Below are 228,486 nucleotides of genomic sequence, written 5' to 3'. Positions count from 1 at the left end.
AGATGTAACAAAGATTGATAATGCAATTGAAGATATTTTCAATAAGCGCTCGGTTACAGGCTGGACAACTGGTGGACATACAGGGGAAGATGTGAACGTGTATGCATTTGGTCCAGGTAAATACTTATTCTCAGGCGTTCAAGAGAATACAAATATAGCGAAACGTGTCTTTGATATTGTTGGCGGTGGCGATCCGAATAAAGGAAGACGTTAATTAAGAGCGAAAGTGAGGCGAAATGCCTCACTTTTCTTTTTAGGAGTTGGGAATATGGAAAAAATATTTAGGAAATTAAGATTCCTTCTAGTGTTTGTAGTATTACTAGTTGGATGTCAACAAGAAGAGAATAACGTAGAACAAAAATCTACTACTAAAAAATCTGAGGAAAAGGTACAAATAACAAAAGAAGAAGAGAGATCTATTCAAGATGTTATTACTACATTTGTGCGAACGACGAATGAAAAAAATCTTGCAGAACATATGGAGTTATTTTCAAAGAAGATGCCTAGTGCTGAAGACTTAAAAACACAAAAAGAAGCCGCATTTCAAAAGGGAAATAAGAAGATTGAATTGGAACATATAGATATGAAAGCTAGTAAAGTAGGGTATGTTATTGTTGAAACGAAAGAAAAGGAAGTAGACGATAGTGTCACTCTTCAAAAGAAAGTACAGTACGCTCTTGGAAAAGAAGATGAGAAATGGAAGATTGAAGAGGTTCGCACGATAGAGAAAAAATAACGTGAAACTTTAATAAGCGTGGGAGTCACACCTCCAAAAAAATGGTATAAAAAAGGTTCTCATTGGCGAGAACCTTTTTTTATAGTGGTAGCATAATTTGATTTGAGCATGCCTCAATATCATCAATATCTTGACGAATTGTGGCCATTTTATTATCAAGATCTTCAGCTTTCATTGCTGCATCATGTAGTTCATCTTTTAAATACTCCGGTATTTTCCCTTCATATTTATAATAAAGTTTGTGTTCTAAACTTGCCCAAAAGTCCATTGCCAGTGTACGTAACTGAATTTCTGCAAATACATCTTTTGTACCAGAATTCAGTGATAAAGGATATTTAATAATCATGTGTAAACTTTTATAACCGTTTCGTTTTGGGTTAGCGATATAATCTTTTACCTCTATGATTTCCATATCTTCACGCTTTTGAATGACTTCTTTTAAATGATAAATATCTTCTACGAAGCAACATGTAATACGAATACCAATAATATCTTGTAAATGCGTTTGGGCATTTTCAACTGTCGGTAATAAATTTTTACGTTCAAGCTTTTTAATAATACTTTCAGGTTGTTTTAGTCTTGTTTTTATATGTTCAAACGGGTTGTAATCCTCTAAAAATTGAGCTTCCCGGTTCATAATTTCAAATTTAGTTTTTAACTCTTCTAAAGCAAATGTATATGGTAATACAAAAGCTTTCCAGTAGTTAACTGTTGATTGATTATATTCCATTTATATACACACCTTTTCCTATTTACAAGTGAGGTTGTTATTATACTAAATACCAAATCATATAAGCACAAGCAGCAAATGATGAGATCATAAAGCGATATTTAGTTTTCATACTTTCAACTCCTTTCGAGTAAGATTCTATATAAATAAACGTGATTGTTAATAAGTTCACTATGTACAATTTCTATAGTAATAGATTCGTGTGAATTTCGTATGAACTAATTGTTTCAGCTTTTTGTCTTTTTTGCTGTTAATCATAATTATTATTCGGATTTAAAGTGTTTTTATTTGATTTATCCATTTGTATAAATTAATGTATATTTAAATTTATAGTTATTAAGGAGGATATACGGTGAACTTTGAAGAATTAGCAATTGCTAGACGTTCTGCAATGAAATTTATACAAGGTATAGAAATCCCTGATGAGGATTTTAAAAAAATATTTGAGTTAACTAAGCTTTCTCCATCTTGCTATAATTTGCAGCACACACATTATGTTGTAATTCGTGATCAAGAGCGAAAAGAAAGATTAAAAGAATTAGCGTTTGGTCAATATAAAGTATCGAGTGCATCAGCGGTAGTGCTCGTTTGTGGTGATAAAAGAGCATACCAAAATGTTGAAAATATTTACTTCGGTATGAAAGTTTTAAAAATGATTGATGAATGCGAATATGAAGATACCATTAGGCAAACGAAAGGGTTATATGAAGGAAAAGGAGAGCGTTTCATGGAGGATGAAGCGATTAGAAATGCTTCGTTAAGTGCGATGACTTTTATGTACGCAGCTAAATATTATGGATATGATACATGTCCAATGATTGGTTTCGATGAAAAAGCAGTGCAAAGTGAATTAAATATGCCAGAGCATGTAATACCTGTTTTAATGATTACGATAGGGAAAAGTGATACGACTAAAGTTCGTCCAAGAGGATATCGAAAGCCAATTAGTGAGTTTGTTACATACGAATCGTTTTAATAAAATTTATTTAACTATAAAAACAAGGGGATTCTAAATAGAATCTTCTTGTTTTTGCAATTGACAAATAGAATGAAGTTTTATAATATATAAATCGTAATCATTACGTTTTAGTTTGCGATCTTTGAAAGAAAGGAGAATTACCTATGCGTGTAAATATTACATTAGCTTGTACGGAGTGCGGTGATCGTAATTATATTTCTAAAAAAAATAAACGAAACAATCCAGAACGTATCGAACTAAAAAAATATTGTCCACGATTAAAGCGAGTAACGTTACACCGTGAGACGAAGTAGAAGACTAGAGATATCTCTAGTCTTTTTTTTGTTAATAAGTTTTGGTTTTCTTTGTTATAATTACCTTAAATTGTAACAAAGGAGAGGATATGGTGAATCAAAAAGATAAAGAAAGAAAAGAGCACGTAGCTCATATTATTGAAATTCCAGATGAATATAGGCTTGTTGTAGATGATCAAGAAGGGGTTGATGACCCGTATCATCTATTATGGTGGGGACATAAAGATGATGAGGAGAAACAGATACAAATTACATTAAATAGACATACTGGTAATTTAATTGAATTTAGGATAGATGATGGAAATTCTTTTTCGAGTGATAAGGGAGCGATAGAGGAGAATAAAGCAAGAGAGGTTGCAAATACATTCTTAAAAAAATATACAAAAGAAGGATATGAATTCTATACATATGTAACGGTTAAGGACGACAGGCGCGGTTGGAAAGAAGTAAATTATATGCAAGAAGTGAATAGCTATCCATTGCCGAATACTGGGTGTGTTGTGCGAGTGCACCCTTCAGATAATGTTGTGCATTTTCATTATAATGGACAAAAAGCCATAGAGAAAAAACCGTTATGGCCAAGTGAAATTGTTGGGGAGAATATCGTTTTAGAAAATTTGAAAGCTAGACAAGATATGAGACTTGTATTTGTAGATTTAACATACTCTTCATGTGAGTATGAAAACGGGGAAGAAGTAAAAGGGTACCATCTTGTATATGAACCAGAGCCTAGTCATGCGTTTATTGATGCAAGTACAGGTAAAGATTTATATGGGCCAGAACACTATAAATTACCTTCTACAGTACTTGTTGATAAACCGCTAAAGAGTAGTCAAAAAAAAGATGTGTTTGATTTATTTGATTGGGACAAGGAGAAGTTTGTCAAAATAGATGAAAAAGTAGATGAGGATGAAGTCCGGATAAAATTTGTATTAAAAGAAGAATTACAAAAAGAAATAGAAGAGAAGGATTCATATTCAATGGATGAGTTTTATAAAAAACATTTTCCAATGTTGAAACATGATGAATTCGTTGTAATTACTCTAGATAAAGAAACAAATCAATTGCTTTCTTTTTTTATGTGGAAGGATGAGAAAAAAAGGAAAACAATCTTATCGAGAGAGCAATGTTTAAGCAAGGCACTTCAATTTTTAGAGCATATTATCCCAGATGCGACAAAGTATGTTCAACTTTGGGATAATTATGAGGAGGAAGAGGGGATAGAGAGGTTTTCCTTTTCAATCTATGTAAATGACATTCATGTAGAGCGGAAATATATTATGATCAACATCAATGCAGAAAATGGTGCTGTGATGCACTACTCTGGAGAGTCTGGCAACTTTATAAAAGAATTACTTGCATATGAAACAACACCAAAAGTAACAAAAGAAAAAGCGTTAGAAATATACAGAGAGGCTATCCGAGTTAAATTAGAATGGTTTGTAGATCATGATGCAGAGGAAACGAAATACAAACTACTGTACAAACAAACGACAGATGAAAAACATAAAGAACCTTTTGATTGTAGTCGGGAAATTCGTTATATTGATGCCCAAACTGGGAGAAAGATTTGGAGTAAGTAAAGTAAAAAGAGTTATTTTTCAAAGAAAATAACTCTTTTTATTTTTATAATTTGCCTGTTCGTTTTTCAAAATTAAATGTGATAGGAAGATTGGAAGAAGAATTATCACTTTTAAATGTTACTTTCCATTCTTTAGTATGGGCTTTAATTTCAAAATTAAGAAGATTCATCGCTCTACGTTTATCTATTTCTAAAAACATATTATGAATTTCTGGTTCTTGCTGTAAATTAAGAGCCTTTAGTGTGACTGTTAATGTGAAAAAATTTTGCCCTTCATATACTATTTTTGATATTTTTGTTTTTTGTGTATTTAACAGTATATAAAAACGGTCTGATGGAGTTAATTGTACAGAGTCATCAGTAATTTCATTCTCGCTATTATAAAGTTCAACTAAGAAAGATGTACTATGGGAAGAATGTTTTTTGCTTGTAATCTGTAATTCAGTAGGAATCATCGGTATTTCATAAAAATCATTCCTTATTATGTTATTGTAATCCTCTGAAAATTTACGGACTTCTTTTGGAAAAGAGTCTTCTTGTGTACTTAAAAAAGTTTTATGTTGCTTTGGAGTTTTTTTACTAAAATTTAATGTTTCTTTAAAGTAATAATTGGATCCAGTTAAAAATAAAAAACTACAAATTAATAAAAAAATTCGATACGGATTTTGAAAGTTAAAGAACAGTAGTATACATGTAATAAATCCAATTACATAGAAAATAAAGATAAGTAGTTCTAGTTTTGAGTGAAAGGAGAAACCATAATTATGAAAAAATTTCATTCCAATTATAATTTGAGCTCCAAAAAACAAAGAAATTCCAAATTGAAAAAATAATAAATCAGGCCCTCTCTTAATAACAAAAGTAATGAACGAAATGAAAAGTAAAAATACCCCTAAATAAATTGTTACATTTAATAATCGATCTAATGTAAGCATGAATAGTTTCCCCTTTAATAGCATATTCATATATAAATAACAATTTTATATAATTATAATATAACAATAAAATATTTTAAATGTTGGAAGTGTTGAGTTTTATAAATAAACTGTACAGACACAAACAACCTCAAGCCCACATACACATAATAAAGACCACTATTTTGGCGGAGGTGAAAGGTTTGAGTCTATTCGCCGCAATTGGATATATGGTTCGAGAAGTGTTTGTCTTTGTTTCTTATGTGAAAAATAATGCGTTTCCGCAGCCGTTATCATCAGATGATGAGAGAAAGTACTTAGAGTTAATGGAGCAAGGTGATGCTCAAGCGAGAAATCTTTTAATTGAACATAATTTACGGCTTGTAGCTCATATCGTTAAAAAATTTGAGAACACAGGAGAAGATGCAGAAGATTTAATTTCAATTGGTACGATCGGGCTCATTAAAGCGATCGAGAGCTATTCTGCAGGAAAGGGAACGAAGCTTGCGACGTATGCAGCACGCTGTATTGAAAATGAAATTTTGATGCATTTACGTGTACTAAAGAAAACGAAAAAAGATGTTTCACTTCATGATCCGATCGGGCAAGATAAAGAGGGCAATGAAATATCGCTTATTGATATATTAAAATCAGAGTCTGAAGATGTAATTGATATGATTCAGCTTAGTATGGAGTTAGAAAAAATTAAAGAGTATATCGATATTTTAGACGAAAGAGAAAAAGAAGTGATTGTGAAACGTTTTGGACTCGGGCTAGATAAGGAGAAAACACAGCGGGAAATCGCTAAGGCACTTGGCATTTCTAGAAGTTACGTATCACGGATCGAAAAGCGTGCTTTAATGAAAATGTTCCACGAGTTTGTAAGGGCAGAGAAAGAGAAAAAAGCGAAAGAGTAAAGTGTATTAGAAGCAGCCATATTTTAAAATAGGCTGCTTTTCTTATTGTAAATAAGAAAAGAAAACGAGTTATGCTAAGAAGAAATACATGTTCACTGTTGAAAATGACGGATTCTATCTGTAATATTAGAAGGTGCTAAATAATTTAAGAATAATACCATACTTAGTTTTCTGTATGTATAATAAGGCTGCTTTATATGATATGTGGGAATAAGAACCAATTTTACGTATGATATAGAAAGAAAATAAGGGAAAACTAAAGTTATAGACTGATTAGGGGGTTTCGCAATTTGCGACGTACATTATATCGACTTATGATAGAACTTACAAATGGTCGCTTTACTTCTTATATATTACGTAAATTTGCACAATCTCGTTTGAGCTCTATCATTATTCCATCGTATGCGAAAGTTTTTCAAATTAATCAAGATGAGATGGAAAAGGGTTTGAAGGAATATAGAACATTGCATGAATTATTTACGCGTAAGCTAAAAGAAGGAAAGCGTAGTATTGATACAGATGCATCGAGTATCGTTAGTCCTGTTGATGGTGTTTTTGCAGATCATGGTCCTATTGAGGATACAAAAACATTTGATATTAAAGGAAAGCGCTATTCAATCGTGGATATGCTAGGTAATGAAGAACGTGCAACGCGATATGCAGGCGGTACATATATGGTAATTTATTTGAGTCCAAGTCATTATCATCGCATTCATAGTCCGCTTTCTGGTTCTGTGACTGAAAGATTTGTACTCGGTAGAAAATCATATCCGGTAAATGCAGCTGGTATGGAATACGGGAAAGAACCACTGTCAAAAAATTATCGTTCTGTTACAGAAGTAAGCAGTGATGGCGAGCATATGGCTCTTATAAAAGTAGGTGCTATGTTTGTTAATAGTATTGAGCTTTTGCATGAGAGAGACACTGTTCAAAAAGGTGAAGAAATGGCATACTTTACATTTGGTTCAACAGTTGTGTTATTGTTTGAAAAAGATATGATAGAAGTAGTGCAGGAATTAAAGAGTGGACAAGAGCTTCGTCTTGGTGAAAAAATAGCTACTCGCTTAGCTCATAAATAAAGAAAAGCTTTTATAACCGTAAGTAAGAGTTATGGGCAAAGATACTTAATGATGAAATCCCCTAGATGGGAGTACTTGTTTATTCGAGAGCCATCGTAGGATGGCTCTTTTTACAGGGCATCTAATAATTTATCCTTTAACTGTTTGATTGGTAAGGGCTGATTAAACTTTCACTTTATATGTAATCAAGATGATTTGACAAGCTTGTCCTCTAATGAGCGTCTAATGATTTCTTGTTTTATAAGTAAAATGAAGTCGGGATTTAATTTTAGTTCTTTTGCTTTATAATAAGACTCAGTGAGTAACTCAGTGGATAACTGTTCCATATGTTTTGTTTTCAAGGTGAGTCACCTCCTAATAATATAAGGATTGATTCGTTGATGCATTTAATGTACCAAAAAAATATGACAGTCACAAACGAGTGGTTATCCACATACCTAGGTGGATAAAGTGTGTATAGTTTGTTAGTAAATTCCAAATTAACTGCAAAATTAATGTGGAAAATGTGTACAATTTTATCCACAGGTTATATATCGAAAAATGTTGTCGAAAAATTTTATGAAAAATCCTCAAAGAGGTGAAAGAAATTGAAACTATTTTTACCAAATGAATATGTGAAAAATGTATATCATGTTCAACCAGAAGATTTAAAAAAACGTGGGATTAAAGGCGTTATTACTGACTTAGATAACACTTTAATTGAATGGGATCGTCCCAATGCAACGCCGCAACTTGAAAAATGGTTCTTGGAAATGAAAGAGCAAGGCATTCAAGTAACGGTCGTTTCAAATAATAATGAGCAACGTGTGAAAGATTTTGCTGATCCATTAGGTATTCCATTTATTCATAGTGCACGTAAACCATTTGTTCGCGCATTTAAGCGTGCGATACAAGAGATGCGTTTGCAGCCAGATGAAGTTGTAGTAATTGGAGATCAGTTACTGACTGACGTGCTTGGTGGAAACCGAGTAGGCCTTCATACAATTTTAGTTGTACCGGTAGCACAAACGGACGGATTAGTAACGCGCTTTAATCGAAAAATTGAACGAAGAATTATGAAAAATATGAAGAAAAAAGGTTTAATTAACTGGGAGGAATAAAGTTTGACTGAAACAATTAAATGTATTGGTTGCGGTGTAGAAATTCAAACAGAAAATAAAAATGAAGTGGGGTATGCTCCTGCCTCATCTTTAGAAAAAGAACAAGTCATTTGTCAACGTTGTTTTCGCTTGAAGCATTACAATGAAATTCAAGATGTATCGTTAACAGATGATGACTTCCTACGCATTTTAAATGGAATTGGAAAATCAGATGCATTAGTAGTCAAAATTGTAGATATTTTTGATTTTAATGGTAGCTGGTTACCTGGCTTACATCGTTTCGTAGGGAATAATAAAGTATTACTTGTTGGAAATAAAGCTGATTTAATTCCAAAGTCAGTAAAACATGATAAAGTAAAGCATTGGATGCGCTATAGTGCAAAGCAGCTAGGATTAAAACCAGAAGATGTCTTTTTAATTAGTGCAGCGAAGGGACAAGGAATTGCTGAACTAGCAGATGCTATTGAGTATTATCGCGGCGGCAAAGATGTTTACGTTGTTGGATGTACGAATGTAGGGAAATCGACATTTATTAATCGTATGATTAAAGAATTTAGTGATGAGACTGAAAATGTAATTACAACATCTCATTTCCCAGGAACAACACTGGATTTAATTGATATTCCATTAGACGAAGAATCTTCTTTATATGATACGCCAGGTATTATTAACCACCACCAAATGGCTCATTATGTTGGGAAGCAAAGCTTAAAGCTTATTACACCAACAAAAGAAATTAAGCCGATGGTATTCCAATTAAATGAAGAACAAACGTTATTCTTTAGTGGATTGGCACGTTTTGATTATGTAAGTGGTGGTCGTCGTGCGTTTACTTGTCACTTCTCGAATCGTTTAACAATCCATCGTACAAAGCTTGAGAAAGCAGATGAATTATATAAAAATCATGCTGGAGATTTACTAAGCCCGCCAACGCCAGAAGAATTAGCAAATATGCCTGAGTTAGTGAAATACGAATTTAATATTCGTGAACCAAAGACGGATGTTGTATTCTCTGGATTAGGATGGGTTACTGTGAACGAACCAGGCGCAAAAATTGTTGCACACGTACCAAAAGGAGTAAGTGTTTCACTACGTAAATCTTTAATTTAATATGGAGAGGGATTTATGAAACAATTATATGGTGTAATCGGAAATCCAATTGGACATTCATTATCACCCGTTATGCATAACGATGCATTTGAACACTTGAATATGGATGCCCATTATCATGCATTCCTTGTTGAAGAGGAAGCGCTAGGGGAAGCAGTAAGAGGTTTAAAAGCATTAGGTATTTCAGGATTTAATGTAACAACTCCGCACAAGGTTGCTATCATGGAGTATTTGGATGAGATTGATCCATTGGCAAGGAAAATCGGTGCAGTAAATACAGTGGTTCATAAGAATGGAAGGTTAATTGGCTACAACACAGATGGAATTGGTTTTGTTCGAGCGCTGCAGTCAATTAGTAATGAACCACTTCAAGGGAAACGTATTTTGTTACTTGGTGCAGGTGGTGCTAGCCGAGCTATTTATTTTTCTCTTGCTGATGTAGGTGTAAAAGAGATTGATGTAGCCAATCGTACAGTAGATAAGGCGAAAGAACTTATTGCTGCACGTACGGCCGATGTTAATTCTGTTGCTTTGTCGTTAGAAAAAGCGACAGAAGAACAAGGAAATTATGATATTATCATTCAGACGACAACGATAGGTATGCATCCACACGTCGAACATACGCCATTACAAATGTGTTCGTTAAAAAAAGGAACGATTGTATCAGATATAATTTATAATCCATTTGAAACGAAAATTTTATGTGAGGCAAAAGAGCAAGGCGCAATCATTCAAAATGGTATTGATATGTTTGTTTATCAAGGAGCACTTGCATTTGAAATGTGGACAGGACGTGTACCAAATATTAATCGAATGAAACAATTAGTTATAGAAAAGCTTGGAGGCTAACATATATGTTAACAGGAAAACAAAAAAGATTTTTACGTGCACAAGCACATCATTTAACACCAATTTTTCAAGTAGGAAAAGGCGGAGTAAATGAAAATATGGTAAAACAAATTGGAGAAGCGTTAGAAGTTCGTGAACTATTTAAAGTGAGCGTATTACAAAACTGTGAATTTGATCGCCGTGAGGTTGCGGAAGAACTTGCAAAAGGTGCACGTGCTGAAATCGTTCAAGTAATTGGAAGCACAATCGTTTTATACAAAGAATCAAGAGAAAATAAACAAATTAAGCTTCCTCGATAAAAAGATTAGCATGCGCTATTTTTTATCGCTGATGCGTAATGATGTAGAGAGCGAAACCAATTGAACTTTTATTAATAGCAACTCTCTTCGTTCCTAACCAAGGAGAGTTGCTGTATATAAAAGGAAGGGGCGTTTCTTTTGAGGAAAATTGGCATCATTGGCGGTACATTTGATCCGCCTCACTATGGACATTTGCTAATTGCAAATGAAGTATATCACGCTTTGAACTTGGAAGAAGTATGGTTCTTGCCAAACCAGATTCCGCCACATAAACAAGGGCGGAATATTACAAGTGTAGAAAGTCGTTTACATATGTTAGAGCTCGCGACTGAGGCAGAAGAACACTTTTCTATTTGTTTAGAAGAGCTAAGTAGGAAGGGCCCATCTTATACGTATGACACTATGTTACAATTGACGAAGAAGTATCCGGATGTGCAGTTTCACTTTATTATTGGTGGGGATATGGTTGAATATTTACCGAAGTGGTATAACATTGAAGCTTTACTTAATCTTGTAACGTTTGTTGGAGTTGCAAGACCTGGGTATACATTGCATACACCATATAAGATTACTACAGTGGAAATTCCGGAATTTGCAGTTTCTTCATCCTTATTACGTGAGAGATATAAAGAGAAGAAAACGTGTAAATATTTACTTCCTGAAAAAGTACAGGTATATATCGAGAGGAATGGGTTGTATGAATCGTGAGAATGCACTGCATATTGTCAAACAACAAATGCATGAAAAACGTTATATACACACAATTGGTGTAATGGAGACAGCGATTGAGCTTGCTAAGTTATACGGTGTGGACGAGAAAAAAGCAGAGATGGCAGCTATATTCCATGATTATGCGAAATGTAGAGCAATTTCAGAAATGGAAGAGATTATTAAACGTGAAGATTTGCCGAAAGATTTACTTTGCTATAACAAAGAGTTATGGCATGCACCTGTTGGGGCATACTTACTAGAAAAAGAAGTAGGCATTACGGATTCTGAAATTTTGCAAGCTATTACATATCATACAAGTGGTCATGAGAATATGACGATGTTAGATAAAGTGATTTATGTAGCTGATTACATTGAACCTGGGCGAAAGTTTCCAGGAGTGGAAGAGGCTCGTAAACTCGCATATACGGATATAAATCAAGCCCTATTATTTGCGTTAAAAAGAACAATTCAATTTTTAATGGAAAAAGATCAGACGATTTATCCATTAACATTCCAAACATACAATGCAGTTATCAAGGAGGAAATGAGTAAATGAACGATAAAGAATTATTAGTATTAGCGGCAAAAGCAGCTGATGATAAGAGAGCAGAAGATATGGTTGTCCTAAATATGCAAGGTATTTCACCAATTGCAGATTATTTCATTATTTGTCACGGAAATTCAGATAAACAAGTGCAAGCAATTGCACGTGAAATTAAATCAAAAGCACATGAGTTCCAAATCGACGTACAACGTATGGAAGGGTTTGACGAAGCACGTTGGGTATTAGTTGATCTTGGAGATGTAGTTGCTCATGTATTCCATAAAGATGAGCGTAATCACTATAATTTAGAGCGTCTATGGGGCGATGTGCCACGTGAAGATATTACAGAAGAGTTAGGACAATGAAATACGAACAATTTGCATTGTTGTACGACGAACTAATGAATGATGTCCCTTATGATAAATGGGTGGAATTTACAGAGGAAAGTTTACAGCAGGCAGGTATGAAAGAGGCAAAAATTCTTGATGTAGCATGCGGTACAGGTAATGTAACCCTGCCGCTTGTGCAAAAGGGTTACGATTTAATAGGTGTCGATCTTTCAGAAGAAATGTTAACAGTCGCTCAGCAAAAACTAGGCGGAGAAGGGCATTTTATTCCTTTTTACCAACAAGATATGCGCGAGCTTGATGTTCCGGGTGAGTTTGACTGTGTAACGATTTTTTGTGATTCATTAAATTATGTATTGCAAGAAGATGGAGTACAAGAAACATTTAGAAGAGTGTTTCACCATTTGCGTCAAGATGGTTTGTTTTTATTTGATGTACATTCTTTATATAAAATACATCATGTATTTCAAAATGAAACGTATACAGTGAATGGAGAAGAAATATCTCTTATTTGGAATTGCTTCCCTGGTGAAGAATCAAATAGTGTAGAGCATGATTTGACATTCTTTGTTCAAGATCCGGAAGAAGATGTGTACCATCGGTTTGACGAATGTCACGTGCAACGTGCATATCAAGTGGAAGAGTTAACGAAATGGCTTGAAGAAGCAGGTTTTACAGTTCTTCGTGTAACAGGTGATTTTGAGCGACTTGAAGTTACAGAACAAACAGAGCGTATTTTCTTCATGGCGAAGAAAAACGGATAAAACAAATAAAACAAAAGCAACCGAGAAGGTTGCTTTTGTTTTATAAAGAAGATGTATTTTTAGTTCTAGCATAATCTGAAGATCGTATGCGTAAAGTGTGGGAATAGTAGTTGAAGTGAAAATGTATTGTAAAAAAGTAAGTATTTATAAAAAGGATTTGGAATGAAAATGACGTATTTATTATGTGTGTTTATTGAATTGCTGATCAACGCATTCTAAATCTTCATCAAATTTTTCATGTGTTCGCTCGATTAACTTATGGAACATATCTCCAACGTGTTCTTCTAAAACCCGAATGCCTTCCCCGGTAACGCCGCCTTTCACGCAAACCTTTTCTTGTAAGGTAGGTAATGTGAAGATTTCTTTTTCAAGTAATTTCCCCATCCCCACGACCATTTCACTTACTAAAGTAGTAGCCTCTTCGTGTGTAATATTTGTTTTATCTACAGCAGCGTTAATGAAGCATTGTAGTAAATAACTAAAGAAAGCAGGACCGCAACTTGCTATATCAGATGAAACACGTGTTATATCTTCTTCTATTACAAGAGGTGTAGAAATATTTTTGAATAGACGAAGTAGTTTTTGTTGCCATTCTTCAGAGCAATTATCTCCAAATGTAAATAGTGAGGCGCCAGAGAGGGCGCGATTTGTGATACTTGGAATGATACGTGCGACGTGGCACGGTACGAGAGTCTCTAATTGTGATGGAGATATTGGACTTGTAATAGAAACTAAGCACGTTTCATCAGAAAAATGTTCAGCGTATTTTTTTAGGATAGGGTATATATCTATGGGCTTAACGCAAATAAAAATAAGTTGTGATTGTTCGATTACTTCCGGGATTGTTTTTGCTATATGAACAGAAGGGTATTTTTCTTTTATATGATATGCTTTGGCAGGCGTCCGATTAATGATTGTAAGGCACGAAGGTTTGACAGCACGGGTTTCTAAAAATGCATCGATTAGTATATTCCCCATGTTTCCTGTCCCTATAATTCCTATGTTCAAAGTTTCATCCCTCCTTCGTAACAGCTTTCTCCTAAACAATATGAATGATGTTATAAATTTATGATTAGAGGTGTAAAATGATGTGGGATTTTCCGAAAAAGTGGTTAGGTTTAGTAGCTATTATTGGAACTTTACTTTTTCTTGTTTTTTGGAAAACAAATCAGAGTGTAGAACGAACGCCTATTACAATGAATGTGCAAGAGAAGGAGATAGAAAAAAAGGGTAAACCGAAAATATCGGATACAAAGGAACAGAAAAGAACAATTATAATTGATGTGAAAGGAGCGGTTAATAAAGAAGGGGTATATGAAATGAAGGAAGGAGATCGCGTAAAGGATGCGGTTCAAAAGGCTGGTGGTTTTTTATCAGAAGTAGATATGAAAAAAGTGAATTTAGCACAAATTGTACAAGATCAAATGCTTCTTTATATACCGAGTAAAAATGAGTCAGAACAAGGGATGTTTACTTCTTCTAAGGAAGATGGCAAGATTCGAATAAATACAGCAGCGAAAGAGCAATTGGAAAAAATTACAGGGATTGGCTCTCGAAAGGCAGAAAGTATTTTGAAATATCGAGAAGAGCATGGTCCGTTTCAGAAAATAGAAGATTTATTAGAGATTGATGGGATTGGTGCGAAGTCTCTTGAAAAGATAAAAGATCAAATTATTATTCCGTAAAAGATTGACGAAGTTTTTCTTCTTTCGCTACACTACAAGTAGACAAAAAAGTAGGTGAAAAATATGGAACGAATTTCATGGGATCAATATTTTATGACGCAAAGCCATCTACTATCGTTACGTAGTACATGTACAAGGCTTGCGGTAGGAGCGACAATCGTTCGCGATAAACGAATTATTGCTGGTGGATATAATGGTTCGATTAAAGGTGGCGTACATTGTATAGATGATGGTTGTTACGTAATCGATAATCATTGTGTTCGGACAATTCATGCCGAAATGAATGCTTTATTACAATGTGCCAAGTTTGGTGCGAAAACAGAGGAAGCAGAAATTTACGTTACGCATTTCCCTTGTTTACAATGTTGTAAGGCAATTATTCAAAGTGGTATTACAGCGGTTTATTATGCGCAGGATTATAAAAATCATCCATACGCCATAGAATTATTTGAACAAGCGAATGTAACAGTGAAGCACGTTCCGCTAGAATATGATATCGCTGCATTAGAGGAGCAAAAACGTTATACGGAGTTAAAAGAATTATTTGCGTCTTTAGAAAAAGATAATTTATCAATGGAAGAATTACAGCATGTATTCACGAAAGCAAAAATGATGCTATAAGGAGTGAGTATAAGTTGCAGGAACAATGGGGGTATGTTGCAATCTCGTTTATAATAGGGATTGCAATTGCCTTTTCCTCGTCACTTTTATTGATAGTTTTTTGCCTCTTTTTAAATGTTTTCTTCTGTTTATATCGCACTTCGCGTAAAACCTTCTTTTTTTGCATTGTAGCGTGCTTTAGTGGCGCTATATACACTTCCTATGTTCAAGGGTGGAATAAGTCTCTAGGAGAGTCCTATGGAGTTACAAGAGGGGTTATACAAAATACACCGCTTGTTAATGGAGATCGCCTATCTTTTCAGTTTGAAGATCACAATAAAAATATAGTGCAGTTAAGTTATAGAATAAAATCAGCCTTGGAAAAGGAAAAAATGCAACAATTATACGCAGGGATATCATGTGTATTCGAGGGTGAGAGGAAAGAACCGCAAACAGCTCGGAATTTTCATGGTTTTAATTACCGTGATTATTTATACAAGCAACATATTCATTTCACATTTGAGGCTACATATATTTCTGAATGCTATAAAACATCACTGTCGCTCATGCAACGGATTCTCCTTTTGAGGCAACAAGTAATCTCGAAAGTTACAGAGATGTTTCCAGAGCAATCAGGTGCTTTTATGAATGCTTTACTATTTGGTGATAGACAACAAATGACGTTTGAAGTGGAAGAGCAATATCAACAGTTTGGTCTTGTACATTTGTTAGCAATTTCAGGTTCGCACATTGTATTGTTAATGGTGATAGTATATTTTATTTTGCTAAGAAGTGGTGCGACGAGGGAGGTAGCAACAATTTGCCTTATCATTTGTATTCCTTTGTATATGGTTTTAGCAGGGGCGTCACCCTCTGTTATAAGGGCTTCTATAACAGGAGTTTTGACGTTGATTGCTTTTATGTGCTCGATTCGTTTATCTAGTTTAGATGCTTTAAGTGTAACAGCTATATGTATGCTTATATATGACCCTTATCTTGTTTTTAATATTGGATTTCAGTTTTCTTTTGTAGGTAGCTTCGCTTTACTTTTGTCTGCTCCGTTATTGTTAGTGAGTAGCAACGGAGTAATCCGAAATTCTATTTATATTTCTATCATTTCACAGCTCGTTAGTACTCCGATTTTGTTATATCACTTTGGTTATTTTTCTCCATATAGCATTTTCCTCAATCTTTTATACGTTCCGTTTTTATCTATCATTGTATTACCATGTAGCATTATTATTTTACTGTGTATGCCAATTGTCCCGTTTCTCGCAAAAGGATTTGCGGATGTGTTATCAATAGGCTTGAGTATGTCTAATGTTTTTCTAAGTTATTGTGAAAGTTTACCATTTAACCAGCTTATTTTCGGGAAAACGTTCTTCAATCTTGTAGCTGTATATTGCGCGAGTATTGTCAGTATATTGATGGTTTGGGAAAGGAGAGCGCCGAAAAAAATGGTTTGTATAGTTGTGAGTATATTTCTTTTTATTAGCACGTGTCATTATGTATATCCATATTTTAGAGGAAGTGGAAGTGTAACATTTATTGATGTTGGACAAGGTGATGCAATATTAATTCGCCTTCCGTATGATAAAGGGGTTTATCTTATTGATACAGGTGGAACGCTTCGTGTCAATAAGGAAGAGTGGCAACAAAAAAAGCATGAATTTTCTGTTGGAAATGATGTTTTAATACCCTATTTACAAAAAGAAGGTATTAAAACAATTGATAAATTAATCGTAACGCATGGAGATGCAGATCATATAGGTGCTGCGCAAGAATTATTATCATATATACCTGTAAAAGAAGTTGTATTTGGCCGAAAGGGAAAAGATGCAGTATTAGAAAAAGTAGTAAAGAAACAGGCGTTAGAAAAGGAAATGAAAATAACTGAAGTGGGGGAAGGGGAAAGTTGGAGTGTAAATGAAGCTGAATTTTTCGTTTTAGCTCCAAAAGGAAAAGAAAAAAGTGAAAATAATGCTTCAATTGTAATATGGGCAAAATTTGGAGGATTGACGTGGCTATTTACAGGCGATTTAGAAGAAGAAGGAGAGCAGTTTTTAGTATCTGCTTATCCAGATTTGCGAGTAGATGTTTTAAAAGTTGCTCATCATGGAAGTAACACGTCATCTATAGAGTCTTTTTTGAACGTTATACAGCCCCGTGTAGCGATTATATCTGTTGGTAAGCAGAATAGGTATGGACACCCGCATAAAGAAGTGATAGAGCGTTTTGAGAAGATGGGGAGTGCGATATGGCGCACGGACAAGCAAGGTGCTATTTCCTATGTTTTTAAAGGGGAAAATGGAACCTTTAAAAGTAAAATCACATATGATAAAACACATAATAGATGAAAAAGAGAAGACTGCCATGAAGTGGCAGTCTTTAAGAACCGATAAATTTAATAACAGTTGCAATGATGAAAAGTGTTGCGAAAAAACCAAATGAGACGATAAATCCTACCCCTGAATCAATAGCGTCATTGCGTTTACTTTGAACGTTTTGTTCAAAATCATTCATTTAGAATCCCTCCCCAACATTCCACTTTAGTATAAAATATTGTCAGAAAAAAATCTACAATTTCCATATGAAGAGAAAACGAGCTTTTTTGTTACTTGTAAATCATGAAGTAATGTGAGTTTTTCGTTTCCAAGCATGTTAACAGTTGGCACTTATACTCAAATTTTTATTGCGAATAATAAAGGGAAGGTGATTACCGCACACCAATAAGAAACCCGGGGCTTATTGCGTGGCGTTTAATATAAATAAAGGGACGGGTTATAAAGCCTGTTCCTTTGTACTTGTAAAACAAAAGCTAGGGCATTAGTATAAATATATATTGCCAAGTTAGGGAGTAGGAAAAAGTATGAGTGATATACATAAAAAAATTAAAAAGAAACAGTTTGCTCCGTTATATTTAATATATGGAACGGAAGCTTTTTTTATAAATGAAACGATAAAGCTTATTACGACAGAAGCACTTGAAGAAGAAGATCGAGAGTTTAATGTTGTGACATACGATTTAGAAGAAGCGTATTTAGAAGATGTGGTTGAGGATGCGCGTACGCTTCCTTTCTTTGGAGAACGGAAAGTACTGTTAATAAAATCACCGCTATTTCTGACTTCGCAAAAAGAAAAGTTAGAGCAAAATATAAAAATTTTAGAAGAATACATTGGTGAACCTTCTCCATTTTCTATTCTTGTTTTTGTTGCGCCTTACGAAAAACTTGATGAGCGAAAAAAAATTACAAAACTATTAAAGAAAACAGCAGATGTAGTAGAAGCGAATGCGATGCAAGTGCAGGATGTTCAGAAGTGGATTATTGCTCGTGCAGATGAAGTGCATGTGCACATTGATAACGCGGCTGTTAGTTTGTTGCTAGAGCTTGTGGGAAGTAATGTAACGATGTTGGCGAAGGAAATGGACAAGTTAACGTTATACGTTGGTATGGGCGGAGAGATTACGACGAAACTTGTTGCAGAGCTTGTGCCAAAATCAGTTGAGCAAAATGTATTTGCTTTGACAGAAAAAGTGGTGAAAAAAGATATTGCAGGTGCAATGCAAATTTTGGATGGATTATTTACGCAGCAGGAAGAGCCGATTAAATTGCTTGCGTTATTAGTGAGTCAATTCCGTTTGTTGTATCAAGTGAAAGAGTTACAGCAACGTGGTTATGGGCAAAATCAAATTGCATCTCATATTGGTGTACATCCGTATCGTGTAAAATTGGCGATGAATCAAACGAAATTTTTCTCTTTTGAAGAATTAAAAAAAGTGATTATAGAATTAGCAGAAGCTGATTATAGTATGAAGACGGGAAAGATGGATAAGAAACTTGTGCTCGAGTTTTTCTTAATGCGATTAAATCATATGTGATGACACAAAAAAAGTTCATGTACCTAGTGCATGAACTTTTTTTGTATATAAAAAAACGATCCAAATGGATCGTTTTTTAAACGCCTTACGCGTTTACTTGTTTCGCTAAGCGAGATTTTTGACGAGATGCAGCGTTTTGGTGGATAAGACCTTTACGAGCTGCTTTGTCAAGTTTTTTAGAAGCAGTTTTGAAAGCTTCTTTAGCATTTTCAAGATCGTTATTAGTAACTAAAGCTTCTACAGTTTTAACAGCAGAACGCATGTCAGACTTGATAGAAGCGTTATGTGCACGACGCTCTTCGCTAAGTTTAGCGCGTTTGATAGCAGATTTGATGTTTGCCATACTTTTCACCTCCCTGGTGCAATCGAATGACTCGATTCTTACATAGAACAAGTGATATTCTATCAAACGGTGAAGAGAATTGCAATAGTATATCCATGAAATTTCACGTAAAGGAAAGAATGACCTTATATAACTTTGGGAAATCTAACGATATTTACTATGAATTACGGAGGAGATACGATGAAAGAACCATTGGATTTAAGTAAATATAGCGTTAGAACTGACCTTGCTGTAGAAGCTCATCAAATGTTGCAAGAAAGCCAAGAAGAACAAAAAGGGGTACAGGGGGTAATTGTAAAAGAGAGGGAAGAAGAAGGTACTATAATTACAAAAGTAACAATTGATGAAGCTGCCTCTGAAGCGATGGGTAAAAAACCTGGAAATTATTTAACGCTTGAAGTACAAGGTATACGTCAGCAAGATACAGAACTTCAACAAAAAGTGGAGCGTATTTTTGCAAAAGAATTTTCTTATTTCTTAGAAGAGGTTGGTGTTACCAAAGAAGCGAGCTGTTTAATTGTAGGTCTTGGGAATTGGAATGTAACACCGGATGCTCTTGGGCCAATAGTTGTAGAAAATGTATTAGTAACGAGACATTTGTTTCAATTGCAGCCTGAAAGTGTAGAAGAAGGATTCAGGCCTGTTAGTGCAATTCGGCCGGGGGTAATGGGGATTACAGGCATCGAAACGAGCGATGTTATTTATGGGATTATTGAGAAGACAAATCCAGACTTTGTAATTGCGATTGACGCATTAGCTGCCCGTTCTATTGAACGAGTAAATAGCACGATACAAATTTCTGATACTGGAATCCATCCTGGATCAGGGGTTGGGAATAAACGTAAGGAACTAAGTAAAGAGACATTAGGTATCCCTGTTATCGCAATTGGTGTTCCGACTGTGGTCGATGCCGTTTCGATTACAAGTGATACAATTGATTTTATTTTGAAACATTTTGGTCGAGAGATGAAAGAAGGAAACAAACCTTCAAGATCTTTGTTACCAGCGGGATTTTCATTTGGAGAAAAGAAAAAATTAACAGAAGAAGATATGCCAGATGAAAAGAGCCGAAATATGTTTTTAGGTGCTGTTGGTACGTTAGAAGAAGAAGAAAAAAGAAGGTTGATTTATGAAGTGCTATCGCCCCTTGGTCATAACTTAATGGTGACCCCAAAAGAAGTAGATACTTTTATTGAGGATATGGCGAATGTAATAGCGAGTGGTTTAAATGCAGCGCTGCATCATCAAATTGATCAAGATAATACGGGAGCGTATACACATTGAGGGAGAAAGATGATAATAGTTTGAGTCGTTTTGCGCTTTTGTGTATATGTAGTGTAGCTTTATGTTTACTTATGATGATAGCAGGAGTGTCACTTGCTAATCATGGTTTGAAAAGTATGAAAGGTTATCGGCAATTGTCGTATGAACAAATAGCTCATATGACAGGGACAGAGAGTACAGGTGCTGAATCAGAAATTTTGGGTAGTTCGTTTTCAGCTTCAGAAAAACAACAACAATTAGAACGTTTAAGAAGTTTTAATGTTGTAGAAGGAATTGGGATGGCGGTAGCAAGTGTAGCTTATGAAATGACGAAGTTCGGAACGGATATAGTTGTTGGGAAAATAAAGGGGATTTTTAGCTAAGAGTAGCATGGGAGATGGTTGTTTTACTGATTTGTAAGACAACCGTTTTAAAATTTGAAAAGGGTTTGTCTCTTATGGTTTATTCGCATAAGATATAGATAGAATGATTTGTATCGTAAGCAGCACGAGTTTTCATTGAATCTTTGTTGCTCTATTGATATAATCAGTGCTAGTGTATATTGGCGAGACTATTAGGAGTTGAGAACATAGATGAACAAAGAAGAAAGAGCAAAAAGACAGTCCAAAATTCGTAATTTCTCTATTATTGCTCATATTGACCACGGAAAATCAACGTTAGCAGACCGTATTTTAGAGAAAACAAATGCGTTAACACAACGCGAAATGAAAGCTCAGTTGCTTGACTCTATGGATTTAGAGCGTGAGCGTGGTATTACAATCAAATTAAACGCAGTTCAATTAAACTATAAAGCAAAAGATGGTGAAGAGTATATTCTTCATTTAATTGATACACCAGGACACGTCGACTTTACGTACGAAGTATCTCGTAGTTTAGCGGCTTGTGAAGGCGCGATTCTTGTAGTAGATGCAGCGCAAGGTATTGAAGCTCAAACGTTAGCGAACGTATACTTAGCGCTCGATAACAACTTAGAAATTTTACCAGTTATCAATAAAATCGACTTACCAAGTGCGGATCCAGAACGTGTACGTCAAGAGGTAGAAGATGTAATTGGTTTAGATGCATCAGAAGCGGTACTTGCTTCTGCGAAAGCTGGAATTGGTATTGAAGAAATTTTAGAACAAATTGTTGAAAAAGTACCAGCTCCGGCAGGTGATTCAGAAGAGCCGTTACAATGTATGATTTTCGACTCTTTATATGATCCGTACCGTGGTGTAATTGCTTATATCCGTGTTGTAAATGGAACGGTAAAAGTTGGCGATAAAGTACGTATGATGGCAACGGGTAAAGAATTTGAAGTAACAGAAGTAGGTGTATTTACACCGAAAACTACGCAACGTGACGAGTTAACAGTAGGTGATGTAGGTTTCTTAGCAGCATCTATTAAAAACGTAGGTGATACACGTGTTGGTGATACGATTACACATGCGAAACGTCCAGCTGCAGAGGCGTTACCAGGTTACCGTAAATTAAACCCGATGGTATTCTGTGGGCTGTATCCAATTGATTCTGCTCGTTATAACGATTTACGTGATGCGTTAGAAAAATTAGAGTTAAACGATTCTGCTCTTGAGTTTGAACCAGAAACATCTCAAGCGTTAGGATTTGGTTTCCGTTGTGGATTCTTAGGACTTCTTCACATGGAAATCATTCAAGAACGTATTGAACGTGAATTTAAGATTGACTTAATTACAACAGCGCCAAGCGTTATTTATAAAGTTTATTTAACAAACGGTGAAGATGTTATTGTTGATAATCCATCTAATATGCCAGATCCACAGTCTATCGATCGTGTAGAAGAGCCGTTTGTGAAGGCTTCAATTATGGTTCCGAATGACTATGTTGGAGCTGTAATGGAAATTTGCCAAGGTAAACGTGGAACGTTTATTGATATGCAATATTTAGATGAAACGCGTGTTACATTAACATATGAAATCCCGTTATCAGAAATCGTATATGACTTCTTCGATCAATTGAAATCAAATACGAAAGGGTATGCATCATTTGACTACGAGTTAATTGGTTATAAACCATCTAAACTTGTGAAAATGGATATTCTTTTAAATAATGAACAAGTGGATGCTTTATCATTTATCGTACACCGTGATTCAGCGTATGACCGTGGTAAAGTAATTGTAGAGAAATTAAAAGAATTAATTCCGAGACAACAGTTCGAAGTACCAATTCAGGCGACTATCGGAAATAAAGTTGTAGCACGTTCTACAATTAAGGCGATGCGTAAAAACGTACTTGCAAAATGTTACGGCGGTGACATTTCTCGTAAGCGTAAACTTCTTGATAAGCAAAAAGAAGGTAAAAAACGTATGAAGTCTGTTGGTTCTGTAGAAGTGCCACAAGAGGCATTCATGGCTGTACTGAAAATGGATGACAACTAATATTTGAAATAAAAAAGAAGTCGTTTGTGCGGCTTCTTTTTTCTGTATAATTACTTTTTAGACATCTGAGCAGCTCTCATTTACAATAATGAGAGAGCTTTTTAGTTCATATAGAGTTAGGAGATTGTTAATGTCCGAAAATATTCGAAAAGATATTCAAGATAAAATACAAAATGGCAATTTTAATTGTGAAAAGGAATTGACGCTTTCTATTATTAGTGGAAAGTGGAAAGTTGTGATACTGTGGCATCTTGGTGTGGAAGGGCCTCATCGTTTTAGTGAATTACAACGGTTATTCCCAAGCATTTCTCATAAAGTTTTGTCGAACCAATTAAAAGAGTTAATGGAAGATGGGATTGTTGATCGAACAGTATATCCCGAAATTCCTCCTCGTGTTGAGTATTATATGACGGAACTAGGCATGTCACTTTTACCGATCGTTGAAATGATGTATGATTGGGGAAAAATGCGAATGGAACAAATTCGTAATACGTTAGAGAAGTAGAGAATCCTCCGGAGTGCGGAGGTTTTCTTTTTAGAAAGGTAGGAGTTATATTTGGTACATGCTGCATATATTCATATTCCGTTTTGTCAGCACATTTGTCACTATTGTGATTTTAATAAAGTGTTTATTGAACGCCAACCGGTTGATCAATATTTAGATTATTTAGAGAAGGAAATAATAAATACGGTTCAAAAAGTTCCGTTTGATAGTATGAAAACGATTTTTGTGGGCGGTGGAACTCCGACAGCGTTAAATATGGAACAGACAAAAAAATTACTCGAGATTATTAATCGTCATTTGCGTCCGTTTGCTCCGAATTGTGAATTGACATTTGAAGCGAATCCAGGAGATCTACCGAAAGAGAAGTTGAATGTACTACTAGAAGGTGGAGTGAATCGAATTAGTTTTGGTGTGCAAACGTTCCGTGATGAACTGCTTGAGAAAATCGGGCGCAAGCATACGAGGGAAGATGCATTCCTAGCGATTCGAGAAGCTCAGGAAGTAGGCTTTAAAAATATTAATGTAGATATTATTTATGCTTTGCCAGGACAAACGATAGAAGATGTGAAGGAAACATTAGACATTGCTTTTACGCTTGGTGTACAACATTTCTCGGCATATTCATTAATTGTGGAACCTAAAACAGTGTTTTATAACTTAATGAATAAAGGGAAATTGCGTCTTCCGGGTGAAGACCATGAAGCTAAAATGTATGAAATGGTAATGTATGAAATGGAGAAACACGGTTATAACCAGTATGAAATTAGTAATTTCTCAAAAGGTGAAAATAAAAGTAGACATAATCTCACATACTGGAATAATGAAGAGTATTATGGCTTTGGAGCTGGAGCTCATAGTTATGTGAATGGGGAACGTATTCAAAATGTAGGTCCGCTGAAGCAATATTTTAATAAAATTGATGAAACAGGATTTCCGTATTTAGATGTTCATAAGGTGACGGAGAAAGAAAGAATGGAAGAAGAACTGTTCTTAGGACTTCGAAAAACAAAAGGTGTTTCTAAAACGGCATTCCGCAATAAATTTAATGTGGAGATGGATCAAGTTTTCGCGAAGCAGTTACAAAGCAATCAAGAACAAGGATTACTTGAAGAGGAAAATGGACATGTGCGTTTAACGCGAAAAGGAAAATTATTAGGGAATGAAGTATTCCAATCATTTTTGATTGACTAATTAAATGTTCCATAGGCGTGAAAAAGTTTCATTATTTCGTGACGTTTCCGTTGACAATTGAATGTCAATTTTGGTAAGTTATTAATAGATTTAGCACTCAAAGACAAAGAGTGCTAACAGAGGTGATGATGAGATGCTTACGGAACGTCAGCTCTTAATTTTACAAACAATTATTGATGACTTTATTGGATCAGCGCAGCCTGTTGGGTCTAGAACGTTGGCTAAAAAAGATGAAATTACATTTAGTTCAGCTACTATTCGAAATGAAATGGCGGACTTAGAAGAATTAGGCTTTATTGAAAAAACGCACAGTTCTTCTGGACGTGTTCCTTCTGAGAAAGGCTACCGATTTTATGTAGACCATCTTTTAGCGCCGCAAAACTTACCGAACGCTGAAATTGTACAAATTAAAGATTTATTTGCTGAAAGAATTTTTGAAGCGGAAAAAATTGCACAGCAATCTGCTCAAATTTTATCAGAACTTACGAATTATACGGCCATTGTTCTTGGACCGAAGTTAAGTACAAATAAACTTAAAAATGTACAAATTGTGCCGCTTGATCGTCAAACTGCAGTCGCTATTATTGTAACTGATACAGGGCATGTACAAAGTAAAACGATTACCGTTCCGGAATCTGTTGATTTATCAGATTTAGAAAAAATGGTTAATGTTTTAAATGAAAAGCTATCTGGCGTACCGATGGAAGAACTTCATAATAAAATCTTTAAGGAGATTGTTACAGTTTTACGTGGGTATGTTCATAATTACGATAGTGCAATAAAAATGTTAGATGGTACATTTCAAGTTCCGTTATCGGAAAAGATATACTTTGGAGGAAAAGCAAATATGCTTTCGCAGCCAGAGTTCCATGACATTCAAAAGGTTAGATCTTTGCTTACCATGATTGATAATGAAGCCGAATTTTATGACATTTTGCGTCATAAACAAGTCGGGATTCAAGTGAAAATTGGTAGGGAAAACACTTCGACGGCTATGGAGGATTGCAGTTTAATTTCTGCAACATATTCGATCGGCGAAGAGCAACTTGGAACAATTGCTATTTTAGGTCCTACGAGAATGCAATATTCTCGTGTAATTAGTTTGTTACAGTTATTTACGAGACAATTTACTGATGGACTTAAAAAGTAAATGAGAGTAATACATTCGCTCAAGTGATGAAATTTTCATTGCTGTGTGTAATATATAATGCTTAGGTAATCATGCTATGCATGATACCTAATACCTTTTAAGGAGGTGAATATTGTGGAAGAGCGTAACGAACAAGTGGTAGAAGAAGTAAAAGAAGCGCAAGTTGAAGAAGCTGTCACGCCAGAAAACAGTGAAGAAACTGTAGAAGAAAAAAGTGAGGCTGCTCTTTTACAAGAAAAAGTAGATGAGTTACAAGCGAAACTAACGGAAACGGAAGGTCGCACATTACGTCTACAAGCTGATTTTGAAAATTATAAGCGCCGTGTCCAAATGGATAAACAGGCTGCTGAAAAATATAGAGCACAAAGTCTAGTTTCAGACATCTTGCCAGCTCTTGATAATTTTGAAAGAGCAATGCAAGTGGAAGCGACTGATGAGCAAACGAAATCCTTGTTACAAGGCATGGAAATGGTGCATCGTCAATTGTTAGAAGCGCTGACTAAAGAAGGTGTGGAAGTGATTGAAGCTGTTGGTAAACAGTTTGATCCTAATGAACACCAAGCTATTATGCAAGTGGAAGATAGTGAATTTGAATCAAACGCGGTTGTGGAAGAATTCCAAAAAGGTTATAAATTAAAAGACCGTGTGATTCGCCCATCAATGGTAAAAGTAAATCAATAATTTACATAAAACTAGGAGGATTCGCCATGAGTAAAATTATCGGTATTGACTTAGGTACAACAAACTCTTGTGTAGCTGTTATGGAAGGTGGAGAACCAAAGGTTATCCCAAATCCAGAAGGAAACCGTACAACACCTTCTGTTGTAGCTTTCAAAAATGAAGAACGTCAAGTTGGGGAAGTTGCAAAGCGCCAAGCAATTACAAACCCAAATACAATCATGTCTGTTAAACGTCATATGGGTACAGACTACAAAGTAGAAGTTGAAGGTAAAGATTATACACCTCAAGAAATTTCTGCAATCATTTTACAAAACTTAAAAGCTTCTGCTGAAGCATACTTAGGTGAAACAGTAACGAAAGCTGTTATTACAGTACCTGCATACTTCAACGATGCAGAGCGTCAAGCAACGAAAGATGCTGGTCGTATCGCTGGTTTAGAAGTTGAGCGTATCATTAACGAGCCAACAGCAGCAGCACTTGCTTACGGTTTAGAAAAACAAGACGAAGAACAAAAAATCTTAGTATATGACTTAGGTGGCGGTACATTTGACGTATCTATCCTTGAGTTAGCAGACGGCACATTCGAAGTTATTTCAACTGCTGGTGACAACCGTCTTGGTGGCGATGACTTTGACCAAGTTATCATCGATCACTTAGTAGCTGAGTTCAAAAAAGAAAATAACATTGATTTAAGCCAAGATAAAATGGCGCTTCAACGCTTGAAAGATGCAGCTGAAAAAGCGAAAAAAGATCTTTCTGGTGTAACACAAACTCAAATTTCATTACCATTCATTAGTGCTGGAGCTGCTGGTCCATTACACCTAGAATTAACGTTAACAAGAGCGAAATTCGAAGAGCTTTCAGCAGGTCTTGTTGAAAGAACATTAGAGCCAACTCGTCGTGCATTAAAAGACGCTGGTTTTGCTCCAAGCGAATTAGATAAAGTTATTCTTGTTGGTGGATCTACTCGTATCCCAGCTGTACAAGAAGCTATTAAACGTGAAACTGGTAAAGAGCCATATAAAGGTGTAAACCCTGATGAAGTTGTAGCATTAGGTGCTGCAGTTCAAGGTGGCGTACTTACTGGTGATGTAGAAGGCGTTCTATTATTAGACGTAACTCCACTTTCTTTAGGTATTGAAACTATGGGTGGCGTGTTCACGAAATTAATCGAGCGTAACACTACAATTCCAACAAGTAAGTCACAAGTATTCTCGACAGCTGCGGATAATCAACCAGCAGTAGACATTCACGTATTACAAGGTGAGCGTCCAATGTCAGCTGACAACAAAACGTTAGGTCGTTTCCAATTAACTGACCTTCCACCAGCACCACGTGGTATTCCACAAATCGAAGTAACATTCGATATTGATGCGAACGGTATCGTTAACGTACGTGCGAAAGACTTAGGAACAAGCAAAGAGCAAGCTATTACAATCCAATCTTCTTCAGGTCTTTCTGATGAAGAAGTAGAACGTATGGTACAAGAAGCGGAAGCAAATGCTGACGCTGACCAAAAACGTAAGGAAGAAGTTGAACTTCGTAACGAAGCTGACCAACTTGTATTCCAAACAGACAAAGTTGTAAAAGATTTAGAAGGTAAAGTAGATGCAGCTGAAGTTGCAAAAGCAACAGAAGCGAAAGAAGCATTACAAGCTGCAATTGAGAAAAACGAGCTTGAAGAAATTCGTGCGAAAAAAGATGCTTTACAAGAAATCGTACAACAATTAACTGTTAAATTATACGAGCAAGCTCAAGCAGCTGCTGGTCAAGCAGAAGGTGCGCAAGGTGCACAAGACGCTGGCACGAAGAAAGACAATGTAGTTGACGCTGAGTTTGAAGAAGTAAAAGAAGACAAGTAATTCAACTGTAAACATAATAAGTAAGATGACAAAAAGTCAAAGTCAAGCGTGCCTTGACTTTGGCTTTTTTCACGAATGAGAAGCGATGTGTGAGGATCTTAAGTTTTTCGCTTTGCATACTGTAAGTGAGGAAACTTTGTTGCAAAGCACTTTCTTTCGGTGTTAAAATTACGTTTATGTGAAAGATTCGGGGGTTGTAAATTTATGAGTAAACGAGACTATTATGAGGTCCTTGGACTTAGCAAGGGCGCTTCAACAGATGAAATAAAAAAAGCGTATCGTCGTTTGGCTAAAAAATACCATCCAGACGTAAGCAAAGAAGAAAATGCAATTGAAAAGTTTAAAGAAGTACAAGAAGCATACGAAGTGTTAAGTGATGATCAAAAGCGTGCGCAGTACGATCAATTTGGTCATGCTGGTGCAAATCAAGGATTCGGTGGATTTGGCGGCGGAGGAGACTTCGGCGGTGGCTTCGGTTTTGAAGATATATTTAGTTCTTTCTTTGGCGGTGGCGGCGGCAGACGTCGTGATCCAAATGCTCCGCGCCAAGGTGCTGACTTACAATATCAAGTCACTTTAGATTTTGAAGAAGCTATTTTTGGTAAGGAATTAAATGTGGAAATTCCAGTAGAAGATCCATGTGATACTTGTAAAGGTAGTGGAGCAAAACCAGGAACTTCAAAAGAAACATGTAAACATTGTTCAGGCTCTGGTCAAGTGAGTGTAGAACAAAACACACCGTTTGGTCGTATCGTAAACCGTCAAGCTTGTGGTCATTGTTCAGGAACTGGACAAATTATTAAAGAAAAATGTACGACATGTCACGGTTCAGGTAAAGTTCGTAAGCGTAAAAAAATCAATGTTAAAATTCCAGCGGGTATCGATAATGGTCAACAAATTCGTGTGTCTGGAAAAGGTGAAGCCGGCGTAAATGGCGGACCAGCAGGAGACTTATATGTTGTCGTTCATGTAAGAAATCATGAATTCTTCGAGCGTGAAGGAGATCACATTATTTGCGAAATGCCATTAACATTTGCGCAAATGGCGCTTGGTGATGAAGTGGAAGTTCCTACTGTTCATGGTAAAGTGAAGCTGAAAATTCCAGCAGGAACACAAACTGGAACAGAATTCCGCTTAAAAGGAAAAGGTGCTCCGAACGTACGTGGATACGGCCAAGGAGATCAATATGTAGTCGTTCGTGTTGTTGTACCGACGAAATTGACTTCACAGCAAAAAGATTTATTACGTGAATTTGCAGGACAAGAAGAGCAGGATGATAGTTTATTCGGAAAGCTTAAACGTGCTTTCAAAGGGGAATAATGGAAATAAAAAATGGAGTTGGTAAATTGTGAAATGGTCAGAAATTAGTATTCATACAACAGAAGAAGCAGTAGAAGCTGTCTCTCATATTTTACATGAAGCTGGTGCTAGCGGAGTTGCGATTGAGGATCCAGCGGAGTTAACGAAAGAGCGCGAGCAACAATATGGTGAAATTTATGCATTGAATCCAGATGAATATCCGGCGGAAGGTGTATTAATAAAAGCATATTTCCCGCAAACGGATTCTTTACATGAAACGATTGCAGGTGTAAAATCATCTATTGATGTGCTTCCATCTTACGACATTGAAATTGGTACTGGAAATATTACCGTTAACGAAGTCAATGAAGAAGATTGGGCTACTGCTTGGAAAAAATATTACCATCCAGTACAAATTTCTGATACATTCACAATCGTACCGACGTGGGAAGAATATACACCATCTTCTCCTGATGAAAAAATCATTGAATTAGACCCAGGTATGGCGTTTGGTACAGGAACTCATCCAACAACAACGATGTGTATTCGTGCTTTAGAAAAAACAGTACAGCCAGGTGACACTATCATTGATGTAGGAACAGGTTCTGGTGTGCTTAGTATTGCAGCGGCAAAATTAGGTGCGTCTTCTGTTCAAGCATATGATTTAGATCCGGTTGCAGTTGAAAGTGCAGAAATGAATGTGCGTTTAAATAAAACAGATGATATCGTGTCTGTTGGGCAAAATAGTCTTTTAGAAGGTATTGAAGGTCCTGTTGATTTAATCGTAGCTAACTTATTAGCAGAAATTATTCTTTTATTCCCTGAAGATGCAGCGAGAGTTGTGAAGTCAGGTGGATTATTTATTACATCGGGCATTATTGCTGCGAAGGAAAAAGTAATTTCTGAGGCGTTAGAACAAGCTGGATTTACAATTGAAGAAGTGTTACGAATGGAAGATTGGGTAGCAATTATTGCACGAAATGCGTAATATAGATTTTAGTCTATAATGAAAAGGGGAGTCTCTCACTATAAGGTGAGGGACTTGCCGTTTGTTATATGAAAAATGATAATGTTTCGTTCTTTTCGTAAGTGTTGACTTACGAAAGGAACGAAACTCTACTAAGGTGATTATATGCAACGTTATTTTGTAGAAGAAAAACATGTAAGTGAAGCAAAGATTCGCATTGTAGGTGATGATGTACATCACATTGCGAGAGTAATGCGTATGACAGCTGGCGATCAAATTTACTGCTGTGTAAACGGAAAAACAGCAGTATGTTCAATTGATGAAATTACCAGTGAATTTATTAATACGGCTATTGTAGAATGGGTAGAGGCGTCAAGTGAACTTCCTGTTTTCGTGACGATTGCAAGTGGACTGCCAAAAGGAGACAAGCTAGAGTTGATTTTTCAAAAAGGAACTGAGCTTGGGGCAGCTGCATTCTTACCATTTCAAGCATCTCGCTCTATCGTAAAATGGGATGCGAAAAAAGCTGATAAAAAAGTTGAGCGTTTAAGAAAAATTGTGAAAGAAGCTGCGGAACAATCACATAGAAGTGAAATTCCGGAAGTACATGCTCCGGCATCATTTAAGCAACTGCTTACAATGAGTGGTGAGTATGATGTTTGTCTTGTTGCTTACGAAGAGGAAGCGAAACAAGGCGAGAAATCTAATTTTGCGAAAGCTTTAACGACAATGAAACCAGGTCAAAAGCTATTGATTGTATTTGGCCCAGAAGGCGGTTTAGCTGAGGAAGAGATTACAGCGCTTCGTGAACATAAATTTGTACCATGTAGTTTAGGACCAAGAATTTTAAGAACAGAAACGGCGCCGTTATACGCGTTAAGTGCTGCTTCGTATCATTTTGAATTGATGGGGTGATGATCAATGTCAACTGTTGCGTTCCATACGTTAGGTTGTAAAGTAAACCACTATGAAACAGAAGCCATTTGGCAATTGTTTAAACAAGGTGGTTATGAAAGAACAGAATATGAAAAGAAAGCTGATGTATATGTTATTAACACATGTACAGTAACGAATACTGGGGACAAAAAAAGCCGTCAAGTAATCAGACGTGCTGTGCGTCAAAATCCAGATGCAGTTATTTGCGTAACGGGATGTTATGCACAAACATCTCCAGCTGAAATTATGGCGATTCCAGGTGTAGATATTGTAGTTGGTACACAGGATCGTGAAAAGATGTTAGGTTACATCGAAGAATTCCGTAAAGAGCGTCAACCAATTAATGCTGTCCGCAATATTATGAAAACACGTGTGTACGAAGAACTTGATGTACCTTATTTCACGGATCGTACACGTGCGTCTTTAAAAATACAAGAGGGTTGCAATAACTTCTGTACATTCTGTATCATTCCTTGGGCGCGTGGTTTAATGCGTTCTCGTGATGGAAAAGAGGTTATTAAACAAGCACAACAATTAGTGGATGCAGGCTATAAAGAAATCGTATTAACGGGTATTCATACAGGTGGATACGGCGAAGATATAAAAGATTATAACTTAGCTGGATTACTTCGTGATATGGAAGCGGAAGTAGGCGGATTAAAACGTCTTCGTATTTCTTCTATTGAAGCGAGTCAAATTTCAGATGAAGTAATTGAAGTGTTAGATAAATCTGAAGTAGTTGTACGTCACTTGCATATTCCGTTACAATCTGGTTCTAATACTGTATTAAAACGTATGCGTCGTAAATATACGATGGAATTCTTCCAAGAGCGTTTAGATCGTTTGAAAGAAGCGTTACCAGGCCTTGCGATTACATCTGACGTAATCGTTGGTTTCCCAGGTGAAACAGAAGAAGAATTCATGGAAACATACAATTTCATTAAAGAGAACCGCTTCTCTGAGTTACACGTGTTCCCTTATTCAAAACGTACAGGAACACCTGCAGCACGCATGGAAGATCAAGTTCCTGAAGATGTGAAGAACGATCGTGTTCATCGTTTAATTGAGCTATCTAATCAATTAGCGAAAGAATATGCATCAGCGTTTGAAGGTGAAGTGCTTGAAATTATTCCAGAAGAGCAATTTAAAGACGGCGACCGTGAAGGGTTATATGTAGGGTATACAGATAACTACTTGAAAATTGTATTTGAAGGATCAGAAGAATTAATTGGTAAGCTAGTGAAAGTGAAAATTACGAAAGCTGGCTATCCATATAACGAAGCGCAATTTGTTCGTGTTCTTGAAGATGATGTGAAAAATGAATCAGCAAGCGCATAAAAAAGAGCGTGCAACCGGAAACGGTTTGCATGCTTTCTTTATTTGAAGCGGTTAAGTACTAGAAGGTGGAGAGGCGTTTCGTGCATCCCTGTATGAAAAAAGTTGAAATGATAAAAATATAGTTGTCTTCATGAAAGAAGGATACTAGCTATTTGTATAACTTTTGAAAAGGAAATGCTTCTATTCTTCTTTTATTCTGCCAAATAGTTGACCTGAAGTGATAAAATGTATTATAATCGTAAAAGACATGCTGAAGAAGTGTTTCTTTTTGCATGCTGAAGTTAGTATGTAAGTGTGATGTTTCGGAGGGAGGGAAAGAGAATGTCAAAAACAGTCGTTCGTAAAAACGAGTCTTTGGAGGATGCACTTCGCCGTTTTAAAAGATCGGTTTCTAAAACTGGTACACTTGCTGAAGCAAGAAAGCGCGAGTTTTATGAAAAACCAAGTGTAAAACGTAAGAAGAAATCTGAAGCGGCAAGAAAGCGTAAATTCTAAGAGAGGGTGTAAGTTATGAGTCTTCTCGGTCGTTTAAACGATGATATGAAACAAGCGATGAAGAATAAACAAAAAGAAAAATTAACCGTTATTCGTATGGTTAAGGCTGCTTTACAAAATGAAGGTATTAAACTGCAACATACTCTTACTGAAGAAGAGGAAGTAACAGTTTTAGCTCGTGAAGTAAAACAGTATAAGGACTCCCTCCTTGAATTTAAAAAAGCTGGTCGTGAAGACCTTGTTAATAAACTGCAAAGTGAAATTCAGATTTTAAGCGCATATTTGCCAGAGCAATTAACTGAAGAAGAACTAGTTGATGTAATCAAGCAAGTTATTTCTGAAGTTGGTGCGACTTCTAAAGCAGATATGGGTAAGGTGATGACTGCTGTTATGCCGAAAGTAAAAGGTAAAACAGACGGATCACTTGTGAATAAGTTGGTTATCCAGCTATTAGCATAAAAAAACGTCTCATTTCGTATGAGACGTTTTTTTATTGTTCTTATTAAGGAAAAACGCTATATTGCTTAAAAAGCGTTTCTGTAAGTGATAGAAACGCCTCTGGTATGTAAAAAAAGGTAACGGCCTTAGTTATGATTAATCCCACCATAAAAAAAGCTTTTTCGTTTTCTTAATTTCTTCGACTAACTCCTCAATGCTTTCTGTTCCTTGTTCCACTATATCTGGACAAAATTCATACATTTCTTGCGCGAAAGATTGCATTTCTTCGTCTGTAGGTAACGCGCTAAAAATGGCATCAACCCAGTCATGATCTGCACCGATTATGATAAAAGGATAGCGATCATTCCATTTTCTTAGTTTAAAAATAACATCTATATTGCTAACTTCGTAATTAACGCCATTTGTTTGTTGGATTGTAAGGATATCAAATTGGTCATTTCCTTGTGTAATTGCAATTCTACACTCACTCTTACTTCCTTGACTAAAACTTCTTTCGCAAATAAAAGCTAAGTATCCAAGTTTCTGAACCTCAGATTGAAGTTTTATAACTTGCTGTTCAGCAGAATCCTCAAAGGTAACGAAAGAGACTCCGGCTAGTTTAGATTTTGAATCAGTTGCATAAAAGGGCTGGATGCTGCTGTTAGTAACTTGTTTTATAACATTCAAAATTTCTTGACTAAATCCAATTTCCTTTCGTATTTCCTCGCTTATTAATTCATTTTTTTGTTTTTTAATGAATCCTAATATTTTTTTGAAATTCATATAACAACCACCTATAAAATATTCTTACTTACACCGCAAAATTCAGAGTGGAGCAATTTCCTTTTTCGGATTTTATCTCATTTGTCTAATGAATGACAACTACTTATTCTATGGTCAGTATGTCACGTCCAGAACGAATTGTAACAGGTTTTTTCAAGTTTCCAACTTCTTGCTAGGCTCAATTTCTTAATTTAACTTGTACTGATATCCCCTGAGGGCGCATATTCTTGTATTAATACTTCTATTATTATGGGTAACATTCTCTGATCCATCATTGTCCTGATAAATATGATTTCATATAGCGACTGTTTTAATTAACATGAGATGAACTCTTACAGAATATAGTTATGTTAGTGAAGTCGTTATAACACGATAGGCACTTGTGAAGAAATACATATATATGGGATGAGGAGGGGGTCTTTCGAGATGAAGAAATTAGAACAAATGAAAAATTGGTTAACAAAACAAGTAGACCTACCAGTGGATGTATTAATGGATCTGCCTCGGATTACTCTTGTTGGGCAAATACATATTTATATAGAAAATCATCGGGGGCTATTAGTGTTTTCAGATAAAGAAGTGCGATTGCTTTTAAAACATGGTCAATTACTAATTAAAGGACAATCCTTTGTTATTAAAACGATTCTTCCAGAAGAGCTTTTGCTCGAAGGGATAATTGAGCAAGTAACATTTTTAGAAAATGAAAAAAAAGGTGATTGAAGTGAAACTTCCATTTGTGAAGTTTTTCTTCTTTATCCTGTAAAAGTTTCGTTGATAGAGACCGATTACAGTTTTAATTTGTTTCATTTTAGTACGAGCTATTTTAATGCTTCAAATAAAAAGTAGTATATCTACTTTTAGAAAGGCAGTGAAGGTGGTAAATGAAAAATAAATGGTTTATAAAGTGGCTTGGATATGTAAAAGTGCGGATTGAAGGTAGAGGAGCGGAACGGTTTGTTAATGAATGTGTACGGAGGAATTTGTTAGTTTGGGATGTTAAGAAAATAGCTGATGAAACGTTAGTTTTTTGTATGTTGTTACGCGATGTGAAAAAAATAAAACCAATTTATAGAAAAAATGAATGTAAATTATATTTTATTGGACGTTATGGCTTTCCTTTTTGGAATAAGCGTTTAATTAAAAATAGTGGATTTTTAATTGGGTTTTTAATTTTCTTTTTTGGCGTGATTGCAATGTCAAATATGGTTTGGAAAATTGAAATTACAGGAGCAAAACCCGAAACAGAATATATATTGATGAAAGAATTGGATAAAATGGGTATTAAAAAAGGGAAACTACAATTTCAAATGCCGAATGTAGAAGATGTACAACGCCATTTGACAGATAATATTAATGCCATTACTTGGGCGGGACTAGAAGTAAGAGGAACGACGTATCATTTTAAAATTGTTGAAAAAAACGAACCAAAAAAAGAAAAGGAACAAAGGCCGCAAAATTTAGTAGCAAAAAAAGAAGCGATTATTACAAAAACGTTTGTAGAAGTTGGAAAGCCGGTTGTACTGAAGAATGATCATGTAGAAAAAGGGCAGATTCTCGTATCGGGAATATATGGTAATGAGGAAAGTCCGACGATTGTTTCAGCGAAAGGTATTGTGTATGGCGAAACGTGGTATACATCTAAGGTAGATGTTCCGCTAAAGACGCAATTCCAAGTGTATACTGGTAATGTATACAATGAACATTTTCTTAAATTCGGGGATACGAAAATAAAAATATGGGGATTTCAGCATGATAAGTATAAACGCTCTCGTACTGAAAGTGTAAAGCATGATGTGAAATTATTTGGTTTTACACTGCCGATTGCATATGAAAAAGATGTTGTGAGAGAAGAGGAAGAAGCGAATCGAGAATATACAGAAAAGCAAGCGCTGAAAGTAGCGAAGGAGATGGCCGAAAAAGAACTAAAGAAAAAATTGGATGAACATGCTATGATTGTAAGTGATAAGATTTTGAGTAAAGAGGTTGAGGCGGATCAACTAAAAGTCACATTGCATTATACTGTGGTTGAAAATATTGCAGAGCCACAACCAATATCCGAATCCGATATTCAAGGAGACTGAGTAATGGCAGAACAATTAGTAGAAATGAACCAACAATTGGAAAATACTAACGAAGCAATCGCTCTTTTTGGAGTCAATGATGCACATTTAAAAGTAATTGAACGAGAACTGAATGTATCGATCGTAACTAGAGGAGAAACTGTTCATGTATCTGGAGCAGTTGAAACGGTGACACTCGTAGAAAAAATCTTACAGCAATTACTTGTTGTAATTCGTAAAAGTATATCAATTTCAGAGAGAGATGTTGCGTATGCAATTCAGCTCGCGCAACAAGGGAAAATTGCTCAATTTGAAGAGTTATATGAAGAAGAAATTTTCAAGACTGCAAAAGGTAAATCCATTCGTGTAAAAACAATGGGGCAAAGAAGATATATTCATGCGATGAAGAAGAATGATATTGTCTTTGGGATAGGGCCTGCAGGAACTGGAAAAACATACTTAGCTGTAGTAATGGCTGTGAGAGCTTTAAAACAAGGATATGTAAAGAAAATTATTTTAACAAGACCTGCTGTAGAAGCTGGAGAAAATTTAGGTTTTTTACCAGGGGATTTGAAAGAGAAGGTAGATCCATACTTACGTCCATTATATGATGCCTTACATGATATTCTTGGACAAGAATATACGCAGCGTATGATGGAGCGGGGAGTAATTGAAATAGCTCCGCTTGCTTATATGAGGGGGCGTACGCTTGATGATTCATTTGTTATTTTAGATGAGGCTCAAAATACAACGGGTGCTCAAATAAAAATGTTTTTAACAAGATTAGGTTTTAGCTCTAAAATGGTTATTACAGGGGACCCTTCACAAGTAGACTTGCCAAAAGGGGTAAAATCAGGGCTATCTATAGCTGCTAATATTTTATCTGGTGTATCAGGTCTGTCATTTATTACATTAGAACAAACGGACGTTGTGAGACATCCATTGGTGCAACGTATTATTGAGGCATATGATAAAATGGAATGATCCTATTTGTCAGGATCATTTCTTTTTGTATGATAAGGTTGGCGAATGTCATATTTTTTACTATCATGAAAGATAAGGAAAATAAACTATAGGTACTGGTGTGTAAAATGTTGCCTCAAAGTATCGTTGGGTAGAAGAAATGAAAGCTATAAATAGTTTCACTTTATTTCTGGAGAGGAGAAGGTATTGAAATCATGTCAAGATCTCAAGAAATTTCTAAGTGGTTTCGTAATTTACAACATTCGAAAAAACTAAGTTGGATTTCTTACGTTGTGTTAGGAGCAGTGCTGTTTTTTGCGCTTATGAATAATGTAAAACCAGAACAATTAGATGTTAATATGTATTCTATTGCGAAAAAGACAATCCATTCTCCTATAAAAATTGAAGATAAAGTTACAACGGATAAAAAGAAAAAAGAAGCCGCTACAAAAGTTGAAGATCAATATACATATAAAAGTGAGTATAAACAAAACAAAGTTGATATTGTGAATGACGTCTTTGCTAAAGTGGATGAAGTGGTGCAAGAGATTAAAGCTGTTGGACCGGATGATCAAAAAAAGATGACTGATGCTGAGAAAGTGGATAAGTTAAAAAAGAAACTACCCGCTGACTTAACGAAAGAATTATCTGATTCAAACTTACTAAATTTGATTAATGCAGATTCGAGCCAATTAGTATTAGCGAAAGATGCTGCGGTCACAGCGATTAATAGTATCATGACTGAGCATATTAAAATGGACGAATTGAAAGATGCGAAAGAACGATATGTAAGTGAGATGAATAGTGTTAATGTTGATAATGGTTTAAAAGAGTCAATTAAGGCGCTAGGAAGATATGCAATTTCAGCGAACTATTTTTATGACCCGATCTTAACGAAAGAGAAGAGAAAAGCAGAGGAAGATTTAGTTCCACCTGTTTATATTCTTCAAGGACAAGTTCTTGTTAGAGAAGGTGAAACGATTTCAAGTGATGTGTATAATCAGTTGAAATTAGTTGGTTTGTTAGAAAAAGGGAACGGCTTTCAACCTTATGTTGGATTAGCGGTACTCATTGGTGTATTACTATACTTTATGCATAAACAATTTGAATTATTTTTAAAGAGAAAAAGAGAAGATAGACCGTATGTTTTAGCGTATATTACAATTTTGTCTATCACAATCGTCTTAATGAAAATCATTAGTTTGTTTCAAAAACTTGAATACGCAGGGATTGCATATGTTGTCCCAGTTGCGATGGGAACAATACTTGTAAAACTAATGATTGGTGATCGATTTGTCTTTTTAACGAGTATGATTTTTTCTGTATGCGGAAGTATTATGTTTAATGAAGGAGTAACGAGTACATTAAATTATAGTGTAGGGATTTACGTATTGTTAAGTTCATTATCGGTTAGTATTTTCTTGCGAGAAAAAAATCGTCGTACAATGATTTTACAAGCTGGTATACTCGTTTCTGTATTAAATGTAGTCGTATTAGCGGCGCTCTTATTATTACGTAATGGGAATTTTTCGCCTCTTGAAATTGGTACGCAATTATTAATGGCTTCACTTTCAGGGATTATATCATCCGTTTTGGCTATGGGGATTTTACCATATTTAGAAAGTGGACTTGGAATCGTATCAAGTATGAAGCTTATGGAACTATCAAGTCCAAATCATCCGCTTTTACGCAGAATTTTGTTAGAAGCGCCAGGGACATATCATCATAGTGTAATGGTAGCGAATCTTTCTGAGGCTGCTTGTGAAGCAGTTGGGGCAAATGGTGTATTAGCGCGTGTAGGGGCATATTATCATGATGTAGGAAAAACAGTACAACCGCAATTCTTTATTGAAAACCAAATGGGAATTAAAAACCCGCATGATAAATTAGATCCTGTAACGAGTAAAGATATTATAATTGCTCACGTAACGGATGGAGTAAGAATGCTCGAAGAATATCATATTCCACAAGAAATTATTGATATCGCTGGGCAACATCACGGTACAACGTTACTGAAATATTTTTATTATAAAGCTATTAAAGAAGATAAAGAAAAATATACAGAAGAGATGTTCCGTTATCCAGGTTCAAAAGCAACTTCGAAAGAATCGGCAATTGTTGGTATTGCTGATAGTGTAGAAGCTGCGGTACGTTCTATGAATCACCCAACGCCAGAACAAATTAATAATTTGGTGCAAAGTATTATTAAAGATCGACTGCAAGACGGTCAATTTAGTGAATGTGATTTGACGTTTAAGGAACTACAAATCGTTGGAAAAACGTTGTGTGAAACGTTAAATGGTATTTTCCATTCGCGTATTACATATCCGGAACCTCCGGAAGAAAAGGAGAAAGAATGAGTTTGTTAATTGATTTTATTGATGAAACAGAAGAAGTAAAAGAAGAGTATATGAGTTTAATTCGTGAAGTGTTAGAAAAAGCAGCTCAAATGGAAAATATCGAGGATGGTGCGGAGGTATCGGTGACATTTGTAGATAATGAGCGCATTAGAGAAATTAATCGTGATTACCGAGATAAAGATCAACCTACAGATGTAATATCCTTTGCCATGGAAGAGATGGGAGAAGGAGAAATGGAGATTGTTGGTGCAGAGATGCCGCGCATGTTAGGGGATCTTATTATCTCTATTCCAAGAGCGAAAGAGCAAGCTGAAGAGTACGGACATTCTTTCGATCGTGAACTTGGATTTTTGGCGTTACATGGCTTTTTACATTTACTTGGTTATGATCACATGACAGAAGAAGATGAAAAAGAAATGTTCGGAAGACAAAAAGAAATTTTAGAAGCTTTTGGATTAGGACGATGAAAAAAGGAAAACTTATAGATAGTTTTGGATATGCTATAGCTGGTATATTCTTTTGTTTTCGTCATGAACGAAATATGAAAATCCATTATTTAGCCGCAGTCATTGTTATATGCTGCGGCTTTTATTTCCATATTACGAAAATAGAGTGGATGATATTACTTATTGTAATAGGGAGTGTAATGAGTTTAGAGATGGTAAATACGGCTGTGGAAAAAACGGTAGATTTAGCGACTGCCGATATTCATCCGTTTGCAAAAATTGCAAAGGATGTTGCGGCAGGAGCGGTTTTATTGTTTGCAATTATAGCTGTTATAATTGGTGCTATTATCTTTTTACCGTATATGGTATAGTTGCATTCCGAAGCTTTTATTAAGCTTTGGAAGTGCTGTAAGGGCCTTTAATGAGAGAGTGTATCTCTTCATAGCTGTGAACAGGAAGGATGCGGGAATATGAATAGTAAACAATTAATTCTAGAAGCAATCGAAGCGCGTAAACAAGCGTACGTACCATATTCTAAATTTCAAGTAGGTGCAGCATTATTAACGCGCGGTGGAAAAGTATATCGTGGATGTAATGTTGAGAATGCATCATATGGCTTATGTAATTGTGCTGAAAGAACAGCTTTATTTAAGGCGGTTTCTGAAGGAGATAAAGAATTTGTAGCCATTGCGGTTGTAGCAGATACAAAGCGCCCAGTACCTCCTTGTGGAGCATGTCGACAAGTTATGGTAGAATTATGTAAACAGGATACGAAAGTATACTTATCAAACTTACATGGTGACGTTCAAGAGACGACAGTCGGAGAATTGTTACCAGGAGCATTTTTAGCGGAGGATTTACATGAATAGAAAAGGTTATAAATCAGGTTTTGTCTCTATTATTGGCAGACCGAATGTTGGAAAATCTACATTTTTAAACCGTATTATCGGCCAGAAAATTGCTATTATGAGTGATAAGCCACAAACGACTCGTAATAAAATTCAAGGTGTATATACAGAAAATGATGCACAAGTTATTTTCATTGATACACCAGGAATACATAAACCTAAACATAAATTAGGCGACTTCATGGTAAAGATGGCGCAAACGACATTAAAAGAAGTTGATATTGTTCTGTTTATGGTTAATGCAGTTGAAGGATTTGGTCGTGGTGAGGAATTCATCATTGAGAAATTAAAAGAAACGAAACAACCAGTATTTTTAGTCATTAATAAAATTGACCAACTTCATCCAGAGCAATTACTAGAGTTAATTGATCAATATCGTAAACTACATGAGTTTGCAGAGATTGTACCAATTTCTGCGTTAGACGGTAATAATGTGGACGCTTTAATTGGAACAATTAAAAAGTATTTACCAGAAGGACCACAATACTATCCAGAGAATCAAGTAACGGATCATCCGGAGAGATTTATTATTGCAGAGCTTATTCGTGAGAAAGTACTACATTTAACACGTGAAGAAGTGCCGCATTCTGTGGCTGTTGTTATCGATGCGATTCAAAAGCGTGAGGGCGGGGCAGTTTATATAAATGCAACGATTGTTGTTGAACGTGCATCACAAAAAGGAATCATCATCGGAAAACAAGGAAAAATGTTAAAAGAAGTTGGTAAGCGAGCTCGTTTTGATATTGAAGCGCTACTTGGTTCTAAAGTATTTTTAGAAGTATGGGTAAAAGTGCAAAAAGATTGGCGTAATAAAATGTCTCAGCTTCGTGACCTAGGTTTCCGCGAGGATGAGTACTAAAATAGAGTAAAGTTGTAATCAGTGGATGGTTGGTTCATCCACTGATTATTGGTTTTTATGAACTTTGATAAATTAGGAAAAATTTTTCTCACATGAAAATGGACAAAATGGGTCAATTTAATAACAACAAAGGAAATTGGTTTATAGGCTACGCTTATTGAGAAAGGTGGATTCTTATGCTAGATTTTACCTGGAAGTTTTTCTCCAAAACAGGAAGCATTGAAACGTACTTGCTTTTGAAAGAAATGGAAAAAGACGTAAACGATGAGATGGATCAACATGAAGAGGAGCTAGCGCATCTAGACTCTCCAATTTCTTGACCCGTTTTGTTCAAACCTTGGATGGTGACGAACATGTTTCAAAAAGTTGAGGGCATCGTTATCCGTACGACAGATTACGGAGAAACGAACAAGATTGTTACAATATTCTCAAGAGAACTTGGTAAGGTAAGTGCAATGGCAAGAGGGGCAAAAAAACCGAAAAGCCGATTAGCATCTGTGTCGCAATTAATGACACATGGCCATTTTCTTATTCAAATGGGATCTGGGCTTGGAACATTGCAACAAGGCGAGATTATTTCAACTATGAAAGAAATTCGCGAGGATATATTTTTAACTGCTTATGCATCATTTATTGTTGAGTTAACTGATAAAGCAACAGAAGATAAAAAACATAATCCGTATTTATTTGAAATGTTATATCAAACGTTGCATTATATGTGTGAGGGTGTTGATCCAGAAGTATTATCATTAATTTATCAAACGAAAATGCTTCCGGTATTAGGGATGCGCCCGTACTTTGATACATGTGCGATTTGTCATCAAGAAACAGACTTTGTCGCCTTCTCCGTAAGGGAAGGCGGTTTTCTGTGCTCACGTCATGCAGAGCAAGACCCATATCGTATACCGGTAGGAGAAGCTGTTCATAAATTATTACGTCTTTTCTTCCATTTCGATTTACATAGGCTCGGAAATGTATCGGTAAAGGATAGCACAAAAAAACAAATGCGTTTAGTATTGAATACATATTATGATGAATATTGCGGAATTTATTTGAAATCAAGACGTTTTTTAGAACAACTTGATAAGTTTCAAATATAATTTTGGGCCGTATACGGTCCTTTTTACATACTTTCTTTTTCGAATAGCATATTTAGTATATAATATTTAAGAGATAGTATAACTTTTTTCGTTGTGCATTAAAGGTGGTGATTATCATAGAGCTGAATAAACGGCAAGAACATATCATTCAGATTGTAAAAGATCACGGTCCTATTACAGGGGAATCAATTGCAGCGCAATTGGGTCTAACACGTGCGACGCTAAGACCAGACTTAGCAATTTTAACGATGGCTGGTTATTTAGAAGCACGTCCACGCGTAGGTTATTTTTATACGGGTAAAACTGGGGGGCAGCTATTATCTGAAGCTGTTAAGAAAATTAAAGTACAAGATTATCAATCTAGACCGGTTGTAATTGATAAAAATGTTTCCGTATACGATGCAATTTGTACGATGTTTTTAGAGGACGTTGGTACATTGTTCGTTGTAGATCAGATGACTCTATTAGTTGGTGTTGTGTCTCGTAAAGATTTATTAAGAGCGAGCTTAGGAAAGCAGGATTTAACCTCTCTTCCGGTTAATATTATCATGACAAGGATGCCAAACATTGCGATGTGTCGTAGAGAGGATTCTTTATATGATATTGCGATGGAATTAATAGAAAGACAGATTGATGCAATGCCAGTTGTAAAAGATACGAAACAAGGTTTAGAAGTGATTGGGCGAATTACAAAAACAAATATTACACGTGCGTTTGTAAATTTAGTAAATAACGAATAAGTGTAATTTGTTTAAAGTGAGGTAATGTAATGGATAATAAAATCGTATATGTCGTATCTGACTCTGTAGGGGAAACGGCTGATTTGGTTGTTCGAGCAGCAATGGGGCAATTCCCGTTTGCTCCTGATATTAGACGTGTACCGTATGTAGAAGATACAGGGACATTAAAAGAAGTGATTTCGATTGCTAAGAGTAATCAAGCACTTATATGTTTTACGTTAGTTAAGCCTGATATGCGCCAGTATTTAGTAACAGAGGCTGCAAAAGAAGGGGTAGAGGCATACGATATTATCGGCCCTCTTATTGATCAAATTGAAGAAATTACGGGGCAAGTGCCGAGATATGAGCCAGGTGTTGTCCGTAGGTTAGATGAAGAATACTTTAAAAAGATTGAAGCGATTGAGTTTGCTGTGAAGTATGATGACGGCAGAGATGCACGAGGTATTTTAAAAGCAGATATCGTGTTGATTGGTGTTTCGCGTACATCAAAAACACCACTTTCCCAATATTTAGCTCATAACAAACGCTTGAAAGTTGCGAATGTACCACTCGTGCCAGAAGTTGACCCACCTGAAGAACTATATCAAGTGGCAAAAGAAAAATGTTTCGGTTTGAAAATTACGCCAGATAAGTTAAATCATATTCGAAAAGAACGATTAAAATCACTTGGATTAAGTGATGGAGCAACATATGCAAATATTAATCGTATTCAAGAAGAAATTGATCACTTTGAGGAAGTAATTAGTAAAATAAATTGCCAAGTAATCGATGTATCGAATAAAGCGATTGAAGAAACAGCAAATATTATTGTGAATGCAGTGCAAAACCAAAAAATGTTTTAGCACATTTACCAAAGGTGAATGTGCTTTTTTCGCTCGTGTGAAATATGATACCTATGGATTTTGTAATAGATCGTAGTGTAATGGTTATACTTATACTCCTTTGTCTTTTAGTATATTCAAGGTGTGAGTTTGTCATCCTGAAATGTAAGCTGAAAAAATAAAGGGATATGTAGCGTAGTTGAAGAAAATATATTATAATAAAAAATTGTGATAAAAACCTATATTTTACGTTTAGACTTTAATTTTTCAGAATAAACTAGGGATAGGATTTACGAAAAAGACATGTAATTACGTTAAATCGACAAAATCTATACAAGAAAACGCACATTATGGAAGGATTCACAGAAGGGATGTAGAATACAGAAATATGCAAAACATCAACAACATATTAGTTGGTGTAGATGTATATCCCGTGAAGGCTGAAATTGTGCAAGTTGGAGCGGAATTTCATGTCGGAATTTTGTTTGTCGCATCATATGCTCATCCTTTAAGGAAATAGCAAGGCAATTGGATCTTTGTAGATACTGAACAAAATGGAGTTGATTGTTACATGGATCAACATGCAAATGTTACAGATCTCAAGATCAAACAGTATATGTGGCTTGCTACTCTTCTTGTAAAAAGGTGTATATGTATTGTTTCTAAGAGATACATTTGTAACAGATGAGCAAATGTATACAATTTTATATAGCAAGTATGTATATGCGATTTATGCAGATAAAGGACCTATAGGAAAGGTTCAAAATCGTTTATACAATGTAATCGGCAACACTTTCTAACAAGTTTAGAAAAATATTGTCGAATTATAAAGGAATTTTTTAATTTATATCGAATACAAAATACGACACGGAGATGGAGTTATGGGGAACAGAATTCCCGAAGAAGTTGTTGAACAGATTCGGACATCATCCGATATTGTAGAAGTGATTGGTGAATACGTTCAACTTAGAAAACAGGGGCGTAACTATTTCGGCCTTTGTCCATTTCATGGTGAGAATTCTCCTTCATTCTCTGTTTCATCTGATAAGCAAATTTTTCATTGCTTCGGATGTGGAGAAGGTGGAAATGTATTTTCCTTTCTAATGAAAATGGAAGGACTGGCTTTTACCGAGGCTGTTCAAAAGCTAGGCGAAAGAAATGGAATTGCGGTTGCAGAGTATACATCAGGGCAAGGACAACAAGAAGACATATCTGATGACACTGTCATCATGCAACAAGCTCATGAATTATTGAAAAAGTATTATCATCATTTATTAGTAAATACGGAAGAGGGAAATGAAGCACTTTCATATTTATTAAACCGTGGTATTACGAAAGAGATGATTGAGAAGTTTGAAATTGGTTATGCATCACCTGCTTGGGATGCAGCGACGAAAATTTTACAAAAAAGAGGTTTATCGCTGTCTAGTATGGAACAAGCTGGCCTTCTAATAAGAAGTGAGAAGGATGGTAGTCATTACGATCGCTTCCGTGGAAGAGTTATGTTCCCGATCTATACGTTACAAGGTAAGGTGATAGCGTTTAGTGGAAGGGCGTTAGGGGACGACACTCCGAAATATTTAAATAGCCCTGAAACACCGATTTTTCACAAAAGTAAATTGTTGTATAACTTCCACCAAGCAAGACCGTTTATTAGAAAGCGTGGGCAAGTGGTTCTTTTTGAAGGATATGCCGATGTACTAGCTGCGGTAAAAAGTGGTGTGGAAGAAGCTGTTGCGACAATGGGAACAGCTTTAACTGAAGAACAAGCAAAACTTCTGCGACGTAACGTTGAAACTGTTGTTCTTTGCTATGATGGTGATAAAGCAGGGCGAGAAGCGACGATGAAAGCAGGGCAATTATTGCTAAAAGTTGGTTGCCAAGTGAAAGTCACATCCTTGCCAGATAAGCTTGATCCTGATGAATATGTGCAACAATATGGGACTACCGCTTTTGAAAATCTTGTGAAATCAAGTGTGAGTTTTGTTGGTTTTAAAATAAATTATTTGCGTTTAGGGAAAAATTTGCAAGATGAGTCTGGCAAAGAAGAATATGTGAAAAGTGTTTTAAAAGAGTTATCGTTGTTACAAGATGCGATGCAGGCAGAGTCATATTTGAAGTCATTATCGCAAGAATTTTCGTATTCAATGGAAACACTTTTGAATCAATTGCACCAATATCGCAAAGAACAAAAGGTACAGCAAAAACAAATAAAGCAGGTTGCTAAACCGTCTCAAGTCGTTCAAACAAAACCGAAGTTAACAGGTTTTGAAAGAGCGGAAAGAGAAATTATTTACCATATGTTGCAAAGTGCAGAAGTAGCTGTTCGTATGGAATCCCATATAGAAGATTTTCATACAGAAGAACATAAAGGGATTTTATATGAACTATACGCATATTATGAAAAGGGAAATGAACCTTCAGTCGGAACATTTTTAAGTTGGCTCTCTGATGAAAAGTTGAAAAATATTATCACTGATATTTCGACGGATGAATTTATTAATCCAGAATACACAGAAGAAGTGTTGCAAGGCCATTTGGAGACGCTTAGACGGCATCAGGAAAAACTTGAAAAGATGGAGATCATCTTTAAAGTGAAACAAATGGAAAAAACAGATCCTGTAGAGGCTGCTAAATATTATGTAGCATATTTACAAAATCAAAAAGCGAGAAAATAGCTTTTTTGATAAAGTTTTAGTATAATGAATGTTTGTATCTCGCGTAAGGAGGGGAACAGATGGCTGACAAACCAGCTCGTTCTAAACAAATTGAAACTGAAATGACCCTTGAGCAAGTGAAAGAACAACTCACTGAGCTCGGAAAAAAACGTGGCGTTCTTACATATGAAGAGATTGCAGAACGCATGAATGGATTTGAAATTGAATCCGATCAAATGGATGAATACTATGAATATTTAGGTGAACAAGGCATTGACTTAGTTGGTGATAATGACAACGAAGAAGGCCCTAATAATCGCCAAATTACAAAAACAGAAGAAGAGTTTGACCTCAATGATTTAAGTGTACCACCTGGGGTTAAAATCAACGATCCTGTTCGTATGTATTTAAAAGAAATTGGTCGTGTAGACTTACTATCTGCAGAAGAAGAAATTCGACTTGCAACGCGTATTGAAGAAGGCGATGAAGAAGCGAAACGTCGTCTTGCAGAAGCAAACTTACGTCTTGTAGTAAGTATTGCAAAGCGCTACGTAGGCCGTGGTATGCTTTTCTTAGACTTAATTCAAGAAGGTAATATGGGTCTAATTAAAGCTGTTGAAAAGTTCGATTATCGTAAAGGTTTCAAATTTAGTACGTATGCAACTTGGTGGATTCGCCAAGCTATTACACGTGCGATTGCGGACCAAGCGCGAACAATTCGTATTCCAGTTCATATGGTTGAAACGATTAATAAGTTAATTCGTGTACAACGTCAATTATTACAAGATTTAGGTCGCGAACCGTCTCCTGAAGAGATTGGTGAAGAAATGGATCTTGCTCCAGAAAAAGTACGTGAAATCTTAAAAATTGCACAGGAGCCAGTTTCTCTTGAAACACCAATTGGTGAAGAAGATGACTCCCATTTAGGTGACTTTATTGAAGACCAAGAAGCAACATCGCCTGCGGACCATGCAGCCTATGAATTGCTAAAAGAACAATTAGAAGATGTGTTAGATACACTAACAGATCGTGAAGAAAATGTTCTGCGTCTTCGTTTCGGTTTAGATGATGGACGAACTCGTACGCTTGAAGAAGTTGGGAAAGTATTCGGCGTAACGAGAGAGCGTATCCGTCAAATTGAAGCAAAAGCACTTCGCAAATTAAGACATCCAAGTCGTAGTAAGCGTCTTAAGGATTTCTTAGAATAGGTTATTTTTTAAGTTTACTTCACCTTTGTGAAGTAAACTTTTTTATTTTGTTAATTTTTGTTAAAATTTAGCTATCGGCAACGATTACAATTTCTTGTAATTTATTTTACAGAATTGTCTTTTGATTTGCAAATGCTCATTTTTCGATTTTTCGATTAATTTTGTTTATTCTATACAAAAATATATGTAGAAAAGCGAAAAATATGATGAGAAACGTTAATAATTATCGAAATAATAAGCTATATGACAATAAAAAACAATAAACTGAATTTATGGAATATTTTTAACAAGTAGTAGTTTTCTCTTTTCTGATAGAGCGTTTTCAAGTACAATGGAAATGACTGAATCATCTAACTATTTAGGGGTATAGAGGGGGGAGAAGAGATATGAAACGTAATCCGCTGATTCCGTTCGCTCTTATTGCAGCATTGGGTATTATCGTTATGTTTGTATTTTCATTTCAGGGGCTAAATAAATCTAAAGAGTTAGCTGATGCAAAAAATGGCGGGAAGCCAGCACAAACAGCATCAAAACCAGAGGATATTGTGAAGCAAAGCTGTACGAGCTGCCACGGTGATCAGTTACAAGGGGCAGTAGGACCTAACTTACAAAAAATTGGTGGGAAACTTTCAAAGGATGAAATTAAAGAAATTCTTTCGAAAGGAAAGGGCAATATGCCTGCTAATATAGTTCCAGCTGATCAAGCCACTAAAGTAGCTGATTGGTTATCGAAGAAAAAATAAAGTTCCGTATGACAAGTCTTTTGCTTATGCAAAGGGCTTGTTTTTCTATATTTTCTAAAATACGATGAATGATAGAGAAGTGAATTGTTGTTATAGGCTTGCAACAACTACTATAAATTCATTATCATGGAGACAGACTGACAAGAGAAGGAGTAATGGAAATACATGAATGAAGTAAAGCTTTCAAAACGATTAGAAGAAGTTGTGCGTGAAATACCGGTAGGATCTACAGTTGCTGATATTGGATCGGATCATGCGTATTTACCGTGTTATACAATTATAAATAATATTGCTACAAAAGCAGTTGCTGGAGAGGTTGTAGATGGACCGTTTCGCTCTGCACAAGCAACTGTAGCTGAAAGTGGCTTGCAAGATAAAGTAGATGTGCGTAAAGGGAATGGATTAGCTGTTATAGCGCCAGGAGAAGTAGATGTAATTACGGTTGCTGGAATGGGCGGAGCGTTAATTCGTGACATTTTAGAAAGTGGTAAAGAAAAATTAGAAGGTGTAACACGTTTAATTTTACAGCCGAATATTGCAGCACATCATATTCGTGAATGGTTTGTTGAAAATGGTTGGGAGCTTATCCATGAAAAAATCGTAAAAGAAGATGGGAAAATTTATGAGATTTTAGTAGGAGAGCGAGGAAATGTCGAAGCACCTTACTCGGAAAATAAACAAGCGGGATTGTTTATGGGGCCATTTTTAATAAAAGAAAAAAGTGAAGCTTTCGTTGAAAAATGGGAAGGGGAATTGAAAAATTTCCAAAATATTTTAAAACAGTTAGAACGTGCGGCTAATTCTGAAGAAACAAAAGCGAAACGTGCAGAAGTAGAAGCGAAAATGAAAATGATAGGGGAGATTTTATCATGAGTAAAATTCCAAACGGCCATGAAATTATTTCTTTATTTGAAAGTATGTATCCGAAGCATCTGGCGATGGAAGGAGATAAAATTGGTCTGCAGATTGGAGCGCTTAATAAATCTGTACAACACGTATTAATTGCATTAGATGTAACGGAGGAAGTTGTGGAGGAAGCGATTCAATTAGGGGCGAATGTCATTATCGCGCATCATCCTTTAATTTTTAATCCGTTAAAAGCGATTCATACAGATAAAGCGTACGGAAGAATTATTGAAACGTGTATTAAAAATGATATTGCCATTTATGCAGCGCATACAAATGTGGATGTTGCCAAGGGCGGGGTAAATGATTTACTTGCTGAGGCGTTAGGGTTGCAAAATACAGAAGTTTTGGCACCGACATATGCAGAAGAAATGAAAAAAGTTGTTGTGTTTGTGCCAGTAACTCATGCAGAGGAAGTACGAAAAGCATTAGGAGACGCAGGTGCTGGTCATATCGGCAATTATAGCCACTGTACGTTTAGTAGCGAGGGTACAGGTACGTTTGTACCTCAAGAGGGGACAAATCCTTATGTAGGGGAAACTGGACAGTTAGAGCGCGTAGAAGAAGTGCGGATCGAAACGGTTATTCCAGTTTCACTACAACGAAAAGTGATTAAAGCAATGGTAACGGCACATCCATATGAAGAAGTAGCGTATGATGTGTATCCACTTGATAACAAAGGCGAAACATTAGGGCTTGGGAAAATAGGATACTTAAAAGAAGAAATGACACTTGGACAGTTTGCAGAACATGTAAAGCAATCATTAGATGTAAAGGGTGCACGAGTTGTTGGGAAATTAGATGATAAAGTGCGCAAAGTAGCTGTACTTGGTGGTGATGGTAACAAATACATCAATCAAGCTAAATTTAAAGGAGCAGATGTATATGTAACAGGTGACATGTATTATCATGTTGCTCATGATGCGATGATGCTCGGTTTAAATATAGTTGACCCAGGACATAACGTTGAAAAAGTAATGAAGCAAGGTGTACAAAAGCAATTACAAGAAAAAGTGGATGCAAAGAAACTCAATGTACACATTCATGCTTCGCAATTACATACAGATCCATTTACATTTGTATAAGAAAAATAAAAACCGTTGCTCATATAGGCAACGGTTTTTATTATTGTTCTTTTTTCACTTTTACACGGGGTAATATTTTTTGTAACGGTACTTTTCGAACTCTCTCCCATGTAGCGGGATTCATTGGGTCATATTGATCTAAGAAAGCGATAACTTCTTTTGTAATTGGAGTTGGAGTAGAAGCACCTGCTGTAACAGCTACGTTTTCTACACCTTGTAGCCACTCTAATTTAATCTCACTTACGTCTGCAACGCGGTATGCTTTCGTACCAGCAATTTCTTGTGACACTTGTGCTAAACGGTTTGAGTTGTTACTTTTCGGATCACCGACAACAATTGTTAAGTCTGCAACATCAGCTTGTTTAGCGACAGCTTCTTGGCGAACTTGAGTTGCTAAACAAATTTCTTTATGGAATTCTGCTGTTGGGAATTTTTTTTGAATGTCCTCCATTAAATGTTGAACATCCCATTGACTCATCGTTGTTTGATTCGTTACTAAAATTTTATCTGTTGGGATTTCTAATGTTTTTAAATCATCGGCTTTTTCGATAAGGTGAACGATGTCAGGTGCAATACCAACTGCGCCTTCTGGCTCTGGATGATTTTTTTTACCGATATAAATGACATGATACCCTTCCGCTTTCTTAGCTTCGATAAGGTCATGTGTCTTGGTAACATCTGGACAAGTGGCATCGATTGTTGTTAAACCTTTTTCTTTTGCGCGTTGTTTAACTTCTGGAGAAACACCGTGTGCAGTGAAAATAACAGTACCAGAATCAATTTTATCTAAAATTTCTAAGCGACTTGGACCGTCTAATGTGATGATTCCATCTTCTTCAAAAGCGTCTGTAACATGTTTATTGTGAACAATCATACCTAAAATATAAATGGGTCTCGGCAATGATTTATCTAATGCGGCGTTACGTGCAATTACCATTGCATCGACAACACCGTAGCAATAACCACGAGGGGAAATTTTAACAATTTTCATATGAGTAATCCTCTCCTTCTAAACAAGGGATACTTTTGTGCATAGTCTTTTACATTATAAAGGAGGAGTGGATAGAAAACAAAGGATTGTTACACATATAGTTTTGGTTTTGTTGCTGTTTTTTGAACAGGCTCCTCTCGTAATTCTTTTTCTATGACTGGCTCAATCACTATTTTTTTTCTTTTTCTTTTTTTTTGTGGAGGAGGTGGAGTTGCTACCTCAACCTTTTCTGTTATGTCTTCAGCCTGATTTTTAGTTGAATCTTCTTCCGTACTTTTTCCAGAGGTGAGGATTTTAACAATGCTTGGTAGGTTACGCATAATAGGGCCGTACTGTTCGACGACAGGGCTTACAGATTGAACGACTTGGGATACTTTTTCTATATTGTTTATCATATTAGTTGGATTCGAAATTAAATTCGCAAAAAAACTGCCGATGCCGCTACTGGATGCTGCTGTAGTTGTTGCACCGCCGCGCGTTTCGTTTGATTCGTACATTTGAGGGGGAATCATTTGCTCTGGATGCTGCTGCATGTATGGTTGATATTGCTGTGAGTACTGCTGTGGGTATTGCTGTTGATATTGGGGTTGATATTGTTGCCGATATTGAGGTGGCGGTTGCTGGTGCTGGTGCATCATTGGTGGTGGTCCTTCCATTTGTCGATAAGGCGGAACCATTTGCATGTAAGGTTCGGTTGGATCGTGTTTTTTAAAGAGTTTAGCAAGGAACCCTTTCTTTTTTTGTGCCATTGGTGGTAGTTGTGGAATTGGATATGGTGTATAAGGTTGCTGCCCTTGATTTGGATACATTTGTCTTGTAGGGGATTTTGGAAACATGTGAGAAATCCTCCTTTCTTCAGTTAGGTATATACACATACAATATGCAATAAGGGGGAAGAAGGTTAGTTTTTGAAGGGAAAACCTAAACTAAAGATGGATTTTACTTGTAGATTTCGATATAATGTAGACTTGACTGATTTGTGCGCGCAGTAGAAATTTAGAAAGAAGGTGTAACTTATGACACAACAAACTTTTACACAGTATGATTTTAAACCATTTTTAATAGATGCAGTTCGTGAACTACGCTTTACAGAGCCGACAGGAATTCAGCAGAAAATTTTCCCGGTCGTGAAAAAAGGTGTAAGTGTAATTGGACAATCCCAAACAGGTTCTGGGAAAACACATGCATACTTACTTCCTACATTGAACAGAATTAATGCAAGCCGTGAAGAAGTACAACTTGTTATTACAGCACCTACTCGTGAGTTAGCACAACAAATTTACGAAGAGATTGTGAAATTAACAAAATTCTGTGCGGAAGATCAAATGATTACAGCGCGTTGTTTAATTGGTGGAACTGATAAACAACGTTCAATTGAAAAGTTGAAAAAACAACCTCATATCGTAGTCGGGACACCAGGACGTATTAAAGACTTAGTAGAAGAACAAGCATTATTTGTTCATAAAGCAAATACGATTATTGTCGATGAAGCTGACTTAATGCTTGATATGGGATTCATTCACGATGTAGATAAAATTGCAGCACGCATGCCTAAAAACTTGCAAATGCTAGTTTTCTCTGCAACAATTCCTCAAAAACTAAAACCGTTTCTGAAGAAATATATGGAGAATCCAGAGCATATTCATATCAATCCAAAACAAGTTGCAGCTGGAAACATTGAACACTATTTAGTGCCTTCTAAACATCGTAATAAAATTGATTTAGTGAATAAAATGCTACTTCAATTTAAACCGTATTTAGCAGTTGTTTTCACGAATACGAAAAAAATGGCAGATCAAGTTGCTGATGGATTAATGGAACGCGGCTTAAAAGTTGGACGAATTCACGGGGATTTATCACCACGTGATCGTAAAAAAATGATGAAACAAATTCGTGACCTTGAATTCCAATATATTGTTGCGACTGATTTAGCAGCACGTGGTATTGATATTGAAGGAATTAGCCATGTTATTAACTATGAGCTACCATCAGATTTAGATTTCTTCGTTCACCGCGTTGGAAGAACAGCACGTGCGGGGCATTCTGGTATTGCAGTGACGATTTATGATCCAGCAAACGAAGAAGCATTAGATAGCTTAGAAAAACAACGTCATATCGAGTTTAAACATGTAGATTTACGCGGAGATGAGTGGGCAGATTTAGGTGAGCGTCGTCGTCGTAAGAGCCGTAAAAAACCAAATGACGAACTTGATGTTATGGCAACGAAAGTTATTAAAAAACCGAAAAAAGTAAAACCAAACTATAAACGTAAACTTGCAACAGAACGTGACAAAGTGAAGAGAAAATACAGCAATAAAAAAAGATAAGGGGTTTCCCTTATCTTTTTTTAATCCCGCTAATTTAAATGAAGAGTATAGTCTGTTTAAATACTCATATAAATTTGTGTAGTGCGTCTTTTATGAACAAACAATTCACTACATATTTCTACAAATTATGCTATCATTATATCTATTGTATATTGAAGAGGTGATTGTATGTTAAAGATTGGATCTCATGTTTCCATGAGTGGTAAGAACATGTTATTAGCAGCAAGTGAAGAGGCTGTTTCATACGGTGCAACAACGTTTATGATTTATACAGGTGCACCGCAAAATACACGAAGAAAACCAATTGAAGAATTGAACATAGAAGCAGGAAGAAAACATATGGAGCTGAATGGTATTGAGGAAATTATCGTCCATGCGCCGTATATTATTAATGTTGGGAATACGACGAAGCCAGAAACATTCCAATTAGGTGTAGACTTCCTTCGTATGGAAATTGAAAGAACATCGGCATTAGGTGTAGCGAAACAAATTGTTCTTCACCCAGGAGCGCACGTTGGTGCTGGAGCAGATGCTGGTATTCAACAAATTATTAAAGGGCTTAATGAAGTACTAACGCCAGAACAGACGGTTAACATTGCGTTAGAGACGATGGCAGGAAAAGGAACAGAATGTGGTCGTAGCTTTGAAGAAATTGCAAAGATCATTGATGGCGTAAAATATAATGAAAAGCTATCTGTATGCTTTGATACGTGTCATACGCACGATGCAGGATATGATATTGTAAATGACTTTGACGGTGTATTAAACGAATTTGATAAGATCGTTGGCATAGATCGTTTACAAGTACTTCATATTAATGATAGTAAAAATGTACGCGGAGCAGGAAAAGACCGTCATGAAAACATCGGATTTGGTCACATTGGGTATAAAGCATTGCATCACATTGTACATCATCCACAGTTAATGCATGTACCAAAAATTCTTGAAACACCGTATGTAGGGGAAGATAAAAAAGATAAGAAGCCACCATACAAATTGGAAATCGAAATGCTGAAAAACGGTACTTTTGATGAAGGGCTTCTTGAAAAAATTAAAGCGCAATAAGGAGGGGATTTCCCCTCCTTATTTTAGTAATTGCTGAAATAATGTATTTACTTGTTGGGCAGTGGCAGGGGAAGTTACTTTTGCAATCTGTTTTAAGAGCTCTAGTCGCTCGTTGTTATCGTAAATATTAATATTTTTACCTTTCATAAGTAAAACGATTTGGTCAGCTTGTGCAGTCGTAATAGAAACTTCATATTCTTTGCTATATTTTAATAACTCTTTTGTAGAAATATGATTTAATTTTTTATTAACAATTTGTTTAATGAGGTTCATCTTGTTATCCTCCTTCAGGCGTTCTTCTATCGAAATATATGAGCATATAGCTTGTACATATTCGTATAGAGTTTCTTTTTTCATGAGGAAAAGAAGCGTATGTTATAATATAAGGACAAAACTACAGAAAAAGAGTAAAGGGAGGACCTATGGAGCAAAAGCAACATCGAAAAGAAAGTGTTATTCATCTCATTTATCGTTTAGTTATGATTATTTTTGGGGCAGCATGCGCAGCGGTAGCGATTGAACTATTTTTAATGCCAAATAAAATTATTGATGGTGGAATTATTGGTATTTCTCTTATATTAGATTACCTTACTCCTAATATTTGGTGGTTAAGTTTTTCTACTTTAGTCGTTGTTCTCAATATCCCATTTATGTATTCGGGTTATAAGCAAATTGGAAAAACATTCATGTTATCTTCGGCATTTGGTATTGTAGCGTTAGCATTCATTGAGTCAACGTTACATGCGGTGCCACCGTTTACAACAGAGCCTATTTTAGCGACTGTGTTTGGTGGTCTTATTTTAGGTCTTGGTGTAGGACTTGTAATTCGTCATGGTGGATCGTTAGATGGAACTGAAATTATGGGGATTTTATTAACGAAGAAATTACCGTTCTCTGTTGGTGAATTCGTAATGTTTGTGAACTTATTTATTTTTGCATGGGCAGCATTTGTGTTTGGTGTGGAACAAGCGATGTATTCTGTTATGACGTACTATATTGCATTTAAAACGATCGATACAGTAATTCAAGGGCTAGATGAAACGAAAGCAGTTTTAATTGTATCTGATCAATATGAGGAAGTATCAAATGCGATTTTACATCGACTCGGCCGTGGAACTACAAAGCTTGTAGCAAAAGGTGGTTATACAGATAAAGAAAAAGAAGTTATTTATGCAGTTGTAACGCGTCTAGAAGTGACGAAGTTAAAGTCAATTGTGCATGAAATTGATGAAAATGCGTTTGTTACGATTATGAGCACGCAAGAGACAAATGGTGGTAAGTTTAAATCGGCTATTCACTAAACGTATATAGGAATATTTTTCGAAAGCAGAGAATTTTTCTCTGCTTTTTGTTATAATAGTAAGGTTTCTTGAAAAAATAGATATATTTTAGGCAGATTGGTTTACAACTATAATAAGCTGTACTATAATTCAAATAGATATAAATCGGAATCATTCTGAATTAAAATAGGTGAGATGCTATGAATAATATATTAGAGATTGAAGGTTTAACATTCCGGTATGAAGATCGGAATGTGTTAGAAAATATTAATTTGCAAGTTCCGAAGGGAGCTTTTTTAGGTTTAGTGGGACCGAATGGTTCAGGTAAATCAACTTTACTTAAGTGTTTATTAGGCGTTTTAAAGCCAAAAGAAGGAAGCATTCGTGTGTTTGGCGTTGATAGTAAGAAGTTTAAGGAATGGAATAAAGTTGGTTATGTATCCCAAAAAGCAAATAGTTTCAATTCTGGTTTTCCAGCAACTGTTTCTGAAGTTGTGTCAATGGGACTTGTTTCGAAAAAAGGGCTTTTTCGCTTTTTCACAAAAGAGGATAAGAAAAAGGTAGAAAAAGCAATTGCTGATGTAGGGATGAGTGAGTTTCAAGGTCGTAATATTGGAGAGCTTTCTGGTGGACAGCAACAGCGTGTATTTATTGCTCGTGCGCTCGTTAGTGATCCTGAATTGCTTATTTTAGACGAGCCTACTGTTGGAATCGATGTAAAAAATGTGGAAAGTTTTTACGAAATATTAGAGGATTTAAACAAAAGGCTCGGGATCACATTAATTCTTGTTACTCATGATATGGGAGCTGTTACCGAAAAAGTAACACATGTTGCATGCCTAAACCAACATCTACATTTCCATGGAAATGTAGAGAAGTTCCGAGAGTTAGAAGATGCAGAAATGTCCGTCTTATATGGACATCATGTTCATCGTTTAGAACACGAACATGAGCATCACGGGAGGATATAATGATACAAGATTTTTTACAATATGACTTTTTACGTAATTCTTTATACGCAGGTATTTTAATTGGACTTGTTGCACCACTAATAGGTGTGTTTGTTGTTATTCGTCGTTTATCTCTTATTGCGGATGCATTAAGTCACGTGACGTTATCAGGTATTGCAGCAAGTTTATTACTTGAAAAAACCATTTTTACAGGTGGGTTTTTAAACCCCTTATATATGGGGATGGTTTTTTCAATTGGTGGAGCGCTATTAATCGAAAAGTTAAGAACTGTATATAAGCACTATCAAGAATTAGCAATTCCGATTATCCTTTCGGCAGGGATGGGAGTTGGAGTTATTTTCATTTCACTTGCAAATGGATTTAACACAGACTTATTTAGTTATTTATTTGGTAGTGTCAGTGCTGTAACAAGTACGGATTTAATTATTATTGGGATTGTAGCAATTGTTGTTGTTGCGACAATTATTTTATTATATAAAGAGCTGTTTCTACTATCATTTGATGAGGAATACGCAGTATCAACTGGTTTAAGAGCGAAATGGATTCACTTTATTTTCATTATATTAGTTGCTCTTGTCATTGCAGTATCAATGCGTGTAGTAGGGGTTCTTCTCGTATCATCATTAATGACGTTACCAGTTGCAGCAAGTATTCGTATTGCTAAAGGATTTAAACAAACAATTTTCTTTTCCATTTTATTTGGTGAAATTGCAGTAATTGGTGGAATGTTTGCTTCGTATCAACTTGATCTAGCACCAGGTGGTACAATTGTTATGATAGCAGTTCTTATTTTAATCGGTGCGATTTTATGGAAGAAGAAAAAAACTGCATAAAGTAGGGATAGGTATGAATCTAACAGAAGCTTTACGCCTAATGAAGGAAAAAGGATACAAACATACTGGAAAAAGAGAAGAGATGCTCAGATTATTTGCAGCACATAATCGTTATTTAACTGCGAAAGACGTTTTAGAGCATATGAAAGACGATTATCCAGGGCTTAGTTTTGATACGATTTATCGTAACTTAACAGTTTTTGCTGAGATTGGTGTTTTAGAACAAACGGAATTAAATGGTGAAAAACATTTTCGTTTCACTTGTTCTATTATGGAACATCATCATCATTTTATTTGTTTGGATTGTGGTGGGACGAAAGAGATTACTTCCTGCCCAATGGATTTTATGAATAAAGATTTTACTGGTTATGAAGTAACGGGTCATAAGTTTGAAATATATGGTCGTTGTCCAAAATGTGCAAAGTAAAAGCTCGTCGGTTATATAACTGACGAGCTTTTTTACGTAGAAAAGAAGGTTGCTCACAAATATTGTGGCAACCTTCTTTTTATTGTTCTTGTGTCTCTTTTTCTTTTTCTCGTTCAGCAGCCATTTCAGCAGCAATTACGTCGATTTCTTTTTTCAGTTCTTCTACCATTGTTTCTTCTGGTACTTTACGAACGACTTGCCCTTTACGGAATAATAATCCCTCTCCACGTGCACCAGCAATACCGATATCAGCTTCACGAGCTTCACCAGGACCATTTACAGCGCAACCAAGTACTGCAACTTTAATTGGTACTTGAAGTGTAGAGATGTATTCTTCCACTTCGTTAGCGATGCTAATTAAATCGATTTCAATACGACCACAAGTTGGACAAGAGATAAGTGTCGCTGCGTTAGACGCAAGACCGAATGATTTTAATAATTCACGAGCAACTTTTACTTCTTCAACTGGATCAGCACTTAATGAAATACGTAGTGTATTTCCGATGCCTTTACTTAAGATTGCTCCAAGACCAGCGGCACTTTTTACAGTTCCAGCAAACAATGTTCCAGATTCTGTAATACCTAAATGTAATGGGTAATCAAAAGCGCGAGCAGCTTTCTCGTATGCTTCGATTGCTAAGTTAACATCAGAGGCTTTCATAGATACGATAATATCGTGGAAATCTAAGTCCTCTAAAATTTTAATATGATGTAGCGCGCTCTCAACCATACCATCAGCAGTTGGGTATCCGTACTTTTCTAAAATGTGGCGCTCTAATGAACCAGCGTTTACACCAATACGGATTGGAATACCGCGCTCTTTTGCTGCATTTACAACAGCTTCTACTTTATGGCGACGACCAATATTACCTGGATTGATACGTACTTTATCAATGCCACCTTCAATTGCTTTTAAAGCAAGGCGATAATCAAAATGAATATCAGCAACAAGTGGAATGTTGATTTGTTTTTTTATATCAGCAATAGCATTAGCTGCGCGTTCATCTGGAACGGCAACGCGGACGACTTGACAGCCAGCTTCTTCTAAACGCTTGATTTCAGCAACTGTTGCTTCAACATCATGTGTTTTTGTTGTTGTCATACTTTGTATAATTAATTCATTATTACCGCCAATTGTTAAATTACCGACTTTAACTGGACGTGTTTTTGTACGATGAGTCATTTCATTCACGAATAGATCGCTCTCCTTATAAAAGAAGTTTCTTATTTAGTCCCTCATATCAATGATAGTATACGTGATATAGGGCTATAGAAACCGAAGTGCTCGGTTTCACTTTTACTATTGTATCAGCGCCTTTATGTAATTGACAAGGATTAAGTGATGGCTTATTGATATAACGGGAATTTATAAGACTTTCCAATTTGTATTTTTGTAGCAGATGTACTTTTGTTTAATTGTTTAAAGTCGTCAATGACTTTTTCTATGGAAGGAATTTTTTTCTTGTTAATTTGTTCTGTAATAGAAAGAACTGTCTCGCCAGTTTTTACTTCAATTGTTTTATAAGATGTATCCGTTTCTTTTTCTGTTTTATTCTCTTTATTTTGTTGGCTGTCTGTGTTTTCTTTTTTAATCGTTTGGGCAGCAGTTGTTTTTTTATATGAACTTAACATCGGTAAAGTACCGATTTTTATATCGTAATAAAATATATAACCGAGAACAAGCACGAATAGAAATATACCTAACCTCTTCATATTCTTCACTCCTTTGCTAGGAATATATGCTTGTCCAAAAAAAAAATGCCTATTTAGGCATTTTTTTATTTTTCTTTCGGTTGGGGTACCTCTTTAATCGTTAAGTATAGAACGATTAAAACAACAGCGATATAAATGAATGTTGCGCCAGGTACGACGATTTTGAATAAATCCATAATCATGAAGAAAATGGTTGGGATTGTGTAGCTGTATGCAGTTAGTGTCCAAACTTGTTTATAGGATAGTTTACGTTGACCGCTCATAGCAGAACCGATGAACGCAAGTAAAGTCACGCCTACAAAAGTGATGAATAATTGGAATAGGTACACTAAGAATCCAATAACAAATAATAAAATTGGATAAATATTATCGAATAAAGAAATAAATTCTTGTAGATCTTTTTTCTCAAGAGATGCACCTAACAAATCGTTATAAGAATACGTTTGTGTTTGACCATTTCCCATAGAGACTACTTTATCTTTTAAAACAAATAAACCTGTTTTATTTTGATATTTTTCTAGGTCTGTTGAATTTGGATCAAATACGAAAAGTGCATTTCCTTCTTCTTTTTCAATAGGCTGATCAATATCGGCTTTTAGTTCGCCATTTTCAATTTTAAAATCAGGTAAATCTTTATCGATGACTTGATTTACCATGCCTACACCATCTTGGATAAAACTACCGTACAAAAAAGTTCTTGGAATAGTAGTAATTAAGCAAAGTAGCATAATATACAAAATGGTTTTACCGATTTTTTGAAAACGGAATAGCGCCATATCTTTAGGCGAGTATATGCTTTTTACGAATTGGGTAAATATGGACATAGATTCACTTCCTTTATGTATGTATAAAATCATTGTAACGTAGGAATCTAGAGAATCTCAAGATATATTATATTTACATATAGTGGAGATAACTAAATTTCTTTTTATTAACTTTCTTCTTTTAAATAAGAAAAATACAATTGACACTTTTCTTTTCTATATGGTAAATTTATCTTACATTTCTTAAAGGGCATATCTGATAGGAATTCCTTTATTTGATATGTTGTTACATACATAATTGTGGACCCTTAGCTCAGCTGGTTAGAGCAGACGGCTCATAACCGTCCGGTCGTAGGTTCGAGTCCTACAGGGTCCATATCCATTTCGCATGTTTATTATGTTAGCAGGAAGCTTCCTTGTAGAAGGAAGCTTTTTTTACGGAATATATGAGCATTTTAATTGAAAAGAAGTGGGAATTTTGCTACTTTAATGATAGCAAGACAATGTGATTTATTTGTTTGCACCCTATGGCAATTAGGGTAGAATGAAGTTGTATGTCACTTAAGTGGCAATACATAAACTGGGAGGAATATAACAATGGCAAAACACGAATTACCAAATTTACCTTATGCGTATGATGCTTTAGAGCCTCACTTTGACAAAGAAACAATGAACATCCATCATACAAAACATCACAACACGTACATTACAAACTTAAACGCTGCTTTAGAAGGTCATGCAGAATTAGCTGACAAAAGCGTAGAAGAATTAGTTGCAAACTTAAACGAAGTACCAGAAGCAATCCGTACAGCAGTACGTAACAATGGTGGCGGACATGCTAACCATACATTCTTCTGGACAATCCTATCTCCAAACGGCGGAGGACAACCTGTAGGTGAACTTGCAACTGCAATTGAAGCAAAATTCGGTAGCTTCGATGCATTCAAAGAAGAATTCGCAAAAGCTGGCGCAACTCGCTTCGGTTCTGGTTGGGCTTGGTTAGTAGTAAACAATGGTGAGCTAGAAGTAACAAGCACTCCAAACCAAGATTCTCCTTTAACTGAAGGTAAAACGCCAGTTATCGGTTTAGATGTTTGGGAGCATGCTTACTACTTAAACTACCAAAACCGTCGTCCAGACTACATCGGTGCATTCTGGAACGTTGTAGATTGGAACGCTGCTGAAAAACGTTACCAAGAAGCAAAATAATTGTAATAAATATAGAAAAAAGCTAGGGGAGAACCCCTAGCTTTTTTCTATGCTTTCCTTTTACATAATTGGGCTTGTCTTTGGAAGACTAGAACATGAAGTAAAGGAGAGTTGTGTATGAAGTGGAAACATATAATTGGTGACGTTGAAGTGAATCGGGATTTAGTGTTATTGCTCCTTATAGGAGGTTTATACACGCTCGCAATTTCTTTATCGAATACGTTTGTAAATATTTATTTATGGAAACAAACACAAAATTATGTGAATCTTGGCTTGTATAATTTGGCCAGCGTTATATTACAGCCTCTCACATTTCTTGTAGGGGGAAAATTAGCGAAACGTATCGATCGCTCGATTTTATTACGAATAGGAGTAGGAACGCTCGCAATTTTTTTTATTGTTGTCTTAGTAGCGGGGAAAAGTGCTTCTCAGTATATTTTATTAATGGGGGCTCTTTTAGGAGTAGGATACGGTTTTTACTGGTTGGCTTTTAACTTATTGACATTTGAAATTACAGAACCAGAAACAAGAGATTTCTTTAATGGGTTTCTTGGACTTCTTACATCCTTCTCTGGGATGATCGGACCAATAGCAGCAGGATACACAATTTCACGTATGGAGAAATGGAGTGGTTATACTGTTATATTCTTTCTTTCATTAGTTCTATTTGCAATTGCTGTCGTCTTAAGCTTCTTTTTATCTAAAAGAGAATGTGAAGGGCGTTATGAAATCGTGCAAGTATTGAAAGAACGACGGATTGATAAAAACTGGGGAAAGATTACACGAGCTCATTTTTTCCAAGGATTGAGAGAAGGAACGTTTATTTTTGTCATTTCAGTATATGTTTATTTAGCAACTAATAGTGAGTTCGCATTAGGGAAATATAGTTTAGTGAACTCTGCTGTATCCTTTGTATGTTATTACTTAGTTGCTCGTATGTTAAAGAAGGAGTGGCGAAAAAAAGCAATTTTACTTGGAGGCATTATTTTATATGCTGTCGTCTTTTTAGTTATTTTCAATGTTACATACACGAAATTACTTATTTATGCGGCATGTATTGCGATTGCATATCCTATTTTACTTGTTCCGTATGGATCAATGACATATGACGTAATTGGTAGAGCGAAAAATGCGAGAGAATGGCGTGTGGAATATGTCGTTGTTCGGGAGCTGTGGTTAAACGCCGGAAGAATCTGTTCCATTTTAAGTTTTTTATGTGCTGTACTATTCTTTCCACCTGAAAAAAGTTTACCTTACTTATTATGTATTTTAGGTGCTGGACATTTTCTTATTTATTTTGCAGTTAAAAATGTCAAATATGATGAGGGAAATGCGAGTAAAACAAGTGTTGTAACGCAAGGAAACGCGCAAAACCAAACTGAACCAGAAGGTTAACTTCTCGTTTGTTTTATGCTAGAATAGAAAAAGATGTAAGACAGCAGTGAGGACACCTGTATGAAGGTGTCCCTTTCACATTACATAGCTGTTGGTAGAGGGGGTTTGTATGAGCAAGAAGCAGAAGCAAAATAAGAAAAAGACCCACGTTCCTTTTCGGTTAAACGTGCTGTTTTTCTGCGTGTTTTTAATGTTCTCCGCGGTTATTGTAAGGCTCGGATATGTACAAATTGTTCGCGGTGAAGAATATAAGAATGAAGTGGAGAAGAAAGAAAATTCAACGATAAGTAATCCTGTACCGCGTGGGAAAATATTTGACCGTTATGGGCGACCTGTAGTAGATAATGCAGCCATTCGTACTATTACATTTACAAAAATGAAAGGATCAACTGCAGAGGATCGCTTAGAAACAGCGAAAAAGCTAGCAGATTTGATTGAAGTACCGACAGATAAATTAACAGATCGCGATAAAAAAGATTATTGGCTTGCTATGCATAAAGAGGAAGCTAAAGAAAAAATTACGAATAAAGATCGTCAAGAGTTTAAAGATAAAAAAATTGATGATAAAGAATTAGACGAGCGTCAGCGCAGTCGTGTAACAGAAGAAGAGATTAATCAATTATCCGCAAAAGATCTAGAAATACTAGCGATTAAGAGTAAGATGGATGGCGGATATGCAATGACACCTCAAGTTCTTAAGAAAAATGCAACAGATGAAGAATATGCGATTATTAGTGAAAATTTAGCGCAATTGCCGGGAGTAGATACAAGTGTTGATTGGGAACGAAAATATGCATATGATGGTGATTTGTTCCGAAGTGTACTTGGTGGTGTAACAACTTCTGACGAAGGTTTACCAAGAGAAAGACTAGATTACTATCTTGTTCGTGATTATAATCGAAATGACCGAGTAGGAAAAAGTTATCTTGAACAACAGTATGAAGATAGTCTGCACGGTACGAAAGCAGAAGTTAGAAATGTTACAGATAAAAACGGTAATATTTTAGAAACGATTAATGTATCAAAAGGACAAAGTGGTAATGACCTGAATTTAACGATTGATATGGAATTACAAAAGCGCGTGGAGGATATTCTTACGAAGAATTTAATGAGATTTAAAGGAAGCGAACCTCTTTTAGATCGCGCATTCGTTGTAATGATGAACCCAAAAAATGGTGAAGTTTTATCTATGGCTGGGAAACAATTAGTTAACGAAGATGGTCAAACGAAAGTAAATGACTTTGCATTAGGTACCATGACAAGTTCTTATCCGATGGGGTCAACTGTAAAAGGTGCAACAGTACTTACTGGATATCAAACTGGTGCGATTCAACCAGGTTCAGTACAATTGGATGAACCAATTAAATTAAAAGGTACACCTACGAAGTCATCTTGGAAAACGATGGGATATATTAATGACCTTACAGCTTTAAAAATGTCTTCTAACGTTTATATGTTTAAAACAGCGATGAATATCGCTGGTGTTCCATATGTGAGAGGTGGTACGTTAGATATACCTCAAAAAGCATTTGATACGATGCGTTATTATTTCGGACAGTTTGGACTTGGTGTAAAAACAGGAATTGATTTACCGAATGAATCTGCTGGTCAGATGGGGAGAGGTAGTCAACCAGGTTTCTTACTAGATTTATCAATTGGACAGTATGATACGTATACACCGCTTCAATTAGCGCAATATATTTCGACGATTGCCAATGGTGGATATCGTATGCAACCACAAGTTGTAAAAGAAATTCGTCAACCGGCAGTGAAACCAGATGAAGTTGGGAAAGTTGTTCAATCTATGGAACCGAAAGTATTAAATCGTGTTGATATGCCAGAATCGCAAATTAAACGTGTTCAAGAAGGATTTAGACAAGTGTATAATGATTCAGGTGGTACAGCTACCAAATACTTTACAGGTGCAAAATATAAAGCGGCAGGGAAGACAGGTACCGCGCAAACTGTGTATGGCGGAGATAAAGAGATTGGTAGAAAGGCAAATGGTGAACGTGTGGAAACATATAACTTAACATTAGTAGGTTATGCGCCACTTGAAGATCCAGAAGTAGCATTCTCTGTTGTCGTTCCATGGGTACATGATGATAAGACTGGTATTAATGGATATATTGGTCGTGAAATTATGGACGCCTACTTTGATTTAAAAAACCAAGAAGTAAATGGTGAAGCTCCAAAAGATGATAAAAACAATAAAAATAAAGATCAAGATGATGAATAAAAAAATTTTAAAAAAGCACACTATCTGAAAAGATAGTGTGCTTTTTTTTATGGTTTATGCATATCGTGTAATAAATGTGGACAAGTATACAATATTGGGAAACACGCGGCCTTATAAATAATACTTGTATATGATGAGATAGGGGATAACTGTTTTATAGGGAAATTATCAGAGAAAATGAATAACTACTACCGATTAAAATTGTATCCCGTTATTAACGGGCAGTAAGACCCCCATCTCAAAATTCAGTGAAAGCAAAGAAGTTAGGTGGGGGTCGGGCTGTCCGTAAAAGCCCGATTGGTGAGGGCTGATTAAAGTTTCACTTTATCGTATGTTGATTTTTGTGGAACTTTACAAAACTTTTACAAACAATTAAAACCGAATTAATAGTTTAGCAGTATTCTTATATCTGTAATCCTGTTATTTCCGGTTACTTCTAGGAGGAAGAACACGTGAAATGGATGCGTACACCGATTATAATTTTCGTACTATCGATATGGTTCCTCTGTTTTGAAATGTCTACTGCATTTGCTTTAAATGATATGGGAGAAGTGAGAGTTGATGGATCCTCAACGGTTTTTCCTATTATAGAAGCAGTAGCGGAGGAATATACAAAGGTGCATCCAGACGTGAAAATTTCCATCAGTGTTTCTGGAACTGGAGGAGGATTTAATCGTTTCAGTAAAGGAGAAGTAGATATAAATAATGCTTCGAGAGTAATGAAACAAGTCGAGAAAAATGAGATGAAGAAAAACTCTATTCAGTTCACACCTTTTGAGGTCGCTAACGATGGTCTTACAATCGTTGTGAATCGGCACAATACATGGGTAGACGATATGTCAGTAGACGAGTTACGTTTACTGTGGAGTGAAGATGGAAGAGAGAAGCGATGGTCACAAATTCATTCAACATGGCCACGTGAACAAGTGAAGTTTTATGCACCAGGCGTAGACTCTGGTACTTATGATTATTTTCAAAATGTCATCTTACAAAATCATCGCATTGTAAAAAAAATCTCTTTGTCTGAAGATGATCAAGTTATTATGCAAGGGGTAATGAATGATAAACATGCCATTGCTTTTGTAGGATATGCTTATTATATGGCTAATCGAGATAAGGTGAAAGCAATAAAAGTGAATGGTGTATTTCCGACGAAAGAGACCATTCAGTCAGGTAAGTATAAGCCGTTATCTAGGCCGCTACTTACTTATGTGAATAATGCATCTATCCGAAATAAAATGAATGTAGCAAACTATGTTCAGTTTATGATTCAGCATGTTGGTAACCTCGCTGAAGAGGTCGGGTATGTAAAATTAAGAAAAGAAAAATACAATGAACAGCTGCGTATGTTAACAGAAATAAAAAGGTAATGTCAGGGTGGAAAGGGGTTTTCATCTTTGGCTCATAATGACAAAAGTCAAATTACATTTTCTGTACAATATTTGATTGAAAGAAATACAAAACAAAGAAAAAAAACGCAGCGAATCAATCGAATAATGCCTTTGTTACTAAAGATAATTGCTAGCGTTTCTATTGTTACGACACTTGGAATTGTTTTTACGCTCTCTAATGAAACAATCATGTTTTTTCAAAAAATATCATTGTACTCCTTTTTGACGGAGAAAGAATGGTTACCGTTTTTTGAAAATCCTAAATTCGGTATATTACCACTTATATGTGGAACGTTCCTTGTAACAGCAATCGCTATGTTTGTAGCAATTCCTATCGGTTTAGCGTGTGCCGTATTTTTAAGCGAATATGCTTCAAATAGTGCACGGAAAATATTAAAGCCGATGTTAGAGCTATTAGCAGGTATCCCGACAATTGTATATGGTTTTTTTGCATTAACAATTGTTACGCCGCTTTTACAAAGGATTATACCAGATTTACAGTTTTTTAATGCGATTAGCCCAGGAATCGTTATCGGATTTATGATGATGCCTACAGTTGCATCTCTATCTGAAGACGCGATGAGAGCTGTGGTGAAAGGGACGAAAGAAGCTTCATTAGCACTCGGAGCGACGCGGTTTGAAATGGTAAAACAAGTGGTGTTTCCGTCCGCTTTTACAGGGATTATGGCAGCAATTATATTAGCGGCTTCGCGTGCAATTGGTGAAACGATGATTGTTGTAATTGCGGCAGGATCCACACCAAATGTATCGCTTGATCCGACACATTCTATTCAAACGTTAACAGCCTATATTGTGCAAGTAAGTTTAGGTGATGCTCCGCATGGAACGATTACGTATTACAGCATGTATGCTGTAGGCGCAACATTATTTTTGTTTACCTTTATTATGAACATCATTTCGCAGTCAATTATGCGCCGTTTTAGGAGGATGACATAATATGCGAATGTTGAATCATAAAAAAATACAAAAAAATATGGCATCACGCTTTTTAAAAGATCGAATTTACAAATTGTTATTTTATATAGCAATTTTATTTTCAATCGTAATTTTGTTTTTGTTACTGTTTCAAATTGTTGAAAAAGGTATAAGTTATCTTTCAATAGATTTCTTTACAAATTTCGCTTCACGTAATCCGAAAGAAGCTGGTATTGCTGCAGCTTTGTCAGGGACAATATTATTTATGAGTATTGTTATACCTGTTTCTTTTATATTTGGAGTTGGAACAGCACTTTATTTAGAGCAATATGCGAAGGAATCTCTATTTAAAAAAATAATAGAGATTAATAATCAAACGTTAGCAGGAGTACCATCCGTTGTATTTGGATTGCTTGGTTTAACTATTTTTGTATATGCTCTTCATTTAGGAGAGAGTATAGTTGCAGCAGCACTGACGATGAGTTTACTCGTCTTACCAACAGTTGTTGTGGCGAGTCAAGAAGCAATCCGATCAGTACCAAGTGCATTATTAGAGGGTTCTTACGGATTAGGTGCTACGAAGTGGCAAACGATGTATCAAATTGTATTGCCATATGCTTTCCCGGGGATTATAACGGGCTGTACGTTAGCGATATCAAGAGCAATTGGAGAAGCAGCACCACTATTAGTTATTGGGGCACTTGCGTTTGCAAATTATGTTCCATTTAGTATGTTTGATAGATTTACAGTTTTACCAATTCAAATTTTTAATTGGATGAGTAGGCCACAAGAAGAATTTCAGTATGTAGCAGCAGCTGGGATGATTGTTTTGTTAGGTTTGTTGCTATTTATCAATATATTTGTTTTATGGTTACGAAATCGAAAATAAGTTGGAAGTGGATGAAAGGGGAATTCAAATGGTAGCAACAGTAGTAAATGTACAGGTGAAAAACGAAGAGAAAATCGAGACTGCGCCAAAGAAAGTAGTATTTGATACGAAAAACTTAAATTTATGGTATGGGGAAGACCATGCTTTAAAAGATATTAATTTAAGTATTCATGAGAATGAAGTTACAGCAATTATCGGTCCAAGTGGCTGTGGTAAATCAACGTACTTAAAAACGTTAAATCGCATGGTAGAGTTAGTACCGATCGTTCGAACTACAGGTGTAATTGAATATAGAGAACGCAATATATTTGATAAATCATATCCAGTTGAAGAATTAAGAACGCACGTAGGAATGGTGTTCCAAAAGCCAAATCCATTTCCAAAATCTATTTATGAGAATGTAGCATACGGTCCAAAAATCCATGGTATCCGTGACAAAAAGACATTAGATGAAATTGTTGAGAAAAGTTTACGCGGAGCAGCAATTTGGGATGAGTTAAAAGATCGTTTGCACGATAATGCATACGGTTTATCTGGTGGACAGCAACAGCGTCTATGCATCGCACGTTGCTTAGCTATTGAGCCAGACGTTATTTTAATGGATGAGCCAACATCGGCACTAGATCCAATTTCAACATTAAAAGTAGAAGAATTAATTCAAGAGTTAAAGAAAGACTTTAGTATTGTTATCGTAACGCATAATATGCAACAAGCAGCGCGTATTTCAGACAAAACCGCTTTCTTCTTAAGCGGGGAAGTTGTGGAGTATACAGATACAAACAAATTATTTACGACGCCTTCAGATAAGCGTACAGAAGATTATATTACAGGTCGCTTTGGTTGATATCGTTGCAAAGCTAAGAGAAAATGCCCTCTTAACAGAGGGCATTTCTTATTTTTATCTCACTTTAATAGGGAAGTAATACCTTCTCTTTATCTTAAGGTTTATTACAAGCGTAAGAGGTTATGTAGGAGATTTATCCCGCTATTTGCGGGCAGTAAGACCCCACCTCAAAATTCAGCAAAAGTAAAGAAGTTAGGTGGGCGGGCGGCCTGTAAAAGCCCGATTGATGAGGGGTGATTAAAGTTTCACTTTGTATATAATGGCACATAATATTGAGGGGGAAGAAAAAATGGTAAGAGAACAGTTTCAAGGTGATTTAAAAGTGTTACAGCAAAAGGTGATTGAGCTTGGCGAATTAGCAAATGCGGCTTTATTGATTGCTATGGAAGGTCTGCATACAAGGGATGTAGAGAAAGCGTTAGAGGTCATTGATGGTGATTACCGTATGGATAATTTAGAAGAGGAAATAAACGATCTTGCGCTTATGCTCATTACGAAGCAGCAACCTGTAGCAAGTGACTTAAGAAGAATCTTTATTTCAATTAAAACAGCGACAGATTTAGAGCGTATTGCAGATCATGCTGTTAATATTGCAAAGGCTACAATTCGTCTTGGGGAAAAAGAAGTGGCTGTTAGTTTGCACAACCTGGATGAAATGTTTGCGGTTGCAAATAAGATGTTGCATTTAGCGTTAGAAGCATATGAACAAGAAAATTTAACTTTCGCGAAACAAATTGCTGAAATGGATGATTCCGTTGATGAAATATATGGAAAAGCAATTCGTGAGTTTATATCTTCAGTTCCGGAACAACCAGAAGCAATTACGCAAATTACACAATTATCATTTGTGGCGAGATATATTGAGCGTGTAGCAGACCATATTACAAATATTGCTGAAAATGTATTTTATTTAGTAAAAGGAAAGCATTATTTATTGAATGAGTAGGAATAAAAGTAGGTGATGAGAAATCACCTGCTTTTTTTAGTCAAAACATGACAAAAAAAGCTCGTTGTTTCCTTTAGTTTATGATGATAAGATGTATCATAATGTAATGGGAAAATTAGTATATATGTTGTTCGTTAATAAGTATTATTTATCAATTAATAGTAAGCGCTTTCTTGTCATTTGAAACGTACGTTTTTATAGGTGGGAAATTTAATTATAGGGTCTTTTAAATGAGGATTCGTTTAACTAATCAAGTTTATGCTGCTAGTTCATGTGGGATAGAGAATATACATATGGTATATGGAGCTACTGAACATTATATAAGTGGAGGCTGAAGTATATGAAGGGGGTTATTTTAGCTGGAGGAAAAGGAAGACGCCTTAGACCATTAACATGTAATACTCCAAAGCCGATGTTACCATTATTAGAAAAACCAGTTTTAGAATACAATATTGAGTTATTACGCCAGCATGGTATTCGTGAAATTGCAATTACTGTTCAATATATGAGTACTACGATTAAGCGATATTTTGGTGATGGTAGTAAATGGGGAGTTAACTTGTATTATTTTGAAGACTCTCCTCCACTTGGTACAGCAGGGAGTATTAAACAAGCAGAACAATTTTTAGATGAAACATTTGTTGTAATAAGCGGGGATGCATTAACTGACTTTCAATTATCAGAAGGAATTAGGTTTCATGAACAAAAGAAAAGAATGGTAACAATGTTTGTGAAAGAAGTAGAAAATCCACTCTCATTTGGATTGGTTGTAATGAATAAAGACCAGGAGGTTACACGATATATAGAAAAGCCGGGTTGGAATGAGGTAGTATCTAATGTTGTGAATACAGGCATATATATTATGGAGCCAGAAATCTTTTCTTACATACCGCCTAGACAATTTTTTGATTTCAGTCATGATGTGTTTCCTTTATTGGCAAACAAAAATGTGTTATTCGCATATTTGTCAGAAGGTTATTGGTTAGATATCGGCACATTTAATCAATATCGACAAGCACAATTTGATTTGTTAACGAAAAAGTTACAAGTACCTATTCCTTATACGGAAGTATTACCGATGGTATGGATGGGAGAAGGGGTGACGATTGGGAAAGGGACAAAAATTCATGGCCCCTCTTTCATTGGAGAAGGAGCAAAGATTGGTACAGGAGCTGTAATTGAGCCATATTCTATTATTGGAAAAAATAGTATCATTTCAAATTATTCTCATCTTCAAAAAAGTATTGTTTTTGCAAATGCCCATATTGGAAAGTATTGTGAACTATTAGAAACGACAATAGGAGAGCGTACAATAGTTGAAGATGACGTTACACTGTTTCAAAAAAGCATTGTAGCGGATCACTGTCATATCGGGAGAAGTACGATAATTAAGCAAAAAGGAAAACTATGGCCTTATAAGGCGATTGATAGTCATTCGATAGTAGGAGCGGCTGGTATTCAAGAGAGTGAAATGAGTGCAGGGTGGTTACAAAAAAGCCGCATTGTAGGAAGAGGGAATGTTGAAATTACTCCCCAGTTTATCGTGAAGATTGCGATGGCGTATGGCTCTCTTTTTACAAAAGGAGAAAGTATATTAATTGGAAGTCAAGAAAATATAGAAACAACCTCTTATAAAAATTTATTTTTACATGCTATTCATGGTATAGGGATTCATACGATGGAATGCAAAGAAATGAACGAGTCACTTTTTCAATATAGTGTTCATCATTTGCAATGTGCAGGTGGGGTTTTCATTCAAGTGGAGAATGAGAATGAGATTGTTATAAAGTTGTATGGTCAAGCTGGCATGCCGTTAACGTATAAGCAGCAAAAAGAGATAGAACAAGTATATATGTCCGAATTGTTTTATTACGTGCATGAGAAAGAGATGGGGCGAAATAAGCTGGTTCATGTTTCTATGAATGAGTATATAGAAGTTATATTGGGGCATATTGATATCGAGAAAATACAGATGCAGAAGTTTCATCTTCTTATTAATAAGAGAAATGATACGTTGCAACATTTACTTATGCTCTTTCTACAAAGACTTGGTTGTACAGTTACATGGATTTATGCAAGTGAACAAAAAGATCATGTGAAAGCTTTGATGAAATCAAGTAAAGCGAATATGGCTCTTATGTTTTCTGAGCAAGGAAATCATTTCGAGTTATACGATAAACATAGTAATATTTACCAGGGTACAGATTTAGAAGAGGTAGATATTCCAGATTTCTTACTCGAATCTACAGGAAATATTTACCCAATGTCTTTGAAATTAGGAGAATGTTATCTTCTGTTTTATACGCAGGATGAAAGGAAGTCGTTTCAAGTAAGGTGGAAGCGAGATATTTTATATCGAATTGGAAAATTATTTGAGCTAATAGCATTGCAAGGAAAAACGTTTCTCAGCATAGTAGAGCAATCACCTCCGCTCTATTTACTTTATGATGAAGTGGTATGTTCATGGAATGAAAAAGGGAAAATTATGAGGAAATTATTGGATGATATTGAAAGGAAGGGAGAAGGCATATTTGAAGGAGTACAGTTCAAATATACTGAAAAAGAGTGGTCTTATATCGTTTCTGACACAAAACAACCAAAATTTTTAGTGTATTCACATGCTAGAAACCCAGTAATAGCAAGGGAAAACATGAAAAATATTATAGAAAAAATTAGACAATATCAAAAGGTGTAGAATTTTTATTTTAAAAGTGGTATTATAGTATAGTCTGATTTAAGTTATTAGTACTGGAGGGAAATAAGAATGCGTGTGAATATTACTCTAGCATGTACAGAATGCGGAGATCGTAACTATATCTCAAAGAAAAATAAACGTAACAACGCTGAGCGTATCGAGCTTAAAAAGTATTGCAAGCGTGACAAGAAGTCTACGTTACACCGTGAAACAAAGTAAGCAGTAGGAATATTTTCCTACTGTTTCTTTTTTTATTCGATTCCTATGTTAAAAGTGATACACTATCATCATAGAGTAAAGTGTCACTGTAAGGAGGAGAATGTGTGAAAGAAGAGAAAGTGCGTTTGCGTAAACAAATAATAGAACACATGAATTCTTTATCAGAAGAACAGTATACAACTTTATCAGAACAGATTGCATTTTCGTTGTATGCGCAAAAAGAGTGGGTTGAAGCTAAAACAATTGGAATTACTCTTTCAATGGAAAATGAAGTGAATACATATCCTATTATCGAAAAAGCTTGGGAAGAAGGAAAGAAAGTTGTAGTTCCTAAGTGTAATAAAGGAACAAGAACGATGTCCTTCCGGAAAATTAGTGATTTTGATCAATTAGAAACGGTGTATATGAATTTACGTGAACCGATTCCGGGACTTACGGAAGAAGTCAGTGCGGATGACATTGATCTTCAAATTGTGCCAGGCGTAGCTTATACAGAGCGAGGAGAACGGATTGGATACGGCGGGGGCTATTATGATCGTTATCTCGTGCATTATAAAGGGAAAACGCTATCATTAGCATATGATTTTCAAATGGTAAAACACATTCCGGTAGAGCCATTTGATAAAAATATAGAAAAAATTATTACAGAAAAAGGAACAATGCTTATAAATGAGCTTGTATAGACAAATAAAAATTGACGAGACTTTTTCTTCTTGATTATAATAAAATATGTGAACGTTTTCTTATTATAATTTTTATAGTAAGTGAGCATAGAGGGTGATGAAATGGTATCTATTTATGATATTCAGCAATTGCTAAAGAAATTTGGTACGATTATTTATACGGGAGATCGAATTGCAGATTTACAATTAATGCAAGATGAATTGCGTGAATTAAATCAATCACAGCTAATCGATCCACAAGACTATCAAACAGCTTTATTTTTATTGAAGCAAGAAATTCAAAAAGAGCTAAATAAGAATTAGATAAAGGTAGGTAAGCAACATGGAAGAGAAATGGTTAGTTGGTGTTGACCTTGGTGGTACAACGATTAAATTAGCATTTATTAATGTATACGGCGAAATTTTACATAAGTGGGAAATCCCTACAAATACAGGTGAGCAAGGAAAACATATTACACTTGATGTTGCGAAAGCAATTGATAAAAAGCTAGAAGAATTAGGCGAATTGAAGAGCAAGTTAATTGGTATTGGTATGGGAGCTCCTGGCCCTGTACATGTGGCATCTGGAATGATTTATGAAGCGGTTAATTTAGGGTGGAAAAACTATCCGCTAAAAGATTTATTAGAAGTAGAAACAGGATTACCTGTTGTTATTGATAATGATGCAAACTTAGCAGCGCTTGGTGAAATGTGGAAAGGTGCTGGTGAAGGTGCAAAAGATTTAATCTGCATGACACTTGGTACGGGCGTTGGTGGTGGTGTAATCGCCAATGGTGAGATTGTACACGGCGTGAGTGGTGCTGCTGGTGAGATTGGACATATTACAGTAGTTACAGAAAATGCTTTCCCATGTAATTGCGGGAAGTCTGGTTGCTTAGAAACAGTAGCATCTGCGACAGGTATTGTACGTGTTGCTATGCAAAAAATACAAGAGACTAATAAAGAAAGCATGTTGCGTTCTATGTTAGCTGAAGAAGGACGTATTACATCAAAAGATGTCTTTGAAGCACTTGGACAAGGTGATGAATTAGCAGGCGAAGTAGTAGAAAAGGTAGCTTCTTATTTAGGGTTAGCTGTAGCGAACCTATCTAGTACGTTGAACCCAGAGAAAATTGTTATTGGTGGAGGCGTGTCTAAAGCTGGAGATGCGCTATTAGAACCAATTCAACGCTATTTCGAGCAATACGCTTTCTCACGTGCTGTAAAGAGCACGAAGTTAGCTATTGCAACACTTGGTAATGATGCAGGTGTTATCGGAGGAGCTTGGCTTGTAAAAAAGCACAAATACGAAGCGAAGATGATATAAGTTTTGAAATATGAAAAGAGGAAGGGGGAACCCTTCCTCTTTTTGTGTGAAATCTCGATGAAGAATAAAGTGTAAACGAATTAAGCTGCTGGTGGATACCCGTTATATAGAACAGTCATGATCGTAAACCATCCGAAAACGAGTACAGTTGCAATTGCAAAGCCGCTCGCGAAAAAGTTTTTTTCACGAAGTGTTCTAAGCGTAGCAAATACAGCTAACAGAGTGACAAGTGTAAAAATAATAACAAGGCCCATGCAATATCCTCCTCTGTCTACCCATTTCTTATTATGAGTTTTTGGAATATTTACTCTTTTATATTGTACATGTTTTAAAAATGATTGTCGAGATAGCATCCTTTCTTTTCCTAAGAGAAAGAAATGTTGTATCATTAAAAGTAAGTTTAATAACTGGAGGAGATTTTCATATGAAATGGATACAAATGCCGTTAGGCCCATTACAAACAAATGCTTATATTTTAATGAACGATCAAAAAGAGTGCATTATCTTTGACCCTGGGCACGAAGGTGAAAAGCTCGTTACATATTTACAAGAAGAACAATTAAAACCATTGGCTGTTTTATTAACGCATGCTCACTTTGATCATATCGGTGCTGTTGATGCGGTAAGAGACGCTTTTCATATTCCTGTATACGTACATAAAGAAGAAGCAGATTGGTTAGGAGATGCAACTGTAAACGGCTCTCAAATTTTTATGATGAACCGCAGTATTACAGCAAAACCAGCGGATCATATTATTGATGCAGAAGGTACATTAACAATTGGATCATTTAATTTTGAAATTTTTGAGACGCCAGGACATTCTCCAGGAAGTATTTCTTATTATAGTAAAGAGGCAAATGCTGTATTCTCAGGAGATGTATTGTTCCAAATGAGCATTGGAAGAACAGATTTGCCTGGTGGAAGTTTTGCTGAATTAATTGGAAGTATTGAAGAGAAATTATTTGTATTACCAGATGAGACAGCGGTGTTATGTGGACATGGTCCAGAAACAAGCATTGGTTTTGAAAAAGAAAATAATCCGTTTTTACAATAAGGAGTCATTATGGGAATGGAGCTCATTTTAAGAGAATGGATGGGGAAAGAAAAGGATTATTCAATTTCATATAGTACGTATATGAACCTTGTATTGTATACAGAAGGTCATGGATATTATATGAAAGAACGTGAAAAGATTGGAAGACAAGGGGATTTTTTTACAAGTAGCAATGTATCCTCTGTTTTTGCAAAAACTTTTGCTAAACTTTTTATTCGTCTTGTTGAAAATGGTGAAGTTGCTTCGAATATTTGTGAGGTTGGTGGGGGAACTGGAAAGTTTGCCTATGATGTTTTACAAGAATGGAAGCAATTATCTCCAAAAACCTTTATTGATTTAAACTATTCAATGATTGAAGTGAGCCCTTTTCATAGGAAATTACAGCAGGAGCAGCTTGGCTCATTTTCTAATGTATCGTACTATACCTCCTATAGTGAAATGGGAGATTCTTTCGAGGGAATTCTCTTTTCGAATGAGTTGTTTGATGCATTTCCTGTTGAAATAATTGAGAAAAGAAATGGTATGTTGTATGAAGTGCGTATTACATATACAGAGGAAGGAAACCTTTCAGAAGTATGTAGGCCGTTAGATAAAAGAATTGGTCGATATTTATTGAAATATAATATTCATATTGCTGAAGGGCAACGTTTTGAAGTACCAATTGTGATGGAGGAGTATATAAAAGAAATCGCGAAATGGTTTCAAAAAGGTATATGTATTACAGTTGATTACGGATACACAAAAGAAGAATGGATGCATCCAGCACACCGTGAAGGAAGTTTGCGAGGTTATTATCAGCATAAGCTAATACGTAACCCACTAGCGCATCCAGGTGAAATGGATCTTACTACTCATATTCATTGGGACGAGCTAAAGGAGATGTTTAGTATGCAAGGAATGAGTGCAGTATGGCATAAGAAACAATCTGAGTTCTTGTTAGCTGCAGGGATATTAGAACAGCTTACGAGCCATCAAGATATGAATCCTTTTTCTGAAACACAAAAACAAAATCGAGCAGTTCGTTCTATGATTTTGAATGGAGGAGTAGGGAGTGCGTTTGATGTTGTTATACATACAAAAGATATGCAACATTTACATTTGGAGCGGTATGTAACAATATAAAAAACAAGACACAGTATATACTGTGTCTTGTTTTTTAATACGACTTATGTAGTATTATATATTTCCTCTCATGATATATATTTATATTAAAGATATGAGATAAAAAATATAGAATACGTTCTTTTTCTTCGATTATTAGTCCCTAACCTAATAATACGCGAACGAGTTGAATTATTGTTTCGTTCTCTACTTTGTAATAAATTTCTAATCCTTTTCTTTCACTAGAAACGATTTTAGCGCTTTTTAATTTTGCTAAATGCTGTGAAATTGTAGATTGTGGCATGTTTAAGCCAGTGTACATTGTAGAAACGTTGCTTGGACCGCGCTCAATTAATCCTTTTACGATACATAAACGAACAGGATGAGCCAGCACTTTTAATAATTCTGCATTACTTTCATATAGTTCTAATTCTTTTTGAAAGGTTTCTAACATGTTCTTTTCCACCTCCGTGTGAGCTATTATACCATACTATACATACCAAAAATTTAAAGAAAAGAAAATAGTTGTTGCAGAAAAAAAGTCCTAAAGTAAAGAAATTGTAAGAAAAGAGACCATGATGTAAATAAAATAGGTAAATTAGCACGTTTTTGTAAAATGACATTTTTGGGTGAAAATTTCGATGCGTTTTAAAAATTGAAAGATATAGATATATTTGTAACACAATTTTATCATGATTTTCTTATTCTTTCAAATGAATATACGAAATTTTTAAAATAATATGACAAAGGAATTATAATGATATATATAGAATATAAAACAGGTTAAAAGAAAAGAAGCTGAATGTAATTCGCTTCTTTATGGTGATAATGAAATATTTGATTACGGCTGATAAATCTTAGGATAATCAAGTCATTAGTCATTTATTCTAAAATTCATCTTTTAGCAACGTTAAAAATCTGTGATTCCATATGTTCTCGTAAAAATCAATTGTCTCTTTTGCGGACATAAAAGGATTATTCAACGTAGAGGTTGTTTTCTGTATCATAAAGTTTTCGTATCCCAGTCCGTGGGCAAACTTAATCGTAGCATCCATACAGTACTCTGTTTGGGCACCACAAAATTCAATGTGATTTACAGATAATTGATCTAAAATTTCTTTTAAGTTTGTTTTATAAAATGAATTAGCATGTGTTTTTCTTACAAAAAAATCTTGTTCTTGAACATCAAGATCGGTATGAATAGCCCAAAGTTCTTTCTCGGGTACTAAATCATCATCACAATGTTGAACAAAAAGGATTGGTTTATTTAATTTTCTGTATGAAGAAATTCTTTTATTTACTTTTGTTAGTAAGTTCTGTAAATCAAATAAATGCTCTCCGCCATAACATACGCCATTTTGTAAATCGATAACGATTAAAATATCTGCACAAGTATCCATTATTTTCCCCCCTTTTTTATTTCTTAATATATCAATTAATCCATTATTTAGAAATAGATGATATACTTTTATTTTTTATGGACTATAAGAAAAATTTCAAATGACTATAACTAAATCGCATAAAAAGAAGATATGAAAACCTATTCTCATATCTTCTTTTTTCTCTATGCATTTACAGGTTCTTCTACATAAGAAAGGGCATTTTCAAAATCGGATATTAAATCGTTAACATTTTCAAGACCGACTGATAACCGAAGTAATGAATTAGAGATTCCTCTTTCATCACGAGCTTCTTGCGACAGTGCTGCATGTGACATTTTTGCTGGATAAGAAAGAATTGACTCTACAGCTCCTAAACTAACTGCAAAAACAGGTAATTTTACTTTTGATAAAAATTGGCGGAGTGCATCTTCTGACTGCAAAGTAAATGATAAGACTGCTCCAGCTGATGTTGCTTGAGATTGTTGAATATCAAATCCGAGATGTGTTTGTAATCCCGGATAATAGACATTTTGTACTTTAGTGTGCTCTTGTAAATAATGTGCAATTTTATTGGCATTTTTAGCTGAATGCTCGAGGCGTACATGTAATGTTTTTAGACCGCGAAGTACGAGAGAACAATCTTGAGGTCCTAAAATAGCACCGAATGCATTTTGTAAAAATCCAAGCTTTTGAGCGAGTTCTGCATCTTTTACTACTGCTAATCCGGCAGTAACATCACTATGCCCAGCAATAAATTTTGTGGCACTATGAAGAACAACATCAGCTCCAAGTTCAAGTGGTTTTTGGAATAGTGGTGTCAAAAATGTATTATCAACAAAAGTAAGAGCCCCAATAGATTTTGCAAGTTTAGAAACCTCGCGAATATCTGTCACCTTTAAAAGTGGATTAGAAGGTGTTTCTACATAAAAGAGCTTTGTATTTGGTTTAATGCTTTGTTTTATTTCTTCTAAATTGGTCATATCAACAAATGTATGTGAAACACCGTAACGGGAGAGTACCTCAGTTATCACTCGGTAAGTTCCTCCGTATACATCTTCTGAAATGAGTACGTGATCACCTTGTGAAAGAAGGAGGAATGCAGTGGAAATCGCTGCAATGCCTGATGCAAAGGCGAATCCCTTTGTTCCACCTTCTAATAAAGCAATGATATCTTCAAGAGCTTCACGAGTTGGATTTCCTGACCTGCTATAGTCATATTTTCCGAACGTATCTACATCAAACTGGTGAAAAGTTGATGTGTTATAGATAGGAACGTTCACAGCTCCTGTTTGCGAGTCATGTTTATATTGGTTGTGTAGTAAGAGTGTATCTATAGAATAACTCATATTCTTACACCTTCTTTTACAAGTTTAATGGCTTGCTTTAAGTCTTGAATTAAATCGTTACTATTTTCAATGCCAACGGAGAATCGAAGAAGACGATTACATACACCGTTTGCTGTTCTAATTTCTTCAGGAATATCAGCATGTGTTTGCGTTGCTGGATAAGTCATTAAACTTTCTACACCACCAAGACTTTCGGCAAATGTAATTAAGGATAAAGATTGTAAGAATGGATTAATCCAAGCTTCATCTTTAAGGCGAAATGAAATCATGCCGCCTCTTCCAGGATAAAATACATCTGTCACCCCGTCTTCATCATTTAAATATGCAACAACTGCTTTCGCATTTTCTTCATGCTGTCTCATGCGAAGCGCTAACGTTTTCATACCGCGAATTAGTAACCATGAGTCAAATGGGCTTAAAACTGCACCTGATGCATTATGATAATGAGCGATTTCTTCACAAAGTTCCTTTCCTTTTGCAACGACAAGTCCGCTTAGTACATCGTTATGTCCCCCTAAATATTTCGTTGCGCTGTGAAGTACAATGTCAGCACCTTCTGTTAATGGTTGCTGTATATAAGGTGTGTAGAATGTGTTGTCTACAATAAGAAGTAGTCCGTGCCTTTTCGCTACAGTTGCGACAGCAGCAATATCAGTAACTTGCATTAATGGATTAGTTGGAGTTTCTATGAAAATAGCCTTCGTTTCAGTTGTGATAGCTTGCTCAATTTGTTTAATAGACTGTGTATTTACGTATCTACATCGAACATTCCACTTTTTTTCATGTTCAGAAAATAATCGATACGTTCCACCGTATAAATCTTCAGATACAATAAGTTCGTCTCCAGAGCGGAATAGAGAAAGGACGAGGAGAACAGCCGCCATCCCTGAACTACAGGCATAACCTTGTTCGCCATATTCTAAGTCTGCGATTGCCTGTTCTAAAAGACCTCGAGTTGGATTGCCAGTTCGTGAATAGTCAAAGCCAGTAGATTTACCAATTCCTTCATGACGATAAGCGGTTGAGAAATAAACTGGTGGATTAACCGTTCCAGTTGTAGTTTCACTGCGATTGCCGATTTGTGCTAGTTTTGTTTCGATTGTTGACATGTGAAAATTCCTCCTTTTTAAATTGAAACATTAAGTGAATATAAAATAAAAAAAGCCTTCTAAGAAGAAGGCTTTCGGTTTGAATAGAGTCTTCTTCTCATCTGTCAAATCTTTCACAATTTGCTGGAATTAGCACCTTATTAACAAAATGTTAATGGTTGCTGAGGCGTCACAGGGCCAGTCCCTCTACCTCTCTAGATAAGAATGTTCGTATGAAATTTTTATTATGTTTTTAACTTTACAACAAAAGATAATTGAATTGCAACTTTATTTTGAAAAATTTTTATTTTTCCGCAAGTGTCATTGACTTTTACTTTTGTGCATGCTAAATTTATTAAAAAATTAACAAACATTGTTAAAAGGGGAACGCATTTCCTTTTAGCTACATAAATAAAATAATAAAGACAACTCTTATTGAGAGCGGTGGAGGGAAAGGCCCTGTGAAACCCGGCAACCTTCAAACGAAATGTTTGAAACGGTGCTAATACCTGCAAAACGAATGTTTTGCATAATAAGAGGAGGAACGATTATGTCCCCCTCTTCAAAGTGAAGAGGGGGTTTTTATATTGATAGAAATGAGGGAGATTCGTGAAATTACTAGATTTATTATCAAAAGGAATTGTAATAGGTGATGGTGCGGTTGGGACGTTATTGCATTCACATGGCTTGCAAAGTAGCTTTGAAGAATTGAATGTATCTGATCCAGACTTAATTATATCGATTCATAAACAATATGTAGCTGCTGGAGCAGATGTAATTCAAACGAATACGTATGGAGCAAATGAGGCGAAATTACGTATGTACGGCTTAGAAAATCAAGTTACAGAAATTAATAGAGCGGCAGTAAAACTGGCGAAAGCATCTGTGACAGATAAAAATGCAATTTTAGGAACAATTGGTGGTATGAAACATATCGGAGCCGTTACAACGACTGATATGGAAAGGGAGTTTATGCTACTTGAACAGGCAGGGGCTTTACTAGAAGAACAGGTTGATGGATTACTATTAGAAACTTTTTACGATGAATTTGAATTACTTCATGCTGTTAAAGTATTGCGTAAGCAAACGAACATTCCAATTGTTGCTCAATTAGCGTTACATGAAGCAGGTACGACTCAAAATGGAAATGATGTCAATGAAATATTAAAGCAACTTATAGATTACGGTGCAAATGTTGTTGGATTAAATTGTCAACTAGGGCCGCTTCATATGACGGAGGCTTTCAAAATGATATCGATTCCGCAAAATGGCTATTTATCAGCATACCCAAATGCAGGTCTCCCGAATTATGTGGAGGGACGTTACGTATATGAGGGAAGCCCAGCTTATTTTGAGGCGATGACGCCGAGATTTATTGAGCAAGGTATTCGGTTATTAGGTGGTTGTTGTGGTACGACTCCAGAACATATTCAAAGTATGAAGCACGCTGTTGCGAATGTTACACCTGTAATAGAAAAAGACACCATTCAAAGGCCGAAAGTTGTTCATACGCATGAGAAACGTTCGAAGGCTCACGTCACTCTAGCAGAGAAAGCGAAAAAACAAACGACAGTTGTAGTGGAATTAGATCCACCGAAAACGTTAGATACACAGCGGTTTTTTGAAGGAGCAAGAGCTTTAAAAAGAGCGGGAGCAGATGCTATTACTCTAGCAGATAATTCATTAGCATCGCCTCGTATTTCTAATATGGCAATGGGTGCGTTATTAACGAAGCATGATATCCCGGTATTGACACATTTAACGTGTAGGGATCATAACGTCATTGGACTACAATCTCATTTGTTAGGTTTATCGGCGTTAGGGATGGAAGAAGTGTTAGCTTTAACTGGTGATCCAGCGCGCGTTGGTGATTTTCCTGGTGCAACTTCTGTATACGATTTGTCCTCTATTGAGCTCATTAAAATGATTAAAGAAATGAACGATGGACGTTCAATTTTAGGGAAATCAATTGGACCGGCGACAAGGTTTTCTGTAGGCGGCGCATTTAATCCTCACGTGAGGCACTTAAAAGCAGCGGTTAAGCGAATGGAACGAAAAATAGATGCTGGAGCGGAATATTTTTTAACTCAGCCAATTTACGATATCGCGTTAATTGAAGAAGTGTATGAAGCGACAAAGCATTTGGAACAACCTATTTTTATTGGAATTATGCCGTTAGTAAGTAAGCGGAATGCAGATTTTCTTCATTTTGAGGTACCGGGTATTACTCTTCCAGAAGAAATAAGAGAGAGAATGGATGGAGACGAAACGAAAGAGGCGGCAATTGAGGAAGGGATTCGCATTTCGCAAGAATTGATCGACGCAGCGATGAAATATTTTAATGGTATTTATCTTATTACACCATTTTTAAAATATGAAATTACAGAACATCTTGTTAAATATGTAAGAGAAAAGCAAGAAGTGAAAGAAGGTATTAATTGATGAAGTGTATAGAAGAAAAATTACAAAATAGCATTTTAATATTAGATGGTGCAATGGGAACAATGATTCAGCAAGAGGATTTAACTGCTGAAGATTTCGGAGGAGAAGAGTACGAGGGCTGTAATGAATATTTAGTAGAAACAAGACCAGACGTTATTTTAAAGATTCATAAAGCTTATATTGAAGCTGGAGCGGATATTATTGAAACAAATACATTTGGGGCAACGAATATTGTACTAAGTGATTATGAGCTGTCTCATTTAGATGAAGAACTAAATGAAAAGGCAGCACTTTTGGCGAAGCAAGCTGTTAAAGAAAGCGGTAAGGAAGTATATGTTGCGGGAGCGATGGGACCAACAACGAAAGCAATTAGTGTTACTGGTGGTGTGACTTTTGAAGAATTGATTGAGGCTTATACAAGGCAGGCACGAGGATTATTAAAAGGAGAAGTTGATGTATTACTCGTTGAGACGAGTCAAGATATGCGTAACGTGAAAGCAGCTTATATTGGAATTCAAGCTGCTTTTGAAGAACTGAAAAAAACGGTTCCTATTATGATTTCAGGAACGATTGAGCCAATGGGAACGACTCTGGCTGGGCAAACAATTGAAGCTTTTTATTTATCAGTAGAACATATGAAACCATTATCTGTTGGGTTAAATTGTGCGACTGGTCCGGAGTTTATGAGGGACCATATTCGTTCACTATCTGATTTATCGGAGTGTTACATTTCTTGTTATCCAAATGCAGGTCTTCCTGATGAAGATGGACATTACCATGAGTCTCCATCTTCTCTCGCTAAAAAGGTGAAGCAATTTGCTGAAGAAGGATGGGTTAATATTATCGGTGGTTGTTGTGGCACGACACCAGAACATATAAAAGCAATGAAAGAAGCACTAGCATCTCTTAAGCCTCGTGACCATCATGAGAGAGAAGGACATGGAATTAGTGGATTAGAGGCACTGCAATATGATGAGTCTATGAGACCGTTATTTGTAGGTGAAAGAACGAATGTTATTGGATCACGTAAATTTAAACGATTAGTAGCAGAAGGGAAATTTGAAGAGGCTGCTGAAGTGGCAAGAGCGCAAGTGAAGAAAAATGCTCATATTATTGATATTTGTATGGCAGATCCTGATCGTGATGAAATAGAAGATATGGAGAAATTTTTGACAGAAGTTACGAAAGTGTTAAAAGTACCGATTATGATTGATTCAACGGATGAAAATGTTATGGCAAGAGCACTTACTTATATTCAAGGAAAAGCTGTTATCAACTCTATTAATTTAGAAGATGGAGAAGAGCGTTTTGAAAAGGTAACACCGCTTCTTCGTAAGTATGGTGCTGCAATTGTAGTTGGTACAATCGATGAAGATGGTATGGCAGTAAGTGCTGAAAGAAAATTAGAAATTGCAAAAAGAAGTTACGAATTATTAACGACGAAATATGGGATACGCCCGTCAGATATTATTTTTGATGCACTTGTGTTTCCAGTAGGGACAGGTGATGAAGAATATATTGGTTCAGCGGCAGCGACTATAGAGGGCATTCGCCTTATTAAAGAAGCGTTACCAGAGTGTTTAACGATTTTAGGTGTAAGTAACATATCATTTGGTTTACCACCGGCTGGACGTGAAGTATTGAATTCCGTCTTTTTATATCATGCTACGAAGGCTGGATTAGATTACGCGATTGTTAATACGGAAAAATTAGAACGCTATGCGTCGATTCCAGAGGAAGAAAAACACCTTGCAGATGCATTACTGTTTGAAACGACGAAAGAGACGTTAGAAGAATTTACAAACTTTTACCGAGTCGCTAAAAAGAAAGATGTCGTTGTGCAAGAAACGTTAACGCTAGATGAACGACTAGCAAATTATATTGTAGAAGGTACGAAACAAGGATTACACGAGGATTTAAGTCTTGCACTTGAAGAAGGAAGAAAACCTCTTGATATTATTAACGGTCCGCTTATGACAGGGATGGATGAGGTAGGACGACTATTTAATAATAATGAACTTATTGTTGCTGAAGTATTGCAAAGTGCCGAAAGTATGAAAGCTGCTGTAAGTTATTTAGAGCCACATATGGAATCTAGCGATAGTGCAAAAAAAGGGAAAGTATTATTAGCAACTGTAAAAGGTGATGTGCATGATATTGGGAAAAATCTCGTTGAAATTATTTTAGCGAATAACGGATATGAGATTATTAATTTAGGAATTAATGTACGTTCGGATCGAATTGTTCAAGAAGTACAAGAAAAGAAGCCGGACATTATAGGCCTTTCAGGTTTATTAGTAAAATCAGCGCAACAAATGGTAACGACTGCTGAAGATTTAAAAGCAGCAAATATTGATGTTCCCATTGTTGTAGGTGGTGCAGCGTTAACGAGAAAGTTTACAGATAATCGGATTTCACCATCATATAAAGGGCTCGTTTGTTATGCGAGTGATGCGATGACGGGGCTCGATATTATTAATAAGCTTCAAAAAGAAGAAGAGCGTGAGAAGATGAAACAGGATAAAAAAGAACGTCATCTTCATATCGTAAAAAAAGAGGAGAAGAAAGTAGAAATTCCAGCAGTAATTGAGCCATTACCGAAGGCTGAGGTTATGGTGCCTGATTCAACAAAACGAATTGTATTACGTGATATTCCGGCTCTTCATCTCGCTCCATTTTTAAATAGACAAATGCTACTTGGGCATCACCTTGGATTAAAAGGAAATGTGAAGAAGCTTTTGAAAGAGGGAGATAAGAGAGCCCATGAATTAAATGATTTAATAGATGAATTATTGCAGGAAGGACAATCTTGGTTAAAGCCGAAAGCAGTGTATCAATTTTTCCCAGCGCAAAGCGACGGACAAAACATTGTAATATATGATCCAGAAGATCATACGCGTGTTATAGAGCGTTTCACATTCCCTAGACAAGGAAAGGCTCCCTATCGTACTTTAGGCGATTATTTGCGCCCAATTGGAGATGAGATGGACTATGTTGCTTTCTTATCTGTTACGGTTGGGGAAGGAGTTCGGGACATTGCTGAAGAGTGGAAGGCGAAAGGTGATTACTTACGTAGTCATGCCATTCAATCGTTAGCGCTTGAATTAGCAGAAGGACTTGCTGAAAAAACACATATGCTCATTCGTGACCGCTGGGGCATTCCAGACTCACCTGAACTGACGATGGAAGAACGTTTCCGTACGAAATATAGAGGAATACGCGTGTCATTTGGTTATCCGGCGTGTCCAGAACTTGCAGATCAAGAAAAGCTATTTCGCTTAATTCATCCAGAGGAAATAGGTATTTCATTAACAGAAGGATTCATGATGGAGCCAGAAGCGTCCGTAACGGCTATGGTATTTTCTCACCCTGAGGCAAGATATTTTAGTGTATTATAGTCTAGAAGGGGGAGACGTATGAAGAAAATAGTCTTTACAGGTGGCGGTTCGGCAGGACATGTAACACCTAATTTAGCCATTATCCCATATTTACAGGAAGACAACTGGGATATCTCTTATATTGGTTCTCACCAAGGTATTGAGAAAACGATTATAGAAAAGGAAGGCATTCCCTACTATAGTATTTCGAGTGGAAAGCTACGTCGTTATTTTGATTTAAAAAATATAAAAGATCCTTTTCTTGTAATGAAGGGGGTTATGGATGCATATGTAAGAATTCGAAAACTAAAACCAGATGTGATTTTTTCAAAAGGCGGTTTCGTATCCGTACCAGTCGTAATTGGAGGATGGCTAAATAGAGTACCAGTTTTATTACATGAATCTGATATGACGCCAGGACTAGCAAATAAAATTGCGCTTCGTTTTGCTTCGAAAATATTTGTTACATTTGAAGAAGCGGCGAAACATTTACCGAGAGAAAAAGTAATATATACGGGATCTCCTGTACGTGAAGAAGTGCTGAAGGGAAATCGTGAAACAGGTTTAGCATTTTTAGGTTTTTCACGTAAAAAGCCAGTTATTACGATTATGGGAGGTAGCTTGGGCGCGAAAAAAATTAATGATACGGCTCGAGAAGCATTACCAGAACTTCTTAAAAAGTATCAAATTGTTCACCTTTGCGGAAAAGGTAACCTTGATGAAAGTTTACAAAATAAAGAAGGATATAGACAATTTGAATATGTACATGGAGAACTGCCAGATATATTAGCGGTAACAGATTTTGTTATTTCACGCGCGGGCTCCAACGCAATTTTTGAATTTTTAACATTACAAAAGCCGATGGTTTTAATTCCATTATCGAAATTTGCAAGCCGTGGAGATCAAATATTAAATGCAGAGTCCTTTGAAAGGCAAGGGTATGCCTCCGTATTATATGAAGAAGATGTAACTGTAAAATCTCTTATAAAGTATGTCGAAGAATTGAATCAAAATAATGAGAAGTATAAAACAGCACTAAAAAAATATAATGGAAAAGAAGCAATTAAAACAATCATTCAAAATATTTCAGAGGCATGATGAAACAATCATGCCTCTTTTAGTAGGGTGAAAGATTCCAAGAATTGATATTTTTATGTTACAATAAAGTGAAACTTTAATCAGTTGGGGGCATCCTCCATCTAACTTCTTTGCTTTCACTGGAATTTGAGGAGGGGGTTTTACTGCCCTCAAATAGCGGGATAACAAATGGGTTAATAGGGAAATTCCAATTAATGAAGCGTGAAAATACGAATGGATTAGGAGTGACTGTGTTGGAGCTAAGTCTCTATGAAAATACTGCACTTATTATATGCTTTGTGTTGTACGTTGGTAGTGTTATTGTTTATATTTCAAGGAAATTTTCGCAAGAAAGAGAGCTTGAAAAATCAGAGATAACAGCTGAACTAGAAATGTTAGCTGATGAAAGTTATAAAAAACAAAAAATAAAAGAAGACCATGAAGCATCCCATCATTTAAACGCAAATAAGTTTTAAAGATGGGGATTTTTTTTGAAGTTGTTCTTTATTATAGCTATAACAATTAACGCTAAAAAGGAGTTTCCCCATACATAATGAAGGAGTGTATATAAATGAATTTTTATATCGCCTCAGGTTTCCAAAATAAACATCTTGTATGTTCCGTAGCAAATGAACTGAAACATGCAGGATGGCACCATACATATGATTGGACCAAAAACGAAAGAGCAGTGAATCAAGAACAATTAAGAGAAATTGGTCAGGCAGAAAAAAATGCTGTAAAAGAAGCGGATGTGTTTTTACTTATATTAGATGGCGGAAACGGGAGCCATACAGAGTTTGGAATGGCGATTGCACTAGAGAAAACGATATATGTATATCATGCAGGAAACCCGCTCCAAACAACGTTCTATCACTTGCCAGAAATAAATATTTTTGAAGGAGATGTAGCTGAGTTTGCATCTTATGTTATGAATCATGTGAAATAATAGTAACTACCTAAAAGGTTATAAAAGTGATCTTTTGGGTACAGTGATGATAAGAAACGTATATAAAGGAGTACATAATATGAAATTAGAAAATGGATGGGAAACGAGCTTTTTAGAAGTCGTACAAAATAGTGAATTTAAGAAAGAGGCACTTCTTAGTCAATTGCTTTGTCAGGATAGTGAAGAAGTAGAAGAGCTTGTGGATGATTACGGCTACGAAGAACTTGTTGAACGTGAACATGATGATGAGTTAGCTGAAATCTTAGGAGAAGAACTTTTTAGTGAGATGGAACGCCAAGTATTCTTATCTTCAAACCCAGAAGAAAAACTTATTGCATTCGTCAATGGATTAGGTTTTCATGTGTTAGATTGGATCGTTCTTCTTGAAACAGAATTTGGCATTGATAGTGCAAACTTTACATCAGATGCTGTAAAGGTGTTAGAAAAGCGTTTCAGACAGTTTCCGTACATAGAGAATAATACAATTTTTGATATGACATTTGGAGAATCGATGGATGTATTAGAATCTGTTACAGGATTACAACTAAAGGAAAAGATGAACATATAATGAAAAAAGAACGTGATTCAATCACGTTCTTTTTTTACATAATAATAATTTTATCATCTAGTTTTGTCTGCCCGGTAAGAAGTGCGTTTAAATATTCCACTTTTCTTATACAAGCTTGTATATGTCTTTCAACCTCTTGTAACTCTGCTTGGTGATGTGTTTCAATTGGATGAATTTGTACGTTGAATTTTTCAAATTGACTACTATATGTTATTTCTGCATAGCCGCTCATAATATCGGTTTCGTTATGAAATAAAAATTGCCTCGTTTTGTCACAGAATGATACATCCTGAAAGCCATATACTTTTAATGCTTCAATTACTTTTTTAATCATTTTTGTATTCATTTTTTTAACCCTCTTTACGAAGTTCTACTTTTATATTATAACATAAAAAATTACATAGAAAGCGCTTCCAAGTGTATTTTATTATAAACTTTACGTTTCAATCACAAAAATGAAACAAAGAAAAAATAATTGTAAAGAAGGAAGGACTCTTTTATTGTTTCGTCATATATATAGAGAAATAGTGCAATGAAAGGAAATTTTCCGAGGTGGAGATCGTATTTCCAATTTGAGCGCAGTAAAAGAGGTGAGAATCTTGAACTTTGATATTGTAGGACAAAAAGCATATATAAAAGATGGACCGCATCGGAACCGAATTGGAATTGTAAAGAAAAACGAGACAAAATTAGCATCGCAGTTTGCTATTGTAATTGGAGAACAAATTATTGATGTAGAGCTAAAGGATATCGTGTTAGTTGGAGTAGACGTAGGACAATTTCATAAATGGTGCGAACAAAATGGTTATTTGTGAAAAGGACGGGCTGTGAGATAATGAAATATATTTGAGGAAAGAGAATATATTATTGTATTCTCTTTTTCTATGTTTAAGGAGGCGAAAATGAAATATAAAGAACAGGAGTTTACGTTGGAGTTAAAAGAGAACATTCAATGTATGGAGAAGGAAATAGAGCGAATGGCACTTAAATTGTATAAAGAGTATTCGCATTTATACATAGAAAAAAACATGGAATTAGATATGGGATTTGCAAGAGAAAAAGAGAATCCCTTTGAGGTGGGTTATTATTCAACAGTTGCTATAGCTATATTAGATGAAGAAAAAGAGATGATTAAATTTCACAATATTCCAATTTAAGGATGTTAAAGAATCTTTTTAGGAATGCCAATTCAATCAAACATTTTGGGTAGTAAGAAAGTAGGAGAACTCGCTGATGAATCTTGTTATGAGATTGAGGAAGAGTTAAAAGAGCAATTAGAAGAATACTTGGAGTGATAATTCTCAAGATAAGATCTATAAAGAGGGAACGGAATAAAAAAGACGCTAACAATTGTATGTTAGCGTCTTTTTTTCATTATGAAGCAATTTCACCAGTTTTTGTATCATCTTGATTGTACGTATCTTGATCTAATTCACCAAGCCATTTACTTGAAATAAGACCTGCTGTCATAGAACCACTTACGTTAAGAGCTGTACGACCCATATCGATTAATGGCTCAACCGAGATAACTAGAGCAACAATACCGATTGGTAAGTTCATTGTAGATAGTACGATTAAAGCTGCGAATGTTGCACCGCCACCAACTCCGGCAACACCGAATGAGCTAATAGCAACAACAGCGATTAAAGTTAAAATAAATTGTGGTTGTAATGGATCAATTCCTACAGTTGGAGCGACCATCATTGCAAGCATTGCTGGATAAATACCTGCGCAACCGTTTTGTCCGATAGATACCCCAAATGAAGCTGCGAAGTTTGCAATTCCTTCGGAGATACCAAGCTTTTCTTTTTGAGCTTCAATATTTAATGGCATCGCACCAGCACTAGAGCGAGATGTGAATGCAAAAGTTAGTACAGGGAACACTTTTTTCAAATATTGAATTGGATTTAAACCAGACAATGCAATTAATAATAAGTGAATGATAAACATTACGATAAGTGCTACATAAGAGGCTAATACGAAGTTACCAAGCTTTAAAATAGCATTTATATCGCTACCAGCAACTGTTTTTGCCATAAGAGCTAATACGCCGTATGGAGTAAGGCGTAAAATTAATGTTACCATACGCATTACGATTGCATATACAGCATCAAGCATTTTCTTAAATAGCTCTGCTTGTTCTGGATATTTTCGTTTTACACCTATAAAGGCAATGCCGATAAAGGCTGCAAATATTACGACAGAAATTGTTGATGTTGGACGAGCGCCTGTTAAATCAAGAAACGGATTTGTAGGCAATAGCTCTAATAATTTATCTGGAATTGTTGTCTTTTCAATAGAAGTAAATCTTTCTTCAACTAGTTTCAGACGAGCAGATTCTGCATCACCTTGTTGCAAGCCTGTTGCAGATACATCAAATCCTGCACTTGCAGCGATACCGACAGCTGCAGCGATTCCTGTAGTAAGAATTAAAATTCCGATAATAAGACCACTAATTTTACCAAGGTTTTTCGTTAACTGTAATTTTGTAAATGCTGAAATAATAGATACTAAAATAAGTGGCATAACGATCATTTGAAGTAATTTCACATAACCGTTACCAATTAAGCCAAACCAAGTATTTGATTCAATAATTACTTTAGAAGTTGGCTCATAAATGAATTGTAATATAAGACCGAATAAAATTCCGACTCCTAAAGCGGTAAATACACGTTTATTAAAAGATACATGCTTACGTTGCATATAATATAATACGCCAACTAAGATGAGCATGACTGCAACGTTAATTCCGACAAGCAGTGTATTCATGTTGATTCCCCCTAATTCCAATCTGTTATATAGAATATAAGGTAATAAAACCTATAAGTCAACTAGGAAATTGCGGGATTAAAAAAAAGATGGCAAAATGCCATCTTTTAATGTCCAGCCCCAGGGACAAGTAAAAATGTCGTGTAGTATGTAAATCCTATGAAGAAAACAGTTAAATATGCCCCAAATACGTATATATACATACGCTCTGTTAATTTTAAATAGCTTAAAAGTACGAAGAAACCTGTTTGTCCTAAAAATAGTAGTGCAGCCTGTTGCATATCTCCTACGTAAAACATAACCGAGAAAATTCCAGTCCAAAAGCCGAGAACGCGAAACATGCGATCCATGCTATTTCCCTCCTTTTCTAGAAAAAGTAAAACCTCTTTTCATTATAGTTTATTTTTCTTACTATTGTAAATATTCGTTCATATAAAAAGAAGCCAATTATTATTGGCTTCTTTTTATATGATAAATTAAATTGTTAGTTTATAATTACAAGATTTACATCCATCTAATAGACTATCATGTCGAGTTAATTCCATGTTAGGGAATAGGATTTCAAAAATGCCTTTCATCATATCTCCGTGCATGTTACAAATTTCAGTTGGATGATGAACAGCAACTTCTTTAAATGGACAATTGTGTACATCATAGAAAATTTTTGTTCCATCTGCACTTAATTCAAATGCAGGTGATAAGCCGGCTGTTGAGAAAGCTTCTTTTGCAATTTGAACTTTTTGCTCTACTGTTAAAGCATCTTCACTCACATTTAAACGTTGCATATGTTGTTGCATTAATTCGGCCCCGAATTGTTTTCCTGTTTCGTATAGCGCTTTTTCACCAGCAGCGCCAAGGCTAAGTAAAGAATTAAATGCTATTCTTGCTAACAATTGATAATCACGGAATGGAAATTGCAATTGAATAACATCTTCAGATAAGACATATAATCTGCTTGGTCTTCCGCCTTTTCCAGTTTTCTTCGTTTCCGATTTAAGCATATGAACATCTTCTAATTTAGATAAATGTAAACGCGCTACGTTTGGATGAATATCGAATTCATCTGCAATTTCTTGTACAGTTACGTAACTATGTTTTTGCGAAATATATTTATAAATGTAATAACGAGTTGGGTCAGCTAAAACACCTGTAATTTTTAAAGCTTGTTCCATGAGGATCTCCACCTTTATCACTTTATCCAAGATAATAACATTATAATACAGATAAACATGAGTATAGGTAATTTCAGACAATAATTCAGAAATTGTTCATAATTTCACAAACATATTTTTCCTTTTCGTTCTAGTGAAAATACAAAATTCCAAATTTTTATTGTGCATGTTTTCATGCTATATACATAGTGAGGAGGGAAAAGTGATGAATGGGATTGAAATTTTTGCGAATACAATTTTAAAAGAAGCGTGTAGGGTACAAGCGTCAGATTTACATATTGTGCCCCGGCAGAAGGATGTAGCGGTGCAACTACGTGTAGGAAAAGATTTAATGACGAGACATTGTATTGAAAAGGAGTTTGGAGAAAAACTTGTCTCACATTTTAAATTTTTAGCATCTATGGACATAGGAGAGAAACGGAAGCCACAGAATGGTTCGTTGTATTTGCAAATTGATGGACAAGAAGTGTATTTACGCCTTTCAACACTTCCAACAGTATATCAAGAAAGTCTCGTTATTCGCCTTCATTTACAAGCATCTGTTCAGCCCTTATCACATCTTTCGTTATTTCCAAGTACGGCAGCAAAACTACTCTCGTTTTTACGCTATTCACAGGGGCTACTCGTGTTTACTGGACCGACTGGTTCTGGGAAGACAACGACAATGTATGCATTATTAGAGGTAATTAGAAAAAAGAAAACACGTCGCATCATTACACTTGAAGATCCGGTTGAAAAAAGAAGTGACGATGTATTACAAATTCAAATAAATGAAAAAGCGGGTCTCACATATGAAACAGGATTAAAGGCTATTTTACGTCATGATCCAGATATTATTTTAGTCGGTGAAATCCGTGATGAAGAAACAGCAAAAATAGCTATAAGAGCAAGTTTGACAGGACATTTAGTCATGACAACGCTGCATACGAATGATGCGAAAGGAGCAATCATTCGTTTCATGGATTATGGTATAACGAGGCAAGAGATTGAACAGTCTTTATTGGCTGTAGCTGCACAGCGACTTGTCGAATTGAAGTGTCCGTTTTGCAGAGGAAAGTGCTCAACTTTATGTAAATCAATGAGGCAAGTAAGGCAAGCAAGCATTTATGAGCTGCTATATGGATATGAGTTAAAACAAGCGCTTAAAGAAGCAGATGGAGAATGTGTTACTTACAAACATGAGACTTTAGAATCGTCAATAAGAAAAGGATATGCTTTAGGTTTTTTAGAAGATGATGTTTATGTTTAAGAAAACTTGGAGTTTAAGTGATCAAGTAGTATTGTTGAAACGTTTAGGAGAATTACTAGAAAAAGGCTACTCTCTTTTACAAGCATTAGAATTTTTACAGTTTCAATTACCTGTAGAAAAGAAAGTACAATTGCAGCACATGATTGAGGGGTTAAAAGATGGGAAAAGTCTACACGATTCTTTTCATCAGTTAAAGTTTCATCAGGACATGTTAAGTTATTTATTTTATGCCGAGCAACATGGTGATATTTCTTTTGCTTTGCAACAAGGAAGTGCACTTCTTTATAAGAAAGATAAGTATAGGAGAGATATGATGAAAATCATGCAGTATCCTATGTTTTTAATGTTTTTTCTACTAATCATGCTTTTTATTTTCAACCTCATTTTATTACCTCAGGTTGAAATGGTTTATAGTTCGTTCGGTTCTAATACACCACTACTTACAGAACAAATTTTAAGTGCAATAAAACTGCTACCTTACATTATTTTAACCGCTATTTTAACTGTTATTATTGGATGTAGTTTGTATATGTTGTATTTTAGGAAACTTCCACATATTAGCCAGGTAAAAATCATGCTTCGTATGCCCCTCATCAAAACATTTCTTATTTTAAAGCATTCACATTATTTTGCTACTCAGTTGAGTGGTTTATTAAATGGTGGACTATCAGTATGCGAAGCTTTAACAATAATGATGGAGCAAAGATATCATCCGTTCTTTCAATATGAAGCGAGCCGGATTGAAAGACAATTAATTGGAGGAGAACGGTTACAATCTATCATTGCTAAAAGTGGGTATTACGAGAAAGAACTTTCTTATGTTATTACGCATGGACAAGCAAACGGCAATTTAGCGATTGAATTAGGTGACTATAGCGATCTTATTATGGAAAAGATGGAACGGAAAATTAAACATATGTTAGTTATCATTCAGCCTATTTTATTTATATGTATTGGAGGAATCGTTGTCCTTATGTATTTAGCGATGATTATGCCAATGTTTCAAATGATGAATTCTATTTAGGGGGCATTTGTATGCAGAATGAGGAAGGATTTACTCTGTTAGAGATGCTATTAGTAATGGTTGTCATAACTATATTATTACTATTAATTATTCCAAATGTAGTTACACAGCGTTCATCGGTCCAAGGAAAAGGGTGTGCAGCTTACGTGAAATCTATAGAAGCACAAATACAAGTATATCAATTACAACATAATAAAATTCCATCGTTAAAAGAACTGACAGATGAAAAGTATATTACAACTGATAAGTGCCCGAATGGCGAATCTATTCATATTTCAGATGATGGCGCAGTATCAATTAGGGCATTGTGAAACAACAGGGGTTTACTTTTTTAGAAATGTTACTCGTTTTATTTGCTATTTCTGTATTAAGTATAGTTACGTATTTTAGTGTTCATTCCTTATACGAGCGACAAAAAGTTGAACAATTTTTGAGACAGTTTTCAAATGATATTTTGTATATGCAGCAATTAGCGATAAATCGTCAAAAGCACTATACATTACGTTGGCATAAAGATAGAAATATGTATGCTATAAAAGAGTCAGGTACAAAGTATTATATCGTCAAGAGAGAGTATGAAGAAGATATACAAATTGATTTGCATACGTTTCCAAATCCGATGACATATAATCCAAGTGGGAATATTAATAGAGGTGGTACGATTATAATTTCATATCGAAATTATAAATATGAAATTGTATTTCAGCTTGGAAGAGGGAGATTTACGTATCGTGAAATGTCAAAAAGGATCCATAATGGCTGAAATGATTGTATCGTTAAGTATTTTAATGATGGCTGTATCGTTACTACTACCGCAAACAGTATTAGTTATGCAAGAAAGAAAAAATATACAAATTCGTTATAAGGCATCTGGATTATTAAAAAAGGAAGCAATTATATATATGTATGGAAATGAAGAAAAGCGAATAATAGAAAAGAATATAAATGGAATTGTGTATTACACATATTGGGGAGGCAATGAAGTTTGTACCATGTGGAGAGATGTGAAAGACAGAGTGATGGAACAATGCTTTTATGTAGGAGAAAAAATAAATTAGAATTTGGTTTTTCATTAATAGAAATGATTGTATGTCTGTTTCTATTATCAATATTTTTTTTGCTCTTTCCCCGCCTACATTTCATTGAAATGGAAAATAAACAGACAAAAGGATTAAATGATTGGGAGTGGGATGTATTTTTAGGTCAAATGCAATTGGAGTTTCGTGAAGTATCATCTGGAGAACAGCTAGCATTTGAAAATGGAGAAAGTATTTTACGATTTCGATCGCGTAATGGGAGTGAAGTATCGTATGAAAAAGAGAATAGTCGTCTTATAAGAAAGGTAAATAGGCGCGGGAGGGAAGTTGTTTTACAAAATATTGGAACGGTTTCTTACAAACTAACACCTCATGTACTCATTATAAATGTGAAAGATACTAGCGGAAAAATATATGAAGGTGTAGTTATGCGATATAGTGAAATGGAAATGAATGTATGAGAGGGCAAAATGGGTTTACAATGCCTGGAACACTCATCTTTCTTATTTTATTAACTTCTTTTTTTATATACGAAACAAATATGTTGTTTACAGATAAAAATTTTTATATAGAACATAGAACAAAAGTTTTTACTGGATGAACTACTTAACCGATCTATTACAGATATAAAAAAAGACTTACAGCAAAAAGAAAAAGAAGGTGCATTTTTCTTTCAGTATGAAAAGGGAGAAGTGAGTGGAAATTATATCTTTGAAAATGATTTAATTCTCGTTGCGTTGCAGTGTACACTCAAACAGGAAGCTTTCTATACGGTGAGCTTTCGGTATAGAAAAAAGGATGGAAAAATAGTCGATTGGATAGAAGGATAATATGTAAAAAATACGAAGAAAAACCAGGGATTTCTATTGTAAATTGAATTGATTTTTTAGAAGAAATGGATAAATATAATGATTAAAAGTTTAAATTTTCTCAAAAAAGAGAAAGGTAGAAAGAATGTGATATATTCATGCTATCCAATCATTATTTTTAGGGAGAATAGGGAAATGACAAACAACAATCAAATAGGTGAAAATAAGGAACAAACTATTTTTGATCATAAAGGAAATACGATTATGACAGAAGATAGAGAAATACACATTATTTCAAAATTCGAAGAACCTCTTATTGTCGTATTAGCAAATGTACTAAGTGATGAAGAGTGTGGTGAATTAATTGAAATGTCTAAAAATAAAATGAAGCGTTCTAAAGTTGGTTCATCACGTGATGTAAATGATATTCGAACGAGTAAGGGTGCATTTTTAGACGATAATGAACTGACTACGAAGATTGAAAAACGAATTTCATCTATCATGAATGTTCCTGCGTCGCATGGAGAAGGATTACACATTTTAAATTATGAAGTGGATCAACAATATAAGGCGCACTATGATTATTTTGCAGAACATAGTAGATCAGCTGCTAATAATCGTATTAGTACGCTTGTTATGTATTTAAATGATGTAGAAGAAGGCGGAGAAACGTTCTTTCCAAAATTAAATCTTTCTGTGAACCCTAGAAAGGGAATGGCAGTATACTTTGAGTATTTTTATCAAGACCAATCATTAAATGAGCTTACGTTACATGGAGGGGCACCTGTAACGAAAGGTGAGAAATGGATTGCAACGCAGTGGGTGAGAAGAGGCGCTTATAAGTAAGGTTACAATTTTGTTAGTTCTATTTATTTTGTGTAGGTGAAACAAGTATATTTTCTTAGAAGGAAAAGGTAATAACAGGTTACTATGCTTTGGGCTAGTTAACCTGTTATTACCTTTTTTGACCTAATTAAGGTATCAATATTAATTAATTTGCAAAGAATTAAATATATCAGAATTATCAACAAACAGTAATGTTTTATATTAAAATCTTTAATTTTTTATTTTATATCGCTATAATTAGAATAAAATAGAAAATTTCTCCATTGTACATAAAGGAATTTGTATATACACTAAAAACAATTAGTGATATAGAGTAGTTTATAGAATGTATTTTATAATGAGGAAAAAGTTTTAGATAGTAGTTGTAAAATGTCATCTTTTTTATTTTAAGAGATAGTAGTAAAACGATGACATTCTGTAGAGAATATAACGATTTAGGAGTGCAGTAAAAATGCAAAAGGAAAAAGTTACAGATTTAAATTTACAATTTAATTCTCGAGTATTATATGAAATACTGGGGAGTGAAATTATTGAGGCAGATAGTATTGCAATAGCCGAACAGATAAAAAATGCAAAGGACGCTAATGCAACTAAAATTATTATTGATTTTTCTAAAATGAATGAAGACTTAATCACAATTGAAGATAATGGGGATGGAATGTCGATAGAAGAAATAAAAAATAATTGGTTCTTTGTTGGGACAAATAATAAGAGTGAAAATAGTAGTCAATCTGGAGGAAAGGGGATAGGACGTTTTAGTTTATTCCGTATTGCAAATACTATTGAAGTTGAAACGGTTAAAAATGAAGTGAAAAGTATATTTACTCTCGATAAGAGTTCTTTATCGGAAACAGAATTGGCAACAGATGCTAATATTCCTATTTTCCAAGAAGAAGCACGTGGGCAGGATTCACAAACTGTAGTGAAGTTAACTCGGATTAACGCTGATATTGATTTACAAGGAATAAAAAGAGATTTAGAAAACTTACAGGATCCTGAGAATAGTTTGAAATTGTTTGAAATTAAGTACCCTGAGAATAAGGCTGGTAGTAGGTACTTTAAACCAGATGAAGCTATTAATCAGGCACCATTTTATGCTGTGGCAGAATTTGAAGGAGAAGAAGTGTTATCTTATGAATTTGTTTGTGAGATAAATGGTGAAAGAATTTATGCAAATAATGTATTTAAGAAAAATTATAAAGATGCTTTAAAGAATGTCCTTTTAAATCATTCGGCAAACGGGGTTAATTTAGGGAAAACTAAGATTATTATCTATAATTTTTATTTTGATAAACTATTTAAACAGTGGCATGGAGACATTCAAGAAGCTGAGATTAAAGAAAATTTCTTAGCTGCTTATAAGGGGATAAATGTATATAGAAATGGTTTTAAAGTATATGGACACGGTGAAGAAGATTGGCTGAAGTTAGCTGAAACACGTTTGAAGAAATCATCTGATAATATCGACAACAAGTTGACGTATGGGTATCTTCTCCTAGATTCAAAGGAATCAAAGAAGCTTAGAGAGAAAACAAATAGAGAGGGATTTATAAAATCAAAAGAATTAACATATTTCCGTGAGATAGTAATGAGCATAGTGAAGCAATTTGGTTTAGATAGAAAAGTATCTATAAAGGCAATAAAAAACTATATAAATATGAATCAAGCACCAAGAAGTGTAGGTGATAAGGAAATAGGGAATAAAGGTTTCGTAGATACTAAGAATGATGGTGATATTAAAGATGCAGTGGATGGAATCAGCACGGAAGAAAACAAGGGTGAATTCAGTAATAGAGAAACTAAATATACAGAAGTTGCAACAGGTGATACAGATATTGAAAGTCTGAAAAATATAGATACAGAAGGATCCAACAATGAAATACCTAGAGGAGCTGCTAAAGATTTAAAAGGTGAGAAGACGAATCAAAAAGTTTCTCCTAATATAGGGAATGATAAAACTAAGACTTATAATAATATGGTGTCGAAAAGAATTGGGCTTTTTGATACAGAGTTATTAGATGTAGTAAGTTCTGAAAAAGTAAGAAGACTTTTTGGAGAAATATTAAAAATATCGGTTTATGAATATCCACTGGCCACTGCTACTTTGTTTAGGAGCCTAATAGAAATAACGATGGACGAGTTTATTAGAGTTAATTATAATGACTCTAATATTACGGATACCTTTAATGAAATCAAAAAATATAAGATAGATCAAAATGGTTTGGTGAGGAATATTAAAGGCTATTCTATTCCACCAAAAGATAAGATTGCTGCATTTAAAAAACATTTGGAGCTAAAGGGGCATGATGTGAGGTCTTTAAGGCATTTAGATGATTTGGCAGAATTTATCAATGATTTAAATCTATCTATTCATTGGCATGATAAATTAATTAGTATAGATAGTTTACGAACAAATTGGGTTAACTCTAAATTTTTCTTAGAATATATGTGTAAAAATATATAAAACACAGACTTTATTTTAAGTCTGTGTTTTTTATTTGCTGTTTTAATTGATCGGCTATTTTTTTTGACATGAGGGGAGGAACGGCATTTCCAATCTGTTTAAAAGCGGCCGTTCTAGACTCCTCAAAATAATATGTGTCAGGAAAAGATTGAATTCTTGCGGCTTCTCTAACGCTTATTGAGCGATTTTGATTGAGGTCAGGATGGATATAATAATGTCCATCTTTGGCAATATGAGCTACAATTGTATGTGATATTGTATTATATGGAATAATATTAAATCTATCTAGGAAAGTAGAGGTATTTTTATGAGTAATTAATTCGTTTGGTAATTCATTATATTTTACTTTCCTTTGTTCATTATTCCAAATGGTTACAATATATTTGTATATGTCTAAATCTTTTTGACGGTGAGGCCGTGCTATATGTTGAGTTAGAATATCCCAATCTACAGGTTTAATGCTGCTTTCAATTAGATAAGGTGTAATAGGTATTTTATTATATGTGTTACCAGGTTTTTTTGTTTCTCCAGCAGCTAACGGCGGTAGGTCTGCAAAGAGGTCTTTGATACTATAGGTATTATCCGCGAATTTGAATTGAGGATAGTTAAAAGGAATTTCAGATTTCCAACCTATTAATATAACTCGTTTACGAGATTGAAGTACACCGAAATCCTTGGAGTTTAAAATCCTATATTCAAGTGTATATCCCGCAGATTGTATTTCTTCTTGGATTGTATTAAATATTTCACCCTTTTGTGCAGAAAGAATTCCAATTACATTTTCAAAAACGAAAAAGTTAGGATTGTACTTTTTTAAAAAACGAATATATTGTTTATATAAATAATTTCTTGGATCATTTTTCATTCTTTCTGGATCCCTAGATCTACCAGCTACTGAGTAGGCTTGGCAGGGGGGGCCTCCAATTATAAGGTCGACGTTCTCGTCTTGAAGTAAAGAATCTATTTGTAAAAATATATCTTGTATAGTATCGTCAGTTATTTCTTGATTTATGACTTTATTTAATATATCTGACGGTATTTGATTGTATAGTCGTTCGCGATTGATTGAATTTTTTAAATAATCTTTATATATATCGAGTTTGTGATTTTCTTTCAGGTAATAAAACGCTTCTCTTGTTTTTAATGTTAAAGAAGCATTTTTGTCCATTTCAACATGTGCAATAACGTTAAAACCAGCTTGTCTAAAACCTTCAGAAAGTCCACCAGCTCCAGCAAATAAATCTATAACATTCATTGGTCATCTCTCCTCAAAAAAATTATACCAGGTTCAAACTTTTAACACCAGGTTTATTTTTGAGGACATGTTTATATGTTATATATTAATTTCTTAATGTAAGAAGAGTTTTGAGTTTTTTATGTATACAAAATTCAATGAAAGGTTAAGGAAGTATTCAAGAAAGATTGGATTGTTATAATATGAATAGGGGGATTTAGATATGAAATCTATATACATAACCGGCTATATGGGAGCAGGGAAAACAACAATTGGAAAAGCATTAAGTCAAGAACTTCAAATGGATGTTGTAGATACTGATCAAAAAATCGAAGAGAAGCAAGAGAAGGCAATTCGTGATATTTTTGCCGAAGAAGGCGAAACGGCTTTTCGGGAATATGAAAGCGAAATGTTACGTTCGCTACCAGTCCATAATGTCATTATTACAACTGGTGGGGGAATTATTGAACGAGCGGAAAATCGCAAGTGGATGAAAGAGAACGGAACTGTCGTGTATTTATATTGTGATCCGTATGTAATTGCAGAGAGGCTTCGTGAAGATACGACACGTCCACTATTTCAAAAGAAAGATATAGATGCATTTGTAACGAAATTTGAATTACGCCGAGCTTATTATGAAGAGGCTCATATTCATATCGATACGACAAATAAGTCTGTAAAGCAAATTATGAATGAATTAAAGGAAAAGATTAATGTATAAAAAAGTGGACATACTAATCAAGTAGAGGTGATGATAATATGTCTACTAATGATTATGTTCGCTTTGTGACGCAGCAGTTTGTGTCGTATATGGATGCTCCAAAAGAAGATCGAAAACAAAAGAAAGAACAACGCCGTGCTGAAAAAGAGCCATTTATGAATAAGTGGTTTGGTGTTATGCCGCTGAGTGCTGCTTTGTTTTATCGAAATGTAAAAAGTAAAAGAAAAAAATCAAGTTAAATTTTAGTCATATGTCTAGCAAAATAAAGATGCCCTAGTGTCGTAATACACTAGGGCATCTTTGTTTACTGCACGGATTCTTGTTCTTCCGTAACGGCATGTATTTTATTGTTCACCCATACGAACCCTATTCCGATACAAATAGAAATACCCCATCCGACAGCGGTCATAATCGCTCTCATTTCACCGTAGCCATCTACACCAAAAACAGAGATGAAATAAATTTTTAAAAAGCTTTTTAATATAAATTGTAGCCCGAAAAATAACGTTAAATATTGCAGTGCTGGATATATACGACTATCACGATAAAGCTCACGACTTTTATCACGGTCATGACCTTGAAGTGCGGCAATATCTGCTGCGAAATATAACATAAGTGGTTTTTTTATAAAAATTGTACATATGACGATAATACCGAGTACGATGTGATAGTACGCATCGTTCCATAACATTCGTTCAGCTGACCCAGATAATAGATCTACCGTTGTATTAGAAATGAGTGTAATTAAAATAAAGAACCCTGTCACGTTAAACTGTTTTTCTTTTTTAAAGGTATACAGTGTATAAATAATCCCCGGAACAGAGGAAAGTAACATCGCGTAATAAGGATCGATATAAGGTTTTGCAAATTTCCAAATGAGGAATGGGATTACGAGATAAAAGACAAGATCTAATATAGCTTTTTTATTTTGATTCATACAAAGCCTCCTTAAGTCATACATATATTTTATAATATAATTTCTGAAAATTGTATAAGGTTTAATGGGAAAAGAAAAAATATATCAATTTTTGAGGGATTAGTAGATTGAAAAAAATTGCCCCTAGCGTAGTAAGTTTTTTTAGTATATAATAAAGGAAACGCTTTCATTTTTAATTTGTTCACAAAATGGACGGAAAATCACATATTTACTATCGATATGTTGCTTTATAATGAAACTAATTAAATATACATGCATACAATATTGTGAAATAAATAACATAAATAATCTATATAAATGTAAACGTTATCAAAAGAGAGAGGTGGAGACAATGAGTAAATTTTTCTTCAATCATAATCCAGCAACAGTAGAGGATGGAAGGCTTGTTAAATATGCTGAAATTATTTATGGAGAAGGTGGCCGTTCTGTATTAGAAAATTTAATGGTGAAGGCATCTATCAGATTGCGTGATCGTTATCCGAATAAATCTGACGAGCAGATCTCGAACCTAGTAAATAAAGGCATCCATGATATGTTTCAAAAATATGTGAGCGAGTAAGAGTAGCCAATGGCTGCTCTTATTTTTTGTATAAGGATTGTAACTCTAGCTGAAAATAAACATGTATTTTGAAAAACGCAAAAAGGAGTGGGAAAGATGAGCAATGGAATTGGACGTTCGAAAGAAAATCTTCCAACTGATGCAAATCATGTGAGCGCAAAGGATCGTGCACAGCAGAAACGTATGGCACAGAAAAAGCAGCAAGAGCGTAGTGGCGATAGCGAGTAGGGTAGAAAATAGCTCAAAAGAGGCTCCTTCTAAAGCAGAAGGAGCTTCTTCAAGATAGAAAATGATTCGCGGTAACATAAAAAAGGCCACCGTTAATAATTTGCACTGTAATACGTGGTTCATACTGTTCTTGCAGAGCTTGTTTTTCAATTTCATAGCTCTCAGGAAGTTCGTCACTTTCTTCATAAAAACGGTTTAAAAGGTCTAGATCATGATTCCAACGCACTCTTGCTTCTTTTGCCCACGTATGGTCATCTTCTGCAATTATATTTTTTAAAGCGTCTTCTATGCGTTGTAAACCACTTTGAGGTTTAATGATGGGCGAGAGCGTAAAACAAAAATCAGGTATTTTTGGTGTAAGTTTAATGTTTGTTAATGTTTCATGAAAGTTTGCCATCATTGTTCCAGAAATGAGATGAATGCCAATCGAGTGAAGGATGTCTTTTTTTCGATCACATTGATAGGAAACTTTTATATTAATACCGAGCCAAGGGTGGAGCGGTGTATGTGTTGCCCCATTATGTCTTACATCCTCATATAAACGTATGTAAGAGCCTAATTCTTTTGTCGTTTGGAAAATTTGATGTAGACGTGGTGAACCGTAGTGAATAAGCTCACCATCATTTTCTTCATTTTCTGGATTTGTAATAAGAGTAAGGCGCATCGGATTCGGTACGCCTCCTGTTTTCTCAAGATAGTGCCAATAAAAAGGGCGATTCATTAATAATTTATCCATCTCAATTGTTAACTGTACATCTAATAAATGAGGAGAACGTTCTAAAATTTCACAGTTATTCGCCTCAAAGAAATTGTATAAGTAATTATGAATTTCATGTTGCTGCATAGCCTTGCACCTCAGCTTCATTTCGTTTCGCAAAGTCGATTATAGATGTTAAGTTTTCCATCTTAATTCTAATTTCACCTTCGCTTTTTGATTGCGCGAAAATTTCTTGAATGTGCGCGTCGATGTTTTTCATATTAATTCTCGTTAAAATTTCATCGAGTTCACCGATAACACGCTCGAATAAGTTGATTTTTTCATATAACAGTTTCAGAATATGTTCTTCAACAGTATGCTTTGTAGCTAAGTTATAAATATGAACATCATTCTTTTGACCGAGACGGTGAATACGTCCGATTCTTTGCTCAAGACGCATTGGATTCCATGGCAAATCATAATTGATCATATGGCTACAAAACTGTAAGTTAATGCCTTCTCCGCCAGCTTCCGTTGCAATTAACACTTGGGCACGATTTTGGAAAAGTTCCTTCATCCAATCTTTCTTCCCGCGTTTAAATCCGCCGCGGAATGGGACAGAAGAAATACCGTGTTGTTGTAAAAACCATTGTAAGTACATCTGTGATGCTCGGTATTCCGTGAAAATGACGACTTTATCGTCAATTTCTTTTATAAGCTCTAGAGCTTTAGTTGCTTTCGAGTTGAAAGGAATATGATTAATTTTGTCCATTAGCACATCGATATGTGGATCTTTTATATAATGTTCATTTTCTTTCTGTCTTTTTTCTACATGCTTTTTCAATGAATAGTAAACAGCCTCACGACTACTGCACGCTTCTCGTTTTAAAGTTAACGATGAGAAAGCAGATGTGAAGGCGTCTTGCCCTCGCCAATTTTCGATATCATTATATAGAGCTTGTTCTTGTTCATTAAACTCAACAAAAATTGTACGTACATGTCTCTTCGGCCAATCGATACCGGTATTATGTCGTCTATTTCGCACCATTACTTTGTTAATGAGAGCTTTTAAGTCTTCATCTGATTCGGCTGAGCGATTTTTGGAAGCGTAATATTCTTCAAAGTTGGATTGATTGCCTAAATGTCCTGGCTTTAATAAAGAAACAAGGTTAAAAATTTCATCAATCTTATTTTGAACAGGAGTAGCGGTTAGTAATAAACAAAACTTCTTTTTTAATCGTTGTGCAAATTCATAGTTTTTTGTTTTATTATTTTTCAGTTTATGTGCTTCATCGATAATAATAAGGTCATATTCTAAGTTCAACACGATATCGCGATGTGGTGAACGTTTCGCAGTATCAATTGATGATACGATTACGTCAGCTTGTTCCCACGAGTAGCTTTTCTTTTGTGCTACAGCGGGAATGAAAAACTTTGTATTCAGCTCGTATGCCCATTGTGATACGAGAGAGGCTGGGACAAGTATAAGTACCTTTTTCACAAGCCCGCGGACCATGTATTCTTTCAAAATAAGTCCAGCTTCGATTGTTTTTCCAAGACCTACTTCATCTGCTAGGATCGCTTTACCATTCATTTGTTCAATCACATTTTGAGCGACTTCTAATTGATGCGGAAGCGGCGTGAAATGGGATAAATGTTTCGGTGCTTGTAGTCCATCAAAAGTAGGAACAAGTAACGATTTTTCTGTTTCATAAGCTAAGTGATATAAATCCCAGTTTGTCCAAGGACCATCTTCATCAATTCTATTTAAAAAATTGTTTTGCCACGTCCGATCTACGGAAATATCGACATTCATTACGACTCTCCCACCTTTTATAAACTAAAGTAATTATTTTTTAATGTATGATGATTTGCCTCAAAAGAAGGCATAATTATCGTTATTAAAGGCTATATGATAGACAATAATAAAGTATTAAATCTCAAAAGCTGTATTTATTGTGTTTTAAAATAAAAAATTCTAAATTATTTTTTATGCTAGAATATTGATGAAATATAGCGAATGATGTTAGGATAATGGTGTGAAATGTGTGGAATCTTTCGTATTTTATCCAAGAAAGTGATTTTTTATTTACGCTTTCATAAAAAAATATAATGAGATTCCGTATATCCTATCTTTTCAGAATGAAAATGTTTAGAAAAAGGAAGCAACTTTTATTGATTTGTCAAAGCATAAGGGGGAGAGAGCATGATTACATTACAACGTACACCGTTATTTGATGTATACGCGAAGTATGGTGGGAAAACAATCGACTTCGGTGGTTGGGAATTACCAGTTCAATTTTCAAGCATTAAAGAAGAACACGAAGCTGTACGTACAGCTGCAGGTTTGTTCGATGTGTCTCATATGGGAGAAGTTGAAGTAAAAGGTGTAGATAGTTTAGCATTTTTACAACGTGTTGTTACAAATGACGTATCTACCTTAAAGGTAGGGGGCGCACAATATACAGCTATGTGCTACGAAAATGGTGGTACAGTAGATGATTTATTAATCTACAAACGTGGTGAAGAAGACTATTTATTAGTAATCAATGCATCAAATATCGAGAAAGATTACGAATGGTTAGCAAGTCATGTAATTGGCGATGCGACAGTAGTCAATGTTTCTAGTGAAGTTGCACAGCTTGCAATTCAAGGACCAAAAGCAGAAGGCATTTTACAAAAAGTTGTGTCAGAAGATTTGAAAGAAATTAAGTTCTTTAAATTTAAAAACGATATTCTTGTAGATGGAATTCCAGCACTTGTATCTCGTACAGGTTATACAGGTGAAGATGGATTCGAAATTTACTGTAAGAGTGAAGATGCTGCAAAACTTTGGGAGAAACTTCTTGAAGTTGGAGCAGAAGAGGGCTTAAAAGCATGTGGTTTAGGTGCTCGTGATACACTTCGATTCGAAGCAACATTACCACTTTATGGACAAGAATTATCAAAAGATATTACACCGATTGAGGCTGGAATTGGCTTTGCGGTAAAAACAAATAAAGAAGCAGACTTCTTTGGAAAAGCAACGTTAAAAGAGCAAAAAGAAAACGGTGCGCCTCGTAAATTAGTCGGCATCGAAGTAATCGAACGTGGAATTCCTCGTACGCATTACCCTGTATTTATTGGTGAAGAAAAAATTGGGGAAGTAACGAGTGGTACACAATCTCCAACGTTAAAGAAAAGCATTGGTTTAGCACTAATTGATGTAAAATACGCAGCAGTTGATACAGAAGTAGAAATTGAAATTCGTAATAAACGCGTCAAAGCAGTAGTTGTTCCAACACCATTTTACAAACGTTCAAAGTAACGGGGAGAGGGGTAGATTTCATGTTGCATCGTTATCTTCCAATGACAGAAGAAGACAAAAAAGAAATGTTACAAACGATCGGCGTTCAAACGATCGATGAATTATTCTCTGATATTCCAGAGAGTGTTCGTTTTAAAGGGGATTTAAAAATTAAAGAAGCAAAATCAGAGCCAGAGCTTTTAAAAGAGCTATCTCAAATGGCTAGTAAAAATGCTAACTTAAAAGAATACGCTTCTTTCTTAGGAGCAGGCGTATACGATCATTATGCTCCAGTAATTGTAGATCATGTTATTTCTCGCTCAGAATTTTATACAGCTTACACACCATACCAACCGGAAATTTCACAAGGGGAATTACAAGCAATCTTTGAATTCCAAACAATGATTTGTGAATTAACAGGAATGGATGTAGCAAACTCTTCTATGTATGACGGGGGTACAGCTTTAGCTGAAGCGGCAATGTTAGCAGCTGGCCATACTCGCAAAAAGAAAATTCTTGTATCTAGCGCGGTTCATCCAGAATCAAGAGCAGTACTTGAAACGTATGCAAAAGGTCAAAATCTTGAAGTTGTTGAAATTAATCATAAAGATGGTGTAACAGATTTAGACGTATTACAAAGTGAAGTAGATGATACAGTTGCTTGTGTAATCGTTCAATATCCAAACTTCTTCGGACAAGTTGAAAAATTAGCTGATATTGAAAAAATCGTTCATCAACAAAAATCATTATTTATCGTTTCTTCAAATCCATTATCATTAGGCGCATTAACACCACCAGGGAAATTTGGTGCTGATATTGTAATCGGTGATGCACAACCATTCGGTATTCCAACGCAGTTTGGTGGACCGCACTGTGGTTACTTTGCAACAACGAAAGCATTTATGCGTAAAATTCCAGGACGTCTTGTTGGACAAACTGTAGATTCAGATGGTAAACGTGGATTTGTATTAACGTTACAAGCACGTGAACAGCATATTCGCCGTGATAAAGCGACGTCTAATATTTGTTCAAACCAAGCGTTAAATGCATTAGCAGCTTCTGTTGCAATGACGGCACTTGGCAAACAAGGTGTGAAAGAAATGGCACGTCAAAACATTTCTAAAGCACAGTATGCAAAACGTCAATTTGAGGCGAAAGGCTTCACAGTAACATTTGCTGGGCCATTCTTCAATGAGTTTGTTGTAGATTGCAAACGTCCAGTGAAAGAAGTAAACGATGCATTATTACAAAAGAATATTATCGGTGGTTACGATCTAGGCCGTGATTATAAAGAGCATGAAAACCATATGCTTGTAGCAGTAACTGAGCTTCGTACAAAAGAGGAAATTGACACACTTGTAAACGAAATGGGGGCTATCCAATGAAGAACCAAGACCAAGCACTTATCTTTGAAGTGAGTAAAGAAGGACGCATAGGATATAGCTTACCCAAATTAGATGTAGAAGAAGTGAAACTAGAAGATGTGTTTGAGAGCGATTATATTCGAGTAGAAGATGCAGAGCTACCAGAAGTATCTGAACTTGATATTATGCGCCACTATACAGCACTTTCAAACCGTAACCACGGTGTTGATTCTGGATTCTATCCACTTGGATCTTGTACGATGAAATATAATCCGAAAATTAATGAGAGTGTAGCTCGTTTCGCAGGATTTGCGAATATTCATCCACTGCAAGATGAAAAGACAGTACAAGGTGCAATGGAATTAATGTATGACTTACAAGAGCATTTAATTGAAATTACAGGTATGGATACTGTTACTTTACAACCAGCAGCTGGTGCACACGGAGAATGGACAGGTTTAATGTTAATTCGTGCATACCATGAAGCGAATGGTGACTTTAACCGTACGAAAGTAATTGTACCTGACTCTGCTCACGGAACGAACCCGGCATCTGCAACTGTAGCTGGTTTTGAAACAATTACAGTAAAATCAAATGAAAATGGCCTTGTTGACTTAGAAGACTTAAAACGTGTTGTAAACGAAGAAACAGCAGCACTTATGTTAACAAATCCTAATACATTAGGTCTATTCGAAGAAAATATTTTAGAAATGGCAGAAATCGTCCATAATGCAGGCGGTAAGTTATACTATGATGGTGCAAACTTAAATGCGGTATTAAGCCAAGCACGCCCAGGAGATATGGGATTTGACGTTGTGCATTTAAACCTTCATAAAACATTTACAGGTCCTCACGGCGGTGGTGGCCCAGGTTCTGGTCCAGTAGGTGTGAAAGCTGATTTAATTCCGTACTTACCAAAACCGATTTTAGAAAAAACGGAAAATGGTTATCACTTCAACTACGACCGTCCAGAAGCAATTGGTCGTGTGAAGCCATTCTATGGTAACTTCGGAATTAACGTTCGTGCATACACGTATATTCGCTCTATGGGTCCAGATGGCTTGCGTGCAGTAACTGAGTATGCTGTATTAAATGCGAACTATATGATGAGAAGATTAGCGCCATTCTACGATCTTCCATTCGATAGACATTGTAAGCATGAATTTGTATTATCAGGTCGTCGTCAAAAGAAACTTGGCGTACGTACATTAGATATTGCAAAACGTCTGCTTGATTTCGGTTACCATCCACCAACAATTTACTTCCCATTAAATGTGGAAGAATGTATTATGATTGAGCCGACAGAAACAGAATCAAAAGAAACATTAGATGGTTTCATTGATAAGATGATTCAAATCGCTAAAGAAGTAGAAGAAAATCCAGAAGTTGTACAAGAAGCACCGCATACGACAGTCATTAAACGTTTAGACGAAACGATGGCTGCACGTAAACCAGTTTTACGTTATGCAAAGCCAGCTCCTGTACAAGTTTGATTAGAATAACAAAAGGAGAACTCGCTGCGGCGGGTTCTTTTTTTGTATGGAGAATTTGTGCAGAAATAGTGAAGAAAATGTTAAAAAATTATATTTTTTGTTTCCTAATGGTGTAAAGGTGTAGTTTTATAGGTAGTTTTGTTGAAAAAGTCGGTTTGATAAAAGTATTTATTTTTGTTAGAATTTTATTGAAATTAAGAAGATGTGATGAGGCAAAAATTACTCATTTTTATGTATATGTGAAAAAACGAGCAAGACGGGGGTGAAAGTGTGGGATATCGATGTTATAGAATGGTATACCATTTAGAAAATGGAGAAACAATTAAAGATGTAAAAGAATTTTGCTATCGAGACCAAGGGAAAGTGTTAGAAAGAGTAGCAAATCGTGTAATGGATAATAGAGAAGTGACGGCGATTGATAAACAAGGAACAATCATTTCAATAGCATGTGAGGACATTGTAAAGGTGGAACTTGATTACATAACAGAAAGTTAACCTTGAGTCATATCGAATTATTCGATAAAATAAACTGTTGAATGGTGAAGTGAGAAGAGAGGAGTTTATCATGGGTAGTACAAGACACTTTTATATGTTTATCTTAGCGTTTGTTCTTGTTGTGGCATTAACGATTTACTTAATCGTTGACAGCAGCTGGTACAACACGGTTCATCCGGCATTCCTTCTGTTTATGTATATAGGAATTGCAGTAGTAAGTTTCGGAATGAGAGACGAGATGTTAGATCGCTTTGAAAAGTGATACATATACGAAAGACCAACAGGAAAATGTTGGTCTTTTTTTCTTGCCAAAAATAGGATGCTGTGTATATACTGTATATATAAGGTATATACAGTATATACACACACTGGAGGAAAACATGAATATTATTATTTCGAATTCTTCCCAAGACCCTATTTATGTGCAAATAAGAAAACAATTAAGCCAGCTTATTTTAAATGGTGGTTTAAAGGGTGGAGACCAATTACCGTCTATTCGTAGCTTAGCGAAGGAATTGCAAATTAGTGTAATTACAACGAAGCGTGCGTACGAGGAGCTTGAAAAAGAAGGATATATAGAAACTGTTGCTGGGAAGGGGACTTATGTTTCACGTAAAAATAATGAACTATTAAAAGAACAGCGGCTACGTCTATTGGAAAGTAAGGCTGAAGAAATCGTAAAAGAAAGTAAAGTGTTGCAGCTTTCACTTGAAGAATTGCAGCAGATGATTGCGTTTTTATATAAGGGGGAATGAGAGAGATGTTAGAGTTAAAAAACGTTTGTAAAAGTTATGAAGATTTTGCAGTGAAAAATATAAGTTTTGCATTACCACGAGGATATATTATGGGGTTTGTCGGACCAAATGGTGCTGGGAAAAGTACAACGATCAAAATGATTATGAATTTAATTAGAAAAGATAGCGGCGATATAAAAATTTTTGGCAAAGACAATAAGAAAGCTGAAAAGGACATAAAACAAAATATTGGTTTTGTATATGATGAAAATCATTATTACGAAGATTTAACGTGTGAACAAATGAAACGTATTATTGCACCGTTATATAAAAAGTGGGACGAAAATCAATACCAATCGTATATGCACAGATTGCAAGTTCCAAAGTATAAAAAAATTAAAGAGCTATCTAAAGGGATGAAAATGAAGTTTGCGATTGCCATCGCACTTTCACATCATGCAGAGTTTATCATTATGGATGAGCCGACAGCAGGATTAGATCCAGTTGTCCGAAGTGAATTACTTGATATGTTGCAAGAAATTGTAATGGAAGATGAAGTATCTGTATTATTCTCAACCCACATTACAACGGATTTAGAACGTATTGCAGATTATATTACGTTTATCAACGATGGAGAAATTATATTTACTGGTGAAAAAGATGAATTAATGGAGAACTACGTAATCGTTAAGGGAAGCAATGATTTATTAGATCGAGAAGGAAAAGAACTATTTGTTGGATTACGAAAAAATAAATTCGGTTTCGAAGGTTTAGCGAAGGATAAACAAGGAATTATCGATTGGTTTGGAAATGAGGTTGTACTAGAAAAGCCTACATTAGATGACATTATCGTTTACACTGCGAAAGGGAGAGGTGCCTATGCGTCAGCTAATCTATAAAGATTTGTTCTTTTTTCGGGTTATGTGGTTAGTGTATTTTATTATGCCTCTTGTTTTCTTTGGATTAGATCCAGATGGTGAATTGTTATTTCCAATGAGTTGCTTACTCATAACGATATCATCTTCTATGATACTAATAGCGATGGATGAAAAAAATAAAAGTGATGTTATTATAAATAGTTTACCTGTTGGACGAAAGGATATCATTATTGCTAGATATATTTCGGGTGTAATATTTATTGTAGGTGGCATGATTTCTACTACGCTAGTTGTTTTTCTTATAAGAGGTATCGCTGTCATTGGTGATATTGGAGCTTATCATCCCAATTTGCATATTGAAATTCCTTGGTATGTAGTAGTCAGAGGTGCTGTATATTCTTTAGTTTATATTACAGCATTATTCCCGAGTTATTATGGGACAAAATCAAAAATAGTACGTGGAATATTTACAGGTGGAGCTGCTGGAATAGGTGTTATTGTTGGAATGTTTATTGGTGACGGAGAAAGTGCTACGGCATCATTCATTGATTGGATTATGAATCCATTACATTTTGGCATATTTATAGTTGGATTAATCACACTAGCTAGTGCCTATATCGCTTCTATGTTTCTTACAATTAAAATTTATGAAACGCGTGATTTATAGAGAGGAGAATTCATATGCAACAGTTGATTTTGAAGGAGTTTTTTTTACAGAAGAAGATGTTTCCTTTCTATTTTTTAATACCCATTTTATCTATTTTTAAGGATTCCGTCGAACCAATGGGGATTGCAATAGGAGTATTTATAACATGTAGTACGATTATATATATTTCTTTTTATTATGACGAGAAAAGTAAAGCAGAAAAAGTGTTAGTGAGTTTGCCTATAACGAGAAAAGAGATAATTATAGCTAAATATATTTCAAGCACATTATTTATTATGGCTGGTTTGAGTGTAACTTTTATAGTCGTAATATTAGGAAATGTTTTATTGAACAGAGATATAGTTATGCCTGGGTATGCAATATTTTCAGCAATAGTAGCAACTTTGATTTATTGTGCAGTAACGATACCGACTAATTACATTGGGGGATATAAAGTTATTACTGTCTTGAATTTGATTATGCTTTTTCCTTTAATGGGTATGATTGGTCTTATGTGCAATATTTTTGGTGATAAAACAATTATGCTAAAAGTACTTCACTCTCAAGAGGCTACACTAGCAATGGGTGTTCTTGGTATTGGAGTGTTAGTAAGTATAGTCATATCAATGTTTCTCTCAATGAAAATGTTTCAGGAGGCAGAGTTATAGAAGGGACATTTTCATATTAGGAGGGGTAATACATGATCAAGCAACTAATTTTAAAAGATTTCATCATTCAATGGAAATTTTTAATTTGGTACATACTGTATCCTGTTTTCTTTTATATGGCCTTAACAGATACGGAAAATTTATTCATCATTATGTCAGTAATTATTACAATTGGGGCAACAGTAAAAACGTTTGAAGCAGATAGTAAAAATGAGAGTGAAGTTATAGTAAATAGTTTACCAATATTGAGAAAACAAATTGTGTATGCGAAATATATAGTAGCAATTATTATTCTTTTTATAAGTGTAACGGTCGGTTGTTTCACGATGGGAATGAAGAGCGGGGTTAACTTATTTGAATTTATTGAAACGACAATAGTTGCTAGTATTAGCTTTATTTTAGTGTATTTAAGTTTGGTTTTACCGCTATCCTTTTGGCTAGGGTATAAGAAAACTATTTTTATTGCGATAGTAATATTCATGGCACCGATAATTGTTTTAGAAGCTTTGTTTCAAATCAACTTAGAACAAATTCAGCTATATAACAGCTTGTTATTCATTGGTTCAATATGCATGTTCATAGCATCTATCTTCGTTTCAGTAAAAATATATGAAAAAAGAGAATTTTAAAAGGTGCCTTAAAAAAGGCACCTTCTTCAATAACGACAATACGAGAGCAGTAGTTTATAAAAAGAAACGCTATTTGGTACATCTGTCGGAGTATGTAATATAAAGCTGAAAACGATGATGAGAATAAGAAATAGGAAAAATAAAAATAGGATTTGCTTATGTATAGAATTTTGCATATTATTCACTCCTTTTTTAGGTAGTATGTCCAAAAGAAAGGAGTGTATGAAAAATTTTAGGAGGGGAGAATGATGAACAAAAGAAAATGGTTATATAGAATAGGGGTACTTTTCGTTTCAATCGGTCTCATATTAGCAAATGTTTACTCGGATATACCACTGTTATTTCCAAGTTTACATAAAGGGGTTGGTATAAGTATTGCCATAATTGGTCTGTTTTGTCTTATCACATGTAACTTCTACAGAAAGTCTGAATGAATATAAAAAAGGACAGTTATTCTTTTTCAGAAGTACTGTCCTTTTTAAATAACTTATTCCATAGCTTGGCGATACTCCATATAATGACGATTGCAATGGAGGCAATAATTGACCAAGCAATAGATGCAATTTCAAGTGCCATGCTAGGAAGGAAGGTAAGAATGGATACTACTTTATGAAACAACCATTCTATTATATGAAAACTTATTTGTAATAGAATGACGATACCAAGTGTGATCCATGCTAATATTTTCTTTCCTTTTTCTTTCCACATGACATTCACCTCACGTTAGCTTAATAGTTTTAAGCCAACAGCGCCGCATAGAATACAGCTTAAGAAAGCAAGACGACGCCAATCCGCTGATTCTCGGAAAATGAGAATGCCTAGAAGTGCACTTCCAGCAGTTCCGATTCCAGTCCAAATTGCGTAAGCAGTTCCCATCGGTAATGTGTTCATCGCAAGAGATAAGAAGAAGAAGCTTACGCCGAAGTTAGCGATTAAAATAACTTTTGGTGCCCAGCCTTTCTTTTCAGTGGCTACTTTCATAAAGAGTACACCAATAATTTCACAAATACCAGCTAGAATTAAAAATACCCAAGCCATTTTATGCGGCCTCCTTCGCTTCTTTTTCTTCTGTTACTCGTTTTAAACCAATTACTCCGAAGAAGATTAAACCGATTAATAAAACTTTTACGATAGAGAAAGGTTCTCCGAAGATGAAAATCTCTGTAAGAACGATTCCGCCAGCTCCGATTCCTGTAAAGACTGCGTATACAGTGCCGACAGGTAAATCTTTATAAGCTCTAAATAATAAGACGAAACTAATTGTAATTAATAGAGCGACACCAGCCCATTCAAGTGGTGCCTCTGCTTTTTTTAGTCCAATCACCCAAAATATTTCAATAATACCAGCGATGATTACATAAATCCATGCCATATGTCATTTCTCCTTCCTACCAGTCGTTAGGTAAAGGGCTTAAAAACGACGCATTGCAAAGGAGCAATCCGTCAGTTTGAAAGTCCGCGCCAAAATACTTTCCAAGAAGCGTCTAAACGTGTCTCAAAACGATTTAAACCTGCGTATAGTAGTTCAACCATAAGACCGTCGAGTAAGCATAGAAAAGCCTCTAAGGCGTCTTTCACTTCAATGTTATGCAACTCATCTTGTTCGCTTGCTCTTTTAAATACAGGGAATAAAAGTTTTCCGACGTTTTCAATGTGTACATTTGCTTTATTAATAATTTGTTCGCGAAATGCATCAGGCGGAAAATAAGAAGTTCGTAACCAAAACATTGATTCTTCACTTTCACCAAAGCGTTTTGCATAGCCTTTTAATAATTTTAAAAGCAATTCTTCAGTGGACGAATTGGAAAAGCTTTCGATATCGCCTGTGAAGCTCTGCAAATCTTTTTGAAGAGCAGATTCTAAGCATATGAAATATAGCTCTTCTTTTCCTTTAAAGTGTGCGTAAATCGATGGTTTTTTAATCCCAACTTCTTGAGCAATATTTGCCAATGAAGTTCCTTCATAGCCGTAGCGTGCGAAATGAGAAAGTGCTACAGCTTTAATGCGGTTTGCTGTCATTTTCATCCCCTACCTACCGTTCGTTAGGTTCATTATATGAGATAAAAAATATAATGTCAATAGGTGAAGAGCTGAAAAAGAGCGTTATAGGTAACGCTCTTTTTAGACAGTCTCTCGCTCAATTAAATGGAATGAAAGTTCTTTTGCACTGCCGCCAATTTGCTCGCTTTGGATCTGCTTATAGAATAAAGAAAAAGCATGTGAGCCCATTGCGAGACCGGGATGTTCAATTGTGGAAATTTCTAATGCCTTTGAAATTTCATGATTATCAAATCCAAGGATAGCAAGGTCTTCAGGTACTCGAATGCTATGTTTTCGAGCCTCTGTTAATAAACCAGCTGCAACTTGATCGTTCGCTGTAAAAATAGCAGTTGGACGATTTTTCATATTTAAAATACGATGGAGTATTTGTGCTCCGTCCTGCATTGTATAGCATTGGTGGAAAATCCATTCAGGATGCAACGTTTTCCCTTCGTTACGAAGGGTATCGGCGAACGCTTTTTCGCGCTCCATGGAATTTACACTTGTTTTTCTTGCTAAACAAATTCCGATTTTTTCATGGCCTTTACTTAGTAAATAGGCAGTACCGAGACGGAAACCTTCATAATGATCTACGTAGATGGATGAAATGAGGAGGTGCTTCATTTTTTCACATGAAATAATAGGGGCAAATTTTGCGAAAGGTTCGATTTGTTCCCAAGAGCTCGTTCGGGAGCAAATAATCATCCCATCAAATTGTTTCATTTTCATCATTTCAAGAACACGAATTTCTTCAAGGCTATCGTAATTTGTTTGGCATAAATTAATGTGATATCCAGCTAATAATGCTTCGTTACCGATTCCTTCAATAATGGTACTGAAGTAGGGGAGGTTAATGAAAGGAAGCATAACGCCAATTGTATATGTTTTCCCTCTTATTAAATGGACAGCATTTATATTTTTTGCGTAGTTTAATTCTTCAACAGCGTCTAGAACACGCTTACGCTTTTCTTCTTTTACGTAAGGGTGATTATTCAGAACACGAGAAACAGTTGATATCGATACACCAGCAGTTTTAGCAATTTGTTTTATATTGGCCATATGTATCACCTCTTTCCCTTATTATAAAGGGAAAATAATAAGAAAGAAAAAATCTTGACCTGAAAAGCTTTTCACAAACTATGGTATTAATAAGACTTCTTTTTATTCGCGTAACCTTTTCACTTGGGCGTAAGAATGATAGGGGTCTTTTTTGTTTGCAAAAAGTGTTGTCAAAATGTGTGAGAATAACGTGGAAAGTTTTCAAAGGTGGAGTTTGATGACAAAGCGAATATGAAGAGCATATCAACGCTTCGTTCGTTAAGAGAGCGGTATGAAAGGGCGGAAACAAATTGAAAAAAAGAATCATTTGTTTCGTGTTTTCTAGTTTTGTACTTAGTTCGTGTTCGTTTCAGCAAACGATGCAAGAAGAAAAACACTTTGTGGGAACAACAGGAGGAGCTATGGATCGTGTTACGGATCCTATTCCGCTAAAGGAACTTCCAAAATATTTTCCGGTGAAGTTTAAAGTTCCAACGTTTTTACCGTACGACATTACAAGTGATGTGAAGGGTGAAGTAAGAACGCTTGGGAAAAAGAACGCAGTCTTAACGATTAAATATAAACAGAAGGAGCCAGGTAGAAATGAGTATATTGAGTTAAATGTCGCGAACTTTCCTTATAGTTTTCCGGATCTTATGGAAGAGAAGCGATTTCAAGAACAAATGAAACTGAATAATGGAACGTCTGCTTATTTTAAAAATAAAGATGATTATGAACGTGGTGACGAATTTGCTACGCTTATATGGAAAGAGAAAGGAATTGAATATCAGCTGCTGTATCGGAATGTAGAAGAGAACGATGAAAAGGTAATCAAGCAGAATTTATTATACATTGCGAATAAGATGAAATGAAAAAACTAGCTGATTTATTCAGCTAGTTTTTTGTATGTTATTATTTCTTTTTAATTTTGCCTGTCCAAGATTTAAATCCACCTTGTAATTGGTAGAAATCTTTGTAGCCTTGTTTTTTTAAGTATTGCGCTGCACGACCTGTACGGAATCCGCTTTGGCAATATAAGTAAACAGGTTGATCTTGACGAAGTTCTTTATGGCGAAGGCGAATTTGTGATAACGGAATGTTACGTGCACCTAAAATATGCCCTGCGTTATATTCGTCTGCTTCACGAATATCGATAAGCTGTGCTTTACGGTAGCCAGCGCGAAATTCTTCTTCTGTAAGAGTTTTAATTAATTTTTTCTGATAGAAGTACATCCATACAGTGTAGCCGATAAATGCTACGATTACGGCTAATAAAATAATCCAAGTTGTTGACACGATTCTATCGCTCCCTTTTTTCTTATCCTACTTTCAATATTATAATGCCCATATGTATTTATGCAACAGATTCATTTGCATATAAGAAGAAATTTCGTATTCTTTCACAAATTTTGTCGAATTTGGTAGACTAGAGAATGTGAAAAATAATTGGTTATATGAGGTGCAGGATGGGAAAAGAAAAATGGTGTTATATTAACTCTGGTCAATGTTCACCGGCATTTAATATGGCGTTAGATGAATGTTTGTTAAATTGGCAAAGTGAAAAGAAAATGCCACCAACAATTCGTTTTTATGAATGGGAAGTACCAACATTAACAGTTGGATATTTTCAACGTGTTGAGAAAGATATTAATATGGATGTAGTTAACGAAAAAAAATATGGATTCGTTCGTCGTCAAACAGGCGGCAGGGGTGTACTACATGACAAAGAGTTAACGTATAGTGTTATTGTGTCTGAAGATCATCCGAATATGCCGAAAACAGTTACAGAAGCATATCGTGTTATTTCGCAAGGCTTATTAGATGGTTTTAAGGCATTAGGGTTAGAAGCATATTATGCAGTTCCAAAAACAGAAGCAGATCGTGAAAATTTGAAAAATCCACGTTCAGGTGTATGTTTTGATGCACCATCTTGGTATGAAATTGTAGTGGAAGGAAGAAAAATTGCTGGTAGTGCTCAAACACGTCAAAAAGGTGTTATTTTACAGCATGGATCGATTCCATTAGAAATTGATTTAGATGAACTATATGATCTATTTTTATTCCCAAATGAACGTGTGAAGGAACGTATGAAGAGTATGTTCTCTTCTAAAGCAGTAGCAATTAATGAATTAACAGACCGTACATTTACGATAGAACAGTTAATTAAAGCGTTTGAAATTGGGTTTGAAAAAGGATTGGATGTAGAACTTGTTCCATATGAATTAACAGAAGAACAGTTACATGAAGTTCAAACGTTAGCGAAAGAAAAGTATGAAAGTAATGAGTGGAATTATAAAAAATAAGAGATGGCAATTGCCATCTCTTATTTTTTTATAGTAAATTAAGTACTTTTTCTACTTTGATTCCTTTATCTTGTAAAGAACGAAGACGACTTACAACGTCCATAATTTCTTTATCAAATGTAACGCTAATACCTTGGCTTTGTAGTTCTTCTTTTAAGCCTTCAATAGAATCATCTATGTCGATGCCAAGCTCGTAATCTTGACAAACTTCAATTGTCTTTTTCACGAGTTTAACATAATTTTCTTGTAGTTTTGAATTTGTTTCAGTCAAAGCAGGCTGCTTCGGTTTTGCAGGCGCAACCGGTGCAGACTCTTGCTTTGTAACTGGAGTTGGTACTGCTTTTTTCACAGGTGCTGGAGTAGATAATTCCATAGCAGCTTCTACACTTACTGGCTTCGGTGTTGGTACCGGAGTAGGTTTAGGTGCTGCAGGTGTTTCTACTCGCGTAACAGGTTTTGGAGCAGGTGTAACTGCTTTTGGCGCTTCTACAACTACTTCTTTTTTCGGAGTAGCTTCTACAACAGTTTCTTCTTGCTCGGCAGCTTCTTTATTTTCTTTACTCCACATAACGCGTTCAATTTCTAGAGAAACATTGTTTTTGTTCATCGCTGTTAATGTAACTTTACCAACTTCAGCGTTTCCAGTGAAATCAACAATTTTATAAATAACACTCTTGTTCCAATCCACGTTTCCGCTCAAAAATAATTCTTCGTTACATTTCGGCGTTAAGCCCTCGATTTTAATTTCTGCGTTTACACCGTTTTCACTATATACCATAATTAGCGAAGCATTTACATCTTCGTCTGCTAACATTAGTTCACGTACCATTTTGCCGGTGCGTACTTGCGTTTTCTTCTTAACTGACATCTAATTTCTCCTCTCAAAAATTCAGTAATAATAAAAAAATCGTATAACGAAAAATAATTGCTCACGAAGATTTATGATACCGATAATAAAAGCATCACGTCAACAATTAACTTTAATTATTTTGCATTTTTCTTATTTTCTTTATGAAATTTTTCAATTTGTAAAATTAGACAGAAGAAAAAACAGCCTTTTGAAGGGCTGTTAAAAATTTGATTTTCTATATAGTAATTTATATAAAATAAAAAATAAGATAGCAATTAAAGCATTTTGCCAAAAGTTTAGATGATAAATGAGATAAGGTTGCTTTTGGAAATAAATATTTAAGAATACAGCGGAACAAAATGGAGTAGCAAATGCGAATCCAAATAGAATTCTTCTTTTCCAATTCATTTTCTGATCAAAGGAGTAACGCTTTAATAAATATAAAATAAATAGTATACCTAGTATAATTATTGAAACAGACAAAGTAGTTCCAAGGATGCTAAAAGGCGGACTTGATAATATATTGTTTTTTTCAAAGAGAAACATAAAAAATGAAACAATTGCATTGATTCCAAACTGTATAGCAAGAAGTAAGCTAATAGAAAATCCAATTAAAGAAGTTTTTTCTAACTTTGTTTGGGTTGGTAAAGCTGATATAAGTTCATCGCAATAAGATTGTAAATCATTACCGAAAATGTCGTAAGCACTTTTATTTTCTGCTTGTGCTTCGATAAGATGATCTAATATTTCTAGTAAAAGCTCCTCCATTTGTTGCTGAGGTACGTTTGATATTCGAAGATATACTAACATATCACCATAAGCAGCTTCGTTTTCGGAAGTTAGAAGCTCACGTTTTGTATTATTCAATTCAACCATGTCTTGGGCATTCATCCCTATCACTCCCCCTGTAATAAGTTATTTACCGTAGTTGAAACCATTCCCCAGCTTTGTTTAAATTCTTCAAGCTGCTCTAATCCTTTATCGGTTACGTGATAATATTTTCGTTTTGGACCGAGTGAGGAGGCTTTTAATGTTCCTTCAATCAATTTTTCTTTTTGCATACGTAACAATAACGGATATATGCTTCCTTCGCTTACGAATGTAAATCCGTGTTTATTTAATTTTGTGCTCAGTTCATATCCGTACACTTCTTCTTGTGAAATGATGTATAGGATGCAACCTTCGAGCACACCTTTTAACATTTGGCTGTGCATGATTTCACCACCTTTTACTCAGGTAACTTGCGTTGCAAGGTAGTTGTTATCCAAATTATAACATTCAGTAACTTGCAACGCAAGTTACTGAAGTTGAAAACTTTAATGCGTGTTAATTTTTCAACGTTTCCCATACTAACGAGAGGGAGGGAAGCACATGAAACCATTTATGCCAAAACTCGTTTACTTTGAACCAAAGGCACTTGAATATCCGCTTGGAAAAGAGCTTTATGAGAAGTTTACGAAGATGGGATTAGAAATTCGTGAAACGACATCACATAATCAAATTAGAAATTTGCCAGGAGAAAATGATTTGCAAAAGTATCGTAATGCAAAAGCGACGCTTGTCGTTGGGGTGAGGAAGACATTAAAGTTTGATACATCAAAACCGTCAGCTGAATATGCAATTCCGCTTGCAACAGGGTGTATGGGACATTGTCATTATTGCTATTTGCAAACGACACTTGGGAGTAAGCCTTACGTTCGCGTGTATGTGAATCTTGATGAAATATTTGAGAAAGCAAAGCAATATATGGATGAGAGAGCACCTGAAATCACAAGGTTTGAAGCTGCTTGTACATCAGATATCGTTGGGATTGATCATTTAACACATGCATTAAAGCGGGCGATCGAATTTATTGGAGAAAGTGAGCATGGGCGTTTACGTTTCGTTACGAAATATTCGCACGTTGATCATTTATTAGATGCAAAACATAACGGGAAAACTCGTTTCAGGTTTAGTATAAATTCACGATATGTAATTAAAAATTTTGAACCAGGGACATCGCCATTTGAGGAGCGAATTGAGGCGGCACGTAAAGTAGCAGGTGCAGGTTATCCACTTGGTTTTATAGTCGCGCCACTTTATATGCATGAAGGATGGGAAGAAGGATATCGTGAACTATTTGAGCGACTGTACAATGCGCTGAAAGATATGACGATACCAAATTTAACGTTTGAATTAATTCAGCATCGTTTTACGAAACCAGCGAAAAAGGTTATTCAAGAGCGTTATCCAAATACGAAGCTTGAAATGGATGAAGAGAAGCGAAAGTATAAATGGGGACGATATGGAATTGGGAAATATGTATATAAAAAAGATGATGCAGAAGTATTGGAGGAAACGATTCGAGGATATATTCATCACTTTTTTCCTGACGCAGAAATTCAATATTTTACATGAAAGGAACTTGTATTTGAATACAGGTTCTTTTCACTTTTGCAGATTTAGGCTCGTTTCCACCTTGTCACGTTATTCTTTCTGGTGTATCATTTTATTGATTGCTTCGTACGGAATAAGCAAAATGAAATTGGATGGAGGAAACCGATGCCTACCCCTAGTATGGAAGATTATATTGAACAAATTTATTTGTTGATTGATGAAAAGGGTTATGCCCGTGTATCTGATATTGCTGAAGCGCTTAGTGTACATCCATCCTCTGTAACAAAAATGGTACAAAAATTAGACAAAGACGAATATCTAATTTATGAAAAATATAGAGGGCTTGTATTAACATCAAAAGGTAAAAAAATCGGGGAACGTCTCGTATATCGACATGAATTGTTAGAACAGTTTATGCGCATTATCGGTGTGGATGAAAGCAAAATTTATAATGATGTAGAAGGAATTGAACATCATTTAAGTTGGGAATCAATTGACCGTATCGGTGATTTAGTACAATACTTTGAACAAGATGAGGTTCGAGTGGAAACACTTCGTGGTGTTCAAAAAGCAAATGAAGAGAAAAGTAATTAAGGGGAACGGATGGCGTTTCCTTTTTTATTTCAATTCGAAAAGGATGGGAGAATTATGAAAGCAATTATTTTTGATTTTGATGGATTAATTGTGGACACAGAAACGATATGGTTTCACTCTTTCAGAGATGCTGTTCGTGAATACGGCGGGGAACTACCTTTAGAGGAATTTGCGAAATGCATTGGAACAACAGATGAGGTGCTTTTTGCATATTTAAATGATCAATTAAAAGAGAAGTTTAACAAAAGTGTATTAAAAGAAAAAGTGGCAACTTTACATAAGGAGAAAATGAAAATACCAGAAGCTCGTGACGGAGTAAAAGAATATTTAGAAGAAGCGAAAGAAATGGGATTAAAAATCGCACTAGCTTCTAGTTCGTCTAGAGAATGGGTTATTCATTTTTTAGAAGAGCTACAGATTCGAGAATATTTTGAAGTAATTAAAACGAGAGAAGATGTTGAGAAGGTAAAACCAGATCCAGCTCTTTATCGAGTTGCAATAGAAGAATTAGGAATTAAGCCATCTGAAGCTGTTGTATTTGAAGATTCATTAAATGGATTGAGAGCAGCAGTTGCAGCGGGATTAACATGCGTTGTTGTACCTAATGATGTGACACGGAATTTATTATTTGAAAATCATCATCTTCGAATTGAAAGTATGAGAGAGAAAAGTTTAAAAGAAGTGCTTCAAAGTATAAAAAAAGACCGTATTTCCTAAAAGGAAGCACGGTCTTTCTTTTTGCTTTTTTTGCCTTCAATGACAGTTAAATGAGACTGTTTTCTTTTTCGTTTCAAAGTGGAAGAATTCCCTTTTTTACTTTTGTCATTAGAAGTATTTGACTTAAGGAAAGAATTGCCTAGGGGTGCTACATTTTGTTTCCCATGTTTGCGGTTCGATTGTTTTGCCGCACGCTTATATGAGCTTTGCGAATTTGCAGAACCACTGGAATTTGTAAACATCTTGTATAGCAAGTAAAAGATACCGACAACAAGTAACATGTACCCGATATTTCTTAATACACCCATGGGATTTGTAATAACAGATGAAACAAGGCCGAATATTGCCAATCCAATAATAAGCACAAATATAGCGAAAGTAAACGAACGACCGTTCATAAGGGACACCTCCTAAAAACGTATATTAAAATTAGTATATTAACGATGAGGAAAGGAGTTGAACACCATTTTTAAATAATTATTGTTTGTTCTCTAAACGTAATAATTCTTCAAACGATGCAATTGCTACTTCCACTTGGTCATCTGTTGGTTCTTTCGTTGTTAATAGTTGTAGCCATAACCCAGGATATCCAAGTACGCGTAATACGGGAATATCTCTTAATCGATTTGTAAATTGCAATACTTCAAAAGAAATACCAAGTACAACTGGAATTAATAAAATTCGGTTTATAACTCGTGCCCAAAGAGGATCTGTAGGGACTAGGAAATAAACGAACATTCCAATAATGACTGTAAATATAATAAAGCTACTGCCGCATCTATAATGGAGGCGAGTTTGCTTTTGAACGTTTTCTACAGTCAGAGGAAGGTTATTCTCATAAGCATTGATTACCTTATGCTCTGCACCGTGATACTGAAATACCCGCTTAATAAGTGGGGTTAAAGAAATAAAGTATATATAGCTCAATAATAGCATGAGCTTAATGACACTTTCGACAATGATTTGCCCAGTATGAGATGGGAAAATCGGTCTCGTTAATTCAGCTAATAGTGCAGGAACTGCTGTGAAGATGACTTTACCGAATATGAAAGATAAAACGCCAACAGCTGCAACTCCTAATACCATCGTTAATTTTGATTGTTCTTCTTTTTTATTTGCAATTTGTTCATCATCTTCTGGGTGGACGTCAAATCGTTCTGAAGCGAAGTTTAAATGCTTTGCTCCATTCGCACTTGCATCCACAATAGCGGCAATACCTCGTAAAAATGGAATTTTTTTTAGGATAGATAATACTTTATTACGAACGCGTGGTAATCGATAAAATTCAATCGATTTATCTTTACGACGAACCGCTGTAACAGTATATTCTCTACCGCCAAACATAACTCCTTCTATGACCGCTTGCCCGCCATATATTTGTTTTGACTCTTCTGCCATGTTAACACCAACCTGTATTTGTTTCTCTCTTATGTAGAAAAAGAGGCAATTGTCATACTGGGTTCTGTCGTTTTGAAATAAGACAATCACCGAGTTTCCTTTATTTTATCGGCAAATACAAGTAGATGACAAGGGAAAATGTTATGAGAGTCGGACATTTCTTATTCTTTTTATAGACAAATTTCGCAGGATTTAAACATGCTTCAAAATAGTTTCGGGCATACTATTGAGCGGAGGTGTCGATGTGAGTCAAGAACAATTAGGAACAAGGAATTTTGTACAAATCGGTTTGTTTGGTGGAATCTTTTGGGGCGGGATATGGTATTTCCTTCATATATTTTCATTCACGGAGGCGGGACCGAATTATTTCCTTTTACCATTTGCGTTTGGAAGTTGGAAGGAAGGTGTATGGGGGAATGTGTCAGGAATAGTTTGTATGGGACTTCTTTCAATTTTGATTGCCTTTTTGTATAAAGCATTTTTTGCGAAGTTTGAAGGGATTATTGCGGGAATTATTTATGGATTATTTTGGTGGGCATTACTGTTTTTGGGGATGGGTTTAATGGCTCCTGTTATTAAAAGTGCGCTCCATTTACCAAAAGAGACAATTGTAACGACAATATGTATTTTTATATTGTATGGTGTGTTTATAGCATATTCTGTTTCTTACGCAGTAAATAGCAATAAAGTAGAGCAAGAAGGGCGAGAGAAGACGAACTATTCAAATAAGTAACTCCTATGTTAAAATATTGTATAGATATTTAATATTAAGGAGTTTTAAGAATATGAAAAAGTTACTCCTCGTAAACGGTCCTAACCTAAATCGCCTCGGTGTTCGTGAGGTAAATGTATATGGAAAGGGCACGCTAGCGACACTTGAAGCAGATATGAAGCAAGAAGCGGAAACAATGGGAGTGGAGTTAGAATGTTTCCAATCGAATCATGAAGGTGCCATTATCGACATTATTCATGAAGCGGAAGATATATATGAAGGGATCATTTTAAACCCGGGAGCATTTACGCATTATAGCTATGCGATTCGTGATGCCATTGCGAGCATTTCGATTCCTGTTATTGAAGTACATATTTCTAACATTCATCAGCGTGAATCGTTCCGTCACGAATCTGTGACGGCAGCTGTTTGTGCAGGACAAATTGTTGGATTTGGTTTTTATGGCTATAAGTTAGCGTTATTTGCATTAATGGAGAAATTGAGGGAGGCATAAAGTAATGGAGAAAATTGAAAGATTACGAAGTGCATTTGGTGAGGCTGGCATTGACGGTATTTTGTTAACAAATGAACATAGTCGTAGATATATGGCTAACTTCACAGGAACAGCAGGTGTAGTTCTTATTTCAAAAGATCGTGCGCAATTTATTACAGATTTCCGTTACGTCGAGCAGGCAAGTAAACAAGCGGTTGGATATGAGATTGTACAGCACGCAGGATTAATCATTGATGAAGTGGCAAAGCAAGTGAAAGAGCTTGGAATTCAAAAGCTTGGTTTTGAGCAAGATACTCTTACATATAGTTCTTATTCAGCGCATAAGGAAGCGATTGATGCTGAATTTATCCCAACTTCTGGACTTGTAGAAAAGTTACGCTTGATAAAGACTGATTCAGAGATTAAGATATTAAAGGAAGCTGCACAGATTGCAGATGCTGCCTTTGAGCATATTCTATCATTCATTCGCCCGGGAGTATCTGAAATTGAAGTGTCAAATGAACTTGAATTTTTCATGAGAAAACAAGGAGCAACATCTTCTTCGTTTGATATTATCGTTGCTTCAGGTCTTCGTTCGGCATTACCGCACGGCGTGGCATCTGAAAAAGTGATAGAAACAGGAGATTTCGTTACATTAGACTTCGGCGCTTATTACAAAGGATATTGCTCTGATATTACTCGTACGATTGCAGTCGGTGAACCATCTGATAAATTAAAAGAAATTTATAATATCGTTTTAGAAGCACAACTACGTGGTGTGAACGGTATTAAAGCTGGTTTAACAGGTCGCGAGGCTGATGCGCTAACGCGTGATTACATAACGGAAAAAGGATATGGTGAATACTTTGGACACTCTACTGGTCATGGAATAGGTCTTGAAATCCATGAAGCACCAGGTTTAGCGTTCCGTTCTGATACAGTACTTGAACCCGGTATGGCTGTAACAGTAGAACCAGGTATTTATATTCCAGGTATTGGCGGCGTACGTATTGAAGATGATATCATTGTGACAAGTGAAGGTAATGAAGTAATTACGAAATCACCAAAAGAACTTATTATTTTGTAATACACAGGAGGATTTTTTTACATGATTTCAGTAAACGATTTTCGTACAGGTTTAACAATTTCAGTGGACAATGCCCTTTGGCAAGTACTTGATTTCCAACACGTAAAGCCAGGTAAAGGTGCTGCATTCGTTCGTTCTAAACTACGTAACATTCGCACAGGATCTGTTCAGGAGAAAACATTCCGTGCAGGTGAGAAAGTAGAAAAAGCACACATCGAAAACCGTCGTATGCAATATTTATACGCAAGTGGTGAGGCTCACGTATTTATGGATAACGGAACTTATGAGCAAATCGAGCTTGGTGAAAAACAAATCGAGCGCGAGCTTAAATTCCTAAAAGAAAACATGGAAGTAGCAATCATGACTTACCAAGGCGAAGTACTTGGTGTTGAACTTCCAAACACAGTTGAATTACAAGTTACAGAAACAGAGCCTGGTATTAAAGGTGATACTGCTTCTAACGTAACAAAACCAGCTACATTAGAAACTGGTCTTGTTGTACAAGTACCAATCTTCATTAACGAAGGCGAAATGCTTATCATCAACACTGGTGAAGGTAAATACGTTTCTCGTGCATAGTAGAAAAGCACTCGTGATAATTCACGAGTGCTTTTTTTATAGGAAATAGGGTATATAGTAAATAGCTGTTATAATAAAACTGACTAAAACAAGTGAAAGAGTACCCATAATAGATGGAGTCAAAACAATTTGAAATGGTTTTATTTCCCCAGTCTCAACACCAGTTAATGTTTTACTTATTGCGTGATCTGTAATGTTATTTCTATGGTTACTCATAATAATTAACCACATAATTGCAAATATTGCTAAACTACCAAGGAAAAATGTCTCTATAAATGACCAACCGACCAATAAGGAAAAAAGATAAATAAGAGCTAATTCTACTACAACGGTTAAACTAATTTTCAATGTCTTCATATTTTTCCCCCTCATTCTGTAATCTCAACCAGTTTAAAAAATTTTCACGTGACACGACATGCAAAGAGCAAGTTGACTTTACTTCTTTCTCTAGTGCAGCGTATTCGTCTGGAAACTTGTTTTCCACATGCAATGAAATATAAGGTAGTTTTTCTTGTGCTTTTAACGAGCGGGTATTATTCGTTTTAGCACCAGCAAATACGTAGGAAAGTTGTAAGTCTAAAAAGGCGATTTTAAAGATTTCTTTTTTAGCAGCCTCGTTATAGCCTTTTCCCCAGTACGGATAGCCGAGCCAACTACCAATGTGAGATTGCTTCTTCTCATCATTAATATGTTTAAGTGTGGTGAGGCCAATTATTTCATTCTCTTCATTCACAATCATTCTCGATAAGGATTTCTTTTGATGTTCTTCTTCTATTGCGAAAAGAAGAAATGCTTTTGTGTCTTCGATGTTTTCTACCGTTATCCCTAATGCATTTTTTATATGTGGATCACTTGATAGCTCGAAAATCACATTTGTATAGCGTAAATCGAGTGGTAATAAAGTAACGTGCTGCATGGTTTATACCCCTTTTAAACTAAATGTACCATAATATACCATAAAGTAATATGAATATTCAGATTCTAATTCGGGCTTTAGAGAAAAATTATGTTTTTACTTCTGAAATAGACAACCTCTGCATATGGTTGTACAAATATATTCTTTTTAAGAATACGAAGTTAGTAACTGTTACGGGAGAAGGTGGAAGAATGAAACAGTGGCTAGCGGCAATGGAAACATCCGTGCTTGTTATGGGAGCACTTCGATTATTTTCAGGTAGTGCGGAGATATTTGCTGCTTTGCTTATGCTTTATGTGAATGATGCGAAGAAAGCGTTGTTTATAAATGGTATGTTAGCGTTTGTTGGACCTACCGTATTAATTTTAACAATGACAATTGGGATAGCGAGTGTAGCAAGTGAAATTTCTTTCTTGAAGCTCTTTTTTCTAGCGCTTGGAATTTGCTGTATTTTTATCGCATTACTGAAATAGTAAGTCGAGTATAGTGGGGAGAAGCCGATGAAAGAGGTATTAGAAGTTTTACCAAAAACGATGAAGTATTTAATTGAAGAATGTAAGCAATACGATGCTTTAGAGGAAATTCGTGTTCGAATTGGAAGACCGCTAGAGTGTATTGCACACGGAAAGGTGTTTTTTTATGACTATATCACTACTGCAGAGGATGCTATTTACTTACTGAATAAGTTAAGTCAATTCTCAATTTATACGATGGAAGAGGAATTAAAACGTGGGTATGTGACACTTCGCGGGGGGCATAGAATCGGATTAGCGGGAAAAGTCATTACAGAAAAAAGCGCAGTGAAAATGATTCGTGATGTCTCTTCCTTTAATATTCGTATTGCTCGTCAAAAAATAGGGATTGCTGAACCGCTTTTGCCATATTTGTATGAAAAAAGATGGTTAAACACGATGGTAATTGGCCCTCCGCAAACGGGAAAAACGACACTTTTAAGAGATGTAGCTCGTTGCATGAGTCAAGGAGTAAGTGCTTCGGAAATTCCTTCTTGTAAAGTGGGGATCGTTGATGAACGGTCAGAAATTGCTGGCTGTGTGAAAGGGATCCCGCAATATGATTTTGGTACCCGAGTCGATGTGTTAGACGCGTGTCCAAAGGCAGAAGGAATGATGATGATGATTCGTTCTATGAGTCCTGATATTTTGATCGTAGATGAAATTGGCCGTAAAGAAGATAGTGAAGCAATTATGGAGGCAGTGCATGCAGGTGTTCAGCTTTTTATAAGTGCACACGGATTTTCCTATGAGGATGTTGTGAGACGTCCATCGCTAAAGGCAGTGCTAGAGCTTGGTATATTTGATAGGTTTGTGGAGTTGTCAAAAGCAAGGGGTCCAGGAACGGTTATGCAGGTGAAAGATAAATATGGAAAACCAGTGCTATCAAGTAGAAAGGCTGAGGGCGTATGGTGAAAATATTCGGTGCAGTGTTAATCGTTGCGGTCAGCACCTTTTTCGGGTTTTCATACGCTAAAAGATATAGTGAGAGGCCGAGGCAACTTAGATTATTAAAATCAGCACTTCAATCATTAGAAGCAGAAATTATGTATGGACACACACCTTTATCTGAGGCTGCCGAGCGATTAGTTAAACAAATGCCAAAGCCATTAAATTGGATATTTCAAAGTTTCGCCAGAAGACTACAAAGCGGGGAACAAACAGTAAGAGAAGCGTGGATAGATAGTTTGAAAGAGAACTGGAAGTTAACCGCATTTCAACAAACTGAGTATGAAATACTGCAGCAATTTGGTGAAACGCTCGGGCAACATGATCGTGAATCACAACAAAAACATATTCGCTTATGTATTACACATTTGGAGAGAGAAGAAGGAGAAGCGAAAGCACTACAACTGCAATACGAAAAAATGATTAAGAGCTTAGGGGTACTAGCAGGGCTACTTATTGTAATTTTACTGCTATAGGGGGGAGAAAGGCGATGTCCATTGATGTTGGATTAATATTTCAAATCGCCGGAATCGGCATTGTTTTAGCTTTCATTCATACTGTACTAAAAGAATTAAAGCGGGAGGATATTGCAAATTGGGTTATCCTTGTCGGTTTTGTCGTCATTTTATTTCATGTTGCATTTTTAATTAACACGCTATTTGACAAGATTAAAAGTGTCTTTCTCTTCCAGTAAAGGAGGCGGTTCGAATCGAAATTATACAAATTGTCGGATTAGGCCTCGTTGCTACGTTTTTAGCTGCTGTTTTGAATCAGCATAAATCTAGTATTACATCTTTATTTATTGTGTTCGTAGGTAGCGTGATGTTTCTTATTTTAATCGATCAAATTCATTCTATTTTACAAATGATTGAGAGAGTAGCAAGTGAAGCGAAAGTTAGTAACGTCTACGTGGAAACGTTACTAAAGATTATTGGAATTGCTTATATTGCTGAGTTTGGAGCCCAAATTACAAAAGATGCTGGTCAAGGTGCCATCGCTTCGAAAATTGAACTTGCTGGGAAAATCTTAATTCTCGTTATGGCGATTCCTATTTTGACGGTTGTAATTGAAACTATTCTCGGATTTTTACCGACGGGATAAGGGGGAGTGAATGTTGAGGAGGTTTGGAGCTAAGCTGCTATTTGCTTGCTTCCTTTTCTTTTCTTTACCGGTTGTTGTACAAGCTTCTCCTGTAGAAACAAACGTCGTTGATCAACAATTGGATAAGCTCGGAATTGAAGATGTGAAGCAATTTTGGGACGGGCTTGTTACAAAATATGGAGGCTATTTGCCAGAGAGTCAAAAAGGGAGCTTTATGGAGTTTGTAAAGGGAGAAAAAGAATTCTCTCTAAAAGAGTGGATGATAGGGTTATTAAAATATTTATTTCATGAGCTTGCTGCTAATGGAAAACTGCTTGGCACACTTATTATGCTCACAATCTTTAGTGCATTGTTGCAATCACTGCAATCCGCTTTTTCAAAAAGTAGCGTAAGTAAAATTGCTGATGCTGTTGTGTATATGGTACTTATTATTTTTGCTTTAAATAGTTTTTATGTCGTTATGACATATGCAAGAGAAACGATACAAACAATGGTAGATTTCATATTAGCGTTATTGCCAATTTTGCTGGCGCTTATAGCAACTGGGGGCGGGGTTGTATCTGTATCATTTTTTCATCCGGTTATCATTTTCTTAATGAATACGAGTGGGCTTCTTATGAATTATATCGTTCTACCACTTTTATTACTGGCAACGATATTAAGTATTGTAAGTACAATGAGTGATCAATATAAAGTGACGAAATTATCCAAGCTTCTGCAAAACGTTAGCGTAGGGATTATCGGTGTCTTTTTAACAATTTTTTTAGGAGTATTATCTGTACAAGGGACAGCAACAGCTGTTGCTGATGGAATAGCTGTGAAAACTGCTAAATTTGTAACAGGAAACTTCATTCCAGTAGTTGGAAGGATGTTTACAGAAGCGGCAGATACTGTTATTAGCGCATCAGGATTATTGAAAAACACAGTCGGAATTATTGGGCTCGTCATTTTATGCTTAATTGTTGCTTTTCCAGCGATTCAAATTTTCTGTATTGCATTTATTTATAAATTCGCAGCAGCAGTATTGCAACCGGTTGGCGGCGGAGCAATTATTCAATGTTTAGACATTATTGGACGAAGCATCATTTACGTATTTGCTTGCTTAGCTATCGTATCATTTATGTTCTTTTTAAGTATTACAATTATTATTGCTGCGGGGAATATTACACTTATGATGCGGTAGGAGGTGAAGAGTATGCAATTTGTTACAGAGTGGATCAGAAATATTATCGTTTTTTTGCTCTTAGCAACAATGCTTCATCTTATTCTTCCAAATTCGAATTTGCAAAAATACGTTAAATTCGTTGTAAGTCTTTTGTTAGTCGTATTAATTTTAACGCCCCTTTTTAAACTATTGCAGACAGATGTAAATGAAGTAATTGCAAATTTTAATGAAGAAAAGTACGTAGCAGAAGGATCTGTAAAAAATTCAATAGATTCGAAGAAAAAAGAAATACAAGCTCTAACACGTGCATATAGTTTAGAAGAGATGGCTACCAAAATGAAAAAAGAAGTAGGAAAAGAGTTTGAGAAAAAGTATGGTATGACTGTCTCTGAAATACAAATAGTCGCAGCAGAAAATACAGAAGAAGTAAAGTCAGCGAAAGATATTCAATCTGTTGTTGTGACGTTGAAAGAAAAAGAACGTAGTAAAAATGATGCAATCGAAACAGTAAAGCCAATTGAAATTAACACGAAAGAGCCTCCAAAAAAAGTGGAAGAAACGAATGTAGAAATGAAAGATTTCTTTTCAAGCAGATGGCAACTAGAGGGTAAACAAATCCAAGTTCAAATGGAAGGGAGGACAGGTAGAGTAAATGGACAATAAAGATAAAAATTCGAAGTTCTCATTTTTTCGAAACTTATTGAATGGGGATCAAAAAGAAAGCAACGAGAAGGGTAAAAAGGTAACACCTAAGTTTTTACTTGTCCTACTCATACTTGGAATTTTGCTTATGTTTTCTAGTAGTCTCTTTTCAAGTAAAAAAGAAGAAGTACCTGTATTTAAAGAACAAAAAACTCAAAATCAAGAAAAAGACGTACCAACTTTCGGACAAAAAAGTAATGATAGTATGTCAAATGTAGAAAAATATGAAAAAGCGTATGAACAAGAATTAAAAACTGCTTTAGAAGAAATAGCAGGAGTAAAAGACGTAACGATTAAAGTGAATTTAGATTCATCTGAAGAAAAAATTTTAGAAAAAAATACAGTGAAACGCTCACAAACAACAGGTGAAACAGATAAAACAGGCGGTAAGAGAGAAGTAGAGGACGAGTCTCTTGATGAAAAGACTGTCATTATACGTGAAGGGGATAAAGAAACTCCTGTTGTTTTACGAACAGAGAAGCCGAAAGTACGTGGTGTTCTTGTCGTAGCAAAGGGAGTGGATAATATACAAGTTAAAGCAATGGTAAAAGAAGCTGTGATAAGGCTGCTAGATGTACCGGCCCATCGCGTTTCAGTTTCACCGAAAAATTGATAGGGAGGAAATAAAGTGTTAAAAAAACAAACAGTTTGGTTATTAACGATGTTAAGTTTAGTTGTTGTACTATCTGTGTATTACGTGACAACTCCTGACAAAATGAATACAGCATCGCCGGCAACAGGTGAAAAGATTGGACAAGAAAAACAAGGTACTGATAAAGCAGTAACAAACGAAGCGCCTAAAGAAACTCCGAAAAAAGAAAATACAAGCAAGGAAACAACAAATAAAGAAACAGACAAAAAAGAAAATGCAAAAAAAGAAACAAGTAAAAAAGAGGGCAATGTATCAGTTCAATCAAGTGATGAGAATTTCACAGCTTTACGTATGCAAATGGAAGATCAGCGTAGTGAACAAAAAGCAAAATTACAAGAAGTGATGAGTTCAACAAAAGCTTCAGCAACAGAAAAGAATAAAGCAAAAGAAAATTTTGATGCCATTACGACAATGGAAACGAAGCAAGAATTACTTGAGACAGTAATTAAATCTCAAGGAGGATATCCAGATGCTCTTGTAAGAGCTGATGGTACTGACATTAGAGTAACGGTTAAAGCGGCAAAACATTCACAGAAAGAAGCAAATAAAATTATTCAACTTGTAAGAAGTGAAGGCGGATCAAAAGATGTAGGTGTGAAATTTGATCCACCAGCGAAATAAGTGAAACTTTAATCCGCAGGGATTTCCCTGCGGATTATTATCTTTTACTAAGCAAAGGGTATGCAAATAGTAAAATAGAGTATGTAAGTAAACGTGTGAATAGAAAAAAGCTATCATTTTCGATAGCTTTTTTCTATTTCGTCTTTGTAGTTATTTTTACTATGTTCAACTCGGAATGGAGAAACACGTTGCGAGTAAAAGATTAATGGTTCATGGTACTGATGATTACTTTTTCCGGATTTGACGTGGATGCAAAGAACACATGCCCAAACGATTACAGCAGGTAAAAAGAGAATGAGCCATATCATATTTCCACACCTCGACACAATATATTTTCTACACTTTGAACATACTATTCTTATATGAAGGAATGATGAACGGCGTGTAAACAAAAAAATAATATTTGGTAAAAATATGTTATTGACTATAGGTGTAGTGAAGAGTGGAGAGGGAATGGCATGTTTGCTGTGTAACGTTTTGCTAAAGTAGTGAATGTTTTTTAAGAAGTGGTCTTGCCAATTTCATGTGAAACTTGGTATTATTACTAGGTATTAAATTTTTATTGGAATAATATTTTTACAGGAGTTTCGATTTATTATAAAGAAATATAAATTGGAATGTTTAAAAAATTTATCGTAAGATGGAAATAGTAAATATTTCTATTAGTTAATGAAATATATTTTCTAATAGAATACATCGTATTTTTACAGTCAATCTAGTTTTCGTGACGAGAATCTGTAAAAACGGGACAAACAAGAGTATGGGAGTGGATTTTACATGTTTAAAATTCAAGAAGTTCGTGAATTAATTAAATTAATTGATAGCTCTAATATTGATGAATTTGAATACAAAAAAGACGGTACAACAATCAAAATGAAAAAGCGTGGTAATGAAGTTGTTGCTGTGCAAGCACCTGCAGCAAAACAAGCTATGCAACCAGTAGCGCCTGTTGAAGTTGAAACGACAGTAGCAGCAGCGCAAGCAGAAGCGCCAAAACAAGAAGAGAAGAAAACTGTTCAAGATGAAAACCTACATAAGATCACCTCACCAATGGTAGGTACATTCTATTCTTCTTCTTCACCTGATACACCTCCATATGTAAGTGTTGGGGATAGAGTATCGAAAGATTCTATCGTATGTATTGTCGAGGCTATGAAGTTATTTAACGAAATTGATGCTGATGTAGAGGGCGAAATTGTTGAAATTCTTGTTAATAACGGACAGCTTGTTGAGTATGGACAACCGCTATTTCTTGTAAAAGCGTAATAAGGGAGTCTTTGTGATGATAAAAAAAGTATTAATAGCCAATCGTGGGGAAATTGCTGTACGAATTATTCGTGCTTGTAAAGAAATGGATATTGAAACAGTTGCAATTTATTCAGAAGCAGATAAAGAGTCACTTCACGTACAGATTGCAGACGAGGCGTATTGTGTAGGACCAACGATTTCGAAAGAAAGCTATTTAAATTTGACGAACATTATTAGCGTTGCGAAGTTAACAGGCTGCGATGCTATTCATCCGGGATACGGATTTTTAGCAGAGAATGCAGATTTCGCAGAGTTATGCCGTGAATGTAACTTGATTTTTATCGGTCCAAGTCCAGAAGCTATTTCAAAGATGGGCACAAAAGACGTTGCTCGTGATACAATGAAAGAAGCAGGGGTTCCGATTGTACCAGGTTCACAAGGGATTATTAAAAATACCGAAGAAGCGATCGAGCTTGCTAATCAAATTGGATATCCAGTTATTATTAAAGCGACTGCAGGTGGTGGCGGAAAAGGTATTCGTGTTGCACGCCATGAAGAAGAGCTTATAAAAGGAATTCAAATTACACAGCAAGAAGCTAGTACCGCTTTTGGGAACCCTGGTGTATACTTAGAAAAGTACGTTGAAGATTTCCGCCATGTTGAGATTCAAATAATGGCAGATACACACGGAAATGCCATTCATTTAGGAGAGCGTGATTGTACAATTCAGCGCCGTTTGCAAAAACTATTAGAAGAAAGTCCATCACCTGCACTTGATGAAGATATTCGCAAGCAGATGGGTGAAGCGGCAGTTAAAGCGGCGGTAGCGGTTGATTATACAGGTGCTGGTACGGTTGAGTTTATTTATGAATATAAAACGAAAACCTTTTATTTCATGGAGATGAATACGAGAATTCAGGTTGAGCATCCGGTTACTGAAATGGTAACGGGAATGGACTTAATTAAAGAACAAATTCTTGTTGCTTCAGGAGAAAAGTTATCGTTACAGCAAGAAGAAGTACAATTTAATGGTTGGGCAATTGAATGTCGAATTAATGCGGAAAACCCTGCCAAAAAATTTATGCCATCTCCAGGTAAAGTAGAAATGTACTTACCACCAGGAGGATTTGGTATTCGCGTCGATTCAGCTGTATATCCGGGATATTCAATCCCACCTTTCTATGATTCGATGGTTGCTAAATTAATTGTTCACGGAAAAACACGTGAAGAGGCAATTGCAAAAATGAAGCGCGCACTTAGTGAATTTGTCATTGAAGGCGTACATACAACAATCCCGTTCCATTTGCAATTGCTAGATCATCCTGATTTTGTAAAAGGTGAGTTTAATACGAAATTTTTGGAAGAGCATGAACTTGTGACGCAGTGATACATTAAAGGAGGTTTTTTTTCATGGCTGAACATATGTTAGATATGGGTCAAGATACAACTCTTGGTAAAGTAGAAATTGCACCAGAAGTAATTGAAGTAATTGCAGGTATTGCAGCTGCTGAAGTAGAAGGTGTAGCGGCAATGCGCGGTAATTTTGCTACAGATGTTGTTGAGAAGTTAGGTAAGAAAAATCATGGTAAAGGTGTAAAGGTTGAATTAGCAAACGAAGATATTATCGTTGACCTTTATGTTGTAATGTATTTTGGTGTAGCAATTCCAGTTGTTGCACAAAAGATTCAAGACAATATTCGCCAAGCACTCTTTACGATGACAGGACTTGAGCCAAAAGAAGTGAATGTTCACATCGTTGGCGTAACATTCGAAACACAAAAAACAGAAATCGAACCAGTGTAAGAATGAAAAGGTGCCTAGTAACATAGGCATCTTTTTTATCGTTTCATTTCTTCACAAATTACAACCCTCTAATTATTATACTATTTCAAAAAATAAGAAATAAACAAGAAAATGTGTTGTTTTTCCAAAAAACGTACATTGTGATAAGATATGGAACTTGAAGTTAATCTTTTTATTATTTTTCAGCCTTGTAACCCGTGTGTGAAACGATAAATTGTGTTATTATCATTGTATTATAAGGTTGGAAAATCAATGAAAACTGTAAGAGTAAGTGAATTGACGGCTTATAAATTATAATAATATAACAAAGTATAAGGAAAGACTTGAAGCATAAAGGAGAGTTACAATGAAACGTAGGACGGCTAGAGAAAGAGCAATGCAAGCATTATACCAAATGGATATTACAGGTGAATTAGAACCGATAGTAGCAGTGGAAAACACGCTAGATGAAGGCGAAGAAACAAATGAGTTTCTAGAGTCACTTGTAGTAGGTTTTGTAGAAAATAAAGAAGCAATCGATGAAGCGATTCGTCAAAACTTAAAAAAGTGGAAGCTTGAGCGTATTAGCATTGTTGATCGCAGTATTTTACGTGTAGCTGTGTATGAAATGAAATACATGGAAGAAATTCCACACAACGTAACAATTAACGAAGCAATTGAAATTGCTAAAACATTTGGGGATGAGGAATCTCGTCGTTTTATTAACGGCGTTTTATCTAATATAAAAGATACACTGTAAATTCTTTAAGGGGGAATCTTAAAATGGTAGCAGTAATCATCAAAGGAAATGAAGTTGCGGAGAAAAAACGAGCACAATTAACAGAAGAAGTTGTGAAGTTGAAAGAGCAAGGTATTGTACCAGGGTTAGCAGTTATTTTAGTTGGAGAAGATCCAGCATCTCGTTCTTATGTGAAAGGAAAAGAAAAAGGCTGTGAACAAGTAGGGATTTACTCAGAGCTAATTGAACTTCCTGAAACAATTACTGAGGAACGTTTGCTTGCTGAAATCGATCGCTTAAATGGCGATGACCGTATTAATGGCATATTGGTGCAATTACCTTTACCAAAACATATTGAAGAAAAAGCTATCATTGAAAGAATTTCACCAGAAAAGGATGTAGACGGATTTCACCCAATCAGCGTGGGACGTATGATGACGGGACAAGATACATTCCTTCCATGTACACCGCATGGTATTGTAGAATTAGTAAAAGAAACAAATCTTGATATTTCTGGAAAACATGTAGTAGTAATTGGAAGAAGTAATATTGTCGGTAAACCAGTGGGGCAATTGTTTTTAAATGAAAATGCAACTGTCACATATTGTCATTCTAAGACGCAAAATATGAAAGAGTTATCGAAGTTAGCTGATATTTTAATCGTAGCTGTTGGACGACCTAAAATGATAACAGCGGATTATATTAAAGAAGGAGCGGTTGTAATTGACGTTGGTGTTAACCGTTTAGAAACAGGAAAACTTTGTGGTGATGTTGACTTTGACAACGTGTTAGATGTTGCGGGTTACATTACACCTGTGCCAAAGGGTGTTGGTCCAATGACAATCACAATGCTTCTTCATAATACTGTTGAATCTGCCAAACGTGCAGGTGTCGTTTGTAAATAATTTGAGTCGGCTATGAGGAGAGAGAAATGGAGAAGCAATATTTAACCGTTACAGCGTTAACACGCTATATAAAAACAAAAATAGAATATGATCCGCATTTGCAGTCTGTTTGGTTAAAAGGTGAAATTTCCAACTTTAAAAATCATAGCCGTGGCCACATGTATTTTACATTGAAAGATGCAAATGCAAGAATCGCAGCGGTTATGTTTGCGGGTCATAATCGTAATATTAAATTCAAACCTGAAAATGGGATGAAGGTACTCGTGAAAGGGAAAATCTCTGTTTACGAGGCGAGTGGTTCTTATCAAATTTATATTCAAGACATGCAGCCTGACGGAATCGGAAATTTACATTTAGCGTACGAACAGTTAAAAGTTCGCTTAGAAGAAGAAGGACTTTTTTCTCAAGTTTATAAAAAAGCAATTCCTCCTTACGCTAAAACAATAGGTGTGATTACGTCGCCAACAGGAGCAGCGATTCGTGATATTATAACAACGATTAAACGTCGTTATCCAATTGGGAATGTTATTGTATTTCCGGTACTTGTACAAGGGGAGTCAGCGGCTCCCTCGATTGTACAAGCGATTCGTACAGCGAATGAAATGGGAGAGATAGATGTACTAATCGTTGGTCGTGGTGGAGGTTCTATTGAGGAATTATGGGCTTTCAATGAGGAAATGGTTGCAAGAGCAATCTTTAAGAGTGAAATTCCTATTATTTCGGCAGTAGGCCATGAAACGGACTTTACAATCGCAGATTTTGTTGCAGATTTACGCGCACCAACACCGACTGCAGCAGCTGAGCTAGCAGCACCTAATATTATAGAGTTACAAGAAAAGGTATTACAAAGAACTCTGAGATTGCAAAGAGCAATGAAAGAGTTAGTACATAAAAAAGAAGAAAAACTACAAGTGTTGCAAAAATCGTATGCGTTCCGTTATCCAAGACAAGTATATGAGCAAAAGGAAGAGCAATTAGATAGAGCGCTAGAACAGCTTGTTTTAGCGAAAGAGCGCTATATTGATAAAAAGGTGAATCAGTTAAAGCAACTTTCATTTTATTTAGAGAAGCACCACCCATCTCAAAAAATTATTCAAACGAAGGTAGCTGTTGAAACTTTGCAAAAGCAATTACAACGTGAAATGCAAACGTTACTTCAAACGAAAGAATTTGCCTTTGTAAGAGCTGCTCAAAAACTTGAAGCGTTAAGTCCGCTTAAAGTAATGATGAGAGGGTACGGGCTTGTATATGATGAAGAGAAGCAAGTGTTAAAAAGTGTGAAAGATGTAAGCCTTGGAGATGCTGTTTCAGTTCAATTACAAGATGGAATACTAGATTGTAGCGTATCAGGCATAGAGGAGCGTGAATTGAATAATGGAAAATAAATTAAGCTTTGAAGAGGCAATTTCGCAACTTGAGCATCTTGTTTCTAAGCTAGAACAAGGTGACGTACCTTTAGAAGAAGCGATTTCTTATTTTAAAGAGGGTATGGAATTATCTAAGCTTTGTGATGAGAAGTTGAAGAATGTACAAGAACAAATGGCAGTTATTCTTGGGGAAGATGGAGAGCTTGAACCGTTTACTGCTTTAGGAGATGAAGCATAGTGACGATTGCTTTTGATACTTTTTTGAAGGAAAGTAAAACTTTCGTAGAAGAGAAACTTGTAAGCTATGCAAATGAATTACAATGTCCAAATGTACTTCGTGAAGCGATGGCATATTCTTTAGAAGCGGGTGGAAAACGTCTCCGCCCGTTACTTTTGTTTGCAACATTACAAGCGTTTGGGAAAGAAAGAAATCTTGGAGTAGGTGCAGCTTGTGCTCTTGAAATGATTCATACATATTCGTTAGTTCATGACGATTTACCTTGTATGGATGATGATGATTTAAGAAGAGGAAAGCCCACAAATCACAAAGTATTTGGTGAAGCGATGGCAGTTTTAGCAGGAGATGGCTTATTGACGTATGCTTTTCAAGTTATTATGGCATATGAGCAAAAAGAAATTTCTGCAGAAAAAAAAGTAAGACTTGTACTTGAACTTGCAAAAGCAGCAGGACCAGAAGGAATGGTTGGCGGACAAGTGGCAGATATGGAAGCTGAAGGGAAACGCCTTACGATTGATGAATTGGAGTACATCCATAAACATAAGACCGGAAAACTGCTTGAATTTGCTGTACTTGCGGGTGCGATACTTTCTGATGCGACAGAAGAGCAAGAAGAAAAGTTGCTTACGTTTGCTAAATATATCGGTCTAGCTTTCCAAATTCGAGACGATATTTTAGATGTCGAAGGCACCGAAGAAGAGATTGGAAAACCGATTGGTAGCGATCTTTCTAATGAAAAGAGCACATATACGACGTTGTTTACTGTAGATAGAGCAAAGGATATTTTAGAAGAAACAATTGCAGAAGCAAAAGGTGCAATTAGCTCCTTGCAATTACAAGATGAATATTTACTATCTATTTGCGATTTGATTGCAAAACGTAATAACTAATATAACAGCGTTTTCATTTGTTGAGTCATTCATCATTTTATGATATAAATGTAGGAAAAGGTTTTTCTTTTCTTGTTATTGGCAAAAATATATGTAGATTACATTGCCGTTATCACTTCGTGTTAGCGGCTATTTTTTTCATCGCCTAAAGAAATATGGTTTATAATAGGATTAAGGCGCAATAGACTGGTTAATAGCGGGACAAGACGAAAAATAGAAAAGAGAATTTCTTGTTTTGTGTAAATGTTTTTTATAATATTTGACATGTTGACAGATTATGAAATGAAAGTGAGTGATCCATGTGGATCTAACGCAAATTCAAAACCCTAGTTTTTTGAAAGATATGTCTATCAGTGAACTAGAGGGATTGAGTGAGGATATTCGTAAGTTTTTAATTGAAGAGCTCTCTCAAACAGGTGGACATATTGCACCTAATTTAGGTGTAGTAGAACTCACAATTGCTCTGCACAAATTATTTGATAGCCCGCAAGATAAATTTTTATGGGATGTAGGACATCAATCCTATGTACATAAAATTTTAACTGGACGCGCGAAAGAGTTTGGTACATTAAGGCAATATCAAGGTCTATGTGGTTTCCCGAAACGTTGCGAGAGTGAGCATGATGTATGGGAAACTGGTCATAGCTCGACTTCGTTATCGGCTGCAATGGGAATGGCTCTGGCACGTGATTTAAAGAAAACGAAAGAATATGTTATACCAATTATTGGAGATGGTGCTTTAACAGGTGGAATGGCCTTAGAGGCATTGAACCATATTGGACATGAAAAAACAGACATGATTGTTATTTTGAATGATAATGAAATGTCAATTGCACCAAACGTTGGTGCGCTTCATAATGTACTCGGTCGTTTACGTACCGCAGGAAAATATCACTGGGTAAAAGATGAGTTAGAGTATATATTAAAGAAAATCCCAGCAGTTGGCGGGAAAGTGGCTGCGACAGCAGAGAAAATAAAAGATAGTCTTAAATATTTACTAGTATCTGGTGTCTTTTTCGAAGAGTTAGGCTTTACATATTTAGGTCCAGTCGATGGGCATGATTATGAAAAGTTATTCGAAACGTTGCAATATGCAAAGAAAACAAAAGGCCCAGTACTTGTTCACGTTATTACGAAAAAAGGAAAAGGTTATAAACCGGCTGAGAGTGACGTTATTGGAACTTGGCATGGAACAGGACCTTATAAAATTGAATCAGGTGACTTCGTTAAGCCAAAAGAAGTTGCACCAGCATGGAGTGCTGTCGTTAGTGAAACAGTACTTAAGCTAGCGAGAGCGGATGAGCGTATCGTAGCAATTACACCTGCAATGCCTGTTGGATCAAAACTTGAGAAATTCCAAAAAGAATTCCCAGATCGTATGATTGATGTAGGTATTGCAGAACAGCACGCTACAACAATGGCAGCAGGTATGGCAACGCAAGGAATGAAGCCATTCTTAGCAATTTATTCGACATTTTTACAAAGAGCATATGACCAAGTTGTTCATGATATATGCCGCCAAAATTTAAATGTTTTCATCGGAATAGATCGCTCGGGATTAGTAGGAGCAGATGGTGAAACGCATCAAGGCGTATTTGATATCTCATTCTTACGTCACTTGCCGAATATGGTGCTTATGATGCCGAAAGATGAAAATGAAGGGCAACATTTAGTTTATACGGCGATGCAATATGAAGATGGACCAATCGCATTGCGTTATGCTCGTGGTAATGGACTTGGCGTTCATATGGATGAAGAATTAAAGGCGATTCCAATCGGTACGTGGGAGACGTTAAAAGAGGGTACACAAGCAGCTATTTTAACGTTTGGTACGACAATACCAATGGCAATGGAAGCAGCTGAGCGTCTTGAAAAAGCTGGGGTTTCAGTGAAAGTAGTGAATGCTCGCTTTATTAAACCAATGGATGAAGCATATTTACATGATCTTCTAGGGAAGAATATACCGATTTTAACGATTGAAGAAGCTTGTTTAATCGGTGGTTTTGGAACAGGAGTAGTTGAATTTGCATCTGAAAATGGTTACCATAGTGCATTAGTTGAACGAATGGGTATTCCAGACCGCTTCATAGAGCACGGAAGTGTAACAAAATTATTAGAAGAAATTGGTTTAACGACAGATGCTGTTGTAGACCGTATTCATACAATGATTCCATCAAAACAAAAAAGGGCGTAACAAATGAGCGTAAAAAAAGAAAGAGTAGATGTACTATTAGTAGAGCGAGGACTTATAGAAACGCGTGAGAAAGCAAAGCGCGCCATTATGGCCGGACTCGTATATGCAAATGAGATGAGACTTGATAAGCCAGGAGAGAAAATCTTGCAAGATACTGAGATTACGGTGAAGGGACAAGTTATGCCGTATGTAAGTCGTGGTGGTTATAAACTTGAAAAGGCATTAGAGACATTTCATCTTGATTTACAAGATAAAGTTATGATAGATATTGGTTCATCAACTGGTGGCTTTACAGATTGCGCGCTTCAAAATGGAGCGAAATTATCTTATGCATTAGATGTAGGATACAATCAACTAGCGTGGAAATTACGTCAGGATGAGCGTGTTGTTGTAATGGAACGAACAAACTTCCGTTACGTGACACCAGCAGACTTAGAACGTGGTTTACCTCAATTTGCAAGTATTGATGTTTCATTTATATCATTAAAGCTTATACTGCCAGTTTTAAAAACAATGCTTATGCCTAACGGAGATGTAGCAGCGTTAATTAAACCGCAGTTTGAAGCTGGAAGAGAGCAAGTTGGGAAAAAAGGTATCGTTCGTGATAGAAAAGTACATGAAGCTGTTGTAGAAATGATTGTCGATTTTGCTTTAAAAGAGGGCTATGATGTGGAAGGTTTAACATTCTCACCAATTACGGGTGGGGATGGTAATATTGAATTTTTAATTCATCTGAAATGGCATGGTGAACGTGAGAATGGCGAAAATCATTCTCCGATTTCTATAGAGCAAGTTGTTACAGAAGCACATGACGTTCTAAAACAAAAAGGGAAAGGGGAATAACATATGTTGTTCCTCTTTTTGCTGTAATTGTATAATGATTGTAAAAACAATTGTGTACAAGAAACGAATTATAAGTTAACATAAATAAGTGAAGTATACCAATGTTTAAACTATGGTAAGAGATAGTGTGAGGTGCAAATGTATGAATAAAGGTCAGCGCCATATTAAAATCAGGGAAATTATTGCAAACAAAGAAATTGAAACACAAGATGAATTAGTTGATATTTTACGTAATGAGGGATTTAATGTAACGCAAGCAACAGTATCGCGCGATATTAAAGAACTGCACTTAGTGAAGGTGCCATTACATGATGGGCGCTATAAATATAGCTTGCCAGCAGATCAACGATTTAACCCGTTACAAAAATTAAAACGAAATCTAGTGGATTCATTTGTAAAATTAGACACGGCAGGACATATGCTTGTGCTAAAAACATTGCCTGGTAACGCTCATTCACTTGGAGCACTTATTGATCATTTAGAGTGGGATGAGATCATCGGAACCATCTGTGGTGATGATACTTGCTTAATTATTTGCCGTACACCTGACGATACAGGTGTTGTCTCTGATCGTTTCTTAAATATGTTGTAACAAAAAATCTTGTTTGCTTTCCATCGTAAAGTGGGAAGTGAACAAGATATTTTTATTGGTCAAAAATATGATTTTTCAATTGTAATATAATATTTTGTTTGCATAAAGTTAGAAAATAGATGGATTGACCCGTAAAACAAATGTTTGGTACAATGAAGCGGGTTAGAAGAGTATATACATACAAATATATAGCATGATTATTTGAATGAAGAAATGAGAAAATCCTTTAGTAAGGGATTATTTTATAACGAGGTGAATGGGGCATTGTTATCGGAATTATCGATTAGAAACTTTGCTATTATTGAAGCATTAAATATTTCTTTTCAAAAAGGTTTAACGGTTTTAAGCGGTGAAACAGGGGCCGGAAAATCGATTATTATTGATGCGATTAGTTTACTTGTAGGTGGCCGTGGGTCAGCAGAATTTGTTCGATATGGAACAGAAAAGGCTGAGATTGAAGGGCTGTTTTATGTTGAAGATGATAAGCATCCATGTATTGAAAAGGCAGAAGAGTTAGATATAGAAATAGAAGATGGCATGATTATTTTAAAGCGTGATATTGCTGCGAACGGGAAGAGTGTATGTCGTGTAAATGGGAAGCTTGTTACACTTAGCATATTAAAAGAAATTGGGAAAACACTTGTTGATATTCATGGACAGCATGAAACGCAAGATTTAATGAATGAAGAACGACATCTGTTTATGCTTGATCACTTTGATGGGGATCGAATCGTTAAACAACTAGACATATATCAAAACGTATACGCTGACTATGAAAAATTAAAAAAACAATTGAAATCGTTAAGTGAAAATGAACAACAGATGGCACATCGCTTAGATTTAATTCAATTTCAGCATGAAGAAATTCGCAAAGCTGATTTAAAGATGGATGAAGAAAATGAATTAACTGAGGAACGATTGCAAATTTCTAATTTTGAAAAGATTTATAAAGCATTAGGTGATGCATATCGTTCATTGAGTGCTGACGGACAAGGATTAGATAATGTAAGAAGCGCAATGGGACAAATGGAAAGTATTACACATTTAGATGAAATGTATCAAGAGAATCATGATTCAATTGCAAATAGCTATTACTTATTAGAAGAGGTTGCATATCAACTGAGAGAAAAGCTCGATATGATGGAATATGATCCAAATCGTTTAGATGAAATCGAAACACGTTTGAATGAAATTCGTATGCTAAAGAGAAAATATGGAAATACTGTAGAAGAGATTTTAGCGTATGCAGATAAAATTGAACAAGAAATATTTACAATTGAAAATAAAGACGTTCATATTGAAACGACGAAGAAACAGTTGAAGGAATTAGAAAGTGTTATTCTGAAAGAAGCAACGTTGTTAAGTAATATGCGTCATGAGCTTGCAGAACACCTTACAAATGCAATTCATCAGGAATTAAAAGAATTATATATGGAAAAAACGAAATTTGAAGTGAGAATTATGAAGAGAGAAGGAAATGCAGAAGAGCCCCTTGTGGAAGGTGCACCGGTAAGACTTACGGCAGATGGTTACGATCATGTGGAATTTTATATTTCGACCAACCCAGGAGAGCCGCTAAAACCACTTTCAAAGGTTGCTTCTGGTGGAGAGTTATCTCGTATCATTTTAGCTTTAAAAAGCATTTTTTCTAAGCATCAAGGGGTTGCATCTGTTATTTTTGATGAAGTGGATACGGGTGTAAGTGGCCGGGTCGCACAGGCTATTGCTGAAAAAATTTATCGAGTATCAGTAAACTCGCAAGTACTTTGTATTACGCACTTACCTCAAGTAGCTTCAATGGCAGATTCGCATTTATTTATTCGAAAACAAGTAGCGAATGATCGGACAATTACATCAGTTACTGTTTTAACTATGGAGGATAAAGTAACAGAAATAGCTCGAATGATTTCTGGTGTGGAAATCACAGATTTAACGACGGAGCATGCGAAAGAATTACTTACGCAAGCGCATCATTTTAAACAGACAGCAGAGGCTATCCAGTAATGGATAGCTTTTTTTCTCAAATGACGATTTCTTAATTCTTCCGGTTATAAATAAAGCATTGCAAGGAGAGATTAAAAAGTGAAGCCAAGAGGCTGAATGTGGGGTAGGAGCGAGGAGAGTGAACAAGTTGAAATTAGAAAAATTTCGAAAAATAATAGGTCTTTGTCTCCTTGTTTCTTTAGTTTTTATTGGATGTTTTAAACCGCTTCGAACGTTTATTTCATCACCGAAACAACTTGTTGTTTTTGAAGGACAACAATCAGAAATATCATCATTACCAGTTTTCAAAGCTTCATCCACAAATCGTCATGTATTTACAGTGAGTTCGAATGAACAAAAACAAGGACTTATGGTAAATTCTCATCAAAATGGTGAAGCTGATATGGTATTTCAGCTTGCGGGCTTTCCAGTGAAAAAAGTAAATGTGAAAGTGTTAAAAGATTTTAAAGTGATTCCAGGTGGACAATCAATTGGTGTGAAATTAAATACAAAAGGTGTACTTGTTGTAGGCCATCATTTAATTCAAACTGAAAAAGGTAAAATATCTCCTGGTGAAACAGCAGGTGTACAAATTGGAGATATGATTACTGAAATTAATGGTAAAACCATTGAAAGAATGAGTGATGTAGCACCGTTTATTCATAATAGTGGAGAAACAGGTGAACCGCTTAATCTTGTATTGTTAAGAGATGGAAAATATATTCGCACGAAGCTAACGCCACAAAAAGACAATGGTGAATCGTCTTATCGAATTGGCTTGTATATCCGCGATTCGGCAGCTGGAATTGGAACGATGACATTTGTTCATCCAGATTCTATGAAATATGGGGCACTTGGTCATGTTATTTCTGATAATGATACGAAAAAGCCGATTCAAGTCGAAGATGGACAAATTATGCGCTCGACAGTTACATCAATTGAAAGAGGCAGTCATGGGAATCCAGGCGAGAAATTAGCAAGATTTTCACCAGATCGTGAAGTGATTGGCAATATTACAATTAATAGTCCATATGGTATTTTTGGAAAATTAAATACGAATATGAAAAACGGTATAATGGATAAAGCAATGCCTATCGCATTATCTCATCAAGTAAAAGAAGGACCGGCAAAAATATTAACAGTTATTGATCAAGATAAAGTAGAAGCGTTTGATATTGAAGTTGTTAGTACAGTGCAGCAAAAATTCCCAGCTACAAAGGGTATGGTAATAAAGGTAACAGATAAACGTCTATTAGCGAAAACGGGCGGTATCGTACAAGGAATGAGTGGAAGTCCAATTGTACAAAATGGAAAAGTAATTGGTGCTGTTACACATGTATTTGTAAATGATCCAACATCCGGATATGGTGTTCATATTGAATGGATGTTACATCAAGCTGGAATTAATATTTATGATCAAGAGAAAAAAGCGAGCTAATACATATTAGCTCGCTTTTTCTGTTGAAAAATTCGTTGAAATTTTGTAAAAGCTCCGCAAGAGGTGTTTTTTGTTGTAAAATAAAAGAAAAGGGTTGAACGTTTCGTTGTATTTCTATGATGGAATGTGTTGCGAAAGGGAATAAATGAACGATAAACATATTTTTTTGTGATTTTATCGGAAAGTAAGAAACTTTAAAAGGGAATTTTCACACAATTGTCGAACAATTCATGTAGCCTAGAAGGATACACATGTCGGAGAATCGATTCGGTAAGGGAGGAAAAGCTGTGGAGAAAATTAAAGTATGTCTTGTGGATGATAATAAAGAACTAGTATCAATGTTAGAGAGCTATGTAGCTGCTCAAGATGATATGGAAGTAATCGGTACTGCTTATAATGGTCAAGAGTGTTTAAACTTATTAACAGATAAGCAACCTGATGTACTCGTTTTAGACATTATTATGCCACACTTAGATGGTTTAGCTGTATTGGAAAAAATGCGACATATTGAAAGGTTAAAACAGCCTAGCGTAATTATGTTGACAGCATTCGGGCAAGAAGATGTGACGAAAAAAGCAGTTGACTTAGGTGCCTCATATTTCATATTAAAACCATTTGATATGGAGAATTTAACGAGTCATATTCGTCAAGTGAGTGGTAAAGCAAATGCTATGATTAAACGTCCACTACCATCATTCCGATCAGCAACAACAGTAGATGGAAAACCGAAAAATTTAGATGCGAGTATTACGAGTATCATTCATGAAATTGGTGTACCCGCTCATATTAAAGGATATATGTATTTACGAGAAGCAATCTCCATGGTATACAACGATATCGAATTATTAGGATCGATTACGAAAGTATTGTATCCAGATATCGCAAAGAAATATAATACCACAGCAAGCCGTGTGGAGCGAGCAATTCGTCACGCGATTGAAGTAGCTTGGAGCCGTGGGAATATTGATTCTATTTCGTCCTTATTCGGTTATACAGTATCCATGTCAAAAGCAAAACCTACGAACTCTGAGTTTATCGCAATGGTTGCGGATAAGCTGAGACTTGAACATAAGGCTTCGTAAACGCTGTAGTATCAAGGTGTTAAGCGTATTTCATAATAAAATTTAATAACCAACGAATTACGTATGTAGGCAATAAAGTACATAGGTAATTGGCGGTTAATTTAAAAACCTTCTATTTATTGGATTGAAATTTTGATTCCAATAGCTAGGAGGTTTTTTGTTGTATGAATAACTTTCAAATGAATGTAGAAAACTTTTTACTTCATTGCGATGCAAAGCATCTAAATAGAAGAAAATGATGAACTCTTATTAAGTTGACCTATCAATTTGAGGATGGGCACCAATAAATAGAATCATTTAATGATAGTTATGAAATATACAATGCCTTGATATAGCGATGGTTATACAGTATCCATGTCAAAAGCAAACCTACGAATTCTGAATTTATCGCAATGGTTGCGGATAAGCTGAGAGTAGGAACAGTAAGGGATTTAAGTTATAGTAAAGCTTAATAATTCTTGCAATTTATACTCGATAGTAAATTTAAAATCAATGAGTTTTTTATTTACCTCGATTTAAGGATTTTGAAGGAATACATATTTATATAGAAAAATGCAGTGAAAATACGGATATGTACAGAAAATAAGTGGATTTGACATCATAATCTCTATAACGTATCATTGATTTGGAAAAGTTAGAGATATAGGAGAATGGATGAATGACTTTAAAAAAAATAGTAAATCGAGCGTACCCAATCATTGTCATGACGGTGTTTTTATCTATATTTTCAATGATAGTAAGTAAATTTTTTATCCCAAAAACAATTTTGATGAGTGGTGAATTTCCTTATCCGACTGAGGAGTATACTCCCAAAAAAGTCGCTGCTGTTATAGCGTTGACGTTGCTTTTATTTGTGCTCTTCTTTATGTATTATAAATTGGTTATTAATAAAATGAAAAGAACGTATACAAATATTATGATTGCTTTAGGTATCATAATCATTTTGACGATGGAAATAATTATTACTTCCATAGCATTTAACCCTGTTGTTGGGGATTATGCTATCCTTAAACAAGGAATTGTCTCTGTGTTTAATGGAGATAATCAATTTTTAGAAATGGGACAGCTTTTATTTTATCCATATAATACACATGTTGTATTAATAGGAGGATATTTTGCTAAATTGATAGGGAGCGTAGATTTAGCGATAAAAATATTACCAATAGCTTGTATAACAGGCAGTATTATTTTAAATGTATTGATTGTAAGGAAAATTACAAACTTTAAAGTTGCTCACATATCGATTGTGTTATCTGTGCTAAATATTTTTATATATTGGCAGGCACCAGTTTTCTATACTCATACATTGGTAATATTTTTTATTTCAGCAACAATGTATACATATTTGTGCTTGAAAACGGCGGAAACAAAAAGAATGAAGATTATTTTATGGATTTTATTAGGGGTTTTCGCAGCTTGTACTTATATTATAAGACCGACAGCATTAACCGTAGCGTTAGCGATTTTAATTGAAAATATTTTTAAGTTTCGTAAGGAATACTCTGTAAAGGTGTTAAGTAGTGTTTTATTTTGTTTAATCCTTATTGTAAGTTTTAAAGGTATAACGACAAAGCTAAATCTCAGTACCGATAATGAAATTGAAAAAATTCCATTCACTCATTGGGTGAAAATGGGCCTGAACAAAGATACGTATGGTGTGTGGAATCAGGCAGATGCAGATTATATTGATGATGAAAACATAAAGAATACGAAAGATTTGAATGAGCACAATCAAGAAGTTATAGTGCAACGTTTCAGTGAACTTGGTGTAATGGGTTATGTGCAACATTTGAATGAAAAAATAACTAGAGAATGGGTATCAAGTCAGTTCTCCATGTACCGTATTGGGCAATGGTTTGAACAGAAGAATGACATGGTAACTAATTACGTATCGAATTATAGTACAACGAAGTATAAAATCGTTACTATATATTCGTATATTATCAAATTATTTGTTTATATAGCTGTTTTGGCGGCTGTTATTCTTTATAAAAAGAAAGATGAAAATGAATCGGAAGTTATACGAATTGCGATGATTAGTGCATTAGGGGTATTTACTTTCTTGTTACTATGGGAAACAGCTCCTCATTATACGTATGAAGCATTTGCATTTATGAATATTCCAGCTTCTTTAGGATTGTATAAAGTGTTTATGATTTTTAACAAAGAAAAGAAAAACGCATAATTTGAGTAACTAAAACGAGTAATGAGAAGCCCCCTCTTTTGTTAAAAGAGGGGGCTTCATTTAAATGTTTGAAGAAAAGATTAAATGGGATCATAGTATATCCGGTAAGGGATTTTAGCAAGGAAGTCATCCGTGATATAATAGAAAATATAAAAAGCCCTGCAAAACAGGACTGTATTACTCTTCGTCTTTATTTTGTTTTTCTAATTCAACTAGCTTTTGAATTAAAATGTGCTGCGGCATATGCATGAGTTGTTCAAGTGGAACACCTAGTGCTTTTGATAAGCGGACTGCAGTATCTGGAGAAATTTGTAATGGTCTCATAGAAGTACCTCCTTTTTCGTATAGTATAGCATAAGATTGGGGGAGTGAGGATGACTCTTATATTTGCACATCGTGGTGCGGCTGGAACGTACCCAGAAAATACAATGATTTCATTTGAAGCGGCTGAGTCTTTTAGAGCGGATGGAATTGAACTTGATGTTCAATTAACGAAAGATGGAAAAGTTGTCGTCATTCATGATGAAACGGTGGACCGAACAACAAATGGAAAAGGTGCGGTTCGGAATTATGTATATGAGGATTTATGCAAGTTAGATGCAAGTTATAAATTTGGTGATAAAGTAGGGTTTTGTAAAATACCACTTTTAGAAGAGGTATTAGAATGGCTTGAACAAACGAGTTTGCTACTTAATATTGAACTTAAAAATAATAAAATTCCATACAGAGGTTTAGAGGAAGAAGTTATAACGCTTGTACGGAAATTTAGTTTAGAGGATCGTGTTATATTTTCTTCGTTTAATCACTACAGCATGAAACGGTGTCATATGATGGCTCCTGATATTCAAACAGCAATTTTATATCGCGAAGGTTTGCATAGTCCGTGGGCATACGCGAAAAAAATGGGGGCTACAGCAGTACATCCGAATTATCGTTACCTTCAAGATGCTATTGCTGAACTAACGATGGAAAGTGGTGTAGAGGTTCGCCCTTATACAATTAATGAAGAAACGCTTATGCGTAAATATTTTGATATGAATATATCGGCGATTATTACTGATTACCCTGAAACGGCAAGAACGTTGTTGCCAATAAAAAAATGAGACCGCGTGTAACGGTCTCATTTTTTTATTTATAAATAGTGGGGCCTTCCTATCTTCTAAAGCGAGCCTGTACTTTATTTCGTTTACGGTCTCGGTGCAAGACGAAGCCACCGAAGATATAAAACCCGAGCCCGAAGCAGAGAGCACCGATTAAAAATTGTAACCACAGTATAGAGATTGGTGGAAATAGAATCCCGAATACAGTATCTCTCATTAACTTTATACCAAACACAGCTAATGAAATAGGGATGAGTGCTAATAGTAGAGCAACGTAACGCTGCATACATAACTCTCCTTTTCAGATTATTTCGTATATTTTAATGATGTTATACGGAAAGGGGGTTTGTCAAGAGGGTGCTGAACGAGTAAGATAAGGGTGTGAAAAAATTTGCAGAGTTACTTCGAGAGGAAGTGTAATATATGAAACAAAAAGTATTAATTGTTGGTGCAGGTGAAGGCGGGAGCGCACTGCTGAATCTGTTACATAGTTCGAATATATTTCAAATTATAGGGATTATTGATATAAATCCGTTGGCAAAAGGATTACAAATTGCTAAGGAATATGGAATTGCAATTGGAGAAAGTGTAACTCCATTTCTTTCTATGCATATCGATGTAATATTTGATATGACAGGTGAAGATGATGTACATAAAGTTTTATTGAAAAAAAAGAAAAAAGACACTCTTCTTATACCAGGTGATATTGCAAAAATTGTTACAGGATTAGCGCATGAGAAGGAAGGGTTAATTGGGCGGTTAGAGGAACAAACGCAACAAGGAGAATTAATTTTAAATTCTACGCATGACGGCATGATCGTAATTGATCGAGAGGGACAAGTTCGTCTTTTTAATAAAAGTGCGGAGCGTATTATCGGATATAAAAAAGAAGAGGCGATAGGAAAATATATTTTAGAAGTCATTCCCACTAGTAAATTACTTCGCATTATACGTACGAAACAAATAGAAGTAAATTATGAACTAACATTAGAGAATGGAAAGAAAATTATTACAACGCGTATACCGATATTAAAAGAAGGCGGAGAGGTACAAGGGGCATTTGCAATTTTTAAAGATATAACAGAAGTTGTAGATTTAGCGGAAGAAGTTACAGACTTAAAAGAAATTCAAACACTATTAGAGGCAATTATCAACTCATCTGAAGAAGCGATTTCGGTTGTGGATGAAAAAGGAAGAGGTTTAGTCATTAACCCGGCATATACGAAATTAACGGGTCTAACAGAAGAAGATATTATTGGGAAGCCTGCTACAACTGATATTGTAGAAGGCGAAAGTATGCATATGAAAGTACTTCGAACGCGTCGTGCGGTGCGCGGAATACATATGAAGATTGGGCAAAAAAAGCGCGATGTAATTGTAAACGTAGCGCCAGTTATTGTGGATGGAATATTGAAAGGAAGCGTTGGCGTTATCCGTGACGTGTCGGAAATTCAAAAGTTAACAAATGAATTGAATAGAGCAAGGCAAATTATTCGCACATTAGAAGCAAAATATTCATTTGATGATATTGTCGGAAATTCAGATGAAACAACGGCAGCTATCGAACAGGCGAAGCTAGGAGCGAATACACCAGCAACGGTACTGTTACGCGGTGAATCTGGGACTGGTAAAGAATTGTTTGCACATGCAATCCATAATGGAAGTAATCGAAAATACAATAAATTCGTCCGTGTAAACTGTGCGGCTATTTCGGAGACGTTGTTAGAAAGTGAATTATTTGGTTATGAGGAAGGGGCGTTTTCTGGAGCGAAAAGAGGCGGGAAACGTGGGTTCTTTGAGGAAGCGAATAACGGTAGTATTTTTTTAGATGAAATAGGGGAGTTATCTGCAAATACACAAGCGAAACTCCTTCGTGTATTGCAGGAAAAAGAAATTGTAAAAGTTGGTGGGACGAAAGCGATACCCATTAATGTTCGAGTAATTGCAGCGACACATGTGAATTTAGAAAAGGCTATTCTAGAAGGGAAGTTTAGGGAGGATTTATATTATCGATTAAATAAAATTCCAATTCAAATTCCATCTCTTCGTCAACGTAAAGGAGATATACCGAAAATTGCGGACAGGTTGATTCAAAAAATTAATCAAGATTATGGTCGTAATGTAGAAGGGCTCACTGATTCAGCTATTTTATATTTACAATCATACGAATGGCCAGGAAATGTGAGAGAACTTGAAAATATTTTAGGACGAGCGATTATTTTTATGAATTATAACGAGATCTATATTGATGTACAACATTTACCACCATTACATAATGAAGAGCAGGTGGAGTCAAAGCAATCTCATTTATTACCTGAATTAGAAGAAAAGCCACTTGAACATTTAGTAACAGAGTTTGAAGGGAATATTATTCATGAATATTTGGAGAGATTTGATGGGAATAAAACACAAACTGCAAAAGCGTTAGGAATTTCCGTTCGAAATTTATATTATAAGCTAGAAAAGTATGACCATGCAAAAAATAGCATGCAATAAATTGCGTACCGTGCAATTTATTGCATGGTATACAAAAAGCGACAAAATAAGACAGAATCTTTTGTTATTTTCCAAAGTATTGATTTTACTGCATTTTGAATGCGTTTTCATTATTGGTAAGACCACTTTTAAAAGTTGGCACGGTATTTGCTTTATAAATAGACGAGGGACGACGGAAAGGGTTGATTACAAAATATGAAGTTAGAATACTTAATTGATCAAGCAGCGGGACAGCCTAAAAAAACTGTAGCTGTAGCAGTAGCTGAAGATCATGAAGTAATTGAAGCTGTAGCGAAAGCAATTAAATTACAGCTAGCTCAATTTCGTCTATATGGAAATCAAGAAAAAATAATGGGGATGCTACAAGAACATGGTTTACAAACTTCAGAACATGTTGAAGTGATTGCAGCAATGTCTAATGCAGAGGCTGCAGAACTTTCTGTTAAATCTGTGAGAAATGGTGAGGCAGACGTGCTTATGAAGGGTAACATCCCAACAGCGAATATTTTGAAGGCTGTGTTAAACAAAGAGTGGGGCCTACGTAAAGGTAGCGTACTTTCACATGTAGCAGCATTTGAAGTTCCAAATTATGATCGTCTTATTTTCGTTACAGATGCAGCGATGAACATCGCACCTGATGTAACACAAAAAGCTGCTATTATACAAAATACTGTAGAAGTTGCCCGGGCAATAGGAATCGACTTGCCAAAAGTGGCACCAATTGCAGCAGTAGAAGTTGTGAATCCAGCGATGCAGGCGACAATTGATGCAGCGATGTTAACACAAATGAATCGCCGCGGACAAATTAAAGATTGTATCGTTGATGGACCACTTGCTTTAGATAATGCAGTATCACAAATTGCAGCAGAGCATAAAGGCATAGTAAGTGATGTAGCAGGTAAGGCAGATATTTTACTCGTCCCAACGATTGAAGCTGGAAATGTGCTATATAAATCACTCGTATACTTTGCGGATGCAAAAGTAGGAGCAATGATTGCTGGCGCAAAAGCACCGATTGTTTTAACATCTCGTGCTGATTCAGCAGAAACAAAAGTATATTCATTAGCATTGGCAGTTGCGACTGCTTCAAAATAAACCAAAAAGGGTAAAACATTAGGGGGAAACGACAATGACATTAGAAATCTTCGAATACTTAGAAAAATATGATTATGAGCAAGTGGTATTTTGTCAAGATAAAGAATCTGGTTTAAAAGCAATTATTGCAATTCATGATACAACACTTGGACCGGCTCTTGGTGGAACAAGAATGTGGACATATGATTCTGAAGAAGCGGCGATTGAAGATGCATTGCGTCTTGCAAAAGGGATGACATACAAAAACGCAGCAGCTGGTTTAAACTTAGGTGGTGCGAAAACAGTAATTATTGGTGATCCTCGTAAAGATAAGAGCGAAGCAATGTTCCGTGCACTAGGACGTTATATCCAAGGACTAAACGGACGATACATTACAGCTGAAGATGTTGGTACAACAGTAGATGATATGGATATTATCCACGAAGAAACTGACTTTGTAACAGGTATCTCACCATCATTCGGTTCTTCTGGTAACCCATCTCCAGTAACTGCATACGGTGTTTATCGTGGTATGAAAGCAGCTGCAAAAGAAGCTTTCGGTACTGACAATTTAGAAGGAAAAGTAATTGCTGTTCAAGGCGTTGGTAACGTAGCATATCATCTATGCAAACATTTACACGCTGAAGGAGCAAAATTAATCGTTACAGATATTAATAAAGAAGCTGTACAACGTGCTGTAGAAGAATTCGGTGCATCAGCAGTTGAACCAAATGAAATTTACGGTGTGGAATGCGATATTTACGCACCATGTGCATTAGGCGCAACAGTTAATGATGAAACTATTCCACAACTTAAAGCAAAAGTAATCGCAGGTTCTGCAAATAACCAATTAAAAGAAGATCGTCACGGTGACATCATTCATGAAATGGGTATTGTATACGCACCAGATTATGTAATTAATGCAGGTGGCGTAATTAACGTAGCAGACGAATTATATGGATACAATAGAGAACGTGCACTAAAACGTGTTGAGTCTATTTATGACACGATTGCAAAAGTAATCGAAATTTCAAAACGCGATGGCATAGCAACTTATGTAGCGGCAGATCGTCTAGCTGAAGAGCGCATTGCAAGCTTGAAGAATTCTCGTAGCACTTACTTACGCAACGGTCACGATATTATTAGCCGTCGCTAATCATTCATATATAACTTTTACAAAAGGTGTGGTTACCTCTTATGAGGTTTCCACTTCCTTTTGAATTTATTAGTGGAGGTAGCAACATTGTCTGTAAATCGAATTCTTGTTATTAACCCAGGTAGTACATCCACAAAAATTGGTGTTTTTGATAATGAAAGACCCGTTCTAGAAGAAACGATTCGTCATGACGTAGAACAGATTGGAAAATATAAGAGAATTATCGATCAATATGAGTTTCGAAAAGAAACGATTTTAGAAGTTCTACATTCTCATGGTATTAACATTTCAAAATTAAACGCTGTTTGTGGGCGTGGTGGATTACTTCGTCCAATCGAAGGCGGTACGTATACAGTAAACGATGCGATGTTAGAAGATTTGAAAAATGGCTTTAGCGGTCATCACGCTTCAAACCTTGGAGGCATTTTAGCATATGAAATTGCTTCTGGATTAAACATTCCTGCATTCATTGTAGATCCTGTCGTTGTAGATGAGATGGAGCCGGTTGCTCGTATAAGTGGCATTGCTGGTATGGAACGCAAAAGTATCTTCCATGCATTAAATCAAAAAGCAGTTGCTCGTAAAGTAGCTGAACAGTTAAATCACAAATACGAGGATTTAAATTTATTAGTTACACATATGGGTGGCGGTATTACAGTTGGTGCTCATAAAAAAGGAAGAGTAATCGATGTGAATAACGGTTTAAACGGAGAAGGACCATTTAGTCCAGAGCGCGCTGGTACAGTACCAGTAGGGCAACTAGTAGAAATGTGTTTCTCTGGTGAGTATTACCGTGATGAAATGATTAAAAAACTTGTCGGACAAGGTGGACTTGTAAGTTTAATCGGTACAAATGATGCGATTAAAGTAGAGCAAATGGTTGAAAAAGGTGATCCTGAAGCAACTCTTATTTATAAAGCAATGGCATATCAAGTTGCAAAAGAGATTGGCGGAGCTAGCGCTGTACTTCACGGGAAAATCGATGCAATCGTATTAACTGGTGGACTGGCATACAGTAAAATTCTTGTCGATGAAATAAAAGAGCGAGTGGACTGGATTGCAGATGTTATCGTACATCCAGGCGAAGATGAGTTAGAAGCGTTAGCAGAAGGAGCACTTCGTGTATTACGTGAAGAAGAAGCTCCAAAAGAATACGTTGTACGTGAAAAAGAAACGGTAGCTAGGGGTTGAGATAATGGCAAAAGAATATGATTTAGTCATCGTTGGCGGCGGTACTGGTGGATATGTTGCTGCAATTCGTGCATCACAATTAGGGTTAAAAACAGCACTAGTCGAAAAAGAAAATCTTGGTGGTACTTGTTTACACAAAGGATGTATTCCTAGTAAAGCTCTTTTACGTAGTGCGGAAGTATATGCAACTGCTAAAAAAAGCGAAGAGTTCGGAGTTATTGCAAGCAATGTAGAACTAAACTTTGCAAAAGTACAAGAGCGTAAAGAGAAGATTGTAACGCAGCTTCATAAAGGCGTTCAACATTTAATGAAACAAGGTAAAATTGATGTGTTTGAAGGTATTGGTCGTATTCTTGGCCCGTCTATTTTCTCTCCTATGCCAGGGACAATTTCAGTTGAACTTGCAAGTGGAGAAGAGAATGAAATGTTAATTCCAAAAAATGTACTTGTTGCAACAGGTTCTCGTCCAAATTCATTACCAGGTTTAGAATTAGATGGAGAATACGTAATGTCTTCGGATCATGCCCTAAAAATGGAAACGCTTCCTAGTTCGATTATTATCGTTGGTGGCGGTGTAATCGGTATTGAGTGGGCATCTATGCTTGCTGACTTCGGTGTAGAAGTTACAGTATTAGAGTATGCAAAAACGATATTACCACTAGAAGATCAAGACGTTTCAAAAGAAATGCAACGTCTATTCAAGAAAAAAGGTATTAAAGTGGTAACTGGTGCAAAAGTATTACCAGAAACATTGGTAAAAGATAATGGAGTAACAATCCAAGCTGAACACAACGGTGAAAATAAAGAATTTAAAGCAGAAAAAATGCTTGTATCTGTAGGAAGACAAGCGAATACGCAAAATATTGGCTTAGAGAACACAGATATCGTTGTGGAAAAAGGATACATTCAAACAAATGAGTTTTATCAAACGAAAGAATCGCATATTTATGCAATTGGAGATGTAATCGGTGGCCTGCAACTTGCTCACGTTGCTTCTCATGAAGGAATTGCTGCAGTAGAACATATTGCAGGGAAAGAAGTTACACCAATTGATTACTCTATGGTATCAAAATGCGTATATAGCAGTCCAGAAGTTGCTTCTGTCGGTTTAACAGAACAAGAAGCGAAAGAAAAAGGCTATAAGTTAAAAGTAGGTAAGTTCTCATTCCGCGCAATCGGAAAAGCACTTGTATACGGAGAATCAGATGGTTTCGTAAAACTTGTAGTTGATGAAGAGACAAATGACATTCTTGGTGTTCATATGATTGGACCGCATGTAACAGATATGATTTCTGAAGCTGGTCTTGCAAGAGTACTTGATGCAACACCTTGGGAAGTAGCACATACAATTCATCCGCATCCATCATTATCTGAGGCGATTGGTGAAGCAGCACTTGCTGTAGATGGAAGAGCGTTACACGCATAAAAATGTGGATTTAGGAGGTTATGAAAAATGGCAGAAGTAAAAGAAAAGCGCCATGAAGAGCTTGGCTTAAGTGATGAGCAAGTATTAGAAATGTTCCGTACGATGTTACTTGCACGTAAAATCGACGAACGTATGTGGTTATTAAACCGCGCTGGTAAAATTCCATTCGTAATTTCTTGTCAAGGACAAGAGGCTGCACAAGTTGGAGCGGCGTTCGCTCTTGATAGAGAGAAAGATTATGCATTACCATACTATCGTGATATGGGTGTTGTACTAGCATTTGGTATGACAGCTAAAGAGCTTATGTTGTCTGCTTTCGCGAAAGCTGGAGATCCAAACTCTGGTGGTCGTCAAATGCCTGGTCACTTCGGTCAAAAGAAAAATCGTATTGTTACAGGTTCATCTCCAGTAACAACGCAAGTACCACATGCAGTTGGTATTGCACTAGCTGGAAAAATGGAGAAGAAAGATTTAGTAACGTTCGTTACATTTGGAGAAGGTTCTTCAAACCAAGGTGACTTTCATGAAGGGGCAAACTTTGCTGGTGTACACAAACTACCTGTTATTTTTATGTGTGAAAATAACAAATATGCAATCTCTATTCCGGTTGAAAAACAATTAGCATGTAAAAACGTATCAGATCGTGCAATTGGTTATGGTATGCCTGGATATACAATAGACGGAAACGATCCGCTTGCAGTATATAAAGCTGTAAAAGAAGCAGCAGATCGCGGTCGTCGTGGTGAAGGCCCAACTTTAATTGAAACAGTATCATATCGTTTAACAGCACATTCTAGTGACGATGATGATCGTGTTTATCGTGATAAAGAAGAAGTAGAAGAAGCAAAGAAAAAAGATTCAATTATAACATTCGCGGCTTATTTAAAAGAAGCTGGTGTGTTAACTGAGGAATCGGAAAAACAAATGTTAGACGAAATTATGCATATCGTAAATGAAGCAACAGAATATGCAGAAAATGCTCCGTATGCAGCACCTGAAGATGCATTGAAGCACGTATACGCAGAATAGGGGGGAACGTTTCATGGCTGTAATGTCTTATATTGATGCTATTACATTAGCAATGCGCGAAGAAATGGAACGCGATGAGAAAGTATTCGTTTTAGGAGAAGATGTTGGTAAAAAAGGTGGCGTGTTTAAAGCGACACACGGTTTGTATGATCAATTTGGTGAAGATCGTGCGCTTGATGCACCGCTTGCAGAATCTGCAATTGCTGGGGTAGCAATTGGTGCAGCAATGTATGGTATGCGTCCAATCGCTGAAATGCAGTTTGCTGATTTCATCATGCCAGCAGTAAACCAAATTGTTTCTGAGGCAGCAAAAATTCGTTATCGTTCTAATAATGATTGGACTTGTCCAGTTACAATCCGTGCACCATTTGGTGGGGGTGTTCACGGTGCATTGTATCATTCACAATCTGTAGAAGCGATGTTTGCAAACCAACCAGGTTTAAAAATCGTTATCCCTTCTACACCATATGATGCAAAAGGCTTATTAAAAGCAGCCATTCGTGATGAAGATCCAGTATTATTCTTCGAACATAAACGTGCATATCGTTTAATTAAAGGTGAAGTGCCGGAGGATGACTACGTATTACCAATCGGAAAAGCAGATGTAAAACGTGAAGGTGATGATATTACAGTTATCACGTACGGATTATGTGTTCATTTTGCTCTTCAAGCAGCTGAAAAGTTAGCACAAGATGGCATCTCTGCACACATTCTTGATTTACGTACTGTATATCCATTAGATAAAGAAGCAATCATTGAAGCAGCTTCTAAAACAGGTAAAGTTCTTCTTGTAACAGAAGACAATAAAGAAGGAAGCATTATGAGTGAAGTGGCAGCAATTATTGCTGAAAACTGTCTATTTGATTTAGATGCGCCAATCGCACGTCTTGCAGGTCCAGACGTTCCAGCAATGCCATATGCACCAACAATGGAAAAATTCTTTATGGTAAATCCAGATAAAGTTGAAAAAGCAATGCGTGAACTTGCGGAATTTTAATCGGGGGGACTATACATGGCTGTAGAAAATATTACAATGCCTCAGCTCGGGGAGAGCGTTACAGAGGGCACAATTAGTAAATGGCTCGTTAATGTTGGCGATCACGTAAACAAGTATGATCCGCTTGCAGAAGTAATGACTGATAAAGTAAATGCTGAAGTACCATCTTCTTTCACTGGTATTGTGAAAGAGTTAATCGCTGGTGAAGGTGATACGTTAGCTGTAGGTGAAGTAGTTTGTGTGATTCAAGTAGAAGGCGCAGACGAAGTAGCAGCAACAGCTGTTGAGGAAAAAACGAAAGAAGAACCAAAGGCAGCAGCAATTACGCCTGAAAAAGCACCGAAAGTAAAACAACCAACTGATGGAAAACCACGTTTTTCACCAGCTGTGTTAAAACTTGCGGGTGAGCATAACGTTGATTTAGATCTAGTAGAGGGTACGGGAGCAAACGGCCGTATCACTCGTAAAGATATTTTAAAGCTAGTGGAATCTGGAAATATTCCGCAAGCAGGTGCGGCGAAGAAAGATGAAGCTGTAGCGGCGGTAGTAGAAGCTCGCCCAGAAGCACCAAAAGCAGCACCAGTAGCGCAAAAAGGAGAAGCTGCGAAACCAGTTTCTGTACCTACAATGCCTGGAGATATCGAAATTCCAGTCACAGGTGTGCGTAAAGCAATCGCAGCAAACATGTTACGTAGTAAACACGAAGCACCACATGCTTGGATGATGATTGAAGTAGATGTGACAAACCTTGTGTCATACCGTAACTCAATTAAAGGTGACTTTAAGAAGCGTGAAGGCTTTAACTTAACGTTCTTTGCTTTCTTCGTAAAAGCAGTGGCACAAGCGTTAAAAGAGTATCCTCAAATTAATTCAATGTGGGCTGGCGATAAAATTGTTCAGAAGAAAGATATTAACCTTTCTATCGCTGTTGCAACAGAGGAAGAACTATTTGTACCAGTAATTAAGCAAGCGGACGAGAAAACAATTAAAGGTATCGCTCGTGAAATTACAGAACTTGCAGGAAAAGTACGCACGAAATCGTTAAAAGCAGACGAAATGCAAGGTGGAACATTTACAATTAATAACACAGGATCATTCGGTTCTGTTCAATCTATGGGTATTATTAATTACCCACAAGCGGCTATTTTACAAGTTGAATCAATTGTAAAACGCCCAGTAATTATGGATAACGGTATGTTCGGTGCTCGTGACATGGTTAACTTATGTTTATCACTTGATCACCGCGTACTTGATGGTTTAATTTGTGGTAAGTTCTTAGGGCGTGTTAAAGAAATTTTAGAAAACATGTCAGAAAATAATACATCTGTATATTAATAAAAAGCTCGCTTATGCGAGCTTTTTATTATCTTATTTCTTCATCTACATCCTACTATATGTATAAATACCTTTCCCAGTAATCTTACAATAAATGATTATGTATTAGGAATTTACGAAAATACATTGCTGATATATGGTATATGGATATAAAATAAGAAAAGAATAATTTTTTTGGCAAATCTTACTGATGAAACTGTAGTATAATATATTGTATTGTATGAAAAAGAGAGTTATTCTATATAAGTGTTTTATAGATAATGTGTAATCAGTCGTCAAAACATGAAGAATGTTGACTCCTGGTTTTTTATTTTTGCCGTAACAATGTTTCAGGAGGATGTCATGAAAAGAAGTACCGAGTTTCTAAAAAGTTTAGATGTAAAATTAATTTTAATTTTGTGTGCACTATGTGTGACGAGTATAGCTGCTATATATAGCAGTCAGCAAACGGGACAGTATGGAGCTGCAAACTTTGCTATGAAACAAGGTGTTAACTACATAATTGGGGTTGTATTGTTACTTCTTGTTGCAAGCATTGATTTAGATCAGTTACAAAAATTATCTTGGCCGCTTTATATTGCCGGGTTTGCTTCACTTATTCTTTTGAAAGTATTACCACCATCAGGTTTTACACCTGAAAAGTTAGGTGCAAAAAGATGGTTTGTTTTCCCGGTATTTGGACAAATTCAGCCGTCTGAGTTTTTCAAAATTGCATTGCTACTTGTAGTAGCGAGTATAGCAGTAAAACATAATGCACAGTATATGGCAAGGACATTCCAAACAGATTTAAAGCTAGTAGGTAAAATTATGCTAGTGTCACTTCCACCTATGGCGGTTGTATATAGTCAACCGGATACAGGTATGGTGTTCTTATATGCTGCTGCTATTGCATGTATTTTATTTATGTCAGGTATTCAAAAGAAATTGATAGCATTATGTACAGTTATTCCGTTGACCATATTATCTGCTTTAATATTTATTTTCTTTAAGTATCAAGATTTTTTCTATAATAATTTAGTTACTTTACTAAAACCTCACCAACAGTCGCGTATTGTAGGTTGGTTAAATCCATTTGAAAATGCAGATCAAGGTTATCAAACGCAACAATCGATTTTAGCTGTAGGTAGTGGAGGAATGGAAGGTAAAGGGTTTGGGGGAGGAAGCGTCTATATCCCAGAGAAGCATACTGACTTTATTTTCGCTACAATTGCCGAAGAAGGTGGATTTATCGTAGCAGCGTTAGTTGTCTTCTTGTTCCTGTTGCTACTATATCGAACAATTATTATTGGTTATTCCGCTGATAATTTATTTGGTACATTATTATGCGCTGGATCTATCGGTATATTAACAGTTCAAATATTCCAAAACATCGGTATGATCGTTGGGTTAATGCCTGTAAAAGGTATTGCATTACCTTTCTTATCGTATGGGGGAAGTTCCTTATTCTCGAATATGATTATGATGGGGCTCATACTATCGGTACGGAAAACTTATAAAAAATATATGTTTTCAGTTAAGTAAAAAAAGCTGGTTCGTTTTTAAACGAACCAGCTTTTTTTACATATATGCTCATAAACGTTGCAAACTAAAACAGGATAGCAGTTTGAGACGGGTAAGGAGTGCAAAGTGATGCATATGCATATGCATATTTTTGAAGGAGCACGGCATCTTTCTAATAGTGAATGGGTTATTCGGGCTATTATAGCATACATATTTTTAATATTAGTTGCGAAAGCAATGGGGCAAAGGTCTATCGCACAACTTCGTTTTTTAGATGTTGTATTAGTGTTATTGCTTGGTGGGAATGTTTCTAACGCATTGTCTGATGAAAAAGTAGGGTTACTGGGCTCGATGATTACAACGTTCATACTCGTTGTACTTCATATTATAAGCTCAGTTTTAATGCTGAAATGGGATAGATGGAGACGCTTTTTAGAGCCAGCACCTATCATTCTTATACATAATGGTTCCATTGATTTTAGCAATTTGAAAAAGGCGAGAATTACCGTGGAATATTTGTTTTCGGAACTTCGTATGCGAAATGTGAGCGATATTCAAACGATTAAATTAGCATTATGGGAAGCGAACGGTGTCGTTTCTATATTTCGGTATCCAGAATATGAAGCAGTTTCGCGGCTTGATCTTAAAGTGGCGGGAAGAAAATCTCCAGTTTCTTTTGTATTAGTAAAGGATGGGAGGATTCAGAAAGATGTTCTTGCATTATTAGGAAAAACAGAAGCGTGGGCGAGAGAATTTCTAGAGGAGAGTACAGAAGTCGAATCCATTATGTTAGCTACAGTAGATGAATCACATAAAATAAATATTTTGTTAAAAAAATGAAAAATATACGCATTTTGTCGTTTCGTACATATGATACAATAGTGTGGACAACGAAAAAGGAGGCGATACGGTGGGATATGTAGAAGAATTACGAAAAATAGTTGGTCATCGCCCTTTAATTTTAGTTGGTGCTGTTGTACTCGTTATAGATGAAAATGGTTATGTTTTATTGCAGCAGCGGACAGAGCCGTACGGAAAATGGGGGCTACCTGGCGGGCTAATGGAGCTTAGTGAATCACCAGAAGAAACAGCTTATCGTGAAGTATATGAAGAGACAGGAATAAAAGTGAAGAACTTGCGACTAATCAATGTATTTTCTGGAGCGAACTACTTTACAAAATTAGCAAATGGTGATGAATTTCAATCTGTAACAACCGCCTATTATACGGATGAATACGAAGGGGATTTTGTTATGAATAAAGAAGAAGCTGTTCAGCTTAAATTCTTTTCAGTAACAGAACTACCTGACTATATTGTAGGATCGCATAAAAAAATGATTGTTGAATATATGAAGATTATGGAAAAAAAGATATAATAAAAGTGAAATAAATACAAAAACACAGCTCTGGTTGGTAGTCCAGACGCATGATTTCATGTCAGTAACCTTCCCCTCCGGGATGTCCCGTATTTCTAATTTTTTAAAGGAGGGGCTGTCAATGGAGTTGACAGTATATCACGATGGCCAATTTTTTGTTGGAATCATTACATGTAAAGAACAAGGGAAATTGTATGGAGCGAGGTATATTTTTGGAGCGGAACCGTCAGATGAAGAAGTGCTTATGTTTGTGAATAGTTCACTTTTAGAGCATTTTCAGCATTTTGCAAAATGTGGTGTAGAAGTTAAAGAAAAACAGCGTCCTAAAAACATAAAGCGTATCATACGACAAGCAGCAAAAGAAACAAATGTTAAACGTTTTACTAAGGCGCAAGAGGCGATTAGTTTATCTTATGAATTGCATAAACAAGAAAAGAAAGTGCAGTCTAAGGAGAAGCGAGAAGCTGAAAAAGAAAGAAGACGTTTAATTAAAGTACAAAAAGCAAAGCAAAAACATCGTGGTCATTAAAGAAAAGGTGTTAGAGCAATTGCTCTAACACCTTTTCTATACTGAAATACAAGTAAACTTACTTGTATTTCATAAACATTAACTGGTAAGATACAAATAGGTAGTTTTAGAGGAGGGAAAAGAGTGATTAATTTTAACTTTTTTATGAATGATGTTGTCCGCCAAGCGCGTGAAGAGATTGTCTCTGCTGGATATACAGAATTGACGACACCAGAAGCGGTAGAAGAAGCGTTTAAAAGAAATGGAACAACACTTGTAATGGTAAACTCTGTATGTGGTTGTGCAGGTGGTATTGCTCGTCCTGCTGCTGCGCATTCCGTACATTATGATAAACGTCCTAACCACCTTGTAACGGTGTTTGCAGGTCAAGATAAAGAAGCGACAGCAAGAGCGCGTGAATATTTCGAAGGGTACCCACCTTCTTCTCCATCATTTGCTTTATTAAAAGATGGAAAAATTGTAACGATGGTAGAGCGTCATGAAATTGAAGGTCATGAACCGATGCAAGTTATTGCGAAACTACAATCATATTTTGAAGAGAATTGTGAAGAACTATAAAAAATAAGAGAAAAGGCGGCACGTCCACAATCAAGTGGATGTGCCGCCTTTTTTATTTATTATTAAAATTTCAGAGATATGCATAGTTATGTTATTTTATGCATTGTTTTATACATAACAAATAGCATTTATATTGTTTTATTATTTATTTTTATTTTATATATTGCATAAAAATAAAAGTGCTGATACAATACAAACATCGAATAAATATTCTATTAAACTTTTAAATATACATTATTAGGGGGAAGAAAGATGAAGAAGTTAGTATCAATATCGTTTGCACTTATTTTAATTGTAAGTATATTCAGCGCTTGTAGTAATGGGGAATCGAAAGAAACAAAAGGAAATAAGAAAGTACTCGTAATGGGGACTTCAGCAGATTATAAACCATATGAATACGTGGAAGCTTCAAAAAGTGATGAAATTATTGGTTTTGATGTTGATGTTGCTAAATATATCGGAAAAGAACTTGGGTATGAAGTGAAAGTGAAAGATATGGATTTTGGTGGTTTATTAGCATCTCTTAGTTCAGGAAAAGTTGATTTCGTAATGGCAGGCATGACGCCAACTGCAGAGCGTAAAAATAATGTTGATTTTACAGATATTTATTTTGTTGCGAAAAATATGGTTGTTTCTAAAAAGGATTCTAACATTAAATCTGTAGAGGATTTAAAAGGGAAAAAAGTAGGGGTACAAACAGGATCTATTCAAGAAGAGAAAGCGGCAGAATTTAAAAAACAAGTAGATTTCCAAGTTGAGGGACGTGACCGTATACCAGAAATCGTACAAGAAATTAAAGCTGGTCGTTTTGACGCTGCAATTATAGAAGACACAGTTGCTAAAAATTATTTAGAGAAAATGAAAGATTTACAAGGAATTGAAATTAAAGAAGCGCCAGAAGAAGTTGGAGCAGCAATTGCCCTTCCGAAAAACAGTGATAAAACAGCTGAATTTAATAAAGTAATTAAAAAAATGCAAGAAAATGGAGAAATGGATAAATTAGTGAAGAAATGGTTTGGCAGCGGAAAATAAGCTGCCTTTCACTTTTCTGTGAGGGGAATGAAAAGAATGAACTTAGATTTTTCGGCGATTACGCCTTCGATACCATATATACTAAAAGGTTTAGAAGTTACTTTGAAAATTGTAGCGGTATCAGCTTTAGCAGGATTTATTTTAGGAACGTTATTAGCACTTTGTAAAATTGCTAGAATACGAGCATTAAATATAGCAGCAGATTTTTATACATCAATTTTTCGTGGTACACCACTTGTATTGCAATTAATGATTATTTATTTCGGTGTCCCGCAAATAATTGGTTATGAAATACCAGCATTCTTAGCAGCTGTACTTGCATTTAGCTTGAATTCAGGTGCATACATGTCAGAAGTAATTCGTGCTGGTATTCAAGCAGTTGATAAAGGACAAACAGAAGCAGCAATGGCTTTAGGGATACCATACGGAAAAATGATGAGAAATATTATTTTCCCTCAAGCATTAAAAAATATATTACCAGCGCTTGTGAACGAATTTGCGACACTTACGAAAGAATCAGCTGTAGTAACAGTAATAGGCGCGACTGATTTAATGCGTCGTGCTTACATTGTAGGCGGTGAGACATTTAAATATCTTGAACCATTACTTTTTGTTGGACTGATTTATTATATGTTAGTCATTATTCTTACATTAGTCGGGAAGGCAATTGAAGGGAGAATGAAGAAAAGTGATTAAAATTGAAAACCTTCATAAATCATTTGGTAAAAACGAAGTATTAAAAGGAATTACAACAACGATTGAAAAAGGGGAAGTAGTTGCAATTATAGGACCTTCTGGATCAGGAAAATCAACATTTTTACGTTGTATGAATATGTTAGAAGCACCAACGGATGGTCACATTTGGATTGGAACGGAAGAAGTAACGAATCCGAAAACGAATGTTATGCATGTTCGTGAAAATGTCGGTATGGTATTTCAGCATTTTCACTTATTTCCTCATATGACTGTATTAGAAAATATTACGTATGCCCCTATCAATGTAAAAGGGGTAACGAAGCAAGAAGCTGAAAAGAAAGCTGAGAAACTTTTAGAAAAGGTTGGATTAGTAGATAAAAAAAATACGTATCCGAATCGTTTGTCGGGAGGACAAAAGCAACGTGTAGCAATTGCAAGAGCGTTAGCGATGGAACCGGAAGTTATGTTATTTGATGAACCGACATCGGCGCTAGATCCAGAGATGGTGAAAGAAGTGTTAGAAGTTATGAAATCGTTAGTTACGACAGGAATGACGATGGCTATTGTTACACATGAAATGGGCTTTGCAAAAGAAGTGGCAGATCGTGTTCTTTTCTTGGACGGAGGAAAGCTTGTAGAAGATAGTGCGCCAGAAGAATTTTTTGCAGCGCCGAAAAGTGAACGTGCGCAACAATTTTTACAAAAAATATTGTAATATGAAAAGGTTATGTGAATAATAAGTAGAAAAGGATGACATTGTGTCATCCTTTTTTTATACTAGCTGTAAATACGTTTATACATATAGGAGCAATGATATGTTCAAAATTGGATACCGTACAGTAAAAACAGCAATAGGGACAGGCGCGGCAGTTTTTATTGCTCAGTTATTAGGATTAGAATTTTATAGTTCAGCAGGTATTTTAGTTATTTTATGTGTACAAAATACGAAGCGCAAATCGCTTCAAGTGTCGTTACATCGTTTTCTAGCGTGTGTATTATCAATGGTATTCGCGTTTTGTATTTTTGAAACGATCGGCTATACACCACTTGCAATTAGCATATTGTTACTTACATTTATTCCGACTGCAGTAATGCTTAAAATTCAAGAAGGTATTGTCACGAGTTCAGTTATTGTTATGCATCTATATTCATTGAAGCAAATTACATGGCTTATAGTTGGAAATGAAATTGCTATATTAACAATAGGAATTAGCGTGGCGTTATTAGTAAATATGTATATGCCGAGTAGTGAAAATAAGCTAAAAGAGTATCAGGATAAAATAGAGAGTAATTTTAAAACGATTTTGTTTGAAATGGTTGTGTATTTACGAAATCGAGAAAGTAGTTGGAGTGGAGCAGAACTCATTGAAACCGAGAATATGTTAAATGAAGCAAGAGATTTATCGTTTAAAAAACTTGAGAATGCATTTATGCGAGAAGATGATTATTACTATCGTTATTTTAATATGCGTATGCAACAATTTGAAATTTTAGAGCGAATGATACCATTAGCAGCTTCTTTATCGTGGACGTATGAACAAGCTGACATGATTGCAGATGTTGTTGAAAACATTGGTAATGCTATTAGCCCTGAGAGTACAGGCGTTATTTCCTTAAGGCAGCTTCAAGAAATGAGGGAATTATTTAGAGACATGCCATTGCCAGCTACACGCGAAGAATTTGAGATACGTGCGAAACTTGTTCAACTTGTGTATGAAATGGAACAATATTTACTCATTAAAAGTCGCTTTAAGGGAAAGGATAATATAAAAGAACTTATATAGAAGGTAGGAATTATCTATGCCGTATCTTCTCTCTATCATATTATGTCTTTCTTTATCGCCGATTTGGCCTCTTGGGGATAATCCACGTGCCGGAGATCCTTTTATTATTGTAAATAAAGCAACGAATAAATTAGCTTACATTGACGATGGAAAGATTCAAAAGGTTTTTCCAGTAGCGACAGGGAAAACGAATGAATTAACTCCAGAAGGAACTTTTGATGTTGTAATGAAAGCGAAGGATCCGTATTACATTGCGAAGGATATTCCAGGTGGATCGCCAAAAAATCCACTTGGATCAAGGTGGATTGGATTTAATGCAAGAGGAACTAATGGAAGTAAATATGGAATACATGGAACAAACCAACCGAGTTCAATTGGAAAGTATATTTCACAAGGATGTATAAGAATGAAGAAAAACGATGTGGAATATTTGTTTGATCGTATTCCAATTGGAACGAAAGTATGGATTGTGAAATCGAAAAAATCATTTCAGCAATTGGCAAAAGAAAAAGGAGCCGTTGCATATGAAAAAGCCAACGAAAAGGTTGGCTTTTTCTATTGTAATAAGTTGTCTTGACATGTGTACATAACCATGCGTTAATGAAAGTATAGAAAGATAAAATTAGATAAAGGGGTTGCTCATATGTACTTGAATCCAAAACTTTCGTATATGCAGTTTTTTATGGGATTTCTATTTGTTATTACATTCATATTGGCAACTTTTAATATATGTTCTTATCTTGTAGCGATTGTATGTATGGCATTACTTAATCTCACTTTTGTTATTGGGGCATTTCAGCAGAAACAATATACAAGTTTTGTAATAGCACTTGTAATGTCATTTTCCTTTAGTATTGTAGCGATTGTGTTTTATATAAAATAAACCATCTCGATGTCGAGATGGTTTATTTTGTCATGTGTAAAAAGTAAAAAAAGGACGAACACATCGCCCTTTTTACCAAAACATACTCGCGCCAGCAAGTAATGTTGTTACAAGCATAGAAATTAGCATCACATAAACCATAATTTTTTGAGCTTTTTTATGCATCGTTATACCTCCTTGCAAATCAGTACAATTTCATTGTAACGAGAAATGAAATTATGGACAAGGGGAGAGTAAGGACAAAATTCGGGAAGGGGTTGCAAAATATAACAGGAAATTTGAGTGTGTGTAGAGAATATAGTAAAAGGGTATATTGTTAATTTTTAGTTGGGCAAGCTGAAGAATGGAGATACGATGATGAAAATATACGAAACAGATCGTTTATATTTAAAGGAAATTGATGAGTCGTATGCTGAAACAGTTCTTCAATATTACGACAGAAATCGTGAGTTTTTAAAAGCTTGGGAAGAGTATAGACCGGATGATTTTTTTACGCTAGATTATCAAAAGAAAAAGTTGCAAAAGGATAGCAAAGAGTTCGAAGAAGGGAAAATCATCAGACTATGGATTTTTAAAAAGGGTGATGATACGAAAATAATTGGGTGTATTTCATTTAATTTAATCGTTCGTGGCATTTATCAATCTTGTGTACTCGGTTATAAATTAGATAAAGCAGAGTTAAACAAAGGGTATACGACAGAAGCGCTTAGAAAAGCAATTCAAGTTGCTTTTGAGGGATTTCAGTTACATCGTATAGAAGCTCCGATTATGCCTCGTAATTTAGCATCTATACAAGTAGTGACGAAGATAGGCTTTCAATATGAAGGCGTGTCTAGGAAGATGTTAATGGTAAATGGCGTGTGGGAGGATCATATGCGCTGGGTATTGTTAAATGAGTAATAGAAAGCAGATGGTTATCTAGACATGTAAACCATCTGTTTTTTGTCTTGTATTTCGAAACTTTTGCGAAATTCTGTTATAATTAATAGTGTTACATACATAATGGTAGTGCAGGAGGCGCAGTCTTATGATTAATCAAGAACGTTTAGTAAATGAATTTATGGAATTAGTACAAGTAGATTCTGAAACGAAATTTGAAGCAGAAATCTGCAAAGTATTAACGAAGAAATTTACAGATTTAGGTGTAGAAGTATTTGAAGATGACACAATGGCTGTAACTGGTCATGGTGCAGGTAACTTAATTTGTACTTTACCAGCAACAAAAGATGGTGTTGATACAATCTACTTTACTTCTCATATGGATACAGTAGTTCCTGGTAATGGAATTAAGCCTTCTATTAAAGATGGATATATCGTATCAGATGGTACAACAATTTTGGGCGCGGATGATAAAGCTGGATTAGCATCAATGTTCGAAGCAATCCGTGTTTTAAAAGAGAAAAATATCTCTCACGGTAAAATTGAATTTATTATTACAGTCGGAGAAGAATCAGGTCTTGTTGGTGCAAAAGCTTTAGATCGTGAGCGTATTACAGCGAAGTATGGCTACGCATTAGATAGCGATGGAAAAGTTGGTGAAATCGTTGTTGCAGCTCCAACACAAGCGAAAGTGAACGCAATTATTCGCGGGAAAACAGCTCACGCTGGTGTAGCACCGGAGAAAGGTGTATCTGCAATTACTATCGCAGCGAAAGCAATTGCGAAGATGCCACTTGGTCGCATTGACTCTGAAACGACTGCAAACATTGGACGTTTTGAAGGTGGTACACAAACGAATATCGTTTGCGATCATGTACAAATCTTTGCAGAAGCTCGTTCTTTAATCAATGAGAAAATGGAAGCACAAGTTGCGAAAATGAAAGAAGCATTTGAAACAACTGCAAAAGAAATGGGTGGTCATGCAGACGTTGAAGTAAACGTTATGTACCCAGGATTTAAATTTGCTGATGGCGATCACGTTGTAGAAGTTGCAAAACGTGCAGCTGAAAAAATTGGTCGTACACCTTCTCTTCACCAAAGTGGTGGCGGAAGTGATGCAAATGTAATTGCAGGACACGGTATCCCAACAGTTAACTTGGCAGTTGGTTATGAAGAAATTCATACAACAAACGAGAAGATTCCTGTTGAAGAGTTAGCAAAAACAGCAGAATTAGTTGTTGCAATTATTGAAGAAGTAGCGAAGTAATAGAATAGAAAAAGCGTGTAAATCAATTGTGATTTACACGCTTTTTATTTTGATTCGATTGTTTTTACAAGGCGTATAAGCCAATACAAGAAAAATCATAGCAGTATATAATATTAGACGAGAGAAAAATCCAAACGTATTCATGTTGAAAATTGGAAGGAGTAAATAATTATGATGATTAATATAACTACAAGGAACATATAGTTAATTTCACCATAATCAGCCTCTTTCACATGTGTATCCTCTTTATATGGATTATAAAAAAGAACAAGTAATTATTATAACTATTGTGCAAAATTTGATATAATAAAAGAACGAACGTTCTGATTAGGGAGTGAGTACTATGCGAGAAATGTATCCGAAAAATGGTCGTGTAATTTTACATGTAGATATGAATTGCTTTTTCGCATCTGTTGAAATTGCTCATGATCCATCATTACAAGGAAAGCCATTAGCGGTTGCTGGAAATGAAAAAGAGAGAAAAGGAATTATCATAACATGTAGTTATGAGGCGAGAGAATACGGAATACGTACGACGATGCCCCTTTGGGAAGCGAAAAGGTTATGCCCGCAATTAGTTGTAAGGCGTCCTAATTTCACATTATATCGCGAAGCTTCATTTCAAATGTTTCAAGTCCTTTCCCGTTTTACAGAAAAGATACAACCAGTCTCAATAGATGAAGGATATTTAGATATTACAGATTGCTACGCACTTGGTTCTCCTCTTGAAATAGCAAAGATGATTCAACAAGCACTATTAACAGAGTTGCAGCTTCCGTGTAGTATTGGAATCGCTCCAAATCTTTTCCTAGCAAAGACCGCTTCAGATATGAAAAAACCACTTGGTATTACCGTGCTTCGAAAACGCGATATTCCAGAACTGATTTGGCCACGTCCAGTTGGAGCAATGCATGGAATTGGTGAGAAAACAGCTGAAAAATTAAATGATATTCATATACAGACAATTGAACAGTTGGCAAAGGGAGACGAGCATATCATTCGCGCTAAAATTGGCAAGCACGGTGTTGATTTGCAAAGGCGTGCAAAAGGTATGGATGATAGGGAAGTGGATCCGAGTCAAATGGGACAGCATAAAAGTGTCGGTAACTCGATGACTTTTTCAAAGGATATGGATGAAGAGAAAGAATTACTTGATATGTTAGAACGTTTATCAAAGTCAGTGAGTAAAAGGTTACAAAAGCGAACCCTTGTCAGCTATAATATTCAAATTATGATTAAATACCATGATAGACGAACAGTAACACGGAGTAAGCAATTGAAAAATGCGATTTGGGAAGAACGCGATATTTTTCAAGCAGCATCCCGTTTATGGAAGCAACATTGGGATGGTGATTCCGTTCGTTTACTAGGTGTTACAGCTACTGAAATAGAGTGGAAGACAGAATCGGTGAAACAATTAGATTTGTTTTCATTTGAAGAGGATGCAAAAAAAGAACCGCTACTTGCTGTCATTGATCAAATTAATGATAAGTATGGAACACTGCTTTTACAACGAGGTAGTCAACTACTACGTAAGCAAGAGAAGTCGTTTCAACAAAAGTTAGAAAATAAATTTATGTAGAAGGTGTCATGAAGTAGTAAAAATCATGACACCTTTCCTATTTAACTCGCTTCTAAATCTAAAGAAGTCTTCCATCCAGCTCCAGTAACGCCAGATTCTAATAGCATTCTACTTACTATTTTTTCAATTAAGATAGCTGCATTTGTCTTGCAATGTAATATAGCCTGTATACAAACTTTTTGATTAGAATCTACATCTTCACTATACAACTCTTTTAAACTGAGCCCTTCTGTACTTACCATATGCATAAGTAAAAAACGAATATGTGCTTCAGTTTCTTCTGAACAAGTAAGGGAAAGTAAGTAGTTCGTTTGTTCAGGTGATTCTTCTTTTGATTTTTTATTCATAAAAAGAGCAATTGGGCGAAGAAGTATATTTGCTAGTAACACGCCGGCTGCACCTAATATAGCTGCAACGAGGAAACCGGCGCCTGTAAGAGTACCGACAGCAGCTGCACACCATAAAGTAGCTGCCGTATTTAGCCCTCTAATACTAAAACCATCGCGGATAATAACGCCACCCCCTAAAAAACCAATGCCACTAACGACTTGAGCAGCAATGCGTGAGGGGCTAGCATCATGATCAAGCATGACGGATAATAAAACAAATATACAGGCACCAAGTGATACGAGAGCATTTGTCCGTAACCCAGCCATTCGATGTCTCCATTGTCTTTCCATTCCGATGCAAGCTCCTACAATAATTGCTATAACTAATCTGAATATAATGTCGTACCATACCATCATGGTCACCTCCATATATAAATATGTGTTATGTCTTTTAGAATGAGCGGGGAATACCCACTCATTCTTATTTTTACAACCAGCTATGAAACTTTTTAATATAAAGCTTTTTCAGGAATTGTGTTAAAAAAGCGTAGCCTAATAGTATTCCTACTAACCAAGGGAAGTAGCTAAGTGGCAATGCTTGTAAACCAACGGCTGCACCAAGTGGTGAGAATGGAATATAAATCCCGATTGCCATAATAAGAGCGGTTAATAAAACGACGGGTGTTGATGCAGTGCTTTGAATAAATGGAATCTTCTGTGTTCGTATCATGTGAACAATTAAAGTTTGAGTTAACAATCCAACCACAAACCAACCGGACTGGAATAATGATTGCTCGCTCGGTGTATTTGCGCCAAATACATTCCACATGACTACGTATGTGATAATATCAAATATGGAACTAATTGGGCCGATACAAATAATGAAGTTTCGTAAGTTTGCAGTATCCCATTTTCGGGGTTTTTCTAGAAACTCTTTATCCATTTTGTCCCATGGAATAGAAAGTTGTGAAATATCATAAAGTAAGTTTTGAATTAAAAGATGAATGGCAAGCATCGGTAAAAAAGGAATGAAAGCACTTGCTACTAACACGCTAAACACATTACCGAAGTTAGAGCTAGCTGTCATCTTAATATATTTTAAAATATTTCCGAATGTAGTACGTCCTTCTACAATCCCGGCTTCTAATATAGTTAAACTTTTTTCGAGTAGAATAATATCAGAAGCTTCTTTCGCAATATCAGTAGCAGTATCAACAGATATTCCGACATCAGCTTCACGTAATGCTACAGCATCGTTAATGCCGTCTCCCATGTAACCTACAGTGTGTCTGTTTCCTTGTAATGCGTGTATAATGCGAGATTTTTGCATTGGATTAAGCTTCGCAAATACAGTCGTTTCTTCAGCAAGTTTTGCTAATGCTTTATCTGGTAAAGAATCAATCTCGTAACCGAGGATTGGTTCGCCGATATCTAATCCAACTTCTTTACAAACTTTTCGTGTAACAATTTCGTTATCGCCAGTTAAAATTTTTACTTGTACACCATGCTTTTGTAATGCTTGAATTGCAGCTGCTGCAGATGGTTTCGGTGGATCTAAAAAGCCGATATATCCAGCGAGAATCATATCAGTTTCGTCTTTTACTGCGTACTCTTTATCATTTATGTTTCTATCTTTTTTATAAGCCACAGCAATAACCCGCATACCTTCACTATTCAATGTCTCGCTTAGTTTTTTGACATTTGAGCGTATTTCCTCAGTGAGTGTAACGATTTTTTTATCCACTTCAGTGTAGTTGCAAATTGATAAAATTTCTTCTACGGCACCTTTACAAACCATTGTATGTTCACCTGAAATATCTTTTACGATGACTGACATACGCCGGCGGGCGAAATCGAATGGAATTTCATCTAGCTTTTGAAAAGCTGATGGGTCAAATGTATTGTTTTCCTCTGTATGCTTAATAACAGCTTTATCTATTAAGTTTTTCAATCCAGTTTGATAGAAACTATTTAAATAGGCAAATTGCAAGACACGATTGCATTTATTTCCACTAGAATCTAAGTGACGAACAAGGACAACTTTATCTTCTGTTAAAGTTCCGGTTTTATCTGTACAAAGAATGTTCATAGCACCTAAGTTTTGAATAGAATTTAGCTGTTTTACAATTACTTTTTGTTTAGACATGTTAACGGCACCTTTAGCTAAATTAGCAGTTACAATCATTGGTAACATTTCAGGTGTAAGACCAACAGCAACGGCAATAGCGAAGAAGAAAGCTTCTTGCCAATCTCCCTTTGTGAATCCGTTAATGAGAAGGACGATAGGCGCCATAATAAGCATGAATGTAATTAAGAGCCAGCTTACTTTGTTTACACCTTTATCAAAGCTTGTTTCTACACGCTTTCCGATTACCTTATTTGCTAAAGAGCCGAAATACGTATCGGTACTTGTTGAGATGACAACAGCTTTTGCGCTACCACTTACAATATTTGTTCCCATGAAGCAAAGGTTTTCCATATCGAGTGGATTGTAATTTTTTTTCATGTTTTTCGGTAAGATATGCTTATTTTCTGTATGGTAGCAGTGTTCGTATTTTTCTATAGGAAGTGCTTCCCCTGTCAAAGAAGATTGATTAACAAATAAATCTTTAGCGGATACAACACGCACATCAGCTGGAACGATATCACCAGCTGAAAGGGAAATAATATCGCCAGGTACAAGCTCTTCAATTGGAATTTCTGTTGTGTAATTTCGATTTAAATTCGTTACATTTTTTGTTTCATGTACAAATCCATTTATTCTAAATACGCTCGCAGTTGTTCGAACCATAGCCTTTAACTTATCGGCAGCTTTTTGAGAACGAAATTCTTGGGAAAACCGAATCGTTGCACTAAGTAGTACCATTGCAGATACGACAATTGTTCCTTGTATGTCATCTGTGAAAAAGGAAAGTGCTCCAAGAGCTAATAAAACGAAAATAAATGGATTTTTAAATGCCAGCAGAAATTGAATGTACCACGGCGCCATTTTATTATGAGCTATTTCGTTCGGACCGTATAAAGAAAGTCTACGAGCCACTTCTTGTTTAGATAATCCATCTTGTGTTGTTTCTAGAAGTTTTAACGCAGAGATTACATCTTGTGTTGCAACCTCCACTAATAATTCGTTATTTGTTTTCATGCTATCTTGCTCATAAGCATGCTTTGTTTCTTGTCTTTGTAAATTAAACATCGGTAGTTCCTCCTCTGTCATGAAGGAGGAAACAATCTGTTACCTAACTAACTATTTGAAATGGTGAGGAACAGTTTCTTTCCTACCTACATGATGAAATATGAATGTAAAACGTATGGGTATCTGGGCCGAATCATCAATTGCCAACTGTTCCTCACCTCCGTACAATTTAGTAGTTTCTGAATATGCTATGTTTGTTTCATAGTAAGGTGCATATAGACGTAAAAAGACCTTTACTCAAAACGAGTAAAGGTCTGAATTCGCAGTTAAAAGAGTCCACAACAAAGACTGCTAGTAGACATAAATAAAAACAGTTTTTGTGTATGACAAAATACATGCACCTCTCCCTCGTTGAGTTTTAGCACTGTATAGCATAGGTACTGAAACCAGCTACGTTAAAAAAGGCCTTCATTCCGACCTTTCCTGTTGACCCATTGGCGTCTCTCGACATTTTTGGGCAGCAGCGTTTCTCTATACAGGAGCCTCACCTAACAGAGACCATATTCAATTACATGTTGAATGTTAGCACTGTAAAATCGTAGTGTCAATATCTTTTTTATCTGTGTTTTTAAAATATTAAATGGATTTATAATAGATATATGGGATGAAATACATGATATTAATTATAAATAATGTGGAAAATAAATATTTTTATAAAAGGGGAATTTGTAATGGTACCACAAAATTTTATTATAAATATTGAGAATCAAAAGTGGTTGTTTAATGAGCAGGAAGATTTATGTTCTCACGGGGAAATTTATTTAAATGTGGATGGAACGATTATTACACAAACAGGTATGGATGAGGAATGGGGAATAAGTGAATCAGCTTTAGCTCTGTTACGAACTTTAGATAAAGAATATATTTGTGATATTGAAAATGAAGAGGGGCTTATTTTGCATGGATGTGGCACTATGCTCATGTTAGGATGCCCAATTTCAATTCATTGGACTATAAACCATATAGGTGAAAATGTGGTTTTAAAGGATTTTGTCAAAGTTATTTCTACTGATCAAAAGGCTATATACTATGAAGGGCTTCATATAGAAGTAAATGAAAATGAATATAGAAAACAAATTCTTTCTTTTGCACTACAAGCAAAAGAATTATTCAATAAATCAAATGAAAAGATAATTTTAGATGAGTTTGATCAAAGTATGTATACAGACTTTTGGACGGAATATAATCATTTGCTAAATAAGTATAAATAAAAAAGCACTGTAACCAGTGCTTTTTTATTATAGATTACGAGATTGTAGGGTTTTCAAAAATAACAATCTCTGAACTGTTTGTAGTTGAAACGCGTTGGGCGTAATATGTTAAAGCTGAAGAAATATATGCTGGTAACGTATCATTTGTATGTGATGTTGTATATTCATGGATTAATTCCTTTAAAGTTGTCCATTCTAATTGTGCTGGGTGATCAGACACGAAAGAACTTACCCAGCGATCAAATGAAGATGAAAAATCAGTTTGTAAACGAAATACTTCTTTCATAATAAAACGCTCCCTTAAAATGTAGTATAATCATTTTAACACAAAACACGAACGATCGCTAAATTTTTTGAGTATAACGTTCGTGCTATATAGTTGTCTAGATGATTGGTTATGTAAATTCAATTTGCCATTTGAAATAACATTCCGTAAGATGAGAGATAGAGTATATTTAGAGCTGGAGGAAAGAAAGTGGAATTTGTATTTTTAGGAACTGGTGCAGGTGTTCCTTCAAAAGGAAGGAACGTTTCAGCAATTGCTTTACAATTGTTAGAAGAACGAGGACAAACTTGGTTATTTGATTGTGGCGAGGCCACGCAACATCAAATATTACATACATCTGTACGTCCGCGCCGCATTGAAAAAATATTTATTACGCATTTACATGGCGATCATATTTTTGGATTGCCTGGTTTATTAGGTAGCCGTTCATTTCAAGGAGGAACTACGCCTTTAACGGTGTATGGACCGAAAGGAATTAAACAATTTATTGAAGTGGCATTATCGGTAAGTACGACACATGTGAAATATCCACTTGAAGTTGTGGAGATAACAGAAGAAGGTACCGTATTTGAAGATAATGAATTTTATGTAGAAACGAAAAGATTGTCACACGGTATAGAATGTTTTGGATATCGTATTGTAGAGAAAGATATACAAGGTGCTCTTTTAGTTAATAAGTTGCTTGAGATGGGTGTGAAACCAGGTCCAATCTTTAAACGTTTAAAGGATGGAGAAGTAGTTGAATTAGAGGATGGCACGATATTAAATGGAAATGAGTTTATCGGCCCACCTCAAAAAGGAAGAATTATTACTATCTTAGGTGATACGCGATATTGCGAAGCGAGTAGGGAGCTTGCGCAAGATGCAGATGTACTTGTCCATGAAGCGACTTTCGCAGCAGAAGATGAGCAACAAGCGCATGATTATTTTCATTCCACATCTAAGCAAGCTGCGAGCATTGCACTTCAGGCAAATGCGAAGCGATTAATCTTAACTCACATTAGTTCTCGCTATCAAGGAGATACATATAAGGAATTATTGAAAGAGGCAAGAGAGTTGTTTGCTAATACAGAAATAGCGACAGATTTGAAATCATTCCCAGTAGAAAAATAATAATTTTGTAAAAAATGGTAACGATGGGTTACCATTTTTTTATGTCTAAAAAAATTTAAAAATAAAACTGTTATTATTTTATACTTATACTTGGATGATACAGAAAATTAGAATGGTTTGAATATATACGATAAAAATACGAAATAATGATTATTTAGAAAAACTGTTATATAAGTCAGATGACATACAAGTGATACAAATAGCAGGAATGGACTTTTATTCAGAACTTTTAAAATTCAACAAAAGTAAGCGTTTTATAAAAAACAAGCTATAATGAGGGCAGATTATAATTTATGATAAGTCACATGCTTTTTAGTTATTATCGTAACAAGTGAAGTTGACTAAACCATGAGAGAGTAACATGAGAATTATAATAGGAAAGATATCGCTTGTTTATGCTATCCTTGCAATGGCTTCTGTGTTAAACTTTGGATTGCTACCAGACTTTATTGTGGATTATCTTATATCATTTTTTAATGAAAATAATGCTAAGATTCTTATGTATTATTATAACTGGTATTATTTCAGGTTATATTGGATTACTTTTATTTAAAAATTATCCAATTCATACAGCAGAACAAATTCGTGGTACAACTGGAAAAGCGACAGATGTAGCAGGTTAATAGAATAGTAGAATAAATTTTTGCATAGAGGTTTAGGGGGAGTTATGATGAAGTATCGCTCAGTATTTGATATTATCGGTCCAGTTATGATTGGACCATCAAGTTCACATACAGCAGGCGCGGCAAGAATGGGGCAAGTTGCTCGCCAGCTGTTTCGTCATGAACCAGAAAGAGTAAGCATTTCGTTATATGGATCATTTGCAAAGACGTATCGAGGGCATGGTACGGATGTAGCACTAATCGGTGGAATATTAGGATTTGAAACAGATGACTTACGTATTCCAGAGGCGCTAGAAATAGCAAAAGAGCGCGGAATTGAAGTGGAATTCATTGAAGAAGATGCCAATGCACCTCACCCAAATACAGCGAAAATTCGTTTGTATAAAGGTGAAGAAGAAATTGAAGTTGTTGCTTGCTCAATTGGTGGCGGTAAAATTGAAGTTGTAGAATTAAACGGATTCGATCTTCAATTATCAGGCACAAGTCCAGCACTACTTATTGTAAATAACGATCGCTTTGGTGCTATTGCAGCAGTAGCTTCAATCCTTGCTACAAACGAGATTAACATTAGTACAATGAGTGTTTCTCGTAAAGAAAAAGGAAGAAGAGCGCTTATGGTTATTGAAACAGATGAATTATTAGCAGATGAAGTGATTGAAGAAATAAAAGCGCAACAAAATATTTGTCAAGTAACTATTATGGATTAATTGCAGGGGGGACACACCATGTTTCGGAACGCAGCGGAACTAGTGGCGCAAGCTAAAGAACAAAATGTAAAAATCGCAGAAATTATGATTCAATGTGAAATGGAAACAAGAAGTATTTCACGTGAAGAAGTAATTGCTGGTATGGAAAAGAACTTAGTCGTGATGGAACAAGCAGTAGAACGTGGTATTCGCGGCGTGAAATCACCAACTGGTTTAACTGGTGGAGATGCTGTAAAAGTTCAAGCGTATATGAAGAGTGGAAAAGGCTTATCTGGAGATACGATTTTGGATGCAGTAAGCAAAGCTGTTGCAACAAATGAAGTAAACGCAGCGATGGGAATTATTTGTGCAACACCAACAGCAGGGTCTGCTGGAACAGTGCCAGGTGTACTATTTGCGCTAAGAGAAAAATTGCAGCCTACACGTGAAGAAATGATTGAATTCTTATTTACAGCAGGAGCTTTCGGTATGGTTGTTGCGAATAATGCTTGTATTTCTGGTGCTGCAGGAGGATGCCAAGCTGAAGTTGGTTCAGCAAGTGGAATGGCGGCTGCAGCTGCAGTTGAGATGGCTGGTGGAACACAAGATCAAGCAGCTACAGCGATGGCAATTTCATTAAAGAACATGCTTGGTTTAGTGTGTGATCCTGTTGCAGGACTTGTAGAAGTACCTTGTGTAAAACGTAATGCAGCAGGAGCTGCAAATGCGATGATTTCAGCAGATTTAGCATTAGCTGGTGTAACGAGTACAATTCCATGTGATGAAGTAATTGAGGCAATGTTTAGAATCGGACAAACGATGCCAGTAGCACTTCGTGAAACAGCGGAAGGTGGACTTGCAGCAACGCCGACTGGTCGTCGCCTGCAAGAAGAGATTTTTGGGAAGAACAATAACTAAGTGTAATTATAGAAAAAGGAGCTCAAATAAACTTGAGCTCCTTTTTTTATTTTTCTTTTGTTAGTTGTTCTAATGTTTTTCCAAGATTATGTGATCGTTCCGTTGCCTGTGTAATACAAGAAATAAGTGCTTGTTGAAATTTATGTTCTTGTAATACTTCAATACCTGCTTCGGTAGTTCCGCCAGGAGAAGTAATTTCCTTTCGCAAAATAGAAGGGTGTTTGTCACTTGCTTTTAGCATTTCAGCAGCACCAATCATCGTTTGAAGAATAAGTGATTTTGCAACATCTTCTTTTAAACCAATTTTTTTTGCAGCTTCTTCCATAGCTTCCACTACGTAATAAATATAAGCAGGTCCACTTCCGGATAATGCAGTGACAGCATGCATATCTTCTTCCTCTACAACAGAGACGAGACCAATCGTTTCAAATAAAGATGTTGCAGTGCGAATATGTTCCGCTGTTGCATGTTTCGAAGGGGAGATAGCGGTAGCTGATTTTAAAATGGCTGCGGATGTATTTGGCATTGCACGAATAATTGGAACGTCTTTTTGAAGTAGTTTTCTAATTGAGTGAGTAGAAACACCTGCTAGTAATGAAATAATAAGCACGTTATTATTTATGTATTCTTTAAAAGGGATAAGCGCCTCTGCAACATCCTTTGGTTTCATTGCTAGAAAAAGAATATTTGCATCAGTAAGTAATTCTTTTTTATTATGAGTACCTTTGACACCGTATTTTTTATGTAGCTCTTGTAATCTTGTCTCGTTAGAACGATTACTTACAGTAATTTGTTCACCTTTAACAACATTTGCATGTAACAAGCCACCAATAATAGCTTCAGCAATAGAGCCTGCACCGAGAAAGGAAATGTTTTGAATAGACATGATGTTCCTCCTTTAATTTTGGTTAGAAATTCTTATAAATGTACATACATTCGTTTTTTTATAGGAAACACCTCTTTTTATCTGAAAATAATGACAAATATATATAGAAGTTGTAAACTGAAGAAGTATTCATTTTTGAACCGGAAAGAGACAGGGGGGCTAAGCATGACGGCGATTCACCGAATGGAGATTCCTGTACCATTTGCAGTGGAAACTGTGAATGTGTTTTTAGTTGAGGGGGAGACATTAACATTAATTGATACAGGGACGAATACAGAAGAGGCAAGAAATGCGTTAGAAAGTCAATTAGGTACATTAGGACATACGATAGAAGATATTGAAACAGTAGTCATTACGCATCATCATGCAGATCATTGTGGACTTTTAAATATATTTTCTGAGAAGACGAATATTATTGGACATCCTTGGAATGAGCCTTGGATCACACAAAATCCAGAGTTTTTAAAGCGGTATCATGAATTTTTTAGAGAGACGGCCTTACAGTTTGGTGTGCCAGTAGCATTTTTGAAAGACGAGTCGTTATTGACGACGAGGACACTTAAATATTCTTGTAATAGATCGTTAACGCATACTGTGAGAGAAGGAGATCGTATTAATTCTTTGCCTGGATTTACAGTGCTTGAAACACCAGGTCATGCTTCTACTCATATTTCTTTATATAGAGAATCTGATGGAATATTAATTGGTGGAGATGCTCTCATTAGTCATATTTCTTCGAATCCAATACTAGAACCACCATATGAAGGGCAAACAGAACGGGCACGCCCATTACTACAATATAATCAAACATTACAGCGTTTAAGCGAAATGAATATTTCACGCATTTTATCAGGGCATGGGGAAGATGTTCTAAATGTGAAACAACTTATTGAAACGAGATTACAAAAGCAAGAAACACGTGCTTTTAAAGTACTTGAGTTATTAAAGGAAAAACCAATGACAGCATTTGAAGTATGTGTAAAACTATTTCCGGTATTATATAAAGAACAATTACCACTTACTATTTCAGAAACGGTTGGACAATTGGACTATTTAGCATATAATCAACAAGTGATGATTGATGAGTCATCGCAACAATTGATTTATTATGCAAAGTAGGTGACAGCAATGACAGGACGTTTACAAAATAAAGTAATCGTCATTACAGGTGCTTCTAGTGGGATTGGTGAGCAAGTTGCAATGCAAGTTGCAGCACAGGGAGCGACTCCAGTATTAATGGCTCGAACAGAAGAGAAACTACAAGCGTTAGTAGACAAAATTAAAGAAACTTATAATACGCCTTGCTATTATTATGTATTAGATGTAAGTGAAGAGATGGAAGTACAGTCTGTTTTTTCAAAGGTATTACAAGAAGTGGGACGTATTGATATATTAGTAAACAATGCGGGATTTGGTATTTTTAAAACGTTTGAAGATGCGTCAATGGGTGAAGTAAAAGATATGTTCCAAGTAAATGTATTTGGATTAGTAGCATGTACGAAAGCGGTACTACCTTATATGGTAAACAAGAATGAAGGGCATATTATTAATATTGCTTCACTTGCTGGAAAAATTGCAACTCCGAAATCGAGTGCTTATGCAGCAACGAAACATGCCGTATTAGGATTTACGAATAGTTTACGCATGGAATTAGCGAATACAGATATTTATGTTACAGCAATTAATCCAGGTCCGATAGATACAAACTTTTTTGAAATAGCGGATCAATCTGGTACATATGTAAAGAATATGGGACGTTACATGTTAAAACCAACATACGTAGCAGAACAAATCGTAAAGTCGATGCACACGAAAAAACGTGAAGTAAACTTACCGAAGTGGATGGGAATTGGCCCGAAACTTTATGCTTTATTCCCAGGTTTATTTGAACGTGTAGCAGGTAAATCATTAAGTAAAAAATAGGAGATTTCCATATGGAAATCTCCTATTTTTTATTGTTTTCCAGTTACATAATCATAAACAATATCCTCAATTTCCTCGTATAAATCAATTTCAATATTTGAATGAGTCACCGTTTGAATATGTTTCACTAGCATTTCCTGATCTTCTTTTGATATTGGACTGCATTGATATTGTTGAAAACTTTTTATAATCATTTTCTCAATTAATTTTTCGTTCATATTTTTCCCCGCCTGTATGTACGTATGTATTGTTTTATTGTACTTGAAGTGAAATAAAAAAACTACTATGCACTATTTTTGTATAAAAATTCGGTTGAGTATATTATTTTTCTAATAAAATTAAGTTTTTTTAGATTTAAAAATTTATAAATATTTAATTGACTCTATAAATATACAATATTATAATCATACTTAATTTAAAGAATCGATATGAGGAGGAACTTATGAAAGTCGCAATTATTGGAGCCACTGGATATGGGGGCATTGAGTTAATTCGTTTATTAGAACAACATCCATATTTTTCGATAGCATCTCTCCATTCTTTTTCACAAGTTGGTGAGTGTATAACAAATGTATATCCGCATCTTCGAAATGTCCTTTTTCATACGTTACAAGAAATTGATGTGGAGACGATAGGAAAAGAAGCAGAAATCGTATTTCTAGCAACCCCAGCAGGAGTATCGGCGGAGTTAACTCCCAAGTTATTAGCAGAAGGTTTAAAAGTAATTGACCTATCTGGAGACTTTCGTATGATAGATCCTTCGTCATATGAACTGTGGTATAAAAGGCCAGCAGCGAAAGAAGAAATTCTTAGAAAAGCAGTGTATGGGTTAAGTGAATGGAAAAGGACTGGGATTCAAAAGGCAAATTTAATTGCAAACCCAGGATGTTTTGCTACAGCCACATTGCTAGCGATAGCGCCGTTAATACGTAGTAGCATGATTGAAGAAGATTCGATTATTATTGATGCGAAATCAGGGGTATCAGGAGCAGGAAAAACACCAACAACAATGACTCATTTTCCTGAGCTATACGATAATTTACATATCTATAAAGTAAACCAGCATCAGCACGTTCCAGAGATTGAGCAAATGCTTACAGAATGGAATAGTGAATCACAGCCAATTACATTTAGCACACATTTAATACCGATATCACGAGGAATTATGATTACACTTTATGCAAAAGTAAAACAAAAGATGGAAATAAAGCAACTTCAAAAATTGTATGAAGAAACGTATGAACAATCGCCTTTCATCCGAATTTGTACGCAAGGGAAATTTCCAAGTCCAAAAGAAGTGAGAGGCTCAAATTATTGTGATATTGGCATAGCTTACGATGAAAGAACTGAAAGAGTTACGGTCGTTTCTGTTATAGACAATATGATGAAAGGCGCGGCTGGGCAAGCGATTCAAAATGCAAACATAATAGCGGGACTAGAAGAGACAACAGGTTTACAACATATGCCGCTTTATCTATAAGGGGGACATGATGATTAAAGTAGCGTCTATTACAAAATTAGAAAATGGTTCAATTGTAAAGCCGAAAGGCTTTTCGGCAATTGGTACTGTAAATGGTCTGAAAAAGGAGAAAAAGGATTTAGGGGCAATCGTTTGTGACGTACCAGCATCATGTGCCGCTGTGTATACAATGAATCAAATACAAGCAGCCCCTTTGCAAGTAACGAAGGATAGTATAACGGCAGAAGGGAAGTTACAAGCAATTATCGTTAATAGTGGAAATGCAAATGCTTGTACTGGAATGCAAGGATTACAAGACGCATACGAGATGCGCGCGTTAGGGGCGGAACATTTTGGAGTGAAAGAAAATTACGTTGCAGTAGCTTCAACAGGTGTAATTGGTGTTCCGCTGCCGATGGATATAATCCGAAAGGGGATTGCAACTCTTATACCGACGAAGGAAGAAAGTGAAGCATATTCTTTTTCTGAAGCAATTTTAACGACGGATCTTATCACGAAAGAAACTTGCTATGAAATGATTATTGATGGGAAGAAAGTGGCGATTGCGGGTGTTGCAAAAGGTTCAGGGATGATTCATCCGAATATGGCAACGATGCTTAGTTTTATTACGACAGATGCTCATATAGAGCGTGACGTATTGCAAACAGCATTATCCCAAATTACGAATCATACATTTAATCAAATTACGGTAGATGGAGATACTTCTACGAATGATATGGTCATCGTTATGGCAAGTGGATTATCAGAAACAAGCCCGATAAATATGGAACATACAGATTGGGAAACTTTCGTATGTACTTTACAGAAGGTATGTGAAGATTTAGCAAAAAAAATTGCGCAAGATGGTGAAGGCGCTACGAAGTTAATAGAAGTAAATGTGCTAGGAGCTCAAACGAATGAAGAGGCAAAAAAAATTGCAAAGCAAATAGTCGGTTCGAGTCTTGTGAAAACAGCAATACATGGTGAAGACCCAAACTGGGGGCGAATTATTAGCAGTATTGGACAAAGTGAAGTAGTTATTAATCCGAACACAATTGACATTACTCTTCAATCTATATCGGTATTAAAAAATAGTGAGCCTCAAATATTTTCTGAAGAAGAAATGAAAGAGAGATTACAAGAAGATGAAATAGTCATTAATGTGTACTTACACTTAGGTGAAGAGACAGGATCAGCTTGGGGCTGTGACTTAAGCTATGAATATGTGAAAATAAATGCTTGTTATCGTACATAAGGAGAGAGAAGATGAGCGATTATATTGTAGTGAAATGCGGCGGTAGTATGTTGAATCAATTAAATGATGTGTTTTTTGAATGTATAAAGAAATTGCAACAGAAGTATAAAGTAGTGATTGTTCATGGTGGTGGACCAGAAATTGATGCCAAATTAAAAGATTGTAACATCAACGTAGAAAAAAGAGATGGATTACGGATAACACCAAAAGAAGTTATGGATGTTGTTCAAATGGTGCTATGCGGAAGTACGAATAAAAAATTCGTAATGAATTTACAAAAGCATAATTTACTTGCTGTAGGTTGTTCAGGGTGTGACGGCAATTTACTTCAAGTTCAACCTGTCAGCGAGGAGATAGGATATGTGGGAGAAGTAAGTTATGTAGAAACAGCCTTATTAAAAGGATTAATAAATATGGGGTATATTCCTGTTATTGCTCCAATCGGGGTAAATGGTAATGAAATTTATAACATAAATGCGGACAATGCTGCAGCTGGGATTGCGGCCGCGTTAGGGGCAAAAGAGCTGATTTTTATTACGGATGTAGATGGAATATTACATGAAGGGAATTTGGTAAAGGAAACGGATGAATCTGAAATTGCTACTTTTATAGAAACAGGTGTTATTACAGGTGGGATGATTCCGAAAGTACAGGCGGCACTAGCATCATTAAAAATGGGAGTGCAAAAGATAAGTATTGTGAATGGTACAAAAGATTTTACTGAGGTTACGGGAGAGTGTATTGGAACGACGGTAACGAAAGGGGTGAGTATTGCATGACGAGTCATCTTTTTCAAACGTATGGCAGAAGAACTATTGAGTTTGTAAAGGGAACTGGAACGAAAGTTATTGATAATAACGGTAAGGAATATTTAGATTTCACATCAGGAATTGGCGTATGTAATTTAGGACATTGTCACCCTACTGTTCTCAAAGGTGTACAAGAGCAACTTGATGATATATGGCATATATCTAACCTGTTTACAAACAGCTTACAAGAAGAAGTTGCGTCATTATTAACAGAAAATAGAGCATTAGATTATGTGTTTTTCTGTAATAGTGGGGCAGAGGCAAATGAAGCGGCTTTAAAGTTAGCACGTAAGCATACTGGAAAATCTCTCGTCGTAACATGCCAGCAGTCTTTTCACGGTAGAACATTTGGAACGATGAGTGCAACAGGCCAAGATAAGGTAAAAGAAGGATTTGGTCCATTACTTCCATCTTTTTTACATATCCCTTTTAACGATATTAAAGCATTAGAGGAAGTAATGAATGAAGAAGTTGCGGCGGTAATGGTAGAAGTAGTTCAAGGAGAGGGAGGAGTAATACCTGCTGATCTATCTTTTTTGAAAGAGATTGAAACATTATGTAATAAGTTTGGTTCCTTATTTATTATAGACGAAGTACAAACGGGGATAGGAAGAACTGGAACACTATTTGCTTATGAACAAGTGGGAATAGAGCCTGATATCGTTACCGTTGCAAAGGCACTTGGGAATGGGATTCCTGTCGGAGCGATGATTGGCGGGAAAGAGCTCGGAACGTCGTTTACTGCAGGATCACACGGTTCAACTTTTGGCGGGAATTACATCGCGATGGCTGCAGCGAAAGAAGTATTGCAAGTGAGTAAAAAACCATCGTTTTTAAAAGAAGTACAAGAAAAAGGCGAGTACGTATTAGAGAAGTTGCAAGAGGAATTACAGCATGTCGAATGTATTCAAAATATACGTGGTAAGGGGCTTATGATTGGGATTGAGTGTAAGCATGAAGTTGCAAGTTTTATAGAACAACTAGAAAACGAAGGACTTCTCGTATTACAAGCAGGCCCTAATGTTATAAGACTATTACCGCCACTCATTGTCACGAATGAAGAGTTAGAACAGGCAGTATATATAATAAAAAAAGTAGTTTGTACAAAAAACGTATCAATCATATAAGGGGGAAGTTTCATGTCAACTGTACAAGTACCGAAATTAAATACGAAAGATCTTTTAACACTAGAAGAATTAACGAAAGAAGAAATTATTTCTATAATTGAGTTCGCTATATATTTAAAAAAGAATAAGCAAGAGCCTTTATTACAAGGCAAAATATTAGGGCTTATTTTTGATAAGCATTCAACTCGTACTCGCGTATCTTTTGAAGCGGGAATGGTACAGCTCGGGGGACATGGTATGTTTTTAAGTGGGAAAGAGATGCAAATGGGGAGAGGAGAAACCGTTTCAGATACTGCGAAAGTATTATCGCAGTATATTGACGGGATCATGATACGTACATTCTCCCACGCGGATGTAGAAGAGCTTGCAAAAGAATCAAGTATTCCTGTTATTAACGGTTTAACGGATGATCATCATCCTTGTCAAGCATTGGCAGACCTCATGACGATATATGAAGAAACAAATACATTTAAAGGAATAAAATTGGCTTACGTAGGTGACGGAAATAATGTATGTCATTCATTGTTGCTAGCGAGTGCAAAAGTCGGAATGCATATGACTGTTGCAACGCCTGTAGGATATGAACCGAATGAAGAGATTGTAAAAAAAGCGTTAGCGATTGCCAAGGAAACAGGAGCTGAAATTGAAGTTTTGCATGATCCTGAATTAGCGGTGAATGAAGCTGATTTCATTTATACTGACGTTTGGATGAGCATGGGGCAAGAGGGCGAAGAAGAGAAATGTACTTTATTTCAGCCATACCAAATCAATAACGAACTTGCTAAGCATGCGAAGCAAACATATCGTTTCTTACACTGTTTACCTGCCCATCGTGAAGAAGAAGTAACAGGAGAAATTATAGATGGACCACATTCTATCGTCTTTGAGCAAGCTGGTAATCGATTGCATGCTCAAAAAGCGTTATTAGTGAGTTTATTTAAAAATGTAGAAGAGCCTTCCTAAAAGGGAGGTTTTTTTATATTAAAATGTCATATGTATATTTAGTTAACCATTTCGATATCATTTATAATAAAAGAGAAAACTAAATTTGTTTTTCAGAGTGTGTAAGGACATACTACATATAAAAATATAGTTAAAGAGATGATGAGGGTGAAAACAACTAAGAAAACATATTCGTTTTTCCAGCGGATGTGGAGAATATTAAAGTTTCAATATTATAAGTTGCTTCGATCGCCAGAAGGCGCAAAGAAAGTATCGTTAGGGTTTGCTATAGGATTCGGCTTAGAAATGTTAGTCATTTATACGGCATCGCTCGTATATGTAATATTTTATCCAATCGTCAGGTTAGCAAAGGGATCTTTTCCTGCGGCAGTTATTGGCAATATTATTGGGAAAATATCGTTTCTCCCAGTATTTTTATTTCCGCTTGCGTATGCGCTAGGAAAAATGATTTATCCATTTCATGTACAGAAAATTCATCATGAACCATTTACGATATCGGACTTGTTTTCAAGTCACATTTTTACGATATTAAAGAGCTTATTACAAAGTGAAGTGTATGTATTAATTGGAATGACGATTTTAGGAGTTGTGTTTGGTCTCATTTCATATTTCGTTGTGCATTATTTATACGAAAAGAACCGTAAGTTACGTTTGAAGAAAAGGAAGAAACGAGTAAGAGAACCACTTGTACAATTATAAACAATGTCACATTCATTTTCTCCTTTGAATATGTTTAAGAAAAAGGAGGAGAGGATAATGTATTATTATTACGTGCCTCAAGTATATCCATATGTAAATTATTATCCGGTTTATGATACGAGTAGACAATACGAATTATATCGGCAACAACAATTACAGCAATTATCACAAATACCACAATTACCAACACAACAGCCTACACAGGAAAAAAAACCATATTTAACAACATGGCCATATTCCAATGTATACTATGGTAATTATTACGAATCATAAAGCTGCTTCTATTTAGAAGCAGCTTTATACGTTTGTTTTCAAAATTAAATTTTGAATGGTTTGAAGAGAATGAATGAGCTTTTCGCGCTCTTCCTCAGATAATGTTTGGAAATTTTCTTTTAGTTTGTCTAAAATGAATTGCTGATACTGATTTACTAATAATTTCCCTTCAGCTGTTAGAGAAATTAAAATGACCCGTCGATCTTTTTCGCTATAATGACGCTCTATTAGTTCTTCTTGAATAAGTTTGTTTAATAGAGGTGTCATGTTAGGCCGTGAAATCGCTAGCCGCTTGCCGATTTCGGAAACTGCTAATGTGCCGTTTTCATGCAAAAGCAGTAATACTTGTGTATGTGATGGCGGCATATGTCTTTGAGAAGAAAATTCTCCAGGAAGCATAAATTTGCGATAAAAAAGAGGCACTAGCGAAAGAAGATGATCAACAATACGTTCCCACTCGCGTGATTCCATATAAAGGCCCCCTTCCACTATCATTGTAACAAAAAAGACATGTTATAAAAATAGAATTGTTTCATGGTCGCTTTAATATTTGTAGGATAACACTTGCTTTGTAAATGTGTTGGCAATAATTGCATAGCCGTTATCATTTGGGTGTACTTGGTCAAATAATAACTCTTTTTTATCATTCGATATTAATTTGCGAATTGGTAAAACGATAGATGGTTGATTTGCTTTGGAAATGGAATAAACAGATTCATTCCAGCCATCTAAAAACATATCTGCATAACTTGCGATGGAGTCATCGAGTTGTAACGGGTTATAGAGTTCTGAGAGAATGAGTAAAGCGTCCGGATTTTGATCTCGAACTGTCTTTACAATACTTTTTATATCCGCTTCAAAATGGGCTTTTTCTTTATTTAACATTTTTATACCATCTATAACACCGACATCACGATTTAAACGAAATAAATTATTTCCTCCAATATTAATTGTAATTATATTTGCTGCTCTAATTTTTTCCTTTACATCTTCTGATTGAACTTTTTTAGCGAGACGATCTGTTGTAAGACCGTTTACCCCAAGGTTTTCTACTGTAATTGGTTTATGAATTTGTGCTTCTATTTGCTTAGAAGCTAATTCAGCAAATCCACCTTGTGTCGATCCATATCCTTTAGCGAGTGAATCACCTAATACAAGATGATAAAAAGATTCGTTTGTTTGCTTATCAATCCAATTTGGGGCAGATGTTTTTTCTGTTTTTTCTTCAGATTCATTTTGTTTTGTCTCGTCGTTCTTTTCAAAATAAGAATAAGAAATGATCAGAAGGAGGAGACAAACAATTGTTAAGATGACTTTTTTCATAAATTCATCCTCCTTGTAATTGGTAATTGTATCATATTCAGCAGTATTAGCAATGTAAGGGCATATTATATGTTTATGAAAAGTTTATAATAACTTTACAGAAAATTTGTTGAAGTTTGTCAAAAAATATTGACGATAGGAAAGAACTTTATATATGATAATGTCAGATAAGGTGAAACTTTAATGAGTGGGAGCTTTATTTCCTATTAATTAATAGTCTTCATCAATCGGGCGTTTAAGGAGACTACTCGTTAGCGCAGGGTGAAATGAAAATTGTGTCTCTAATAGAAGAAAAAAGGTATGTGGTTAGAGACAGATAGGGATTCATTTCATTATTTCTGGTAATTGTATAAGGGGGATTTTTTGTGAAAAAGTCAAAAAAAATGCTAGCTGGAGCAACTCTTGCGATTGGTGTTATAGCACCGCAAGTAATGCCAACAACAGCTCATGCAGATGAGAACACTGGGGAGAGTACAGTTAACTTACGAATTCTAGAAACATCAGATATTCACGTTAACTTAATGAATTACGATTATTATCAAACGAAAACAGATAATAAAGTAGGTCTCGTGCAAACTGCAACACTCGTTAATAAAGCACGTGAAGAAGCGAAAAACTCTGTCCTATTTGATGATGGAGATGCATTACAAGGGACACCGCTTGGAGATTATGTAGCAAATAAAATAAAAGATCCGAAGAATCCTGTGGATCCTAGTTATACACATCCATTATATCGTGTAATGAATTTAATGAAGTATGACGTCATCTCTCTTGGGAATCATGAATTTAACTACGGCTTAGACTATTTAAACAAAGTAATTAGTAAAACGGAATTCCCGGTTATTAACTCGAATGTTTATAAAGATGATCATGATAATAATGAAGCGAACGATGAAAATTATTTTAAACCATATCATATTTTAGAGAAAGAAGTAGTGGATGAAGCAGGCCAAAAACAAATAGTGAAAATTGGTGTAATGGGATTTGTTCCACCACAAATTATGAATTGGGATAAAGCGAATTTAGAAGGACAAGTAAAAGCAAAAGATATTGTGCAAACAGCGAAAAAATTAGTTCCGGAAATGAAGGCGCAAGGTGCGGATATTATAGTTGCACTAGCGCATTCAGGTGTTGATAAGAGTGGATACAACGAAGGAATGGAAAATTCATCGTTTTATTTAGCGACAGAAGTTCCTGGCGTAAATGCAGTATTAATGGGACATTCACATACTGAAGTGAAGGATGTATTTAATGGTGTTCCAGTTGTAATGCCGGGTGTTTTTGGTAGTAACTTAGGTATTATTGATATGCAATTGAAAAAGGTAAACGGAAAATGGGAAGTGCAAAAAGATCAGTCTAAGCCGCAACTTCGTCCGATTGCTGATAGTAAAGGTAATCCATTAGTAGAATCTGATCAAAAATTAGTTAATGAAATTAAAGATGAACATGAAAAGACAATCGAATATGTAAATACACATGTAGGTGAAACGAAAGCACCAATTAATAGTTATTTTTCATTAGTACAAGATGATCCTTCCGTACAAATTGTGACAAATGCGCAAAAATGGTATGTAGAACAAGAACTTAAAAAACCAGAATACGAAAAGATTAAAGATATTCCAGTTTTATCTGCAGGAGCACCATTTAAAGCAGGTGGCCGAAACGGTGCGACATATTATACTGATATTCCAGCTGGAACGTTAGCAATTAAAAACGTTGCAGATTTATACGTGTATCCAAATACGTTATATGCTGTAAAAGTAAATGGGGCACAAGTGAAAGAATGGCTTGAAATGTCTGCAGGTCAGTTTAATCAAATTGATCCAAAGAAAACAGAAGAACAGCCGTTAGTAAATATAGGCTATCCTACATATAACTTCGATATTTTAGATGGCTTAAAATACGAAATTGATGTAACACAACCGGCGAAATACGATAAAGATGGAAAAGTTGTAAATGCAAATGCTAATCGTATTGTAAATATGACATATGAAGGTAAGCTAGTAGCTGACAAGCAAGAGTTTATCGTCGCTACAAATAACTATCGTGGAAGTAGCCAAACGTTCCCAGGTGTAAGTAAAGGGGAAGTTGTATACCAATCACAAGATGAAACACGTCAAATCATTGTGAAGTATATGCAAAAAATAAAAGATATTGATCCAGCAGCTGATCAAAATTGGACATTTAAACCGATTGTTGCAGATAAATTAAATACAACATTTGATTCTTCACCAAATGCACAAAAGTATATAAAGAAAGATGGAAAGATTTCATATGTTGGACCATCTGAAAATGAATTTGCGAAATATGCAATTGATATAACGAAGAAAAATGATGATAAAGAAACTGGTGAAGGAAATCCAACAACACCGCCAACAGGTGAAGGAAATAATGGAGGAAATCCAACAACACCACCAACGGGTGAAGGAAATAATGGAGGAAATCCAACAACACCACAAACAGGTGAAGGAAATAATGGAGGAAACCCAACAACACCACCAACAGGTGAAGGAAATAATGCTGGATCTGGACAAACTACAACAGATAATCAAAACGCAAAAGAAACAACAACTGTAAGTGAGAACAAAGATGAACGTGATTTACCGAAAACAGGTGCAAGTATTGCTTCTACAATTGGAGCTGGTCTTGCGTTTGTTGGAGCGGGATTACTTATGTTATTTAGAAGAAAGAAAGCGAATAGATAGTCGAGAAATATAAAAAGGATTACCGATTTGGTAATCCTTTTTGTTATATTATGAAACTGGTACTGCTTTTTCTTTTTTCCATGAAAGACCGAATCCAGTAAAGCCGACGATAATGGTTACGACTGGACATGCTAAACAGAAGATTGCGTATGGCAGGTAATCGAATGTTGGAACGCTAAGAACGTTTGTTAAGAATACGCCACTGACACCCCATGGTACGAGTGGATTAATTACTGTACCAGCATCTTCTAATACTCGTGATAAATTACGACGTTCTAAACCGACTTCATCGTATTTATTAGCAAATGCTTGTCCTGTTAAAACGATGGATAAGTACTGCTCACCAAGTAAGAAGTTTACACCAATTGCAGTTGAAGCAGTAGAAATAATTAAGCGTGTACTAGTTTTTACGAAGCTAGAGATAATATTCATCAGCTGCGCTATAATGCCCATTCCTTGTAATAATCCTCCCATACAAAGAGCTAGGAAAATAAGAGCAATTGACATCATCATACTTTGCAGGCCACCGCGAGATAATAAGCTATCAATATCTTTGATACCAGTTTTAGAAACGTAACCGTCTTGCATAATTTTCATTAAATCAGCTAAAGAAGTGCTAGGTTTAAAAATAAAGAGAATAATAATTCCTACCACAATTCCTGCAAGTAATGTTGGAACTGCGGGTACCTTTTTAAATGCGAATAGGAACAGTAATAAAATAGGAATAAGTGTAACGATAGAAATCGTTGCATTTTTTTCTAGTGTATTAATAAATGCTGAGAAATCAACGTTTCCACCAGATCCGCTTCCTAAAATGAAAAATGCGATAAATGCAATAATGAAAGCTGGCACTGTTGTCCAAAGCATGTTACGAATATGTTCAAATAAATCTACACCTGTTACAGCAGGCGCTAAGTTTGTTGTATCAGATAAAGGAGACATTTTATCTCCGAAGAATGCACCAGAAATAATTGCACCAGCAATAAGAGCTGGATCGTATCCAAGGGCAGTACCCATTCCCATAAAAGCAAGTCCTACAGTTGCAGCAGTTGTAAAAGCACTACCGATACTCGTTCCAACAATTGCACAAACAACAAAAACAGTTGGAACGAAAATTTTTGGAGATACAAGCTGGAAGCCGTATACCATTAAAGTCGGAATAGTTCCAGCTGCGATCCAAACGCTAATTAATACGCCTACAAGTAAGAAAATAAATATAGATGGAATACCAGCTGAAATACTACTAATCATCCCTTTCTCCATAGTAGACCAAGAGATTCTCTTCAGGAATCCAAATGCTAATAAAAGAACGATACCAAATAAAATTGGGATGTGTGGTGAAACTTCTAATTGAATAACACTAAAACCAATACAGAAAAAGATAAAAATTGTTAAAAGAACAGACTCAATTTTTGAAACCATTGTTTTCCCCTCCTAAGTAATGTAAAATAGCTCTTTTTTATATAAAATTCGCCAATATTGTATATTTCCTTCTAAAATTTAGAATTTTGTGGCAAATTACCGGTAATTGTTAGTCCTTCTATATGATACGGAAATGATTGGATAAAAAAACGTCCCTGCATATAATTATGCAGGGACGAAGAAATCGCGGTACCACCCTAGCTTGTGAAATGAATGCGTCACAAAATAAAGGGTCATATGATATGCACTTATAAAATAAAAAACGCCCCTGCAATATATGCAGGGACGAAAAATTCGCGGTACCACCCTAAATTGTGAAACAGTGTCGTTTCACCACTCTTTAGACATAACGGTCTATAACCGTCTTTCACTACTCCTCACGTTTCGTAAAAGAAGCTCCAGGGGGTAATTCATAATTCGCTCTGTACTGGTTCGCACCGACCACCAGCTCTCTGAAATCAGAAATCGAAATACTACTAAATCCTATCAACGCCGATTCATATGATGTTAGTTAAATTTTTATCATATTTTCATCTTACATGTCAATAAAAATATTAACTATTTTTTTAGGGAAATAAAGGAGAATTGTTTTTAACGCTGTAAAAATGTACGTTATAATGAATTTGAAAGGGGGAGGAAAGAGTGAAGAAAAAAATAATTCTTTTTACCACTTTATTAGTTATTGGAGGAAGTGCTGGAATTTACACAGCTTTTGCGGCTGAATCAGAGCAGTTGAAACAAAAGCAAATACAACAGTCAGAAGTGAAGAAAGTAAAAGAAATAGAAGAGAAGAAATCAATGGAAAAAGCAGCAGAAAAACTAGGAGTTTCTACTGAGGGGAAAACAAAAGAAGAGGTTACGAAAGAAGTGAATACCGCTAGGTTTGAGAAGCGTCATGATTTATTAATTGAGCACGCTAAGCAACTTGGAATTGATACAGAGGGGAAAAAAAGATGAAGAAATTATTTTAGAAATTGGAAAGATACAGCATGGAAAGTAGAACAACTTATCGTATGATAAGTTGTTCTTTTTTAAGAACTATTTGATTTTAAAATAATTGACAGTCATTCGGATTTAATGTTAACTATATTTATAAACAAGTTAACATTAGGGGTGACAATTGTGACAATAAATAGTAGAACGATTGAAAAATCATCTTATACATATGAAGAATTAGCGGAGAAAAATAAAGCTTACGTATGGCACCCATTTACACAAATGAAAGATTATTTAGAAGAAGATCCTGTCATTATTGAACGTGGAGAGGGAAGAAAGCTATACGATGTAAATGGTAATGAATATTGGGATGGTGTTTCATCTATATGGTTAAATGTTCACGGACATCAAGTACCGGAATTAGATGAAGCAATTCGTGAGCAATTAAATAAAATTGCTCATTCTACTATGTTAGGACTTGCTAACGTTCCATCTATTTTATTAGCAGAAAAAATTATTGAGGTTGTACCAGATGGATTGAAGAAGGTATTCTATTCTGATTCAGGTTCTACCGCTGTTGAAATTGCAATTAAGATGGCTTTCCAATATTGGCAGCATAAAGGGAAACGAAAGAAACAAAGATTCGTTACATTAAAAGAAGCATATCACGGTGATACAATTGGAGCTGTTTCGGTAGGAGCAATAGACTTGTTTCACCAAGTGTATAGTTCGCTCTTATTTGATGCGATTAAAATGCCGTATCCATATACATATCGTTCTCCTTACGGAAATAATAAGGAGGAAATTGTAAAAAGCCATTTAGAAGAAATGGAAGAATTGTTGAAAGAAAAGCATGAAGAAGTAGCTGCCATCATTGTAGAGCCATTAATGCAAGGTGCTGGCGGGATGATTACAATGCCAAAAGGATATTTAAAAGGACTGCGCGATTTATGTACTAAGTACAATGTATTATTTATTACAGATGAGGTAGCGACTGGATTTGGGCGTACAGGGAAAATGTTTGCTTGTGAACATGAAAATGTGACGCCAGACATTTTAACTGCTGGGAAAGGTTTAACAGGTGGATATTTACCAATTGCAGTTACGGTAACAACAGATGAAATATATAATGCCTTCTTAGGAGAATATGAAGAACAAAAAACATTTTTCCATGGACATAGCTACACAGGTAATCCGTTAGGGTGTGCCGTAGCAATCGCGAATCTAGAACTATATGAAAAAACAAATTTAATAGAAGACGTGACACGTAAAACGGATTATGTGACAGCGCAATTAGAAAAGCTCTTTGCGTATAAACATGTAGGTGATATTCGTCAGTGCGGATTAATGGTTGGTATTGAGCTTGTGAAGAATAAGGAAACGAAAGAAGCGTTTGACTGGACAGAAAGAGTCGGTGTTCAAGTATGTAAACGCTCAAGAGAGCTGGGTATGATTTTACGACCGCTAGGTAACACGATTGTATTTATGCCACCACTTGCTTCTACTTTTGAAGAGATTGATGATATGTTACGCATTTTATATAAGGCAATCTCAGATGTTACGGAGGGAGAATAATGAGTGGTTTTTTCATAACAGCAACTGATACTGAAGTTGGAAAAACAGTAGTTGCAGGTGCTATAGCAGGTGTATTTAGAGAATTAGGATATAACGTAGGGGTATATAAACCGTTACAAAGTGGGCATGTTGCATCAAACCCTGAGGGAGATGCGGCAAGGTTAAAAGTACTATCAGGTGTACCGACACAAGAAAATGAAATTTGCCCTTATTCTATTGAAGAACCACTTGCTCCGAGACTTGCCATGAAAAGAGCTGGAAGAGTAGTAAAGTTAAAAGAAATTACTGATTGCTATAATGAACTATTAAAAGAGTTTAATAGCTTATTTGTAGAAGGAGCAGGTGGGCTTGCTGTCCCATATACAGAAGATGCTTTAGTAATTGATTTTGCAAAAGAATTACAGTTGCCTCTTATTGTAGTAGCTCGTCCTACATTAGGAACAGTAAATCATACAGTGTTAACGATTGCTTACGCAAAGGCGCATGGCTTAACCGTAGCGGGTGTCATTTTATCAGGTTGCAAAGAATGTGAAATGGAAAGAGTGCAAGAAAATAAAGAGATGATTGAAGAGCTGAGCGGGGTACCAGTTTTAGGATTATTACCATTCTTTGAAGGTGAGTTTACGAAAGAAGAAGTATTGGAATCTGCAAAAGAACATATTATGATTTCAAAATTAGAGGAGTTTATCCAAAATGAATCAAACGTGGCGGGCGCATCTTCAATCTAAATTACAACAATTACATGAGCAAGGGCAGTATCGAAATTTATATGTAACAGAGAAGGCAGAAGAGACTTGGCTTATTCGAGATAAAAAAAGGATGTTAAATTTAGCGTCAAATAATTATTTAGGGCTAGCTGGAGATGAAAGGTTAAAAGAAGCTGCTATTGCCTGTACAAAAAGATGTGGAACTGGAGCGACTGCCTCTCGTCTCGTTGTAGGAAATCATCCATTATATGAAGAGGTTGAGAGAAGCATATGTGACTGGAAAGGTACTGAAAGAGCTTTAATTGTAAATAGTGGGTATACGGCAAATATAGGTGCCATATCTTCTTTAGCCTCTCGGCACGATATTGTTTTTAGTGATAAGTTAAATCACGCAAGTATTGTTGATGGAATCATATTAAGCGGGGCAGAGCATAAAAGGTATCGTCATAATGATTTGGATCATTTAGAGAAGCTGTTGAAAACAGCGTCACCTGAAAAGCGGAAATTAATCGTAACTGATACCATTTTTAGTATGGATGGTGATACTGCTTATTTGAGAGATTTAGTACAGCTGAAAGAGAAATACGGGGCAATCATTATAGTCGATGAAGCACATGCGAGTGGAATATATGGAATCGGCGGAGCTGGGTTATCTCATATAGAAAAAAATCTTGCTCAAAAAATTGATATACATATGGGGACGTTTAGCAAGGCTTTAGGGTGTTATGGTGCGTATTTGACAGGTGATGAAATTTATATAGAGTATTTACAAAATATGATGAGAAGCTTTATTTTTACTACAGCTTTACCACCAAGTACGTTAGGAGCAGTGCAAAAAGCAATTGAAATTGTAAAAGAAGATAATGAAAGAAGAGAGAACCTTATAGCAAACGGAGAATACTTCAGAACTAAATTAAGGGATGCTGGTTTTGATATTGGGAATAGTTCAACTCATATTGTACCGATTGTAGTCGGTTCAAATGAACATGCTTTACGATTTAGTAAAAGGTTGCAAGAGGCAGGGATTGCGGCTATTGCAATTCGTCCGCCAACTGTGCCGGTTCATAGCTCTCGAATTCGCTTTGCAGTTACATCGCAACATACAATAGATGATTTAAAATGGGCTATTGACCGAATTATTCACATTGCGAAAGAAGAGGAGATTTTCGTATGAACGAGCTAAAGATTATTTTTATCCCAGGATGGGGAATGGAAGAGAATATTTGGGATTTAGTATTTCCGTATTTTAAAGGATACCCTGTTCAAAGCATAGATTGGCGTAATGTGAAAGAACGAAGTGAATTTGCGGAACGAATTGTAGATGTAGCGCATAATGACAACGTAATTTTAGTTGGATGGTCACTAGGAGCGTTAGCAGCAGTTGAAGCTTATAAAAAGATTCAGGCAAAAGGCATCGTATTAATTGGTGGTACTGCTAAATTTACAAATACGAGCGACTACAGTAACGGATGGAATGCTTTGCATGTAGAACGGCTGAAAAGGAATTTGGCGAGAAGGAAAGAAGATACGCTCAAGCGGTTTTATGAAAATATGTTTACGAAAGATGAGCTAAAAGAGAATAAAAACTTTGAAGACATTGTAAACCGTTTTAAAGGTGATTCTATTCAGTCTTTACAACTAGGTTTGGATTATTTAATAGAAACAGATATGAGAGAAGAACTAAAAGAAATTAAAGTACCTATACTACTTATTCACGGAGAACAGGATGTAATATGCCCATTGTCTGCGGCACGTAGTATGACGGAGAATAGCAGCAGCGAGCTGAAAGTAGTAAGTGATGCAGGGCATGCGTTATGTGTGACGAATTTTGAATATTGCGCAAATGAGATGATTCAATTTATAGAGGGGATACGACATGATCAACAAAACGTTACTACAAAAACGGTTTAATGGGGCAGCCGTATCTTACGATCGATATGCAAATGTACAAAAAAAGATGGCACATTCATTACTTTCAATCTTAAAGGAACGATATAGTGAAACGGCATCAATACGTATTTTAGAACTGGGGTGCGGGACGGGGTATGTAACAGAGCAATTATCAAAGTTATTTCCGAAAGCACATATTACAGCAGTTGATTTTGCTGAAAGTATGATTGCAATTGCGCAAACTAGACAAAATGTAAAAAATGTAACGTTTCACTGTGAAGATATTGAGCGATTACGATTAGAAGAATCATATGATGTCATTATTTCAAATGCTACATTTCAATGGTTAAATAATTTACAACAAGTGTTAAGAAATTTATTTCAACATTTGTCTATAGATGGGATATTACTCTTTTCAACGTTTGGACATGAAACATTTCAAGAATTGCATGCTTCGTTCCAACGTGCGAAAGAAGAAAGAAATATAAAAAATGAAACATCGATTGGTCAACGTTTTTATTCGAAAGATCAATTGCTTCATATATGCAAGATAGAAACAGGGGATGTGCATGTTTCTGAAACATGTTACATAGAGAGTTTTACAGAAGTTAAGGAATTTCTACATTCTATTCGAAAAGTAGGAGCGACTAATAGCAATGAAGGATCATATTGTCAAAGTCCCTCACTCTTTCGTGCGATGCTGCGCATATACGAAAGAGACTTCACGGGAAATGAAGGGATAATGGCAACGTATCATGCTTTATTTATGCATATAACAAAAGAGGGGAAGAGATGAAATGAAACAAGTACAAACAAAAAGGGATTGGAAAAAACTTGCATACGACGTAGTGGAAGAGAAAATGATTACGAAAGAAGATGCAATAGCGATATTAGAAGCTGATGATACAGAAGTTTTAGAAATTATGAATGCAGCTTACATTATTCGCCATCATCACTTTGGTAAGAAAGTAAAATTGAATATGATTATTAATACGAAATCTGGATTATGTCCTGAAGATTGTGGATATTGCTCACAGTCTATTATTTCAGAAGCACCAATTGATAAATATGCATGGTTAACGCAGGAGAAGATTGTAGAAGGGGCACATGAAGCAATACGCCGTAAAGCAGGTACATATTGTATTGTAGCGTCTGGTCGTCGTCCGACGGATAAAGAGGTAAATCACGTAATTGGAGCAGTTAAGGAAATTCGTGAAACGACAGACTTGAAGATTTGTTGTTGTTTAGGTTTCTTAAATGAAGATCAAGCAGGACGTTTAGCGGAAGCGGGCGTGCATCGTTATAACCACAACTTAAATACACATGAAAATAATTACGATAGTATTTGTTCAACTCATACGTATGATGATCGTGTTGATACAGTTCAAAAAGCGAAACAAGCGGGCATTTCTCCATGCTCTGGAGCGATTTTTGGCATGGGAGAAACAATTGAAGAGCGTGCTGAAATTGCATTTGAATTACAACGTATAGATGCAGATTCTATCCCTTGTAATTTCCTTGTTGCTGTAAAGGGAACACCTCTTGAAGGGCAAAAAGAGTTAACGCCAGTAGAATGTTTAAAAGTACTGGCAATGATGCGTTTTGTAAACCCGACAAAAGAAATTCGTATTTCAGGAGGACGTGAAATCAATTTACGTTCTGTACAGCCAATCGGTTTATTTGCAGCAAATTCTATTTTTGTCGGGGACTACTTAACGACAGCTGGACAAGAGCCGACTGTAGACTGGGGTATGATTGCAGATTTAGGATTTGAGATTGAAGAGTGTGCATTATAAGATAGATGAAAAAGCAAACTTGTAAAAGGGTTTGCTTTTTTTGTAAATAAAATGTAATAAATAGTTGTGAACGCTTGATATTATTGGTTTTTGAGCGGAAAAAAGAATTTTTGTGGACGAATTTTCCAAGCCCTAGTTGTACATAGTAAATATGTAATTTATATTGGGTTGGAGGATTTTACATGTACAAATACATATTAGCGATTATGACTTGTTTAATTTTAATAAAAGCAATAAGTTCTGATCCAGTTAAGGCTGCTGAAAATCCTGAACAAAAAGAGATGCAACAAAGAATCGAACAACACTTTCGAACGAAAGCTGAACATTTTGGATTGAAAACGGAAGGAAAAGATTTAAAGGAAGTTAGAAAAGAAATTACTATTATAGAAGAAGCGAAAAAAAGAGAGAATGTATGGAGAACAGCACAAGCTCTTCATATAAAAACAGAAGGAAAAACGATGAATGAATTAATAAAAGATGTACAAAAAAAGGTGAAAAAATAAAAAGAGGCCGAAGCCTCTTTTTTTATGCCCATTGTTTTGATAAGTGAGCCATTTCAATTGCAGCAACAGCTGATTCATATCCTTTATTACCAGCTTTCGTACCTGCGCGTTCAATCGCTTGTTCAATTGTTTCTGTCGTTAATACGCCGAAAATAACTGGGATGTCCATTTGTAGTGATAAAGACGCAACACCTTTTGCTACTTCATTACAAACGTAATCGTAGTGAGTTGTAGCACCTCGGATTACAGTACCTAATGTAATAACAGCATCATACTTTCCGCTACTAGCCATCTTTTTAGCGATTAAAGGAATTTCAAATGCACCAGGAACCCAAGCAACATCAATATCATTTTCTTCTACACCGTGACGCTTTAATCCGTCTAAAGCGCCGCCAAGTAACTTACTTGTAATAAATTCGTTAAAACGTCCAACAACAACTCCAACTTTTAATCCTGTACCAACTAAATGACCTTCGAATACCATAATAAATCTCTCCTTTAATTATAAGTTTAGTAAGTGTCCTAATTTGTTTACTTTCGTTTGTAAATACGATTTATTCTCTTCTTTTGCTGGCATTTGCAACGGTACACGCTCGACTACTTCTAAATCGTAACCTTGTAAGCCAGCAATTTTTCTTGGGTTATTCGTTAATAATCGTAAACTTTGTAAACCTAAATCTTTTAATATTTGTGCTCCGATACCGTAATCACGAAGATCAGCAGGGAAGCCGAGTTTTTCATTTGCTTCTACAGTATCGAATCCTTCTTCTTGTAATTTATAAGCACGAAGCTTATTAAGAAGCCCAATGCCTCTTCCTTCTTGTCTCATATAAAGAAGAACACCGTTTCCTTCACGCTCAATTTGAGCAAGTGCTGCATGGAGTTGTGGTCCGCAATCGCAGCGATGTGAACCGAATACATCTCCTGTTAAGCATTCAGAATGAACACGCACAAGTACCGGTTCACCTATTGAAATATCACCTTTTACAAGTGCGATATGTTCTTTCGTATCTAATGAGTTAGAATAGCCAATTGCGTGGAAAGTACCGAAATCTGTAGGTAATATAATTTCCACCTCTCTCGTCACAAGTGTTTCATGATGGCGGCGGTAAGCAATTAAATCTTCTATTGTAATCATTTTTATATCAAATTGTTTTGCGCATTCTATTAAATCAGGTACACGTGCCATCGTGCCGTCCTCATTTATAATCTCGCAAATAACTCCAGCTGGTTCGGCACCGCATAGCTTCGCTAAATCAACAGCAGCTTCTGTATGACCTGCACGACGCAGGACACCGCCTTCTTTCGCAATTAATGGAAAGATATGTCCAGGTCGATTGAAATCAGCGCCTTTTGATGCGGGGTTTAACAATTCTTGTATCGTAGTTGCACGTTCGTGAGCGCTAATCCCTGTTGTTGTAGAAACATGGTCAATGCTCACTGTAAACGCAGTATGATGTGAATCTGTATTATGAGATACCATTGGTTCTAATTGTAGACGTTCTGCGTACCCTGCTGTAATCGGTACACAAACGAGACCACGGCCATGTGTAATCATAAAATTAATTGTTTCTGGTGTAATGTACTCTGCTAAAGCAATAAAATCGCCTTCATTTTCTCGGTTTTCATCATCACATACGATAACGACTTTACCTTGTTTTAAATCTTCTAGAGCTTCTTCAATACGATGAAACATTGTGCTTCCCCCTTATAGAAATCCGTTTTCTTGTAAAAAGCTTTCAGTCATTGAACCTACTCGTTTTGTAGGTTTAGTAATAAAGCGTTCGATATATTTACCAATCATGTCACACTCAATGTTTACGATATCTCCGGCATTTTTTTCTCCAATGACAGATTCGCTTACTGTGTGCGGGATGAGTGAAATCGTTATGGAAGATTCGTCTATATCAAATATCGTTAAACTCGTTCCATCAACAGCAATGGATCCTTTATGCAAACAATAGCGCAGCAGTTCATCAGAAATTGCTATTTTGTAATAGACGGCATTGTAATGTTGTTTTTTATTTAAAATCGTTCCGATGCCATCAATATGTCCTGAAACGAAATGTCCACCGAATCGTCCGTTTGCAGCCATTGCTCGCTCTAAATTTACTTTAGAGTGCGGTTTAAGCATGCGAAGTGATGTCGACTGCATCGTTTCAGGCATTGCATCAACTGTAAATGAATTAGTTGTAAAGCTTGTTACAGTTAAGCAAATACCGTTCACCGCGATACTATCACCTAAGTGAACATCTGATAAAATTTTCTTTGCATGAATCGTTAATTTCATCGCTTCTCCGCTTTGTTGCATGTTTGCTATCGTTCCTAATTCGTCTACAATTCCTGTAAACATTCCGTCACCTCGTTTCGGGCATTCGCAACAATTTTTATATCATCACCAATTTGTTTCATCTCTTGAATTTTCAAGGAAAGCGCATCTTGTAATTTTGAAAAACCATTTCCTCCAAATAAAGTAGGAGCATCTTTCCCACCAATTAATTTCGGGCTTATATAGGTTACAATTTCATTAAAATTGTTTGTTTTTAAGAAACTTGCATGAATCGATTGGCCACCTTCAACGAATAGAGAAAGAATTTGTTTTTCTCCAAGAAAGGAAAGAAGGTCCTCGATTTCTATATGCTTCGTTTCCATTTGGAATATAGCTATATTTTTAGATTCATAAGAAGATATCTTCTCTTTCTTTACATCCTTACCGACAATAATCCATGTCGGTGCTAAACCATCTGTTATAACATGAGAAGATGGTGGTGTTCGTAAATGGGTATCTAAAACAACGCGAATAGGATGTTTCCCACCATTTGGAATTCTTGTTGTTAAATGAGGATTATCAGCTATAACTGTATTCACTCCAACAAGAATTGCATCATGTATATGGCGATATTGGTGAACATCAGCACGTGCTTCTTCACCTGTAATCCACTTACTTTCACCAGTTACAGTTGCTGTTTTTCCATCTAAGCTCATCGCTGTTTTGATTGTTACAAAAGGGCGTTTCGTTTTCATGTAGTGAAAAAAGTAGCGATTTAATAAAACTGCTTCTGCTTCAAGAACACCGGTAGTTACTTCAATTCTAGCTTCCTCTAATCTTCTTTTTCCGTTACCAGAAACGAGCGGATTACAATCGAGAGTAGCAATTACAACACGCTTAACTCCTTTTTCGATGAGCAATTCACAACAAGGTGGTGTTTTTCCAAAGTGGCTACACGGTTCCAGTGTTACATAAACGGTAGCGTCTTTGGCGTTCTGACCAGCCATTTGAAGGGCATGAACTTCTGCGTGTTCTTCACCAGCCCGTAAATGAGCCCCCATACCAACGATGTTTCCATCTTTTACAACAACAGCACCAACCATAGGATTTGGACTTGTTTGTCCTGATGTTCCTTCTGCTAACTGCAGGGCAATCCTCATATATTCTTGATCTGTCATTTTCTTCACCTCTCCTAAAAAAATCAAAAAACCCCAAGGATTTAATATCCTTGGGGTTTGGGAGACGTGATTTCTAGAAATATAGTTTGAATACGAAAGCATAGGAAAGAAACCTAACGATAATTGATATTTCTGCATAAGGAAAAAACCTAGCAAAATATCGAATTTTTAAACGCTAGTTGTCTCTTTTTATTTCAGTATAAAAAATAAGTATAGAAAATTAAACATATATAAAGAATCAAAATGAATCTTTAAAAATATGCATACTGAAATAAAAGTGTATTCACTATATAAAAAACTAGAAACATATCCTTCTCCCATCCAGACTATACTGTCGGCCCTAGAGTTTCACTAGATCCACCGTTTTCGAGTTGAAAACGGGTCACGGACTTAGAAGTTTTCACTTCATCACCGCCGGTTGGGAATTTCACCCGACCCCGAAGGATGCTGTTTGCTCAAATTATAGCACAAAAAAAATAAAAGGCTAGTAAAAAATATTCGAATGTGAAGAATTGTGTGAAAATATATGCAGGCTGGAATGGAAATAAAAGTATTAGAAATGTTGTAAGGAGAAGGGATATAACGGAGTTGCTAAAAAGAAAAAACATGCACAAAAAAATGTGCATGTCACATGTAAAATTATTCTGCCTCTGGTGCTCTAACAACAGACTCGAATTTACCTTTATGCGAAGCGTCGCAATAAGGCATATTTTTTGATAAACCACAACGGCATAAAGAAAATGCCGGTTTTGCTGGGAATACATTCCCTTGTGAGTCGACTAATTCCACGTCCCCTGTAACGCGAAAAGAGCCATTATCATTTACTTTAATTTGTACTTTTGCCAACGTTATCCCTCCTTCCCAAACGCTTAATTTCATCATATAATCAAGGGAAGTGCTTGGCAATATAAAGTGAAACTTTAATTAGTGGGGGAGGCATCCCCCACTAATTATTATTTGAACCAATCGGGCTTTTAGGGGCAGTTAATCTCCCGCCTAACTTCTTTGTTTCAGCCGAATTTTGAGGTGGGAGTTTTACTGCCCACAAATAGCGGGGAAAAAAGAGCACTTTGTTTGAGAAAGAAGAGAGTGTTATAATAGTTTTCATAACTGACTAGAGTAAGGTGACGAGAGATGGATAAACAATTACATACATTACGAAACATTGCAAATGAGCGCACGTGGGCATCATTTTTGAATGATAATCATCCATATAGTTTGTTACATTGGTCCATTGCAGGTGTAGGGCAAGAGGTAAAGGATGTTTGGTTACTTCAAGATGAAGTAACATTTCAAACGACAGAATTTCCAACGTTAGATGATGCAATGCAATGGATTTCTGAAAATATGGAACAAGTTACAGACGTTTTAGCGCAATAAAAAAACAGGCTTATGCAAGCCTGTTTTTTGTTTCTTTCACATATGTGTTTAAAAATTGATCGATGGCTGCTTCGTACTCTTCTTTATTTTCGTTATAAGAGCAAGCGTGTGCACCGTGTTCTGCAATATAAAGTTGCTTATTATTTTCTTTCGCTTCATATAACGCTTTTGTCATATCAGCTAAAATATAGTCGTCATCTTTACTATGAATAAAGAGAACGGGATTGTTAATGTTTTTTATACAGTCGATTGGTGAAACTTCACGAATTGTATAACCGTCACGAACTTTTAAAAATGCGTTTGCTAAAGGTAATAAAGGCCATTTTGGTAAATGGAATTCAACCTTTAAACGGTGCTGTAATTGTCCGTGAAAATCAGAGAAAGGACAATCTGCAATATAGAAATCAGCGCCATCTTCTACAAGTCCTGCGTATTGAAGAATTGTTGCGGCTCCCATAGATTCACCATGAATACCAAGTGTAATATTGGTTCCAAAACGGTTTTTTAGCCAGTCAACTACGGATTTCAAATCATGCTTTTCATAGTATCCATAGCTTGTTGTTTTTCCGCCAGTTTTACCATGACGACGATGATCGTAAATGAGGACATTATATCCCCTTTTTAAGAATAAGTTTGCATATTTTACAGAGTTTATTTTATTTACAGTTACACCGTGGCAAAAAACCATAAACTTATTGGAATGACCAGCAGGAATGTAATATCCGTGAAGGTCGTATCCGAATTGTGAAGGGATATGAATTTCTTCTTTATGAAGAGCATCAAAATCCTCTATACGAAAATGTTTTTTCGTTTCTCTTTCGAGTACTTCTTCCTCTGTTTTTTTCTTTAAGTACATCACTTTATTTGTAAAGAAAATCCCAAGGGCAGTTATTGCACCTAGTATAGTAAACAATGCTGCAAAAAAACGTTTCATACTTTACCTCATCCTCCAAATACCGTTACATGTGATACACTTATATTGTATCACAATGATATAAAAGGGGAGAAATAGGAAATGCTGCATATACAAAAAATTACGCCAGCGATGAAAGAAACAATCCGAATGTTCATGTGTAAGAACTGGGGAAGTTCATTGATGGTTTCACGTGGTAAGGGACATCAGTTAGAAGAGTTGCCAGGATTTGTTGCGCTCTCAGATGACAGAATAATCGGAATTATAACGTATGAAGTGACCGGAAATATGTGTGAAATTGTATCGCTAGATAGCTTTGAAGAAAGAAAAGGAATAGGGACGAAACTTGTGGATTGTGTATTACAAGTTGCAGAAGAAGAGCGGTGCAGACAGGTTTGGCTTATTACAACAAATGATAATATGAATGCGTTACGATTTTACCAAAAACGTAATTTTGTAATGACTAATTTATATGTGAATGCGGTAGAGGAGGCACGAAAAATAAAGAAAGAAATTCCACGTATTGGATATGATAATATCCCAATTTTACATGAAATTCAGTTGGAGTATCATTTAGTTAAATGATGTAACAATTTTCAGAAATATGAGTTATTAATCTTGACGGATAGTGTAATTTAGGTTACCGTAAAATTGTAATCTATTACCATATTAAGGGGTGACGATGTGGCAACTATACGTGATGTTGCAAAATTGGCAGGTGTTTCAGTCGCAACCGTTTCACGAGTTATTAATGAAAAAGGATACGTTCATGAAGACACAGTAAAACAAGTAAAGGAAGCAATTGAAGAATTACGTTATAGGCCAAACAGTGCAGCGAAGCCACTATTTAAAGAGAATTCAACGATAATTGCATTACTTGTAGATAATTTATGTAACCAATCAAACATCACTTTGCTACACTGTATTGAGGAAATAGCATATAAAGAAGGTTATCAAATCATTATTTGTAATATAGAGAATAAAGATAGATACATACATATGCTGAAGCAAAATAACATTGCAGGTGTTATTTTGACAAGAGCAGTTTTTAAAAGTGTAGGAGAAATTCCATTTCCGTTTGTTGTGATCGATGAGCAACAATCACATGGAAATTATTATGAAAGTGGACAGAGAGCTGTTTCTTTATTAAAAGAGAAAGGGTGTCACTTTCTTGCATATTTCGGTGAGGGAGAAGAAAGTGAAGAAATGGAAGATCATATAGCAGGGTTTTTAGACGCTGTTTGGGATGAAGGAATCTCTTATCGAGAAGAATGTGTACAAGGGTATACAAATAAACAATTTATTACATTATTGCAAAACAATCCGTATGTAGATGGAATTGTAGCCTCAAGTGATCAGATTGCTATTGAGTTAATTCGGTCAGCGAGATTTCTAAATATACATATACCAGATAAATTAAAAATTGTTGGACCGAATGGGAGTATAGAGTGTGAATGGATAGGTTCATCACTACCGACAATTGAAAACTATGTCAGAGATAATGGAAAAGTAGCTTTTCAACAATTAAAAGGAAAAATAAAAAAGTAAAAGGTGCGTTTTATACGCACCTTTTTATAATGTAATTGCGGCAATAAAGCCAAATATAAGTAACGGTATATTGTAATGTAGAAAAGTGGGTACACATGTATCCCATATATGATGGTGCTGACCATCAGCATTTAAACCGGATGTTGGTCCAAGGGTACTATCCGATGCTGGAGATCCTGCGTCACCTAGTGCTCCGGCTGTACCAATAATTGCAATTGTGGCCATTGGACTAAATCCAAGCTGAATGCAAAGAGGTACAAAAATGGTTGTTAAGATAGGGATGGTTGAAAAGGATGAACCAATTCCCATTGTAACGAGAAGTCCAATAACGAGCATAAGAAATGCAGCGAGTGGTTTGTTATTTCCGATTATATGTGCACTCGTTTGCACCAGAGATTCAACATGTCCTGTTTTTCGAAGAACAGCGCCGAATCCAGCGGCAGCAATCATAACAAAGCCAATAAAGGACATCATACGCATTCCGCTTGTTAATATCGCATCTGCTTCTTTAAGTGGTAGACTGCCACTAACCGATAAGACGATAATACCTGCTAAAGCACCAAAAATCATTGATTCTGTTGTTAATTGAACAGTTAATGTAGCAATGATAGATAATAACCCGAAAGTAATGCTACGTTTTGTATAGGGAACGATTTCATTTTCGGTAGTATGAATTTGTTCTGTTTCATACGTACGAGGTTTTCGGTACGTAATGAATACCGCTACACATAATCCAATAATCATACCAATTGCTGGAATAGTCATTGCTTTTGGAATAAGTGTGACATCAAATGTAAGGCCGCTTTGCGCAGCGTTGGTTTGTAATACGTCATGATAAATTTTTCCGAATCCTGCAGGGATCCACATATAAGGAGTAATCAATCCAAATGTAATAATACATGTGACAAGTCTGCGATCCACTTTCAGCTCATTTAATACTTTTAAAAGTGCTGGAATTAAGATGGGGATGAAAGCAATGTGAACAGGAATCACATTTTGTGAGAAACAAGCCATCGTTAAAATAATGAATAAAATAAGTATTTTAGAATAAACTTGTTTTTTCGTGTCTTGTTCATTGCCAATCCATTTTAATGCAGTTTGAATCATAGCATCTGGAAGTCCTGTTTTGGAAAGGGAAATAGCGAAACCACCAAGCATTGCATAACTTAAAGCGATTGGAGCACTGTTTCCAAGACCAGTTGTAAAAGTGTTAATCGTTTCTGAAATACCGAGTCCGCCGATAATTCCGCCTGTTAAAGCTCCAACAATGATGGCGACAATGACCTGGACACGTAACAAACTAAGCAATAGCATAATTGCTACTGCGACGAGTACAGCGTTCATAATAAATGTAATCTCCCTAAATTTTTATTCTGTTAAGACAAGTAAATATGAAACATTTTGCGATGTTTATACATACTTGCGACATATTATTATAAAATGTTTTCTATGAAATGTAAAAGAGCCTTTTGTTACTAATGCTGAAAAGCTAGCTCTTGTTTAATTGATTGCAAAGAATTAGCGAATAATTCTGGTTCTTCTAAATCAGGAGAATGTGCTGAATTTGGGAACCAAATCATCTTTTTTATAGGCGCTTCAATAATATCGCAATATTCCTGAACGAGTGCATAAGGAGTTTGATAATCATAGCGACCAGAACAAAAATAAACTGGGATAGATAAACTTGAGATAGAAGAAAAGAAATCGATTGTCAGCATTTCTTCCCATAAAACGCCAGATTTTAAATTTCCTGCGAGAAACTTGAACCAATCTAATAGCGTATACTCAGGAGAAAAGAAACCTTTTCGTATGAAAGAAAAGGAAGATCCGTTTTGGATTGCGCCTCCAAATGTGCCAAGCCACTTTCTTTGAATAATGAGACGTCTCGTATCTAAAAATGGTGGTTTGCCTAATTTTAAAAGGGAAGCTAATGCTTTTTTATGATCATGTTTTTTTGCAGAATGAATTAAATGTTGATATAGCAATTCTTCATTTTGTTTCATATGTACAATTTGCCCAATACCGATGTAAGCCTCGATATACTTTGGATATTGATGTGCTATGTTAAGCCCAATAATACTTCCCCAAGAATGACCAGCGAGAAATAGTTTTTGTTTGTTGAACCTTTTAAGTACATATTGAATCACTTCTTTTGCATCGGAAACGAATTGTTCAATTGTGAAATTTGCTCCGAAATCTTTCATTGAAAAGGATTTACCAGCCCCGCGCTGATCCCAATTAATAACAATAAATTGCTTCTCTAATTCTTTTTGAAAATGGCGAATAAATCCGATTTGTGCCATCCCAGGTCCGCCGTGACAGCATAATAAAATAGGTTGCTCTACGTTTTGTCCACGCATAAGGAGAGTTTGTTTTCGATTATTTATCATAACGCTTTCTATCGTAGCGATACTATTAGGAATGAGTTGTTTGTTTTCGTTATAGAACTGAGGGGTGTAGCTACGAAAAAGCATATTGAAAACCTCCTTTTGTGAAATCGTATGAATCGCACAGGCTATTCATTTTGCATATACTGTTAGAAAATCATTGTAACATACCATACTAGTGTCATTTCAACACGGGAGGAGGGAAATTGTGACGATTGGAGAAATTATAGATGGTTTAAACAGACGTGAATCCATCGCTATTATAGCAAAACGTCTTGAAATAAGCCCGTATACATTATCGAAGAAATTAAGATTGATTGGATACGAATATGATGGAGAGCAGAAGAAACGTATTTTTGTAGGAGATGGAGAAGAACCACGTCACTTACAACTCCAAGAAGCGACCGCCCTTCAATATGAGAAAACAGATTATCAATTATTAATTTACGAGCAATTACAAAGCATTTATGAGTTACTAAGAAAAAGAGGCGAAGTAATTGCACCAATTATGAGTAAGAGTACAGAGAAAAAGAGACGAACCTTTTCTATTAATACAGAAATATTAGCAAGATTGGACCTTATATCAGAATCGAAAGGAATTCAAAAGTCTAAACTTGTAGAAGAGGCGTTGCAACAATTTTTACAGCAATATGAAGTTGACAAAACATCACATTTTGATAACTAAAGAAAAGGATACTATGTTCATTGGAAGAACGAGTATCCTTTTTATGATGTATATTACGTATAAAATAGAGGATCAGTACAAATCCTTTATGGCGTGAAAAATAAAATTTATTATTAGAGAAACACTTAATTTACTTTTTGAATTCTTCCATCAATAACTGGCTGAATTGGTTCTTTTAATTGTTTTACGTAATCGACTAACGCTTCAAAGTCGTTTGGACCAGTTTCTGCATTTTTACCATTTTTAAATGATACGAATCCGTCACCGCCAGAAGCTAAGAAGGCATTTGCAACTACGCTATACGTTTTAGATGGAGATAATTCTTCTCCGTTTGTTAAACGTATATTTGTAACTTTTTCACCGTTTGTTTTATTTGCATCCCACGTATATTGAATACCTGAAATTTGAAGCATTCTTGTTGTTCCTTTTTGCCATTGCTGATTTAAAATATCGCGAATGTCTTGACCTGTTAAATCTACTTTAATCAATTGATTTCCAAAAGGTTGAATGCCGTATAACTCACCCCACGTAATATCACCAGCATCTAAGTCATTACGAATGCCACCAGGATTCATGAGGGCGATTTGAGTTTGCATCGTTTGACGCTGAGCATCGGCAACTAAATTTCCAAGAGTGGACTCACCAGCATCATTTTGTTTACGGTCGATAGGTGCTGTAGATTTTCCGACCACTTCATTTACAAGTGGTGCGATTTTTTCTTTATATTGATCTAGTTTTTTCTTTACTTGTTTATCAGGTTCTACACCTTCATGATACGTTGTAACAACTTCAGCTTTTTTCTTTACAATATCCTTTGTTTTACGATCAATTGTTACATCCACGTCTGAGAAAGCCGTTCCGTATGAATTTGCTTGGACAATTAGTTTATTATTTACTGTACCATTTACATACGTATGACTATGTCCACCGAAAATAACATCAACTTCTGGGTCTGTTTCATTTGCAATTCGAGTAAGATCGCCATTTGTTACCCCAGACTCATCGGTTGTTCCACCGACATGAGCAAGAACGACGATCGATTTAACGCCGAGGCGTTTTAATTGTTGTGTTGATTTATTAATTGCTTCTACTTCATCAGTAATTTGTACATTTTTAAGCATCGTAGGCATAACAACATTTGGTGTATCAGTTGTAACAACACCAATGAATCCAACAGGAACACCATCTACCATTTTTACAGTAAATGGTGGTAAAAATAAGCGGCCAGTTGATTTGTTATAGAAGTTAGCAGCTACATAGGGGAAGTTAGCCCCTTTGAAATTCCCTGTTTTTTCATGATATCCACCGTAAATGAGGCGTTTCATTTCATCAATGCCTTCATCAAATTCATGGTTTCCGATTGTACCAACATCAAATTTTAAATCATTTAAAAATTCAATCGTCGGTTCATCTTGTAATAATGCTGAAACTGGTGGACTAGCTCCGACGATATCACCAGCATGTACAAGAAGTGTATTAGGGTTTTGTTTTTTATGTTCTTTTAAATAAGTAGCTAAGTAATCAGCGCCACCAGCTTCTTTATTATTGATTTTTTTAACAGTATCTAGTTGTCCATGGAGATCATTAATACCAAGCATTTGTACGTCTATGTAGCGGTTTTGTTCAGCTGGATTCTGAGATGGGGGAGCGGCAAATACGCTTGAAAAAGTAATGGTGCTTAAAACAGCAACGGCAGGAATAATTTTTTTCCACATAATATAATTCTCCTTTTTTTATAATCTGACATCATACGACATAATTTTAATAGATTCATAGGATTATAGCTACATAAAAATTTAGTCTTTTCGAAAAATTAACATATTTACAAAAAGTGAATAATAGAGTAAAGACCCTTTTTTATTGTCGATTTCATTGTGTATCTACTATAATGGAGAAAAAAGTAAAAGGTGAGTAGCATGAAGAAAAAGAAACAAAGACAAATGCAAAGACAATCACAAGTGAATCAACCAAAGAAAGAAACACTTACATTAGGCGATCAATTAAATGATTCACTCATGCAACAATTAAAGAGTAAGAAGAAAGAGTTGCAAGTGAGGGAAGAGGAAAAAGAGGCAGCTGAACTGGAAAGAAAGCGCCAAGAACAAAAAGAACGTGAAAAGAATAAATCATTTGAAGAACTGCTAAGTGAAAGTAACCTTACTTGGAAAGACTTTAAATAATAAAAAAATGATCAGTGAAATACCACTGGTCATTTTTTGACGAGCTTGTAAGAAAAGGGGAGTTAGAATGAGAAAAATTGTCGTTGTTCCACATGAAAACCATTGGAGTGAAAAATTTCAAATGGAGGCTAAAAGATTAAAATCAGCGATGCCAGAAACGGTAAAAATTCATCATATTGGAAGTACGTCAGTTCCCGGACTGGCAGCTAAACCTATTATTGATATGATCATGGAAGTAGAAAATATCGAAAGAGTAGATGGGTGGAATGAACGATTTATAGAGCTTGGTTACATCGTAAAAGGGGAAAATGGTATTTCAAGACGCCGATATTTTATTCATGGAACTGAAGAAAAACGCTCGTATCATTTACACGTGTTTGAAAAAGGAAATCCAGAGATAGTAAGGCATTTAGCATTTCGTGATTATATGATGGCTCATTGTGAAGAAGCAGAGGCATATGCAACCTTAAAGAAAGAATTAGCCGAAAAGTATACATATGATGGCGCGTTATATACGGAAGGAAAAAATGAGTTTGTGCGCAATGTGGATGAAAAAGCGAAAGAATGGAGAAAAAATAACGTGAATGAATGAGTTCACGCTATTTTTTAGCTATATAAAAGTGTTATGTAAACTGTACGTATGTTTTGACTTTTGGGATGAATCTTGTTGAAATAAAATTGTGGCTTATAAAAAATGTAACAATGAAAGGGAGACGACTGTGCATATTCCAACAACTACACTTCATAATGGCGTGAAAATGCCGATGATTGGTCTAGGCGTATATAAAGCGAAAGAAGGAGACGAAGTAAAGCAAGCAGTAAAAACAGCGTTAGAAGTTGGATACCGTTCGATTGATACAGCAACTGTATATGAAAATGAAAGCGGTGTCGGAGAGGCGATACGTGAATCAGGAATTCCAAGAGAAGATATATTTATTACAACAAAAGTATGGAACGACGATCAAGGATATGAGGAGACACTCGAGGCGTTTGAAAAGAGTTTGAAAAAATTACAAATGGACTATGTAGATTTATATTTAATACATTGGCCGGTAAGAGGGAAGTATGTTGATACGTACCGAGCTTTAGAGAAATTGTATGAAGAAGGTAAAGTGCGTGCGATTGGTGTTTCTAATTTTCATAAACATCATTTAGAACTATTATTACCAAATTGCAAAGTGAAGCCGATGGTAAACCAAGTGGAACTTCATCCGATGTTGACGCAATTTGAGTTGCGTAATTTCTGTCAAGGTGAGCAGATTCAAATGGAAGCATGGAGTCCATTAATGAGAGGCGGAGAAGTATTTCAGCACCCGATTATTCAGGCTATTGCTACTAAATATGAAAAAACACCTGCGCAAGTTATATTAAGGTGGGATATTCAAAGCGGGATTGTGACGATTCCTAAATCTGTTACACCATCTCGCATTAAAGAAAACTTTACTATTTTTGATTTTGCACTAAATGAAGAAGAGATACGTCAAATTAACGCGTTGAATCGTGATTTACATGTAGGAACGAATCCTGATAAATATGATACGTTATAAAAAAGACTGTCTCCTAATACTGGAGGCAGTCTTCTGTTTTATCGGTAATTCGATATTTTTAACGATGCAAAGCATATGTGTCATATTTAACAATCTTTTGAAGTTGTATATATTCTTCTTTTGTTAAAGGTAACTGTTGGCTAGCTCGTATATTTTCCTGTAATTGTTGAAGAGAGCTTGCACCAGGTATAACAGCTGCAACAGTCTTATTATGTAAGCAATATTGAATAGCTGTTCCTGTTAAAGAGCGTTCTCCAATCATTTCTTTTACACTTGCTAGAGTTGCATGTAATTCATCGTAAGAATAAGAGAGATAATCCTTTTCCTTTACTCTTTCTATCTTTCTTGCATTATTGTCAGTTAAAATTCCTTTTGCAAGTGGCCCGCGGGCAATGACGCTAATTTCGTGTTCATTTAGAAGGGGGAACCATTCTTCTGGACGACGATTTAAAAGGTTATATTCCATTAGTACACTAACGATGTTTGAGCGTTTTGCATATTCACGAACGACATTTGGGCGTATAGAAGAAATACCGTAATGGCGAATAATACCTTCCTTTTTCAATTCTTCAAAAGCTTCAATTGTTTCATCTATTGGATCTTCAATTGTTCCGCCATGAAGTTGGTAAAGGTCAATATAATCAGTTTGAAGTCTACGTAAACTTTCCTTTACTTCAGTCTTTATGTAAGCTTTAGAAGGATCCCAAGACCAGCCATTTTTTTCTTCTGTCCAACGATTTCCAACCTTCGTTGTAAGTACAATTTGGTCTCTTCTTCCCTTCAAGGCTTTTCCAACAAATTCTTCATTTAATCCGTAATCATATAAATCTGCTGTATCAAAAAAATTAATTCCTAAATTGATAGCTTCATCGATAATATGCATAGCTTCTGTTTCAGATGTACCGAGAGACATACAGCCAAGGCCCATTTCTGTAACAAACAAATCTGAGTTTCCTAATTGACGTTTTTTCATAGGTCAACCTCCTTACCTTTATTGTACGAGAGGGAAAAGAGGTTGACAAACGTTTACTTTCCGCTTCGCATTAACTGCCCGTAAAAGCATGATTAATGTTTCACTTTATTTGCTGTAATCCACTCTTGTACAGTTGTATACTCTTTGCTATATTGCTTTAGCTTATGGCGAATTTGCCATGCTTTTCCGACTAAAGTGACGCGATTTGGTAAAATATAAACTTTCATTTCTATCACGCTCCTTTCAATGTGGTAAAATGTATGAGGAAAGAATAGGAAATAGAACAGGGAGATGAAGTAGTATGAGTAATCTTGCAGAGAGAACAGTAAAAACTGAGCCAATTTTTGATGGTAGAGTTATAAAAGTTCGTGTTGATGATGTAGTATTACCAAATGGAGCAATGAGTAAACGTGAAATTGTAAATCACCCTGGTGCAGTTGCTATTATTGCTATTACTGATGAGGGGAAAATTGTGCTTGTTGAGCAGTATCGTAAAGCACTTGAAAAGGCGATTATAGAAATTCCGGCTGGCAAGTTAGAACCTGGTGAAAAACCTGAGGTAACAGCAGTTCGTGAATTAGAAGAGGAAACAGGATATGTATGTGAAAATATGGAGCTCATTACTTCTTTCTATACATCTCCAGGATTCGCAGATGAAATTTTATATGTATATAAAGCGACAGGTTTGACAAGAAAAGAAAATAAAGCTGAGTTAGATGAAGATGAGTTTGTGGAATTAATGGAAGTATCGTTAGAAGAAGCGATTACTCTTATGAAAGATCTTCGTATTCATGATGCGAAGACGATGTTTGCAGTACAATATTTACAACTACAAAAATAAACACTCGCCAAAGGCGAGTGTTTTTTAATTGATTTTTGCATATACACGTGCATCACGTAAGCTACCATCTGGTGCTAGGAAATCATTTTCCATTGTCCCTTCTAGAATGAATTCTAGACGTTCTGCTAAGCTACATGCATTTATATTTGTTGCATCAGTACGAATTTCAATTCTTCTAGCGCCTAGTTTATCAAAGGCGAACTGAATTGCACCTTTAACAGCTTCGGTCATATAGCCTTGTTTTGTATAGGCACTATGTAGCCAGAAGTGAAGTGAAAACTTTGGAATATCCCAGTTTTCAGGCTTTAGTGTAATTGCTCCGATGAATGTACCAGATACTTTATCGTATAAGTGAAAATCAAGTGTTTCACGAAGTAAAAACTGTCCGTGAGCTTCGCGAACAATTTCTTCAGCACTCTCTTCTGTTTCAGCGTTAATTGGTATCCACGGTACTAAGTCTTCTAGAGAAGCTTGGATTGCTTCATATACTTCTGCACCATCACCTGGAAATGGTTTACGAACTTGCAAGCGTTCAGTTTGAAATAATGTTGGAAAATCTAATAATAATGGTTTCAAGAGAAATCCCTCCTATTCTCTACTTTTTAGTTTAGCAAAGTAGAGCGGAATTTCAATGTTAATTCGTCATACTTTTTTCTTTCTTTCATACATTTTTAATAAGAGTGTGAACGGAGGGAAGAAAAATGTGGCGAAAAAATTGGCAAGACCGTGTAATGTCTCACATACAGGAAAACTCTTCATTATATATATTTAACGCTGTTTTATTATTGATGGGAGTAATATTCGGAGCCATTCTCGTGAATAGTTTACAAATCAATCAAAAACAAGATTTATCATTTTATTTACAACGTTTTTTTGGACAAGTCTCTAAAGGAGAATTTGCCATTGCGGGCGAAATGTTTCGAGAAAGTTACTTTTCGCAATTAAAATACATCGGATTTATTTGGATTTTAGGAATTTCAATTATTGGATTACCACTTATTTTTATTTTATTATTTGTAAAAGGAGTTGTCGTTGGATTTACAGTTGGTTTTTTAGTAAGTCAGCATGGATGGAATGGACTATTATTAGCATTTGTATCTGTTTTGCCACAAAATTTAATTATCATTCCAGTCTTTCTCGTTATGACAACCATTGCTGCAAGTTTTTCTTTACGGATGATTAGGCATCAATTTATTAGAAAAATAACCGAGCCACTATTACCATTATTAATCCGTTATACATGCTTCTTTCTCGTAATTGGAGTGGTGTTAGCACTTGCTTCTAGTGTGGAGGCTTACGCATCACCAGTTTTAATGAAAGAAGTCGTTGAGGCTATTAATAAAAAATAAATACTTTTTGAGAATAATTATCAATTTGTTTTTATTGTTTTTTCTTTTGACAGAAGCCCTTCTTCTGATATAATGGTGTAAGAGTGGCGAGGAGGGAGTAGTACCGAATGGAAGAAAGAATTGAACGAATTAAGAAGCAATTACATGCAGCGAGCTACAAATTAACACCGCAACGTGAAGCAACAGTTCGTGTGCTGCTAGAAAATGAAGAAGATCATTTAAGCGCAGAAGATGTTTACCTCCTTGTAAAAGAAAAGTCGCCAGAGATCGGATTAGCAACCGTCTATCGAACTTTAGAACTATTATCTGAGTTAAAAGTTGTCGATAAGATTAACTTCGGAGACGGTGTTTCACGCTATGACTTACGCCAAGAAGGTGCGCAGCGTTTCCACCATCATTTGATTTGTACACAATGTGGTGCTGTACAAGAAATACAAGAAGATTTACTTGGTGAAGTGGAAAGGAAAGTAGAACGAGACTGGAGCTTTAAGGTGAAAGATCATCGTTTAACATTCCATGGGATTTGTAAAAACTGTCAAGAAAATGAAACGGATGAAAAATAACCTTTTCCTATTTATCTAGGAAGAGGTTTTTTATTTGAATAAGGTATAAATTGGTGAAAGCTTGGCATATGTTGTAATAACTTATATTTTGGAGGAATTTACAATGCGCCGAGCTTTAAAATTAACTTTTGATGGAATAAAAGTATTTTTATTATTTACAAGTTGTACGATTTTGTTTTATTTCGCTATACTATGGATAAATGAAGAATATGAAAGCTATCATCGTTATGAAAAACCTAAAGAAGAGACTGTAGAAAAAGTATCAGGGAATGAAGAACCGGCAAAGGATGCTTTCGTAAATAGAATGATGTTTTTCTATGAAAATGGGGAGTAGTGTAGAGTGGAAGATCAATTAAAAGATTTTATTCATTATATGGTTGTCGAAAAAGGATTAGCAAAGAATACAGTAGTATCTTATGAACGGGATTTAAAAAGCTACGTAAAGTATTTGCAAAATGTGGAACAGACGAAAACTTTTCATGAAGTCACCCGTTTACACATTGTTAACTTTTTGCAGTATTTAAAAGAAAACGGAAAATCTTCGAAAACATTGGCGCGTCATATCGCATCAATTCGTTCGTTCCACCAATTTTTACTTCGTGAACGAGCAGTAGAACACGACCCATCCGTACATATTGAAACGCCACAAGGGGAACGGAAATTACCAAAAGTATTATCAGTTGATGAAGTAGAGGCGTTACTTCAAACACCAAAAATGACAAGTGCTTTTGGGATTCGTGATAAGGCGATGCTAGAGTTACTGTATGCGACAGGACTTCGTGTTTCAGAATTGATTGC

257 protein-coding genes, 1 tRNA gene, 4 pseudogenes, 4 riboswitches and 1 other annotated feature (2 of these 267 cut by a window edge) are annotated in these 228,486 nt (G+C 35.7%); of the genes and pseudogenes, 198 read left to right on the top strand and 64 right to left on the bottom strand.

Annotated features, from left to right (window positions below):
- Positions 1-214: the 3' end of an alkaline phosphatase gene (locus AC1Q51_RS09020; RefSeq protein WP_000714908.1), read on the top strand. 1,172 nt of this gene lie to the left of the window's left edge; only the last 214 of its 1,386 coding nucleotides appear in the window; its start codon lies off the left edge, out of view; the stop codon is at positions 212-214.
- A gap of 54 nt (positions 215-268) precedes the next feature.
- Positions 269-736: a hypothetical protein gene (locus AC1Q51_RS09015; RefSeq protein ID WP_090977040.1), complete on the top strand. Its 468-nt coding sequence runs from the start codon at positions 269-271 to the stop codon at positions 734-736.
- Between the two features lie 79 nt (positions 737-815).
- Here AC1Q51_RS09015 and AC1Q51_RS09010 read toward each other — a convergent pair whose 3' ends face one another.
- Positions 816-1,466, bottom strand: a complete 651-nt coding sequence (locus tag AC1Q51_RS09010) for a GTP pyrophosphokinase (protein ID WP_000456218.1) — start codon at positions 1,464-1,466, stop codon at positions 816-818.
- A 352-nt stretch (positions 1,467-1,818) separates the two neighbouring features.
- On the opposite strand from AC1Q51_RS09010, the gene AC1Q51_RS09005 reads away from it, so the two are divergent.
- The 3 genes from AC1Q51_RS09005 to AC1Q51_RS08995 all read left to right on the top strand — a co-directional run bounded on the left by AC1Q51_RS09005 (position 1,819) and on the right by AC1Q51_RS08995 (position 4,321).
- Positions 1,819-2,442 carry a nitroreductase family protein gene (locus AC1Q51_RS09005; protein WP_001008498.1) on the top strand — a complete coding sequence of 208 codons (624 nt, stop codon included), beginning with the start codon at positions 1,819-1,821 and terminating at the stop codon, positions 2,440-2,442.
- A gap of 146 nt (positions 2,443-2,588) precedes the next feature.
- The gene (gene rpmG / locus AC1Q51_RS09000; RefSeq protein WP_001265617.1) at positions 2,589-2,738 is read left to right on the top strand and encodes a 50S ribosomal protein L33; all 150 of its coding nucleotides are present in this window, start codon (positions 2,589-2,591) and stop codon (positions 2,736-2,738) included.
- Between the two features lie 89 nt (positions 2,739-2,827).
- Positions 2,828-4,321 carry a YcdB/YcdC domain-containing protein gene (locus AC1Q51_RS08995; protein ID WP_090977042.1) on the top strand — a complete coding sequence of 498 codons (1,494 nt, stop codon included), beginning with the start codon at positions 2,828-2,830 and terminating at the stop codon, positions 4,319-4,321.
- 43 nt (positions 4,322-4,364) lie between these two features.
- Here the strand turns inward: AC1Q51_RS08995 and AC1Q51_RS08990 are convergent, their stop codons facing one another.
- Positions 4,365-5,285 carry a hypothetical protein gene (locus AC1Q51_RS08990; RefSeq protein ID WP_088022816.1) on the bottom strand — a complete coding sequence of 307 codons (921 nt, stop codon included), beginning with the start codon at positions 5,283-5,285 and terminating at the stop codon, positions 4,365-4,367.
- 152 nt (positions 5,286-5,437) lie between these two features.
- On the opposite strand from AC1Q51_RS08990, the gene sigK reads away from it, so the two are divergent.
- Positions 5,438-6,151, top strand: a complete 714-nt coding sequence (gene sigK / locus AC1Q51_RS08985) for an RNA polymerase sporulation sigma factor SigK (protein WP_000051382.1) — start codon at positions 5,438-5,440, stop codon at positions 6,149-6,151.
- 290 nt (positions 6,152-6,441) lie between these two features.
- The gene (locus AC1Q51_RS08980; protein WP_090977044.1) at positions 6,442-7,230 is read left to right on the top strand and encodes a phosphatidylserine decarboxylase; all 789 of its coding nucleotides are present in this window, start codon (positions 6,442-6,444) and stop codon (positions 7,228-7,230) included.
- Positions 7,231-7,415: 185 nt separating this feature from the next.
- On the opposite strand, the gene AC1Q51_RS08975 is transcribed toward AC1Q51_RS08980, so the two are convergent.
- Positions 7,416-7,571 (bottom strand): sporulation histidine kinase inhibitor Sda, encoded by a 156-nt coding sequence (locus tag AC1Q51_RS08975; protein WP_000850094.1) that lies wholly within the window; start codon positions 7,569-7,571, stop codon positions 7,416-7,418.
- Between the two features lie 246 nt (positions 7,572-7,817).
- On the opposite strand from AC1Q51_RS08975, the gene AC1Q51_RS08970 reads away from it, so the two are divergent.
- From AC1Q51_RS08970 to AC1Q51_RS08935, 8 genes are all read left to right on the top strand, one after another.
- Entirely contained in the window at positions 7,818-8,330 is a 513-nt protein-coding gene (locus AC1Q51_RS08970; protein WP_000765314.1) for a YqeG family HAD IIIA-type phosphatase, read from the top strand.
- Between the two features lie 3 nt (positions 8,331-8,333).
- On the top strand, positions 8,334-9,440 hold the full coding sequence (gene yqeH, locus AC1Q51_RS08965; RefSeq protein ID WP_000140799.1) for a ribosome biogenesis GTPase YqeH: 1,107 nt from the start codon (positions 8,334-8,336) through the stop codon (positions 9,438-9,440).
- A 15-nt stretch (positions 9,441-9,455) separates the two neighbouring features.
- Positions 9,456-10,289: a shikimate dehydrogenase gene (aroE, locus tag AC1Q51_RS08960; protein ID WP_053563633.1), complete on the top strand. Its 834-nt coding sequence runs from the start codon at positions 9,456-9,458 to the stop codon at positions 10,287-10,289.
- Positions 10,290-10,294: 5 nt separating this feature from the next.
- On the top strand, positions 10,295-10,588 hold the full coding sequence (yhbY, locus tag AC1Q51_RS08955) for a ribosome assembly RNA-binding protein YhbY (protein ID WP_000955227.1): 294 nt from the start codon (positions 10,295-10,297) through the stop codon (positions 10,586-10,588).
- 138 nt (positions 10,589-10,726) lie between these two features.
- A complete protein-coding gene (gene nadD / locus AC1Q51_RS08950) occupies positions 10,727-11,296 on the top strand; it encodes a nicotinate-nucleotide adenylyltransferase (protein WP_001226048.1) in 570 nt (189 codons plus the stop codon).
- Positions 11,286-11,855: a bis(5'-nucleosyl)-tetraphosphatase (symmetrical) YqeK gene (yqeK, locus tag AC1Q51_RS08945; protein WP_075719079.1), complete on the top strand. Its 570-nt coding sequence runs from the start codon at positions 11,286-11,288 to the stop codon at positions 11,853-11,855. Before nadD ends, yqeK begins: the two co-directional genes overlap by 11 nt.
- Positions 11,852-12,208, top strand: coding sequence for a ribosome silencing factor (rsfS, locus tag AC1Q51_RS08940; protein ID WP_000998193.1), 357 nt, complete (start codon positions 11,852-11,854; stop codon positions 12,206-12,208). Before yqeK ends, rsfS begins: the two co-directional genes overlap by 4 nt.
- Entirely contained in the window at positions 12,205-12,954 is a 750-nt protein-coding gene (locus tag AC1Q51_RS08935; protein ID WP_000873074.1) for a class I SAM-dependent methyltransferase, read from the top strand. The genes rsfS and AC1Q51_RS08935 overlap by 4 nt, the downstream gene beginning before the upstream one ends.
- A 180-nt stretch (positions 12,955-13,134) precedes the next feature.
- On the opposite strand, the gene comER is transcribed toward AC1Q51_RS08935, so the two are convergent.
- Positions 13,135-13,962: a late competence protein ComER gene (gene comER, locus AC1Q51_RS08930; RefSeq protein WP_001020554.1), complete on the bottom strand. Its 828-nt coding sequence runs from the start codon at positions 13,960-13,962 to the stop codon at positions 13,135-13,137.
- Positions 13,963-14,039: 77 nt separating this feature from the next.
- Here comER and AC1Q51_RS08925 point away from each other — a divergent pair, with 77 nt between their 5' ends.
- The 3 genes from AC1Q51_RS08925 (at position 14,040) to AC1Q51_RS08915 (ending at position 17,596) form a co-directional block, all read left to right on the top strand.
- Entirely contained in the window at positions 14,040-14,639 is a 600-nt protein-coding gene (locus AC1Q51_RS08925) for a helix-hairpin-helix domain-containing protein (protein WP_000989936.1), read from the top strand.
- A gap of 63 nt (positions 14,640-14,702) precedes the next feature.
- Complete coding sequence (locus tag AC1Q51_RS08920) at positions 14,703-15,260, top strand: ComE operon protein 2 (RefSeq protein WP_000439773.1); 558 nt, start codon at positions 14,703-14,705, stop codon at positions 15,258-15,260.
- 14 nt (positions 15,261-15,274) lie between these two features.
- Positions 15,275-17,596: a DNA internalization-related competence protein ComEC/Rec2 gene (locus AC1Q51_RS08915; RefSeq protein WP_090977048.1), complete on the top strand. Its 2,322-nt coding sequence runs from the start codon at positions 15,275-15,277 to the stop codon at positions 17,594-17,596.
- Positions 17,597-17,627: 31 nt separating this feature from the next.
- On the opposite strand, the gene AC1Q51_RS08910 is transcribed toward AC1Q51_RS08915, so the two are convergent.
- Positions 17,628-17,762 carry a YqzM family protein gene (locus tag AC1Q51_RS08910; RefSeq protein ID WP_000997609.1) on the bottom strand — a complete coding sequence of 45 codons (135 nt, stop codon included), beginning with the start codon at positions 17,760-17,762 and terminating at the stop codon, positions 17,628-17,630.
- 346 nt (positions 17,763-18,108) lie between these two features.
- Between AC1Q51_RS08910 and holA the strand changes: the two genes are divergently transcribed.
- Positions 18,109-19,119: a DNA polymerase III subunit delta gene (holA, locus tag AC1Q51_RS08905; protein ID WP_075719075.1), complete on the top strand. Its 1,011-nt coding sequence runs from the start codon at positions 18,109-18,111 to the stop codon at positions 19,117-19,119.
- Between the two features lie 85 nt (positions 19,120-19,204).
- Here holA and rpsT read toward each other — a convergent pair whose 3' ends face one another.
- Positions 19,205-19,462 (bottom strand): 30S ribosomal protein S20, encoded by a 258-nt coding sequence (gene rpsT, locus AC1Q51_RS08900; RefSeq protein WP_001274012.1) that lies wholly within the window; start codon positions 19,460-19,462, stop codon positions 19,205-19,207.
- A gap of 180 nt (positions 19,463-19,642) precedes the next feature.
- On the opposite strand from rpsT, the gene gpr reads away from it, so the two are divergent.
- The 14 genes from gpr (at position 19,643) to AC1Q51_RS08830 (ending at position 34,025) form a co-directional block, all read left to right on the top strand.
- A complete protein-coding gene (gpr, locus tag AC1Q51_RS08895) occupies positions 19,643-20,746 on the top strand; it encodes a GPR endopeptidase (protein ID WP_075719071.1) in 1,104 nt (367 codons plus the stop codon).
- On the top strand, positions 20,743-21,108 hold the full coding sequence (locus tag AC1Q51_RS08890) for a YqxA family protein (protein ID WP_001207094.1): 366 nt from the start codon (positions 20,743-20,745) through the stop codon (positions 21,106-21,108). The genes gpr and AC1Q51_RS08890 overlap by 4 nt, the downstream gene beginning before the upstream one ends.
- A 210-nt stretch (positions 21,109-21,318) precedes the next feature.
- Entirely contained in the window at positions 21,319-23,142 is a 1,824-nt protein-coding gene (gene lepA / locus AC1Q51_RS08885) for an elongation factor 4 (protein ID WP_001030948.1), read from the top strand.
- A gap of 130 nt (positions 23,143-23,272) precedes the next feature.
- A complete protein-coding gene (locus tag AC1Q51_RS08880) occupies positions 23,273-23,647 on the top strand; it encodes a winged helix-turn-helix transcriptional regulator (protein ID WP_001293539.1) in 375 nt (124 codons plus the stop codon).
- 51 nt (positions 23,648-23,698) lie between these two features.
- Positions 23,699-24,838 (top strand): radical SAM family heme chaperone HemW, encoded by a 1,140-nt coding sequence (gene hemW / locus AC1Q51_RS08875; RefSeq protein WP_492331466.1) that lies wholly within the window; start codon positions 23,699-23,701, stop codon positions 24,836-24,838.
- Between the two features lie 133 nt (positions 24,839-24,971).
- The gene (gene hrcA, locus AC1Q51_RS08870) at positions 24,972-25,988 is read left to right on the top strand and encodes a heat-inducible transcriptional repressor HrcA (RefSeq protein ID WP_000954942.1); all 1,017 of its coding nucleotides are present in this window, start codon (positions 24,972-24,974) and stop codon (positions 25,986-25,988) included.
- Positions 25,989-26,102: 114 nt separating this feature from the next.
- Complete coding sequence (grpE, locus tag AC1Q51_RS08865; RefSeq protein WP_000392711.1) at positions 26,103-26,669, top strand: nucleotide exchange factor GrpE; 567 nt, start codon at positions 26,103-26,105, stop codon at positions 26,667-26,669.
- A 26-nt stretch (positions 26,670-26,695) separates the two neighbouring features.
- Positions 26,696-28,531 (top strand): chaperone protein DnaK, encoded by a 1,836-nt coding sequence (gene dnaK, locus AC1Q51_RS08860; protein WP_000034701.1) that lies wholly within the window; start codon positions 26,696-26,698, stop codon positions 28,529-28,531.
- 204 nt (positions 28,532-28,735) lie between these two features.
- The gene (dnaJ, locus tag AC1Q51_RS08855; protein ID WP_000043947.1) at positions 28,736-29,851 is read left to right on the top strand and encodes a molecular chaperone DnaJ; all 1,116 of its coding nucleotides are present in this window, start codon (positions 28,736-28,738) and stop codon (positions 29,849-29,851) included.
- 28 nt (positions 29,852-29,879) lie between these two features.
- Positions 29,880-30,818, top strand: coding sequence for a 50S ribosomal protein L11 methyltransferase (gene prmA / locus AC1Q51_RS08850; RefSeq protein ID WP_000872103.1), 939 nt, complete (start codon positions 29,880-29,882; stop codon positions 30,816-30,818).
- Positions 30,819-30,962: 144 nt separating this feature from the next.
- Positions 30,963-31,712: a 16S rRNA (uracil(1498)-N(3))-methyltransferase gene (locus AC1Q51_RS08845; protein ID WP_001190142.1), complete on the top strand. Its 750-nt coding sequence runs from the start codon at positions 30,963-30,965 to the stop codon at positions 31,710-31,712.
- Between the two features lie 6 nt (positions 31,713-31,718).
- Positions 31,719-33,071 (top strand): tRNA (N(6)-L-threonylcarbamoyladenosine(37)-C(2))-methylthiotransferase MtaB, encoded by a 1,353-nt coding sequence (gene mtaB, locus AC1Q51_RS08840; RefSeq protein WP_078401053.1) that lies wholly within the window; start codon positions 31,719-31,721, stop codon positions 33,069-33,071.
- A gap of 321 nt (positions 33,072-33,392) precedes the next feature.
- On the top strand, positions 33,393-33,566 hold the full coding sequence (gene rpsU, locus AC1Q51_RS08835) for a 30S ribosomal protein S21 (protein ID WP_000048061.1): 174 nt from the start codon (positions 33,393-33,395) through the stop codon (positions 33,564-33,566).
- Between the two features lie 15 nt (positions 33,567-33,581).
- Positions 33,582-34,025, top strand: coding sequence for a GatB/YqeY domain-containing protein (locus AC1Q51_RS08830; protein WP_000054582.1), 444 nt, complete (start codon positions 33,582-33,584; stop codon positions 34,023-34,025).
- A gap of 135 nt (positions 34,026-34,160) precedes the next feature.
- Here AC1Q51_RS08830 and AC1Q51_RS08825 read toward each other — a convergent pair whose 3' ends face one another.
- Positions 34,161-34,787, bottom strand: a complete 627-nt coding sequence (locus tag AC1Q51_RS08825) for a DUF4253 domain-containing protein (RefSeq protein ID WP_492331465.1) — start codon at positions 34,785-34,787, stop codon at positions 34,161-34,163.
- A 426-nt stretch (positions 34,788-35,213) separates the two neighbouring features.
- Here AC1Q51_RS08825 and yqfC point away from each other — a divergent pair, with 426 nt between their 5' ends.
- From yqfC to AC1Q51_RS08730, 19 genes are all read left to right on the top strand, one after another.
- Complete coding sequence (gene yqfC, locus AC1Q51_RS08820) at positions 35,214-35,507, top strand: sporulation protein YqfC (RefSeq protein ID WP_000732269.1); 294 nt, start codon at positions 35,214-35,216, stop codon at positions 35,505-35,507.
- 161 nt (positions 35,508-35,668) lie between these two features.
- Positions 35,669-36,868: a sporulation protein YqfD gene (yqfD, locus tag AC1Q51_RS08815; protein ID WP_000792498.1), complete on the top strand. Its 1,200-nt coding sequence runs from the start codon at positions 35,669-35,671 to the stop codon at positions 36,866-36,868.
- 3 nt (positions 36,869-36,871) lie between these two features.
- Positions 36,872-37,831 (top strand): PhoH family protein, encoded by a 960-nt coding sequence (locus AC1Q51_RS08810; protein WP_000840520.1) that lies wholly within the window; start codon positions 36,872-36,874, stop codon positions 37,829-37,831.
- A gap of 194 nt (positions 37,832-38,025) precedes the next feature.
- The gene (locus tag AC1Q51_RS08805; RefSeq protein ID WP_000091513.1) at positions 38,026-40,170 is read left to right on the top strand and encodes an HD family phosphohydrolase; all 2,145 of its coding nucleotides are present in this window, start codon (positions 38,026-38,028) and stop codon (positions 40,168-40,170) included.
- Entirely contained in the window at positions 40,167-40,637 is a 471-nt protein-coding gene (ybeY, locus tag AC1Q51_RS08800; protein WP_000054684.1) for an rRNA maturation RNase YbeY, read from the top strand. Before AC1Q51_RS08805 ends, ybeY begins: the two co-directional genes overlap by 4 nt.
- On the top strand, positions 40,634-40,987 hold the full coding sequence (locus tag AC1Q51_RS08795) for a diacylglycerol kinase family protein (protein WP_000715464.1): 354 nt from the start codon (positions 40,634-40,636) through the stop codon (positions 40,985-40,987). The genes ybeY and AC1Q51_RS08795 overlap by 4 nt, the downstream gene beginning before the upstream one ends.
- A gap of 99 nt (positions 40,988-41,086) precedes the next feature.
- Complete coding sequence (locus AC1Q51_RS08790; protein WP_001086285.1) at positions 41,087-41,485, top strand: cytidine deaminase; 399 nt, start codon at positions 41,087-41,089, stop codon at positions 41,483-41,485.
- On the top strand, positions 41,478-42,383 hold the full coding sequence (gene era / locus AC1Q51_RS08785) for a GTPase Era (protein WP_001080230.1): 906 nt from the start codon (positions 41,478-41,480) through the stop codon (positions 42,381-42,383). The genes AC1Q51_RS08790 and era overlap by 8 nt, the downstream gene beginning before the upstream one ends.
- 176 nt (positions 42,384-42,559) lie before the next feature.
- On the top strand, positions 42,560-42,703 hold the full coding sequence (locus AC1Q51_RS08780; RefSeq protein ID WP_000883924.1) for a YqzL family protein: 144 nt from the start codon (positions 42,560-42,562) through the stop codon (positions 42,701-42,703).
- A 33-nt stretch (positions 42,704-42,736) separates the two neighbouring features.
- Positions 42,737-43,483, top strand: coding sequence for a DNA repair protein RecO (gene recO / locus AC1Q51_RS08775; RefSeq protein WP_000487009.1), 747 nt, complete (start codon positions 42,737-42,739; stop codon positions 43,481-43,483).
- Positions 43,484-43,590: 107 nt separating this feature from the next.
- Positions 43,591-44,223 (top strand): transcriptional regulator CcpN, encoded by a 633-nt coding sequence (gene ccpN / locus AC1Q51_RS08770; RefSeq protein WP_000583756.1) that lies wholly within the window; start codon positions 43,591-43,593, stop codon positions 44,221-44,223.
- 29 nt (positions 44,224-44,252) lie between these two features.
- Positions 44,253-45,065 (top strand): pyruvate, water dikinase regulatory protein, encoded by an 813-nt coding sequence (locus tag AC1Q51_RS08765; protein WP_000368944.1) that lies wholly within the window; start codon positions 44,253-44,255, stop codon positions 45,063-45,065.
- 367 nt (positions 45,066-45,432) lie between these two features.
- Positions 45,433-45,564 carry a hypothetical protein gene (locus tag AC1Q51_RS08760; protein WP_002024806.1) on the top strand — a complete coding sequence of 44 codons (132 nt, stop codon included), beginning with the start codon at positions 45,433-45,435 and terminating at the stop codon, positions 45,562-45,564.
- A gap of 136 nt (positions 45,565-45,700) precedes the next feature.
- Positions 45,701-45,844, top strand: a complete 144-nt coding sequence (locus AC1Q51_RS08755) for a hypothetical protein (RefSeq protein ID WP_000479733.1) — start codon at positions 45,701-45,703, stop codon at positions 45,842-45,844.
- A gap of 81 nt (positions 45,845-45,925) precedes the next feature.
- Complete coding sequence (gene dnaG, locus AC1Q51_RS08750; RefSeq protein ID WP_000528221.1) at positions 45,926-47,722, top strand: DNA primase; 1,797 nt, start codon at positions 45,926-45,928, stop codon at positions 47,720-47,722.
- A gap of 59 nt (positions 47,723-47,781) precedes the next feature.
- Positions 47,782-48,909 (top strand): RNA polymerase sigma factor RpoD, encoded by a 1,128-nt coding sequence (gene rpoD / locus AC1Q51_RS08745; protein WP_000764066.1) that lies wholly within the window; start codon positions 47,782-47,784, stop codon positions 48,907-48,909.
- Positions 48,910-49,295: 386 nt separating this feature from the next.
- Positions 49,296-49,652: a cytochrome c550 gene (gene cccA / locus AC1Q51_RS08740; RefSeq protein ID WP_000828142.1), complete on the top strand. Its 357-nt coding sequence runs from the start codon at positions 49,296-49,298 to the stop codon at positions 49,650-49,652.
- A 165-nt stretch (positions 49,653-49,817) separates the two neighbouring features.
- Positions 49,818-50,525: a tRNA (adenine(22)-N(1))-methyltransferase gene (locus AC1Q51_RS08735; RefSeq protein WP_001006547.1), complete on the top strand. Its 708-nt coding sequence runs from the start codon at positions 49,818-49,820 to the stop codon at positions 50,523-50,525.
- Positions 50,522-51,643 carry a Nif3-like dinuclear metal center hexameric protein gene (locus AC1Q51_RS08730; RefSeq protein ID WP_090977054.1) on the top strand — a complete coding sequence of 374 codons (1,122 nt, stop codon included), beginning with the start codon at positions 50,522-50,524 and terminating at the stop codon, positions 51,641-51,643. Before AC1Q51_RS08735 ends, AC1Q51_RS08730 begins: the two co-directional genes overlap by 4 nt.
- A 40-nt stretch (positions 51,644-51,683) precedes the next feature.
- On the opposite strand, the gene AC1Q51_RS08725 is transcribed toward AC1Q51_RS08730, so the two are convergent.
- Positions 51,684-52,634, bottom strand: coding sequence for a 4-hydroxy-3-methylbut-2-enyl diphosphate reductase (locus AC1Q51_RS08725; protein ID WP_000706657.1), 951 nt, complete (start codon positions 52,632-52,634; stop codon positions 51,684-51,686).
- An 89-nt stretch (positions 52,635-52,723) separates the two neighbouring features.
- A complete protein-coding gene (vrrA, locus tag AC1Q51_RS08720) occupies positions 52,724-53,470 on the bottom strand; it encodes a VrrA/YqfQ family protein (protein WP_000484179.1) in 747 nt (248 codons plus the stop codon).
- Positions 53,471-53,650: 180 nt separating this feature from the next.
- On the opposite strand from vrrA, the gene AC1Q51_RS08715 reads away from it, so the two are divergent.
- On the top strand, positions 53,651-54,961 hold the full coding sequence (locus AC1Q51_RS08715; RefSeq protein WP_000194023.1) for a DEAD/DEAH box helicase: 1,311 nt from the start codon (positions 53,651-53,653) through the stop codon (positions 54,959-54,961).
- Positions 54,962-55,129: 168 nt separating this feature from the next.
- Complete coding sequence (locus AC1Q51_RS08710) at positions 55,130-56,026, top strand: deoxyribonuclease IV (RefSeq protein ID WP_000912471.1); 897 nt, start codon at positions 55,130-55,132, stop codon at positions 56,024-56,026.
- Positions 56,027-56,044: 18 nt separating this feature from the next.
- On the opposite strand, the gene AC1Q51_RS08705 is transcribed toward AC1Q51_RS08710, so the two are convergent.
- Positions 56,045-56,299: a DUF2624 domain-containing protein gene (locus tag AC1Q51_RS08705; RefSeq protein WP_001048958.1), complete on the bottom strand. Its 255-nt coding sequence runs from the start codon at positions 56,297-56,299 to the stop codon at positions 56,045-56,047.
- Between the two features lie 149 nt (positions 56,300-56,448).
- Here AC1Q51_RS08705 and AC1Q51_RS08700 point away from each other — a divergent pair, with 149 nt between their 5' ends.
- From AC1Q51_RS08700 to AC1Q51_RS08685, 4 genes are all read left to right on the top strand, one after another.
- Positions 56,449-57,327 carry a YitT family protein gene (locus tag AC1Q51_RS08700; RefSeq protein WP_000435960.1) on the top strand — a complete coding sequence of 293 codons (879 nt, stop codon included), beginning with the start codon at positions 56,449-56,451 and terminating at the stop codon, positions 57,325-57,327.
- Positions 57,328-57,506: 179 nt separating this feature from the next.
- On the top strand, positions 57,507-58,277 hold the full coding sequence (locus AC1Q51_RS08695; protein WP_001059662.1) for a metal ABC transporter ATP-binding protein: 771 nt from the start codon (positions 57,507-57,509) through the stop codon (positions 58,275-58,277).
- Positions 58,277-59,110, top strand: coding sequence for a metal ABC transporter permease (locus AC1Q51_RS08690; protein ID WP_000613817.1), 834 nt, complete (start codon positions 58,277-58,279; stop codon positions 59,108-59,110). The genes AC1Q51_RS08695 and AC1Q51_RS08690 overlap by 1 nt, the downstream gene beginning before the upstream one ends.
- A gap of 13 nt (positions 59,111-59,123) precedes the next feature.
- The gene (locus AC1Q51_RS08685) at positions 59,124-59,537 is read left to right on the top strand and encodes a Fur family transcriptional regulator (protein ID WP_001054516.1); all 414 of its coding nucleotides are present in this window, start codon (positions 59,124-59,126) and stop codon (positions 59,535-59,537) included.
- A gap of 79 nt (positions 59,538-59,616) precedes the next feature.
- On the opposite strand, the gene ispG is transcribed toward AC1Q51_RS08685, so the two are convergent.
- The 3 genes from ispG to yqgB form a co-directional block, all read right to left on the bottom strand.
- Entirely contained in the window at positions 59,617-60,720 is a 1,104-nt protein-coding gene (ispG, locus tag AC1Q51_RS08680; RefSeq protein ID WP_161114734.1) for a flavodoxin-dependent (E)-4-hydroxy-3-methylbut-2-enyl-diphosphate synthase, read from the bottom strand.
- 164 nt (positions 60,721-60,884) lie between these two features.
- Positions 60,885-61,250, bottom strand: a complete 366-nt coding sequence (yqfZ, locus tag AC1Q51_RS08675) for a protein YqfZ (protein WP_000825415.1) — start codon at positions 61,248-61,250, stop codon at positions 60,885-60,887.
- A gap of 65 nt (positions 61,251-61,315) precedes the next feature.
- Positions 61,316-62,074 (bottom strand): protein YqgB, encoded by a 759-nt coding sequence (gene yqgB / locus AC1Q51_RS08670; protein ID WP_000021895.1) that lies wholly within the window; start codon positions 62,072-62,074, stop codon positions 61,316-61,318.
- Between the two features lie 242 nt (positions 62,075-62,316).
- On the opposite strand from yqgB, the gene AC1Q51_RS08665 reads away from it, so the two are divergent.
- The 14 genes from AC1Q51_RS08665 (at position 62,317) to glcK (ending at position 76,766) form a co-directional block, all read left to right on the top strand.
- Positions 62,317-62,390, top strand: a tRNA-Ile gene (locus tag AC1Q51_RS08665).
- Between the two features lie 221 nt (positions 62,391-62,611).
- Positions 62,612-63,223, top strand: a complete 612-nt coding sequence (gene sodA, locus AC1Q51_RS08660; protein WP_001052031.1) for a superoxide dismutase [Mn] — start codon at positions 62,612-62,614, stop codon at positions 63,221-63,223.
- Positions 63,224-63,340: 117 nt separating this feature from the next.
- Positions 63,341-64,618 (top strand): MFS transporter, encoded by a 1,278-nt coding sequence (locus AC1Q51_RS08655; protein WP_023523062.1) that lies wholly within the window; start codon positions 63,341-63,343, stop codon positions 64,616-64,618.
- 109 nt (positions 64,619-64,727) lie between these two features.
- Positions 64,728-66,857: a peptidoglycan D,D-transpeptidase FtsI family protein gene (locus AC1Q51_RS08650; RefSeq protein WP_053563643.1), complete on the top strand. Its 2,130-nt coding sequence runs from the start codon at positions 64,728-64,730 to the stop codon at positions 66,855-66,857.
- 461 nt (positions 66,858-67,318) lie between these two features.
- A complete protein-coding gene (locus tag AC1Q51_RS08645) occupies positions 67,319-68,227 on the top strand; it encodes a PstS family phosphate ABC transporter substrate-binding protein (protein ID WP_492331518.1) in 909 nt (302 codons plus the stop codon).
- Positions 68,228-68,254: 27 nt separating this feature from the next.
- The gene (gene pstC, locus AC1Q51_RS08640) at positions 68,255-69,205 is read left to right on the top strand and encodes a phosphate ABC transporter permease subunit PstC (RefSeq protein WP_053563644.1); all 951 of its coding nucleotides are present in this window, start codon (positions 68,255-68,257) and stop codon (positions 69,203-69,205) included.
- Between the two features lies 1 nt (position 69,206).
- Positions 69,207-70,073 carry a phosphate ABC transporter permease PstA gene (gene pstA / locus AC1Q51_RS08635; protein ID WP_053563645.1) on the top strand — a complete coding sequence of 289 codons (867 nt, stop codon included), beginning with the start codon at positions 69,207-69,209 and terminating at the stop codon, positions 70,071-70,073.
- A 28-nt stretch (positions 70,074-70,101) separates the two neighbouring features.
- Positions 70,102-70,917, top strand: coding sequence for a phosphate ABC transporter ATP-binding protein (pstB, locus tag AC1Q51_RS08630; RefSeq protein WP_000226681.1), 816 nt, complete (start codon positions 70,102-70,104; stop codon positions 70,915-70,917).
- Between the two features lie 289 nt (positions 70,918-71,206).
- On the top strand, positions 71,207-71,863 hold the full coding sequence (gene phoU / locus AC1Q51_RS08625; RefSeq protein WP_000251246.1) for a phosphate signaling complex protein PhoU: 657 nt from the start codon (positions 71,207-71,209) through the stop codon (positions 71,861-71,863).
- A gap of 340 nt (positions 71,864-72,203) precedes the next feature.
- Positions 72,204-74,558: a sugar phosphate nucleotidyltransferase gene (locus tag AC1Q51_RS08620; protein WP_069604534.1), complete on the top strand. Its 2,355-nt coding sequence runs from the start codon at positions 72,204-72,206 to the stop codon at positions 74,556-74,558.
- 69 nt (positions 74,559-74,627) lie between these two features.
- Positions 74,628-74,777 (top strand): 50S ribosomal protein L33, encoded by a 150-nt coding sequence (gene rpmG, locus AC1Q51_RS08615; protein WP_001265616.1) that lies wholly within the window; start codon positions 74,628-74,630, stop codon positions 74,775-74,777.
- A gap of 104 nt (positions 74,778-74,881) precedes the next feature.
- Complete coding sequence (locus tag AC1Q51_RS08610; protein WP_000656861.1) at positions 74,882-75,460, top strand: 5-formyltetrahydrofolate cyclo-ligase; 579 nt, start codon at positions 74,882-74,884, stop codon at positions 75,458-75,460.
- 102 nt (positions 75,461-75,562) lie between these two features.
- Positions 75,563-75,763 carry a YqgQ family protein gene (locus AC1Q51_RS08605; RefSeq protein ID WP_000253699.1) on the top strand — a complete coding sequence of 67 codons (201 nt, stop codon included), beginning with the start codon at positions 75,563-75,565 and terminating at the stop codon, positions 75,761-75,763.
- Positions 75,764-75,782: 19 nt separating this feature from the next.
- Entirely contained in the window at positions 75,783-76,766 is a 984-nt protein-coding gene (gene glcK, locus AC1Q51_RS08600) for a glucokinase (RefSeq protein WP_000391701.1), read from the top strand.
- Positions 76,767-76,846: 80 nt separating this feature from the next.
- On the opposite strand, the gene AC1Q51_RS08595 is transcribed toward glcK, so the two are convergent.
- On the bottom strand, positions 76,847-77,020 hold the full coding sequence (locus tag AC1Q51_RS08595) for a DUF2759 domain-containing protein (RefSeq protein ID WP_000524852.1): 174 nt from the start codon (positions 77,018-77,020) through the stop codon (positions 76,847-76,849).
- A 170-nt stretch (positions 77,021-77,190) separates the two neighbouring features.
- Between AC1Q51_RS08595 and AC1Q51_RS08590 the strand changes: the two genes are divergently transcribed.
- Positions 77,191-77,820, top strand: a complete 630-nt coding sequence (locus AC1Q51_RS08590) for an MBL fold metallo-hydrolase (protein ID WP_000871225.1) — start codon at positions 77,191-77,193, stop codon at positions 77,818-77,820.
- A 9-nt stretch (positions 77,821-77,829) separates the two neighbouring features.
- On the top strand, positions 77,830-78,942 hold the full coding sequence (locus AC1Q51_RS08585; protein ID WP_065229363.1) for a class I SAM-dependent methyltransferase: 1,113 nt from the start codon (positions 77,830-77,832) through the stop codon (positions 78,940-78,942).
- A gap of 142 nt (positions 78,943-79,084) precedes the next feature.
- On the opposite strand, the gene AC1Q51_RS08580 is transcribed toward AC1Q51_RS08585, so the two are convergent.
- From AC1Q51_RS08580 to metI, 4 genes are all read right to left on the bottom strand, one after another.
- On the bottom strand, positions 79,085-79,375 hold the full coding sequence (locus tag AC1Q51_RS08580) for an ArsR/SmtB family transcription factor (RefSeq protein ID WP_000894377.1): 291 nt from the start codon (positions 79,373-79,375) through the stop codon (positions 79,085-79,087).
- Between the two features lie 433 nt (positions 79,376-79,808).
- Positions 79,809-80,321, bottom strand: a complete 513-nt coding sequence (locus AC1Q51_RS08575; protein WP_377892173.1) for a cysteine hydrolase family protein — start codon at positions 80,319-80,321, stop codon at positions 79,809-79,811.
- Positions 80,322-80,485: 164 nt separating this feature from the next.
- On the bottom strand, positions 80,486-81,649 hold the full coding sequence (metC, locus tag AC1Q51_RS08570) for a cystathionine beta-lyase (RefSeq protein ID WP_090977063.1): 1,164 nt from the start codon (positions 81,647-81,649) through the stop codon (positions 80,486-80,488).
- Positions 81,646-82,758 (bottom strand): cystathionine gamma-synthase/O-acetylhomoserine thiolyase, encoded by a 1,113-nt coding sequence (metI, locus tag AC1Q51_RS08565; protein WP_000103889.1) that lies wholly within the window; start codon positions 82,756-82,758, stop codon positions 81,646-81,648. Before metI ends, metC begins: the two co-directional genes overlap by 4 nt.
- A 94-nt stretch (positions 82,759-82,852) precedes the next feature.
- Positions 82,853-82,963, bottom strand: a riboswitch (SAM riboswitch).
- A gap of 203 nt (positions 82,964-83,166) precedes the next feature.
- Positions 83,167-83,276, top strand: a riboswitch (SAM riboswitch).
- A 70-nt stretch (positions 83,277-83,346) separates the two neighbouring features.
- Between metI and AC1Q51_RS08560 the strand changes: the two genes are divergently transcribed.
- The 6 genes from AC1Q51_RS08560 to AC1Q51_RS08535 all read left to right on the top strand — a co-directional run bounded on the left by AC1Q51_RS08560 (position 83,347) and on the right by AC1Q51_RS08535 (position 91,147).
- Positions 83,347-85,179, top strand: coding sequence for a bifunctional homocysteine S-methyltransferase/methylenetetrahydrofolate reductase (locus AC1Q51_RS08560; RefSeq protein WP_492331464.1), 1,833 nt, complete (start codon positions 83,347-83,349; stop codon positions 85,177-85,179).
- Positions 85,179-88,577: a methionine synthase gene (gene metH, locus AC1Q51_RS08555; protein ID WP_098835508.1), complete on the top strand. Its 3,399-nt coding sequence runs from the start codon at positions 85,179-85,181 to the stop codon at positions 88,575-88,577. The genes AC1Q51_RS08560 and metH overlap by 1 nt, the downstream gene beginning before the upstream one ends.
- A gap of 18 nt (positions 88,578-88,595) precedes the next feature.
- Positions 88,596-89,654 carry an undecaprenyldiphospho-muramoylpentapeptide beta-N-acetylglucosaminyltransferase gene (gene murG / locus AC1Q51_RS08550; RefSeq protein WP_089171761.1) on the top strand — a complete coding sequence of 353 codons (1,059 nt, stop codon included), beginning with the start codon at positions 88,596-88,598 and terminating at the stop codon, positions 89,652-89,654.
- A 194-nt stretch (positions 89,655-89,848) separates the two neighbouring features.
- On the top strand, positions 89,849-90,109 hold the full coding sequence (locus AC1Q51_RS08545) for a DUF3966 domain-containing protein (protein WP_000817964.1): 261 nt from the start codon (positions 89,849-89,851) through the stop codon (positions 90,107-90,109).
- 95 nt (positions 90,110-90,204) lie between these two features.
- Positions 90,205-90,579: a nucleoside 2-deoxyribosyltransferase gene (locus AC1Q51_RS08540; RefSeq protein WP_001012331.1), complete on the top strand. Its 375-nt coding sequence runs from the start codon at positions 90,205-90,207 to the stop codon at positions 90,577-90,579.
- A gap of 79 nt (positions 90,580-90,658) precedes the next feature.
- On the top strand, positions 90,659-91,147 hold the full coding sequence (locus tag AC1Q51_RS08535) for a hypothetical protein (protein ID WP_139213257.1): 489 nt from the start codon (positions 90,659-90,661) through the stop codon (positions 91,145-91,147).
- A 34-nt stretch (positions 91,148-91,181) separates the two neighbouring features.
- On the opposite strand, the gene AC1Q51_RS08530 is transcribed toward AC1Q51_RS08535, so the two are convergent.
- Positions 91,182-91,493 (bottom strand): hypothetical protein, encoded by a 312-nt coding sequence (locus AC1Q51_RS08530; protein WP_001093240.1) that lies wholly within the window; start codon positions 91,491-91,493, stop codon positions 91,182-91,184.
- Positions 91,494-91,746: 253 nt separating this feature from the next.
- Between AC1Q51_RS08530 and AC1Q51_RS08525 the strand changes: the two genes are divergently transcribed.
- Both AC1Q51_RS08525 and AC1Q51_RS08520 read left to right on the top strand, forming a co-directional pair.
- Entirely contained in the window at positions 91,747-91,962 is a 216-nt protein-coding gene (locus AC1Q51_RS08525) for a DUF3912 family protein (protein WP_001008326.1), read from the top strand.
- An 87-nt stretch (positions 91,963-92,049) separates the two neighbouring features.
- Positions 92,050-92,442 (top strand): annotated as a pseudogene (locus AC1Q51_RS08520) (hypothetical protein).
- Positions 92,443-92,521: 79 nt separating this feature from the next.
- Here the strand turns inward: AC1Q51_RS08520 and AC1Q51_RS08515 are convergent.
- The 3 genes from AC1Q51_RS08515 to AC1Q51_RS08505 form a co-directional block, all read right to left on the bottom strand.
- Complete coding sequence (locus tag AC1Q51_RS08515) at positions 92,522-93,916, bottom strand: L-cystine transporter (RefSeq protein WP_001094344.1); 1,395 nt, start codon at positions 93,914-93,916, stop codon at positions 92,522-92,524.
- Positions 93,917-94,023: 107 nt separating this feature from the next.
- Entirely contained in the window at positions 94,024-94,266 is a 243-nt protein-coding gene (locus AC1Q51_RS08510) for a DUF2626 domain-containing protein (protein WP_000375619.1), read from the bottom strand.
- A gap of 126 nt (positions 94,267-94,392) precedes the next feature.
- The gene (locus AC1Q51_RS08505) at positions 94,393-95,088 is read right to left on the bottom strand and encodes a helix-turn-helix transcriptional regulator (protein ID WP_000434107.1); all 696 of its coding nucleotides are present in this window, start codon (positions 95,086-95,088) and stop codon (positions 94,393-94,395) included.
- A gap of 205 nt (positions 95,089-95,293) precedes the next feature.
- On the opposite strand from AC1Q51_RS08505, the gene comGA reads away from it, so the two are divergent.
- The 9 genes and pseudogenes from comGA (at position 95,294) to AC1Q51_RS08460 (ending at position 102,517) form a co-directional block, all read left to right on the top strand.
- Positions 95,294-96,337, top strand: a complete 1,044-nt coding sequence (gene comGA, locus AC1Q51_RS08500) for a competence type IV pilus ATPase ComGA (RefSeq protein WP_001013187.1) — start codon at positions 95,294-95,296, stop codon at positions 96,335-96,337.
- The gene (gene comGB, locus AC1Q51_RS08495) at positions 96,330-97,361 is read left to right on the top strand and encodes a competence type IV pilus assembly protein ComGB (RefSeq protein WP_090977070.1); all 1,032 of its coding nucleotides are present in this window, start codon (positions 96,330-96,332) and stop codon (positions 97,359-97,361) included. The genes comGA and comGB overlap by 8 nt, the downstream gene beginning before the upstream one ends.
- A gap of 11 nt (positions 97,362-97,372) precedes the next feature.
- On the top strand, positions 97,373-97,672 hold the full coding sequence (gene comGC, locus AC1Q51_RS08490; protein WP_001178687.1) for a competence type IV pilus major pilin ComGC: 300 nt from the start codon (positions 97,373-97,375) through the stop codon (positions 97,670-97,672).
- Positions 97,669-98,124 (top strand): competence type IV pilus minor pilin ComGD, encoded by a 456-nt coding sequence (gene comGD, locus AC1Q51_RS08485; RefSeq protein ID WP_000813141.1) that lies wholly within the window; start codon positions 97,669-97,671, stop codon positions 98,122-98,124. The genes comGC and comGD overlap by 4 nt, the downstream gene beginning before the upstream one ends.
- The gene (locus tag AC1Q51_RS08480) at positions 98,117-98,419 is read left to right on the top strand and encodes a hypothetical protein (RefSeq protein WP_000829462.1); all 303 of its coding nucleotides are present in this window, start codon (positions 98,117-98,119) and stop codon (positions 98,417-98,419) included. The genes comGD and AC1Q51_RS08480 overlap by 8 nt, the downstream gene beginning before the upstream one ends.
- Positions 98,389-98,859 carry a competence type IV pilus minor pilin ComGF gene (gene comGF, locus AC1Q51_RS08475; protein ID WP_141548224.1) on the top strand — a complete coding sequence of 157 codons (471 nt, stop codon included), beginning with the start codon at positions 98,389-98,391 and terminating at the stop codon, positions 98,857-98,859. The genes AC1Q51_RS08480 and comGF overlap by 31 nt, the downstream gene beginning before the upstream one ends.
- Positions 98,856-99,228: pseudogene (gene comGG, locus AC1Q51_RS08470) on the top strand (competence type IV pilus minor pilin ComGG). The gene comGF and the pseudogene comGG overlap by 4 nt, the downstream one beginning before the upstream one ends.
- A 174-nt stretch (positions 99,229-99,402) precedes the next feature.
- Positions 99,403-100,053: a prolyl hydroxylase family protein gene (locus AC1Q51_RS08465; protein WP_492331463.1), complete on the top strand. Its 651-nt coding sequence runs from the start codon at positions 99,403-99,405 to the stop codon at positions 100,051-100,053.
- Between the two features lie 451 nt (positions 100,054-100,504).
- Entirely contained in the window at positions 100,505-102,517 is a 2,013-nt protein-coding gene (locus tag AC1Q51_RS08460; protein WP_327896319.1) for an ATP-binding protein, read from the top strand.
- Between the two features lie 10 nt (positions 102,518-102,527).
- Here the strand turns inward: AC1Q51_RS08460 and AC1Q51_RS08455 are convergent, their stop codons facing one another.
- Positions 102,528-103,772 (bottom strand): DNA cytosine methyltransferase, encoded by a 1,245-nt coding sequence (locus tag AC1Q51_RS08455; RefSeq protein ID WP_327896320.1) that lies wholly within the window; start codon positions 103,770-103,772, stop codon positions 102,528-102,530.
- 202 nt (positions 103,773-103,974) lie between these two features.
- Between AC1Q51_RS08455 and AC1Q51_RS08450 the strand changes: the two genes are divergently transcribed.
- Positions 103,975-104,472, top strand: a complete 498-nt coding sequence (locus tag AC1Q51_RS08450; protein WP_327905680.1) for a shikimate kinase — start codon at positions 103,975-103,977, stop codon at positions 104,470-104,472.
- A 38-nt stretch (positions 104,473-104,510) separates the two neighbouring features.
- Positions 104,511-104,711, top strand: coding sequence for a YqzE family protein (locus tag AC1Q51_RS08445; protein ID WP_000106083.1), 201 nt, complete (start codon positions 104,511-104,513; stop codon positions 104,709-104,711).
- A gap of 65 nt (positions 104,712-104,776) precedes the next feature.
- Here the strand turns inward: AC1Q51_RS08445 and AC1Q51_RS08440 are convergent, their stop codons facing one another.
- Positions 104,777-105,409 carry a VC0807 family protein gene (locus AC1Q51_RS08440; RefSeq protein WP_001073111.1) on the bottom strand — a complete coding sequence of 211 codons (633 nt, stop codon included), beginning with the start codon at positions 105,407-105,409 and terminating at the stop codon, positions 104,777-104,779.
- Between the two features lie 141 nt (positions 105,410-105,550).
- Entirely contained in the window at positions 105,551-105,667 is a 117-nt protein-coding gene (locus tag AC1Q51_RS08435) for a hypothetical protein (protein WP_001987222.1), read from the bottom strand.
- Between the two features lie 73 nt (positions 105,668-105,740).
- Between AC1Q51_RS08435 and AC1Q51_RS08430 the strand changes: the two genes are divergently transcribed.
- Complete coding sequence (locus tag AC1Q51_RS08430; RefSeq protein ID WP_000032702.1) at positions 105,741-105,968, top strand: hypothetical protein; 228 nt, start codon at positions 105,741-105,743, stop codon at positions 105,966-105,968.
- 96 nt (positions 105,969-106,064) lie between these two features.
- Positions 106,065-106,196, top strand: coding sequence for a hypothetical protein (locus tag AC1Q51_RS08425; protein ID WP_000064665.1), 132 nt, complete (start codon positions 106,065-106,067; stop codon positions 106,194-106,196).
- Positions 106,197-106,245: 49 nt separating this feature from the next.
- Here the strand turns inward: AC1Q51_RS08425 and AC1Q51_RS08420 are convergent, their stop codons facing one another.
- Complete coding sequence (locus AC1Q51_RS08420; RefSeq protein ID WP_001183963.1) at positions 106,246-107,040, bottom strand: YqhG family protein; 795 nt, start codon at positions 107,038-107,040, stop codon at positions 106,246-106,248.
- Positions 107,027-108,709 (bottom strand): DEAD/DEAH box helicase, encoded by a 1,683-nt coding sequence (locus AC1Q51_RS08415; protein ID WP_001100040.1) that lies wholly within the window; start codon positions 108,707-108,709, stop codon positions 107,027-107,029. Before AC1Q51_RS08415 ends, AC1Q51_RS08420 begins: the two co-directional genes overlap by 14 nt.
- 390 nt (positions 108,710-109,099) lie before the next feature.
- Here AC1Q51_RS08415 and gcvT point away from each other — a divergent pair, with 390 nt between their 5' ends.
- The 11 genes from gcvT (at position 109,100) to AC1Q51_RS08360 (ending at position 117,520) form a co-directional block, all read left to right on the top strand.
- Positions 109,100-110,200, top strand: coding sequence for a glycine cleavage system aminomethyltransferase GcvT (gene gcvT, locus AC1Q51_RS08410; protein WP_000631769.1), 1,101 nt, complete (start codon positions 109,100-109,102; stop codon positions 110,198-110,200).
- A 20-nt stretch (positions 110,201-110,220) separates the two neighbouring features.
- Positions 110,221-111,564 (top strand): aminomethyl-transferring glycine dehydrogenase subunit 1, encoded by a 1,344-nt coding sequence (gene gcvPA / locus AC1Q51_RS08405; RefSeq protein ID WP_000903240.1) that lies wholly within the window; start codon positions 110,221-110,223, stop codon positions 111,562-111,564.
- Positions 111,561-113,036, top strand: a complete 1,476-nt coding sequence (gene gcvPB, locus AC1Q51_RS08400) for an aminomethyl-transferring glycine dehydrogenase subunit 2 (RefSeq protein WP_000795702.1) — start codon at positions 111,561-111,563, stop codon at positions 113,034-113,036. The genes gcvPA and gcvPB overlap by 4 nt, the downstream gene beginning before the upstream one ends.
- A 291-nt stretch (positions 113,037-113,327) precedes the next feature.
- Positions 113,328-113,531 carry a DUF3929 family protein gene (locus AC1Q51_RS08395; RefSeq protein WP_000262496.1) on the top strand — a complete coding sequence of 68 codons (204 nt, stop codon included), beginning with the start codon at positions 113,328-113,330 and terminating at the stop codon, positions 113,529-113,531.
- Between the two features lie 70 nt (positions 113,532-113,601).
- A complete protein-coding gene (locus AC1Q51_RS08390) occupies positions 113,602-113,793 on the top strand; it encodes a hypothetical protein (RefSeq protein WP_000535933.1) in 192 nt (63 codons plus the stop codon).
- A 118-nt stretch (positions 113,794-113,911) separates the two neighbouring features.
- Positions 113,912-114,286, top strand: a complete 375-nt coding sequence (locus AC1Q51_RS08385) for a GntR family transcriptional regulator (RefSeq protein WP_001021350.1) — start codon at positions 113,912-113,914, stop codon at positions 114,284-114,286.
- A gap of 5 nt (positions 114,287-114,291) precedes the next feature.
- Positions 114,292-115,164: an ABC transporter ATP-binding protein gene (locus AC1Q51_RS08380; protein WP_065222868.1), complete on the top strand. Its 873-nt coding sequence runs from the start codon at positions 114,292-114,294 to the stop codon at positions 115,162-115,164.
- On the top strand, positions 115,145-115,810 hold the full coding sequence (locus tag AC1Q51_RS08375) for an ABC-2 transporter permease (protein ID WP_098284564.1): 666 nt from the start codon (positions 115,145-115,147) through the stop codon (positions 115,808-115,810). Before AC1Q51_RS08380 ends, AC1Q51_RS08375 begins: the two co-directional genes overlap by 20 nt.
- A 14-nt stretch (positions 115,811-115,824) precedes the next feature.
- Positions 115,825-116,457: an ABC-2 transporter permease gene (locus tag AC1Q51_RS08370; protein WP_098284565.1), complete on the top strand. Its 633-nt coding sequence runs from the start codon at positions 115,825-115,827 to the stop codon at positions 116,455-116,457.
- 35 nt (positions 116,458-116,492) lie between these two features.
- Positions 116,493-117,086, top strand: a complete 594-nt coding sequence (locus tag AC1Q51_RS08365) for an ABC-2 transporter permease (RefSeq protein WP_080476022.1) — start codon at positions 116,493-116,495, stop codon at positions 117,084-117,086.
- Positions 117,087-117,331: 245 nt separating this feature from the next.
- Positions 117,332-117,520 carry a hypothetical protein gene (locus AC1Q51_RS08360; RefSeq protein ID WP_097925253.1) on the top strand — a complete coding sequence of 63 codons (189 nt, stop codon included), beginning with the start codon at positions 117,332-117,334 and terminating at the stop codon, positions 117,518-117,520.
- Positions 117,521-117,536: 16 nt separating this feature from the next.
- Here AC1Q51_RS08360 and AC1Q51_RS08355 read toward each other — a convergent pair whose 3' ends face one another.
- The 5 genes from AC1Q51_RS08355 to AC1Q51_RS08335 form a co-directional block, all read right to left on the bottom strand.
- The gene (locus tag AC1Q51_RS08355) at positions 117,537-117,794 is read right to left on the bottom strand and encodes a DUF3975 family protein (protein ID WP_000265371.1); all 258 of its coding nucleotides are present in this window, start codon (positions 117,792-117,794) and stop codon (positions 117,537-117,539) included.
- A 15-nt stretch (positions 117,795-117,809) separates the two neighbouring features.
- Positions 117,810-118,124, bottom strand: a complete 315-nt coding sequence (locus AC1Q51_RS08350) for a DMT family transporter (protein WP_000312623.1) — start codon at positions 118,122-118,124, stop codon at positions 117,810-117,812.
- 1 nt (position 118,125) lies between these two features.
- Entirely contained in the window at positions 118,126-118,458 is a 333-nt protein-coding gene (locus tag AC1Q51_RS08345) for a DMT family transporter (protein WP_000312339.1), read from the bottom strand.
- Between the two features lie 71 nt (positions 118,459-118,529).
- Complete coding sequence (locus AC1Q51_RS08340) at positions 118,530-119,111, bottom strand: TetR/AcrR family transcriptional regulator (RefSeq protein WP_002005730.1); 582 nt, start codon at positions 119,109-119,111, stop codon at positions 118,530-118,532.
- Positions 119,112-119,207: 96 nt separating this feature from the next.
- Positions 119,208-120,185 (bottom strand): LacI family DNA-binding transcriptional regulator, encoded by a 978-nt coding sequence (locus AC1Q51_RS08335; RefSeq protein WP_144476758.1) that lies wholly within the window; start codon positions 120,183-120,185, stop codon positions 119,208-119,210.
- 314 nt (positions 120,186-120,499) lie between these two features.
- On the opposite strand from AC1Q51_RS08335, the gene AC1Q51_RS08330 reads away from it, so the two are divergent.
- Positions 120,500-121,036: a hypothetical protein gene (locus AC1Q51_RS08330; protein ID WP_033695179.1), complete on the top strand. Its 537-nt coding sequence runs from the start codon at positions 120,500-120,502 to the stop codon at positions 121,034-121,036.
- A gap of 40 nt (positions 121,037-121,076) precedes the next feature.
- On the opposite strand, the gene AC1Q51_RS08325 is transcribed toward AC1Q51_RS08330, so the two are convergent.
- The gene (locus AC1Q51_RS08325; RefSeq protein WP_000108653.1) at positions 121,077-121,460 is read right to left on the bottom strand and encodes a rhodanese-like domain-containing protein; all 384 of its coding nucleotides are present in this window, start codon (positions 121,458-121,460) and stop codon (positions 121,077-121,079) included.
- A 170-nt stretch (positions 121,461-121,630) separates the two neighbouring features.
- On the opposite strand from AC1Q51_RS08325, the gene AC1Q51_RS08320 reads away from it, so the two are divergent.
- Positions 121,631-122,467, top strand: a complete 837-nt coding sequence (locus AC1Q51_RS08320) for a lipoate--protein ligase family protein (RefSeq protein WP_000514076.1) — start codon at positions 121,631-121,633, stop codon at positions 122,465-122,467.
- A 28-nt stretch (positions 122,468-122,495) separates the two neighbouring features.
- Here AC1Q51_RS08320 and AC1Q51_RS08315 read toward each other — a convergent pair whose 3' ends face one another.
- From AC1Q51_RS08315 to AC1Q51_RS08305, 3 genes are all read right to left on the bottom strand, one after another.
- Positions 122,496-123,335, bottom strand: a complete 840-nt coding sequence (locus tag AC1Q51_RS08315) for a hypothetical protein (protein ID WP_098250888.1) — start codon at positions 123,333-123,335, stop codon at positions 122,496-122,498.
- A gap of 201 nt (positions 123,336-123,536) precedes the next feature.
- A complete protein-coding gene (locus tag AC1Q51_RS08310) occupies positions 123,537-124,208 on the bottom strand; it encodes a DUF1129 family protein (protein WP_141541667.1) in 672 nt (223 codons plus the stop codon).
- Positions 124,209-124,213: 5 nt separating this feature from the next.
- Positions 124,214-124,531, bottom strand: a complete 318-nt coding sequence (locus AC1Q51_RS08305; RefSeq protein ID WP_000556083.1) for a PadR family transcriptional regulator — start codon at positions 124,529-124,531, stop codon at positions 124,214-124,216.
- A 157-nt stretch (positions 124,532-124,688) separates the two neighbouring features.
- Between AC1Q51_RS08305 and splB the strand changes: the two genes are divergently transcribed.
- The 3 genes from splB (at position 124,689) to AC1Q51_RS08290 (ending at position 127,004) form a co-directional block, all read left to right on the top strand.
- The gene (gene splB, locus AC1Q51_RS08300; protein ID WP_097925421.1) at positions 124,689-125,714 is read left to right on the top strand and encodes a spore photoproduct lyase; all 1,026 of its coding nucleotides are present in this window, start codon (positions 124,689-124,691) and stop codon (positions 125,712-125,714) included.
- Positions 125,715-125,858: 144 nt separating this feature from the next.
- Positions 125,859-126,287 (top strand): transcriptional regulator MntR, encoded by a 429-nt coding sequence (mntR, locus tag AC1Q51_RS08295; RefSeq protein ID WP_001143080.1) that lies wholly within the window; start codon positions 125,859-125,861, stop codon positions 126,285-126,287.
- Positions 126,288-126,341: 54 nt separating this feature from the next.
- Positions 126,342-127,004, top strand: a complete 663-nt coding sequence (locus AC1Q51_RS08290) for an HAD family hydrolase (protein WP_033657528.1) — start codon at positions 126,342-126,344, stop codon at positions 127,002-127,004.
- Here AC1Q51_RS08290 and AC1Q51_RS08285 read toward each other — a convergent pair.
- A complete protein-coding gene (locus tag AC1Q51_RS08285; RefSeq protein WP_001014464.1) occupies positions 127,001-127,402 on the bottom strand; it encodes an SA1362 family protein in 402 nt (133 codons plus the stop codon). The two genes, AC1Q51_RS08290 and AC1Q51_RS08285, sit on opposite strands and share 4 nt — an antisense overlap.
- A gap of 79 nt (positions 127,403-127,481) precedes the next feature.
- Positions 127,482-128,402, bottom strand: a complete 921-nt coding sequence (locus AC1Q51_RS08280; protein WP_000807120.1) for a DUF1385 domain-containing protein — start codon at positions 128,400-128,402, stop codon at positions 127,482-127,484.
- A gap of 244 nt (positions 128,403-128,646) precedes the next feature.
- On the opposite strand from AC1Q51_RS08280, the gene AC1Q51_RS08275 reads away from it, so the two are divergent.
- The 4 genes from AC1Q51_RS08275 to efp are packed head-to-tail and all read left to right on the top strand — an operon-like array spanning position 128,647 to position 131,273.
- Positions 128,647-129,135, top strand: a complete 489-nt coding sequence (locus AC1Q51_RS08275; protein ID WP_000076886.1) for a YqhR family membrane protein — start codon at positions 128,647-128,649, stop codon at positions 129,133-129,135.
- A 52-nt stretch (positions 129,136-129,187) separates the two neighbouring features.
- Entirely contained in the window at positions 129,188-129,628 is a 441-nt protein-coding gene (gene aroQ / locus AC1Q51_RS08270; RefSeq protein ID WP_000735140.1) for a type II 3-dehydroquinate dehydratase, read from the top strand.
- 4 nt (positions 129,629-129,632) lie between these two features.
- Complete coding sequence (pepQ, locus tag AC1Q51_RS08265; protein ID WP_000411057.1) at positions 129,633-130,694, top strand: Xaa-Pro dipeptidase; 1,062 nt, start codon at positions 129,633-129,635, stop codon at positions 130,692-130,694.
- 21 nt (positions 130,695-130,715) lie between these two features.
- Positions 130,716-131,273 (top strand): elongation factor P, encoded by a 558-nt coding sequence (gene efp / locus AC1Q51_RS08260; protein ID WP_000626513.1) that lies wholly within the window; start codon positions 130,716-130,718, stop codon positions 131,271-131,273.
- Between the two features lie 36 nt (positions 131,274-131,309).
- On the opposite strand, the gene AC1Q51_RS08255 is transcribed toward efp, so the two are convergent.
- Positions 131,310-131,630, bottom strand: coding sequence for a hypothetical protein (locus tag AC1Q51_RS08255; protein ID WP_078400973.1), 321 nt, complete (start codon positions 131,628-131,630; stop codon positions 131,310-131,312).
- A complete protein-coding gene (locus AC1Q51_RS08250; protein WP_023522996.1) occupies positions 131,611-132,189 on the bottom strand; it encodes a GNAT family N-acetyltransferase in 579 nt (192 codons plus the stop codon). The genes AC1Q51_RS08255 and AC1Q51_RS08250 overlap by 20 nt, the downstream gene beginning before the upstream one ends.
- Positions 132,190-132,380: 191 nt before the next feature.
- Between AC1Q51_RS08250 and AC1Q51_RS08245 the strand changes: the two genes are divergently transcribed.
- The 9 genes from AC1Q51_RS08245 to AC1Q51_RS08205 are packed head-to-tail and all read left to right on the top strand — an operon-like array spanning position 132,381 to position 137,890.
- Entirely contained in the window at positions 132,381-132,662 is a 282-nt protein-coding gene (locus AC1Q51_RS08245; RefSeq protein ID WP_000816050.1) for a YqhV family protein, read from the top strand.
- 27 nt (positions 132,663-132,689) lie between these two features.
- Positions 132,690-133,616: a stage III sporulation protein AA gene (spoIIIAA, locus tag AC1Q51_RS08240; RefSeq protein ID WP_000665907.1), complete on the top strand. Its 927-nt coding sequence runs from the start codon at positions 132,690-132,692 to the stop codon at positions 133,614-133,616.
- A complete protein-coding gene (gene spoIIIAB, locus AC1Q51_RS08235) occupies positions 133,610-134,125 on the top strand; it encodes a stage III sporulation protein SpoIIIAB (protein ID WP_000238703.1) in 516 nt (171 codons plus the stop codon). Before spoIIIAA ends, spoIIIAB begins: the two co-directional genes overlap by 7 nt.
- A gap of 14 nt (positions 134,126-134,139) precedes the next feature.
- Positions 134,140-134,343, top strand: a complete 204-nt coding sequence (spoIIIAC, locus tag AC1Q51_RS08230; RefSeq protein WP_000020914.1) for a stage III sporulation protein AC — start codon at positions 134,140-134,142, stop codon at positions 134,341-134,343.
- Between the two features lie 23 nt (positions 134,344-134,366).
- Positions 134,367-134,750, top strand: coding sequence for a stage III sporulation protein AD (gene spoIIIAD / locus AC1Q51_RS08225; RefSeq protein WP_077393170.1), 384 nt, complete (start codon positions 134,367-134,369; stop codon positions 134,748-134,750).
- Positions 134,751-134,760: 10 nt separating this feature from the next.
- Positions 134,761-135,933: a stage III sporulation protein AE gene (gene spoIIIAE / locus AC1Q51_RS08220; RefSeq protein WP_000946113.1), complete on the top strand. Its 1,173-nt coding sequence runs from the start codon at positions 134,761-134,763 to the stop codon at positions 135,931-135,933.
- 12 nt (positions 135,934-135,945) lie between these two features.
- Complete coding sequence (spoIIIAF, locus tag AC1Q51_RS08215; protein ID WP_001161037.1) at positions 135,946-136,578, top strand: stage III sporulation protein AF; 633 nt, start codon at positions 135,946-135,948, stop codon at positions 136,576-136,578.
- Positions 136,568-137,230 (top strand): stage III sporulation protein AG, encoded by a 663-nt coding sequence (spoIIIAG, locus tag AC1Q51_RS08210; RefSeq protein ID WP_000368890.1) that lies wholly within the window; start codon positions 136,568-136,570, stop codon positions 137,228-137,230. Before spoIIIAF ends, spoIIIAG begins: the two co-directional genes overlap by 11 nt.
- Before the next feature lie 15 nt (positions 137,231-137,245).
- Positions 137,246-137,890, top strand: coding sequence for a SpoIIIAH-like family protein (locus AC1Q51_RS08205; RefSeq protein WP_000914710.1), 645 nt, complete (start codon positions 137,246-137,248; stop codon positions 137,888-137,890).
- A gap of 113 nt (positions 137,891-138,003) precedes the next feature.
- Here AC1Q51_RS08205 and AC1Q51_RS08200 read toward each other — a convergent pair whose 3' ends face one another.
- Complete coding sequence (locus tag AC1Q51_RS08200; RefSeq protein WP_002000935.1) at positions 138,004-138,198, bottom strand: hypothetical protein; 195 nt, start codon at positions 138,196-138,198, stop codon at positions 138,004-138,006.
- A gap of 469 nt (positions 138,199-138,667) precedes the next feature.
- On the opposite strand from AC1Q51_RS08200, the gene accB reads away from it, so the two are divergent.
- The 16 genes and pseudogenes from accB to AC1Q51_RS08120 all read left to right on the top strand — a co-directional run bounded on the left by accB (position 138,668) and on the right by AC1Q51_RS08120 (position 155,376).
- Entirely contained in the window at positions 138,668-139,156 is a 489-nt protein-coding gene (gene accB, locus AC1Q51_RS08195) for an acetyl-CoA carboxylase biotin carboxyl carrier protein (RefSeq protein WP_000472863.1), read from the top strand.
- Positions 139,157-139,172: 16 nt separating this feature from the next.
- Positions 139,173-140,525 carry an acetyl-CoA carboxylase biotin carboxylase subunit gene (gene accC, locus AC1Q51_RS08190; RefSeq protein ID WP_000592870.1) on the top strand — a complete coding sequence of 451 codons (1,353 nt, stop codon included), beginning with the start codon at positions 139,173-139,175 and terminating at the stop codon, positions 140,523-140,525.
- Between the two features lie 23 nt (positions 140,526-140,548).
- Positions 140,549-140,941, top strand: a complete 393-nt coding sequence (locus AC1Q51_RS08185; RefSeq protein WP_000807630.1) for an Asp23/Gls24 family envelope stress response protein — start codon at positions 140,549-140,551, stop codon at positions 140,939-140,941.
- 346 nt (positions 140,942-141,287) lie between these two features.
- On the top strand, positions 141,288-141,680 hold the full coding sequence (gene nusB / locus AC1Q51_RS08180; protein WP_090977086.1) for a N utilization substance protein NusB: 393 nt from the start codon (positions 141,288-141,290) through the stop codon (positions 141,678-141,680).
- A gap of 23 nt (positions 141,681-141,703) precedes the next feature.
- On the top strand, positions 141,704-142,564 hold the full coding sequence (gene folD, locus AC1Q51_RS08175) for a bifunctional methylenetetrahydrofolate dehydrogenase/methenyltetrahydrofolate cyclohydrolase FolD (protein WP_000226732.1): 861 nt from the start codon (positions 141,704-141,706) through the stop codon (positions 142,562-142,564).
- Positions 142,565-142,590: 26 nt separating this feature from the next.
- On the top strand, positions 142,591-143,949 hold the full coding sequence (gene xseA, locus AC1Q51_RS08170) for an exodeoxyribonuclease VII large subunit (protein ID WP_492331462.1): 1,359 nt from the start codon (positions 142,591-142,593) through the stop codon (positions 143,947-143,949).
- Positions 143,939-144,169, top strand: a complete 231-nt coding sequence (xseB, locus tag AC1Q51_RS08165; protein WP_000428423.1) for an exodeoxyribonuclease VII small subunit — start codon at positions 143,939-143,941, stop codon at positions 144,167-144,169. Before xseA ends, xseB begins: the two co-directional genes overlap by 11 nt.
- A complete protein-coding gene (ispA, locus tag AC1Q51_RS08160) occupies positions 144,169-145,059 on the top strand; it encodes a (2E,6E)-farnesyl diphosphate synthase (protein ID WP_000150374.1) in 891 nt (296 codons plus the stop codon). Before xseB ends, ispA begins: the two co-directional genes overlap by 1 nt.
- Positions 145,060-145,360: 301 nt before the next feature.
- Positions 145,361-147,253: a 1-deoxy-D-xylulose-5-phosphate synthase gene (gene dxs / locus AC1Q51_RS08155; RefSeq protein ID WP_000366452.1), complete on the top strand. Its 1,893-nt coding sequence runs from the start codon at positions 145,361-145,363 to the stop codon at positions 147,251-147,253.
- A 3-nt stretch (positions 147,254-147,256) separates the two neighbouring features.
- Complete coding sequence (locus AC1Q51_RS08150; protein WP_090977091.1) at positions 147,257-148,096, top strand: TlyA family RNA methyltransferase; 840 nt, start codon at positions 147,257-147,259, stop codon at positions 148,094-148,096.
- Positions 148,097-148,238: 142 nt separating this feature from the next.
- Positions 148,239-148,688, top strand: a complete 450-nt coding sequence (argR, locus tag AC1Q51_RS08145; RefSeq protein WP_001032580.1) for an arginine repressor ArgR — start codon at positions 148,239-148,241, stop codon at positions 148,686-148,688.
- Positions 148,689-148,952: 264 nt separating this feature from the next.
- Positions 148,953-150,692 carry a DNA repair protein RecN gene (gene recN / locus AC1Q51_RS08140; RefSeq protein ID WP_000947734.1) on the top strand — a complete coding sequence of 580 codons (1,740 nt, stop codon included), beginning with the start codon at positions 148,953-148,955 and terminating at the stop codon, positions 150,690-150,692.
- Between the two features lie 118 nt (positions 150,693-150,810).
- Positions 150,811-152,109, top strand: a complete 1,299-nt coding sequence (gene spoIVB, locus AC1Q51_RS08135) for a SpoIVB peptidase (RefSeq protein ID WP_002000940.1) — start codon at positions 150,811-150,813, stop codon at positions 152,107-152,109.
- Positions 152,110-152,396: 287 nt separating this feature from the next.
- Positions 152,397-153,191, top strand: a complete 795-nt coding sequence (gene spo0A, locus AC1Q51_RS08130) for a sporulation transcription factor Spo0A (protein WP_011110369.1) — start codon at positions 152,397-152,399, stop codon at positions 153,189-153,191.
- 339 nt (positions 153,192-153,530) lie between these two features.
- Positions 153,531-153,643 (top strand): annotated as a pseudogene (locus AC1Q51_RS08125) (hypothetical protein); the annotation flags it as partial.
- 206 nt (positions 153,644-153,849) lie between these two features.
- The gene (locus AC1Q51_RS08120; RefSeq protein WP_090977093.1) at positions 153,850-155,376 is read left to right on the top strand and encodes a glycosyltransferase family protein; all 1,527 of its coding nucleotides are present in this window, start codon (positions 153,850-153,852) and stop codon (positions 155,374-155,376) included.
- A 177-nt stretch (positions 155,377-155,553) separates the two neighbouring features.
- On the opposite strand, the gene AC1Q51_RS08115 is transcribed toward AC1Q51_RS08120, so the two are convergent.
- Positions 155,554-155,700, bottom strand: coding sequence for a YycC family protein (locus tag AC1Q51_RS08115; protein ID WP_001247671.1), 147 nt, complete (start codon positions 155,698-155,700; stop codon positions 155,554-155,556).
- A gap of 50 nt (positions 155,701-155,750) precedes the next feature.
- On the opposite strand from AC1Q51_RS08115, the gene AC1Q51_RS08110 reads away from it, so the two are divergent.
- Positions 155,751-156,479, top strand: a complete 729-nt coding sequence (locus AC1Q51_RS08110; RefSeq protein WP_000172580.1) for a glycerophosphodiester phosphodiesterase — start codon at positions 155,751-155,753, stop codon at positions 156,477-156,479.
- A 49-nt stretch (positions 156,480-156,528) separates the two neighbouring features.
- On the opposite strand, the gene AC1Q51_RS08105 is transcribed toward AC1Q51_RS08110, so the two are convergent.
- Positions 156,529-156,762 (bottom strand): DUF2627 domain-containing protein, encoded by a 234-nt coding sequence (locus AC1Q51_RS08105; RefSeq protein WP_001190211.1) that lies wholly within the window; start codon positions 156,760-156,762, stop codon positions 156,529-156,531.
- A gap of 137 nt (positions 156,763-156,899) precedes the next feature.
- Between AC1Q51_RS08105 and AC1Q51_RS08100 the strand changes: the two genes are divergently transcribed.
- The 19 genes from AC1Q51_RS08100 (at position 156,900) to AC1Q51_RS08010 (ending at position 175,537) form a co-directional block, all read left to right on the top strand.
- A complete protein-coding gene (locus tag AC1Q51_RS08100) occupies positions 156,900-158,972 on the top strand; it encodes a sigma-54 interaction domain-containing protein (RefSeq protein WP_090977095.1) in 2,073 nt (690 codons plus the stop codon).
- A 195-nt stretch (positions 158,973-159,167) separates the two neighbouring features.
- Positions 159,168-160,067: a phosphate butyryltransferase gene (yqiS, locus tag AC1Q51_RS08095; RefSeq protein ID WP_053563676.1), complete on the top strand. Its 900-nt coding sequence runs from the start codon at positions 159,168-159,170 to the stop codon at positions 160,065-160,067.
- Between the two features lie 34 nt (positions 160,068-160,101).
- Positions 160,102-161,202, top strand: coding sequence for a leucine dehydrogenase (locus tag AC1Q51_RS08090; protein ID WP_000171355.1), 1,101 nt, complete (start codon positions 160,102-160,104; stop codon positions 161,200-161,202).
- Between the two features lie 87 nt (positions 161,203-161,289).
- Positions 161,290-162,393 (top strand): butyrate kinase, encoded by a 1,104-nt coding sequence (gene buk, locus AC1Q51_RS08085; protein WP_000115781.1) that lies wholly within the window; start codon positions 161,290-161,292, stop codon positions 162,391-162,393.
- Positions 162,394-162,397: 4 nt separating this feature from the next.
- A complete protein-coding gene (gene lpdA, locus AC1Q51_RS08080) occupies positions 162,398-163,819 on the top strand; it encodes a dihydrolipoyl dehydrogenase (protein ID WP_001051295.1) in 1,422 nt (473 codons plus the stop codon).
- A gap of 27 nt (positions 163,820-163,846) precedes the next feature.
- Positions 163,847-164,848: a 3-methyl-2-oxobutanoate dehydrogenase subunit alpha gene (gene bfmBAA, locus AC1Q51_RS08075; RefSeq protein WP_000852551.1), complete on the top strand. Its 1,002-nt coding sequence runs from the start codon at positions 163,847-163,849 to the stop codon at positions 164,846-164,848.
- 13 nt (positions 164,849-164,861) lie between these two features.
- The gene (gene bfmBAB, locus AC1Q51_RS08070; protein ID WP_000290071.1) at positions 164,862-165,845 is read left to right on the top strand and encodes a 3-methyl-2-oxobutanoate dehydrogenase subunit beta; all 984 of its coding nucleotides are present in this window, start codon (positions 164,862-164,864) and stop codon (positions 165,843-165,845) included.
- A 15-nt stretch (positions 165,846-165,860) separates the two neighbouring features.
- Positions 165,861-167,180, top strand: coding sequence for a dihydrolipoamide acetyltransferase family protein (locus AC1Q51_RS08065; RefSeq protein WP_078400969.1), 1,320 nt, complete (start codon positions 165,861-165,863; stop codon positions 167,178-167,180).
- 342 nt (positions 167,181-167,522) lie between these two features.
- Complete coding sequence (locus tag AC1Q51_RS08060; RefSeq protein ID WP_000831181.1) at positions 167,523-168,701, top strand: FtsW/RodA/SpoVE family cell cycle protein; 1,179 nt, start codon at positions 167,523-167,525, stop codon at positions 168,699-168,701.
- Positions 168,702-168,815: 114 nt separating this feature from the next.
- Positions 168,816-169,520, top strand: coding sequence for a DUF421 domain-containing protein (locus AC1Q51_RS08055; protein WP_340944872.1), 705 nt, complete (start codon positions 168,816-168,818; stop codon positions 169,518-169,520).
- 70 nt (positions 169,521-169,590) lie between these two features.
- Complete coding sequence (locus AC1Q51_RS08050) at positions 169,591-170,055, top strand: NUDIX hydrolase (protein ID WP_065229330.1); 465 nt, start codon at positions 169,591-169,593, stop codon at positions 170,053-170,055.
- Between the two features lie 121 nt (positions 170,056-170,176).
- Positions 170,177-170,584 carry a YjdF family protein gene (locus AC1Q51_RS08045; protein WP_000424203.1) on the top strand — a complete coding sequence of 136 codons (408 nt, stop codon included), beginning with the start codon at positions 170,177-170,179 and terminating at the stop codon, positions 170,582-170,584.
- 144 nt (positions 170,585-170,728) lie between these two features.
- Positions 170,729-171,142 carry a BrxA/BrxB family bacilliredoxin gene (locus tag AC1Q51_RS08040; RefSeq protein ID WP_001979317.1) on the top strand — a complete coding sequence of 138 codons (414 nt, stop codon included), beginning with the start codon at positions 170,729-170,731 and terminating at the stop codon, positions 171,140-171,142.
- A gap of 252 nt (positions 171,143-171,394) precedes the next feature.
- Positions 171,395-172,174 carry a transporter substrate-binding domain-containing protein gene (locus AC1Q51_RS08035; RefSeq protein WP_000737678.1) on the top strand — a complete coding sequence of 260 codons (780 nt, stop codon included), beginning with the start codon at positions 171,395-171,397 and terminating at the stop codon, positions 172,172-172,174.
- A gap of 36 nt (positions 172,175-172,210) precedes the next feature.
- Entirely contained in the window at positions 172,211-172,870 is a 660-nt protein-coding gene (locus AC1Q51_RS08030; RefSeq protein ID WP_001046915.1) for an amino acid ABC transporter permease, read from the top strand.
- Positions 172,863-173,585 (top strand): amino acid ABC transporter ATP-binding protein, encoded by a 723-nt coding sequence (locus AC1Q51_RS08025; RefSeq protein ID WP_000590203.1) that lies wholly within the window; start codon positions 172,863-172,865, stop codon positions 173,583-173,585. Before AC1Q51_RS08030 ends, AC1Q51_RS08025 begins: the two co-directional genes overlap by 8 nt.
- 100 nt (positions 173,586-173,685) lie before the next feature.
- Entirely contained in the window at positions 173,686-174,654 is a 969-nt protein-coding gene (locus tag AC1Q51_RS08020; protein WP_000472671.1) for an aromatic acid exporter family protein, read from the top strand.
- A gap of 16 nt (positions 174,655-174,670) precedes the next feature.
- Positions 174,671-175,231 carry a L,D-transpeptidase gene (locus AC1Q51_RS08015; protein WP_492331461.1) on the top strand — a complete coding sequence of 187 codons (561 nt, stop codon included), beginning with the start codon at positions 174,671-174,673 and terminating at the stop codon, positions 175,229-175,231.
- 66 nt (positions 175,232-175,297) lie between these two features.
- Entirely contained in the window at positions 175,298-175,537 is a 240-nt protein-coding gene (locus AC1Q51_RS08010) for a DUF3894 domain-containing protein (protein ID WP_000281167.1), read from the top strand.
- 72 nt (positions 175,538-175,609) lie between these two features.
- Here AC1Q51_RS08010 and prli42 read toward each other — a convergent pair whose 3' ends face one another.
- On the bottom strand, positions 175,610-175,702 hold the full coding sequence (gene prli42 / locus AC1Q51_RS08005; protein ID WP_000549037.1) for a stressosome-associated protein Prli42: 93 nt from the start codon (positions 175,700-175,702) through the stop codon (positions 175,610-175,612).
- A 189-nt stretch (positions 175,703-175,891) separates the two neighbouring features.
- Between prli42 and AC1Q51_RS08000 the strand changes: the two genes are divergently transcribed.
- From AC1Q51_RS08000 to AC1Q51_RS07990, 3 genes are all read left to right on the top strand, one after another.
- Positions 175,892-176,437 (top strand): GNAT family N-acetyltransferase, encoded by a 546-nt coding sequence (locus AC1Q51_RS08000; RefSeq protein ID WP_100910393.1) that lies wholly within the window; start codon positions 175,892-175,894, stop codon positions 176,435-176,437.
- A 127-nt stretch (positions 176,438-176,564) separates the two neighbouring features.
- Positions 176,565-177,683, top strand: a complete 1,119-nt coding sequence (locus AC1Q51_RS07995; protein WP_000609816.1) for a tripeptidase T — start codon at positions 176,565-176,567, stop codon at positions 177,681-177,683.
- A gap of 343 nt (positions 177,684-178,026) precedes the next feature.
- Entirely contained in the window at positions 178,027-179,265 is a 1,239-nt protein-coding gene (locus AC1Q51_RS07990; RefSeq protein ID WP_025118230.1) for a DNA polymerase IV, read from the top strand.
- A 41-nt stretch (positions 179,266-179,306) separates the two neighbouring features.
- Here the strand turns inward: AC1Q51_RS07990 and AC1Q51_RS07985 are convergent, their stop codons facing one another.
- Complete coding sequence (locus tag AC1Q51_RS07985) at positions 179,307-180,008, bottom strand: MgtC/SapB family protein (RefSeq protein WP_000262339.1); 702 nt, start codon at positions 180,006-180,008, stop codon at positions 179,307-179,309.
- A gap of 73 nt (positions 180,009-180,081) precedes the next feature.
- The gene (mgtA, locus tag AC1Q51_RS07980) at positions 180,082-182,787 is read right to left on the bottom strand and encodes a magnesium-translocating P-type ATPase (RefSeq protein ID WP_000482681.1); all 2,706 of its coding nucleotides are present in this window, start codon (positions 182,785-182,787) and stop codon (positions 180,082-180,084) included.
- Positions 182,788-183,122: 335 nt separating this feature from the next.
- Positions 183,123-183,290: riboswitch (M-box (ykoK) riboswitch) on the bottom strand.
- Positions 183,291-183,458: 168 nt separating this feature from the next.
- Between mgtA and AC1Q51_RS07975 the strand changes: the two genes are divergently transcribed.
- Positions 183,459-183,998, top strand: coding sequence for a hypothetical protein (locus AC1Q51_RS07975; protein WP_090977103.1), 540 nt, complete (start codon positions 183,459-183,461; stop codon positions 183,996-183,998).
- Positions 183,999-184,032: 34 nt separating this feature from the next.
- Here AC1Q51_RS07975 and AC1Q51_RS07970 read toward each other — a convergent pair whose 3' ends face one another.
- Positions 184,033-184,284, bottom strand: coding sequence for a DUF3932 family protein (locus AC1Q51_RS07970; RefSeq protein WP_000665709.1), 252 nt, complete (start codon positions 184,282-184,284; stop codon positions 184,033-184,035).
- Positions 184,285-184,473: 189 nt separating this feature from the next.
- Here AC1Q51_RS07970 and rnz point away from each other — a divergent pair, with 189 nt between their 5' ends.
- From rnz to sdaAA, 4 genes are all read left to right on the top strand, one after another.
- On the top strand, positions 184,474-185,397 hold the full coding sequence (gene rnz, locus AC1Q51_RS07965; RefSeq protein ID WP_090977105.1) for a ribonuclease Z: 924 nt from the start codon (positions 184,474-184,476) through the stop codon (positions 185,395-185,397).
- Positions 185,398-185,873: 476 nt separating this feature from the next.
- Positions 185,874-186,020: a hypothetical protein gene (locus AC1Q51_RS07960; RefSeq protein ID WP_000699983.1), complete on the top strand. Its 147-nt coding sequence runs from the start codon at positions 185,874-185,876 to the stop codon at positions 186,018-186,020.
- Between the two features lie 47 nt (positions 186,021-186,067).
- On the top strand, positions 186,068-186,727 hold the full coding sequence (gene sdaAB, locus AC1Q51_RS07955; protein WP_000877449.1) for an L-serine ammonia-lyase, iron-sulfur-dependent subunit beta: 660 nt from the start codon (positions 186,068-186,070) through the stop codon (positions 186,725-186,727).
- An 18-nt stretch (positions 186,728-186,745) separates the two neighbouring features.
- A complete protein-coding gene (gene sdaAA / locus AC1Q51_RS07950; protein WP_000489461.1) occupies positions 186,746-187,624 on the top strand; it encodes an L-serine ammonia-lyase, iron-sulfur-dependent, subunit alpha in 879 nt (292 codons plus the stop codon).
- 46 nt (positions 187,625-187,670) lie between these two features.
- Here the strand turns inward: sdaAA and proI are convergent, their stop codons facing one another.
- The gene (gene proI / locus AC1Q51_RS07945; RefSeq protein WP_053563686.1) at positions 187,671-188,510 is read right to left on the bottom strand and encodes a pyrroline-5-carboxylate reductase ProI; all 840 of its coding nucleotides are present in this window, start codon (positions 188,508-188,510) and stop codon (positions 187,671-187,673) included.
- A 165-nt stretch (positions 188,511-188,675) separates the two neighbouring features.
- Between proI and AC1Q51_RS07940 the strand changes: the two genes are divergently transcribed.
- Both AC1Q51_RS07940 and AC1Q51_RS07935 read left to right on the top strand, forming a co-directional pair.
- The gene (locus AC1Q51_RS07940; RefSeq protein ID WP_000125135.1) at positions 188,676-189,629 is read left to right on the top strand and encodes an MBL fold metallo-hydrolase; all 954 of its coding nucleotides are present in this window, start codon (positions 188,676-188,678) and stop codon (positions 189,627-189,629) included.
- A gap of 9 nt (positions 189,630-189,638) precedes the next feature.
- Positions 189,639-190,433: an SDR family NAD(P)-dependent oxidoreductase gene (locus tag AC1Q51_RS07935; protein ID WP_000147794.1), complete on the top strand. Its 795-nt coding sequence runs from the start codon at positions 189,639-189,641 to the stop codon at positions 190,431-190,433.
- Positions 190,434-190,462: 29 nt separating this feature from the next.
- Here the strand turns inward: AC1Q51_RS07935 and AC1Q51_RS07930 are convergent, their stop codons facing one another.
- A complete protein-coding gene (locus tag AC1Q51_RS07930) occupies positions 190,463-190,651 on the bottom strand; it encodes a YqzH family protein (protein ID WP_001003222.1) in 189 nt (62 codons plus the stop codon).
- Positions 190,652-190,875: 224 nt separating this feature from the next.
- On the opposite strand from AC1Q51_RS07930, the gene argC reads away from it, so the two are divergent.
- The 7 genes from argC (at position 190,876) to AC1Q51_RS07895 (ending at position 197,018) form a co-directional block, all read left to right on the top strand.
- Positions 190,876-191,913, top strand: coding sequence for an N-acetyl-gamma-glutamyl-phosphate reductase (gene argC, locus AC1Q51_RS07925; RefSeq protein ID WP_098235771.1), 1,038 nt, complete (start codon positions 190,876-190,878; stop codon positions 191,911-191,913).
- A gap of 10 nt (positions 191,914-191,923) precedes the next feature.
- The gene (gene argJ / locus AC1Q51_RS07920) at positions 191,924-193,147 is read left to right on the top strand and encodes a bifunctional glutamate N-acetyltransferase/amino-acid acetyltransferase ArgJ (RefSeq protein ID WP_157812383.1); all 1,224 of its coding nucleotides are present in this window, start codon (positions 191,924-191,926) and stop codon (positions 193,145-193,147) included.
- Positions 193,148-193,158: 11 nt separating this feature from the next.
- Positions 193,159-193,926 carry an acetylglutamate kinase gene (gene argB / locus AC1Q51_RS07915; RefSeq protein WP_001286796.1) on the top strand — a complete coding sequence of 256 codons (768 nt, stop codon included), beginning with the start codon at positions 193,159-193,161 and terminating at the stop codon, positions 193,924-193,926.
- Complete coding sequence (gene argD / locus AC1Q51_RS07910) at positions 193,923-195,083, top strand: acetylornithine transaminase (protein ID WP_000200552.1); 1,161 nt, start codon at positions 193,923-193,925, stop codon at positions 195,081-195,083. The genes argB and argD overlap by 4 nt, the downstream gene beginning before the upstream one ends.
- Positions 195,084-195,095: 12 nt before the next feature.
- Positions 195,096-196,046, top strand: a complete 951-nt coding sequence (gene argF, locus AC1Q51_RS07905) for an ornithine carbamoyltransferase (protein ID WP_097924736.1) — start codon at positions 195,096-195,098, stop codon at positions 196,044-196,046.
- A gap of 138 nt (positions 196,047-196,184) precedes the next feature.
- A complete protein-coding gene (locus AC1Q51_RS07900; RefSeq protein ID WP_002005691.1) occupies positions 196,185-196,745 on the top strand; it encodes a DUF2062 domain-containing protein in 561 nt (186 codons plus the stop codon).
- Positions 196,746-196,802: 57 nt separating this feature from the next.
- Complete coding sequence (locus tag AC1Q51_RS07895) at positions 196,803-197,018, top strand: hypothetical protein (protein WP_000291957.1); 216 nt, start codon at positions 196,803-196,805, stop codon at positions 197,016-197,018.
- A 24-nt stretch (positions 197,019-197,042) separates the two neighbouring features.
- Here AC1Q51_RS07895 and AC1Q51_RS07890 read toward each other — a convergent pair whose 3' ends face one another.
- Both AC1Q51_RS07890 and AC1Q51_RS07885 read right to left on the bottom strand, forming a co-directional pair.
- Complete coding sequence (locus tag AC1Q51_RS07890) at positions 197,043-197,489, bottom strand: MarR family winged helix-turn-helix transcriptional regulator (protein WP_000445819.1); 447 nt, start codon at positions 197,487-197,489, stop codon at positions 197,043-197,045.
- Positions 197,490-197,561: 72 nt separating this feature from the next.
- The gene (locus AC1Q51_RS07885) at positions 197,562-198,341 is read right to left on the bottom strand and encodes a GDSL-type esterase/lipase family protein (RefSeq protein ID WP_000755850.1); all 780 of its coding nucleotides are present in this window, start codon (positions 198,339-198,341) and stop codon (positions 197,562-197,564) included.
- A gap of 365 nt (positions 198,342-198,706) precedes the next feature.
- Here AC1Q51_RS07885 and cpdB point away from each other — a divergent pair, with 365 nt between their 5' ends.
- Positions 198,707-201,046, top strand: coding sequence for a bifunctional 2',3'-cyclic-nucleotide 2'-phosphodiesterase/3'-nucleotidase (gene cpdB, locus AC1Q51_RS07880; protein WP_492331460.1), 2,340 nt, complete (start codon positions 198,707-198,709; stop codon positions 201,044-201,046).
- A 48-nt stretch (positions 201,047-201,094) separates the two neighbouring features.
- Here the strand turns inward: cpdB and nhaC are convergent, their stop codons facing one another.
- Complete coding sequence (gene nhaC / locus AC1Q51_RS07875) at positions 201,095-202,468, bottom strand: Na+/H+ antiporter NhaC (RefSeq protein ID WP_000253737.1); 1,374 nt, start codon at positions 202,466-202,468, stop codon at positions 201,095-201,097.
- Between the two features lie 278 nt (positions 202,469-202,746).
- Positions 202,747-202,967: a binding site (T-box leader), on the bottom strand.
- Positions 202,968-203,110: 143 nt separating this feature from the next.
- On the opposite strand from nhaC, the pseudogene AC1Q51_RS07870 reads away from it, so the two are divergent.
- From AC1Q51_RS07870 to AC1Q51_RS07835, 8 genes and pseudogenes are all read left to right on the top strand, one after another.
- Positions 203,111-203,468: pseudogene (locus AC1Q51_RS07870) on the top strand (hypothetical protein).
- A gap of 77 nt (positions 203,469-203,545) precedes the next feature.
- The gene (gene bioA, locus AC1Q51_RS07865) at positions 203,546-204,979 is read left to right on the top strand and encodes an adenosylmethionine--8-amino-7-oxononanoate transaminase (RefSeq protein ID WP_139213261.1); all 1,434 of its coding nucleotides are present in this window, start codon (positions 203,546-203,548) and stop codon (positions 204,977-204,979) included.
- Entirely contained in the window at positions 204,979-205,707 is a 729-nt protein-coding gene (bioD, locus tag AC1Q51_RS07860; RefSeq protein WP_097924731.1) for a dethiobiotin synthase, read from the top strand. Before bioA ends, bioD begins: the two co-directional genes overlap by 1 nt.
- Positions 205,673-206,860, top strand: coding sequence for an 8-amino-7-oxononanoate synthase (gene bioF / locus AC1Q51_RS07855; RefSeq protein WP_001077298.1), 1,188 nt, complete (start codon positions 205,673-205,675; stop codon positions 206,858-206,860). Before bioD ends, bioF begins: the two co-directional genes overlap by 35 nt.
- On the top strand, positions 206,857-207,597 hold the full coding sequence (locus tag AC1Q51_RS07850) for an alpha/beta fold hydrolase (RefSeq protein ID WP_144476773.1): 741 nt from the start codon (positions 206,857-206,859) through the stop codon (positions 207,595-207,597). The genes bioF and AC1Q51_RS07850 overlap by 4 nt, the downstream gene beginning before the upstream one ends.
- On the top strand, positions 207,563-208,372 hold the full coding sequence (gene bioC / locus AC1Q51_RS07845) for a malonyl-ACP O-methyltransferase BioC (protein WP_000608912.1): 810 nt from the start codon (positions 207,563-207,565) through the stop codon (positions 208,370-208,372). Before AC1Q51_RS07850 ends, bioC begins: the two co-directional genes overlap by 35 nt.
- Position 208,373: 1 nt before the next feature.
- Positions 208,374-209,372, top strand: a complete 999-nt coding sequence (gene bioB / locus AC1Q51_RS07840) for a biotin synthase (RefSeq protein ID WP_492331459.1) — start codon at positions 208,374-208,376, stop codon at positions 209,370-209,372.
- Between the two features lie 182 nt (positions 209,373-209,554).
- A complete protein-coding gene (locus AC1Q51_RS07835) occupies positions 209,555-209,875 on the top strand; it encodes a hypothetical protein (protein WP_000280032.1) in 321 nt (106 codons plus the stop codon).
- 22 nt (positions 209,876-209,897) lie between these two features.
- On the opposite strand, the gene ribH is transcribed toward AC1Q51_RS07835, so the two are convergent.
- The 5 genes from ribH to AC1Q51_RS07810 form a co-directional block, all read right to left on the bottom strand.
- Positions 209,898-210,359, bottom strand: coding sequence for a 6,7-dimethyl-8-ribityllumazine synthase (ribH, locus tag AC1Q51_RS07830; RefSeq protein WP_000230895.1), 462 nt, complete (start codon positions 210,357-210,359; stop codon positions 209,898-209,900).
- A gap of 18 nt (positions 210,360-210,377) precedes the next feature.
- Positions 210,378-211,571 (bottom strand): bifunctional 3,4-dihydroxy-2-butanone 4-phosphate synthase/GTP cyclohydrolase II, encoded by a 1,194-nt coding sequence (gene ribBA, locus AC1Q51_RS07825; RefSeq protein ID WP_492331458.1) that lies wholly within the window; start codon positions 211,569-211,571, stop codon positions 210,378-210,380.
- A gap of 12 nt (positions 211,572-211,583) precedes the next feature.
- Positions 211,584-212,228 (bottom strand): riboflavin synthase subunit alpha, encoded by a 645-nt coding sequence (gene ribE / locus AC1Q51_RS07820; RefSeq protein WP_000493869.1) that lies wholly within the window; start codon positions 212,226-212,228, stop codon positions 211,584-211,586.
- Positions 212,210-213,322, bottom strand: a complete 1,113-nt coding sequence (gene ribD / locus AC1Q51_RS07815) for a bifunctional diaminohydroxyphosphoribosylaminopyrimidine deaminase/5-amino-6-(5-phosphoribosylamino)uracil reductase RibD (protein ID WP_000131984.1) — start codon at positions 213,320-213,322, stop codon at positions 212,210-212,212. Before ribD ends, ribE begins: the two co-directional genes overlap by 19 nt.
- Before the next feature lie 305 nt (positions 213,323-213,627).
- Positions 213,628-213,771, bottom strand: a riboswitch (FMN riboswitch).
- Positions 213,772-213,961: 190 nt separating this feature from the next.
- A complete protein-coding gene (locus AC1Q51_RS07810) occupies positions 213,962-214,168 on the bottom strand; it encodes a CDGSH iron-sulfur domain-containing protein (RefSeq protein WP_001151582.1) in 207 nt (68 codons plus the stop codon).
- Positions 214,169-214,456: 288 nt separating this feature from the next.
- Here AC1Q51_RS07810 and AC1Q51_RS07805 point away from each other — a divergent pair, with 288 nt between their 5' ends.
- On the top strand, positions 214,457-214,702 hold the full coding sequence (locus AC1Q51_RS07805; protein WP_000360796.1) for a DUF2552 family protein: 246 nt from the start codon (positions 214,457-214,459) through the stop codon (positions 214,700-214,702).
- Between the two features lie 10 nt (positions 214,703-214,712).
- Here the strand turns inward: AC1Q51_RS07805 and AC1Q51_RS07800 are convergent, their stop codons facing one another.
- Complete coding sequence (locus AC1Q51_RS07800) at positions 214,713-215,636, bottom strand: alpha/beta hydrolase (RefSeq protein ID WP_000819228.1); 924 nt, start codon at positions 215,634-215,636, stop codon at positions 214,713-214,715.
- Positions 215,637-215,717: 81 nt separating this feature from the next.
- Here AC1Q51_RS07800 and AC1Q51_RS07795 point away from each other — a divergent pair, with 81 nt between their 5' ends.
- The gene (locus AC1Q51_RS07795; protein ID WP_000902440.1) at positions 215,718-216,200 is read left to right on the top strand and encodes a GNAT family N-acetyltransferase; all 483 of its coding nucleotides are present in this window, start codon (positions 215,718-215,720) and stop codon (positions 216,198-216,200) included.
- Between the two features lie 99 nt (positions 216,201-216,299).
- Entirely contained in the window at positions 216,300-217,163 is an 864-nt protein-coding gene (locus tag AC1Q51_RS07790) for a LacI family DNA-binding transcriptional regulator (RefSeq protein WP_090977119.1), read from the top strand.
- 24 nt (positions 217,164-217,187) lie between these two features.
- On the opposite strand, the gene AC1Q51_RS07785 is transcribed toward AC1Q51_RS07790, so the two are convergent.
- The gene (locus AC1Q51_RS07785) at positions 217,188-218,507 is read right to left on the bottom strand and encodes a Na+/H+ antiporter family protein (RefSeq protein ID WP_000994810.1); all 1,320 of its coding nucleotides are present in this window, start codon (positions 218,505-218,507) and stop codon (positions 217,188-217,190) included.
- A 131-nt stretch (positions 218,508-218,638) separates the two neighbouring features.
- Complete coding sequence (locus AC1Q51_RS07780) at positions 218,639-219,637, bottom strand: alpha/beta fold hydrolase (RefSeq protein ID WP_000898973.1); 999 nt, start codon at positions 219,635-219,637, stop codon at positions 218,639-218,641.
- 121 nt (positions 219,638-219,758) lie between these two features.
- Here AC1Q51_RS07780 and AC1Q51_RS07775 point away from each other — a divergent pair, with 121 nt between their 5' ends.
- A complete protein-coding gene (locus AC1Q51_RS07775) occupies positions 219,759-220,235 on the top strand; it encodes a ribbon-helix-helix domain-containing protein (protein WP_000151933.1) in 477 nt (158 codons plus the stop codon).
- Positions 220,236-220,360: 125 nt separating this feature from the next.
- On the opposite strand, the gene AC1Q51_RS07770 is transcribed toward AC1Q51_RS07775, so the two are convergent.
- A complete protein-coding gene (locus tag AC1Q51_RS07770) occupies positions 220,361-221,950 on the bottom strand; it encodes a bifunctional metallophosphatase/5'-nucleotidase (protein WP_090977121.1) in 1,590 nt (529 codons plus the stop codon).
- A 201-nt stretch (positions 221,951-222,151) separates the two neighbouring features.
- On the opposite strand from AC1Q51_RS07770, the gene AC1Q51_RS07765 reads away from it, so the two are divergent.
- From AC1Q51_RS07765 to AC1Q51_RS07755, 3 genes are all read left to right on the top strand, one after another.
- A complete protein-coding gene (locus tag AC1Q51_RS07765; RefSeq protein ID WP_000727561.1) occupies positions 222,152-222,415 on the top strand; it encodes a YqkE family protein in 264 nt (87 codons plus the stop codon).
- A gap of 67 nt (positions 222,416-222,482) precedes the next feature.
- Positions 222,483-223,007 (top strand): GrpB family protein, encoded by a 525-nt coding sequence (locus tag AC1Q51_RS07760; protein ID WP_001227186.1) that lies wholly within the window; start codon positions 222,483-222,485, stop codon positions 223,005-223,007.
- Between the two features lie 127 nt (positions 223,008-223,134).
- On the top strand, positions 223,135-223,962 hold the full coding sequence (locus AC1Q51_RS07755) for an aldo/keto reductase (RefSeq protein ID WP_098284568.1): 828 nt from the start codon (positions 223,135-223,137) through the stop codon (positions 223,960-223,962).
- A 58-nt stretch (positions 223,963-224,020) separates the two neighbouring features.
- Here AC1Q51_RS07755 and AC1Q51_RS07750 read toward each other — a convergent pair whose 3' ends face one another.
- Complete coding sequence (locus AC1Q51_RS07750; protein WP_098284569.1) at positions 224,021-224,935, bottom strand: aldo/keto reductase; 915 nt, start codon at positions 224,933-224,935, stop codon at positions 224,021-224,023.
- 92 nt (positions 224,936-225,027) lie between these two features.
- Positions 225,028-225,162, bottom strand: a complete 135-nt coding sequence (gene mciZ / locus AC1Q51_RS07745) for a Z-ring formation inhibitor MciZ (protein ID WP_000870302.1) — start codon at positions 225,160-225,162, stop codon at positions 225,028-225,030.
- A gap of 74 nt (positions 225,163-225,236) precedes the next feature.
- Here mciZ and AC1Q51_RS07740 point away from each other — a divergent pair, with 74 nt between their 5' ends.
- Positions 225,237-225,776, top strand: a complete 540-nt coding sequence (locus AC1Q51_RS07740) for an NUDIX hydrolase (RefSeq protein WP_000067042.1) — start codon at positions 225,237-225,239, stop codon at positions 225,774-225,776.
- A 24-nt stretch (positions 225,777-225,800) separates the two neighbouring features.
- Here the strand turns inward: AC1Q51_RS07740 and AC1Q51_RS07735 are convergent, their stop codons facing one another.
- Positions 225,801-226,352 (bottom strand): GNAT family N-acetyltransferase, encoded by a 552-nt coding sequence (locus AC1Q51_RS07735; RefSeq protein WP_000803479.1) that lies wholly within the window; start codon positions 226,350-226,352, stop codon positions 225,801-225,803.
- 155 nt (positions 226,353-226,507) lie between these two features.
- Between AC1Q51_RS07735 and spoIIM the strand changes: the two genes are divergently transcribed.
- The 4 genes from spoIIM to xerD form a co-directional block, all read left to right on the top strand.
- Entirely contained in the window at positions 226,508-227,125 is a 618-nt protein-coding gene (spoIIM, locus tag AC1Q51_RS07730) for a stage II sporulation protein M (RefSeq protein WP_013142149.1), read from the top strand.
- A gap of 107 nt (positions 227,126-227,232) precedes the next feature.
- The gene (gene fur, locus AC1Q51_RS07725; RefSeq protein WP_000392657.1) at positions 227,233-227,688 is read left to right on the top strand and encodes a ferric iron uptake transcriptional regulator; all 456 of its coding nucleotides are present in this window, start codon (positions 227,233-227,235) and stop codon (positions 227,686-227,688) included.
- 103 nt (positions 227,689-227,791) lie between these two features.
- Positions 227,792-228,022 (top strand): YqzK family protein, encoded by a 231-nt coding sequence (locus tag AC1Q51_RS07720; RefSeq protein ID WP_001250432.1) that lies wholly within the window; start codon positions 227,792-227,794, stop codon positions 228,020-228,022.
- Between the two features lie 6 nt (positions 228,023-228,028).
- Positions 228,029-228,486, top strand: the 5' portion of a protein-coding gene (gene xerD, locus AC1Q51_RS07715; RefSeq protein ID WP_000390088.1) for a site-specific tyrosine recombinase XerD. It continues 433 nt past the right edge of the window; the window shows 458 of its 891 coding nt (coding positions 1-458); the start codon lies at positions 228,029-228,031; the stop codon falls past the right edge of the window.

This window comes from Bacillus sp. MT94, assembly GCF_058792475.1.
This window is presented reverse-complemented; position numbering and strand designations above follow the sequence as displayed.

What these genes read in the sequence shown, in the direction of transcription:
- xseA (WP_492331462.1), top strand. Translation starts at nt 142,591, where the DNA reads ATGGAGAAGCAATATTTAACCGTTACAGCGTTAACACGCTATATAAAA.
- dnaG (WP_000528221.1), top strand. Translation starts at nt 45,926, where the DNA reads ATGGGGAACAGAATTCCCGAAGAAGTTGTTGAACAGATTCGGACATCA.
- AC1Q51_RS08655 (WP_023523062.1), top strand. Translation starts at nt 63,341, where the DNA reads ATGAAGTGGAAACATATAATTGGTGACGTTGAAGTGAATCGGGATTTA.
- rpmG (WP_001265616.1), top strand. Translation starts at nt 74,628, where the DNA reads ATGCGTGTGAATATTACTCTAGCATGTACAGAATGCGGAGATCGTAAC.
- splB (WP_097925421.1), top strand. Translation starts at nt 124,689, where the DNA reads ATGAAACCATTTATGCCAAAACTCGTTTACTTTGAACCAAAGGCACTT.
- rpoD (WP_000764066.1), top strand. Translation starts at nt 47,782, where the DNA reads ATGGCTGACAAACCAGCTCGTTCTAAACAAATTGAAACTGAAATGACC.
- AC1Q51_RS07985 (WP_000262339.1), bottom strand. Translation starts at nt 180,008, where the DNA reads ATGGTATGGTACGACATTATATTCAGATTAGTTATAGCAATTATTGTA.
- AC1Q51_RS08370 (WP_098284565.1), top strand. Translation starts at nt 115,825, where the DNA reads ATGCAACAGTTGATTTTGAAGGAGTTTTTTTTACAGAAGAAGATGTTT.
- AC1Q51_RS08845 (WP_001190142.1), top strand. Translation starts at nt 30,963, where the DNA reads ATGCAACGTTATTTTGTAGAAGAAAAACATGTAAGTGAAGCAAAGATT.
- sdaAB (WP_000877449.1), top strand. Translation starts at nt 186,068, where the DNA reads ATGAAGTATCGCTCAGTATTTGATATTATCGGTCCAGTTATGATTGGA.
- accB (WP_000472863.1), top strand. Translation starts at nt 138,668, where the DNA reads ATGTTTAAAATTCAAGAAGTTCGTGAATTAATTAAATTAATTGATAGC.
- AC1Q51_RS07885 (WP_000755850.1), bottom strand. Translation starts at nt 198,341, where the DNA reads ATGAAAAAAGTCATCTTAACAATTGTTTGTCTCCTCCTTCTGATCATT.
- glcK (WP_000391701.1), top strand. Translation starts at nt 75,783, where the DNA reads ATGGAAGAGAAATGGTTAGTTGGTGTTGACCTTGGTGGTACAACGATT.
- AC1Q51_RS08620 (WP_069604534.1), top strand. Translation starts at nt 72,204, where the DNA reads ATGAAGGGGGTTATTTTAGCTGGAGGAAAAGGAAGACGCCTTAGACCA.
- spoIIIAC (WP_000020914.1), top strand. Translation starts at nt 134,140, where the DNA reads ATGTCCATTGATGTTGGATTAATATTTCAAATCGCCGGAATCGGCATT.
- AC1Q51_RS08760 (WP_002024806.1), top strand. Translation starts at nt 45,433, where the DNA reads ATGCAAAACATCAACAACATATTAGTTGGTGTAGATGTATATCCCGTG.
- AC1Q51_RS08830 (WP_000054582.1), top strand. Translation starts at nt 33,582, where the DNA reads ATGAGTCTTCTCGGTCGTTTAAACGATGATATGAAACAAGCGATGAAG.
- AC1Q51_RS08115 (WP_001247671.1), bottom strand. Translation starts at nt 155,700, where the DNA reads ATGAGACCATTACAAATTTCTCCAGATACTGCAGTCCGCTTATCAAAA.
- AC1Q51_RS08515 (WP_001094344.1), bottom strand. Translation starts at nt 93,916, where the DNA reads ATGAATACACTGCTTGTCGGAATTAACGTTGCAGTCATGCTCATCTTA.
- yqgB (WP_000021895.1), bottom strand. Translation starts at nt 62,074, where the DNA reads ATGTCCATATTTACCCAATTCGTAAAAAGCATATACTCGCCTAAAGAT.
- AC1Q51_RS08455 (WP_327896320.1), bottom strand. Translation starts at nt 103,772, where the DNA reads ATGAATGTTATAGATTTATTTGCTGGAGCTGGTGGACTTTCTGAAGGT.
- AC1Q51_RS08605 (WP_000253699.1), top strand. Translation starts at nt 75,563, where the DNA reads ATGGTATCTATTTATGATATTCAGCAATTGCTAAAGAAATTTGGTACG.
- AC1Q51_RS08705 (WP_001048958.1), bottom strand. Translation starts at nt 56,299, where the DNA reads ATGAACCTCATTAAACAAATTGTTAATAAAAAATTAAATCATATTTCT.
- AC1Q51_RS09015 (WP_090977040.1), top strand. Translation starts at nt 269, where the DNA reads ATGGAAAAAATATTTAGGAAATTAAGATTCCTTCTAGTGTTTGTAGTA.
- nhaC (WP_000253737.1), bottom strand. Translation starts at nt 202,468, where the DNA reads ATGGTTTCAAAAATTGAGTCTGTTCTTTTAACAATTTTTATCTTTTTC.
- AC1Q51_RS08185 (WP_000807630.1), top strand. Translation starts at nt 140,549, where the DNA reads ATGGCTGAACATATGTTAGATATGGGTCAAGATACAACTCTTGGTAAA.
- AC1Q51_RS08150 (WP_090977091.1), top strand. Translation starts at nt 147,257, where the DNA reads ATGAGCGTAAAAAAAGAAAGAGTAGATGTACTATTAGTAGAGCGAGGA.
- hrcA (WP_000954942.1), top strand. Translation starts at nt 24,972, where the DNA reads ATGCTTACGGAACGTCAGCTCTTAATTTTACAAACAATTATTGATGAC.
- AC1Q51_RS08825 (WP_492331465.1), bottom strand. Translation starts at nt 34,787, where the DNA reads ATGAATTTCAAAAAAATATTAGGATTCATTAAAAAACAAAAAAATGAA.
- lpdA (WP_001051295.1), top strand. Translation starts at nt 162,398, where the DNA reads ATGGCAAAAGAATATGATTTAGTCATCGTTGGCGGCGGTACTGGTGGA.
- mntR (WP_001143080.1), top strand. Translation starts at nt 125,859, where the DNA reads ATGCCTACCCCTAGTATGGAAGATTATATTGAACAAATTTATTTGTTG.
- gcvT (WP_000631769.1), top strand. Translation starts at nt 109,100, where the DNA reads ATGATTACATTACAACGTACACCGTTATTTGATGTATACGCGAAGTAT.
- fur (WP_000392657.1), top strand. Translation starts at nt 227,233, where the DNA reads ATGGAAGAAAGAATTGAACGAATTAAGAAGCAATTACATGCAGCGAGC.
- efp (WP_000626513.1), top strand. Translation starts at nt 130,716, where the DNA reads ATGATTTCAGTAAACGATTTTCGTACAGGTTTAACAATTTCAGTGGAC.
- AC1Q51_RS08375 (WP_098284564.1), top strand. Translation starts at nt 115,145, where the DNA reads ATGCGTCAGCTAATCTATAAAGATTTGTTCTTTTTTCGGGTTATGTGG.
- AC1Q51_RS08700 (WP_000435960.1), top strand. Translation starts at nt 56,449, where the DNA reads ATGGAGCAAAAGCAACATCGAAAAGAAAGTGTTATTCATCTCATTTAT.
- AC1Q51_RS07960 (WP_000699983.1), top strand. Translation starts at nt 185,874, where the DNA reads ATGAAAATAATGCTAAGATTCTTATGTATTATTATAACTGGTATTATT.
- bioD (WP_097924731.1), top strand. Translation starts at nt 204,979, where the DNA reads ATGAGTGGTTTTTTCATAACAGCAACTGATACTGAAGTTGGAAAAACA.
- AC1Q51_RS08315 (WP_098250888.1), bottom strand. Translation starts at nt 123,335, where the DNA reads ATGTCAGTTAAGAAGAAAACGCAAGTACGCACCGGCAAAATGGTACGT.
- AC1Q51_RS08695 (WP_001059662.1), top strand. Translation starts at nt 57,507, where the DNA reads ATGAATAATATATTAGAGATTGAAGGTTTAACATTCCGGTATGAAGAT.
- AC1Q51_RS07805 (WP_000360796.1), top strand. Translation starts at nt 214,457, where the DNA reads ATGGATAAACAATTACATACATTACGAAACATTGCAAATGAGCGCACG.
- AC1Q51_RS08105 (WP_001190211.1), bottom strand. Translation starts at nt 156,762, where the DNA reads ATGCAGCGTTACGTTGCTCTACTATTAGCACTCATCCCTATTTCATTA.
- yqiS (WP_053563676.1), top strand. Translation starts at nt 159,168, where the DNA reads ATGAAGTTAGAATACTTAATTGATCAAGCAGCGGGACAGCCTAAAAAA.
- sdaAA (WP_000489461.1), top strand. Translation starts at nt 186,746, where the DNA reads ATGTTTCGGAACGCAGCGGAACTAGTGGCGCAAGCTAAAGAACAAAAT.
- AC1Q51_RS08360 (WP_097925253.1), top strand. Translation starts at nt 117,332, where the DNA reads ATGATGAACAAAAGAAAATGGTTATATAGAATAGGGGTACTTTTCGTT.
- mtaB (WP_078401053.1), top strand. Translation starts at nt 31,719, where the DNA reads ATGTCAACTGTTGCGTTCCATACGTTAGGTTGTAAAGTAAACCACTAT.
- AC1Q51_RS08100 (WP_090977095.1), top strand. Translation starts at nt 156,900, where the DNA reads ATGAAACAAAAAGTATTAATTGTTGGTGCAGGTGAAGGCGGGAGCGCA.
- pstB (WP_000226681.1), top strand. Translation starts at nt 70,102, where the DNA reads ATGGTAGCAACAGTAGTAAATGTACAGGTGAAAAACGAAGAGAAAATC.
- AC1Q51_RS08460 (WP_327896319.1), top strand. Translation starts at nt 100,505, where the DNA reads ATGCAAAAGGAAAAAGTTACAGATTTAAATTTACAATTTAATTCTCGA.
- AC1Q51_RS08035 (WP_000737678.1), top strand. Translation starts at nt 171,395, where the DNA reads ATGAAGAAGTTAGTATCAATATCGTTTGCACTTATTTTAATTGTAAGT.
- AC1Q51_RS08395 (WP_000262496.1), top strand. Translation starts at nt 113,328, where the DNA reads ATGGTATACCATTTAGAAAATGGAGAAACAATTAAAGATGTAAAAGAA.
- AC1Q51_RS07850 (WP_144476773.1), top strand. Translation starts at nt 206,857, where the DNA reads ATGAACGAGCTAAAGATTATTTTTATCCCAGGATGGGGAATGGAAGAG.
- AC1Q51_RS08925 (WP_000989936.1), top strand. Translation starts at nt 14,040, where the DNA reads ATGATGTGGGATTTTCCGAAAAAGTGGTTAGGTTTAGTAGCTATTATT.
- argB (WP_001286796.1), top strand. Translation starts at nt 193,159, where the DNA reads ATGAGCGATTATATTGTAGTGAAATGCGGCGGTAGTATGTTGAATCAA.
- AC1Q51_RS08545 (WP_000817964.1), top strand. Translation starts at nt 89,849, where the DNA reads ATGAAGCGTGAAAATACGAATGGATTAGGAGTGACTGTGTTGGAGCTA.
- AC1Q51_RS08015 (WP_492331461.1), top strand. Translation starts at nt 174,671, where the DNA reads ATGCCGTATCTTCTCTCTATCATATTATGTCTTTCTTTATCGCCGATT.
- nusB (WP_090977086.1), top strand. Translation starts at nt 141,288, where the DNA reads ATGAAACGTAGGACGGCTAGAGAAAGAGCAATGCAAGCATTATACCAA.
- AC1Q51_RS08540 (WP_001012331.1), top strand. Translation starts at nt 90,205, where the DNA reads ATGAATTTTTATATCGCCTCAGGTTTCCAAAATAAACATCTTGTATGT.
- AC1Q51_RS08505 (WP_000434107.1), bottom strand. Translation starts at nt 95,088, where the DNA reads ATGGAACAAGCTTTAAAAATTACAGGTGTTTTAGCTGACCCAACTCGT.
- mciZ (WP_000870302.1), bottom strand. Translation starts at nt 225,162, where the DNA reads ATGAAAGTTTATATTTTACCAAATCGCGTCACTTTAGTCGGAAAAGCA.
- bioF (WP_001077298.1), top strand. Translation starts at nt 205,673, where the DNA reads ATGAATCAAACGTGGCGGGCGCATCTTCAATCTAAATTACAACAATTA.
- AC1Q51_RS07900 (WP_002005691.1), top strand. Translation starts at nt 196,185, where the DNA reads ATGATGAGGGTGAAAACAACTAAGAAAACATATTCGTTTTTCCAGCGG.
- AC1Q51_RS08345 (WP_000312339.1), bottom strand. Translation starts at nt 118,458, where the DNA reads ATGGCATGGATTTATGTAATCATCGCTGGTATTATTGAAATATTTTGG.
- AC1Q51_RS08730 (WP_090977054.1), top strand. Translation starts at nt 50,522, where the DNA reads ATGAGTAAAATTCCAAACGGCCATGAAATTATTTCTTTATTTGAAAGT.
- comGB (WP_090977070.1), top strand. Translation starts at nt 96,330, where the DNA reads ATGTTTAAGAAAACTTGGAGTTTAAGTGATCAAGTAGTATTGTTGAAA.
- yqfZ (WP_000825415.1), bottom strand. Translation starts at nt 61,250, where the DNA reads ATGAAGAGGTTAGGTATATTTCTATTCGTGCTTGTTCTCGGTTATATA.
- rpmG (WP_001265617.1), top strand. Translation starts at nt 2,589, where the DNA reads ATGCGTGTAAATATTACATTAGCTTGTACGGAGTGCGGTGATCGTAAT.
- AC1Q51_RS08935 (WP_000873074.1), top strand. Translation starts at nt 12,205, where the DNA reads ATGAAATACGAACAATTTGCATTGTTGTACGACGAACTAATGAATGAT.
- proI (WP_053563686.1), bottom strand. Translation starts at nt 188,510, where the DNA reads ATGTCTATTCAAAACATTTCCTTTCTCGGTGCAGGCTCTATTGCTGAA.
- AC1Q51_RS08245 (WP_000816050.1), top strand. Translation starts at nt 132,381, where the DNA reads ATGAAACAGTGGCTAGCGGCAATGGAAACATCCGTGCTTGTTATGGGA.
- AC1Q51_RS08645 (WP_492331518.1), top strand. Translation starts at nt 67,319, where the DNA reads ATGCGTACACCGATTATAATTTTCGTACTATCGATATGGTTCCTCTGT.
- gpr (WP_075719071.1), top strand. Translation starts at nt 19,643, where the DNA reads ATGAAAGAACCATTGGATTTAAGTAAATATAGCGTTAGAACTGACCTT.
- bioC (WP_000608912.1), top strand. Translation starts at nt 207,563, where the DNA reads ATGATCAACAAAACGTTACTACAAAAACGGTTTAATGGGGCAGCCGTA.
- pstA (WP_053563645.1), top strand. Translation starts at nt 69,207, where the DNA reads ATGCGAATGTTGAATCATAAAAAAATACAAAAAAATATGGCATCACGC.
- gcvPB (WP_000795702.1), top strand. Translation starts at nt 111,561, where the DNA reads ATGAAGAACCAAGACCAAGCACTTATCTTTGAAGTGAGTAAAGAAGGA.
- aroQ (WP_000735140.1), top strand. Translation starts at nt 129,188, where the DNA reads ATGAAAAAGTTACTCCTCGTAAACGGTCCTAACCTAAATCGCCTCGGT.
- AC1Q51_RS07995 (WP_000609816.1), top strand. Translation starts at nt 176,565, where the DNA reads ATGATTAATCAAGAACGTTTAGTAAATGAATTTATGGAATTAGTACAA.
- AC1Q51_RS07940 (WP_000125135.1), top strand. Translation starts at nt 188,676, where the DNA reads ATGACGGCGATTCACCGAATGGAGATTCCTGTACCATTTGCAGTGGAA.
- AC1Q51_RS08090 (WP_000171355.1), top strand. Translation starts at nt 160,102, where the DNA reads ATGACATTAGAAATCTTCGAATACTTAGAAAAATATGATTATGAGCAA.
- AC1Q51_RS07750 (WP_098284569.1), bottom strand. Translation starts at nt 224,935, where the DNA reads ATGAAAAAACGTCAATTAGGAAACTCAGATTTGTTTGTTACAGAAATG.
- AC1Q51_RS08790 (WP_001086285.1), top strand. Translation starts at nt 41,087, where the DNA reads ATGAATAGTAAACAATTAATTCTAGAAGCAATCGAAGCGCGTAAACAA.
- AC1Q51_RS08055 (WP_340944872.1), top strand. Translation starts at nt 168,816, where the DNA reads ATGCATATGCATATTTTTGAAGGAGCACGGCATCTTTCTAATAGTGAA.
- spoIIIAF (WP_001161037.1), top strand. Translation starts at nt 135,946, where the DNA reads ATGCAATTTGTTACAGAGTGGATCAGAAATATTATCGTTTTTTTGCTC.
- AC1Q51_RS08530 (WP_001093240.1), bottom strand. Translation starts at nt 91,493, where the DNA reads ATGAATACAAAAATGATTAAAAAAGTAATTGAAGCATTAAAAGTATAT.
- rsfS (WP_000998193.1), top strand. Translation starts at nt 11,852, where the DNA reads ATGAACGATAAAGAATTATTAGTATTAGCGGCAAAAGCAGCTGATGAT.
- AC1Q51_RS08650 (WP_053563643.1), top strand. Translation starts at nt 64,728, where the DNA reads ATGAGCAAGAAGCAGAAGCAAAATAAGAAAAAGACCCACGTTCCTTTT.
- AC1Q51_RS07935 (WP_000147794.1), top strand. Translation starts at nt 189,639, where the DNA reads ATGACAGGACGTTTACAAAATAAAGTAATCGTCATTACAGGTGCTTCT.
- murG (WP_089171761.1), top strand. Translation starts at nt 88,596, where the DNA reads ATGAAGAAAATAGTCTTTACAGGTGGCGGTTCGGCAGGACATGTAACA.
- AC1Q51_RS08060 (WP_000831181.1), top strand. Translation starts at nt 167,523, where the DNA reads ATGAAAAGAAGTACCGAGTTTCTAAAAAGTTTAGATGTAAAATTAATT.
- AC1Q51_RS08110 (WP_000172580.1), top strand. Translation starts at nt 155,751, where the DNA reads ATGACTCTTATATTTGCACATCGTGGTGCGGCTGGAACGTACCCAGAA.
- AC1Q51_RS08445 (WP_000106083.1), top strand. Translation starts at nt 104,511, where the DNA reads ATGTCTACTAATGATTATGTTCGCTTTGTGACGCAGCAGTTTGTGTCG.
- spoIIIAG (WP_000368890.1), top strand. Translation starts at nt 136,568, where the DNA reads ATGGACAATAAAGATAAAAATTCGAAGTTCTCATTTTTTCGAAACTTA.
- AC1Q51_RS08425 (WP_000064665.1), top strand. Translation starts at nt 106,065, where the DNA reads ATGAGCAATGGAATTGGACGTTCGAAAGAAAATCTTCCAACTGATGCA.
- lepA (WP_001030948.1), top strand. Translation starts at nt 21,319, where the DNA reads ATGAACAAAGAAGAAAGAGCAAAAAGACAGTCCAAAATTCGTAATTTC.
- AC1Q51_RS08510 (WP_000375619.1), bottom strand. Translation starts at nt 94,266, where the DNA reads ATGGATCGCATGTTTCGCGTTCTCGGCTTTTGGACTGGAATTTTCTCG.
- AC1Q51_RS08200 (WP_002000935.1), bottom strand. Translation starts at nt 138,198, where the DNA reads ATGATATGGCTCATTCTCTTTTTACCTGCTGTAATCGTTTGGGCATGT.
- AC1Q51_RS08990 (WP_088022816.1), bottom strand. Translation starts at nt 5,285, where the DNA reads ATGAATATGCTATTAAAGGGGAAACTATTCATGCTTACATTAGATCGA.
- AC1Q51_RS08010 (WP_000281167.1), top strand. Translation starts at nt 175,298, where the DNA reads ATGTACTTGAATCCAAAACTTTCGTATATGCAGTTTTTTATGGGATTT.
- spoIIIAA (WP_000665907.1), top strand. Translation starts at nt 132,690, where the DNA reads ATGAAAGAGGTATTAGAAGTTTTACCAAAAACGATGAAGTATTTAATT.
- comGA (WP_001013187.1), top strand. Translation starts at nt 95,294, where the DNA reads ATGAATGGGATTGAAATTTTTGCGAATACAATTTTAAAAGAAGCGTGT.
- AC1Q51_RS07970 (WP_000665709.1), bottom strand. Translation starts at nt 184,284, where the DNA reads ATGAAAGAAGTATTTCGTTTACAAACTGATTTTTCATCTTCATTTGAT.
- recO (WP_000487009.1), top strand. Translation starts at nt 42,737, where the DNA reads ATGTTTCAAAAAGTTGAGGGCATCGTTATCCGTACGACAGATTACGGA.
- AC1Q51_RS08435 (WP_001987222.1), bottom strand. Translation starts at nt 105,667, where the DNA reads ATGCATGTATATTTAATTAGTTTCATTATAAAGCAACATATCGATAGT.
- AC1Q51_RS08415 (WP_001100040.1), bottom strand. Translation starts at nt 108,709, where the DNA reads ATGAATGTCGATATTTCCGTAGATCGGACGTGGCAAAACAATTTTTTA.
- argC (WP_098235771.1), top strand. Translation starts at nt 190,876, where the DNA reads ATGAAAGTCGCAATTATTGGAGCCACTGGATATGGGGGCATTGAGTTA.
- AC1Q51_RS08685 (WP_001054516.1), top strand. Translation starts at nt 59,124, where the DNA reads ATGAATCTAACAGAAGCTTTACGCCTAATGAAGGAAAAAGGATACAAA.
- AC1Q51_RS08290 (WP_033657528.1), top strand. Translation starts at nt 126,342, where the DNA reads ATGAAAGCAATTATTTTTGATTTTGATGGATTAATTGTGGACACAGAA.
- AC1Q51_RS07760 (WP_001227186.1), top strand. Translation starts at nt 222,483, where the DNA reads ATGAGAAAAATTGTCGTTGTTCCACATGAAAACCATTGGAGTGAAAAA.
- gcvPA (WP_000903240.1), top strand. Translation starts at nt 110,221, where the DNA reads ATGTTGCATCGTTATCTTCCAATGACAGAAGAAGACAAAAAAGAAATG.
- AC1Q51_RS08030 (WP_001046915.1), top strand. Translation starts at nt 172,211, where the DNA reads ATGAACTTAGATTTTTCGGCGATTACGCCTTCGATACCATATATACTA.
- AC1Q51_RS07930 (WP_001003222.1), bottom strand. Translation starts at nt 190,651, where the DNA reads ATGAACGAAAAATTAATTGAGAAAATGATTATAAAAAGTTTTCAACAA.
- AC1Q51_RS08595 (WP_000524852.1), bottom strand. Translation starts at nt 77,020, where the DNA reads ATGGGCCTTGTTATTATTTTTACACTTGTCACTCTGTTAGCTGTATTT.
- aroE (WP_053563633.1), top strand. Translation starts at nt 9,456, where the DNA reads ATGAAACAATTATATGGTGTAATCGGAAATCCAATTGGACATTCATTA.
- bfmBAB (WP_000290071.1), top strand. Translation starts at nt 164,862, where the DNA reads ATGGCTGTAATGTCTTATATTGATGCTATTACATTAGCAATGCGCGAA.
- spoIIIAE (WP_000946113.1), top strand. Translation starts at nt 134,761, where the DNA reads ATGTTGAGGAGGTTTGGAGCTAAGCTGCTATTTGCTTGCTTCCTTTTC.
- AC1Q51_RS08285 (WP_001014464.1), bottom strand. Translation starts at nt 127,402, where the DNA reads ATGAACGGTCGTTCGTTTACTTTCGCTATATTTGTGCTTATTATTGGA.
- AC1Q51_RS08450 (WP_327905680.1), top strand. Translation starts at nt 103,975, where the DNA reads ATGAAATCTATATACATAACCGGCTATATGGGAGCAGGGAAAACAACA.
- sodA (WP_001052031.1), top strand. Translation starts at nt 62,612, where the DNA reads ATGGCAAAACACGAATTACCAAATTTACCTTATGCGTATGATGCTTTA.
- AC1Q51_RS08465 (WP_492331463.1), top strand. Translation starts at nt 99,403, where the DNA reads ATGACAAACAACAATCAAATAGGTGAAAATAAGGAACAAACTATTTTT.
- AC1Q51_RS08020 (WP_000472671.1), top strand. Translation starts at nt 173,686, where the DNA reads ATGTTCAAAATTGGATACCGTACAGTAAAAACAGCAATAGGGACAGGC.
- AC1Q51_RS08480 (WP_000829462.1), top strand. Translation starts at nt 98,117, where the DNA reads ATGGCTGAAATGATTGTATCGTTAAGTATTTTAATGATGGCTGTATCG.
- metI (WP_000103889.1), bottom strand. Translation starts at nt 82,758, where the DNA reads ATGTCAACAATCGAAACAAAACTAGCACAAATCGGCAATCGCAGTGAA.
- AC1Q51_RS08715 (WP_000194023.1), top strand. Translation starts at nt 53,651, where the DNA reads ATGACACAACAAACTTTTACACAGTATGATTTTAAACCATTTTTAATA.
- pepQ (WP_000411057.1), top strand. Translation starts at nt 129,633, where the DNA reads ATGGAGAAAATTGAAAGATTACGAAGTGCATTTGGTGAGGCTGGCATT.
- argD (WP_000200552.1), top strand. Translation starts at nt 193,923, where the DNA reads ATGACGAGTCATCTTTTTCAAACGTATGGCAGAAGAACTATTGAGTTT.
- ribH (WP_000230895.1), bottom strand. Translation starts at nt 210,359, where the DNA reads ATGGTATTCGAAGGTCATTTAGTTGGTACAGGATTAAAAGTTGGAGTT.
- AC1Q51_RS08440 (WP_001073111.1), bottom strand. Translation starts at nt 105,409, where the DNA reads ATGAATCAAAATAAAAAAGCTATATTAGATCTTGTCTTTTATCTCGTA.
- ribE (WP_000493869.1), bottom strand. Translation starts at nt 212,228, where the DNA reads ATGTTTACAGGAATTGTAGACGAATTAGGAACGATAGCAAACATGCAA.
- accC (WP_000592870.1), top strand. Translation starts at nt 139,173, where the DNA reads ATGATAAAAAAAGTATTAATAGCCAATCGTGGGGAAATTGCTGTACGA.
- AC1Q51_RS08120 (WP_090977093.1), top strand. Translation starts at nt 153,850, where the DNA reads ATGACTTTAAAAAAAATAGTAAATCGAGCGTACCCAATCATTGTCATG.
- AC1Q51_RS09010 (WP_000456218.1), bottom strand. Translation starts at nt 1,466, where the DNA reads ATGGAATATAATCAATCAACAGTTAACTACTGGAAAGCTTTTGTATTA.
- prli42 (WP_000549037.1), bottom strand. Translation starts at nt 175,702, where the DNA reads ATGCATAAAAAAGCTCAAAAAATTATGGTTTATGTGATGCTAATTTCT.
- AC1Q51_RS08280 (WP_000807120.1), bottom strand. Translation starts at nt 128,402, where the DNA reads ATGGCAGAAGAGTCAAAACAAATATATGGCGGGCAAGCGGTCATAGAA.
- AC1Q51_RS08995 (WP_090977042.1), top strand. Translation starts at nt 2,828, where the DNA reads ATGGTGAATCAAAAAGATAAAGAAAGAAAAGAGCACGTAGCTCATATT.
- AC1Q51_RS08880 (WP_001293539.1), top strand. Translation starts at nt 23,273, where the DNA reads ATGTCCGAAAATATTCGAAAAGATATTCAAGATAAAATACAAAATGGC.
- AC1Q51_RS08045 (WP_000424203.1), top strand. Translation starts at nt 170,177, where the DNA reads ATGGAGTTGACAGTATATCACGATGGCCAATTTTTTGTTGGAATCATT.
- AC1Q51_RS08350 (WP_000312623.1), bottom strand. Translation starts at nt 118,124, where the DNA reads ATGGCTTGGGTATTTTTAATTCTAGCTGGTATTTGTGAAATTATTGGT.
- AC1Q51_RS08795 (WP_000715464.1), top strand. Translation starts at nt 40,634, where the DNA reads ATGAAAAAAGGAAAACTTATAGATAGTTTTGGATATGCTATAGCTGGT.
- AC1Q51_RS08340 (WP_002005730.1), bottom strand. Translation starts at nt 119,111, where the DNA reads ATGAAAATGACAGCAAACCGCATTAAAGCTGTAGCACTTTCTCATTTC.
- argF (WP_097924736.1), top strand. Translation starts at nt 195,096, where the DNA reads ATGTCAACTGTACAAGTACCGAAATTAAATACGAAAGATCTTTTAACA.
- metC (WP_090977063.1), bottom strand. Translation starts at nt 81,649, where the DNA reads ATGAGTTATTCTATAGATACACTCTTACTACACAACCAATATAAACAT.
- AC1Q51_RS08390 (WP_000535933.1), top strand. Translation starts at nt 113,602, where the DNA reads ATGGGTAGTACAAGACACTTTTATATGTTTATCTTAGCGTTTGTTCTT.
- AC1Q51_RS08765 (WP_000368944.1), top strand. Translation starts at nt 44,253, where the DNA reads ATGGATAATAAAATCGTATATGTCGTATCTGACTCTGTAGGGGAAACG.
- AC1Q51_RS07740 (WP_000067042.1), top strand. Translation starts at nt 225,237, where the DNA reads ATGAGTAATCTTGCAGAGAGAACAGTAAAAACTGAGCCAATTTTTGAT.
- AC1Q51_RS08305 (WP_000556083.1), bottom strand. Translation starts at nt 124,531, where the DNA reads ATGCACAGCCAAATGTTAAAAGGTGTGCTCGAAGGTTGCATCCTATAC.
- AC1Q51_RS07770 (WP_090977121.1), bottom strand. Translation starts at nt 221,950, where the DNA reads ATGTGGAAAAAAATTATTCCTGCCGTTGCTGTTTTAAGCACCATTACT.
- argJ (WP_157812383.1), top strand. Translation starts at nt 191,924, where the DNA reads ATGATTAAAGTAGCGTCTATTACAAAATTAGAAAATGGTTCAATTGTA.
- AC1Q51_RS08920 (WP_000439773.1), top strand. Translation starts at nt 14,703, where the DNA reads ATGGAACGAATTTCATGGGATCAATATTTTATGACGCAAAGCCATCTA.
- yqfD (WP_000792498.1), top strand. Translation starts at nt 35,669, where the DNA reads ATGAAAAATAAATGGTTTATAAAGTGGCTTGGATATGTAAAAGTGCGG.
- AC1Q51_RS08735 (WP_001006547.1), top strand. Translation starts at nt 49,818, where the DNA reads ATGAATGAAGTAAAGCTTTCAAAACGATTAGAAGAAGTTGTGCGTGAA.
- argR (WP_001032580.1), top strand. Translation starts at nt 148,239, where the DNA reads ATGAATAAAGGTCAGCGCCATATTAAAATCAGGGAAATTATTGCAAAC.
- cccA (WP_000828142.1), top strand. Translation starts at nt 49,296, where the DNA reads ATGAAACGTAATCCGCTGATTCCGTTCGCTCTTATTGCAGCATTGGGT.
- phoU (WP_000251246.1), top strand. Translation starts at nt 71,207, where the DNA reads ATGGTAAGAGAACAGTTTCAAGGTGATTTAAAAGTGTTACAGCAAAAG.
- dnaJ (WP_000043947.1), top strand. Translation starts at nt 28,736, where the DNA reads ATGAGTAAACGAGACTATTATGAGGTCCTTGGACTTAGCAAGGGCGCT.
- comGC (WP_001178687.1), top strand. Translation starts at nt 97,373, where the DNA reads ATGCAGAATGAGGAAGGATTTACTCTGTTAGAGATGCTATTAGTAATG.
- AC1Q51_RS08725 (WP_000706657.1), bottom strand. Translation starts at nt 52,634, where the DNA reads ATGAAAATTGTTAAAATTTCCCCTCGTGGTTATTGCTACGGTGTTGTC.
- AC1Q51_RS08430 (WP_000032702.1), top strand. Translation starts at nt 105,741, where the DNA reads ATGAGTAAATTTTTCTTCAATCATAATCCAGCAACAGTAGAGGATGGA.
- AC1Q51_RS07975 (WP_090977103.1), top strand. Translation starts at nt 183,459, where the DNA reads ATGGTACCACAAAATTTTATTATAAATATTGAGAATCAAAAGTGGTTG.
- AC1Q51_RS08585 (WP_065229363.1), top strand. Translation starts at nt 77,830, where the DNA reads ATGGGAATGGAGCTCATTTTAAGAGAATGGATGGGGAAAGAAAAGGAT.
- AC1Q51_RS08710 (WP_000912471.1), top strand. Translation starts at nt 55,130, where the DNA reads ATGTTAAAGATTGGATCTCATGTTTCCATGAGTGGTAAGAACATGTTA.
- AC1Q51_RS08065 (WP_078400969.1), top strand. Translation starts at nt 165,861, where the DNA reads ATGGCTGTAGAAAATATTACAATGCCTCAGCTCGGGGAGAGCGTTACA.
- AC1Q51_RS07765 (WP_000727561.1), top strand. Translation starts at nt 222,152, where the DNA reads ATGAAGAAAAAGAAACAAAGACAAATGCAAAGACAATCACAAGTGAAT.
- rpsU (WP_000048061.1), top strand. Translation starts at nt 33,393, where the DNA reads ATGTCAAAAACAGTCGTTCGTAAAAACGAGTCTTTGGAGGATGCACTT.
- AC1Q51_RS07780 (WP_000898973.1), bottom strand. Translation starts at nt 219,637, where the DNA reads ATGCTTTTTCGTAGCTACACCCCTCAGTTCTATAACGAAAACAAACAA.
- AC1Q51_RS08040 (WP_001979317.1), top strand. Translation starts at nt 170,729, where the DNA reads ATGAATGATGTTGTCCGCCAAGCGCGTGAAGAGATTGTCTCTGCTGGA.
- AC1Q51_RS08690 (WP_000613817.1), top strand. Translation starts at nt 58,277, where the DNA reads ATGATACAAGATTTTTTACAATATGACTTTTTACGTAATTCTTTATAC.
- bioA (WP_139213261.1), top strand. Translation starts at nt 203,546, where the DNA reads ATGTTAACTATATTTATAAACAAGTTAACATTAGGGGTGACAATTGTG.
- AC1Q51_RS08250 (WP_023522996.1), bottom strand. Translation starts at nt 132,189, where the DNA reads ATGCAGCACGTTACTTTATTACCACTCGATTTACGCTATACAAATGTG.
- holA (WP_075719075.1), top strand. Translation starts at nt 18,109, where the DNA reads ATGAGTGATATACATAAAAAAATTAAAAAGAAACAGTTTGCTCCGTTA.
- yqeK (WP_075719079.1), top strand. Translation starts at nt 11,286, where the DNA reads ATGAATCGTGAGAATGCACTGCATATTGTCAAACAACAAATGCATGAA.
- spoIIIAB (WP_000238703.1), top strand. Translation starts at nt 133,610, where the DNA reads ATGGTGAAAATATTCGGTGCAGTGTTAATCGTTGCGGTCAGCACCTTT.
- bfmBAA (WP_000852551.1), top strand. Translation starts at nt 163,847, where the DNA reads ATGGCAGAAGTAAAAGAAAAGCGCCATGAAGAGCTTGGCTTAAGTGAT.
- AC1Q51_RS07795 (WP_000902440.1), top strand. Translation starts at nt 215,718, where the DNA reads ATGCTGCATATACAAAAAATTACGCCAGCGATGAAAGAAACAATCCGA.
- AC1Q51_RS08780 (WP_000883924.1), top strand. Translation starts at nt 42,560, where the DNA reads ATGCTAGATTTTACCTGGAAGTTTTTCTCCAAAACAGGAAGCATTGAA.
- metH (WP_098835508.1), top strand. Translation starts at nt 85,179, where the DNA reads ATGAAGTGTATAGAAGAAAAATTACAAAATAGCATTTTAATATTAGAT.
- AC1Q51_RS08385 (WP_001021350.1), top strand. Translation starts at nt 113,912, where the DNA reads ATGAATATTATTATTTCGAATTCTTCCCAAGACCCTATTTATGTGCAA.
- ispG (WP_161114734.1), bottom strand. Translation starts at nt 60,720, where the DNA reads ATGACTCATCGTACAAAAACACGTCCAGTTAAAGTCGGTAATTTAACA.
- yqfC (WP_000732269.1), top strand. Translation starts at nt 35,214, where the DNA reads ATGAAGAAATTAGAACAAATGAAAAATTGGTTAACAAAACAAGTAGAC.
- rpsT (WP_001274012.1), bottom strand. Translation starts at nt 19,462, where the DNA reads ATGGCAAACATCAAATCTGCTATCAAACGCGCTAAACTTAGCGAAGAG.
- AC1Q51_RS08575 (WP_377892173.1), bottom strand. Translation starts at nt 80,321, where the DNA reads ATGGATACTTGTGCAGATATTTTAATCGTTATCGATTTACAAAATGGC.
- AC1Q51_RS08255 (WP_078400973.1), bottom strand. Translation starts at nt 131,630, where the DNA reads ATGAAGACATTGAAAATTAGTTTAACCGTTGTAGTAGAATTAGCTCTT.
- AC1Q51_RS07800 (WP_000819228.1), bottom strand. Translation starts at nt 215,636, where the DNA reads ATGAAACGTTTTTTTGCAGCATTGTTTACTATACTAGGTGCAATAACT.
- AC1Q51_RS07785 (WP_000994810.1), bottom strand. Translation starts at nt 218,507, where the DNA reads ATGAACGCTGTACTCGTCGCAGTAGCAATTATGCTATTGCTTAGTTTG.
- mgtA (WP_000482681.1), bottom strand. Translation starts at nt 182,787, where the DNA reads ATGTTTAATTTACAAAGACAAGAAACAAAGCATGCTTATGAGCAAGAT.
- bioB (WP_492331459.1), top strand. Translation starts at nt 208,374, where the DNA reads ATGAAACAAGTACAAACAAAAAGGGATTGGAAAAAACTTGCATACGAC.
- ybeY (WP_000054684.1), top strand. Translation starts at nt 40,167, where the DNA reads ATGAGTTTGTTAATTGATTTTATTGATGAAACAGAAGAAGTAAAAGAA.
- xseB (WP_000428423.1), top strand. Translation starts at nt 143,939, where the DNA reads ATGGAAAATAAATTAAGCTTTGAAGAGGCAATTTCGCAACTTGAGCAT.
- era (WP_001080230.1), top strand. Translation starts at nt 41,478, where the DNA reads ATGAATAGAAAAGGTTATAAATCAGGTTTTGTCTCTATTATTGGCAGA.
- AC1Q51_RS08910 (WP_000997609.1), bottom strand. Translation starts at nt 17,762, where the DNA reads ATGAATGATTTTGAACAAAACGTTCAAAGTAAACGCAATGACGCTATT.
- comGF (WP_141548224.1), top strand. Translation starts at nt 98,389, where the DNA reads ATGCTTTTATGTAGGAGAAAAAATAAATTAGAATTTGGTTTTTCATTA.
- AC1Q51_RS08335 (WP_144476758.1), bottom strand. Translation starts at nt 120,185, where the DNA reads ATGGCCAATATAAAACAAATTGCTAAAACTGCTGGTGTATCGATATCA.
- AC1Q51_RS08805 (WP_000091513.1), top strand. Translation starts at nt 38,026, where the DNA reads ATGTCAAGATCTCAAGAAATTTCTAAGTGGTTTCGTAATTTACAACAT.
- AC1Q51_RS08810 (WP_000840520.1), top strand. Translation starts at nt 36,872, where the DNA reads ATGGCAGAACAATTAGTAGAAATGAACCAACAATTGGAAAATACTAAC.
- AC1Q51_RS07990 (WP_025118230.1), top strand. Translation starts at nt 178,027, where the DNA reads ATGCGAGAAATGTATCCGAAAAATGGTCGTGTAATTTTACATGTAGAT.
- AC1Q51_RS08590 (WP_000871225.1), top strand. Translation starts at nt 77,191, where the DNA reads ATGAAATGGATACAAATGCCGTTAGGCCCATTACAAACAAATGCTTAT.
- dnaK (WP_000034701.1), top strand. Translation starts at nt 26,696, where the DNA reads ATGAGTAAAATTATCGGTATTGACTTAGGTACAACAAACTCTTGTGTA.
- AC1Q51_RS08355 (WP_000265371.1), bottom strand. Translation starts at nt 117,794, where the DNA reads ATGTGGAAAGAAAAAGGAAAGAAAATATTAGCATGGATCACACTTGGT.
- ribD (WP_000131984.1), bottom strand. Translation starts at nt 213,322, where the DNA reads ATGACAGATCAAGAATATATGAGGATTGCCCTGCAGTTAGCAGAAGGA.
- ribBA (WP_492331458.1), bottom strand. Translation starts at nt 211,571, where the DNA reads ATGTTTCATCGTATTGAAGAAGCTCTAGAAGATTTAAAACAAGGTAAA.
- yhbY (WP_000955227.1), top strand. Translation starts at nt 10,295, where the DNA reads ATGTTAACAGGAAAACAAAAAAGATTTTTACGTGCACAAGCACATCAT.
- AC1Q51_RS08535 (WP_139213257.1), top strand. Translation starts at nt 90,659, where the DNA reads ATGAAATTAGAAAATGGATGGGAAACGAGCTTTTTAGAAGTCGTACAA.
- vrrA (WP_000484179.1), bottom strand. Translation starts at nt 53,470, where the DNA reads ATGTTTCCAAAATCCCCTACAAGACAAATGTATCCAAATCAAGGGCAG.
- AC1Q51_RS08310 (WP_141541667.1), bottom strand. Translation starts at nt 124,208, where the DNA reads ATGAATGCCCAAGACATGGTTGAATTGAATAATACAAAACGTGAGCTT.
- AC1Q51_RS08420 (WP_001183963.1), bottom strand. Translation starts at nt 107,040, where the DNA reads ATGCAGCAACATGAAATTCATAATTACTTATACAATTTCTTTGAGGCG.
- AC1Q51_RS08580 (WP_000894377.1), bottom strand. Translation starts at nt 79,375, where the DNA reads ATGTTAGAAACCTTTCAAAAAGAATTAGAACTATATGAAAGTAATGCA.
- AC1Q51_RS07895 (WP_000291957.1), top strand. Translation starts at nt 196,803, where the DNA reads ATGTATTATTATTACGTGCCTCAAGTATATCCATATGTAAATTATTAT.
- AC1Q51_RS07890 (WP_000445819.1), bottom strand. Translation starts at nt 197,489, where the DNA reads ATGGAATCACGCGAGTGGGAACGTATTGTTGATCATCTTCTTTCGCTA.
- spoIIM (WP_013142149.1), top strand. Translation starts at nt 226,508, where the DNA reads ATGTCTCACATACAGGAAAACTCTTCATTATATATATTTAACGCTGTT.
- AC1Q51_RS08320 (WP_000514076.1), top strand. Translation starts at nt 121,631, where the DNA reads ATGGGAAAAGAAAAATGGTGTTATATTAACTCTGGTCAATGTTCACCG.
- AC1Q51_RS07835 (WP_000280032.1), top strand. Translation starts at nt 209,555, where the DNA reads ATGTACAAATACATATTAGCGATTATGACTTGTTTAATTTTAATAAAA.
- AC1Q51_RS07720 (WP_001250432.1), top strand. Translation starts at nt 227,792, where the DNA reads ATGCGCCGAGCTTTAAAATTAACTTTTGATGGAATAAAAGTATTTTTA.
- AC1Q51_RS08000 (WP_100910393.1), top strand. Translation starts at nt 175,892, where the DNA reads ATGATGAAAATATACGAAACAGATCGTTTATATTTAAAGGAAATTGAT.
- AC1Q51_RS08380 (WP_065222868.1), top strand. Translation starts at nt 114,292, where the DNA reads ATGTTAGAGTTAAAAAACGTTTGTAAAAGTTATGAAGATTTTGCAGTG.
- folD (WP_000226732.1), top strand. Translation starts at nt 141,704, where the DNA reads ATGGTAGCAGTAATCATCAAAGGAAATGAAGTTGCGGAGAAAAAACGA.